Annotated in this window: 141 protein-coding genes and 4 pseudogenes; 51 read left to right on the top strand and 94 right to left on the bottom strand. The window is 65.3% G+C overall.

Features of this window, described 5'->3' with window-relative positions; genetic code table 11:
• Positions 1-440 precede the first annotated feature (440 nt).
• A complete protein-coding gene (locus KHO41_RS08965; RefSeq protein WP_211952924.1) occupies positions 441-1178 on the top strand; it encodes a hypothetical protein in 738 nt (245 codons plus the stop codon).
• 28 nt (positions 1179-1206) lie between these two features.
• On the opposite strand, the gene KHO41_RS08960 is transcribed toward KHO41_RS08965, so the two are convergent.
• Both KHO41_RS08960 and KHO41_RS08955 read right to left on the bottom strand, forming a co-directional pair.
• A complete protein-coding gene (locus KHO41_RS08960; protein ID WP_211952923.1) occupies positions 1207-2037 on the bottom strand; it encodes an enoyl-CoA hydratase/isomerase family protein in 831 nt (276 codons plus the stop codon).
• 68 nt (positions 2038-2105) lie between these two features.
• Positions 2106-3257, bottom strand: a complete 1152-nt coding sequence (locus KHO41_RS08955) for an acyl-CoA dehydrogenase family protein (RefSeq protein WP_211952922.1) — start codon at positions 3255-3257, stop codon at positions 2106-2108.
• 250 nt (positions 3258-3507) lie between these two features.
• Here KHO41_RS08955 and KHO41_RS08950 point away from each other — a divergent pair, with 250 nt between their 5' ends.
• The gene (locus tag KHO41_RS08950) at positions 3508-4284 is read left to right on the top strand and encodes an enoyl-CoA hydratase/isomerase family protein (protein WP_211952921.1); all 777 of its coding nucleotides are present in this window, start codon (positions 3508-3510) and stop codon (positions 4282-4284) included.
• Between the two features lie 90 nt (positions 4285-4374).
• Positions 4375-5922, top strand: a complete 1548-nt coding sequence (locus tag KHO41_RS08945; RefSeq protein ID WP_211952920.1) for a class I adenylate-forming enzyme family protein — start codon at positions 4375-4377, stop codon at positions 5920-5922.
• A 93-nt stretch (positions 5923-6015) separates the two neighbouring features.
• Here the strand turns inward: KHO41_RS08945 and KHO41_RS08940 are convergent, their stop codons facing one another.
• On the bottom strand, positions 6016-8697 hold the full coding sequence (locus KHO41_RS08940; RefSeq protein WP_211952919.1) for a LuxR C-terminal-related transcriptional regulator: 2682 nt from the start codon (positions 8695-8697) through the stop codon (positions 6016-6018).
• 222 nt (positions 8698-8919) lie between these two features.
• Here KHO41_RS08940 and KHO41_RS08935 point away from each other — a divergent pair.
• The 4 genes and pseudogenes from KHO41_RS08935 (at position 8920) to KHO41_RS08920 (ending at position 12483) form a co-directional block, all read left to right on the top strand.
• A pseudogene (locus tag KHO41_RS08935) lies at positions 8920-9853 on the top strand (SDR family oxidoreductase).
• Between the two features lie 26 nt (positions 9854-9879).
• Entirely contained in the window at positions 9880-10323 is a 444-nt protein-coding gene (locus KHO41_RS08930; RefSeq protein WP_211952918.1) for a MaoC family dehydratase N-terminal domain-containing protein, read from the top strand.
• Positions 10324-10333: 10 nt separating this feature from the next.
• Positions 10334-10756 carry a MaoC/PaaZ C-terminal domain-containing protein gene (locus KHO41_RS08925; protein ID WP_211952917.1) on the top strand — a complete coding sequence of 141 codons (423 nt, stop codon included), beginning with the start codon at positions 10334-10336 and terminating at the stop codon, positions 10754-10756.
• Between the two features lie 32 nt (positions 10757-10788).
• Positions 10789-12483, top strand: a complete 1695-nt coding sequence (locus KHO41_RS08920; RefSeq protein WP_211952916.1) for an AMP-binding protein — start codon at positions 10789-10791, stop codon at positions 12481-12483.
• An 893-nt stretch (positions 12484-13376) separates the two neighbouring features.
• Here KHO41_RS08920 and KHO41_RS08915 read toward each other — a convergent pair.
• The 4 genes from KHO41_RS08915 to KHO41_RS08900 form a co-directional block, all read right to left on the bottom strand.
• Positions 13377-14375, bottom strand: a complete 999-nt coding sequence (locus tag KHO41_RS08915) for a tripartite tricarboxylate transporter substrate binding protein (RefSeq protein ID WP_211952915.1) — start codon at positions 14373-14375, stop codon at positions 13377-13379.
• A 99-nt stretch (positions 14376-14474) separates the two neighbouring features.
• Complete coding sequence (locus tag KHO41_RS08910; protein ID WP_211952914.1) at positions 14475-15662, bottom strand: lipid-transfer protein; 1188 nt, start codon at positions 15660-15662, stop codon at positions 14475-14477.
• A gap of 29 nt (positions 15663-15691) precedes the next feature.
• On the bottom strand, positions 15692-16831 hold the full coding sequence (locus KHO41_RS08905; RefSeq protein WP_211952913.1) for an acyl-CoA dehydrogenase family protein: 1140 nt from the start codon (positions 16829-16831) through the stop codon (positions 15692-15694).
• 88 nt (positions 16832-16919) lie between these two features.
• The gene (locus KHO41_RS08900; RefSeq protein WP_211952912.1) at positions 16920-19688 is read right to left on the bottom strand and encodes a LuxR C-terminal-related transcriptional regulator; all 2769 of its coding nucleotides are present in this window, start codon (positions 19686-19688) and stop codon (positions 16920-16922) included.
• Between the two features lie 247 nt (positions 19689-19935).
• On the opposite strand from KHO41_RS08900, the gene KHO41_RS08895 reads away from it, so the two are divergent.
• From KHO41_RS08895 to KHO41_RS08870, 6 genes are all read left to right on the top strand, one after another.
• Positions 19936-20931: a Bug family tripartite tricarboxylate transporter substrate binding protein gene (locus KHO41_RS08895; protein WP_211952911.1), complete on the top strand. Its 996-nt coding sequence runs from the start codon at positions 19936-19938 to the stop codon at positions 20929-20931.
• Between the two features lie 189 nt (positions 20932-21120).
• Complete coding sequence (locus KHO41_RS08890; protein ID WP_211952910.1) at positions 21121-22092, top strand: Bug family tripartite tricarboxylate transporter substrate binding protein; 972 nt, start codon at positions 21121-21123, stop codon at positions 22090-22092.
• A gap of 30 nt (positions 22093-22122) precedes the next feature.
• Positions 22123-23289 (top strand): CaiB/BaiF CoA transferase family protein, encoded by a 1167-nt coding sequence (locus tag KHO41_RS08885; RefSeq protein ID WP_211952909.1) that lies wholly within the window; start codon positions 22123-22125, stop codon positions 23287-23289.
• A 33-nt stretch (positions 23290-23322) separates the two neighbouring features.
• Positions 23323-24108 carry a crotonase/enoyl-CoA hydratase family protein gene (locus KHO41_RS08880; protein ID WP_211952908.1) on the top strand — a complete coding sequence of 262 codons (786 nt, stop codon included), beginning with the start codon at positions 23323-23325 and terminating at the stop codon, positions 24106-24108.
• An 8-nt stretch (positions 24109-24116) separates the two neighbouring features.
• A complete protein-coding gene (locus KHO41_RS08875) occupies positions 24117-24872 on the top strand; it encodes an SDR family NAD(P)-dependent oxidoreductase (RefSeq protein WP_211952907.1) in 756 nt (251 codons plus the stop codon).
• Between the two features lie 1099 nt (positions 24873-25971).
• Entirely contained in the window at positions 25972-26871 is a 900-nt protein-coding gene (locus tag KHO41_RS08870) for a LysR family transcriptional regulator (RefSeq protein WP_211952906.1), read from the top strand.
• A 4-nt stretch (positions 26872-26875) separates the two neighbouring features.
• Here the strand turns inward: KHO41_RS08870 and KHO41_RS08865 are convergent, their stop codons facing one another.
• The 9 genes from KHO41_RS08865 to KHO41_RS08825 all read right to left on the bottom strand — a co-directional run bounded on the left by KHO41_RS08865 (position 26876) and on the right by KHO41_RS08825 (position 37524).
• Positions 26876-29023: an acetate--CoA ligase family protein gene (locus KHO41_RS08865; protein ID WP_211952905.1), complete on the bottom strand. Its 2148-nt coding sequence runs from the start codon at positions 29021-29023 to the stop codon at positions 26876-26878.
• A 6-nt stretch (positions 29024-29029) separates the two neighbouring features.
• Positions 29030-29800 carry an SDR family NAD(P)-dependent oxidoreductase gene (locus KHO41_RS08860; RefSeq protein ID WP_211952904.1) on the bottom strand — a complete coding sequence of 257 codons (771 nt, stop codon included), beginning with the start codon at positions 29798-29800 and terminating at the stop codon, positions 29030-29032.
• Between the two features lie 70 nt (positions 29801-29870).
• On the bottom strand, positions 29871-30956 hold the full coding sequence (locus tag KHO41_RS08855; RefSeq protein WP_211952903.1) for an acyl-CoA dehydrogenase family protein: 1086 nt from the start codon (positions 30954-30956) through the stop codon (positions 29871-29873).
• Entirely contained in the window at positions 30953-32101 is a 1149-nt protein-coding gene (locus KHO41_RS08850) for an acyl-CoA dehydrogenase family protein (RefSeq protein ID WP_211952902.1), read from the bottom strand. The genes KHO41_RS08855 and KHO41_RS08850 overlap by 4 nt, the downstream gene beginning before the upstream one ends.
• Positions 32102-32119: 18 nt before the next feature.
• Positions 32120-32890 (bottom strand): enoyl-CoA hydratase/isomerase family protein, encoded by a 771-nt coding sequence (locus tag KHO41_RS08845; protein ID WP_211952901.1) that lies wholly within the window; start codon positions 32888-32890, stop codon positions 32120-32122.
• Between the two features lie 10 nt (positions 32891-32900).
• Complete coding sequence (locus KHO41_RS08840; protein WP_211952900.1) at positions 32901-34082, bottom strand: thiolase family protein; 1182 nt, start codon at positions 34080-34082, stop codon at positions 32901-32903.
• 8 nt (positions 34083-34090) lie between these two features.
• Complete coding sequence (locus tag KHO41_RS08835) at positions 34091-35104, bottom strand: acyl-CoA dehydrogenase family protein (RefSeq protein ID WP_211952899.1); 1014 nt, start codon at positions 35102-35104, stop codon at positions 34091-34093.
• Between the two features lie 19 nt (positions 35105-35123).
• Positions 35124-36287, bottom strand: a complete 1164-nt coding sequence (locus KHO41_RS08830) for an acyl-CoA dehydrogenase family protein (RefSeq protein ID WP_211952898.1) — start codon at positions 36285-36287, stop codon at positions 35124-35126.
• A gap of 25 nt (positions 36288-36312) precedes the next feature.
• Positions 36313-37524 carry a CaiB/BaiF CoA transferase family protein gene (locus KHO41_RS08825; protein WP_211952897.1) on the bottom strand — a complete coding sequence of 404 codons (1212 nt, stop codon included), beginning with the start codon at positions 37522-37524 and terminating at the stop codon, positions 36313-36315.
• A gap of 231 nt (positions 37525-37755) precedes the next feature.
• On the opposite strand from KHO41_RS08825, the gene KHO41_RS08820 reads away from it, so the two are divergent.
• Both KHO41_RS08820 and KHO41_RS08815 read left to right on the top strand, forming a co-directional pair.
• Entirely contained in the window at positions 37756-38922 is a 1167-nt protein-coding gene (locus KHO41_RS08820) for a thiolase domain-containing protein (protein ID WP_211952896.1), read from the top strand.
• 39 nt (positions 38923-38961) lie between these two features.
• On the top strand, positions 38962-39360 hold the full coding sequence (locus tag KHO41_RS08815; protein ID WP_211952895.1) for a Zn-ribbon domain-containing OB-fold protein: 399 nt from the start codon (positions 38962-38964) through the stop codon (positions 39358-39360).
• A gap of 58 nt (positions 39361-39418) precedes the next feature.
• Here the strand turns inward: KHO41_RS08815 and KHO41_RS08810 are convergent, their stop codons facing one another.
• The 7 genes from KHO41_RS08810 to KHO41_RS08780 form a co-directional block, all read right to left on the bottom strand.
• Positions 39419-40795, bottom strand: a complete 1377-nt coding sequence (locus KHO41_RS08810) for an MFS transporter (RefSeq protein ID WP_211952894.1) — start codon at positions 40793-40795, stop codon at positions 39419-39421.
• Positions 40796-40860: 65 nt separating this feature from the next.
• Positions 40861-41442, bottom strand: a complete 582-nt coding sequence (locus KHO41_RS08805; RefSeq protein ID WP_211952893.1) for an HD domain-containing protein — start codon at positions 41440-41442, stop codon at positions 40861-40863.
• The gene (locus KHO41_RS08800; protein ID WP_211952892.1) at positions 41439-42626 is read right to left on the bottom strand and encodes a formylglycine-generating enzyme family protein; all 1188 of its coding nucleotides are present in this window, start codon (positions 42624-42626) and stop codon (positions 41439-41441) included. The genes KHO41_RS08805 and KHO41_RS08800 overlap by 4 nt, the downstream gene beginning before the upstream one ends.
• A gap of 3 nt (positions 42627-42629) precedes the next feature.
• On the bottom strand, positions 42630-44258 hold the full coding sequence (locus tag KHO41_RS08795) for an arylsulfatase (RefSeq protein WP_211952891.1): 1629 nt from the start codon (positions 44256-44258) through the stop codon (positions 42630-42632).
• 37 nt (positions 44259-44295) lie between these two features.
• Positions 44296-45393, bottom strand: a complete 1098-nt coding sequence (locus tag KHO41_RS08790; RefSeq protein WP_211952890.1) for a glycerol dehydrogenase — start codon at positions 45391-45393, stop codon at positions 44296-44298.
• Positions 45394-45428: 35 nt separating this feature from the next.
• The gene (locus KHO41_RS08785; RefSeq protein WP_211952889.1) at positions 45429-45935 is read right to left on the bottom strand and encodes a 2,4'-dihydroxyacetophenone dioxygenase family protein; all 507 of its coding nucleotides are present in this window, start codon (positions 45933-45935) and stop codon (positions 45429-45431) included.
• A gap of 65 nt (positions 45936-46000) precedes the next feature.
• Entirely contained in the window at positions 46001-46777 is a 777-nt protein-coding gene (locus KHO41_RS08780) for a glucose 1-dehydrogenase (protein ID WP_211952888.1), read from the bottom strand.
• A 338-nt stretch (positions 46778-47115) separates the two neighbouring features.
• On the opposite strand from KHO41_RS08780, the gene KHO41_RS08775 reads away from it, so the two are divergent.
• On the top strand, positions 47116-48135 hold the full coding sequence (locus tag KHO41_RS08775; protein WP_211952887.1) for an AraC family transcriptional regulator: 1020 nt from the start codon (positions 47116-47118) through the stop codon (positions 48133-48135).
• Positions 48136-49070: 935 nt separating this feature from the next.
• Here KHO41_RS08775 and KHO41_RS08770 read toward each other — a convergent pair.
• Together KHO41_RS08770 and KHO41_RS08765 are read right to left on the bottom strand one after the other, a co-directional pair.
• Positions 49071-50213 (bottom strand): acyl-CoA dehydrogenase family protein, encoded by a 1143-nt coding sequence (locus tag KHO41_RS08770; RefSeq protein ID WP_211952886.1) that lies wholly within the window; start codon positions 50211-50213, stop codon positions 49071-49073.
• 46 nt (positions 50214-50259) lie between these two features.
• Positions 50260-51036 (bottom strand): enoyl-CoA hydratase/isomerase family protein, encoded by a 777-nt coding sequence (locus tag KHO41_RS08765; RefSeq protein WP_211952885.1) that lies wholly within the window; start codon positions 51034-51036, stop codon positions 50260-50262.
• 506 nt (positions 51037-51542) lie between these two features.
• Between KHO41_RS08765 and KHO41_RS08760 the strand changes: the two genes are divergently transcribed.
• The gene (locus KHO41_RS08760; protein ID WP_211952884.1) at positions 51543-52721 is read left to right on the top strand and encodes a thiolase family protein; all 1179 of its coding nucleotides are present in this window, start codon (positions 51543-51545) and stop codon (positions 52719-52721) included.
• Between the two features lie 254 nt (positions 52722-52975).
• On the opposite strand, the gene KHO41_RS08755 is transcribed toward KHO41_RS08760, so the two are convergent.
• Positions 52976-53143 (bottom strand): hypothetical protein, encoded by a 168-nt coding sequence (locus tag KHO41_RS08755; protein WP_041680237.1) that lies wholly within the window; start codon positions 53141-53143, stop codon positions 52976-52978.
• Between the two features lie 305 nt (positions 53144-53448).
• Here KHO41_RS08755 and KHO41_RS08750 point away from each other — a divergent pair, with 305 nt between their 5' ends.
• Positions 53449-54693: an MFS transporter gene (locus KHO41_RS08750; protein ID WP_211952883.1), complete on the top strand. Its 1245-nt coding sequence runs from the start codon at positions 53449-53451 to the stop codon at positions 54691-54693.
• A gap of 4 nt (positions 54694-54697) precedes the next feature.
• Here the strand turns inward: KHO41_RS08750 and cyoD are convergent, their stop codons facing one another.
• From cyoD to cyoA, 4 genes are read right to left on the bottom strand one after another with little or no spacing between them, the layout of a single operon-like run.
• Entirely contained in the window at positions 54698-55093 is a 396-nt protein-coding gene (gene cyoD, locus KHO41_RS08745) for a cytochrome o ubiquinol oxidase subunit IV (RefSeq protein WP_211952882.1), read from the bottom strand.
• On the bottom strand, positions 55090-55752 hold the full coding sequence (gene cyoC, locus KHO41_RS08740; RefSeq protein WP_211952881.1) for a cytochrome o ubiquinol oxidase subunit III: 663 nt from the start codon (positions 55750-55752) through the stop codon (positions 55090-55092). The genes cyoD and cyoC overlap by 4 nt, the downstream gene beginning before the upstream one ends.
• Positions 55753-55757: 5 nt before the next feature.
• Complete coding sequence (gene cyoB / locus KHO41_RS08735) at positions 55758-57737, bottom strand: cytochrome o ubiquinol oxidase subunit I (protein ID WP_211952880.1); 1980 nt, start codon at positions 57735-57737, stop codon at positions 55758-55760.
• Positions 57738-57740: 3 nt separating this feature from the next.
• Positions 57741-58661, bottom strand: coding sequence for a ubiquinol oxidase subunit II (cyoA, locus tag KHO41_RS08730; protein ID WP_211952879.1), 921 nt, complete (start codon positions 58659-58661; stop codon positions 57741-57743).
• A 112-nt stretch (positions 58662-58773) separates the two neighbouring features.
• Between cyoA and KHO41_RS08725 the strand changes: the two genes are divergently transcribed.
• Entirely contained in the window at positions 58774-60144 is a 1371-nt protein-coding gene (locus tag KHO41_RS08725) for an aminotransferase-like domain-containing protein (RefSeq protein ID WP_211952878.1), read from the top strand.
• Positions 60145-60188: 44 nt separating this feature from the next.
• Here KHO41_RS08725 and KHO41_RS08720 read toward each other — a convergent pair whose 3' ends face one another.
• A complete protein-coding gene (locus KHO41_RS08720) occupies positions 60189-60605 on the bottom strand; it encodes a hypothetical protein (RefSeq protein WP_211952877.1) in 417 nt (138 codons plus the stop codon).
• Between the two features lie 8 nt (positions 60606-60613).
• On the opposite strand from KHO41_RS08720, the gene KHO41_RS08715 reads away from it, so the two are divergent.
• The gene (locus tag KHO41_RS08715; protein WP_244873757.1) at positions 60614-62041 is read left to right on the top strand and encodes a DUF445 domain-containing protein; all 1428 of its coding nucleotides are present in this window, start codon (positions 60614-60616) and stop codon (positions 62039-62041) included.
• 198 nt (positions 62042-62239) lie between these two features.
• On the opposite strand, the gene KHO41_RS08710 is transcribed toward KHO41_RS08715, so the two are convergent.
• From KHO41_RS08710 to KHO41_RS08670, 9 genes are all read right to left on the bottom strand, one after another.
• A complete protein-coding gene (locus KHO41_RS08710) occupies positions 62240-62620 on the bottom strand; it encodes a VOC family protein (protein ID WP_211952876.1) in 381 nt (126 codons plus the stop codon).
• 72 nt (positions 62621-62692) lie between these two features.
• Positions 62693-63589 carry an S-formylglutathione hydrolase gene (fghA, locus tag KHO41_RS08705; RefSeq protein WP_211952875.1) on the bottom strand — a complete coding sequence of 299 codons (897 nt, stop codon included), beginning with the start codon at positions 63587-63589 and terminating at the stop codon, positions 62693-62695.
• A gap of 10 nt (positions 63590-63599) precedes the next feature.
• Positions 63600-64706 (bottom strand): S-(hydroxymethyl)glutathione dehydrogenase/class III alcohol dehydrogenase, encoded by a 1107-nt coding sequence (locus KHO41_RS08700; protein ID WP_211952874.1) that lies wholly within the window; start codon positions 64704-64706, stop codon positions 63600-63602.
• 67 nt (positions 64707-64773) lie between these two features.
• Complete coding sequence (locus KHO41_RS08695; RefSeq protein WP_211952873.1) at positions 64774-65589, bottom strand: TauD/TfdA dioxygenase family protein; 816 nt, start codon at positions 65587-65589, stop codon at positions 64774-64776.
• Between the two features lie 141 nt (positions 65590-65730).
• Complete coding sequence (locus KHO41_RS08690; RefSeq protein WP_244873756.1) at positions 65731-66348, bottom strand: TetR/AcrR family transcriptional regulator; 618 nt, start codon at positions 66346-66348, stop codon at positions 65731-65733.
• Positions 66349-66572: 224 nt separating this feature from the next.
• Positions 66573-68816: a xanthine dehydrogenase family protein molybdopterin-binding subunit gene (locus KHO41_RS08685; protein WP_211952872.1), complete on the bottom strand. Its 2244-nt coding sequence runs from the start codon at positions 68814-68816 to the stop codon at positions 66573-66575.
• A complete protein-coding gene (locus KHO41_RS08680) occupies positions 68794-69240 on the bottom strand; it encodes a (2Fe-2S)-binding protein (RefSeq protein WP_211952871.1) in 447 nt (148 codons plus the stop codon). Before KHO41_RS08680 ends, KHO41_RS08685 begins: the two co-directional genes overlap by 23 nt.
• Positions 69241-69285: 45 nt before the next feature.
• The gene (locus KHO41_RS08675; RefSeq protein ID WP_211952870.1) at positions 69286-70365 is read right to left on the bottom strand and encodes a porin; all 1080 of its coding nucleotides are present in this window, start codon (positions 70363-70365) and stop codon (positions 69286-69288) included.
• A gap of 87 nt (positions 70366-70452) precedes the next feature.
• Positions 70453-72006, bottom strand: a complete 1554-nt coding sequence (locus KHO41_RS08670; RefSeq protein ID WP_211952869.1) for an MFS transporter — start codon at positions 72004-72006, stop codon at positions 70453-70455.
• Between the two features lie 271 nt (positions 72007-72277).
• Here KHO41_RS08670 and KHO41_RS08665 point away from each other — a divergent pair, with 271 nt between their 5' ends.
• Positions 72278-72796: a DUF1697 domain-containing protein gene (locus KHO41_RS08665; RefSeq protein WP_211952934.1), complete on the top strand. Its 519-nt coding sequence runs from the start codon at positions 72278-72280 to the stop codon at positions 72794-72796.
• A 15-nt stretch (positions 72797-72811) separates the two neighbouring features.
• Here KHO41_RS08665 and KHO41_RS08660 read toward each other — a convergent pair whose 3' ends face one another.
• From KHO41_RS08660 to KHO41_RS08625, 8 genes are all read right to left on the bottom strand, one after another.
• Entirely contained in the window at positions 72812-75175 is a 2364-nt protein-coding gene (locus KHO41_RS08660; protein WP_211952868.1) for a DNA polymerase II, read from the bottom strand.
• 166 nt (positions 75176-75341) lie between these two features.
• Positions 75342-77288, bottom strand: coding sequence for a kelch repeat-containing protein (locus tag KHO41_RS08655; RefSeq protein WP_244873755.1), 1947 nt, complete (start codon positions 77286-77288; stop codon positions 75342-75344).
• A 153-nt stretch (positions 77289-77441) separates the two neighbouring features.
• Positions 77442-78374, bottom strand: coding sequence for a DUF2950 domain-containing protein (locus KHO41_RS08650; protein WP_211952867.1), 933 nt, complete (start codon positions 78372-78374; stop codon positions 77442-77444).
• A gap of 16 nt (positions 78375-78390) precedes the next feature.
• Positions 78391-79836 (bottom strand): DUF3300 domain-containing protein, encoded by a 1446-nt coding sequence (locus KHO41_RS08645; protein WP_211952866.1) that lies wholly within the window; start codon positions 79834-79836, stop codon positions 78391-78393.
• Positions 79837-80110: 274 nt separating this feature from the next.
• Positions 80111-80518, bottom strand: a complete 408-nt coding sequence (locus KHO41_RS08640) for a hypothetical protein (RefSeq protein WP_211952865.1) — start codon at positions 80516-80518, stop codon at positions 80111-80113.
• Between the two features lie 66 nt (positions 80519-80584).
• Positions 80585-81829 carry a complex I 51 kDa subunit family protein gene (locus KHO41_RS08635; protein WP_211952864.1) on the bottom strand — a complete coding sequence of 415 codons (1245 nt, stop codon included), beginning with the start codon at positions 81827-81829 and terminating at the stop codon, positions 80585-80587.
• A 25-nt stretch (positions 81830-81854) separates the two neighbouring features.
• Positions 81855-83504 carry an FAD-binding protein gene (locus KHO41_RS08630; RefSeq protein WP_211952863.1) on the bottom strand — a complete coding sequence of 550 codons (1650 nt, stop codon included), beginning with the start codon at positions 83502-83504 and terminating at the stop codon, positions 81855-81857.
• Between the two features lie 15 nt (positions 83505-83519).
• Entirely contained in the window at positions 83520-84158 is a 639-nt protein-coding gene (locus KHO41_RS08625) for a 4Fe-4S dicluster domain-containing protein (RefSeq protein WP_211952862.1), read from the bottom strand.
• A gap of 256 nt (positions 84159-84414) precedes the next feature.
• Here KHO41_RS08625 and KHO41_RS08620 point away from each other — a divergent pair, with 256 nt between their 5' ends.
• From KHO41_RS08620 to KHO41_RS08600, 5 genes are all read left to right on the top strand, one after another.
• On the top strand, positions 84415-85251 hold the full coding sequence (locus KHO41_RS08620; protein ID WP_211952861.1) for a phytanoyl-CoA dioxygenase family protein: 837 nt from the start codon (positions 84415-84417) through the stop codon (positions 85249-85251).
• 25 nt (positions 85252-85276) lie between these two features.
• Complete coding sequence (locus tag KHO41_RS08615) at positions 85277-85684, top strand: RidA family protein (RefSeq protein WP_211952860.1); 408 nt, start codon at positions 85277-85279, stop codon at positions 85682-85684.
• Positions 85685-85769: 85 nt separating this feature from the next.
• On the top strand, positions 85770-87203 hold the full coding sequence (locus tag KHO41_RS08610) for an MFS transporter (protein ID WP_211952859.1): 1434 nt from the start codon (positions 85770-85772) through the stop codon (positions 87201-87203).
• Between the two features lie 73 nt (positions 87204-87276).
• Positions 87277-88608, top strand: a complete 1332-nt coding sequence (locus KHO41_RS08605) for an NAD(P)/FAD-dependent oxidoreductase (RefSeq protein ID WP_211952858.1) — start codon at positions 87277-87279, stop codon at positions 88606-88608.
• Between the two features lie 75 nt (positions 88609-88683).
• Positions 88684-89988 carry a flavin monoamine oxidase family protein gene (locus KHO41_RS08600; RefSeq protein WP_211952857.1) on the top strand — a complete coding sequence of 435 codons (1305 nt, stop codon included), beginning with the start codon at positions 88684-88686 and terminating at the stop codon, positions 89986-89988.
• 7 nt (positions 89989-89995) lie between these two features.
• On the opposite strand, the gene KHO41_RS08595 is transcribed toward KHO41_RS08600, so the two are convergent.
• The gene (locus KHO41_RS08595; protein ID WP_211952856.1) at positions 89996-90655 is read right to left on the bottom strand and encodes a TetR/AcrR family transcriptional regulator; all 660 of its coding nucleotides are present in this window, start codon (positions 90653-90655) and stop codon (positions 89996-89998) included.
• Positions 90656-90998: 343 nt separating this feature from the next.
• Between KHO41_RS08595 and KHO41_RS08590 the strand changes: the two genes are divergently transcribed.
• Entirely contained in the window at positions 90999-92237 is a 1239-nt protein-coding gene (locus tag KHO41_RS08590) for a porin (protein ID WP_211952855.1), read from the top strand.
• 52 nt (positions 92238-92289) lie between these two features.
• Here the strand turns inward: KHO41_RS08590 and KHO41_RS08585 are convergent, their stop codons facing one another.
• Positions 92290-93216, bottom strand: coding sequence for an MBL fold metallo-hydrolase (locus KHO41_RS08585; RefSeq protein ID WP_211952854.1), 927 nt, complete (start codon positions 93214-93216; stop codon positions 92290-92292).
• A 461-nt stretch (positions 93217-93677) separates the two neighbouring features.
• On the opposite strand from KHO41_RS08585, the gene KHO41_RS08580 reads away from it, so the two are divergent.
• Positions 93678-94754, top strand: coding sequence for a BON domain-containing protein (locus tag KHO41_RS08580; protein WP_211952853.1), 1077 nt, complete (start codon positions 93678-93680; stop codon positions 94752-94754).
• A gap of 96 nt (positions 94755-94850) precedes the next feature.
• Here the strand turns inward: KHO41_RS08580 and KHO41_RS08575 are convergent, their stop codons facing one another.
• The 4 genes from KHO41_RS08575 to KHO41_RS08560 all read right to left on the bottom strand — a co-directional run bounded on the left by KHO41_RS08575 (position 94851) and on the right by KHO41_RS08560 (position 100281).
• A complete protein-coding gene (locus KHO41_RS08575; protein WP_211952932.1) occupies positions 94851-95285 on the bottom strand; it encodes a hypothetical protein in 435 nt (144 codons plus the stop codon).
• A gap of 148 nt (positions 95286-95433) precedes the next feature.
• The gene (locus KHO41_RS08570; RefSeq protein ID WP_211952852.1) at positions 95434-98859 is read right to left on the bottom strand and encodes an adenylate/guanylate cyclase domain-containing protein; all 3426 of its coding nucleotides are present in this window, start codon (positions 98857-98859) and stop codon (positions 95434-95436) included.
• A gap of 168 nt (positions 98860-99027) precedes the next feature.
• Entirely contained in the window at positions 99028-99552 is a 525-nt protein-coding gene (locus KHO41_RS08565; protein ID WP_211952851.1) for a metal-dependent hydrolase, read from the bottom strand.
• Between the two features lie 294 nt (positions 99553-99846).
• Complete coding sequence (locus tag KHO41_RS08560; protein ID WP_211952850.1) at positions 99847-100281, bottom strand: Ohr family peroxiredoxin; 435 nt, start codon at positions 100279-100281, stop codon at positions 99847-99849.
• Between the two features lie 197 nt (positions 100282-100478).
• Here KHO41_RS08560 and KHO41_RS08555 point away from each other — a divergent pair, with 197 nt between their 5' ends.
• Positions 100479-100946 carry a MarR family winged helix-turn-helix transcriptional regulator gene (locus tag KHO41_RS08555; RefSeq protein ID WP_211952849.1) on the top strand — a complete coding sequence of 156 codons (468 nt, stop codon included), beginning with the start codon at positions 100479-100481 and terminating at the stop codon, positions 100944-100946.
• Between the two features lie 69 nt (positions 100947-101015).
• Here the strand turns inward: KHO41_RS08555 and argC are convergent, their stop codons facing one another.
• Entirely contained in the window at positions 101016-101945 is a 930-nt protein-coding gene (argC, locus tag KHO41_RS08550; protein WP_211952848.1) for an N-acetyl-gamma-glutamyl-phosphate reductase, read from the bottom strand.
• A 137-nt stretch (positions 101946-102082) separates the two neighbouring features.
• Between argC and KHO41_RS08545 the strand changes: the two genes are divergently transcribed.
• The 3 genes from KHO41_RS08545 to KHO41_RS08535 all read left to right on the top strand — a co-directional run bounded on the left by KHO41_RS08545 (position 102083) and on the right by KHO41_RS08535 (position 104685).
• Positions 102083-102967 carry a LysR family transcriptional regulator gene (locus KHO41_RS08545; protein WP_211952847.1) on the top strand — a complete coding sequence of 295 codons (885 nt, stop codon included), beginning with the start codon at positions 102083-102085 and terminating at the stop codon, positions 102965-102967.
• 105 nt (positions 102968-103072) lie between these two features.
• Complete coding sequence (locus tag KHO41_RS08540; protein WP_211952846.1) at positions 103073-103543, top strand: hypothetical protein; 471 nt, start codon at positions 103073-103075, stop codon at positions 103541-103543.
• Positions 103544-103740: 197 nt separating this feature from the next.
• Complete coding sequence (locus tag KHO41_RS08535; RefSeq protein ID WP_211952845.1) at positions 103741-104685, top strand: histone deacetylase family protein; 945 nt, start codon at positions 103741-103743, stop codon at positions 104683-104685.
• 12 nt (positions 104686-104697) lie between these two features.
• Here the strand turns inward: KHO41_RS08535 and KHO41_RS08530 are convergent, their stop codons facing one another.
• Positions 104698-106008 carry a TAXI family TRAP transporter solute-binding subunit gene (locus tag KHO41_RS08530; protein ID WP_211952844.1) on the bottom strand — a complete coding sequence of 437 codons (1311 nt, stop codon included), beginning with the start codon at positions 106006-106008 and terminating at the stop codon, positions 104698-104700.
• A gap of 164 nt (positions 106009-106172) precedes the next feature.
• On the opposite strand from KHO41_RS08530, the gene KHO41_RS08525 reads away from it, so the two are divergent.
• Positions 106173-107291 carry a CAP domain-containing protein gene (locus KHO41_RS08525; protein ID WP_244873754.1) on the top strand — a complete coding sequence of 373 codons (1119 nt, stop codon included), beginning with the start codon at positions 106173-106175 and terminating at the stop codon, positions 107289-107291.
• Between the two features lie 92 nt (positions 107292-107383).
• On the opposite strand, the gene KHO41_RS08520 is transcribed toward KHO41_RS08525, so the two are convergent.
• From KHO41_RS08520 to KHO41_RS08490, 7 genes are all read right to left on the bottom strand, one after another.
• Positions 107384-108349, bottom strand: coding sequence for a lysylphosphatidylglycerol synthase domain-containing protein (locus KHO41_RS08520; protein ID WP_211952843.1), 966 nt, complete (start codon positions 108347-108349; stop codon positions 107384-107386).
• Entirely contained in the window at positions 108346-109599 is a 1254-nt protein-coding gene (gene clsB / locus KHO41_RS08515) for a cardiolipin synthase ClsB (RefSeq protein ID WP_211952842.1), read from the bottom strand. The genes KHO41_RS08520 and clsB overlap by 4 nt, the downstream gene beginning before the upstream one ends.
• Positions 109600-109824: 225 nt before the next feature.
• Positions 109825-110793 (bottom strand): Bug family tripartite tricarboxylate transporter substrate binding protein, encoded by a 969-nt coding sequence (locus KHO41_RS08510; RefSeq protein WP_211952841.1) that lies wholly within the window; start codon positions 110791-110793, stop codon positions 109825-109827.
• Positions 110794-111122: 329 nt separating this feature from the next.
• Complete coding sequence (locus KHO41_RS08505) at positions 111123-112040, bottom strand: SMP-30/gluconolactonase/LRE family protein (protein WP_211952930.1); 918 nt, start codon at positions 112038-112040, stop codon at positions 111123-111125.
• 14 nt (positions 112041-112054) lie between these two features.
• Entirely contained in the window at positions 112055-113023 is a 969-nt protein-coding gene (locus tag KHO41_RS08500; protein ID WP_211952840.1) for a Bug family tripartite tricarboxylate transporter substrate binding protein, read from the bottom strand.
• 74 nt (positions 113024-113097) lie between these two features.
• Complete coding sequence (locus KHO41_RS08495; protein WP_211952839.1) at positions 113098-114039, bottom strand: hydroxyacid dehydrogenase; 942 nt, start codon at positions 114037-114039, stop codon at positions 113098-113100.
• A complete protein-coding gene (locus tag KHO41_RS08490; protein ID WP_211952838.1) occupies positions 114036-114734 on the bottom strand; it encodes an RraA family protein in 699 nt (232 codons plus the stop codon). The genes KHO41_RS08495 and KHO41_RS08490 overlap by 4 nt, the downstream gene beginning before the upstream one ends.
• A gap of 210 nt (positions 114735-114944) precedes the next feature.
• Between KHO41_RS08490 and KHO41_RS08485 the strand changes: the two genes are divergently transcribed.
• A complete protein-coding gene (locus KHO41_RS08485) occupies positions 114945-115673 on the top strand; it encodes an IclR family transcriptional regulator (protein WP_211952837.1) in 729 nt (242 codons plus the stop codon).
• A 36-nt stretch (positions 115674-115709) separates the two neighbouring features.
• Here the strand turns inward: KHO41_RS08485 and KHO41_RS08480 are convergent, their stop codons facing one another.
• From KHO41_RS08480 to KHO41_RS08465, 4 genes are all read right to left on the bottom strand, one after another.
• A complete protein-coding gene (locus KHO41_RS08480) occupies positions 115710-116078 on the bottom strand; it encodes a VOC family protein (RefSeq protein ID WP_211952836.1) in 369 nt (122 codons plus the stop codon).
• Between the two features lie 67 nt (positions 116079-116145).
• Positions 116146-116802 (bottom strand): isochorismatase family cysteine hydrolase, encoded by a 657-nt coding sequence (locus KHO41_RS08475; RefSeq protein WP_211952835.1) that lies wholly within the window; start codon positions 116800-116802, stop codon positions 116146-116148.
• A 53-nt stretch (positions 116803-116855) separates the two neighbouring features.
• Complete coding sequence (locus KHO41_RS08470; RefSeq protein WP_211952834.1) at positions 116856-117083, bottom strand: hypothetical protein; 228 nt, start codon at positions 117081-117083, stop codon at positions 116856-116858.
• Between the two features lie 431 nt (positions 117084-117514).
• Entirely contained in the window at positions 117515-117745 is a 231-nt protein-coding gene (locus tag KHO41_RS08465) for a hypothetical protein (protein WP_211952833.1), read from the bottom strand.
• A gap of 420 nt (positions 117746-118165) precedes the next feature.
• On the opposite strand from KHO41_RS08465, the gene KHO41_RS08460 reads away from it, so the two are divergent.
• Complete coding sequence (locus KHO41_RS08460; protein ID WP_211952929.1) at positions 118166-119128, top strand: amidohydrolase family protein; 963 nt, start codon at positions 118166-118168, stop codon at positions 119126-119128.
• 882 nt (positions 119129-120010) lie between these two features.
• Here KHO41_RS08460 and KHO41_RS08455 read toward each other — a convergent pair.
• The 8 genes from KHO41_RS08455 to KHO41_RS08420 all read right to left on the bottom strand — a co-directional run bounded on the left by KHO41_RS08455 (position 120011) and on the right by KHO41_RS08420 (position 127071).
• Positions 120011-120943: a BKACE family enzyme gene (locus tag KHO41_RS08455; protein WP_211952832.1), complete on the bottom strand. Its 933-nt coding sequence runs from the start codon at positions 120941-120943 to the stop codon at positions 120011-120013.
• A gap of 95 nt (positions 120944-121038) precedes the next feature.
• Positions 121039-121473: a nuclear transport factor 2 family protein gene (locus tag KHO41_RS08450; RefSeq protein ID WP_211952831.1), complete on the bottom strand. Its 435-nt coding sequence runs from the start codon at positions 121471-121473 to the stop codon at positions 121039-121041.
• Positions 121474-121488: 15 nt separating this feature from the next.
• Positions 121489-122412: a VOC family protein gene (locus KHO41_RS08445; RefSeq protein WP_211952830.1), complete on the bottom strand. Its 924-nt coding sequence runs from the start codon at positions 122410-122412 to the stop codon at positions 121489-121491.
• Between the two features lie 13 nt (positions 122413-122425).
• Entirely contained in the window at positions 122426-123265 is an 840-nt protein-coding gene (locus tag KHO41_RS08440; RefSeq protein WP_211952829.1) for a fumarylacetoacetate hydrolase family protein, read from the bottom strand.
• Positions 123266-123296: 31 nt separating this feature from the next.
• On the bottom strand, positions 123297-123905 hold the full coding sequence (locus KHO41_RS08435; RefSeq protein WP_211952828.1) for a nuclear transport factor 2 family protein: 609 nt from the start codon (positions 123903-123905) through the stop codon (positions 123297-123299).
• Positions 123906-123920: 15 nt separating this feature from the next.
• Complete coding sequence (locus tag KHO41_RS08430) at positions 123921-125243, bottom strand: MFS transporter (protein WP_211952827.1); 1323 nt, start codon at positions 125241-125243, stop codon at positions 123921-123923.
• 79 nt (positions 125244-125322) lie between these two features.
• Entirely contained in the window at positions 125323-125820 is a 498-nt protein-coding gene (locus KHO41_RS08425) for a flavin reductase family protein (protein ID WP_244873753.1), read from the bottom strand.
• An 18-nt stretch (positions 125821-125838) separates the two neighbouring features.
• Entirely contained in the window at positions 125839-127071 is a 1233-nt protein-coding gene (locus KHO41_RS08420; protein ID WP_211952826.1) for an acyl-CoA dehydrogenase family protein, read from the bottom strand.
• 184 nt (positions 127072-127255) lie between these two features.
• On the opposite strand from KHO41_RS08420, the gene KHO41_RS08415 reads away from it, so the two are divergent.
• Both KHO41_RS08415 and KHO41_RS08410 read left to right on the top strand, forming a co-directional pair.
• Positions 127256-127951, top strand: a complete 696-nt coding sequence (locus tag KHO41_RS08415; protein WP_211952825.1) for a TetR/AcrR family transcriptional regulator — start codon at positions 127256-127258, stop codon at positions 127949-127951.
• Between the two features lie 1184 nt (positions 127952-129135).
• Complete coding sequence (locus KHO41_RS08410; RefSeq protein WP_211952824.1) at positions 129136-130305, top strand: porin; 1170 nt, start codon at positions 129136-129138, stop codon at positions 130303-130305.
• Between the two features lie 40 nt (positions 130306-130345).
• On the opposite strand, the gene KHO41_RS08405 is transcribed toward KHO41_RS08410, so the two are convergent.
• Positions 130346-130561, bottom strand: a complete 216-nt coding sequence (locus KHO41_RS08405) for a hypothetical protein (RefSeq protein ID WP_211952823.1) — start codon at positions 130559-130561, stop codon at positions 130346-130348.
• Between the two features lie 175 nt (positions 130562-130736).
• Positions 130737-131462: a TetR/AcrR family transcriptional regulator gene (locus tag KHO41_RS08400; RefSeq protein ID WP_211952822.1), complete on the bottom strand. Its 726-nt coding sequence runs from the start codon at positions 131460-131462 to the stop codon at positions 130737-130739.
• A 142-nt stretch (positions 131463-131604) separates the two neighbouring features.
• On the opposite strand from KHO41_RS08400, the gene KHO41_RS08395 reads away from it, so the two are divergent.
• From KHO41_RS08395 to KHO41_RS08375, 5 genes are all read left to right on the top strand, one after another.
• Positions 131605-132447, top strand: a complete 843-nt coding sequence (locus KHO41_RS08395) for a fumarylacetoacetate hydrolase family protein (RefSeq protein ID WP_211952821.1) — start codon at positions 131605-131607, stop codon at positions 132445-132447.
• Between the two features lie 62 nt (positions 132448-132509).
• Entirely contained in the window at positions 132510-133466 is a 957-nt protein-coding gene (locus KHO41_RS08390; RefSeq protein WP_211952820.1) for a VOC family protein, read from the top strand.
• An 87-nt stretch (positions 133467-133553) separates the two neighbouring features.
• On the top strand, positions 133554-135167 hold the full coding sequence (gene mhpA / locus KHO41_RS08385) for a bifunctional 3-(3-hydroxy-phenyl)propionate/3-hydroxycinnamic acid hydroxylase MhpA (RefSeq protein ID WP_211952819.1): 1614 nt from the start codon (positions 133554-133556) through the stop codon (positions 135165-135167).
• Positions 135168-135211: 44 nt separating this feature from the next.
• Complete coding sequence (locus KHO41_RS08380; RefSeq protein ID WP_211952818.1) at positions 135212-136312, top strand: porin; 1101 nt, start codon at positions 135212-135214, stop codon at positions 136310-136312.
• A 133-nt stretch (positions 136313-136445) separates the two neighbouring features.
• The gene (locus KHO41_RS08375; protein WP_211952817.1) at positions 136446-137714 is read left to right on the top strand and encodes an MFS transporter; all 1269 of its coding nucleotides are present in this window, start codon (positions 136446-136448) and stop codon (positions 137712-137714) included.
• 16 nt (positions 137715-137730) lie between these two features.
• Here KHO41_RS08375 and KHO41_RS08370 read toward each other — a convergent pair whose 3' ends face one another.
• From KHO41_RS08370 to KHO41_RS08335, 8 genes and pseudogenes are all read right to left on the bottom strand, one after another.
• On the bottom strand, positions 137731-138114 hold the full coding sequence (locus tag KHO41_RS08370; protein WP_244873752.1) for a GNAT family N-acetyltransferase: 384 nt from the start codon (positions 138112-138114) through the stop codon (positions 137731-137733).
• A 289-nt stretch (positions 138115-138403) separates the two neighbouring features.
• A complete protein-coding gene (locus KHO41_RS08365) occupies positions 138404-140146 on the bottom strand; it encodes an ATP-binding cassette domain-containing protein (RefSeq protein ID WP_211952815.1) in 1743 nt (580 codons plus the stop codon).
• Between the two features lie 893 nt (positions 140147-141039).
• Positions 141040-142185 (bottom strand): porin, encoded by a 1146-nt coding sequence (locus KHO41_RS08360; RefSeq protein ID WP_376989707.1) that lies wholly within the window; start codon positions 142183-142185, stop codon positions 141040-141042.
• An 80-nt stretch (positions 142186-142265) separates the two neighbouring features.
• Positions 142266-143210 (bottom strand): aromatic amino acid DMT transporter YddG, encoded by a 945-nt coding sequence (gene yddG, locus KHO41_RS08355; protein ID WP_211952813.1) that lies wholly within the window; start codon positions 143208-143210, stop codon positions 142266-142268.
• 90 nt (positions 143211-143300) lie between these two features.
• A pseudogene (locus tag KHO41_RS08350) lies at positions 143301-144810 on the bottom strand (aldehyde dehydrogenase).
• Positions 144810-145718: a dihydrodipicolinate synthase family protein gene (locus KHO41_RS08345; RefSeq protein WP_211952812.1), complete on the bottom strand. Its 909-nt coding sequence runs from the start codon at positions 145716-145718 to the stop codon at positions 144810-144812. Before KHO41_RS08345 ends, KHO41_RS08350 begins: the two are co-directional and overlap by 1 nt.
• A 76-nt stretch (positions 145719-145794) precedes the next feature.
• On the bottom strand, positions 145795-147120 hold the full coding sequence (locus tag KHO41_RS08340) for an MFS transporter (protein WP_211952811.1): 1326 nt from the start codon (positions 147118-147120) through the stop codon (positions 145795-145797).
• 130 nt (positions 147121-147250) lie between these two features.
• A complete protein-coding gene (locus KHO41_RS08335; protein WP_211952810.1) occupies positions 147251-148570 on the bottom strand; it encodes an NAD(P)/FAD-dependent oxidoreductase in 1320 nt (439 codons plus the stop codon).
• 351 nt (positions 148571-148921) lie between these two features.
• Here KHO41_RS08335 and KHO41_RS08330 point away from each other — a divergent pair, with 351 nt between their 5' ends.
• The 4 genes from KHO41_RS08330 to KHO41_RS08315 all read left to right on the top strand — a co-directional run bounded on the left by KHO41_RS08330 (position 148922) and on the right by KHO41_RS08315 (position 153670).
• Positions 148922-149653: a GntR family transcriptional regulator gene (locus tag KHO41_RS08330; protein ID WP_211952809.1), complete on the top strand. Its 732-nt coding sequence runs from the start codon at positions 148922-148924 to the stop codon at positions 149651-149653.
• A 1255-nt stretch (positions 149654-150908) separates the two neighbouring features.
• Positions 150909-151892, top strand: coding sequence for a Bug family tripartite tricarboxylate transporter substrate binding protein (locus tag KHO41_RS08325; RefSeq protein ID WP_211952808.1), 984 nt, complete (start codon positions 150909-150911; stop codon positions 151890-151892).
• Positions 151893-151927: 35 nt separating this feature from the next.
• A complete protein-coding gene (locus KHO41_RS08320) occupies positions 151928-153283 on the top strand; it encodes an acyclic terpene utilization AtuA family protein (protein WP_211952807.1) in 1356 nt (451 codons plus the stop codon).
• Positions 153284-153319: 36 nt separating this feature from the next.
• Complete coding sequence (locus tag KHO41_RS08315; protein WP_211952806.1) at positions 153320-153670, top strand: AtuA-related protein; 351 nt, start codon at positions 153320-153322, stop codon at positions 153668-153670.
• On the opposite strand, the gene KHO41_RS08310 is transcribed toward KHO41_RS08315, so the two are convergent.
• Entirely contained in the window at positions 153580-154437 is an 858-nt protein-coding gene (locus KHO41_RS08310) for an IclR family transcriptional regulator (protein WP_211952805.1), read from the bottom strand. The two genes, KHO41_RS08315 and KHO41_RS08310, sit on opposite strands and share 91 nt — an antisense overlap.
• A gap of 23 nt (positions 154438-154460) precedes the next feature.
• Entirely contained in the window at positions 154461-155654 is a 1194-nt protein-coding gene (locus KHO41_RS08305) for an acyl-CoA dehydrogenase family protein (protein ID WP_211952804.1), read from the bottom strand.
• A gap of 166 nt (positions 155655-155820) precedes the next feature.
• On the opposite strand from KHO41_RS08305, the gene KHO41_RS08300 reads away from it, so the two are divergent.
• The 5 genes from KHO41_RS08300 to KHO41_RS08280 all read left to right on the top strand — a co-directional run bounded on the left by KHO41_RS08300 (position 155821) and on the right by KHO41_RS08280 (position 162749).
• Positions 155821-156486 carry a GntR family transcriptional regulator gene (locus tag KHO41_RS08300; protein ID WP_211952927.1) on the top strand — a complete coding sequence of 222 codons (666 nt, stop codon included), beginning with the start codon at positions 155821-155823 and terminating at the stop codon, positions 156484-156486.
• Between the two features lie 75 nt (positions 156487-156561).
• Positions 156562-157533: a bifunctional helix-turn-helix transcriptional regulator/GNAT family N-acetyltransferase gene (locus KHO41_RS08295; protein WP_211952803.1), complete on the top strand. Its 972-nt coding sequence runs from the start codon at positions 156562-156564 to the stop codon at positions 157531-157533.
• A gap of 182 nt (positions 157534-157715) precedes the next feature.
• The gene (locus KHO41_RS08290; protein ID WP_211952802.1) at positions 157716-159251 is read left to right on the top strand and encodes a DUF1254 domain-containing protein; all 1536 of its coding nucleotides are present in this window, start codon (positions 157716-157718) and stop codon (positions 159249-159251) included.
• An 86-nt stretch (positions 159252-159337) separates the two neighbouring features.
• Positions 159338-160864 carry a DUF1254 domain-containing protein gene (locus KHO41_RS08285; protein ID WP_211952801.1) on the top strand — a complete coding sequence of 509 codons (1527 nt, stop codon included), beginning with the start codon at positions 159338-159340 and terminating at the stop codon, positions 160862-160864.
• Positions 160865-161024: 160 nt separating this feature from the next.
• Positions 161025-162749: a mechanosensitive ion channel family protein gene (locus KHO41_RS08280; RefSeq protein WP_244873751.1), complete on the top strand. Its 1725-nt coding sequence runs from the start codon at positions 161025-161027 to the stop codon at positions 162747-162749.
• 22 nt (positions 162750-162771) lie between these two features.
• On the opposite strand, the gene KHO41_RS08275 is transcribed toward KHO41_RS08280, so the two are convergent.
• The 7 genes and pseudogenes from KHO41_RS08275 to KHO41_RS08250 form a co-directional block, all read right to left on the bottom strand.
• The gene (locus tag KHO41_RS08275; protein WP_211952800.1) at positions 162772-164880 is read right to left on the bottom strand and encodes a site-2 protease family protein; all 2109 of its coding nucleotides are present in this window, start codon (positions 164878-164880) and stop codon (positions 162772-162774) included.
• A gap of 25 nt (positions 164881-164905) precedes the next feature.
• Positions 164906-166255, bottom strand: coding sequence for an efflux RND transporter periplasmic adaptor subunit (locus KHO41_RS08270; protein ID WP_211952799.1), 1350 nt, complete (start codon positions 166253-166255; stop codon positions 164906-164908).
• Between the two features lie 4 nt (positions 166256-166259).
• A complete protein-coding gene (locus tag KHO41_RS08265) occupies positions 166260-167063 on the bottom strand; it encodes an efflux RND transporter periplasmic adaptor subunit (RefSeq protein ID WP_244873750.1) in 804 nt (267 codons plus the stop codon).
• Positions 167064-167086: 23 nt separating this feature from the next.
• On the bottom strand, positions 167087-168718 hold the full coding sequence (locus KHO41_RS08260) for a TolC family protein (protein WP_376989706.1): 1632 nt from the start codon (positions 168716-168718) through the stop codon (positions 167087-167089).
• Positions 168715-175299, bottom strand: coding sequence for a VCBS domain-containing protein (locus tag KHO41_RS41645; protein WP_280519693.1), 6585 nt, complete (start codon positions 175297-175299; stop codon positions 168715-168717). The genes KHO41_RS08260 and KHO41_RS41645 overlap by 4 nt, the downstream gene beginning before the upstream one ends.
• A 504-nt stretch (positions 175300-175803) precedes the next feature.
• Positions 175804-179517 (bottom strand): annotated as a pseudogene (locus tag KHO41_RS41640) (DUF4347 domain-containing protein); the annotation flags it as partial.
• Positions 179518-179541: 24 nt separating this feature from the next.
• Positions 179542-179637 (bottom strand): annotated as a pseudogene (locus KHO41_RS08250) (IS5-like element ISCARN85 family transposase); the annotation flags it as partial.

The following is a 179637-nucleotide window of genomic DNA, read 5'->3' as shown; positions in this document are numbered from 1 at the left end:
AATTCGCCCCTTTGGGGCAACCAAAACGCGTTTTTGGTTACTTTTGTCGCTCGGACAAAAGTGACTCGCCGGCTACGCCGGCGAAACAGCAGCGCCAGCGAAGAGCGACAACCCGGCCCCACTGAGAAGCCTCCGCCGGCTACGCCGGCGAAACAGCGGCGCATGCCAAGAGCGATAACCCACCCCCAACGAGAAGCCCCGTCGGCGAACCCGCCGAAACAGCGGCGCCCGCCAAGAGCGATGCCCCGTCCCCACCAGAACCTCCCATCCCCCCCAAACCAGGAACAACGATCAATGAAAAGCCCAAGAAGATCAGCTTGGCTGACAGCTTCTTCCGTGTGACGGACAATTGAACCGTCCACAGCCGCGGTACGCAAACAATGGAACATCCGCCACGCCGCGGCCACTGCGTAGCTCCAAGCAGAACACATCCCCTGCAAATGAACCCGAGTCCCGAACAGCCCCGCACCGCAAACGACCTGACGTCCTTTTTCTGGAGTGGCGACGCCATCCGCAGCCGGAGCGTGAGCAACACGGTGATGGTGGGCGCCGTCGACGTGCCTGCGCCACCGGCACGTCTCGTCGCGGATTGGGCACGCGAGATATCCCACATGACACTGGAAGCTGGCGACGTCGAAGTCATGCCGCTGGCGCGAGCGCGAACCCGCTGGCCGGAATACTCGCAATGCGTACGGGCAACAGACGACTGGACAAGCGCGCTTGGACTACCCGGTGTCCTGGCCTCCAGCGACGTGGCGCTCATGGTTTGCCGCGGCGCGCGGTACCACCATGATGGTGAGCAGTATGGCGGCGCGGCGTTCTGCAATCTCTTCCTGAGCGAGGACAAGGGACAGGACGTGCATTTCCCGTCGCTGGGGCTTCGCATTCCGCTGACACGCGGTACGGTCCTGATCTTCGATACCTGCCAGCCGCATGCGGTGATTCCACGCGGCAGCCATGCCTTCGATGCAGCGGACTTTCCGAACAGCCAGGATTGCACGCAGCTATTCCTGACCTGGGAGCTTCCGATCGAGGATGCGCGCGTCGCCAACGCACTCAACGTTGCCTTCGACACAGACCAGCCGGCCGCGATGCGCGCCGACGACGAGCAAGTGCGGCGCGCTGGCGAGAGAGTTAACGTCCGCCCGGACTCGGGCACGTGGTACAGGGCGGACTAGGCGCGTTTGGTCTCGTCCGAATCCTGCGCTACCTACGGCGGTCCCAGTCGAATTTCGCCGGTTCGCCGCGCAGGAAGGCCTGCACCGCCTCGCCGTAATATGGCGCCGCCGCGGCAACGGCCTGTGCCTGGGCCTCCACCGCCAGCATCGTGTCATACGGCGCCTCGAACGTGGCGTTGAGCGCGCTCTTGGTCAAGGCCATGGCTTCACGGGGCCCATCAACGAATCGCGCGGCAAACCGGCGCGCGTCTTCGGCCAGCGCATCGGCCGGGTGGATCGCATGCACAATGCCGAGCTTGTGCGCCTCCGCCGCGCCCACGCGGCGCCCGGTCATCATCAGCTCCTTCGCCATGCTCAAGCCCACGGTTCGCGGCAATGCGTACAGCGCGCCCATGTCCGGCACCAGCCCGATCTTGACAAAGACCATCGAGAACGACGCGCGCTCCGACGCCAGGATGAAATCCGCGGTCAGCGCAATGGAGAACCCCGCACCGGCCGCCGCGCCATCCACCGCGGCAATGACGGGCACCTCCAGGTCACGAAGCCGCCGCAGCCAGGTATGGGCGCGCAATACGCGCCGGCGCATGGCTTCCGGCTGGCGCGCTGCCGGGTCCGGATCGTCACGCATGGCCAGCAACGACTTCAGGTCGCCGCCCGCACAGAAGCTTCCGCCCGACCCCGTCAGGATCAGCGCCCGGATGCTGCGGTCGCCTTCGACGATATCGAGCATGTCGACATAGTCCTCCTTCAGTTCCGGCGTCACGGCATTGCGGATCTCAGGCCGCTGATGCGTAAGTTCCGCGATGCCATCGCGAATGCTTAGCGTGGCGTTACGTAAGCTATGTTCCACAGCTGCCATCTGTTGTCTCCTCTATTTTTTTGTCGGGCACTTTGCCCGGCGCGACTCGTCATTGGTATGGGTCCGCGTCAGTCCGCCAGGTTCCGCGAGATGATGACCTTCTGGATATGGCTGGTGCCCTCGTAGATGCGGGTCACACGCGCATCGCGGTAATAGCGCTCGACCGGGAAATCAGTCAGGTAGCCATAGCCGCCGTGGATCTGGATCGCCTCGGAACACACGCGCTCGGCCATCTCGCTGGCAAAGAGCTTCGCGATGGAGGCCTCCTTGTTGCAGGGTGCGCCCGCCACGTTCAACCGCGCCACATGCAGCATGTACTGGCGCGCCACGTCCACGCGCGCAGCCATGTCGGCGAGGTCGAATGCCACGCCTTGCAGCTTCAGGATCGGCGCGCCATACGCTTCGCGCTCGCCGGCATAGCGCACCGCCGCATCGAGCGCCGCGCGCGCCACGCCCACCGCCACCGCCGCGATGCCGATGCGTCCTTGTGACAGGCCGCCGAGCATGCGCTTGTACGCCGCGCCCTCTTCGCCGACGATGTTTTCCAGCGGCACGCGGCAGTCTTCCAGCGTGATCGCGGCGACGTGGGCGGAGCGCTGGCCCATCTTCTCCTCGACACGCGTCACCTTGAAGCCCGGCGTGCTGGGGTCGACGATAAACATGCTCGGACCTTTGCGGCCTTCTGGCGTCTCCGTGGCGGCCGTGACGGCGATCGCGAACTTCGCTTCGCTGCCGTTCGAGATGAACTGCTTGCTGCCGTTGAGTACGTAGTGAGAACCCTCGCGGCGGGCGGTCGCGCGATATCCCGCAGTGTCGGACCCGGCCTGCGGTTCAGTCAGCAGCCCGCAGGCGATCGTCTCGCCCGACGCAAGCCCCGGCAGGTATTTGCGCTTCTGCTCGTCCGTCCCATAGCGGCGGATCTTGTCGCCCATGCCGTTGTGCACATGCAGGATCGTGGCGAAACCGGCGTCCGCGGCCGCGAACTCCTCGATGGCCAGGCAGTATTCGGTGAAGGTGGCGGCCGAACCGCCATATTCCTCGGGGACCAGCATGCCGAGGAAGCCCAGCTCCGCCACCGCCTTCAGCTCGGCGCCCGGCCACGCTGCGGCGCGATCGCGCTGCGCGGCGGTGGGCGCCACCACTTCCTGCGCTACCTTCCGCGCGGTGTCGCGGATCATCACTTCACGTTCGGTCAGCAGTGCGGACGATGTATCGGTCATGTCAGGTTCCTTTGGATTCGGTTGCGATTCCGGAATCACCCACGGTGGATTCGGGGCGAAATCTTCCGGCATTGCGAGGCTGACTGAATCATGTGGGCTGCACCGTCCCCCTGTCCCCCCGCTGTTGGACGGGGGACGCGCCCGCGACCACCACCCCGTCCACGAGAGGGGTGCCGGCCGCCGGGGGTCTTCCTAGACTGGGCTTCACGTGCCACCGATGTGGCGTCCCACCCCACCTGGAGGAATTCCCATGAGCTTTATCCCGAGCCGAGACGGCGCCGTCGCCTGGCTGACCCTCGACCGCCCGCAGGCGCTCAACGCCATCACGCGTGACATGTTCTTCGCCATGACCGCGCAACTGCGCCGCTGGCGCGAGGACGACGAAGTACGCGTGCTCGTCCTGACCGGCACCGGCCGCGCGTTCTGTGCGGGCGCCGATCTCAAGCAGAGCCACAGCGCGACCACGCCGGAGCCCGGCGAGAAGGACTCGCTGGACATCGTGGTGGAGTTCTTCGACACGCTGCGCGCCTTTCCCAAGCCGGTGATCGTCGCTGTCAACGGACTGGCACTGGCGGGCGGCATGGAAGTCGTGCTGGCCTGCGACATCGTGCTCGCGGCGAAATCGGCCGCATTCGGTGACGCGCACTCGAACTTCGGCGTATTCCCCGGCGGTGGCGGCGCGGCCGTCCTGCCGCGCAAGGTGCCCGCCAATGTGGCGCGTTACCTGCTGTTCACCGGCGACTCGCTCGGTGCCGAAGAGATGAAAACCTACGGGCTGGTCAGCGAGGTGATTGCCGACGACGACCTGCGCGCCCGCGCCCAGCAACTGGGCGAGAAACTCGCCGCCAAGAGCCCGCTCGTGCTGGCGCGCATGAAGCGCGTGGTGGCCGGCGCGCTAGACAAGTCGACCGCCGACGCCCTGCGTCATGAAGTGCTGGAACTGCGCGACCACAAGCGCTCCTGGGACATCCAGGAAGGCTTGCGCGCGTTCGTCGAGAAGCGCACGCCGCAATTCCGCGGCATCTGATCCATATGGCGCGGCGGCCAGGCGAAAGGCCTTGCCGGCCTCCGCCGCGACTGCACACGCCGCTTCCATCATCACCGAGGAGACAACCCGATGACCGCAATCCCCCCACGCTCCATTGAGCTTTGGGCGCAGAAGAAGCCGCACGAAGCGGCCATAGCCGAAGGTTCGGACAGCCTGACGTGGGCCGACCTGGACGATGCCGCCAACCGTGCCGCGCATGCGCTGCGCGCGCTCGGCGTCGGCCCGGCCGATGTCGTCGCCGTCCGCATGCATCCGCGCATCGAATGGGGCATCGTGGCCGGCGCGCTGGCCAAGCTCGGCTGCGCCATGGTGGGGCTGAACTATCGCCTGACGCCCGGCGAGATCCGCCATGTGATCGCCGACAGCAAGACCACCGTGCTGGTCTGCGACGATGCGCAGCCCGCACAGCTCCTTCCCGCGCTCGAAGGCCTCCCGATCAAGCTGGCAATCTCGGTCGACGCCGATTGTCCCGGCTTCGTGCCGTACGCGCGGCTGCTGGAAGGCCGCGGCGAAAAGCTCTACGCTGAGGCGGACCCGCGCCTGATCATCTACACATCGGGAACCACTGGCCAGCCCAAGGGCGTGGAACTCGACCGGTCGGCCGATCTTGACGAAGCGGCCCTGCGCGAGTTCCTCAAGAACCGCGTGATCTACACGCCGTTTTCCGACCACGACGTCACGCTGATCAACATGCCGTTCCACCACGCGGCGGGGCCGATGCAGTTCTGGGCGTCAATGGCGCAGGGCAACAAGGTCGTGCTGCAGCGCCGCTTCGACGCTGAAGACACGCTGCGCATCATCGCCGAGCATCGCGTGAGCCACTGGACCGCGGTGCCGACCATGTTCAAGCGCATCGCGGCCTTGCCGCAGGCTGTGCAGGATGCCGCGGATCGTTCGTCGCTGCGTGAAATCCGTACCGGCACGGCGCCGATCACGCACGAACTCAAGGACTGGATCCTGCGCTACTTCGGCGAGCACCTGCTGCACGAAGTGTATGGCGCCAGCGAGATCGGCGTGGTCGCGGTGCTGCGTCCCGAGATGCAACGGCACAAGCCGGCGTCATGCGGCCTGCCACTGCCTTACGCCAAGATCGAGATCCGCGATGCCGATGGCAGCGAACTGCCCACCGGGCAAGCGGGCGAAATGTGGGTGAAATCGCCAGTCACCATCAGCGGCTACCTCAATGCGCCGCCGCTCGGTCCGGACACGCTCGATGCCAACGGCTTCTTCCGTACCGGCGACGTGGGCTACAAGGACGAAGACGGCTTCCTATACATCACCGATCGCGCCAAGGACATGATCATCGCCGGCGGGGTGAACATCTATCCCGCCGAGATCGAGGCCGTGCTGCAGCGGCACCCGGCGGTGCTGGACGCAGCGGTGATCGGCGTGCCCGACGACGAGTTCGGCGAGCGGGTGTTCGCATTCTGCGAGCTAAAACCGGGCAAGAGCACCGACGGCGCCGCGCTGATCGCGCATTGCGAACCGCTGCTGGCATCGTACAAGCGCCCGCGCCAGGTCTTCATCATGGAAGAACTGCCCCGCAACGCCATGGGCAAGTTGCTGAAGAAGGACCTGAGAGCGCCTTACTGGAAAGGCAAGTCACGGCAAGTGTGAGCCATCTTCCGGGCATACCCTGCCGGCGGCAGCAGGTCATCTTCGCTGCCAGACCTCGTTAGCACTCCGCCCCGCATTTGCGGGGCGGTGCGTTCAACGGATCAGCTCGTGCTGGCGCGCCTGGACCATCGCGTCATAGCGGCTCGATACGTCCAGCTTGGCGAAGATATTGCGCAGGTTCCACTTCACGGTCTGCAGTGTGATGCCGAGCGCAAGGGCGATGCGCTTGTTCGACATCGCCTGCGCGACCAGTCCCAGGATTTCCGCCTCACGCGGCGTGAGTACGCGTCGCACCGACGCCGTCGCCGGCGCCCCGCATGGCGTGGGCGCCGGGTGCGGGCACAGCTTTTCCCAAAGCATCGCAACATAGGCGCCAGGCGTTGCTTGCGTGCCTGCGCGCCGTAAGCGCTCCAGCTGCGTTGCCGCCAATGCGCCCTCATCGACGAAGGTGCGTACCAGACCCAGCCGCGCGCCGCGCGCAAACGCCGCCGTCGCCGCCGCCAGCGCCTCCTCTTGCCGGCCGAGACCGTCAAGCGCGCCGGCCCGTAGCAGGTCGATCAGCGCCAGCGCCTGGCCACGGCAAATAGCCTGTGCCTCCGTGGTTGCCGTCTCCAGCAAGCGCAAGGCCAGCCCCGGCTCCGCGTGGAGCGCCAGGCGAGCGGATGCAATGGCGGCAACCATGACGATTTCTTCGGACGACCCGCCGGCGCAGCGGCGCCGTTCGGCTAGCTGCCGGAGTTCACGGGCCGCGTCTTCCGCGCGCGTATGATCGCCAAGTCCGAGGCAGATACGCACCTGCTCGGCAAGCAGGTGCGACATCGCGCGATCGAGCCCGATCTCCCGCAGCCGCGCCGCCTGCTCGCGCAGAAACGCCAGCGCGATCTCCGGGCCTTCGCGCAGCAGTGCGAGCCGCGCGCGGCAAAGCGCATTGCGCATCACCACATCGGGACTCGTGGAGCGCAGCAGGTTGGTCCGGTTGGCGATCGCTTCCTGCGCGTCGTCCGGGCGATCGAGCTCGTAGCAGGCGTCGGCGAGAAACGGCGCGGTCACGCTCGCGCAAATCGAATGCGGGCCGTAGAGATCCAGCGCGCGTGCATGCAGCGACGAAGCGTGCTGGCACGCTTCACTGGCATTTCCATCAAGCAGCAGGATGCGGATGCGCGCCGTCTCGGCCACCAGCGCGATTTCGTCGTTGCGCTGGCTGGCCGGTGTCGGATAGCGGTCGAGCAGGCGGCGGGCGTCGTCAAACCGTCCGACCGCCGCATAGGCCGTGGCCAGCACCGACACCATCACGTAGCGCAGGAATGCGTCGGCGGGCACCGCGTCCAGCCGCGGCTCCAGCAATGCGATCACCTGCGCCGAATCATCGCGCTGCAATGCCACCACCGCGCGGATCAGCGACAACTCGCGTTCTCCGATCCGGGCGCGATGCGCTTCGTCGCGCTGGCTCCAGTCGACCAGCCAGCGTTCCACGCGCGCATGGCGCGCGGCCAGCGCAAAGGTCAGCGAGGCCAGGAAGAACAGGCTTGGGTGGTCAAGCAGCGTTTCTTCCGGAAGGCGATCCAGCAGGCGCAGGGTCGGCACGATGAATTCGAGCGACCAGACGGCCGGCGCACTCCCTTCGATCACCTGCACTGCCAGCGCCGTGTCGCCCACAAGCGTGGCATGCCGTACCGCTTCGGCAAGCAGGCCATTGTCGGCAAACCATTGTGCGGACCGGCGGTGGATTTCCGCGACCCTCGCTGCCCCATGACGCGCCACGCGTGCGGCGAGGAATTCCGAGAAGAGCGGGTGCAGCCGATACCACAGCTGCGCGTCACCGGTCTCCACGCGCGAGATCAGCAGGCTCACTTCCTCCATGCGCTTGAGAAGCTCCGCCGCGCCCGTGTCGCCGGTGATCGCTTCCGCCAGTGCCGGCGTGACCCGGCGCAGCATCGAAATGCCCTCCAGGAATGCAACGGAGGTGGCCGGCAGCAATGCCAGGATTTCCTCGCTGAGGTACGTCTGCAGGTCGCTCGAACGGCGCAGCACATCGCGCAATGCGGTGCGCGGATCGCTCTTCTGCCGCAGCATGGCCGCCACCAGTTGCAGGCAGGCGGGCCATCCGCCCGTGATCGTGTAAGCCTGTGCCACTTCGTCGGGCCCGACGCGCCCGGCACGCAGCAGGTCGTCGAGAAAAACGCGCGTCTCGCCGATGTCGAACGGCAGCTGCGTGGCGTCGAGCTCGATGACCTGGTCCATCACCCGCAGCCGGCTCAGGCTGAACGGCGGCAGCACGCGCGCGACGATCACGATGTGCAGGTTCGGCGGCGCGAAATCGATCACGCGTTGCAGCAGCTTGTGCGCCCACGCATCTTGCACGTAGTGATAGTCGTCGAGCATCAGGTACAGCGCTTTCGGCAACGCCGCAGCGCCTTCGACGATGAGCGCCGCTGTCGTCTCGATGAACGCCGCACTGCCCTCGCCAATGGCGGGTGCGCAGGCGCCGATCACTGAGATCCGTTGCAACGCGGCAAGCAGGCCCGCGCAGAAATCGGCAAATCCTTCGTCGTCGGGAGTCAGCGATACCCAGACGACATCCGCCCCGGCATTGAGGCAATGCTGCCGCAACTGGGCGAGCAGCGTGGTCTTGCCGTAGCCCGGACTGCCCGTGACGAGCGCGAGCTTGCGCTCGTCGACCCGCGCCAGCACTTCGAGCAGGCGTGACCGGACCACGTACCTGGCGCCTATGCGCGGCGGAGCGAACTTCGTCGATACGATGGGGCGATGGTTCATACGATGGCCAATACATTCGTCCTGCGCATCGTATCGGAATGCCGATACATGCGGGGTATCAGCCGAGACACGGACTGTATTGATGGCCGCGGCACTGGAATCGGCCACCAACTGGCCTATCCGGCTAGTGGCAACCGCCCGCCCTCCCGAAATAATCAATCCGTCAGTCAGCATCAACACCGACTGGACGCACATCCCAACCGATTTCGAGAGGAACACCGAATGCAACAGCTCTGCAAGGACCGCGTGGTCGTCATCACCGGCGCCGGCCGTGGCCTGGGTCGCGAATATGCGCTGGAGTTCGCCCGCCAGGGCGCCAAAGTGGTGGTCAACGACCTCGGCGCTTCGCCCGATGGCAGCGCGAACGTCGCCGGCCCGGCACAGGAAGTGGTCGAGGAGATCCGCGCCATGGGCGGCCAGGCCGTCGCGAACAACGATGACGTGGCCGACTGGGACGGCGCGAAGCGCATGGATCCAGACTGCCATCGACACGTTCGGCGGCCTCGATGTGCTGGTCAACAACGCCGCCATCCTGCGCGACCGCATGCTCGTCAACATGGAAGTGGAAGACTGGGATGCCGTGATCCGCGTGCACCTGCGCGGCACCTTCGCGCCGATGCGCCATGCCTGCGCCTACTGGCGCGACGAATCGAAGGCCGGCCGCCAGCGTGCGGGCCGCGTGATCAACACCTCGTCCTCGGCCGGCCTGTTCGGCAATATCGGCCAGACCTGCTACGGCGCCGCGAAGGCGGGCATCGCGTGCATGTCGAACGTGGCTGCGATGGAACTGGGCCGCTATGGCGTCACCGTCAACACGATCTACCCGAGCGGCACCACGCGCCACACCGAGCACCTGATCAAGAGCGGCCGCCTGAACCCCGCGTTCAACGCCGTCGACGGCTTCGATGCGATGTCCCCGGCCAACGTCGCGCCGCTCGTGGCCTGGCTCGGCAGCACCGAATCGGGCGACATCACGGGACGCGTGTTCGGCAGCCGTGGCGGACGCATCACCGTGGCCGAAGGCTGGCACGCCGGCCCGCACATCGAGAAGCCCGGCCGCTGGGACGCGGCCGAACTCGGCGCGCTGGTGCCGGGCCTCGTGCGGCGCGCGACGCCGAACGCAACGCTCGATGGCGTCATCCCGGCCGCCGCCTGATCCCCGTCGACCACCGGAGACCCGCAATGCTCGACAAGAACCTGATCGGCCACAGCTTCGGCCAGCGCAGCATCAAGGTAGAGGAATGGGCCGTGCGCTGGTACGCGCGCGCCATCGGAGAGACCGACCCGGTCTACCACGACGTGGCCGCTGCCCGCGATGCCGGCCTGCCGTCGCTGCGCGTGCCGCCGACCTTCCTCTCCTGCATGGAAGGCTGGCTGTTCAATACCTTCGACCTGCTCGCGCTGGCGAAGGTGGAGCCCTCGCGCGTGCTGCACGCCGAGCAGCAGTATGACTACCACGCTCCCGTCTGCGTCGGCGACACGCTCACCTACGAGCCGCGCATCGTCGACGTCTATGACAAGAAAGGCGGCGCCCTCGAGTTCCTCGTCAAGGGCACGCGCATTACCAACCAGGACGGCGTGCACGTGGCGGATGCGCGCTCTGTACTTGTCCAGCGCCAGATCTGAAGGAGACCCCATGACCCGACACGCCACCCTGGGCGACTTCCAGCCCGGCGACACCATCCCCGACCTGCAGGTCCCCGCCATCACCCGCCGCACGCTGGCCATCTATGCGGGTGCCTCGGGCGACCACCATCCGCTGCACATCGATTCCGACTACGCACGCGAGGCGGGCCTGGGCGACGTATTCGCCCACGGCATGCTGTCGGCCGCCTACCTCGGCCGCCTGGTCACCAACTGGGCCGGAGCGGGCCGCCTGCGCACGCTGAAGATGCGCTTCACGGGCATCACGCACCTGCGCGACGCGCCGCATTGCACGGGCCGCGTCAGTGAGCGTTTCGAGCAGAACGGCGAAACGCACCTGCGCGTCGAGATCGCCTGCGCCAACCAGGACGGCGAACAGAAGATCGTCGGCGAAGCGGTGGTCGCCATCGCCTGATCCCCACCCTCCGGCCACCCAACCACGCGCCCATGCCAGAACTGATCCGACACCTCGCGCACTGGCCCTCCGGGGTCCCGCGCACGCTGGACGTAGCAGATTGCAGTCTGTTCTCCCATCTCGAAGGTTCGGCAGCGCGGCTGCCGGACAAGCCCGCCACGGTGTTTTACGGCAAGCCCACCACGTTCCGCGAGATGCACGCGGCCGCGGTGGCGCTGGCGGGCTATCTGCAGCAGCGGCTTGGCGTGCGGCGCGGTGACCGCGTGCTGCTGCTGATGCAGACCTGCCCGCAGTTCTATGCCGCGTTCTACGCGGTGATGCGCTGCGACGCCGTGGTCGTCGCCATCAACCCGATGAGCACGCCCGACGAGATCGCCTACTACGCGGACGACTCGGGCGCCCGCGTGCTGCTCGCCACGCAGGACATGGCCGACCGCGCGATCCCGTTGCTCGACAACGGCACGCTCGACGCCTGCGTGGTCGGTGCGCTATCCGATTTCGCCGGCACGCCGGACGCATCGCCCTGGCTCGAGATTCCCGCCATCGTGCAGGAGCCGCGGCGGCCGATGCCGCACCCCCGCTGCCACGACCTGGCCGCCGTGCTGGCCGCCGGCCTGCCCTGCGGCCCGACGCTGGCCAGCGGCAGGGATCTCGCGGTGATCGGCTATACGTCCGGCACCACCGGCAAGCCCAAGGGCGCGATGCTCACGCACCGCAACTTCTGCTACACGCTTGCACACCGCGCGCACTGGCAATGCGACCGCGAAGACGAGGACGAGCTGCTGGTCCTGCCGCCGAGCCACCTGGCCGGCATGCGCGTCATGCTGCAGGCGGGCCGCATCGGCCGCACGCTGGTGATGCTTGCGCGCTGGGATGCCAAGGCTGCCGTAGAGCTGATTCACCGTCTGCGCATCCGGTCGTGGCCCGCCGTGCCGACGATGCTTTCGGACGTGATGGGCGCCGCTGATGCCGGCGAGCATGACCTTTCGTCGCTCACACGCCTGTACGGCGGCGCTGCCGCAATGCCTGAAGCGCTCGCCCGCGAACTGCAGGAACGCCTTGGGCTCGTCTTTCTCGAAAGCTACGGCATGACCGAGTTCTGCGGCCTGTCGCTCAGCAATCCTCCTCAAGCCGCGCGGCGGCAGTGCGCGGGCGTGCCGGTGATCAACTGCGACGTGCGCGTGATCGACCCGATCACGCTCGAAGAACTCGGCCCCAACCAGCCGGGAGAGATCGTCATGCATGGCCCGACGCTGTTCGCGGGCTACCTGAACAAGCCCGAGGCAACTGCGGAGACGCTCGTCGACATCGAGGGCAAGCGCTTTTTGCGCAGCGGCGATCTTGGTTATCACGACGAGAACGGCTATTTCTACGTGACTGACCGCCTCAAGCGCATGATCAACAGTTCCGGGCTGAAGGTATGGCCGGCGGAGATTGAATCGGCGCTGTATGGGCACCCTGCCGTGCAGGAAGCGTGCGTGATTGCCGCGCGCGATCCGCATCGCGGAGAAACGGTCAAGGCTGTCATTGTGCTGCGTTCCGCGGCGCGCGGCACGGTTAGCGGTGATGACCTGACGGCCTGGGCGCGGGAGCGGATGGCGGCTTACAAGGTGCCTCGCCTGGTGGAGTTTGTTGATGCGCTGCCGAGGACGGCGACCGGCAAGATCTTGTGGCGGGTGGTGCAGGAGGAGGAGGATCGGAGGGAGAGGGAGGGGGCCGTGGGATAAGGCCAGTGCTGGGGTAGCGGTGTCGTGATTGGCAGGCGCCGCTGTTTCGCCGGCGTCGCCGGCGGGGGCTTGTCGTTCGGGCTGGGTTATCGCTCTTGGCAGGCGCCGCTGTTTCGCCGGCGTAGCCGGCGACCTACTTTTGCCCGAGCGGCAAAAGTAGGCAAAAGCGCGTCAAGAGGTTGCCCCAAAGGGGCGAATTTTTATCGTAGTGTGCCAGAGGTGTTGTACGGGTATGGGCTTCAGAGTGATTTACGCTGCCTGCCGCGTGGGGCACCACCGTGGTCAGAATTACCGCGCTGATTGAACGAGCCCTGCAAGCGTCTGTGGACCCTGCTGCGAGCGATATCGGGTGATCGAGCTCTAGTCTGGACACGAAGGCCCAAGGCAAACCACGCCTCGGTGAAGATGCCCACGCGACATGCGCGAATTAAAGAGAGGAAATGGACCTCGGGTGCCAGCGATGTTGATGAGATCGCATCCAGACGTCGACGTGCGCGCAGCGCAGCCGAAGGCGTCCCACCGAGAACGCTGTTGAAAGGCTGTACCTATACGTGGTCGGGGCTCGTTCAACAGTCGGTTGGCGTCAGGCACAGCGCTGAAAACCTACGCGTAGCAGGGTCGAACGGCTGACCACCATCGCAGGCGTCCAAAGCCGTTTGAACCCCTGCCGCCGTGGAATTGATGGCCAGCGGCAACGACGCGCTTTTCTGCCTACTCTTTTGTCGCTCGGACAAAAGAGTAGGTCGCCGGCTACGCCGGCGAAACAGCGGCGCATGCCAAGCACGATAACCCGGTCTCAACCAGAACCCGCCGGCTACGCAAGCAGAAACGGCGGTGCCGGCCAAGAGCGATACCCCCCGCAACTCAGCCAACACCCCATCAACCTCCCCTTTTTACCTCTGCGCCGCCTGCAACTGCTGCGCAAACGGCCGATAGTGCACCGTATCCGCATCCACCAGCGCCCGCAGCTCCTTCCCTGACACCGCAAACACTTCCGCCCCCACGTTCTCCGTCACGAACCGCACATACTCGGGCCGCTTCATCGCCTTGATCAAAGCCGCCTGGATCGCCTGCGCAACAGGCTCCGGCGTCTTGCCGGCAACGGCGATGCCGGTCCAGCCCACCAGCTCATACTGCTTCACCCCGCCTTCGGCCACCGTTGGCACAGCCGGCATCACCTTGAGCCGATCCTTGCCGGCCACCGCGAGCGGACGCAACTTGCCTGAGGCGATCAGCGGCGTTGCCCCGCCCACATCGACCATCGCCACATCAATCGTGCCGCCAATCAGGTCTGCCTGCAGCGGCGCGGCGGTCTTGTAGGCCACCTGGTTGAACGTCACGCCCGCCATCTGCTGCATGCGTAATGCTCCGAGCCGATAGTAGGCGCTGTAGCTGCCCATGCTGACCGAGCCCGGCGCCTGCTTCGCCGCGGCGAGCACATCCGCCAGCGTCTGGAAGCGCGACTCGCCACCTGTGACCAGCAGCGCCCCGACGCGCATCATGCCGGCCACGGGACGGAGGTCGCGCTGCGGGTCATAGTTCGTGGCCGAGTTGGTCAGGGGGTTCAGGATCATCGAACTCGGCGAGATCATCAACATGGTGTACCCGTCCGCCGGCGCAGCCAGCAGCGCCTGCACCGCCACCAGCGAGTCCGCTCCCGGCTTGTTCTCCACGATGATGGACTGCCCCAGCTCTTCTCCGGTGAGTTTGGCCAGCAACCGTGCGCTGGTGTCGGCGCTACTGCCGGGACCGAGCGGCACGAGGAACCTGATCGGCCGCGAAGGCCACGTTTCGGCATGGGCGACGCCGACGCCGGGAACCAGCGACGGAATGCCGGGCAACGCTGCGGCCAGCGCAAGTGCGAGCAGGCGGATGCGGTATCGCTTTGTCATGAGTGTCTCCTGTATTGGAATCTTGGAATTCTGGAATCGTTGGAGCAGCGGGAGCCGCCGGACCGCCGCAGCGGCCCGGAAGGAATGAAACGCGAGGGATCAGGTGCGGCCGTACAGCGTCACCACGCACGCGCCGCCGAGCCCGAGGTTGTGGGCGAGCGCCAGGCGCGCGCCGTCGACCTGCCGCTTGTCGGCGGTGCCGCGCAACTGATGCGTCAGCTCGTAGCATTGCGCGAGCCCCGTGGCGCCCAGCGGGTGCCCCTTGGACAGCAAACCACCCGACGGGTTGATGACCACCTTGCCGCCATAGGTGTTGTTCCCCTCCTGCACGAACTTTGCGGCGCCGCCTTCCGGACAGAAGCCAAGCGATTCGTACAGGATGACCTCGTTCTGCGCGAAGCAGTCATGCAGTTCGCACACATCGATGTCATCGGGGCCGACGCCGGCCTTCTCGTAGACCTGGTTGACCGCCGCGCGCGTCATGTGCGAGCCGACCCAGCTCAGCATCGACGGCGGGTGGAAAGCCTCGGGCGGATCGGTGGTCAGCGCCTGCGCCTTGATCTGCACGTCGGTGCGCAATCCATGCTTGCGTGCGAACTTCTCGGACACGACCACGGCAGCCGCCGCGCCGCACGTCGGCGGGCACGCCATCCATCGCGTCATCACGCCGGGCACGATCACGGTATCGGCCATGACCTCTTCCACCGTGAGCGGCCGGCGGAAGATCGCCAGCGGATTGTTGACCGCGTGGCGGCTCGCCTTGGCGCGCACGGCGGCGAAGGTCTCCATGCGCGTGCCGTATTTCTCCATGTGCTCGCGGCCCGCTCCGCCGAACGTACGCAACGACTGCCCGAGGTGGCTCAGGTCCGACGTCAGCGAATGCAGCACCGGCAGGAAGCGCACGCGCGGCGGCGGGCGGTCGTCCCAGTGCATCTTCAGCGCGCCCGGCTGCATCTGCTCGAAGCCGACCGCCAGCGCGCAGTCGGTCTCGCCGGACGCCACCGCCTTGCGCGCCAGGTACAGCGCGGTCGAACCCGTCGAACAATTGTTGTTGACGTTGACCACAGGAATGCCGGTCATGCCGACTTCATACAGCGTAGTCTGGCCAGACGTCGAGTCGCCATAGACGTAGCCTGCATAGGCTTCCTGGATCTGTTCATAGCCGATGCCGGCATCGGCCAGCGCTGCACGAATCGCGTCAGCGCCCATCTCGAAGTACGGCTTGCTCGTGCCAGGCTTGACGAAGGGCGTCATGCCGACGCCTGCGACAAAGACTTTCTCGCTCATGATGTGTTCCGTTCCGTGGGAGTCGTGAATTACAGCTTGCGCGCGATCAGGTCGCGCAAGACCTCGCTGGCGCCACCCGCAATGCGCGACACACGATAGTCGGTGAACGCGCGCCCGATCGGGTACTCGCGCATATAGCCGTAGCCGCCATGCATCTGCACCATGTCGTCGATGCACTTCCACATGGTCTCGGCCGCGAACAGCTTGGCGATGGCGGCTTCCTGCACCGTCAGCCGGCGCTTCATGTGCTCGCCGATGTAATAATCGACCATTGTGCGCACGGCAACGGACTGTGCCTTGATGTCCGCGAGCTTGAACTTGGTGTTCTGGAAATCCCAGACCGTGCCGCCGAACGCCTTGCGATCCTTGACGTAGTCCACGGTGATCTCCAGCAGGCGCTCGATGGCGGTGGCCGAATACAGCGCGATCAGCAGCCGTTCCTGCGGCAGTTCCTGCATCAGGTAGGAGAAGCCCTGGTTTTCCTCGCCAAGCAGGTTGTCCGCCGGTACGCGCACGTTGTCGAAGAACAGTTCGGCGGTGTCGGCGCCTGGCTGGCCGACTTTCTCGAGCTTGCGCCCACGCCTGAAGCCCGCACGGTCCGCTTCGACCATGATCAGGCTCACGCCCTTCGCGCCGGCCGACGGGTCGGTCTTGCAGACCACCATCACCATGTCGCAGTTCAGGCCGTTGCTGATGAAGGTCTTGCTGCCGTTGATGATGTATTCGTCGCCGTCGCGCACGGCAGTGGTGCGGCAGGCCTTCACGTCGGAGCCGCCACCGGGCTCGGTGATGCCAACCGCCATGATGGTCTCCCCGGCGCACACCGACGGCAGCCAGCGGCGCTTCTGCGCCTCGGTGCCGAGACGCACGATGTAGGGCGCGATGATGTCGGAATGGATCGAGAACCCCGCGCCGGAAATGCCGGCCCGGTGCATTTCCTCCATCACGATGGCCGAGTGACCGAAGTCCCCGCCGCCGCCGCCGTACTCGGCCGGCACCGAGACGCACAGCAGGCCTTCGCGGCCGGCCTTGAGCCAGGTCTCGCGGTCGGTGCGGCCGGCGCGGTCCCACTCGGCCTGGCGCGGCGCGCACTCGCGCTCGAAGAATCGCCGCGCGGTCGGGCGCAGCATTTCATGGTCTTCACGAAAGACGTTGCGAATGACGTCCACTGGAGGCTCCTTGTCGATGAATTGGAATCTCCGGCGCGTTTGCCCGCACGGGCAATGCCGGATGACTCATCTTGGCCTGCCGCCCCGCTCAGTTCACTAGCCGTATTGGCGAGCCGTGCCGTCCGGACAGCGCCAGATCGCGCATGCGCGCGACCGCCTCGTCGCGCTCCGAGACGCCGAGCTTCCCGTAGATCTTGCGCAGGTGCCACTTGACCGTGTGCGGCGTCACGCCAAGCACGCGCGCGATCTTCTTGTTTGGCATGGCCTGCGCGACGAGGTCGAGGACCTGCCGCTCTCGCGCATTGAGGATGTCGTCCGTCATCTCTGCCTGCGCAGGCTGCGGCGTTGTGTCTTCCCTCACCCCTGCGTCCAGCAGGCGCCTGACGTAGAACGCCAGCACCGGGTCCGGCGCGTTGTCGCCTAGCAGGTCGCCAAGCAGTGCCGGGACGCCCGCCGCCGCATCGAGCAGGCTGCGCACCAGCCCTAGCCGATGGCCGAGACGCAAGCTCTTGAGCGCATGGCGCCGGGCGGCCTTGCGGTCACCACGTCGCGCTTCGGCTGAGGCAAGCGTCATATGCAGCGACGCCACGCCGGCCCACCGGCCGATTGACGCCGACAACGCGAGCAGCGGCAGGCCGCGCGACACGGCGCCGTCGAAGTCCTGCCAGTGCAGGCACGCTTCCACCCGTGCACGCTCGCAGACACGGCGGATCTCGGCGGCGGTGCCGTGGCGCGCATCGGCGTGGCGTGCGCCGAGCGCGTCGATCTGCCCGAGCACGGCCATCGCCTGCGTCGTCTCGCCCTGCGCGTGATGCAGGCGCAACCGCAGTGCCAGCGCCTGGGCCTGCGCGCGTTCCTGCCGGTTGCGCGTGGCGTAGCGTTCCAGGCGCTCGAGGCAGGCCAGCGCCGCGGGACGGCGGCCGAGCGTCCAGTGCGCGTTACAGAGCGCTATCAGCGCGCGCAGCGCACCGTCGGGGCTCGATATGCGCTCCAGCACGTCAAGGCGCGGCTCCAGCAACTGGCAGACGGCTTCGAGTTCGTTGCCTTCATACAGCGTCTCGCCAAGCAGGCCCTCGGCCAGTCCCGCCACATCCACCGACGCCGGGCCCTGCATCGCACAGGCCTGCTGCACCTCGCGCAGCAGCGCTTCGGCGCGGACCATCCGGCCTTCCAGCGTCAGGCTCAACGCTTCCATGGCAAGGCTGACCAGCCGCCGCGCGGCGGTCACGTTGTGCTGCGCCGCGTCTCGCAGGACGGCGCGTGCCGTCTCATAGCGGCCGTCGTACATATGCATCCACGCCAGCAAATGCGCCCGGCCGGCAAAAGCAAAGCCCTGCGCATCGTGCGGAATGGCCTCCAGTTCCGGACGGATGGCGCGCACGATCTCGGTGTCGTCGCCCTGCATGGCGGAAGCGCCGCGCAGCAGCCAGACGGAGAAACGCTCGTGCGGCGCCATGGTGTCTTGCTCGGCTTCGAGCCGTGCGAGCGCGGCGTGCATCGCGTCGAGGTCGCGCGCGTACATGCTCAGGTAAGCGGTGATCATGCGCAGCCGGAACCGCGCCTGCACTTCCGCCTCGGGCAACTGGCGCATAAGGCCCGCAAGCTGGGCCAGTTCGCCCTGCCCCATCATGTCCAGCGCGCAGGCTTCCACTACCTCGGCGGCCGCGCAGGCTTCGCCCGCCTGCACGGCATGGCGCACCGCTTCGTCGAGATGGCCGCGTAGTTCGAACCAGCGCCACGCCGCCTTGTGCAGCGCTTGCCGTGCGGACTCGGGCTGCCCTTGCAAGCGCTCCAGCAGCACTTCGCGCAGCAGCGGATGAACCCGGTACCAGGCCTCCTGGTTTGCGCCGCTGACCTGGCTGATGAACAGGTTGTCGCCGTCGAGCCGCGCCAGCCGCGACATCATGCTCGCCACCGCATGCGGCTGCTGCATCAGCGTGGCGCACAGCGATGCGCAGAAGCGGTTGCAGGTAGCGGCGCGCGTAAGCAGGTCGAGATCGTCGGCGGCGAGGTTGGCCAGTACCTCGCGCTCGAAGTAGGTGGCAAAGGCCGCCGCGTCGCGCACCTGGATGCAGGGGTAGCCGGTGCCACGCTTCGCTTTCAGGTCGACCGCGAACAGCTGCAAGCCGGCGACCCAGCCGTCGGTGAGCTGGTGCAGCATGCGCGCATCGCCCGCGTCGATGCGGCCCAGATGGTCCCGCAGGAAGCGCTCGGACTCGTCCTGCGAAAAGCGCAGGTCCTTGAGGTCGAATTCGCTCAGCTGACCCTGGGCGCGCAACCGTGCAAGCGACAGCGGCGGCACGCTGCGCGTGCCGAACACGAGATGCAGGTTGGGTGGCGCGTAATCGAGCAGCCATTGCAGCACCTGATGGCTGCGCGGATCCTCAAGGCAGTGCGCATCGTCGATCATCAGCACCAGCTCGCGCGCGCGGGTGGCAATGGCGTGGACCACCGTAATGACGCAGTGTTCGAGCACGGCCTTGCTGCGGTCGCGGCCCACCAACGCAGTGGCTTCGGCGACCACCGCGGCATCGACCATCGCGATGGACGCCAGCAACGCGCCGAAGAACCGCGTCAGTTCATTGTCCTCGGTGGCTACCGTCAGCCACGCCACGTCGAAATCCAGCGTCAGCAACCCTTGCCGCCAGGCGACCAACGTACTCGTCTTGCCACTGCCTGCAGGCCCCTGAACGATCACGCAGCGCTGACGCCGTGCGGCCAGCAGGCGTTCCTGCAACGCATCACGCGGCACCAGCCGGCGTGCGGCGCGCGGCGGAACCAGCTTGGTACTCGGGACAGCTTCGATGGCGCGGCCGATCGGCGGCGCAGGCACTGCGGATGCAAGGCTCTGGGACACGGCAGCCGAATTCCATGTGGCAGGGAGATGACCATGGTGGTCCGACACGGCGCACGTCAGCCCTACCCGTCTCGGGTGGCATGGCGCATCGCGTTTCGCATGAAGCAGCCAATTGGCAGCAGATACACGCGCTATATCGGGCGAGACAGCGAATGTATTTCCGATGCCGATTCGCCTGTCTTAGCATTGGCCGGCCGCGCCCTCGACGGCGCGGGCGATCACCACGAAAAGAAGGCTGAGGAGACACATGGATTGGAGATGCATTGCACGGCGCTGGACGGCAACTTCGCTGCTGATCTGCGCAGGACTGGCGGCTACGCAACCGGCCACGGCAGCGACGGCCGACAGCGACTACCCGAACCGTCCGGTCAAGCTGATCGTCGCCATGCCGCCCGGTGGCGGCCTCGACACCACGGCACGATACATCGCCAAGGAACTGTCGGAGCGATTCCGGCAACCGTTCGTGGTCGAGAACCGTCCCGGCGGCAACAGCTTCATCGCCGCGAAGGCAGTGTCGGGCTCGACGCCGGACGGCTACACGCTGTGGCTCAGCTCGAATTCGCCGATGGTGACGAATCCGGCCGTGTTCCTCAACCTGCCCTACGATCCCGTCAATGACTACACGCCGATCGCCCGGCTCGTGCGGCTGCCGCTGGTCATCGTGGTCCCGTCCACGTCGCCGCACAAGACGCTGGAAAGCCTGATGGCCGCAGGCCGCGCCGCGCCGGGCAAGCTGACTTACGCAAGCGGGTCCGCGACGTATCGCGTCGTGCTCGAACTGGTCAACGAGCAGCACCACGTCAAGGCAAACGCCATCCCGTACAAGGGCACCACGCCCGCCATCACCGACCTGGCCGCCGGCAACGTGGACTATTCGATAGGCGAGATCAATGCCGTACTGCCGCTCGTGCGCAGCGGCAAGGTCCGGATACTGGCCACTACCGGCTCACGCCGGCTGAAAGAGCTTCCCGACGTGCCCACTGTGGCCGAAGGGGGTGCTCCGGGCTTCGACTTTGACGGGTGGATTGCACTGTATGGTCCGGCGAAGATGCCGCCGAAGCTGGTGGACGCGCTGGCGCAAGCCGCGGACGCCGTGCTCAGGAAGCCGTCGACCACTGCCGTGATAGACGCAATGAGCGGCGTCGTGTATCCCGGTGGACCTGCCGAGCTGAAATCCTTTCAGGCCGCGGAGTTCGAGCGCGCGCAGAAAATCGTCAAGACCGCCAATATCCCACGCGAATAGCGCAGCGGCATGCGCGGCGCGGGGCTTGAGCACCGTGCTGCGCTTGCCTCGGCCGAGCAGGTTCCCGCGCGATACAAACGCTGTATTGCTCGACATACCAAAAGTATTTTTCGGATTGCCGCCGCTTCCGTAGCATCGGGTCACACCCAAATGCCCGGCAACAACGTGGCACCACAGCAAGGAGACCCCATGGCATTCGACGAGTTGAGGCGGCGCCTCATGCTGGCGTCGCTGGCACTGTTCACACTGCCGGCCGCGGCCCAGACCGCTTACCCGACCCATCCGGTCAAGATCATCGTTTCGTTGCCGCCCGGAAGCGGCGCGGACTCCACCGCGCGCTTTATCGCGCAGCGCCTGAGCGAGACGTTCCAGCAGCCGTTCGTGGTCGAGAACCGGCCCGGCGCGAACGGGTTCATTGGCGCCCGCGCCGTGGCATCGGCCGCGCCTGATGGCTACACGCTGTTCGTCGGCAGCAACTCGACCATGGTGACCAACGCGGCGCTGTTCAAGAGCCTGCCGTACGACCCGGTGAAGGACTTCGTGCCAGTGGAGCGCCTGGCCCGCTTTGCGATGGTGGTGGTGGTCCCGTCGACCTCCCGATTCAAGAGCCTCGGCGATCTCGTTGAGGGGATCCGCCAGGCTCCCGGCAAGCTCAACTACGCGAGCGGAAGCGCGGGCTACCAGGTCTACACGGAGATGTTCCACGAACGCTTCCACCTGAAAGGCAATGCGATCGCCTACAAGGGCACCGCGCCCGCCATGACGGACGTGGCTGCCGGCAACGTCGACTACGCGATTGGCGAGATCAGCTCGGTCCTGCCGCTGATCCGCGCCGGCCGCATCCGTCCGCTCGCCGTGACCGATTCGCAGCGGCTCAAGGACCTGCCACAAGTGCCCACCGTGGCCGAAAGTGGTGCGCCCGGCTTCGACGTGACGGCATGGACCGGCGTCTTCGCCCCGGCCAAAGTGCCCGACCAGATCGTCAAAGCACTGTCCGACGCGGTGCGCAATGCCATGCAGCAACCTGACAGCGTGAAATTCATCGCCGGCCTCGGCGGCACCGTGGACCCTGGCAGCCCGCGCGAACTGCGCAAGTTCCAGCTCGCCGAGATCGCGCGCACGCGCGAGATCGTCAAGAGCGCAGCCATTCCGGTCGAGTAAGCGCGCAAAACGAGAGCACGAGAGGGGAACATGCAAGAACAGAAGAAAGGCCCGCTGGCAGGCGTCCGGATCATCGAACTGGCCGGCATTGGCCCGGGCCCGCTGGCCGGCATGATGCTGGCCGACATGGGTGCCGAAGTGCTGCGCATCGAGCGGCCCGGCGAGACCGACCTCGGTGTGAAGCGCGAGCGCCGTTTCGACCTGATGCTGCGCGGACGCAAGTCGATCGCGCTGGACCTGAAGGACCCGCAGGCCGTGGCCGCCGTGCTGGATCTGGTCGAGTCGGCCGATGCGCTGATCGAGGGCTTCCGCCCGGGCGTCACGGAGCGGCTCGGGCTTGGCCCCGATGCCTGTCTCGCGCGCAATCCGAAGCTGGTCTATGGCCGCGTCACCGGCTGGGGCCAGACGGGTCCGCTCGCGCACACCGCGGGGCATGACGTGAACTACATCGCACTGACCGGCGCGCTCAATGCCATCGGCCAGCGCGGCCAGCCGCCCGCGATTCCGCCGGCCTATCTCGGCGACTTCGCAGGCGGCGGCATGTTCCTGGTGGCTGGCGTGCTCGCCGCGCTGATCGAAGCCGGCAAATCGGGCAAGGGACAGGTGGTGGACGCCGCCATCGTGGACGGCGCCGCCGCGCTCGGCAGCGTGTTCTTCGGCCTGGTGGCCGCGGGCCAGTGGAATCCGGAACGCGGCACCAACGTGCTCGACTCGGGCGCACACTACTACAACGTCTACCAGTGCAAGGACGGCAGCTGGATTTCGGTGGGCCCGATCGAGGCGCGCTTCTATCGCGACCTGCTGGCCCGCCTTGACATCGATCCAGCCAGCCTCGGCGAACAACTCGACCCAGCCAATTGGGAAGCGTCGCGCGAGCGCCTGGCGGAAATGTTCCGCACTCGCTCGCGCGACGAATGGTGTGCGCTGCTCGAAGGCACCGACGCGTGCTTCGCGCCGGTGCTCAGCTATGAGGAAGCGCCGCAGCACGCCCACCTGAAGGCACGCGAGACTTTCGTCGAGATCGACGGCATCGTGCAGCCTGCCCCTGCCCCGCGCTTCAGCCGCACGCCATCGGCGCTGCCCACGGCGCCGCGCGCTCCCGACGTGCGCGATTACGCCCACACGCTTGCAGGCTGGGTGCCTGCCGCGCGGATTGCCGAATTGCGCGCGCTCGCCGAAAAAGCCGGCCGGGACTGAATACCGGCAAACCTGTTTCCACGACCAAAGACCATGAGCAATTTTCTTGATATCCGCCGCGATGGCCACGTCGCCATCGTCACCATGAACCGCCCGGAGACCCGCAACGCGGTCTCCGACAACGACGCCGTCGATGCACTGGTCGCCATGTGCGACGCATTCAACCGCGACCATTCCGTGCGCGTCGTCGTGCTGACGGGCGCCGGCACTGCATTCTCGTCCGGCGGCAACCTGAAGACGCTGCGCGCCACCTTCGGCAGCGATTCCGGCGAGCCGGTGAATGCGCGCTACGCCTACCGCGAAGGCATCCAGCGCCTGCCGCTCGCCCTGGCAAATCTCGAAGTCCCCGTCATCGCCGCCGTGAACGGCCCGGCGCTCGGTGCCGGCAATGATCTCGCATGCACCTGCGACATCCGCATCGCTTCCGAGAAGGCTGTCTTCGCCGCCACGTTCGTGAAGCTGGGCCTGATCCCGGGTGACGGCGGCGCATGGTTGCTGCCGCGGGCCATTGGTGCATCGCGCGCGGCCGAACTGTGCTTCACCGGCGACACCATCGACGCCGCCACGGCGCGCGAGTACGGACTGGTTTCGCGCGTAGTCCCGCACGACAAACTGCTGCCGACCGCGCTGGAACTCGCCCATCGCATCGCCGCCAATCCGGGGCATGCGCTGCGCATGTGCAAGCGGCTGCTCAAGGAAGCCCAGCACGCGCGGCTCGACACCATCCTCGAAATGTCGGCCGGGTTCCAGGCGCTGGCGCACCATACCGCCGAACATGAAGCCGCGCTGGATGGCTTCCTCTCACGCATCAAGGGCTGAGGAACGTCATGGAGATTCGCGATAACGTCTTCATCGTCACCGGCGGCGCATCGGGACTTGGCGAAGCCACTGCCCGGATGCTGGCCGCGGCTGGCGGCAAGGTGGTCATTGCCGACATCAGCGCGGCCGGCGAAGCAGTGGCTGCCGAGATCGGCGCACGTTTCGTCCGCTGTGATGTCGCCAGCGAGGCCGATGGCACCGCGGCCGTCAACGCCGCTGCCGCGCTGGGCCGTCTGGCCGGCCTGGTCAACTGCGCCGGCGTCGCGCCGGCTTGCAAGACCGTGGGCAAGGATGGTCCGCATCCGCTTGAAGCGTTCGAGCGCACCGTCCGCATCAACCTGATCGGCACGTTCAACATGGTCCGGCTGGCCGCGGCCCACATGGTGAACAACGCACCGGACGCCGACGGCGAACGCGGCGTGATCGTCAACACGGCGTCGGTGGCTGCGTTCGAAGGACAGATCGGACAGGCAGCGTACGCGGCCTCCAAGGGCGGCGTGGCCGCGATGACGCTGGCCATTGCGCGGGACCTCTCCCGCGATGGTGTGCGCTGCGTGACCATCGCGCCGGGCTTGTTCGAAACGCCGATGCTGCTCGGCCTGCCGGAAGCCGTGCGCGACGCGCTCGGCAAGATGGTGCCGTTCCCGTCGCGCCTGGGGCGACCTTCGGAGTATGCGAAGCTGGCTGGAGCGATTATCGGGAACCCAATGATCAATGGCGAGGTGATCCGGCTGGATGGGGCGATTCGGATGCAGCCGAAGTAGTTGGAACTGGGACTTTATGTTCTCGGGGTTATCGGGCTTGGCAGGAGCTGCTATTTCGCCGGCGTAGCCGGCGGGGGCTTGTCGTTCGGGCTGGGTTATCGCTCTTGGCGGGCGCCGCCATTTCGCCGGCGTAGCCGGGGGGGGGCTGGTTGAGGGCGGGTTATCGCTCTTCGCTGGCGCGGCTGTTTCGCCGGCGTAGCCGGCGAGTCACTTTTGTCCGAGCGACAAAAGTAACCAAAAACACGTTTTGGTTGCCCCAAAGGGGCGAATTTTTATCGTAGTGTGCCAAGGGTGTTGTACGGGTATGGGCTTCAGAGTGAATTACGCTGCCTGCCGCGTGGGGCACCACCGTGGGTAGAAATACAGCGCTGATTGAACGAGCCCTGCAAGCGTTCGTGGCCCCTGCTGCGAGCGATATCGTGTGATCGCCTTCGGCTGCGCTACGCGCAGAGCTCAAGTCTGAGCACACAGGCCCAAGGCGAACCACGCCTCGGTGACGATGCCTGCCAATGCATGCGCGTAGAGACAGGACACAGGAACGGGAACGGGGACTCGGGCGCCAGCGACGCTGATGAGCTTGCCCCCAGACGACGACGTGCGCGCAGCGCAGCCGAAGGCGTCCCACCACTGACCTGGTTGAAACGCTGCACCCGAGTCCGTCTTGGGGATCGTCCAAAAGCCGTGCCGCGCCAGGCACAGGTTCTGACTCACATGGCGTAGCAGGGTCGAACGGCCGACCACCATCGCTGGCGTCCAAAGCCGTTTGAACGACTGCCGCCGCGGAATTGATGGCCAGCGGCAACGACGCGCTTTTCTGCCTACTCTTTTGTCGCTCGGACAAAAGAGTAGGTCGCCGGCTACGCCGGCGAAACAGCGGCGCCAGCCAAGCACGACACCCCAATCCCAACTACAAAAACCCCACCAGCCACGCCAGCAAAACCAGCGGCGCATGCCAAGAGCAAATCCCCCCGCGTTTCGGCGCAGAACCAACTTCCGCCCCGCATCCCTTCCCGACCCGGACCGAACAATCCCTGATTGTTAATTCCGACTAATCGTAGTAGTCTACCACCACACGTAATACAAACCATGGAGTACGGAGATGGATCTCCGCCAGATGAAGCAAGCCCTGGTGCTGAGCGAGACACTCAACTTCCACCGGGCCGCGGAGCGACTGCACATGGCGCAGCCACCGCTCTCCACGGCCATCCGGAAACTGGAAGAGGAACTCGGCGTCACGCTGTTCGACCGCCAGCCGTCCGGCTTGTCGCTGACGTCCGCCGGCGAGGTCGTCCTGCGGCAGATGCGCAGCACCCTCTTCTTCGCGGATGAAATCCGCCGCGCAGCCCGAGAGGGGGAATGTGGCGAACAGGGTACGTTGCGCGTGGGGTTCGTGGGCTCGTCGGTCTACTCGGTCATGCCGCAGCTGATCCGTGCCTATCGTCTCAAGTATCCCCGCGTCGAGCTTGTGATCGAAGAGTCGACGACCGTCGATCTGCTGCGCGCGGTCGAGGAACACTCGCTCGACGTGGCGCTCGTGCGCTTCCCCGTGCTGGCGCAGACCAGTGCGCAGATCACCTTTCTGCGCCCGGACCCTCTGGTGCTGGCCGTCAGCGCCGATTCGGCACTGGCCGGGCGGCCGAGCATCGACCTCTCCGAGCTGGGCACAACCCCATTCATCGTCTACTCCGAGTCGCGCGTCCCTGCCATGCATGCCATGACGATGTCGGCTTTCCATCAGGCCGGCATCCGCCCGCCCATCGCCCAGCAGGCCGTCCAGGTACAGACGCTGCTGGCGCTGGTCGAAAGCGGACTCGGCGTGGCGCTGGTGCCCGCCACGGCGGCGGGCTACGCGGGGAACGGCACGCGGCTGATTCCGCTGACGGGCCTGCCGGAAAAGCTGAACTTCGGGCTGGCGCTGGCGACGCTGGGCGATACCAGCATCGCCACGACACGCAACTTCGTGGCGCTGGCGCAGGCCGTCACGCGGCCTGCTTCCTGACGGATCAGCGCTTCACCGGCCGCCGCGAGATCAGCGCGTCCACGGCGACGATGCGGTCGGCCGTGCAGATCAGCGGATTGACGTCGAACTCTTCTATCGCATCGCGCTGGTCATGGGCGAACTCGGACAGCGCGGCGATGACCTCCGCCAGCCGTGACATGTCCACACCCGCGGCGCCGCGGAATCCCTTCAGCAGCGCCACGCCGCGCAGTTGCTCGAGCATGTCTCGCGCCTTCTGTGCCGACACAGGAGCGATCGCAGCCACCGTGTCCTGCATCAGCTCGACCATCACGCCACCAAGCCCGACGATCAGCAACGGGCCCAGATGCGGATCGACGCGCGCCCCTACCAGGATCTCCACGCCTGCCGGTACCTGGCTTTGCACGAGCACGCCGTTGATGCGGTCGTCGGTGGTGACCTTGCGCGCATTGGCCATGACGTCGCGCCAGGCGGCAGCGACTTCTTCGGCATTCTCGAGGCCAAGACGGATCACGCCGGCTTCGGACTTGTGCGGGATGGCCGGGCTTTCGACCTTGAGTACCACCGGATAGCCGCACGCTTCAGCGGCACGCACGGCGTCCTGTTCGCTGGTTGCCAGCGCTTCTCCGACCACCGGCACGCCGTATGCAGCCAGTACGTCCTTGGCCTCGCGCTCGGTCAGCGTATCGGCCGGCGCGCAGAGAATGCGCTCGCGCGCGGCAGTCGCGACCGATGCACTGGTGAGACGATCGGGTCGCGCGGCCTGCCGGCTCACGCGCCACGCCTCATGCTCATGCCACGCGCGCAGCGCGGCGAAGCAGTGCGACACCGAGCGGAACAGCGCGAGCCGGGGCAGTGCTTCGGCCTCGTGCGCGTCGGGGCCTTCCAGCCAGTTCGACATCCATAGCCCGCACGCCATCTTGCCGTGCTTGAGCGCCAGCTCGTTGAACACTTCGAAGCGGCGGCCATTGCCGTCGCCGGTCACGACCAGCGGCACGACAGCCGCGCCGTACTGCGCATCCGCGAATACTGCATCGCCGCAGCGGATGAACGAGTCGAAGTTGTTCGTGGCCTGCGCGGTCAGGTCGCACGGATTGCGCGCCGCGCCGAAGTCCGGGATATGCGCTTCGAGGATGGCACGCGTGTCGTCGGCTGGTTGCGGCAGCGGCACGTTGAACCGTTCCGCCTCGTCGGCCGCCACGATGCCCGCACCGCCCGAGCCGGACACGATCGCCACGCCAGTGGCAACCGGCGCCGGCGCCTTGGCGAAGAACACGGTGGTCGGCACCAGCTGCTCCAGCGTATCCACCTGGATCACGCCAGCCTCGCGCAGCGCCGTGGAATAGGCTCGATCCGAGCCGGCCATCGAGCCGGTGTGTGACATGGCCGCCGCGGCGCCGAGCGCGCCGCGTGCCATCTTGTAGACGACCAGCGGCTTGCCTGCGGCGGCACACAACTCCGCCGCGCGCACGATGCGGCTCGCATCCGACAGGCCCTCGAACACGCACGCAATCGCTGCGCACGCGGGGTCGCCGGCCAGGTACGCGATCTGGTCGGTGACGTCCATATCGCACGCATTGCCGCACGAGAACACATGGCTGAACGCGGTGCCGTGGTTGGCTGCCTGCTGCAGCGCAAAGGCCAGCGCGCCGGACTGGCTCACCAGTCCGATGGCGTGCGCCGGCAGCTCGCCGGTACGGGCGGGCAACGGCGTGAACGACACCAGCGCGTTGGTCACGTAGTTTGCATAGCCGATGCTGTTCGGGCCCAGCAGCGTAACCCCGCCTTCGCGGGCAATCGCCGTCAGCCGCGCCTGGTCTGCCGCTTTCTCCGGATTGCCGGTTTCGGCATAGCCCGACGCGAACAATACGACGCCACCTACGCCAAGCCGCGCGCATTCCTGCACGATCGGCTCGACCGTGTCACGCGCGGTGGCAATCAGCACGCAGTCCGGCACTTCAGGCAGCGCCGACAGCGACGGATAGCAGACCTGGCCATTCACCTCCGCATAGCGCGGGTTGACCAGGTGCACCGTGCCTTCGAACTGCTTCAGGTTCGCCATCGAGCGCCCGGCGAAGGAGCGCTCGTTGGACGTCGCCCCAACCACGGCAATGCTGCGCGGGTGCAGCGCGCGCCGTAGCTGGTCATGGGTATAGAGCTTGCGCGACGACATAGTGCTTCAGCTCGCCAGGTGGAAACCGCCATTCACGCCGAGGTGCTGGCCGAGCACGTAGCCGGCAGCGTCCGACAGCAGGAACGCGATCGGAGCCGCCACTTCTTCGGGCTGCGCCCAGCGGCCCATCGGAATCTGGGCGAGGTAGGTATCGCGGAAGCGTTCGCTGCGGATGGTTTCGGTCATCGGCGTCTCGACCATGCCCAGGCAGACGGTGTTGGTGCGCACGCCATACTTGCCCCATTCGCGTGCCGCGCTCATGGTCATGCCCAGCATGCCGGCCTTGGCCGACGCGTAGTTGATCTGGCCGATGGAGCCGCGGCGGCCCGCTTCCGACGAGATATTGACGATCGATCCCTTGACCTGCTCGCCGGACTTGGCGCGCTCGACCAGATGCGAACCCACGGCCTGCAGCCACAGGAAGGCACCGGTCAGGTGGCATTCAAGGACCTGGTTCCAGGTCTGCAGCGTCATGTTCTCGATCATCGCGGCACGCACGATGCCCGCGCAGTTCACCAGGCCGTCCAGCTTGCCGAAGCGCGAGATGGCGTGTTCGATGGAAGCGGCGACGAAGTCAGGGTCGGACACGCTGCCCACATAGGCCTGCACATGGTCGGGATTGGCGGCGGCGAAGGCTTCCAGCGGTTCGCGCTGCAAGTCGACGACGCATACCTTGGCACCGAGATTCAGCGCCAGTTCGGCCGTGGCGCGGCCCACGCCCTGCGCGGCGCCGGTGATGACAATGACTTTCCCCTTGAGGGACATGATTTCGGACATGGAAGGTCTCCTTGGTCGTAGTGGCTTCCCTCCCCGCGTGACTGCGTAGGAAGGCATGCAATGTGTAGCGTCAGTCCTGCCAGCCTTCGAGGCGGCGGGTGTGGTAATGGATATCGCCGTGCAGCCGGTCGAGCACGAGCACGCGGCGCAGGTAGTGGCCCACCGCATACTCCTCGGTCATGCCAATGCCGCCGTGCATCTGGATCGCTTCCTGCGTAACCTGGCGCGCTGCCTGCCCGATATAGGCCTTGGCCGCATGCGCCTGCATGTCGCCGCCGGCCAGGTCGTTGCGCCCGGCCAGTGCGAGCGCCAGCGAGAGCGACAGGCTGCGGCTCTGCTCCAGCGCCGTGAGCATGTCCACTGCGCGATGCTGCAGCGCTTGGTTCGAACCGATGAACTTGCCAAACTGCTTGCGCGTCTTCAGGTATTCGAGGGTCAGTGCGACGGTGGCGTCCATCGCGCCGACCATCTCGGCGCAGGCCGCGCTGATGCCGATGGCCAGGATGCGCGACAGGACTTCGCCGGTCGCACCGGGCAGCGGCTCGGCCACTGCGCCTTCGAGATGCACATCCGCCACCGGCGTGCCGTCGATCAGGCGGTAGCCGTCGCGGCGCACGCCGCTCGCGCGGCCATCGACGAGAAAGAGACCGACGCCATCACCGGCGGTCTTCGCCGTCACCAGCAGGTAGTCGGCCGATGCGCCGTGCAGCACGCACGGCTTGGCGCCGGTCAGCGTGCCACCAACCGCTTGCACGGTAACGCGCCCCGCCACCGCCTCGTCATGCGCCCAAGCCACCTGAACGGAGCCGTCCGCGATGCGCGGCAGCAAGGCAGCCTTCTGCGCATCGCTACCCGCCAGCGCCAGTGCGGTCGCGCCCATGACCACGGTGCCGTGGTACGGCTCCAGGGACAGGTGTTGACCAAGTGCCTCCGAGACCATCATATGGTCCACGGCATCGCCGCCAAAACCGCCCCATGCTTCGGGAATCGCGGCAGCAGGCACACCAAGTTCGGTCAGCTTCTCCCAGACCGCGGGCGCGTGGCCTTCCGCCGCGGCAACGTAGCGTTGCCGGTGTTCGAAGTCGTATTCATTCGCCAGCAGCCGGGACAGGCTGTCCTTCAGTTGCTGCTGGACGTCGTTCCATTGCAGGTTCATGGCAGGCTCAGCACAGTGGCCGACAGGATGTTCTTCTGCACCTCCGTACTGCCGCCGAAGATCGATACGGCGCGCGAGTACAGGTAGGACTTGGTCAGCGTGGGGCCGCCGATGCCGTCGGCACGCAGCGCGGCCGGGCCGCTCATGCGGCAGATCACATCGGTAATAGCCTGGAAGATCTCGCTGCCGCGTGCCTTCAGCATCGGCGACAGCTTCATGTCGGCGTGGCCGCCGTGCATGCGGAACTGGGTCACTTCCAGCGCGTGCAGATCGGCTTCGATCAGCGCGATGCGCCCGCGCCAGCCGGCCAGCTCGCGCTCAGCATGGCCTTCGCTCGCCAGCTTCGCGAGCAGTGCCTTCGCGCATGCCACGCGTTCCTTGTTGCGGCCGATGCCGGCAATGTACGCGCGCTCGTGTCCGAGCAGGAACTTCGCGTAGTCCCAGCCCTTGTTTTCCTCGCCGACGAGGTTGGTCACCGGCACGCGCACATTGTCGAAGAAGACTTCATTGAGGCTGTGGCGGCCGTCGATGCTGATGATCGGGCGCACCGTGATGCCCGGCGATTTCAGGTCGATCAGCAGGAACGAAATGCCTGCCTGCTTGCGCACCGCTTCGGGATCGGTGCGTACCAGCGCGAACACCCAGTCGGAGTAATGCGCCTGGCTGGTCCAGATCTTCTGGCCGTTGACGACGTACTCGTCGCCTTCGCGCACGGCAGAGGTCTTCAGCGATGCCAGATCGGAACCCGAGCCCGGCTCGGAGAAGCCCTGGCACACCTGGATATCGGCATTCAGCAGCTTCGGCAGGAAATACTCGCGCTGGGCGTCGGAGCCGAAGTGGATGATCACCGGCCCGAGCATCGTGATGTTGAAGATGTGCGGGGGCGGCGCAGGTGCGGCGGCGCATTCATCGGCAAAAATCTGCTGCTTCGCCGCGTCCCAGCCCGCGCCGCCGAAGGCCGTCGGCCAGGCGGGCGCGCCCCAGCCGCGCCGGTTCAGCGCACGCTGCCAGAGTTCGGTGTCAGCCTTGGAGGCGAAGCCACCCGCGCGCAGGCGCTCGCGCATGTCGTCGGGCAGGTTGACGCCGATGAAATCGCGCACTTCCTGCCGGAACGCTTTGTGTTCGTCGGAGTAGAACAGGTCCATCGGTTTCCTCGTGTCGCGTCAGCAGCCCTTGAAGGCCGGCTGCCGCTTTTCGGCGAAGGCTTGCAGTCCTTCGCGCATGTCATGGGAGCGCTGGTGGTTGCGCAGTTCGAGCAGTTCGTGGCGCAACGCGTCGGCCAGCGACTTGTCGGCGGCTTCGGCCACCACGCGTTTCATGCGCGTCAACACCAGCGGGCTCTTCGTGGCCAGCAGTTCCGCCACGGCCTGCGCGCGGGCCAGCAGTTCGGCATCAGGCACGACCTCGTTGACCAGGCCGTACCGCTCCATCTGCGCGGCGGAGAACGTCGCGCCGGTGAACAGCAGCCAGCGCGCCACGTTGGCGGGCACCTTGCGCGGCAACACCGCGGCGCCGCCCGCGCCGGGAAAGACGCCGAAGTTCGAGTGCGCGTCGCCGAGCTTCGCGGATTCGGCGGCGAGAACAAGGTCGCAGGCCATCACGGTTTCCAGCCCGCCTGCGAGCGCCAGCCCGTTGACGGCAGCGATGACGGGCTTCGGAAACGCGCGCAGCGTGTCGACGAAGCCGACCACCACGTCGAGGAAATCGAGTTCGCCGGTGACGGGCGGCTCGGCGACTTCCTTGAGGTCGGCGCCCGCGCAGAACGCGCGGCCGTTGCCGGTCAGCACCACCGCGCGGACTTGCGGATCGTCGCGCCAGGCCTTGAGCTGCGCGGTCATGGCCGCAGCCATCTCGCGGTTCAGGCTGTTCATGGCGGCCGGGCGGTCCATCGTCAGCCAGCCGACGGCGCCTTCCATGCGGGATTGCAGAGTCATCGCACTCCCCTCAGCACAATTCGAGACCGACCGCCACGGCTTCGCCGCCGCCGAGGCACAGGCTGGCGAGACCGCGCTGGCCACCGCGCTGCTTCAGCGCGTGGAGCAGCGTGACCAGCAGCCGCGCGCCCGTGGCGCCGACCGGATGGCCGAGCGCGCAGGCGCCGCCGTTCACGTTGAGGCGGTCATGGCCGATGCCGAGTTCGTCGAGCGCGATCATCGTCACCACGGCGAAGGCCTCGTTGATCTCGTAGAGGTCCACATCGCGCGCGGTCCAGCCCGCCTTATCGAGCACGCGGCGCGCTGCAAGCACGGGCGCGTCGGCGAACTGTTGCGGCGGATTCGCGTGCGTGGCATGCGCGACGATGCGCGCCAGCGGTGCCAGGCCCTGGCGGCGCGCGTCGCTTTCTCGCATCAGCACCAGCGCCGCAGCGCCGTCGGAGATGGACGACGCATTGCCGGCCGTCACCGTGCCGCCGGCACGGAACACCGCCTTCAGCTTCGGCAGCTTCTCGGCGTCGCACTGGCCGGGCGTCTCGTCCTGTACCAGCTCGCCGCCGCGCTTCAGCGCGACCGGCGCGATCTCGTCGCGGAAGCGCCCTTCCGCCACCGCGGCTTGCGCGCGCTGCAGGCTTTCGCGGGCATAGGCGTCCTGCGCTTCGCGGCCGATGCCGCGCGCCTCGGCGGCCAGATCCGCGTAGTGGCCCATGAGGTGGCCTTCGTATGCGTCCTCCAGGCCATCGCAATACATGTGGTCGAGCAACTGTCCGTGGCCGAGCCGATAGCCGTGACGGCCGCGCGGGACGATGTGCGGCGCATTGCTCATCGATTCCATGCCGCCCGCTACCGCCACGTTGCAAGTGCCGGCCAGCAGCAGGTCATGCGCGAGCATCACGGATTTCATGCCCGAGCCGCACATCTTGCTCAGGGTCGTGGCCGGCGTCGACGTCGGCAGACCGGCGCCAAGCACAGCCTGTCGGGCCGGGGCCTGCCCGACGCCCGCGAACAGGCACAGGCCCATGATCGCTTCATCGACCGACGCCGGATCGACGCCGGCTTGCGCCACCGCGGCACGGATAGCAACAGCGCCGAGTTGCGGCGCGCTGTGGGCCGCCAGGGAGCCGTTGAACGCGCCGATCGGGGTGCGCTTCGCACCGACGATGACGATGGATTCCTTCACAGGGTTTTGCATGTCTTGCCTCAGGCCGGGACGGCCAGCTGGTTGCGCGCGAAGTCGAGGATCACCTGGCTCGATGCCTGGTCCTGTGCGAACAGCGCATCGCCGAGCAGCGTGGCGCAATACGTCTCGCTGCCAGCCACGCTGCGCCATTCGTGCAGCCGCCGCGTGAACAGGCCCAGCGCGAGTTCCTCGGTGATGCCAATGGCGCCATGTACGGCGTGGGCAATGGCGGCCACGCTCGCGCCGGCTTCGCATGCGCGCAGCTTGGCAGTGGCGGCTCGCAGCGGATCGGGCAGATAGCCGGCGGCGGCACAGCCGATACGTGCCGCGAATACCGACGAACTGGCCTGTTCCGCCATCACGCTCAGTTCCTGCTGCATGGCCTGGAACTGGCTGATGGCGCGGCCGAACTGCTGCCGGTCGTTCACGTAGCCGACGCTCATGCTCAGTACGCGCTGCATGGCGCCGGCCATGCCGGCGGCGTGCGCGGCGTTGCAGATGGCGAGGATGTCGGCGTCATCGTCGCGGAAGCGGAACACGGCGGCATCGGCCGACTGCCATTGCAGCGACGCAGATGCATTCGCACGGTAGATACCCGTCGTGCGCGTGGCGGCGCTGACCGGCAGCAGCAGCCATTCGCTGCCCACGCGCGTCAGGACGAGATCCGCCACCGCGCCGCCCGGCACGTCGCGGCACACGATACGGGCGCCGGCAGCAGCAGCGGGCGCAATGGCGATGCATTCGCCGCCGCTCTGACGGCCGGCTTTGGCCAGCATGGCACGGGCGATCGCCGTTTCGGCGAACGGATGGCTCAGGCCGGCACGGCCCGCGGCAAGGAACAGCGGGAAGGCGTCGGCCAGCGTCAGCCCGGCGCCGCCGCATTCCGTCGGGACGAGGGCGTCGGTGTAGCCGAGCGCGTCGATGGCAGCCCATTGCTGCGCAGCGCCCTCGCCCGCCTCGCTGCGGCGCACGGCATCGTCGGTACAGAGGTCGGCGAGCGCGCGCTCAAAGCCTTCCTGCAGGGAATCGGTCATGGTGTGTCTCTCTCCGGATTCAGCGAAGGCCGAGCTGGCGGGCGATGATGCCGCGCAGGATCTGGCGCGTACCGCCGCGCAGCGAGAAGCTCGGGCAAAGCTGGGTGATATAGGCAAGCGCGCGTTGCAGCGCCTCGGACGGAACGAAGCCGGGCATCTGCTCCATGGCTTCGGCGATCCAGCCCGGCACGGTCTGCTCGAACTCGGTGCCGAGGTCCTTCACGTAAGCGGCATCGGTCTCGGGGTTCTGGCCCTTGTCGAGCAGGTCCGCCACGGCGAGCGACATCGCACGCAGCGTCGCAAGGCGTCCGGCAATTCGCCCCGCGATGGCCTTGACAGAATCCGGTACCGCCAGACCCGATGCACGCACTTCGGCCAGCCACGTCTCGGCGATGAGCTGGCTGGTCAGGATGCGTTCCGGGCCGCTGCGCTCGAATGCGAGTTCCGCGGTGACCTGCTTCCAGCCCGAGCCTTCCTCGCCCACGATCGCGTCGGCAGGCAGGTCGACATCCTCGAACACCACCTCGCAGAAGTGCGCGTCCCCGGCAAGGTCCTTGATCGGGCGATAGCTGATGCCCGGCAGGCTCAGGTCGATCAGCACCTGTGACAGCCCCTTGTGGCGGTCGCCGTGCTGGCCCGAGGTGCGCACCAGTGCGCACATGTACTGCGTGCGGTGGGCATTGGTTGTCCAGATCTTGCGGCCGTTCAGGCGCCAGCCCTTCTCGGTGCGCACGGCACGCGTGCGCACGCTGGACAGATCGGAGCCCGTATCGGGCTCGCTCATGCCGATGCACATGAAGATCTCGCCGCGTACCATGCGCGGCACGAAGTACTCGCGCTGTGCGGGCGTGCCGAACTTCAGGATCAGCGGCGCGGTTTGCCGGTCAGCGAACCAGTGCGCCGACACCGGCGCGCCGGCGGCAATCAGTTCCTCCACCAGCACGAAGCGGGCGAAGGCACTGCGGCCCGCGCCACCGTACTCGGCGGGCAGCGCCAGGCCGAGCCAGCCCTGCTTTGCCAGCGCGCGGCTGAAATCGGCGTCATAGCCCATCCATGTGCGCGCGCGGATATGCGTCGGCACATCGGCGAGCTTTTGCTGCAGGAACGCGCGGATCGGCGCGCGCAGTGCCTCGTCTGCGGGCGGAATCGCGACGAGCGGGAGGGATTCAAGGTTTGTGGTCAAGTCAGGACTCCTGAATCTGGGCGGGTTACCGGGTCTCGGGGGCAAGCACGGTGGCGCCCGACTCCGCCAGTTTGCGAATGTCTGCCGCGCTGTAGCCGGCTTCGGCCAGCACCTCGGCACTGTGCTCGCCCAGGCGTGGCGCCTGGCGCGAGACCTGCGGCGACGATTTGGACCACACGCTCGGAATGGCCATCGAGCGGATCGCGCCTTCGGTCGGGTGTTCCACCACGTCGAAGAAACCCACGGATTGCAGATGCGGATCGGCCATCAGCGAGTCGATGGTGTGGAGCTGCATCACCGGCATATCGGCGGCTTCCAGCACCTCGATCCATTCGGCGGTGGTGCGCGTCGGCATCACCTCGGCGACCATGCGGTATAGCGCGTCGATGTGTTTGGTCCGTTCGCCGATGGTGGCAAAACGCGGATCGCGGTCCATCAGGTCAGGCTGGCCGACCAGCTCGAAGAACTTGCGCCACTGCTTGTCGTTGTAGAACAGCACGCAGAGATAGCCGTCCTTCGTGCGGTGCGGGCGGCGGTTGTGATCGAGAATGCGCGCGTAGCCGCTCGGGCCGATCGGCGGATCGAACGTCAGGCCGCCCATGTGGTCGCCCAGGACAAACTGCGCCATGGTCTCGAACATCGGCACATCGACGCACTGGCCTTCGCCGGTGCGCTCGCGGTGCAGCAGGCCTGCCGTGACGGCGTTCGCGGCAGCAAGTCCGACGATGCGGTCCGCGATGGCGCTGGGCGCGTAGCGCGGCATGTCGGCGCCTGCGGTATGGGCGAGCGACGGAATCGCCACCGCGCCCTGGATCAGGTCGTCATAGGCGGATTTGGCCGCATAAGGGCCGCCTTGCCCGTAGCCGTAGACGCCCACGTACAGGATGCGCGGATTGACCTTGGCGATCTCTTCGTAGCCAAGGTTGAGGCGCGCCATCGCTTGCGGGCGCACGTTGTAGATCAGCACATCGGCATCCGCCACCAGACGCAGCAGCGCCTCGCGCCCCGCCGTCTGCTTGAGGTCAAGCACGATGCTGCGCTTGCTGCGGTTGACGTGCAGGAAAATGCCCGCCATGCCGTCATTGCGGCGCGGGCCCACGTCACGCACGGTGTCGCCCGTGGGCGGTTCGACCTTGATCACATCCGCGCCAAGATCGCCAAGGATCTGCGTCGCGTACGGCCCCATCAGGACCGTCGTCATGTCGACGATGCGAATGCCTTGCAACGGGCCCGTCATGCTGCGCCCCCTGCCTGTTCTGTTACCGCAGAATTCATGCGTGTCTCCTCGAAACTGATGGGTCGATGCTACGGATCGCGGGAGCGCACGGGAAATACTTTCGGTATTTCGGCCAATACATAGCCTGTATTGGAAATTGCCCCCCACTTGCCGGAAGATCACGGCGAACGCCGTTTCCGGACGGCCAGCTTCCGGACGGCCAGCACAACGTTTCCAACTGAGGGTTCGCGCATGAGCATCAAAGGCAAGGCATACATCGTCGGGGCATACGAACACCCCACCCGCAAGGCACCGGACAAGTCGGTCGCACAACTGCACGCGGAAAGCGCCAAGGGCGCACTGCAAGACGCGGGCCTCACACTGGCCGATGTCGACGGCTACTTCTGCGCCGGCGACGCGCCCGGTCTCGGCGTGCTCAACATGGTCGACTACCTCGGCCTCAAGTTGCGCCATGTCGATTCCACCGAGACCGGCGGCTCGTCGTACCTGGTGCACGTGGCCCACGCCGCGCAGGCTATCGCCGCCGGCAAGTGCAACGTGGCGCTGATCACGCTGGCCGGCCGCCCGCGTTCGGAAGGCTCCAGCGGCACCAAGCCGCGCAACTGGGGCAACAACCTGCCCGACCAGCCGTTCGAGGCACCGTTCAGCCCGCTCACCGTGAACTCGTATGCGATGGTCGCCATGCGCCATATGTACGAGTACGGCACCACGGCCGAACAGCTCGCATGGATCAAGGTCGCCGCATCCCATCATGCGCAGCACAACCCGAACGCGATGCTGCGAGAGGTGGTCACGGTCGAAGATGTGCTGAACTCGCCGATGATCTCGGACCCGCTGCGCAAGCTCGACTGCTGCGTGGTGTCCGACGGCGGCGGCGCGCTGATCGTCGCGCGTCCGGAAATCGCCGCCAAGCTGAACCGCCCGAAGGTCAAGGTGCTCGGCGCCGGCGAATTCGTGAAGGGCCAGATGGGCGGCCATGTCGACCTCAGCTGGTCGGCCGCGAAGTTCTCCGGCGCGGCCGCGTTTGCCGAAGCCGGCGTGACGCCGGCCGACATCAAGTACGCGTCGATCTACGACAGCTTCACGATCACCGTGCTGATGCAGCTCGAAGATCTCGGCTTCTGCAAGAAGGGCGAAGGCGGCAAGTTTGTGATGGACGGCAACCTGATCTCGGGCGTCGGCAGGCTGCCGTTCAATACCGATGGCGGCGGCCTGTGCAACAACCACCCGGCCAACCGTGGCGGCATCACCAAGGTGATCGAAGCGGTGCGACAGCTGCGTGGCGAAGCGCATCCGGCGGTGCAGGTGAAGAACTGCGATCTGGCCGTAGCGCAGGGCACCGGCGGCTTGCTCGGCTCGCGCCATGGCAGCGCCACCCTGATCCTCGAGCGCGAGTAAGCCTCGCAGCGTCCCATACAGAATCACCGAGACCTCATCATGAGCACTCCTTTTATCCCGCAAGTCCTGACGGCGCCTGAAGAGCTGCCGGACAACACCGAGTTCTGGACGGCCGCCCGCGAAGGGCGCCTGCTGGTGCGCCACTGCAATGACTGCGGCAAACCGCACTGGTATCCGCGCACGTTGTGCCCGTTCTGCATGGGTGAGACTACGTGGAAGACTTCGGCCGGCCGCGGTACGGTCTATTCGTACAGCGTCACGCGCCGTGCCGGGCCTACGCCGTTCTGCATGGCCTATGTCACGCTCGACGAAGGCGTGACGATGATGACGCGTATCGTCGACTGCGATCTGGATACCGTGCATATCGGGCAGAGGGTCGAGCTGACCTTTACGCCGACGGACAACGGCCCGCCGATGCCCACGTTCCGGCCGCTCTGACCCAGGGTGCGCTGACGGGCGTTTGCGCGGCATCAGCCATGGCAAACGCCCTCTGACACTACCTTGCCTCCGACCCGCTTTGCGCGGGCGCCATGGCACTCACGCCGGCCGGGCCGCCACTGGCCCGGCGCTTGATCCACAGCGCCGCAGCCGCCATCAGCACGGCTCCCGTCACGATCAGATAGAACAAGCCGGTGCCGGAATTGGCGCGAAGCAGGAATCCGCCTGCAATGGGCCCGAGAATCCCGCCGATCCGGCCGATGCCGTACATCCAGGCAATTCCCGCGGAGCGCCCGTTCGTCGGGTAGAACGCCGCGGCAAGGCCACCCATGGAAAAGATCGCGCCGTTCAGGCCCATGCCCGCAATAAAGATAATGGCCGGCAACAATGCCGTGCCGGCGGACTGCTGGCCGATCAGCCACACCGCCACACCGCCGACGACGAAGGCTGCCGCCACGGCGGCATTCCGCTCGAATCGGTCCATCAGCCAGCCGACACCGAACGCGCCCACGATGCCGCCCAGCGACAGCAGACTCGTAGCAAGCGTCGCTTCGCGCAGTGACGCGCCGGATTCCTGAACCAGCGTTGGCATCCACCCCATCAGCAGATAGTAGGAGAACGTTCCGACGCAGTACGTGACCCACAGCATGATGGTGCCGGTACGCAGCGGCCTGGACAGCATTGCCGCCATCCCTGACTTGCGGTCCGTCGCCTGCTCCTCGGAAAAGACGAAGCGCACGCCGTCGAAATCGCGCCCTGGCGCGATGCGCCGCAAGACCGCCGCGATCCGCTGCGCAGGCCAGTCGCGCATCACCATGAAGCGCATCGGCTCGGGCAGAGAAAACTGGACGACCAGTGCCAGAACGATAGGCAGCACGGCTCCGGCCACGAACAGGCTTTTCCACCCATAGCCCGGCACCAGTACGCCCGCTGTGACACCGCACAGCGCGGCGCCGAGCATGCCGCCGCAACCCATGGCGTTGACGGTCAGCGCACTGCGCCGTGCCGGCGCATATTCGAACACCAGCGTCGTCGCCCCCGGCACCGCGGCCCCGATGCCGATCCCCGTGAGCAATCGCCACAGGCCAAGCGACAATGGCGACGTGGCCGTAATGCTGCAGAGGCTGCAGATGCCGAACAGCAGCATCGAGAAGACCATGACCGTCTTCGGCGTGGTGCGATCGAACAGCGGTCCGGCCAGCAGCGCCCCAATGGCCATCCCGAAGATGGAGGCACTCATCACCGGGCCCAGCACGTCCTTGCCGACGTGCCACTCCTGCATCAGCGCCGGCACCACGAAGCCGACGGCGAATGCATCGTAGGTATCCACGGCGATCGTCAGGAAGCACACAGCCAGGATCAGCCACTGGTAAGGGGAAAAACGTTCTTCGTCGATCAGTCGCTTGACGTCGACAATGGGGCGCGTATCTGTCATTTGTCTCCTCCGTTGTGTATGGAATTGTTTTGGTTTTGAAGTCGGGCCGCTATGCCGCTATGCCGCTATGCCGCGCTGGCCGCCGGCCGGTAGAGCGAACGCTTCGGCGCGGCGAACAGGCGCCGGACCATCGGCTCGAATACGGTGAGCGGATAGATCTCCGCACTGTCGTCGAAGGCCGGGCTGTCGTACCGGTCGATGAACTCGACGGTGCGGTCGTAGTACGGGTGGTCCTTGAACTGATCGCGCAGGTTGCGGTCGAGTCCGACGTGGTGGAAGAAGTTATGGCCCTGGAAAATGCCGTGATGCCCGATCATCCAGTGATTGGCATCGCAGACGAACGGCCTCAGGATGGCCGCTGCCACCTCGGGGTGGTTGAACGACCCGAGCGTGTCGCCGATGTCGTGCAGCAACGCGCAGACGACGTACTCCTCATCGCGCCCGTCTTTCAATGCCAGCGTTGCCGTCAGCAGGCAGTGACTGTAGCGGTCGACGGGAAAGCCGCCGTAGTCGCCCTGCAACTGCTTCAGGTGGGCCAGCACGCGATCGGCCAGCCCGGCCGAGAAATGCGCGGCCTGGGGGCGAATGATGTCCCAGTCCTCGCGGGTGCTGTCCTGCATGCGTCGAAACGTAGCGCGGTCGCTCATGATGGGTGCTCCTTGTTGGCCGGCACGCGGTCTTTGGCGTGGTGCGCCTGGCCGCGTGTTGCCGCCCAGCGGCTGTCGTCCATGACCAGGCGGAAGCCGAGGTGCGACATGCTGTTGTATGGGTCCATGCCCCGCCGCGCGCTGGGACGGTAGCTGAGGCAATAGTCCTCGTTGCACAGGAACGAGCCGCCGCGCGTGACGCGCTTGGGCGCATCGGTGGGCGCGCCGGCATCGTCCGGGTCCCAGGAAGAGACCGGCCCCTTCGGGTCGTCAACGCGCCGGCCGGCGGCGGCTTCTTGCCGGAACTGGTCGGCCCGATACCAGTCGGCGACCCACTGCCAGGCGTTTCCGGTCATGTCATAGAGTCCGTAGCCGTTCTCGGGGAAGGTGCCGACCGGGCTGGTGCCCAGCGCGCCGCCCGCCTTGGGGCTGGCGACCGGGAAAGGCTGCGCCTGCTGCCCCTGCCAGACGTTGGCCATCTGCCGGCCTTCCGGCGCGAACGTCTCGCCCCAGGCATAGGTCGCCTGCTCCAGCCCGCCACGGGCGGCGAACTCCCATTCGGCCTCTGTCGGCAGACGCTTGCCGACCCACTTCGCATACGCCAGCGCATCTTCAAACGACACCTGGACAACCGGATGGTCATCCTTGCCGTCGATCGACGTGCCGGGCCCGCCCGGATGGCGCCAATCGGCACCTGGCACGTAGCGCCACCATTGCGAGTAGTCCCGCAGCGGTACCGGGCGAGGCGTGCCGACGAACACCATGCCGCCCGGCACCAGCGCACTGTCGGGCGGACGCGGCGTGCCGGCGGGCAGCTGGACTCTCAGGGTTTCCCACTCGGGCTTGCGTTCGGCCGTCGTGACATAACCGCTCGCCTTTACGAATTCCCGGAATTTGGCGTTGGTGACGTGGTGGCGGTCCATCCAGAACCCGTGCACCCGCACCTTGTGCGCGGGCTTCTCGTTGGGCTGCGCCATCTTGCTGTCGCTGCCCATCAGGAATTCGCCGCCGGGAATGTGCGCCATCCCGGCGGGCCCGCTCACACCATCGCCAACGGTGATGGCAGGCGCCGCGGGTCGCGTGGCCCCACTCACGCCCCAGCGGGCATAGCCAGTCCCAACCGCAACCGCGCTGCCTGCGAGGATCACGAGAAGCGCCCGCGTCGCTGTTCTGCGCTGGATCACGCCTTACTCCCTGATCGCCGCCTGTTGCTGCTGCCGCTGCCGGAGCTGCTGTTGCTGCTGCAGAAAGTCCTGGACCATGTTCGAACGGTCGAATGATTTGGCCGGCTGCACCGGTGGGTAGTCCGCCAGCGTCTTGAGGTGGCTGGCGATCAGTTCACTCATCGGGCCGGAGATCCACTGGGCCTTTTGCAGCAGGTGACCGTAGGCGTCCTTGCTGTCATAGCTTTCGAACGGATCGCTGCGCAGGTTGAAGAGCATCGTGACGCTGCGCGGCTGCAGCGTGCCGTAGTAGTCCTCCTTGAGCGAGAAGTGCAGCTTCCACGGGCCCATGCGCACGGCCGTGAGCTTGTTCTCGTAGTAGTACAGGAAGTCCTTGCGCGCACTGTCGGCGGTCTTTCCCGTCCAGTAGTCGAGGTTGTTGACGCCGTCGATGTACTGATTCTTCTCGCGCTTCATCTGCCCGGCGACGTCCGGCACGCCGGCAATCGCGGCGAATGTCGTGAACATGTCCTGGTGCGCCTGGATGCCGTTCTTGATCTGGCCGGACTTGATGACGCCCGGCCAGCGCAGCATGGAGACCACGCGCACGCCGCCTTCATAGGTCGTCATCTTTTCGCCGCGGAACGGCGTGGTCGATCCGTGCGGCCACGAGACATGCTCCGGCCCGTTGTCGGTCGAGTACCAGACGATGGTGTTCTTGTCGAGGCCGCTGCGCTTGAGGTATTCCAGCACGAGGCCGATGTCGTGATCATGCTGCAGCATGCCGCTGCCTTGCATGTCGTCTTCATGCGTGTACTTCGCTGCCGCGTACCGCCACTTGTCGTTCAGGTGGGTATAGAGGTGCATGCGGGTGGTGTTGAGCCAGACAAAGAAAGGCTTGTCCTTCTGCTTTGCGCCCTGCATGAAGTCGATGGCTTTGGGAATGACCTCGGCGGCGTCAAAATCTTCCATCCGCTTTTTCGTAAGCGGGCCGGTGTCCTCGATCTTCTGCTTGCCGACGGGACCGAAGCGCGGCATGTCGGTCGGATCGTCGTTGTCCGTGGCGTAGGTGTGCAGCACGCCGCGCGGTGCGAATTTCTGCGCGAAGGCCTTGCCACCGCCGGGGTAGCCGCTCGCATAGGCCTGGTAGTCGTGGTTCTCGGGAAGCTCCTCGGTATTCAGGTGGTAGAGGTTGCCAAAGAATTCGTCGAAGCCGTGGACCGTGGGCAGGTGCGAGTTCCGGTCGCCCATATGGCTTTTTCCAAAGAACCCCGTGCGGTAGCCGGCCTGCTTCATGACTTCGCCAAGGCTGGGCGATGCTGCCTGCCAGCCAAGTTTGTCGCCCGGTTGGCCGACGGTGGTCATGCCCGAGCGGATCGGGTACTGGCCGGTAATGAATGCCGCGCGGCCCGCCGTGCACGACGGCTGCGCGTACTGGTCGGTAAAGCGGATGCCCTCCATGCCGATGCTGTCGATGTTCGGCGTCGTGTAGCCCATCACGCCCATGCCGTAGGCGCTGACGTTCTCCCAGCCAATGTCGTCGCCCCAGATGACGAGGATATTTGGCCGCGTCTGCTGTGCCCCGGCGGCGAACGGACTCATGGCGGCGACGGTGGCCGTAACGGCCACCAGCCGCTTCAATGTGTGCATCATGGATAGTTGCTCCTGCAGAGAAGGAATTTTCCGCCGGTCAGCTGAGGGCCAGCGTGCCGATACTGTCGGCATGCGCGAGCGCCGCAGCCAGTTGCTGAGGGCTGAGAGAGGGGCTGATGACGTTGCTCGTCTGTCCCGCCAGGGTGGCCTGGACGATGGAGGCAATGCTGTCGTGATGGTTCGCGGGCGCCACCCCTAGCTGTTGCAGCGTGACAGGCAGGCCGACCGCGCAGAGCAGATCGACCAGTTCTGCGATCTCCTCCTGGTCTCGCTGCTCGGCCACCAGTTGGACCAGCGCACCGAAAGCGACCTGTTCGCCATGCAGCGCCTGCGCCATGCCAGGGACCGCGCTGAAGCCGCGCGTCAGCGCATGGGCAAGCGCCAGGCCTCCGCCTTCGAAGCCAAGCCCGCTGAGCAGCACGGTCGCCTCGACCACACGCTCCACGGCTTCATTGGGCTCCTGGCGCCGGATAGCGTCGCAGGCGGCCGGTCCGTGTTTGACCAGCGTTTCATAGGTAGCGCCAGCGAGCAGCAATGCCGTATCCAGCGGTGGCGTTCCGAATGCGTTGTTGCGTCCCGTCGCCCGGCATTGCGCAGCCTCGAATTTCTTGCTGATGGCGTCGCCGATGCCTGCGGCGAAGAAGCGCACCGGCGCCTGCGCGATGACCTGCGTGTCGACGATCACCGCTGCGGGATTGGTCTTCAGGAATTCGGCGCCTTCCAGCCGGTGTGCATCGTCGTACAGGACAATCACGCGGCTCGTCGGCGCATCGTTCGACGCAATGGTCGGAGAGATGACAATGGGAACGTCAAGCGCGCGCGCCACGCCCTTGGCGGTGTCGAGTGCCTTGCCGCCGCCCAGGCCAATGACCACGTCATGGCCGGCCTGCGACGCCTGATCCACCATCGCGGCGATCACCGCCCGCGTGCATTCCCCGGGAAAGGCCAGTTGCCTTGCCTCGACTCCGGCTTCGCACAGTACCTGCGCCACGGCGGGCCAGACCTTCTCCGCGACGATGGCGTCGCAGATTGCCAACGGGCGCCGCCAGCCCATCCGCTGCAGTAGCGGCGCCAGTTGCCGCAGGGCGCCAGGCCCTTGCAGATATTGCCCCGGGAAGCCCATCGTACGCACCATATAGCCCGTCTCCGTCAAGGGTTGGTGTGCCGCGTTCAGGCCGAGTACGTCGGGACGGCGGCGGCGATGTACCGCAAGCCGTTGTCCTGCTCGCGGATTGCGCGGTCCACCCAGTTCTTGATCACGCCTGCGTCGGACAGGCCGAGGTAAGTGCCGTCCTTCGTGAAGTTCACGTTGCAGCCGGACAGCATGAAGATGACTTCGGTCTGGCCTTCGTTCTCACGCGGCGTGTTGAACTGGTGGATCGAGCCACCCGGCTCGTACAGGTAGCAACCGGCGGTCTGCTTCTGGCCGGGATACTCCGTGTAGTACCAGCAGCCCGAGATGGTGTACATGTGCACCGTGCCGGTGTGGAAGTGCAGCGGCAGCGTGAGGCCGGGCGCGAAGCTCGCGCGCATCACCATCAGGCCGTTGTACGGGTCCATGAAAAGCGGAAAGATGTCGGTGCCCTCATGCCCGCCAAGCGCTTTCAGGAAGGGATGGGCGGTGGTGTCTATGGTGAGGAGCTTTTCCTGGTGCGTGATGGTAGCCGGGAGCGTCATGGGTGCGGGTTTCCTTTGTTGCAGGGATCTTGTATGGGTGTCGGTGAAAGCAGAACTGTCTGCGGTCAGTGGCAGGCGTAGCCACCATCGATCACAAGTTCGGTGCCGGTGACATAGGTCGACTCGTCGCTGGCCAGATAGAGCACGGCGCCGGCCACCTCGTCAGGCGTGCCTCTGCGCTTCAGCGGAATCTCGCCGCCGATGCGCACGCGCGACGCCGTGACCTCGTCCGCGGTCAGGCTGCCGCCGGCGTTGCTGCCGGCCAGCAGCGGCGTATCGATGTAGCCCGGATGGAGGCTGTTGACGCGGATCGCATAGCCCTTGTCCGCGCAATGCAGTGCCACCGATTTGGACAGGAAGCGCACACCCGCCTTGGAGGCGCTGTAGGCCAGCGCCACGGGCTCGCCGCAAATGGCCGTAATCGACGACACGTTGATGATCGAGCCGCCCTTCTGCTTCATCAGGGCCAGCCCGTGCTTGCAGCCGAGGAAGACGCTCTTCAGGTTGACGTTGAGGGTGCGGTCGAAATCTTCGGTCGTGCAGGTCTCGATGTTGTGCGAGATGGCAATGCCGGCGTTGTTCACGAGCACGTCAAGCCGGCCCTCGACAGCGCCGATGTGTTCGAGCACCCGCAGCCAGTCGTTTTCCTGCGTGACGTCGTGCCGCAGGAAAACCACCGCGAGGCCCGCGCATTGCAGTTCGCTTTCGGTAGCCTGCCCCGCAGCGCCGTTAATGTCCGTGAAATAGACCCGGGCGCCTTCTTGCGCCAGCCGCCTTGTGAAGGCGAGACCCATGCCGGAGGCACCTCCGGTAACGAGCGCGATCTTGCCCTGCATCCGCATATTGAATCCTGTTGAATCGAAGGGTCATGGGGCGGCACACGGCACGATGCCGGCGCCGATCGGGCGACTGACACTTGGGCGACGCACGGACGCGGGCACGAACGATCCCCCGCCGCACGTCGACGTGCAGCGTCAGGAATGAGCGGTTGCCGGAGGGCTGTCTCCTTCTGTTGTCAGAAGCCGAGCTTTGGGAGCTCTTGTATTGAGTGCAAATGCTAAGTTGGCGCAAAGGGCGGCGCCATGGCATATTTAGACAGAAAATAATCATTTTCAGACAGCGCCGGGATGTTCCCATGTGATCCCGTTGACTCCCGGGCGATTGCCGACTTACCAGATTGATGACTTCGAATTCGCAGGCTTCTCGCCATAACACCGCCAGCGTGCAACTGCTGCTCCAATTCGGCCTCGACCACGGCCTTTCCGGAGACCGTTGCCTTGCGCGCACCGGGCTCGACTGGCGGCGCCTGGCCGAACCTGGCTTCGCCATCGACGCGGGGCAGGAACTTGAACTGATCCGCAACCTCGTGAACGCGCTGGGGCATCTTCCCGGGCTTGGCATACAGGCCGGGTTGCGCTACCGGCTGGCCAACTACGGCATCTGGGGCTTCGCGCTGCTCAGTTGTCCCACGCTGCGCAGCGCCATCCACATGGCAGTCCGTTTCCTTGAGCTTTCGTATCCGCTGTCCGAGATCAATGAGGCATTCGAGGGCGACCGCGTCGTTACCACCATCGACGACAGTGGGCTACCCGAGGACGTGCGCGATTTCATCGTCGACCGCGACATAGCCAGTTCCATCAGCTTCGTGCGCGACCTGATCGGCACAGCGCTGCCGGTGGAAAGCGTGACGCTGCGTCGACCCGAACCCGCCGATGCGAGTCCCTGGCAGGTGCTGTTCGGATGCTCGCCGATGTTCGGCGCGGACAAGAATCGCGTCATCAAGAACGCGGCGGACTATCTCGACCGGCCGCTGCCGGGCGCAAGCGCGGAAGTCGCGCGCCAGTGCGAGATGCAATGCGAGGCGCTGCTCGCAAGCCGACGTGCTCGCAGCGGCTTTGCAGGCCAGGTCCGCGCACGGCTGGTGGCGAAGCCTGGCTCGCTGCCCGGTGCCGAGGCACTTGCTGCGGACCTGAACATGACTTCGCGCACGTTGCATCGCCGCCTCGCCGGCGAGGGCACCAGTGTCCGCCAGTTGCAGGAGGAAGTGCGTGAATCACTTGCCGACGAACTGCTGGCGAGCGGTCTCCCGCTGACGCAGGTAGGCGAGGCGCTCGGGTATGGCGAGGTCTCCAACTTCATCCGTGCTTATCGTCGCTGGAAGGGGTCGACGCCTCATCAGCATCGTAAGCGGGTGGGTTGATTGGGTTTTTGTTTTTGGCTGGCGCGGCTGTTTCGCTCGCGTAGCAGGCGGGGGTTTTGTGGTTGGGAATGGGGTGTCGTTCTTGGCAGGCGCCGCTGTTTCGCCGGCGTAGCCGGCGGGGGTTTTGTGGTCGGGAATGGGGTGTCGCTCTTGGCAGGCGCCGCTGTTTCGCCGGCGTAGCCGGCGACCTACTCTTTTGTCCGAGCGACAAAAGAGTAGGCAGAAAAGCGCGTCGTTGCCGCTGGCCATCAATTCCGCGGCGGCAGTCGTTCAAACGGCTTTGGACGCCTGCGATGGTGGTCGGCCGTTCCAACCTGCTAACGCTATGTGAGTCAGAACCTGTGCCTGGCGCGGCACGGCTTTTGGACGATCCCCAAGACGGACTCGGGTACAGCGTTTCAATAGCCTCAGCGGTGGGACGCCTTCGGCTGCGCTGCGCGCACGTCGTCGTCTGGGGGCAAGCTCATCAACGTCGCGGACGCCCGAGGTCCATTACCTCTCTTTAGGTCGCGCATGTCATCGTGGGCCTCGTCACCGAGGCGTGGCTTGCCTGGGCCTTCGCGCTCAGACTAGGGCTCTGCGCGTAGCGCAGCCGAAGGCGATCACCCGATGCCGCTAGCAGCAGGGGCCACAGACGCTTGCAGGGCTCGTCCAATCAGCGCTGTATTCCCACTCACGGTGGTGCCCCACGCGGCAGGCAGTGTGACTGACTCTGAAGCCCATACCCGTACAACACCCCTGGCACACTACGATAAAAATTCGCCCCTTTGGGGCAACCAAAACGCGTTTTTGGTTACTTTTGTCGCTCGGACAAAAGTGACTCGCCGGCTACGCCGGCGAAACAGCAGCGCATGCCAAGAACGCCCCCCCATCAACAAAAAAAAAACCGGCATCCCCCCAGACACCGGCAACACCACTACCTTCATTCCACCTTCTTAAACAAACGCCGACACCCCCGTCAGCTTCCGCGAAATAAACAGCCTCTGAATCTCCGTCGTGCCATCCGGAATCGGAATGATGATCGCCTCGCGCAGATACTTCTCGACCATGAACTCCTTGGTGATACCGTTGCCGCCGTGCAGCTGCACTGCCTCGCGGCAAGCCTTGACAGCGCTTTCAGTGGCAAACGCCTTGGCCATGGAAGCCTCCAGATCGCACCGCACACCGGCATCAATCATGCCGAACACACGCTGGCACATCAGGCGCGACGCGTCGAGCAGCATAGCGATGTTGGCGATCTTGGCCGCCACGAGCTGGTGAGCCGCGATCTGCTTGCCGAACTGCTTGCGCTCCGTGGCGTAAGCGATCGAGTCCTCCAGCGCCGCGCGCATCAGGCCCACCGACAGCATGCCCACGTGGCCGCGCGCCATTTCGAACATCTTCATCGTGTTCTTCAGGCCCTCGCCTTCGCCGCCGAGCAGGTTGCTGGCAGGCACGCGGGTGTCGCTGAAGAACACCTGCGCGGTTGACTGCGAGTTCAACGCGATCTTCTCGATATTGCGCGTTTCATAGCCGTGCTCCTGGCGGTCGACCAGGATGTGCGAAAGCCCCTTCTCGCCCTTGAACGTGCAGATGATGAAGTCGGAGTAGTGACCGTTGGTGATCCAGGTCTTCTCGCCGTTGATGATGAAGTCGTCGCCGTCACGCACGCCGCGGGTCTTGAGTTCGGCCACGTTCGAACCCACGTCCGGCTCGGAGATGCCAGCGCAGCCGAACAGCTCGCCGGCCAGGATGCCCGGCAGGTAGCGGTCACGGATCTCGGCCGGCGCCGTCAGCAGCTTGCGCGCAACACCGTTGTTGATCATCACGCAGATGCCGATGTCGCACGACACGGCCATCAGTTCTTCGAACAGCATCCCCTGCGCGGTGTAGGTCCAGCCCATGCCGCCATGCTCGACCGGCACCGTGCAGCCCGGCAGGCCGAACTTCGAGATCTGCATGAGCAGCTCGCGCATCTTCTCCTTCGGGATGAAGCGGTCGCGGTATTCCTTCACGACCGGCTTGACCTCGGCTTGCAGGAACTTGCGGAAGGCGTCCACCGCCATGCGGTGGTCTTCGTCGGGCATTTGATAAGGCATCTTGTTTCCTCGTGTTTTTTGCGGTTTGGCTAGGGATCAGTAGCGATCAGTAGCCCTTGAATTCGGGCTTGCGCTTTTCGGCGAAGGCGCGCAGGCCTTCCTGGATGTCGTACGAACGCTTGTGGTCGCGCAGTTCGAGCAGTTCGTGACGGATCGCGTCGGCCGTGGTCTTGTCGCACGCATTGGCGGCCACGCGCTTCATGCGCGCCAGCACGAGCGGGCTCTTGCCGGCGAGCTTTTCGGCCAGTGCGCGGGCACGGTCAGTGAGTTCGGCGTCGGGCAGCACTTCGTTGACCAGGCCGTAGGTCTTCATTTCGGCAGCGGTCAGCGAATCGCCCGTGAACAGCAGGTAACGGGCGACGTTGTCCGGCACCTTGCGCGGCAACAGTGCGGCACCGCCACCGCCCGGGAACACGCCGAAGTTCGAGTGCGCATCGCCAAGCCTGGCGCTTTCCGCGGCCAGCACGATGTCGCACGACAGCACGACCTCCATGCCACCGGCGAGCGCGAGCCCGTTGACCGCGACGATCACGGGCTTGGGGAAGTTGCGCAGCGTGTCGAAGAAATCGACGATGACATCGAGAGAGTCCTTTTCGCCCGGTTGCGGAGCGGCGGCGCCATTGCCTGCCTTCAGGTCGGCACCCGCGCAGAACGCACGGCCGGTGCCGGTCAGCACCACCACGCGCACGGCGGCATCGTCACGCCATGCCTTCAGCGCTGCCGCCATGGTCTCGACCATGTCCCGCGTCATGCTGTTGAGCTTGTCCGGCCGGTTCAACGTCAGCCAGCCCACCGCGCCCTCAAGGGCTTTCGTCACACTCATCCTGTCTCTCCCGGATTTCGTCAAAGTTGGTACAGCCAATGTACGAATCGGGAGCGGTCACCCGCACACCCCCTGGGGGGTGGCCCGCGTCGTGAGCGTGCGGTGCCGGATGTCATTGGCGCCCGATTGCGTTACGCACCGTTGCATCAAGACTGGTGGTTATGACCGGGTTGCGCCGGCCGGCCGGCGCACGCGCGGGGGCAGGGGCTGGCAAATCGCCCTCTGCCATCGTTGGGCCCCGTCAGGCGCCCCATCAGTCATGTTTCGAACGATCCTAGCGAGACGCCGACACGGCCGTGCGATCTGGCCTTCGCTGCACATCCCAATGCGCGCGGAACCGCGACCTGGTGCCTGACGGCAGCAACAGAATCGCCGCTTCATCCGAAACGCGCCGCTGCGCGCGTCCCCAGCCGCCGCGCCGCAGCCACCCCCTGCGGGGTGTGCCCGCCGCCGCCATGGCCGGCAATCTAGGGGCGTAGTCCACGAACATCCGAAGGAGGAGTGACATGAACAAGCAATGCGCAATCATCGGCGTCGGCATGACGCCGTTTGGCAAGTTTCCCGACCAGACCGTCCGCATGATGGCCGAGCAGGCCGCGCGCGCCGCGCTGTCCGACGCCGGCATCGATATCAAGCAGGTCGATCAGGTCTATTTCTCGAATGCGGTGGCGGGCCTGATCACCGGGCAGGAAATGGTGCGCGGACAAGCCGCGTTGCGCCTCCTCCCCCTGAACGGCCAGCCGGTCGTCAACGTCGAGAACGCTTGCGCCTCGGGCAGCACGGCGTTCAATCTCGCGTACAACGCCGTGCGCAGCGGCCAGGCCCAGGTGGCACTGGTGGTCGGCGCCGAACGCATGACCCACGAAGACAAGCGCGTGTCGTTCGGCGCGCTGGCCAAGGCCGTGGACCTGGAAGAAGAACTGCCCAAGCACGTGGGCTCGGGCAGCGGCTCGATCTTCATGGACATCTATGCCGAGAAGACACGCAAGTACATGGCAGCCACGGGCTGCACGCGCGAAGACCTGGCGCAGATCGTGGTCAAGAGCCGCCGCGCCGCGTCGCTGAACCCGGTCGCGCAGTTCCGCACCACGACGACCGTCGAAGAAGTGCTGGCCAGCCGCGTCATCAGCGATCCGCTGACGCTGCAGATGTGCTCGTCGATCGGTGACGGCGCGGCCGCGGTCGTGCTGTGCTCGCCGGAATTCCTGAAGACGATGACGGCGCCGAAGCCTGTGTGGGTCGGTGCTTCGGTGATGGTCTCCGGCACGCCTGACGCAAGCCTGGATCCCGCCGCGCTGCGCGCCACGTACAAGGCGTACGAGGTAGCCGGCGTCGACCCGCGCGATCTGCATGTGGTCGAACTGCACGATGCTTCGGCCCCGTCGGAAGTCATGTACTACGAGAGCCTGGGCCTCTGCGCCCCCGGCGAGGGCGTCGGCCTGCTGCGCAGCGGCGCCACCGACCTGAACGGCAAGATCTCGGTCAACCCGAGCGGTGGCCTGCTGAGCAAGGGCCATCCGATCGGCGCGACCGGCGCGGCACAGATCGTCGAGCTGGCCCAGCAGCTGCGCGGCGAGAGCGGCCCGCGCCAGCGCCAGGGCGCAAAGCTGGCCCTGGCCGAGAACGGCGGCGGCCAGGTGGGCCTGGACGGCGCCGCGGCGGTCTCGACGATCCTGCACGTCTGAACGACAGGCGACGGCACACACGTCCGTCGTCGCCCGCAAAGCCACGAAATCCCGCGCCCCGGCGAGGGATTTCGCACTGGTCCCGCATAACGGTGCGGACTGTTACGCGGTCAGCGTATGGGGAAGGTCCCCGTCGGAGCGCTTGCCACGACAGGGAATTGGCCGTCAGGCAAAGGCCGAATGTTGGAGGGACCTGCGTCAACCGCGCTGCGACGCACACTGGAAGCCAGTTCCGAAAGATCCCGTCACGGGCATCAGGAATCCTTGGTCCGGGTCCGGGACACAGCACCCATGATCCCGAGACCGAGTACGATCAGGCATGCAATGCCGATATAGACGGGCGCCAGGCCCGCGATCGACAGCCCCCAGGCGATGCCGCCCACGAGCACCAGCAATCCGATCAGGTAGAGCGCGAAAGACATAAGGCACCTCCGTGCAGTAAGTCGGCTAAGGTCAATGTAGTTCCCCGCGCACCGCCTCTGCATCGGAGGACGGCGCAACGATGCGTAGGCGGGTTCTGACTTCGTGGGTGCAGCGACGGCCACGCGCCCGGCTTGCGCCGCGCCTGTCCGGTGCCGCATCAGGCACCGCCTGCAAGCTTCGCCGTTTTGCGTCACAATGCGCACTCGCGCTGCGCCGGAGCGCGCTGGCAACCGATGAGGCGGAACGCAGATTCCCGCCCGCCAGCGAGCAGCGACTGGACAACAACATCTCGCGCTCTCTCCCCATGACGGCTCCGCACGGAACCCCCGACTCTCTTTCGCATTCCCTTTCCGCCACCGACAACACACACTCACCCGCCCGCAGCCGCCGCGCTCTGCTCGCGCTCGGCGTGGGCAGTTTCGGCATCGGCACCGGCGAATTCGTGATCATGGGCCTGTTGCCCGACGCCGCGCGCGACCTTGCCATCACGATCCCGCAGGCCGGCCACCTGATCAGCGCCTATGCGCTGGGCGTGGTCATCGGCGCCCCGCTGCTGGCTGTGCTCGGCGCTCGCGTGCCGCGTCGCAATCTGCTGATCGCGCTGATGGCGGCCTTTGCCATCGGCAACTTCGCCAGCGCGTTTGCGCCGTCCTACGCATCCATGCTGATTGCACGGCTGCTGACGGGCTTTCCGCATGGCACCTACTTCGGCGTGGCGGCACTCGTTGCGGCTGGACTGGTGCCTCGCGAACGCCGCGGGCAGGCGGTGGGCCTGGTCATGCTCGGGCTGACTGTCGCCACGCTGGTTGGCGTGCCAATTGCCGCTACAGTCGGCACCTGGCTTGGCTGGCGCGCCGCCTTCATGATCGTCGGCGCGATCGGTGCGCTGACAGCATGGCTGGTGTGGCACTGGGTCCCGTTCTTCCCGGCCGATCGCAAGGCAAGCCCGCTGCGTGAACTGACGGCACTGCGCCGCAAGCAGGTATGGCTGACGCTCGGTATCGGCGCGATCGGCTTTGGCGGCATGTTCGCGGTGTTTAGCTATATCAAACCCGCCATGCTTGAAGTGGCGCAAATGCCGGCAAGCGCAATTCCGTTTGTGCTCGCACTGTTCGGCGTGGGCATGGTCACCGGCAACCTTGTCGGCGCAAAGCTCGCCGACAAGGCCCTGATGCCCGCGATCGGCGGCGTGCTGGTGTGGTCCGCACTGGTGATCGGGGCGTTCACGCTGACCGCGCCGCATCCGTGGCTGGCCGCGGCCAACGTGCTGCTGATCGGCACGGTCGTGGCGCTCGGCCCGGCGCTGCAGATCCGCCTGATGGACGTGGCCGGCGATGCGCAGACGCTGGCCGCCGCGCTCAATCACTCGGCCTTCAACATGGCCAATGCCCTGGGGGCATGGCTGGGCGGCGTGAGCATCGCCGCCGGACTGGGCTGGACTTCGACCGGCTGGGTCGGCGCCCTGCTTGCGGTGGGCGGCCTCGTCGTCTTCGCCTGGTCCGCGCTGGCCATGCAGCGCCGTGGCGTGACGATGCCGCAGGCGTCCTGATCGCTCAGTCCTTCGCGCGAGCCCGCTCGATCGTCATCTGCGTCGGCATCATGTTGGTGTCGGCATTGTGCATGACCCACAGCGAGCCGGCCACGACGATCACGATCAGCCCGAACGTACACGCGAAGATCGCGCTGTTGCTGCGCTGGCCCTTGCCGATGCCGAGATGCAGGAAGAAGCTCAGCTGCACGAGCAACTGCGCCACACACAGCCCGACGATGACCGGCAAACCCATGCCGGGCGGCAACTCGCCGCTCATCACGGCGCCGAACGACGCGAAGGTCAGCACGAGGGACAGCGCAAAACCGATCGCATAGCTGCGCGGCGATCCGTGCGCGCTGTCGTGGGCAGCCGCATCATGCGCGGCATGAGAAGCGTGCGAAGCATGGGAAGTCGTCATGCGAAGGCCCTCAGGTAGACGAACGTAAAGACGCAGATCCAGACCAGGTCCAGGAAGTGCCAGAACAGGCTCAGGCAAGCGAGACGGCGGCGCACGATGGCGTCCAGACCGAATGCCTGCATCTGGTGCGCGAGCACGACGATCCACGCGAGCCCTGCCGCCACGTGCATGCCGTGCGTGCCGACCAGCATGAAGAACGCCGACAACGCCGCGCTGCGCTGCGGGCCGGCGCCCTCGTGCAGCAGTTCGCGGAACTCGTAGATTTCCATGCCGATGAAGCACGCGCCGAGCATGAAGGTAATGGCCAGCCAGCGGATCACATCGCGCACCTCGCCGCGGCCATCCTTGATGCTCATCATCGCCATGCCGAACGTGTAGCTGCTGCACAGCAGCAGCATCGTTTCGACCAGCACGAAACGCAGGTCGAACAGCTCGCGTCCGGTCGGGCCGCCGGCCGTGTGGTTGCCCAGCACACCGTAGGTGGCGAACAGCACGGCGAAGATGAGGCAATCGCTCATCAGGTAGAGCCAGAAGCCGAGCGTGGTATGGCCTTCGCCGGCATGGGCGTCATGCGCGGCGCCGGCGTGCGCTGCGTGGTGAACGCCGGCGCCGTGGGGAACGGCAACCGCGTCCGTCCCGATCTTGTAAGTGGTTTCCATGTCTGTCAGAGAGTGGCTTGCCGCATCTGTTCGAAACGCGCGCGTTCGGTGCGCTCGACTTCCGCCGCCGGCACGTAGTAATCGACATCGCGGTCATACGAGCGCGCGATGAAGGTGGCGATCATCCCGGCAAGACCGGCCCCTGCCAGCCACCAGATGTGCCACACGAAGCCGAAGCAAAGCACCAGCCCGAACATCGACACGATGAAGCCAGCCGACGTCGGGCGCGGCATGTGGATGTCCTCGTAGCGCGCCGGCGCCTGCCATGCGAGGCCGGCTTCCTTGTCGTCCCAGTGCTGTTCGAGCGACGTGATGTTCGGCACGATCGCGAAGTTGTAGTGCGGCGCGGGCGACGGCGTCGACCATTCGAGGCTGCGCGCGTTCCACGGGTCGCCGGTCAGGTCGCGGTTCTGCTCGCGGTCGCGCACGCTGACGTAGAGTTGCCACAGCAGCGCGAGGATGCCGGCGCCGATGATGAGCGCACCGATCATCGCCACGATCAGCCACGGCTGCCATTCGGGGTTGACATAGTGGTTCATCCGGCGCGTCATGCCCTTCATGCCAAGGCCGTACAGCGGCAGGAACGCCAGGCAGAAGCCGATCAGCCAGCACCAGAACGACACCTTGCCCCAGAACTCGTTGAGCCGGAAGCCGAACACCTTCGGGAACCAGAACGACATCGCCGCCAGGCAGCCGAACACCACGCCGCCGATGATCACGTTGTGGAAGTGGGCGACCAGGAACAGGCTGTTGTGCAGCACGAAATCCGCGCCGGGCACCGCCAGCAGCACGCCAGTCATGCCGCCGATCGCGAAGGTCACCATGAAGCCGATGGTCCACAGCGTCGACGAATGGAAGCGGATGCGTCCGCGGTACATCGTGAACAGCCAGTTGAACAGCTTGACGCCGGTCGGGATCGAGATGATCGACGTCATGATGCCGAAGAACGCATTGACGTTGGCGCCCGAGCCCATCGTGAAGAAGTGGTGCAGCCAGACGAAGAACGACAGCACGCCGATCGACGAAGTCGCGTACACCATCGACTTGTAGCCGAACAGCGGCTTGCGCGAGAACGTGGCGATGATTTCCGAGAACGCGCCGAAGCACGGCAGGATCAGCACATAGACCTCGGGGTGGCCCCAGATCCAGATCAGGTTCACGTACATCATGGCGTTGCCGCCAAGCTCGTTCGTGAAGAAGTGCATGTCGAGGTAGCGGTCGGCCGTCAGCAGCGCGAGCGTGGCGGTCAGCACCGGGAAGATCGCGACGATCAGGATGTTGGTGATCAGCGCGGTCCACGTGAACACCGGCATCTTCATCAGGTTCATGCCCGGCGCGCGCATGCGCAGGATCGTCGCGATGAAGTTGATACCGGTGAGCGTCGTTCCAAGCCCCGATATCTGCAACGACCAGATGTAGTAATCGACCCCGACTGTCGGGCTATACCCGAGCCCCGACAGCGGCGGATAAGCGACCCAGCCCGTGGCCGCGAAATCGCCGACGAACATCGACATCATCACCAGCACCGCGCCGACCGCCGACATCCAGAAGCTCAGCGAGTTGACGAACGGGAACGCGACGTCGCGCGCGCCGATCTGCAGCGGGACGATGACGTTCATCAGCCCGAGGATGAACGGCGTGGCCACGAAGAAGATCATGATCACGCCATGCGCCGTGAAGATCTGGTCGTAGTGGTGCGGCGGCAGGTAGCCCGCTGCTTCGCCCACGGCAATGGCCTGCTGCATGCGCATCATGATGGCGTCGGCAAAGCCGCGCAGCAGCATGATCAGCGCCATGATGATGTACATGACGCCGATGCGCTTGTGGTCGACCGAGCAGATCCACTCGGTCCACAGATAGGACCACTTGCGGTAATAAGTGATGGCGCCCACCAGGGCGCCACCGAGCAGCAGCACCGCCACCAGCGTGCCCATGATGATGGGCTCGTGGGTAGGGATGGCCGCGAGGGTGAGTTTTCCAAACATGGCTTAACGAATGGTCGCGGGGGTCGCGGAGATAGGGGTAGCCGGCGCGGTCAGAGAGAGCGCCGCTTGCAGCGTGGCCGGGCTGTCGGAGCGGCAGACGCCGTCCATGCCGGGCATGTACTGGTCGACCACGGCCTGGAACAGTCGCGGTGAGACGCTGGCATACAGCGTGACCGGGTCCTTGCTGCTGGGGCGCTTGAGCGCGCCATAGGCACGTTCGTCGAGCGTCTGGCCGGAAGCGCGGGCGCGCGCGATCCAGGCGTCGAAGGCCTCGCGCGATGTCGCGTAGGTCTTGAAGTGCATGTCGGAGAAGCCGGCGCCGCTGTACGCGGCCGAGCGGCCGTCATAGACGCCCGGTGTATCGGCCAGCAGATGCAGCTTCGTCTGCATGCCGCTCATCGCGTACACCATGCTGCCGAGCTGCGGGATGAACAGCGCGTTCATGGTCGACTCCGCGGTGATGCGGAAGTTGACCGGCGTGCCGACCGGCACGGCCAGTTCGTTCAGCGAGGCGACGCCATATTGCGGATAGATGAACAGCCACTTCCAGTCCATCGCCACTACATCGACCTCAACCGGGGTCGCCTTCGCTTCCAGCGGGCGGTACGGGTCGAGCCGGTGGGTCGTCTCCCAGATGATGATGCCGAGCGCCGCCACGATCACGCACGGGATGCCCCACACCACCACTTCGATCGCCGTCGAATGGGACCAGCGCGGCGCATACTCGGCCTTGGTATTGGTTTCCCGGTAACGCCAGGCGAAGTACAGCGTGAGGAAAATCACCGGGATCACGACCGTCAGCATCAGACCGGTCGCCAACAGGATCAGGTCGCGCTCCTGTGCGCCGACCGGGCCTTTCGGGGACAGCAGTTCAAATGAACAGCCGCCCAGCAATAGCGCGAGGGCGGCGATGGATTTGCGCATCTTTGAGAAACCTTTGTATGGATTTACCTGGGGCGGTCGCGATGGTAAGGTAAGACAACATCCATACAAGGTGGAATTTCCGGTGATAGTTCCCATACAAGGAAACCCTGATGTGCTGGCCTGGACACGCGGGTTTTCGGCCGGCGCCGGCCCGCGCTACCTGCAGATCGTCGGCTTCGTCGAACAGGCGCTTGCCGATGGCCTGCTGTTGCCCGGCGACCGGCTGCCACCGCAGCGCGAGCTGGCCGCCCGCCTCGGCGTGGACCTGACCACCGTCACGCGTGCGCTGAACGAAGCGCGGCGGCGCCGGCTGGTGGAATCGCGCGGGACGCTGGGCACCTTCATCGCGGCGCAGACCGCCGAACTGGCCCAGGTCGTCGACCTCAGCATGAACGTGCCGCCTCCGCCGGAAGGCGTCGATTTCGACGACGTGATGCGGCGTGGTCTCTCGCAGATCACGCTGCGCACCGATGCCAGCCTGCTCATGACGTACCAGCTCGGCGGCGGCAGCGCGTCCGAGCGTGCCGCGGGCGCGCAATGGCTGGCGCCGATGCTGGGCGCGGTCGAGCCATCGCGCGTGCTCGTGTATCCGGGCGCCCAGAGCGCACTGGCCGCACTGATCCTCGCGCACAGCGAACCAGGCGACGCCGTGGCCGCCGAACCGCTGATCTACCCTGGCATGCGCCTGGCGGCCGCCACGCTGGGCCGCCGCATCGTGACGATCGGCGTCGATGCCGACGGCATGCGCCCTGACCTGCTCGAAGCGGCCTGCCGCGATGACGGCGTGCGGCTGGTGTACCTGAACCCGACCTCGCAGAACCCCACCACGCACACCATGCCCGCCGCGCGCCGGCTGGAACTGGCGCGCATTGCCAGCGTGTGCGATGCGCTGATCATCGAAGACGATCCCTATTGGCTGCTGACGCCCGAGGCGCCCCCGCCCATTGCGGCACTCGCCCCGGAACGCGTTGTCTACGTATCGACACTGTCAAAGTGCCTGAGCCCGGGCCTGCGCACTGCTTACGTCGTGATGCCCGGCGGGCAGGACACTCAAGAGGCCATGCTGTCCGCGCTGCGGGCTTTCAGCCTGATGGCCGCGCCGTTGTCGATGGCGCTCGCGATGCAGTGGATCCAGGACGGCTCGGCCGCCGAACTGCTGGCAGGCATTCGTGCGGAAGCGGCCGCGCGTCAGGTCATCGCCCGCCAGTGGCTGTCCGGCTCCGGGACACTGTCACCGGCCGGCATCCACCTTTGGCACGCGCTGCCGAGCTACTGGAGCGCCGCGCGGTTCAGCCGTGCCGCGCTGGACGAACACCTGCGCGTCACGCCGTCTGACGCGTTCCATGAAGGACCTACGCCGCCCAACATGATCCGCATCTCGCTCGGTGGTGCGACGCAGCGTACGCAGTTGTCGATGGCACTGAAGCGGCTCGCGGATCTGCTGGCGCGCAAGCCCCCCGATCAGGCGGCGGCGGTAGTTTGAGGTTTGCCCGCGATCCAGCCGGCCCTGCCAATTCGAATGGGCGTCTACCCACACAGTTTGCGCAACCGGTCCCGCGCTGCCAGTGCAGCCAGTTGCTCGAGCTTTTCCAGAGCCAGGGACAGCGCCTTGTCGCTCTGCGCCTGCGGTTTGCCGGCGCGAAATACCGTCTGAACAGTGCCGATCAGGGTGTGATGGCGTACCAGCACGAATCCCTGGTGCAATCCGCCGGACGTGAGTTCCGTATCAGCGCGGAAGTCGTAGTAACCGGCGCGCCTGAACAGCGCATCGGGATCGGTATCGGCCACAATGGTGTCGAGCCTGTATGCGGTTCCATGGATATTGGTGCGACCGCCTGCACTTGCTGCAGCCCCATGATCCCAGCAAGCGTGGCAACAAGGGAATAACACGATCAGGGTAATTGAGTCAGGCGCATGGGCGGCAACGCCGGCCAGCCAGCGCATTGCCGGGAATGCCGAGGCGATGGAAGGCGCTGTTCAAGCCCGTGCAATCATTGCGCGGTACCATGCGCATTCGCCGGGATCCGCTGTGGGTCACCGGCGGCAAGGTTATCCAGATTCCTGCAGGAGCCCTCGCCTTGAGTTTCTTCGCGGACGATGACACCCGCCAGGCGCATGCCGCGCCCGACAGACCCACCACGCCGGCACAGAACGGGCTGCGACGCATGCGCAGGACGGCAACCGCCATTCTCGTGGCCATGCTGGTGCTGCTGGTGCTCAGCGCGCTGGGCCAGGCCTACTATCCTTCGTACGCCTCCTGGCTTGCGTGGGTGCGTGCCTTTGCTGAAGCCGGCACCGTGGGCGCCGTCGCAGACTGGTACGCGGTAGTGGCCCTGTTCCGCCGCCCGTTGGGCCTGCCGATTCCGCATACGGCGATCATTCCGCGTAACCAGATGCGCATTGCCGACAGCCTGGGCAGCTTTGTCGAGCGGAATTTCCTGGCACCCGAGCTGATCGTCGACCGGCTGCGCGCGCACAACACCGCAAAGGTGGCCGCCAGCTGGCTGGCCAGCCCCGCCAACAGCCGCGCGCTCGCAGACCCCGTGGTGGATTCGCTGCCCGCCCTGCTGCAGGTGCTCGACGACGACAACGTCGCCCGCCTGTTCGAGCGCAGCGCCCTGCCCTGGCTTCGCACGCTCGATGTCTCGGCCTTGGCGGGTAACCTGCTGCAAGTGCTGACGGAGCAGCAGCGGCACCAGCCGCTGCTCGATCGCGGCCTGCGCGCCATGGAGAAATGGCTGACGGCGAACGCCGGCCTGCTGCAGGCCAAGTTCAGCGAGGCATCGCGCTATACGCCGGTCCGGCTCGACGCGTATATCGTCAACAAGTTTGTCGAAGGCATCATCGCGCTGCTGCATGAAGTCCGCTCCGCGCCGGACCATCCATTGCGGCAGCAACTCGACGAAGCCATGCAAGTACTGATCGTCCGCCTGCGCACGTCCCCCCGCTACCGCCGTACGGGCCGGTCGTGGATGCGCGACTTCATCCGCTACCTGAAGCGCGAAGACAGCTATCGAATGCTGTGGCACCGTCTGCGCCTGTGGCTCGGCAGCGAAGCGGCACGCGAGGATTCGTGGATGCGCGCCATGGTCGCCGACATGCTGGCGTCGCTCGGCGCGAGTGTGCGCGATGATCCGGCCCAGCAGGACCGGCTCAATGCATGGTGGCTGCAGCTCGTCCATGCGGCCGTCATCCGCTACCGCCACCAGGTACCTGCGCTGATCTCCGAAGTCGTCAAAAGCTGGGACCCGGACGAGATCACGAGGAAGATCGAATCGGAGATCGGGCGCGACCTGCAGTTCATCCGCATCAATGGCACGGTTGTCGGCGGCACCGTGGGTGTGCTGCTCCATGCCGCATTGCTGTGGCTGGCGCCTTGAACCGCATGCCTTCCAGTACTAGCGAATTCCCGTTAAAGGCTCAGAGCCGGCCAGCCGGCAGGCGGCAGCCCTGTAGCGTCTGCTGCTGGCAACGATGCCGCGAGCCCGTCCAGCCGGGACGGCATCAGGGATCGTCATAGCGACCCTGTGGCCGCCATCCTCGACTCAGACGGGGCCAGCGGTACGATGGCAGGCAAGTTACGCAGACGCGAAGCAATAGGTACAGATCTTGTTGCCGTCCGGATCGCGCACATACGCCGCATAGGCCGTGGGCGTAAAGCTGCGCGGACCAGGCTCGCCTTCATCCACCGCGCCGAGCTTCAGTGCCGTCTCGTGAAACGCATGGACGGCGGCACGGCTTGGCGCCGCAAAGCTGATGGTGCCACCATTGGCATAGGTCGCAGGCAGGCCATTGCCCGGCCTGGTCACCATGAACGCCGGGGCGTCTGCCCCCCAAAGCGATGCGGTCTCCAGGTTCATGACTCGCTGGACACCGAGTGTGCCGAGGACTTCGTCATAGAAATTCCGGGCGCGTTCCAGATCGTTCGTGCCAATCACAACGTGGGTAAAGATGGTCATACTCATAGTTCCTTGGTTAAGAAGAAAAGAATTCCAGGCCACGGCAAGTCGCGCCAGCCTGTTCAGGTGCATTTACCTGACCGTTGATGTCCGGGTCAGCATTGGGCGACTGCGCCCTGCCAGAATGCTGGCGTGAAAGTGGATGTGGTCGCCAATGAAGGTGCTGATGAAGTAATAGCCGTGGTCATAAGCCTCATGCCGCCGCAGGATCAGCGGCTGCCCGACGCTTGCACAAGCGGCTTCGAACGCCGCGGGGTTCAGTTGCGCCTCCAGGAATTCATCGCTGAGGCCCTGGTCCACCAGAATGCCTTCCGGAAATGGCGGGCGCGTTTGCCGGCTCATCAACGCCGATGCGTCGTAGTCCATCCAGGCTGCCCGGTCCGCGCCGAGGTAGCCGGTGAACGCCTTCCGTCCCCACGGGCACTGTGTCGGCGCGGCAATCGGCGCGAACGCCGACACTGAGCGGAACCGCTGCGGATGCCGTTGCGCCAGCACCAGCGCACCGTGTCCGCCCATCGAATGCCCGAAGATGCCGACACGGTCCGGATCGACCGGCAGTTCGCGGCTCACGAGGTCGAACAGCTCCTGCGTGACGTAGCTTTCCATGCGCCAGTGCTGGCTCCACGGTGCTTCAGTCGCGTCGACGTAGAAGCCCGCCCCGACGCCGAAGTCCCACGCATCGGCTTCACCCGGCACGCCCGCACCGCGCGGACTGGTATCGGGCGCGATCAGGACCAGGCCGTGCTCGGCGGCAAAGCGCTGCGCACCGGCCTTGATCATGAACGTTTCTTCCGTGCAGGTCAGGCCGGCCAGGTAGAACAGCGTCGGCAGCTTGCCGCCACCGGCCAGCGCCTGCGGCGGCAGGTACACCGAGAAACGCATCGGCAACCCGATGACGGTCGACGCGTGCCGGTAGAAGCGTTGCACGCCGCCATGGCAGCCGTGTTCGGACAGCAGTTCGAGGGTCACGGCACGCTCCTCAGTACAACACCACGGAGCGGATCGACTCGCCGCGCTTCATCAGCTCGAAGCCTTCGTTGATGCGCTCGAGTGGCAGCGTGTGCGTGATCAGGTCGTCGATATTGAGCTTGCCGTCCATGTACCAGTCGACGATCTTGGGCACGTCAGTGCGCCCGCGTGCGCCGCCGAATGCGGAGCCCTTCCATTCGCGACCGGTCACGAGCTGGAACGGACGCGTGGAGATCTCCGCACCCGCCTCGGCCACGCCGATGATGATCGACTTGCCCCAGCCCTTGTGGCAGCACTCGAGCGCCTGGCGCATGACCTGCGTGTTGCCGATGCATTCGAACGAATAATCCGCGCCGCCGTCGGTGAGCTGGATGATGTGGTCGACGACGTTGCCCACGTCCTTCGGGTTGACGAAATGCGTCATGCCGAACTTGCGCGCCATCGCCTCGCGCTCGGGGTTCAGGTCCACGCCGATGATCTTGTCGGCACCGACCATCTTCGCGCCCTGGATCACGTTCAGGCCGATGCCGCCCAAGCCGAACACCACCACATTGGCGCCGGCCTCAACCTTTGCGGTGAAGATCACCGCGCCCACGCCGGTGGTCACGCCGCAGCCGATGTAGCAGACCTTGTCGAACGGCGCATCGGGGCGAATCTTCGCGAGCGCGATCTCCGGCACCACGATGTGGTTCGCGAACGTCGACGTGCCCATGTAGTGGAAGATCGGCTTGCCGTCGATCGAGAAACGCGAGGTGCCATCCGGCATCAGGCCCTTGCCCTGCGTGGCGCGGATGGCCTGGCACAGGTTGGTCTTGCGCGACAGGCAGAACTTGCACTGGCGGCATTCGGGTGTATAGAGGGGGATGACGTGGTCGCCCGGCTTGAGCGAGGTCACGCCCGGGCCGACATCGGTGACGATGCCCGCGCCCTCATGACCCAGGATCGCCGGGAAGATGCCTTCCGGATCGGCACCCGACAGCGTGTAGTAATCGGTATGGCAGATACCGGTGGCCTTGATTTCCACCAGCACTTCACCGGCACGGGGGCCTTCCAGGTCCACGTCTTCGATGGTCAGCGGGGCGCCGGCTTTCCAGGCGATGGCGGCTTTGGTTTTCATAGTCGGAGGATGTGGTTAGTCGGTCAGAGAAAGATCAGGTGCAGGAATCGGCTTGATGCTCCGCCCGTCAGCGGATGGCGACGCGATGCATTCGACGCGGTTCGGGGTGGTAGTCGTTGACGGCGTAGTGCTGTGTGGCGAGGTTGTCCCAGACCGCGACCGATCCCTTGGTCCAGCGGAAGCGGACTTGCCACTCCGGCACCTTCGCCAGGCCGCTGAGGAAGCCAATAAGTGCGCAACTTTCGTCGTTCGTCACATCGCGAATGTGGGTGGTGTAGAGCGAGTTGACGAACGTCACCGGCTTGCCCGTGACGGGGTGCTCAAGAATGACCGGCTGCTCGATCGGCGCATACTTTTCGCGGGCTGCCCGATACAGCGCCCCCGTTTCATCGCGCTTGCGGAGGTTCTCGGTCAAGGCCGGTGCCTCCCAGTTGTGGACGGCGCGCAGACCTCGCAAATGATCCTGCATGGCCGGTGAAAGCGAATCAAACGCCGCCGTCATGCTTGCCCACATCGTATCGCCGCCGGTCTCCGGCACGTCCACCGCATAGAGGCACGCACCGGCAGGCGGGGATGTCTGCCACGTCAGATCCGCATGCCAGATGTCCGTGCCTGTCCTGGTTCCCTGGCTGATGAGAAGCTCCACATACGGATTTTCCGGATGCGCGGGAAACGTCGACGAAACCGGCTCCACCCTTCCGAAGATCTTCGCAAAGCGAACTTGTGCTTCCGGCGTCAGATCCTGATCGCGGAAGAAAATCACCTGGCGCTCGGCAAGAATGGCGCGCAAGTCCTCAGCGTGTTGAAGCACCTGATCCGGATCGGCCAGGTTGATGCCGTGAATCTCGGAACCGATTGCAGGTGTGAGATTGTCGATTTTCATGAGTCGTCCTTCCTTGGTTTGTTCCAACTGCCTTTAATTTCCACTTGTGGCAATTTAGGGCAGTTTAGTTGGATCGGTCTTGCAGAGTCAAGCGAATCAAGTCGTTGAGAGCATCAGCGTCAGCAAGCCTTGCGCCGGCATTTACTTGCGCGGTTTTACTTGCCCGCGTTTGCCATCAATGGCATCAGCGATCATGCCCGAGACGAACTCAAGGTAGTTGTCCACCTGTCGCTCACATTCCTTGCCCGGCCCAAAAAGATGTCGGAGCAAAGGTTGTGCCGTGGGGATAAACGCGGACACGCTCAGTATCAGCAGGTGCACGTATCTCGCATCGATGTCCGCACCGCGCGCATCTTCGAGGATCATGTCGGTCAGCTCCAGAGCTCGCCTGGTAATACGTTGCAGCGCATCGCCGACCGCATCCTCTTCGGCAACATCCTTGCCGTGATAGATCTCGCTAAGCGCCAGCCGCTCGAAATGCGGATGCTCTTGCATGAACTCCAGACGCAGCAGCAAGCGCTGATGGACGCGCTCGCGGACCGTGCCTTGCATGCGCATCACCACTTCCATGCGATCCTGCAACTGGCTCATCAGGTGTTCGGTTACCTCGCGCAGCAGGCCGTGGAGATCGCCAAAGTAGTACCGGACCAATGTCCTCGCGACCCCGGCTGCGGCCGCGATCTCGAGGATGGTCAGCTGCTCCGGCAGCCGGGTCTTGAGCAATTCCACCGTCGTCTGGAGGATGACCTGTTTGCCCACCGTATCCTCTCCCGTGGGCCTGCCGCTCACGCGCCGTCGCGCGGGCTTGCCAGCCGAGGATGTACGCTTGGTGGGAGTCTTCGTTGCCATATCGCAGGTAGTGATGGTGGAGGACGAGGGCCAGGGACGAACACTGACTTCAGCATGCATGTCGCCGCGGCCTGGCCGGCGTCCCGGCATTCTAGCAACTTCGTGATGTGCATATTTGTCGCCCCGGCACCGGACTACACCGCCTGGGGGAGCGGCATGGACCGGAATCGCCTTCCGGTAGCCTGGAACATGGCACTCGCGACGGCCGGCGCAGTCGGACCCAGCACCACCTCGCCGCACCCTTGCGGCGGCCGGTCACTGTCGAGAATGACGACCTCCACGCGCGGCATCTCCGCCAACTGCAGCAGCGGATAGTCATGGAAGCTGCTTTGCTGGACCGCCCCCTGCTCAAAGGTCAGCTGGCTCTTGAATGTGTTGGTCAGCGCAAAGCCGATGCCGCCCTCCACGTTGGCCCTGATCAGCCCGGGATTGACCGGACGGCCGGCATCGATGCCGCAAACGGCGCGCCTGAGCCTGACCTTTCCTGCCGTCAACTCAAGCTCCATCACGAGCGCGACAAACGTCTGGAAGCCCTCGCCCCGTCCTGTGTAGACGTTGAAGGCCATGCCGCGGAACACGCCGTTTGCTGGCGGGCGATCCCATTGCGCGGCACGCGCGGCCGCGTCGAGCACCCTGACAGCCAGTGGCTGGTCGGCAAGCAGCTTGCGCCGATACTGGTAGTCGTCCATGTGCGCGGCCGAGGCAAGCTCGCTGACAAAGCTTTCCAGGAAGAAGACGCTGGAGGTACTGCCGACACTGCGCAGGAAGCTGAGCGGAATCGGCTGCTTGACATCGACGGCATCCACCAGCAGGTTGGGCACGCGGTAGATCAGGTCGTAGATCGACTCGACCATGGTTTCATCCCACCCCCCCACGGCGGCCATCTTTTCCTGCTTGATGACGCCATAGAGCGATTGACCGGAAATTCGCGCGTGCATGGCCGCCGGCATGCCGGCTTCGTCCAACACCGCGCGGAAACGCCCCGCCGCACCGGGCCGGTAGTAGGAGTGTCGCGTGTCGTCTTCCCGGGAACGAATCACCTTGACCGGCCTGCCCACAGCCTTGGACGCCGTCGCGGCATGCAACGCAAAATCCGGCAGGTACTTGCGCCCGAAGCTGCCGCCGAGATAGACGGTATTGACGATCACCTTGTCCGCGGGAATGCCGAATGCCCGGCTCACTTCGCCGCGCAGGAAATCCTGTCCCTGGAAAGGCCCCCATAACTCAATCTCGCCATCCCGGACATGGGCCGTGGCCACGACCGGTTCCATCGTGGCATGCGTGACATATGGAGACTGGTAGTCCGCGGTGATGACGGATGGCCTGGACTTCCGCGCGAGAATGGATTCGGGATCGCCAAGCCTTCTCGCTACCGGGGCACTGGGGCTGTCGAGCGCAGCGAGGAACTGCCGGGTGATCTGCTCCGTGAAGACATGCCCGGCGACACCCGCATCGAAATCGATCTCGAGCGCATCAGCAGCCTGTTTGGCGATCCAGTAGGACTCGGCCACCACGATGATGGTATTGGGTGTCGCAACCGGCCACAGCGACGTCGTCACGATGGCGCTCACCCCTGGCCTCTTGCGGACCTCCGCTTCGTTGCGAATGCGCACGATGCTGCCGGTCACGCTCGGCGCCATGCGCACCGCGCCTACCAGCATCCCGGGTACCTCGATATCCATGCCAAAGATGGCACTGCCGTCGACCTTGGCCGCGGTGTCCACGCGGCGAAGGTTCTTGCCGATCAGCGTCTGCTCCGATGGCACCTTCATCCGTGGCCGGGGACTGATGCGCAGTTTTGCCGCATCCCCGACCACCTCGCCATAGCCCAGGCTTCGCCCGGTGGCGGGATGAATGACACGACCGGCCCTGGTGATGCACTGAGAGGACCGCACTCCCATCCGCTTCGCGCCGGCGCGCAGCAACACGTCTCTGGCTTGCGCACCGGCCAGGCGCATGCGCTCATAGAAGAACGTCATCGACATCGATGCGCCGGTGTACTGCTGCAATGGCTCTTCCCCGGCATCATTGCGGTAGGCGTCTCGTCCGGTGACAAACCTGACCGAGATGTTTTCCCAGTCAGCGTCCATCTCGTCGGCGAGCACTTGCGGCAAGCCGGTATAGATGCCCTGGCCGAACTCGCATTGCGACACGCCGACAATGGTGTGACCGGAGGGCTGGATCCAGATCCAGTCGCTGACCTCGACTTCCGCGGATGCCTGATCGGCCCCTCCGTCGTTTTTTGGGTAGACCACGCGTATGGCCAGGCTCCCGGCAGCGGGCAGCGCCAGCGCGGCTGCCACGCCCTTCAGGAGAAGTCGTCGCCGAGGTGACCGCACCTCGCTGGTGTTACCGCTATTTGCCTGCCGCGGCGCCATGGATAGCCTCCCGAATGCGATGATAGGTTGCGCAGCGGCACAGGTTGGTCATCGCCTGGTCGATCTGCTCGTCGGTGGGGGTCGGATTGCTCTTCAGCAGTGCAGCCGCGGACATGATCATTCCCGACTGGCAATATCCGCACTGCGGGACATCCTTGTCGATCCACGCCCTTTGAATCGGATGAGACCTGTCCCTGGACAGTCCTTCGATCGTGGTGACCTGCTTTCCATCCACGGCCTTTACCGCAACGGAGCAGGACCGCATTGGCGCTCCGTCAACGTGAACCGTGCAGGCACCACACATGCCGATACCGCATCCGAACTTGGTGCCGGTGAGCTTGAAGTGTTCGCGCACCACCCATAGCAAAGGTGTTTGCGGATCGCCGTCGAACGTGACGCGCCTGGCGTTCAGCAAGAATCTCATTTCGCCTCCTGTCTCCTGTTTGATGTGTGGACGGTCGCTGCCACTTCAAAACGACGTATGTAGTCCGACACTGACCACTGACTGGTTCTGGCCAGACGACACACCAACGACATTCATCGCCGCAAGGCCGTCAACGGCGTGCTGATACGTCCAGAACGCATACAGCTGGGTCCGCTTCGAGAAGTAATACATGCCACCGAGATGAAGCTGGTGCCATTTGGTCTTCTCGAACTTGCTGAACGAGTAGCCAACGGTGGCCGCAGCCGCTGGCGTGGCTTGCCAGGTCAGGCCGAGATCGGCTGCGTTCATCGTGCCTTCCGCGGCACCGGCTCGCAGCGTCGAACGCGAGTAGAGGGCGTTCACGGAAAGCGGCACGGATTCAAGGCGATAGCTCCCGCCAATGCCCCCTGCCTTGAATGCATCGATGAACATGGCGGCACCGGGTGTGAGCCCCCTGCCGAGGGCATTCGGAAGACCGGTAGTACCGCCAATGTCGAAGGCCCGGCCGTTGGCGTCGGTGTACGCTACCGTGACGCTCAGCCGGTCCGCGTCGTATGTGCCGGCAAGGCTGTAGGTGCGCTTGGCGCTGCTGCTACCCGGCACCTCGCCCAGCCCATACATCGCACTGAGTTGCATCCCGCCAAAGCGCGGAGATTGATACGAGATGGCATTGTCCACCGGGAACTGACTCGATAACCCGTCGAGGTTTCCGGGGTGATACAGGTAGAAATTGAACAGCTGGTAGCCATTGCTCCACTGGCCCAGCTTGTCGGCCACGAAGTCAACCTGGCGGCCAAGCCTGACGGTACCGCTGCTTGCCGACAGGCCGACCCATGACGCCCGGTTGAAGATCTTCCCTGCGGCGATCATGGAACCACTGTCGGTCAGGAAGCCATTCTCCAGCTGGAAGATTGCCTTCATGCCACCGCCAAGGTCCTCGGAACCGCGCAGACCGAACAGATCGGGTTGCGAGATCCCGCCGTCCATGCGAACCGTACTGTTGCCGCGGATATTGCTGATCCACGGAACGGACGTATCGACACTCCCATACAACGTCACCTGGCTCTGCGCGAACGCCGTGTTGGCACAACAGACAGCCAACGCAGAGATAACCCTGTGCTTCATGATCAGCCCGCCTTTACCGTTAGGTTTGAGTCTTCTGCTTACCGGCCACTAATTTCCATATATGGCAATTAGTGGCAAAAAAATCGCTTACTGAGGCGTCGAGGATGCGTCCTCAAGCGTTCGCCCGGTTGTCTCCTCGCCGAATAGCCCGACCGCAAGCGCCGCGGCAAAAGCGACGCCGGCGATCACGACGTAAGACGTGGAAAGGGAGCCGCGTGCCACAAACCAACCGATCATCGAAGGACAGATGATGGAAGCCAGGCGCAGCATCGCGCTGGACACGCCTACGCCGAATGTGCGGATCCCGGTCGGATACAGCTCGGGGGTATACACATAGCAGCCGATGAACGCGGCAGCCGTGAATCCGAATGCCAGGGACATGCAGAAGGCCGTTGTGGCCGGAGTCATTGGCGCGAAAAGGACCGGAGCCAGCATCGCGAAGCCCGCGCAGATCCAGGTCATGGTCATCCACAGTCGGCGCCCGAAGCGGTCAATTGCGAGCGCGCACATTGCGGAGCCGACAATGCCGGCCAACGACGTGTAGGTGCCGTACTTGAGCGCCGTGGCCAGGTCGATGTGGAACACCTCACGATAGATCGTCGGCATCCACGACGTGACACCAGCCGTCACAAAGCCGCCCGCGAACCACAGCGACACCAGGACAAAGGTCCTGCGCAGCAACGGCGGCCGGAACAGGCTTTGCCAGGTTGCTGGCGGCTCCTGCCTGGCCACGGTCTTGTGCCTGGTTTCGAGAGAGGCCGGCTGCCCGTTGGCGCCCGCCGCCCTGGCGTACTTGCGAAAACGTTCCAGTGCGGCATCGGCTTCATGGAAGCGGCCTTTCGACGCGAGCCATCTTGGAGACTCCGGCAAGAAGCGACGCATGCAAAGCGCGATCAGCGCCGGCAATGCGCCCAGGAAGAACATCGTCTGCCAGCCGAGATGGGGCACCACCCACATGCCCGCCAGGCTCGCGGCAAACAGCCCGATCGGGAAAATCAGTTCGTAGAACAGCACGAAGCGTCCGCGATGCTCGGACTTGGCCAGTTCATTGATGTAAGTCGCCGCAACCGGCAACTCGCCCCCAAGGCCGAGACCCTGAATGAATCGGTATGCCATCAGGCTCATCGGGCTACCCGCGAACGCGCAGGCCAGGCTGCCAAGTGCGAACAAGGCCACCGAGAGGCTGGCGCAACGCAGGCGCCCGAACTTGTCCGCAAGGTGCGAGAAGCAAAGCGAGCCAATAAGCTGGCCGAGATAGCCGATGGAGATAATGAGGCCAACCTGCTCAGGAGATAGCGACCACAGCTTGATCAGCACCGGCATCGCCGCAGCGATGGCGAGAACATCGAAGCCATCAAAAAAGGTGGCGCTCCCAACGATGACACGTGCAAGCCGGTGCAAGGGCGTAAGGGGAAGCGCCTCCACTTCGGCCACAATGCGTGCGGCTTCGCTCTGCTCAGTCGTTGTCCGCCACACACTATCGTGCGCGGCTCCGCTCGACCCTCCGTGACCTGGTAATCCATCCATGCCGCTTCCCGTGATTTCTGTCCCTGATGTGCTCATACCTGCTCCAACTGAATCAAGACTAACCTCCCGTGTGACGCGCCGATGGCCTGTCCATGGCCTCGGCGCAGTTCCCATGTGCTGCAGTGGCGATTACCAACGCGTGATGATTCGCTTCCATCCATCGACTCACGCCGACATTAATTTCCACTCGTGGCAATAATAGTTGCCGCACGCTGTCCTTCGCTGTAGGGGTTTTCCTGTACGCCAATGCCGCTTCTTGGATCGTGCCTTGGTGCGCCAGCGCGCCAGTCCTCTATCATTGACCAGCCGCTGCGGTGAGCCGCCAACTTCATTTGCCATTGGCCGCGACATGCATAGCGGCTCGCCAGCCATGACCGGATCACCAATGCCCCGATACATTGCCTTTCTTCGCGGCGTCAGCCCGATGAACGCCCGGATGCCCGAACTCAAGCGCTGCTTCGAGGCGGCGGGCTTCTCCGAAGTGAAAACCCTGCTCTCCAGCGGCAACGTCGTGTTCAACGCGCGATCCTCGTCACTCACCAGCCTGGAGCGGCGCGCCTGGAAGGCCATGCAAGCGGAGCTGGGCCGCAGCTTCGACACCTTCGTCCGGCCGGCGGGCTATCTTCAGGACCTGATCGATTCGGATCCCTATGCAGAGTTCAGCATTGCGTCTTCGGCCAAGCGGGTTGTCACGTTTCTGCGCGCGCCGGTGCCGGCAGACGTGAAGCTGCCCATCGAGCGTGATGGCGCAAGCATCGTCAAGGCCGGTGCCACGGAGGTCTTCAGCGTCTACATACCGGATCCGAAGAAGGGCCCCGTGTTCATGAGCCTGCTCGAACGCACGTTCGGCAAGGACATCACCACACGCACGCTCGATACGGTCATCAAGTGTGCCCGGGCATAGGCACCACTTTGCCTGTTACGGGAACAGTGCCATCTGCCCCGTGAGCAGCGTCTCGAAATCCTCATCGAGGAACGGCAGGATGGCATCGGCAATCGGCTGCAGTTGCCGGGTCACGTAATGCCCGTAGTCGATGGGCGCCGAGCGAACTTCAAGCGGTTCCGGTCCCGCCACGGTCATCACATAGCTGATCCAGCCGCCATGCTGATATTGCAGCGGGCGGCCGTGGCGCTCGTTATGGGCATCGGCAATGCGCGCAGCACGGACGTGCGGCGGCACATTGCGCTGGTAGTCGTCGAGCTTGCGGCGCAGCCGCTTGCGAAACACCAGCTGTTCGTCCAGCTCGCCAGCCAGCGTGCGGCGCACGATATCCCTCACGTAATCCTGGTACGGCTCACGGTTGAAGATCCGTTCGTAGAGTACCTGCTGGAATTCCTGCGCGAGCGGCGACCAGTCCGTGCGCACGGTCTCCAGCCCCTTGAACACCATCTCGACCCGGCCGTCGGGCCGCTGCACCTGGCCGGCATAGCGCTTCTTGCTGCCGAGGTCCGTGCCGCGGATGGTGGGCATCAGGAAGCGCCGGAAGTGCGTTTCAAACTGCAGTTCCAGCGCGCTTTCGAGCCCGTAGGTCTGCCACAGGTGGTCACGCCACCAGTCGTTGACATAGGCCACCAGGCTGCGGCCGATCTGGCTGGCGTCGGCCTCCGTCCGGGCGCGGCGCAGCCACACGAACGTGGAATCCGTGTCGCCGTAGATGACCTCGTAGCCGCGCGCCTCGATCAGGGTCCGGGTCTGCTGCATGATCTCGTGCCCGCGCATCGTGATCGACGAGGCGAGCCGCGGATCGAAGAAGCGGCAGCCGCTTGATCCGAGCACACCGTAGAACGCGTTCATGATGATCTTGAGCGCCTGCGAAAGCGGCTTGTTGCCGTCGCGCTTGGCAGCTTCACGGCCCTGCCAGACGCGGGCGACGATGGACGGCAGGCAGTGCTTCGTCCGGGAGAACCGCGCGCCGCGGAAGCCCGCGACGGAATCCGCATCGTCGGGATGCGCAAGCCCTTCCACCAGGCCGATCGGGTCGATCAGGAACGTCCGGATGATCGACGGATAGAGGCTCTTGTAGTCGAGCACCAGCACCGATTCATAGAGGCCGGGCCGCGAATCCATGACGAAGCCGCCGGGGCTCGCCTCCGGCGCTTTCTCGCCGAGATTGGGCGCCACATAGCCCTGGCGGTGCATCAGCGGCATGTACAGGTGCGTGAAGGCCGCGACCGAGCCGCCGCTGCGGTCGGCCTGAAGGCCCGTCACCGTGGCGCGCTCCAGCAGGAATGTCAGCAGTTCCGTCTTGTCGAAGATCCGCGTCACCAGCTCGCAATCATGCAGGTTGTAGCGTGCCAGCGCCGGCTTGTCCTGCTCGAACATGCGGTCGATGGCGTCCATGCGGTCATACGGGTTGTCGATCGCCTTGCCTTCGCCGAGCAGCGACTGGGCCACCGATTCGAGGCTGAACGACGGGAAGCTCCATGTAGCCGAGCGCAAGGCTTCGATCCCGTCGATGATCAGGCGGCCGGCCGCGCCGGCAAAATAGTGCTGCTGGCTGGCATGCTCGCGCCATTCCATCTCGGCTCCGCCGCGGCCAAGGCGCAACGGCACCTGGAACTTGCGCGCATGCTCCTGCAATACGCGCAAGTCGAACTGGACGAGGTTCCAGCCGATGATGGCGTCGGGGTCGTGGCGCGCCATCCACGCGTTCAGCCGTTCGAGCAAAGCTGGCCGTGTCTCGCAGTACTCGAGCGAGAAATCGACATCTGCCGGCACAGACGGCACCGGGCCCAGCATGTAGACCTGGCGCTGGCCGCAGCCTTCGAGCGCGATCGAGTACAGGTCGCCGAACGCGTTGGTCTCGATATCGAGAGACACCAATCGCAGCGTCGGCCGATAATCTGTCGCGGGCTTCATCTGCGCGTTACGCATCACGCCGTTGCCATCGGCATCGCCGTCGTACCAGACCGGGGCGGTGATGAAGCGCTCCATCAGGTAACGCTCGGGTGGCCGGATGTCTGCTTCGTAGACATCCACGCCCGCATCGCGCAGCTTGCGGCTGTGCTGGCCCAGTTGCCGATACTGACGGCAGTAAAGACCGAACACCGGCCTCTGGTTGAAGTCCTGAAGCTGCAAGGGGCGCAGATCGACATTCGCGTCGCCCTGCAGCACAGCCTCGGCGCGCTGCCGCTGTGCCTCCGGGACAAACGCTACGGACGGCTGCGAGGGCAAACGCAACAGGCGTGGGCCGTCGTCGGTGGCAAGCCAGACTTCGACTTCGGTCCCCGCCGGCGTATCGCGCCAATGCCGGGTCAGGATGAAACCCTGTTGAAGTGCCACGCTGCAAAACCCTGAAAAAACCGTCCGGGCACGATTCTAGCGGAGTTGGCGGAGCCGCTCCGTCCCGGAAGACCATAGGCTGCCGTCGGGACCAGCAAGCCGGATTGCATGACATCAGGCGCCACGGACTCGGCAAGAACACCTCAGTCGTTCCTGCATCCCGTAGCTAATGGAACAACTCGGCATAGGACAGGATGCCGCGACCGATCCCGCCCGCGATGATGACCCTGCCGTCGGAAAGCAGCGTCGCCGTATGTTGCTCGCGCGCATGCTCCAGGCTACCGGTCTGCGTCCAGCTTCCGGTTGCCGGGTCGTATGACTCGCTCACGAACGAGTCGCTGGCCTCGATCCCGCCCGCCACCAGCACGCGACCATTGGCGAGTCGGGTGGCGGTGTGGAAATCGCGTGCTTGCCGCAGGCTGCCGGTCGGCGACCACGTCCCCGACGCCGGATCGTAGAGCTCGGCGGAGGCCAGCGCGCTCGTGCCATCGAATCCCCCGGCTGCGAGCACCCTGCCATCGGCAAGCGATGCCGTGGCATAGGCGTTGCGGGCGTGGCTCATGCTGCCGGTCGTTGTCCAAGTGCCCGTGGCTGGGTCGTACAACTCGGCCGAGGCCAGTGCGGTGCCACCGGGTCCCTCTCCGCCGGCGACCAGGACTTTGCCACTGGGCAACAGCGTGGCGGTGTGCTGCTTGCGCGCCTGGCCAAGGCTGCCGGTCGATGACCAGGTGCCGGTGGCGGGGTCGTAGAGTTCGGCGGAAGCCAGTGCGCCCTGGTTACTGCCCTTGCCCTCGCCTCCGGCGACCAGAACCCGGCCATCCGGCAGCAGCGTGGCAGTATGGCTGTCGCGGCCGTCGCCGAGACTTCCTGTGGGCGACCACTTCCCGCTAAACGCGTCAAACAACTCGCTCGACGAAAGCGCATTGCCTCCGCCGGTGCTGAACCCGCCGGCGACCAGGACACGGCCGTCGGCCAGCAGCGTGGCGGAGTGCGCTTGCCGGTTCTGCGCGAGGCTGCCGGTTCGCGCCCAGCTGCGCGTGGCGGGGTCAAACAATTCGGCAGTCGACAATGCCTGCTTGCGGTTTCCGGCAGCCACAAGGATTCGGCCGTCGGGCAACAACGTCGCACTATGGCGGAAGCGTCCCTGGTTCAATGCGTCGGCCGGCGTCCATTCGCCGACCTCCGCCGGGCCCACTTTCATGGTGAACGTCGCGGTGGTACTGCCGGAGCTATTGCTGGCCGTCACGGTGAATTCGGTCTGATCGAGTCCGGCCACCGGCGTGCCACTGATTTCGCCGGTCTGTGTGTTGAGGCTCAAACCCGCTGGCAACGCCGGCGATATCGAGAACTCGGTCGCTTCGGCGCCGGAATAAACGGGCTCGTTGTACACGACCGGCTCGCCGATGATGTATTCGGGCATCGGGTCCCGGTAGACCAGACCAGCAGGCGGCGCCGCCTGCGCCCGCACTTCGATCGTCAACTGGGTCTGGACACTGTCCACGCTGTTCGTGCCTGTCACCGTATAGACAGCCGATGGAGCCGCCGTCGTTGGTATGCCGGTGATGACGCCGGTTTGAGAATCCATGGCAAGGCCGGGCGGCAATGGGGGCGCGATGCTGTATTGCGTGATCTCGCCGCCCGTGCTGAGTGGCGCGTTCGGCGTGACCGCTGCATTGACCACGTAGATGGTCGACTGGTCCAGATAATCGAGCCCGTCCGGCGCAATCGGCGCGTCCTTCACCTCGATCTCTACGCGCGTGGAAGCGCTTCCCCCGGCGTTGCTGCACGTAATCGTGTAGACCGTGTCGTGGCTGACGATCACCGGCGTACCGGTGATCGTGCCGGTCTGCGGATCCATGTTCAAGCCCGGGGGAAGTGGCGGTGTCACCGTGCACTGCGAGATCGCGCCGCCGCTATTGCTCAGGGTTTCCGGCACGATTGTGACGTCGACCGCATAGATGGGCGACTCGTCGCGCTCCACCAGGCCGGCCGGGGGCCTTTGAGCGGAGACCGGGTTTCCCCCGTCGCCACCGCCATTGCTGCATCCGGCCACCGCGACCGCCAATGTCGCCAAGGTCGCCAGCAGGGCTGCAAAGCTGCGCGGCATCGCCATGATCGACTCCGGCGGGTTGCATCATGGGACTAGGATAGGCCAGTGCGCCGGGGCGCAACGGAGGAACTGGCCTGCCCCATGGCCGGCGATGCGCCGGCCGCAAACCCCGTCACTGCAACGGACAACCCGCGTTGCAGAGCCCGCGTGCCACCGTCATTGCGCCAGGGCGTCCGGCTTCACCTCCGTCCAGCCCGGGCCCGGGTCGAATGACTTGATGGCCGCCCCCTTGGCAGCGCTGCTCGGGCCAAGGTCGCTTTCGAACACGCGGCCGTCGTGGCTCACCATGAAGGTCTTGATTCCGGTATCGCCATACCGGGCCGGCCACGCGATCAAGGCAAAGCCGCCGAAGAGCTTGCCGTTCACGAGGTAGTCATACTTGCCGCCTGGCGCATGCGGGCCTTGCGAAGTGAGCAGCCGGTAGTGATAGCCGTGGTAGCCACTCTCCCCGCGACTTTGCTTGCCAGCCTCGAGAAAAGCCGGGCCCAGCGGGCTTTGCGGTTCACCAGGCGTGCTCGGCCAGTACAGGCCGTCGCGCTTGCCCGGCGAACTGGCAAGCTTCAGCGCATAGGTCGATATGCCGGTCTTCTGCTGGCTCAGCCGGGCATAGTCGTCCTGCGCATCGCACACGGCCAGCAAGGTCTGCATCGCCGACAGCTCGTTGCGGCCAATGCGTCGCGCCTTCATTTCCTCGACGCCGGCACGGGTGTCGAAATGCCAGCCCTTCGCGGTCTTGACCAGCGGGATCGGCAGGGTCCAGCCGTCCTTGCCCGTGGCGATGCGTGCGCGATTGTCCCCGTCAGGCTGAATCGCATGGGACTGGCTCCAGGCTTCCAGGAACCGATAGCGGATATCGGCGCCAATCGGCGGAATCAGGGTCTTGTAGTTGGCGCCGAGAATGGACTGCATGGCTGTATCGTCGCTGGTGGCCACGGCGTTCCCAAAGGCCGTCATCGCGGCCTCGGGAGTACTGAAGGCCTTCTGCGCGTACGCAGGTGCCATGGCCCAGAGCAACATGGCCACCCCCACGGCAAGCGCGCGGCCCCGAGCGCGGCGCGGGTACGGAGTATCTCGCAGTATCGAGTTCATGATCCGGCCCCTCCGTTTAGCGCCTGCCACCACGACCACCGCCACCACCACGGCCGCCGCCGCCACCGAAGCCACCGCCTCCACGGCCGCCGCCACCGCTGAAGCCGCCACCGCCACCACCTCCACGACCGCCTCCGCCGGAAAAGCCTCCGCCGCCGCCATGGCTCGCGCCACTCTGGCGATAGCCCGTGGACTGCATGCTGGACCTGCCGCGATCGACATCACGCTGCGACGCCCCGCCGCCGCCCACACCCTGGAACGCGTTGTCGCGTCCGCCGCCTGCAGCACCTCCGCGCCCGCCAGCGCCGGCCTGACGGTCCGACACGCCGGCGCGGTTGCCGGCGCCACCGCGGTCACCAACTCCGCCCCGGTCGCCTACGCCGCCCCGGTCACCCACACCGCCCCGGTCGCCGACTCCGCCTCGGTCACCAACACCGCCCCGGTCACCGACGCCACCGCGGTTGCCAGCACCGCCGCGATCACCAAGACCGTCGCGGCCACGGAAATCATTGCGCCGGTCGGCGCCGGCGCCACTCCTGCCGCCGAATTTTTCACGCGATGCGTTGTCCCGGTACGCCACGCCCTTGCGGTGCGACGCATCGTGGTTCCACTTGCCGTTCTGCACCTTGGTCCGATCGAAGTTGCGGTCGATATTGGTGGCCCGGTTGACGTTCACATTGACGTCGCCTCCGCCCCAGTTGCAGCCGCCGAAGATCGCCCCCGCCGCCGCGAGGCCGACGCCCCAGGCAAAGCCCGTGGCCAGCGCGGCGCCCGGATAGTAAGCGGGATACGGCGGCCAGTAGTACGGCGGGTAGGACGGATATCCCCACGAGCCGTACACCACGGTCGGGTTGTACGACGGCACGTAGATGACCTGGGGATTGGCCGGCTCGATCCGCACGATGCTCTGGGGCGCCGCCGCCTGCGACGGTGCAGGACCCTGCACGGGCGCCTGCGCGGGGGCTTGCTCCACGATCACGTTCTGCTGTTCGTTCGACTTGAGGTTCCCCGACTGCTGAGCCTTGGCCCGCAACCGCTGCACCGCGGCAAGCACGTCCTTCTCCTGGGCGAGGAAAGCGTCGCCAAGCTTCTGGGTCCAGTCGAGCTTGTCGTTCATCGGCTCGAGCGCTTGCGGGAAGGCCACCAGCGACTTGACGCTGACATCCCAGGGCTGGTCGGCGACAGCCTTGACCGCATCGTCGCCCTTGACCTTCGGATTGGCCTTGACCCAGCGTGCCGCCTGCACGATCTCCAGCGGGTACGTAGAGGCCATCAGGACCTGGGCGAGCACCGAATCGGGATACAGGGCGATCGGGGCGACCAGGGCCTCAAGCTCCTCCGGCTTGAACGTCGTAGCCGGCGCGGACGTGTCCTGCGCATGGACAGCAAACGATAGCAACGTCAGGACTGCGAGCAGCCAAGCCCTGACGCAGCGGAGCGAGCGCGTTGTCCAAGGATCCATTGCCATCCCCCCAAATCGCCCGTTTGCCGGGCACCGTGACGGGCTCCGCGCCCGAAAGAAAAGGCATTACCCAGATGACAAGTACGTGCTCGCCCGAGCCGCTACGTGCGAGCCACGCAAGTGCTCAGTATCCATCCTCGTGTCCAACTCTATGTGCAGCCGGAGCATTCAGAAATGAAATCTTTCCATCGCCGAGATAAGCAAAGTTTTTATCCCGATGTTGTGCGGCATTCGACACTCGCTGAGGGATATGTCGATTCGACGCTGGCGCTGCTTACCGGCGGGGTCGGCCACCCTGCCGGGATGGCGGTTCCTGGCGCTGCGGGTAGAGCTTCTGGAACTGTGCGGTCGTGACTCCCATCCCGCTCTTGTCGTCGATGATGGTCATTTCCTGCCATGCACTCGGCGCGCCCTGCAGCCCCGGGAAGTCCCTCAACTGCCAGACGCGGCCGGCCTGCGTATCAAGCAGGAAGGAACCCCCGCGGGCGTTGTCCACGATCTGGTACCGCCCAGGCCGCCCGAGGGGCGGCAGGTCGTCGGCGCGTGGCGACGCGGCCGCCGCGCTGGCATCGCCGCTCCCTGCCGCGACTGTCTGGGGGGGCGGGCTTTTCGCCGGCTCCCTGCCACACCCGGTCATCAAGACCATCGCCAGGCACAACGCATACGATGCCCTGTGGGACATGGTGGACTCCTCTGCGTGCGGACCGACAGTCCCGTGAACGGCCGGGCCGCGGATTGCCGTTGCAGTCTATGCCATCAGCAGCGACTCGTATTCGTCGCGGAACTGGTGAAGCGAACTGTCTACCACCGTGACAGCGCCGTCGATCAGTCCGCAGCGACCGCTACCGGGCAGGATGCGGCACAGGTTCTCCAGCGACTCCAGGTCGGCGCGCACGCCGCGGCCCGTGTCGATCCGGTTGAGCAATCGCATCAGCTGGAAGGTGCCGCCCTTGCACGGCGGGCACTGGCCGCAGGAACCCTGCGCAAAGAAGCTCACATACTCGGCCACCTTGCGGACGATGCTGGTGCCTTCGGATACGACGATCATCGCGCCGGTCCCCAGGCGCGAGCGCCGCTTGCGCACCGAGTCGAAATCCAGCGCCACGTCGAGATCGCGCTTGGTCAGCAGCGTGTTGGAAGGCCCGCCCGTGAAGACGGCCTTGAATTCCTTGCCCTGCAGCATGCCGCCGCCGAATTCGAAGATCAGTGCTTCCAGGCTGGTGCCCATCGGCAGCTCGTAGAGGCCCGGGCGCAAGACGTCGCCCGACAGCGAATACAGCTTGGTCCCAGCGGCCTGCGCTACGCCGAGCGCGCGATACCACTGCGCGCCGTGGCGCAGGATCCCCGGTACGTGTGCGAGCGTCTCGGTGTTGTTGACGACGGTCGGCGCGCCGTGCACGCCGCTGTCCGCAGGATAAGGCGGCTTGCGCCGCGGAAACGGGAACGTGCCCTCGACGCTCGATATCACGGCCGTTTCCTCGCCCCCGATGTACAAGCCCGAGCTCGGCACGACGCGCAGCGTGAGCCGTCCGCCGAGCAGTCGCTCGAGTTCGGCGAGTTGCGCATGTGTTTGCCACTGCTGCACCGCCTGCCGCGTCATCTCCAGGGACAGCGGTTGATGCGGATTGACATACAGGACGACATGATTGGCCCGCGTCGCTGCCGCCGCGATCAACGCGCCCTCGATGACCTGGTGCGGCGTGTGCTCCAGCAGGAAGCGGTCCTTGAACGTACCGGGTTCGTCTTCGTTGCCGTTGCAGATGATGTATTTGTCGCCCGCGGCCGCGGCAGCGACCGGTCGCCACTTGCGGTGCGTCGGGAAACCCGCGCCGCCCATGCCGCGCAGGTCAGCCTGCTCGATCTCGGCAAGTATTGCATCCGGATCGCTCAATGCCCTGGCCAGCCCTTCCCCGCCACCACGCGCAAGCCAGGCCTGCAGGTCTGCGCCGACCCGGATGTCTTCCCTCAGCAGGACCTGATTCAGCTTTTCCATGACGCGCTCCGCCGATCGCTATCGCTTACCGGGTGCCACCGGGCGCCCGGCCCCACGCGCCCGGGCTGCGGGCCGCGTCGACGCGCAGATCGAAATGCGCGTAGCCGGGGAACAGCAGCGGTGCCTTGACGTGCAGCGGCAGTCCGGCGAGCGTCAATTCCCGCTGCCAGGCATGCACGTGGCCGATGCCGGCGCGGCTGGCCACGGCGTTGCCGCCCGCTGACGCGGCACTGGCGCCGGCATGCCGGCCCATGCTGAGGATATCGAGCAGCGCATTGCCCATCAGGCGGTTGCGCCCGTGAATGCCGCCCGTGACTTCGCCCACGCAATAGAGGCCGGGCACGCACGTCGCGCCGTCCTTCCCGATCGCCACGCCGCCGTTCTGGTAGTGGAGGGTTGGATAGACCATGAACGGCTCCTGTGCTGCATCGAGACCGCACTTGTGCGCGAGATGGCGCAGCGTTACGAGCCGCTTGGCCAGGATGCCCGGGTTCTGCATTTCCAGCGTCGGCGTGTCGAGGAACACGCCGACCTGGCCATCGCGGTCGATGCCGCGCCCCTCGGCGCATTCACGCAGGATCGCCGAGGCCACCACGTCGCGCGGCTTGAGTTCGTCCACGAAGCGTTCGCACTCGCCATTGAGCAGCCTCGCCCCCGCGGAACGCGCAGCTTCCGAAATCAGCCCACCCGCCAGATGGGACGGATACGCGATGCCGGTCGGGTGGTACTGGAACGAATCGAGTTCGCGCAGGCGCGCCCCGAGACGATAGGCCAGAACAAGACCGTCCGCGGTCGCACCATAGTGATTCGATGTCGGGAACGCATTCAGATGCAGCCGCCCGGCGCCGCCCGTGGCAAGTATCACGGCCCGCGCGCGGACCAGCACGAAGGTGCGCCACTCCAGGTTGTAGATCACTGCGCCGGCGCAGCGCCCGCGCTCGTCGGACAGCAACTCGACCGCAGGGCAGCGGTTCCACACGTCGATGCCGGGATCGAGGTCGACCGCCTCACGCAGCACGCGCATCATCTCCAGCCCGGTGTAGTCGCGATACGAAAGAATGCGCGCGGCCGAGGCACCGCCGGGCTTCTTGCGCAGCAGATTGCTGCCGATAAGCCGGTCCTCCTCCTGGTCGAACATCATGCCGAGCCGGATCAGCCAGCGAATCACGTCGGGCCCGTCCATCACCATCTGGGCCACCAGCTCGGGCTCGCCGCAGAAGTGCCCGGCCCGCAGCGTGTCTTCGAAATGCAGCTGGGGACTGTCGTCGTCGCCGATGGCGGCCTGGATGCCGCCCTCGGCCATGACGGTGTTGCTGTCACCAAGGCGCAGCTTGGTGGCAAGAATCACGCGCGCGCCCTGCTTTGCCGCGGTCAGCGCTGCGGCGCATCCACCGCCGCCACCGCCGATGATCAGTACGTCGGTGGTCGCGAGTTGCGCGCCTGCAATATCGACATCGTCGATCAACGCATTGGCCTGCAGATAGCGCGCAAGATCGGGCTGGCACGGCTCGCCGCGGTTCACGCCAACGGCCAGCGGGACATGCGCGCTCGGGCCATGGTCCGGATGGTAGGCCTTGAGCAATGCATCGACGGGCATGTCGTCACTGCGCACCGCGTGCTCTGCGCCCGGACGATAGCGCCGGCGCGCGTCTTCGTAAGGGATGCCGGCTGGCATGACGGTTCGCCCCGGTCAGCGCGGCGGGCGGGCGCCCGCCGCATCGAAATCGATGCCCATTTCGCCGCGCTCGATCTGCTGCAGGCGCCGCATGAGATTGGCCGGTCGCAGCGAGTTCGCCGCGATCATGCGCCGCACGAACAGGCCAAGGTGGTTAGGACGAATATGCTCCGGACAGGCCAGCGTGCAGAGATTGCACATGACGCACTCGTCGAACACGTGGCTCGCCGCGGCCAGGTTGCCTTCCACCGCGAAGTTCACGCCGTGCTGGACCTCCAGTCCTTTCGGACACGCGCGATCGCAGCCGCTGCAGTGGCGGCAATGCGCGGCCTCGGGGAAGGTCTGCGAAATCGCGCCCAGGACCTGCCAGCTGTCGCTGAAATCTTCGATGCGATATACGTGGCGCGCCGACACCGTGAAGTAATCGAGAAAGGCGACCTGCATGCCCTCTTCGACCAGCGTCTCGCAAGCGAGCGCGGTCTTGACCTCCTGGTCGCCGCTGCGGCGCACCATGACGCGGCAGGACCCGCATACGCCCTGACCCATGCAGCCGACACCCTCGACAAGCGTTTCGCCCGCATGGACGAAGGCCTGCAGGATCGAGCAATTGGGCGGTGCATCCAGCTCGCGTCCTTCAATGCTCAAACGTACCATCTTCGCCCCCGTCGTCTGGCGACCCCGAAGCCACACCGGCGAACTCCACGAAAAGGTCATAACAACCATAGCACAGGCGTGGTCATTGAAAAGGGGCACATCAAGGCTGCCGAGACCGCCCGCCACCTTCCCGAACTCCCTTCATCACTCGCCCCGAACATTATCACAACAGCTGTTGTCTTAATTCGAATTGCGAGTTATTGTTCGTCCATCGCGCCGGCCAGCGTCCCTCAACGAAGAAGGAAGGAGACTCATCATGCTCACCACCCAAGCCCAGCGGGAGGCGTTTCGCACTGACGGCGCCGTTCTTGTCGAGAACTGCCTGGACCCGGCGCAGCTCGCCCGCTGCTACGAAGCATTCAAGTGGAATGTCGCCAACCCGGGCCCATACCACTTCCGGTCACTGGACGGCACCAGCCTGCAGACCCACATCGACAACGCCAACCCGGTCGTCAAGGACAAGCTGGACGCTCTGGTTGCCACGCTGCCGTTCGGCAAGGTGTTCCAGGAGTTGTGGGGATCGGAACATGTCTGGTATTTCGCCGAGGAGGTGTTTGCCAAGGAAGGCGGCAGGAGTGGCCGCGGACCGTGGCACCAGGACACCGCGAACCTGCCGTGGGCCGGCAGGCACTGGGGCAATGCCTGGATTACCTTCCAGGCCATTCCGAAGAAGAACTCGCTGGAGATCGTGCGCGGCTCCCATCTGGGCATCCAGTACGACGGTGCGAGCTTTTCGAATGCCGATGATCCGACCGATCCGCTGTACGGCGACGGCACCTTCCCCCGGCTGCCGCATATCGACAAGGACCTTGCCGCAGACCCGAACGCCTGGGACGTGCTGTCCTGGAGCGTGACGCCCGGCGATGTCGTATTCCTGCATCCGCGTTCGCTGCACGGGGGCGCGGCCGTCGACGCCGGCTGTCCGACCCGCCATACGCTGGTGCTGCGTTTCTTCGGCGACGACGCCACGTTCCGCGCGCTGCCGATGTCGAACCCGCGCTATGCCCGCAATGGTCCGCTGTTCAGCGAGGAAATGGCCAAGCTGGACGAGGGACAGGCATTCCGCTCGCCTGTTTTCCGCCAGATCGCCTGATACCGCCTTGCACGGAGGAGCAACCATGAAACGGCAAATGATCAATCCCGGCCTCACGCAGGCCAGGCACTACGACCAGCTTCATTTCTCGTCGGCAACGCGTGTCGGCGACATGATCTGGGTGTCCGGGCAGGTGGGCTTCGACCTGGCGACTGGCACGGTCGGACAAGGGATGGAAGCCCAGGCGCGGCAGGCGTTCGAGAACCTCAAGACCGTACTGGAGGCCGCGGGCGCCGGCATGGCAGACATCGTGGAGATCATGACCTTCCACACCGACATGCGCAGCGACATCGAGGCGTTTGTGAAGGTCAAGGACGAATACCTTCCCGAGCGCTATCCGTCGTGGACAGGCGTCGGCGTGAGCCAGCTGGCCCGCCCCGAGTTCCTGGTCGAGATCCGCGCCATTGCGGTGGCCGGCTGCGGCGCCGGCTGACAGCCCGAAGCCGCGGCCAGCAGGCCGCGGCACACGATCAAAAAAAGAAAAACAGAACAGCGACAACGCTGATGGAAACACAAACATGAATCGTCCCAACAAGGTCGTCAGACCGGATAAGCCATCCAGCATTCTCGCGCGGCTTGACCGCCTGCCGGTGATGGCATCGCACTACCTGTGGGCCGCCCTGCTCGCGGCCAACCTGATGCTGGAGTACTACGACAACGCCATCTTTGCCTACGCCAGTCCAACGATCAAAGCCCACACCAATCTGAGCACCGAGCAGATTGGCCTGATCAGCAGCGCGTTCTTCATCGGGATGATCATCGGCGCGCTGGCGGGAGGGCGACTGTCCGACAAATGGGGACGACGTTCGGTCCTGGTCTGGACCACCGTGCTGTATTCGCTGGGCGCGCTGGCGACGGCGTTCGCGCCTACGTACGAGACCATCCTGGCCTCCCGTGTCGTCACGGGTATCGGCGTACAGGCGGCCACATCGGTGCTGCTGGTCTATATCGCGGAGATGTTTCCCGGCAAGGCACGTGGCCGCTTCGTCTCCATCGTGTCGATCGGGTTCGTGGTCTCCGGCATCGGCGCGGCGGCACTGGCGATGTTTTATCTGCCACAGAGCAGTACCGGTGCCTGGCGCAACCTGTTCCTGGCAGGCAGCGTCGGCCTGCTGATCGCGCCGCTGGCACGCTTCATCCTGCCGGAATCGGTGCGCTGGTGTGTCTCGCGCGGGCGCACCGACCGCGCCGAACGCATCGTCAGCGATCTGGAAGCACGTGCGCTGCGCCGCGGTCCGCTCGCCGAGCCCGCCATGGCCGCCACGCAACAGCAAGCCGCGGCACCCACGCTGCGCGATCTCATCAACGACAAGGCCGTGCTGCGGACGATCGCCGTTCTCACGCTCGGCTATTTCGGCGCCACGCTGGCCTACTACCTGTTCGGCCAGTGGGGCGTCTACTCGCTCGTGTACAGCCTCAAGTACTCCGAGGAACACGCGTATTACATCCTGTTCCTGTGGAACGTGATCTATGGCGTCACGCCGTTCGTCGCCATGCTGTTCCTCGATCGGTACGAGCGCAAATCCACCATCCTCGTCGTGTCGGTGCTCAGTGCACTGCCGCTGATCGTGCTCGGCATCTCGGGCAGCAGCTGGGTGGTGATCAGTGCGGGCGGCCTCGCCTCGATCATCACGGGGCTCGTCGTCAACGCGTACTACACGTACATCCCGGAGACGATCCCGACGCAGTTGCGCGCCCTGGGCAGCGGGATCGTGATCTCTGGCGGGCGGTTCGGCGGTGCTGCGGCGGGCGTGCTGGGCGCCGCGCTGTTCTCCGCTGGCGGCATGGCCGGCGTGATGCTCGCGGCGGCGGCCTGCTACATCGTCTTCTCCATCCCCGTCGCCCTGTTCGGCCCGCGCACGACCAACCGTTCGTTGGAAGCCGTTGCCGACGAAGGGCCTGACGCTGCAAGCGGAGCACGCCAATCCCCGGACACGCCCATGGCTGCCTGACACGGCATTCCCGCCAGGCACGGGAGGCTCGTGCCTGCGCAGCATCGATTCCCGGACAAAGGAAAGCGGCAACGTGACTGAAGACTTCAAGACATATCGAACGCTGGGCGGCTGGATAGAAAAACCGGCCGACCTGCAGCCACCGCTCGACGGCCACGTCAATGCGGATGTGGTTATCGTCGGCGCCGGCTTTGCCGGACTTTGCGCAGCGCTGGAGCTTGCCCGGCAACGTGTGAAAGTCGTCGTCCTCGAGCGCGAATTCTGCGGCTACGGGGCAAGCAGCCGCAATGCGGGCTATCTGGCCGGCGGACAGGGACTCAAGTACGACCGCTTCCTCAAGCGCGCCGGCCATGAGAAGGCGAAGCAGATCGTGCGCTTCTACGAGGACGGTGTCAGCTTCGCCGAAGGCAAGTTCGCGGAACACGGCATCGACTGCGACTACAACCAGTCGGGATTGATCCGTGCCGGCATCGACCCTTCGCAGGAAGCCAGGGTGCGCGACGACATGCGGATCAGCACCGAACTCGGATGTCCGTCGGAGTACCTGGACCACGCCGAGATGCGCGCGCGCGGCATCCCGCCAGCCTTTCTGTTCGGCAGCTACGTGCGCAACGGCGGCACGCTCGATCCCGGCAAGTACGTGCTGGGCCTGCGGCGCGCGGCGCTGCGGGCGGGCGTGACCATCCACGAGAACACGCCATTGCTGTCCTTCACCGAAGGCCCGACCATCAAGGTGCAGACACCGCGCGGCAGCGTCAGTGCGCCGGTCATGATCCTCGCCACCAACGCCTATACGCCCCAGCTCGGTCCTCTCGCGGACCAGGTGGTGCCGTTGCGGCTCTCGGCCATGGAGACCGAACCGCTTTCTTCCGTGCAGCTGGCGGCGCTTGGATGGCCGCGTCGCGAAGGCATCACCACAATGCACTGGGTCATGGAGAGCCATCGCCTGACGGCGCGCAACACGCTGGTCGTGACGACCAAGCGCCTGCGTTACCCGTTCGGCTCGCAGACGCCTGACGTGCCCGAGCACGCCCAGTATCGGGCACTGCGGATGGCCCTGCACGACCGGTTTCCGCCCTTGAAAGGCATCGCCATCCGGCGCTGCTGGAGCGGCTATATCAGCTATGCCGACGATGGCCTGCCGGTCATCGGCGCCACCGGCGCGGATCGGAATATCTACTACGCGGCGGGGTGTTCGGGCCACGGCGTCGGCACGCAGGGGATGGTCGGGCACATGCTGGCGCAGAGGATCTGCGGGATCGACAACCCGCTGCTTGCAATGCTGATGCAACACAGTCCGCCATCGACATTGCCCGAGCCGCTGCGCTGGTTTGCCCTGAACAGCGCCCTGAAGGTCGCAAGCACGCTCGATGAACGTTCGAACCGCAAGGCGCGCGCCGCGTGATGTAGCGCTGACATTGCGTGACGGCAGGGCCTAGCAAGTCCCCTGCTTCACCTGAAACTCAATACGGAAACACTGATGACAGATCTCTACGATGTCGCCGTGATCGGCGCGGGCTTTGCAGGCATGACGGCGGCGCGGGACCTCAGCAATGCAGGCCACAAGGTCGTACTGCTCGAAGCGCGTGACCGGATTGGCGGCCGCACCTGGTGGGGAAAGGCGCTTGGCCTGCACCTGGATCTGGGCGGCACCTACGTGCACTGGACCCAGGCGCATGTGTGGCGCGAACTCAAGCGCTATGGCATCGGCCTGGCGACACCGATGCCGGTGAGCAAGGCGTACTGGTACGCCGACGGCGCGGTACACGCCGGGACGTGGGAGGAACTCAATCAACTGACCACGCCGCTGGTCGCGCGCTTCTTTGGCGACGCTCGGAAGTATTTTCCGCAGGTGGATGACCTGTCAGCCGCCGATGTCGGCGCAATCGACCAGCAAACCGTCGGCGACCGTCTTGACGCGCTCGAACTCACCGCGCACGACCGTGACCTGCTGGTCAATGCAATGTCGATCCTGGTTTGCTCCGAACACGAGCAGGGGCTTGCGCAAATGCTGTTCTGGTGCGCGATGTGCTTCGGCAACTGGAGCGCGTTCAAGGAAATTGCCGGGCACTGGCCGATCGAAGGCGGCACCGGGCGCCTGATCGACGCCATGAGCGCGGAGTCGAAAGCCGAGTTGCGCCTCTCGACGCCGGTGGCAGCCGTCGATGACAACGGGCACGAGGTCATCGTGACCACCCGAGATGGAGAACGTATCCGGGCCCGACGCGCCGTGGTGGCGCTGCCGCTCAATATGCTGAGCGAGTTCCGCGTCACGCCCGCACTGCCCCAACCCGTGCGCGCCATGATCGAGCAAAAGAACCCGATCATGCCCAGCAAGATCTGGGTCCGGGTCAAGGGCGAGATCGAGCCCTTCGTGATCTATGCGCCGGCGGGCAAGCACCCCATCAATACCGCTCACGCCGAACGGCGCGATGATGGCGATACGCTGGTGGTGTGCTTCTGCTGCGATCCCTCAGCCTTAAATGGCAACGACCGCGAGGCCGTACAGCAGGCGTTGCGCGACTTCATTCCGGATATCGAGGTGATCGACACGGTCTGCCAGGATTGGGCGAACGATCCGTTCGCCAAGGGCGGATGGATGCATCACCGCCCCGGCAATCTGACGCAGGCGGCTCCGCTGATGCGACAGCCCCACGGCCGCATCCATTTCGCAGGGGCGGACATTGCGCCCATCGGAGTCGGCGGCATTGACGGTGCCATCGAGACCGGCACCAAGGCTGCCGCCGACGTTGGCCGCGCGCTGGATGTCGCGCACCATCGCTGACGCCTTGCTACGCGCGCGCCGCCCGTCCGCCAGGCTTCGGCTCCCCTGGCACGGGCGCGATCAGCACCGCCAGGGCATCGATAAGCGCGCGCATCCGCTTTGGCGTGAATCGTTTGGGTTCGATGGGGTACAGCATCATCCACCCATCGCCCATGGCGACAAGCTGGTCAGTGAGGATGTCCGCCGGAATATCGTTGCGGACCGTCCCGCGTTCCTGCGCGTCCTTGACGATGGCAGCAAGCAGGCGGCGATAACGCGCATAGCGCCTGGCAATGACTTCGGCAAAGGCGGGCTCGTGCCGCCCCTGCGCGAGCAGTTCCGATGTTGCCGGCCAGAACCTTGTGCTGCGATCCGTCAGCCGGATCCAGCTTTCGAACGGCGCCAGGATGTCACCCGTCTCCCGCGCCGACTCCAGCATCGCATCGAAACGGTCGAACGCGCTTTCCATCAGCGCCACGACCAGCTCTTCCTTGTTCGCAAAGTAATAGGTCACCGCACCAGTGGTATAGCCCGCATGCTTGGCCACCTTGCGCAGCGATGCGTTCGCATAGCCCTCCTGCGCGATCACCGTTGATGCCGCGCGCAGCAACTCCTTGCGCTTCGCTTCGCGGTCGCCGACCGGACGACCCCGGGTTGAGACCTGCTCGATATCGTCGTCGCTGTCCATTGTTCTGTTCTTTCTCTTGAGGATTTCGATACTGGATGCCGGCTGGTTAGCCGCCGGATGCCTGATTTTACAGAATCGACGTTATGTTTTGATTCTAGCCTCTCCAGCGCTCTCGCCCCACGCCGCTCCTCAGGTGCGGAGGCGTCCGCACGCGTCCACGTAGCAACACCTGTGCCCCCTCCCAACTCTGACTACGCAGGGAATACCCGCCCTTTTTATTTAACATTACGCTCGTTATTCTAATTCACGATTTGCGCAAATCGACAGGCACGTTTGAAGAAGAGTGCGCGGCCGATGCTGTTGCATGCGGCCGCCAGGCAACTGACAAATATGGAGATCGTTGATGGATGCATGCAGGCGTAATGCCTTGAACAAGGATAGTGCTGTCGTCATGAAGCGGCGCTGCGAAGAGAAACACCGGGTGCCACGCAAGGTGGCACCCGATTGGGCCAGGACGCCTGTGATCGCCCTGGCAGCACTTGGCGTGTTCGCGGGCGCGGCCAATGCCCAGTCATCCATCACGCTGTACGGTACGCTGGACACCAACCTTGAAATCGACACCAACTTCAAGAGTGCGGGCGGAGGCTCGGCCAACCGATACGCGCTGAACGGCGAAGGCCTGTCTGGCTCGCGCTGGGGTATCCGCGGCGTGGAAGACCTTGGTGGCGGCCTGAAAAGCGTCTTTGTGCTTGAAAGCGGCGTTGGCGGAGACGACGGCACCATGCAGCAAGGTGGCCGACTGTTTGGCCGCCAGGCATTCGTCGGCCTGCAGAGCGACAGGTACGGCAAGATCACCTTCGGTCGCCAGTACACGTCGATGCTCGATGCACTGGCCAATTTCTCGCCTGCCGCCATGTCGAGCCTATATGAACCTGTGATTGCCCAGATCGGCCCGGTCTACCGCGAAGACAATACCGTCAAGTATTCGGGGACGTTCGGCCCGGTCAGTGTCGGGGCGCACTGGAGCTTTGGCACCGGCGGGAGCAGCGGCAACGTGGACCTCAGCCGCCTGGGTGGCTCAGGCGAGGTTCCTGGTCAATTTCGCCGCGATACCGGCTACGGCGCGCGGGCGTCCTATACAGCGGGCCCGTTCAGCACAACCGTGACCTATGACCAGGTGAATCCGAGCATCATCGGCGTTGGCGGATTCGCCGGCACCGGCACGTTCAAGAAGGCCGCCGCAGCGGCCAGCTACGCCGTCGGGCCCGCAATCTTCATGGCGGGATATCGCTGGGGCATGTCGACTGCGCCGGGGCAGACGCTGGTGCGCGACAACCTGTACTGGGCTGGCGTCTACTACGAGATAAACTCTGCGCTGAGCCTGACGCTGGACTACTACTACCAGACGTTCCGGTCATCGACCCTGCCAGCGCTACGGCCGGCCGGCAATCCGAGGCAGCTGATGTTCATTGCCGACTACCACCTTTCCAAGCGCACGGACCTGTACCTGACCACGGCCTACGCGCAACATGCCGGCCTGTGCCTGGACACCGCGTCCATTGCCTTCAACAACGGCTATCAGCCTGCTGCCGGCAAAGACAGCATGTTCGGCGCCGCAATAGGTATCCGCCACAACTTCTGAACGCCTCGGAGCATAGCGCGCGGGCCACCACGGAGGTGGCCCTTCCCGTATGTCATCCCAATCGGTAGATGCCCTCTTCGTTCACCTCTACCCGCCCGTCCGCCAGCAACTCGGCCAGATGCTGGGAAATCGTACGGGTCTCGGCGTTCACCACCCACAAGCCTTCATAGCCCGGCGGATACAGCAGCCGCAGGTCGACCAGTTGCGCGAGCGTCTTCGGCGATTCGCGCAGCCATGCCAGCAGGCGCTGCTCGCGTTCATCCAGCTTGGCCACATAGGCAGCGAGATCACGCAGGAAGTGTTCGCGATCGGTGTAGACACCGCGGTGATGGGACGTAACCCATACCTTGGCCGGAATCTCGGGCAGCCGTGCCAGGCTGCGGCGGAAGTCCGCCAGGCTGGAACCCGCGTCACCGTAGTAAGGCCCGAATCCGGTCAGGTCGATGTCCCCCGTGAAGGCCACCCCCTCGGGTTCGACAAGTAGAACGCTGTGGCCTGCGGTGTGCCCCGGCAGGTGAAACGCGCGAATGCGGCTCTGCCCCAGATCCCAGCACGCGCCATCCACGTAGCCTTGCGCGTCGGGCCGCGGCGCATAGAAGAATTCGCGCTGGAACTTGGCCAGCGTCTCCGACGCATACTCCGCATTGCCGAACGCGGCAATCATCCCCTCCCAGCTCTGCGCGGCCGGCAAATCGGCTTCGTGCACATGAACCGATGCATGCGGAAGACGATGCAATCCGGCCATATGGTCTTCATGCACATGGCCCATCACCACCAGCTCGGCCGCTTCGAACTCCGGTCCGATGTAGTTCGCGACAAGCGGTGTGTCGAACGCCGCGAGAGTTTCCGTGCCGCGCACCATCACCTGGTTTCCGTCGGGGTATTTGCCGTTCTTCTCTCCGAAGAAGACGGAGACGCGGCCGAAGTCCACGCGTTGAACGCGTCCCGGCAAGTCGGAATTGCTGATAGCGGTGCTCATGTCGATCGTCCTCTCTGGCGGTTTGTTTTTATCGCCCGCAGCCAGGGTACGCCAGCGGCAATGACATGCGGCTGCTCGCCCCCACCCCGGGTTCTTTATCATAACGTCGGTAATTATAATTAAGAAAGCGGCAACCGTCCGGACTGACGCGTTCGTCCTCGGCTGGAACGGAGTGGCGCGTCATGCATCTGCCGCTTGTGCAGAAAGTGCGCGACTCGGTTGGACGAGGCTCTGGCGCTGCCATCGGTCACCGAACGTCGGCAACGCCAACACCCTGCATCCCTTACATGGTGTGCAATCGTTTCAATGTCCCCGAGATCACAAAGCCGCGCCAGCGCCCATCCGGCGCCCCCGTGACGCGGTACGAATCTTGCCGTACGTAGAAGACCGGCCCCGCGCCAGAGCAGATGCAGTCGCGCCTGCCGGGCAATCGGGCATCCCATGTACTTCAGGACATCAGCATGAGTTACTACGACGAAGAGCGCTACAGGCGCGAACGCAGCAAGCGGCGAGACGATGATGACTGGCAACCTGAATCCGGCCGCGAGGCGTGGCAGTCGGAGCGCGCACGCCGGCGCCTGACGCCGGGGCAGACCAGCTATGGCGGCCCGGCGCCCCAGCGGGGCGGATATGGTGATCCGTACCGGGAATCGTCCGGCCAGCGGTATGGAGAGCGCCAGTACAGTGATTCGGACCAAAGGTACGGCTCATACGGCGCCGAGCGCTACCAGGACTATCCGTCGCGCGGACGCTACGGTGACCGCTCCGGCGGCCGCGACGAAGGCCGCTATGGCACCGCAGAAGCTTACCGCGGCGGGGGCCGTACCAGAGACGACGAAGGCCGTCACCGTGGCAGCGAACTGCGCTATGGCTTGAACGGTGGCGACGGCTGGGAGCGAGCCCGCGAATGGCGCGACCCGAACGCCTGGCGGCGCGACGACGCGGACGCCGAACGCGAGTGGCGCCAGAGCGTGGAACGCACACGCGAACAGGAGCGCCGTACGGCAGGCCGCGACACCTATTTCAATGACCTGCGCAGCGATACCCGCTACTGGACGGAGGCCGAGGACGACCGCGCGCAGGGCCAGCACTACGAACGCAGTTACAGCCGCGAGGCCGCGCAGCGGCGCGGCTGGGAAGTCGATGATGACCGCGACGAAGACCATGGCGCGCTGTACAACTTAGGGCGCCGCATCGGCGAGGCGGTAGGCGACTTGTTTGGCACTTCGGAGCGGCAGGAGCGCCATGTAGGCCCGCGCGGCTACCAGCGCACCGACGAGCGGATCCGCGACCAGATCTGCGAGCGCCTGAGTTACGCGCGCGGCGTCGACATCAGCGACGTCAGTGTCGACGTCAAGGATAGCGTGGTGACGTTGTCCGGCACGGTGAAAAACCGCAGCCAGAAATACTACGTGGAAGACCTGGCCGATGCGACATACGGCGTCAGTGAAGTGAACAACGACATCCGCGTGCGCCGCGATGCCGACACCTCGTTGTCCGGCACTGGCGAGGCGACCGGCAGCACCTGGCGGGGCTGACCGGTACACCGGACAAGGGGAATTCAGGGCCTGGGGGCAATCAGGCGGGCGGACCGGAAGCGATACGGCCTTCCGCCCTGCCTGGCTTCTGCCGGCTTATCCCTTGCGCATGCGCAGCAGATCGGTGTAAGACACCAGCTTGCGCTTTTCCTGCGTCAGCGTCTTTCTTTCCGGCGCCGCGCGGGTTGGCTGGCCGCGCTCGAACTTGGCGGCGGCGCGTGCGTCCTCCCGCGCGTAGGTGCTCGCGGTCCTGGCCTCCGCCTTCTGGCGTTCCGTTTCCAGCCGCGCAGCGCTGCGCTCTTCCCGCGCGATATCGCGCGCGGCCGACAGGATTTCGGCCCTCAGTTGATCGCGCCTTTGCTTGGCAGCAGCACGCGCAGCCCGCAGTTGCTCCTTTCGCTGCCGCAGCCAGTCCTTCCTGTTGATCGGCGCAGGCCTGGCCTCTGCCGCCACACTCTGGCGCAGAGCCCTGCTGATTGAAACCTTCTCAGTCCCCAGCGTGCGCCGCGCTCCTCGTTTCAGATCACTCACGCCGTCACTCTCCTGCAGCACGTCACTACCGCTCATGCATCAGCCCTTGGAATCCATGAGCGTATCGCAGCAACCTTACCATAGGACGCCATTTCAGGCCGGGACCGGCGGCGGGCATCGACCGGTCGTAGAGCCACGGAAAGCGAATCTACTTCATGCTGTCAAGCAACGCTCTCGCTTCGCGAATTTCATCGATTTCGGATGCTTCGCCGAGTGCTCCGATGACTGCGGTCAGCCGGTCTACGGCGGCGCGGCTGTCCCCTTGTCGTTGCCACAGCCGCGCCAGGCTGATCGTGGCGCGCAGTTCCAGCGGACACGAGTGCTGGCGGCGGGCGACGGCAATCGCCTTCTCGAAGCAGGCTTCTGCACGTGCGCAACGGTCGGCATCGGTCAACTCAAGGTACGAATCAGAACAGATCAGCTCGCCCTCGACCCGGAACAGCTCCGCCTCGACATGACGCTCGCCGCAAGCCGACCCCATGGCCCTGGCGTCGGCAATGGCGCGCAGTCCCGCTTCCACCTGCCCAATCTGGCGGCAGGACTCGGCCAGCAGTGACAGGAAATGCGACTGTCCCAGTCGCGCGCCGGTGGCAAGATACGCGGCCATTCCGGACTGTATGTCGGCGATGCCTTCATCATGGTGTCCCATGCGGACCAGCGCCTGGCCCCGCAGTGCGGTCGCCCATGCCGACCAGTGCGGAAAGCCCTGTTCCGTCGACAGCGCGATCGCGGCCTCGGCGAGGTCGAGCGTGGTCCGTCCCTCGCGGAGGAACTCGTGGAGACTGGCCACGATGCACAGCGTATGCGCGAGGCTGAACGGATGGGACAATTCGCGCGCGAGCGTGATCGCGCGCTGGCCTCTGGTGCGCGCCTGCGCCGCATCGCCAAGGTTCCACCGCACCAGCGCCGACAAGGAAAGCGCCCGTACCTCGGGATCCACGCCGTGGAAGTTCGGATGGACCTGGCGCGGGCCGGACTGGTAGTGCGCCAGCGCATGATCGAAATGGACGTTGGCGATCCGGAAGCGCCCCGCGTAGTACAGCGTCGTGGCCAGCGAGACATGCGCCTCGCCGAGCCATTCGGCGTCGCCGGCCCGCTCGGCGAGTCTGACCAGACCCTTGCCTAGCCGGTACGCCTTGGCGTGCTCGGCGCTGATCGAGAAATACGTGCGCAGCCCTACCTGGGCCGGAAAACTCTGCAGCATATCGTCAAGCTGCTTGTACAGCGCCAGGGCCCGCATGTAGGTCGCCTCGACTTCCGGCGAGGCGAAGCCGCGCGCCGCGATCAGCGCCGGGCCAATGGCAAGCCGCACCGTCAGTTCCTGCCGCGCGCGGGCCGGGGTATCGGGTTGGCGCGCAAGCAAGGCGAGCGCTTCGCCGAACTGGCGGACCGCCTCGCGGTAGGCCGAGCGCTGCAGCAACTGCTGTCCCGTGTAGAGCAGGTACTCGACCGCCTTGGGATCGTTTCCGCTCAGGCTGTAGTGCCGGGCCAACTCGCTGCAGTAATCCGTCAACCGGTCGCGAAAGAGCGTTTCGATGGCCTGCGCCGTACGTTCATGCAATGCGCTGCGCTGTTCCGTGAGCAACGTGCTGCCGGCCACTTCCTGCGTCAGGCCGTGCTTGAACGTGTATTCGACATCCGGGAAGGCGGGCCGCTCGTAGATGAATTCGCCGGCCTGCAGGCGCGCCAGCAAAGGCCGCAAGACATCCTCCGGCTGCCCGATTACCTGCTCGATCAGACTCAGCGAGAACTCCTTGCCAATGACGGCGAGGCTCTGCAGCAGGTTCTTCTCCGCGGCAGGCAGGCGGTCGATACGCGCTGCCAGCACGCCGCGCACGGTGGTCGGAATGTGCAGGGCCGCCGGTGTCGCCTCGATATGGTAATGGCCGCTTTCGCCAAGGAGCGTCTTCTCCTCGGACAGCGTCTGCACCACCTCCTCGATGAAGAATGGGTTGCCCTCCGTTTTCTCCAGGATCAGCGCCCTGAGTGCCTCCAGCGACGGATGGTCGCCAAGCAAGGCCGTCAGCAGTTCCCCTGCCTCGGCCTGGCCGAGCGGGTCGAGCCGAAGCTGGGTGTAGCAGCCACGCTCGTGCCAGTCATGCCGGTATTCCGGCCGATAATTCAGCAGCAGGAGAATTTTGGCGCTCGGAAGGCGGTCGACCAGCACGTCGAGGAACGCCTCGGTGTCGCTGTCCAGCCATTGCAGGTCTTCGAATATCAGCTGGAGCGGCTGGTTGGCACTTTCGCAGATGAACAGCCGCACGATGGCATCGAAGGTGCGCTGGCGCCGGATCTGCGGGTCCATGTTCGGCAAGGCCGAATCCGGTTCGCTGATGCCCAGCAGATCGAGCATGCAGGGCAGCACGTCTTCGAGCGTACGGTCCAGCATCAGCATCCTGCCCGCAACCTTCTCGCGGCGCTGCCGTTCGTCGTCCTGGTCCTGGATCCGAAAGTAGTTCTTCACCAGTTCGATCAGTGGCAGATAGGCGAACGACTTGCCGTGCGAGACCGAAAATGTCTCCAGCACCATGCAGCCGCGCTGCGAGACCGCCTTGAACTCATAGAACAGGCGCGACTTGCCCACCCCCGCCTCGCCCACCACGGCGACAATCTGGCCGTGTCCGGCAGCGGCGAGCTCCTGCGCGTGGCGTAGTTGCTCCAGTTCCGCGTGGCGGCCGACGAACCGCGCCAGCCCGCGGCGCTGCGACACCTGCAGGCGCGTGCGCAGCGCCCCGAGGCGCACCACTTCGTACACGGCAAACGCATCGGGGATGCCCTTGACCTGCGTCGCCCCGAGCGCCTTGAAATCGAAATAGCCCTCCGTCAGCCGGCAGGTCGGCTCGCTGACCAGAATTGAAGACGGCGTGGCAATGCTCTCCATGCGGGAGGCGATGTGGATCGTGTGCCCGACCGGATCGTAGTCCGTGCGCAGGTCATCCTTGCGGATCGAACGCACCACCACCTCGCCGGTGTGGATGCCCACCCGGATCTGCAGCGGAATGCCCTGCTCCAGGCGGACCCGGTCGCTATGGCGGCGCATTGCCGCCTGCATCCGCAGCGCGGCATACAGCGCGCGATGTGCGTGGTCCTCGTGCGCAATCGGCGCGCCGAACAGGGCCAGGATGCCGTCGCCCAGCGACTTCGCCACGTAGCCCTCGTAGTGGTGCACGGCCTCCATCATCAGGTCGATTACGGGATCGATCAGCCGGCGCGCTTCTTCCGGGTCCAGATCATGGATCAGCGCCGTCGAGCCGGCCATATCGGCGAACAGGGCCGTGATGGTCTTGCGCTCGCCCGCGCTGGCGCCGCGGGCTTCCATCGCCGCCTGTTCCGCGAGGATACGGTCGACGAGGTGGCTGGGGGTGTAGTGGATGGGCGCTCGAACGGCGGCGGGTTGTACTTCGGCCGAAGGCTCTGTGGCGGGCAGCAGCGATGTACCGCACTCCGCACAAAACCTGTCCTCGGGATCGGCCGCATGACCGCAGTTCGGGCAATGCGGAACCAGCCTCGCGCCGCAACTCTTGCAGAACTTGGCGGTGGCGGGGCTCGCCGTTCCGCAGTTTGTGCAGCGCATATCGTCCTCCCGATGCATCCGCCCCATGCATCAGGTTAGGCGATCCGGTCTGTCCGCGTCATGGGCTGGCCGGATATGGCGATTACCGCGATGTTCCCCACGCCCCGGGTGCGGTAATCATCGCCTTCGTCCGGCATTGTTCGGCATTGCCCGGCGTCCGGAGGGCCGTCAGAGGTAAGCGGGTCCAAACCCGAAATGATGGATAAGCGCCAGGCCATGTCTCCCATGGAGCCAGAGTTCATCGGAAACCCACAAGGCAATCAGCCATGACAGGGCGACGATGACAAGGTCGCAGCGCCCGCTTTTCCACCAGTTGAGGCTGTGACGGCCTGCGATCCAGGGCACACCCAACGGATTTGGCCAGTCGGCCAGCAGGTGCATGACACCACCGCAGGCAAAGCCGAACGCCGGCGCCGCCAGTGCATGGGTGCCCAGTGCATGGTATGCCCACACGAGCAGGCCGATCCAGGCGATGCCCCAATGCGTCCAGGTCCGATGCGTAATCCACAGGCGGCGCGACCTTGACCACCAGGCCACTTCCAGCCAGTCGGGCGCTGTGCTGCCGAACAGCGCCGCAACGAAGCCAAGCGCGCTTGCCCAGTGCCACCCTCCACCACCGCTCTTCTCGATCACCGCGGCGGCGATGACGGCCGCCGCCCATCCGGTGGCGTGGTGTGCTTTGCTTGAAGCCATGGTGGGACTGCGCTTGCTTGCCGGCGATTATCGAGGGGCCGCAATCTTGGCAGATGTGCAGGGGAAACGCCAGAGCGGGGTCAGCGGCATGTGGGAGTACTGCCACCCGAGTCTCGATAACCACGCGTGCGCCACCGCTGCGAAGTTCCACGCATACGAGGCGCCATCGGAGGATGGGCAGATCGCAGAATGAGACTGTCTGCACACGGCTGGCAAGCAAAACCGCCCCCTGGCCGGCAGGCCAGGGGGCGGTCAGCGCATCGCAATCAGGCCGCAAACAAGAGGCCCTGATGCTCAGGCTGTGGCAACGCTCAGCGCAACGTCGATGTTGCCGCGCGTCGCCTTCGAGTACGGGCAGATTTCATCGGCCAGGCGTGCCACGGCCTCGGCAGCCTGCTGGTCCACCCCGGGCATCGTCACGTGAATGCGGCCCTGCAGGAAGTAGGCATTGCCGGTCATGCCCAGATCCACTTCAATGTCCACAGCCAGGCTGGCCGGCACGTCCACCTTCAACTCCTTGCCGGCCAGGCCGATGGCGGCGATGTAGCACGCCGACCACGCACCCGCGAACAGTTGCTCGGCGGTGGGATGCGATTGCACGGCCTCGAAGGCGTACTCGGGTGCGATACGGTTGCCCGGCGTGGTCAGCTTCAGGTTCAGGGCATGTGCCTTGCCGCTTTCCGTGGTGTGGGTCTTGCCGGTGAACAGTACTTTCTCGATCTTGGTCATGATTGGGCTTCCTTTGATAGCCAATGCGTGGAGCGTGCTTTTGGTTTGCATCGCATGCGATTCGTTCGCATGCGATGCATGATGGTTTACGGCTCCCGGCAAGTCAAGGAATATTTGTCGTCCGCGATGAAATCGCATACGATGTGTTTTGTGCGCCGCGCCGCGGCAGCCGAACTGGCAACAAAAGGGACGACGAGATGACATCGAGCACACAGAAAGACCCCGACCCCACCGATGTGAAGCTGGCTGACTATCTATGCTTTGCGGTGTACTCGGCCAATCTGGCCTTCGGCAAGCTCTATCGCCCCATCCTGGACGATCTGGGCCTGACCTACACCCAGTATGTGACCCTGGTGGCCATGGGCGAGGAAGACGGGCAGACGGTAAGCGGCCTGGGCGAGAAGCTCTTCCTCGAATCCAACACGCTGACGCCGATCCTCAAGAAGCTCGAGGCCATGGGCTTTGTCGACCGCAAGCGCGACCCGGAGAACGAACGCCAGGTCCGCGTGACGCTGACCAAGGCCGGCCGGCGCCAGCGCGAGCGCGCGTCGAGCGTCGACCTGAAGGACGCCTGCGGCCTGAGCTCGCAGGGCTTTGCCAAGCTGCAGAAGGAAATCGTGGCGTTGCGCGACAACCTCGTGCACGCCGTGCGCGACGACGCGTAGCGCGCCGTTGCCGCGCACCCCAGAAGCAGAACCTGGCCGATAGCGAAGTCTGCAGGTTGCCCTCGGCCACTATTGCCGCGTGAGCATCAGGTCCAGGTTCTGAACCGCGGCGCCGGACGCACCTTTGCCAAGGTTATCGAACACCGCCGACAGCAGAACGTGCCCGTGCTCCCCGTTGGAAAACACGCTCAGGTGCATGTCGTTCGTGCCATTCAGCACTTGCGGATCCAGGTGCTTTAGCACGGAGGATTCGTGCAACGGCAGAACATGTACATGGGCCGCTCCGGCATAGTGGTGCGCGAGACATGCGTGTAGCGTGGCGCCATCCACATCGGGGGCCAGCTGCCGCAACGCGATGGGCACCGTCAGCACGATGCCCTGGCGGAACGCACCATACGCGGGAACGAAGATGGGACGCTGCGCGAGCCCGGCGTGCTGCTGGATTTCCGGCGGGTGCTTGTGCGCGAGTTCCAGGCCATACACCTGGAATGCCGGCGGGCTGACGGCATCCTGCCCCTCATACTCCTCCACGCCGGCACGGCCGCGTCCGGAGTAGCCGGACACCGCATGGATGCTGAGCGGATAGTTGGCCGGGACAAGCCCGGCCTGCACCAGCGGACGCAGCAGGCCAACCGCACCGGTCGGATAGCAGCCGGGATTGGTGACCCGTTGCGCATTCGCGATGCGCGCGGCCTGTTCCGGTGCCATTTCCGGAAAACCATAGGTCCAGTCCGGATGCGTGCGGTGGGCGGAACTTGCGTCGATCACCCTGACGGCGGGATTGACGATGGCGTTCACCGCCTCGCGTGCGGCGGCATCGGGCAAGCAGAGGATGGCGATGTCGCAGGCATTGATGGCTTCCGCACGACGCCGTGGATCCTTGCGTTCCGACGCGGCAAGCGTGAACAGGCGGAGGTCGGTCCGGCCGCGCAGACGTTCGTGGATTTGCAACCCGGTGGTGCCTTGGTCGCCGTCGATGAAAACCAGGGGAGAGCTCATGCGAGGAATACTCCGGTGACTGAAGGGATAACACGTCGAAGGACGTCGAAGAAGCCCCAATCTTCCATCGACCACTAGAATAGGGAAAGTTGAATTTCACAACCTTGACATTCAGTTTTCCTGAATCCGGAGCCGACATGCGAGAGATCAGCCTGGACCGCCTGCGCACGCTAGTCGCCATTGCCGACCATGGCTCATTCGCCGGGGCGGCGCGTGCCTTGCACCTGGCGCCGCCCACGGTCAGCCTGCACATCGCTGAACTGGAACACCGCATCGGGGCACCGCTGCTGTCGCGAAAACGCGGACAGGTAAGGCCGTCGGCGATCGGAGAGGTACTGGTGGAGCGCGGGCGTCGGCTGCTGGCCGATGCGGAGCAGGCGCTGGACGATATCCAACGGCAGGTGGAGGGGCTCGAAGGGCGCGCCCGGCTCGGTGCGTCGACTGGCGCGATCGCGCACCTGCTGCCACAGGCGCTCGAGGTGCTGCGCCAGCAGCATCCCGGCATCGACATTCAGATTGCGGTCCTTACCTCGCAGGAAACACTGTCCCGACTGGCGGACGGCACGCTGGATATCGGGCTGGTTGCACTGCCTCAGCCGCCGGTAGCCGGACTGGTGATCAAGCCGTGGCGCCGCGACCCCGTGATGGCTTTCGTGCCGGCGCATTGGCAGTGCCCGGCCCGTGTCACACCGGAATGGCTCGCCGCCCAGCCTCTGATTCTCAATGACGCGACCACGCGCCTCTCGCGTCAGACTGCGGAGTGGTTCGCGGCCGCGGGACACCATCCCGCACCACGCATTCAGCTCAACTACAACGACGCGATCAAGAGCCTGGTCGCGGCGGGTTATGGCGCGGCGCTGTTGCCCCACGAGGCCACCACGCCATTGCCGGACAAGCGCATTGTCATGCGTCCACTGCGCCCGGCGCTATGGCGTCGGCTCGGCATCGCGCATCGTGCGGGGTACGTTGAACGCTCCACCCAACACGTTCTCGATGTGCTGTGGGATCTGCGGTTGGTGTAGCGGTTGGGGTGGCCGTTGCCAGTCGCAGCTTCCGGTGCCCGTGCTTGACATCGCGCCCGGCACGAGCTTTGCTAGCGATAGGAAGTGGCTCTCCAGCTTTCGCTCATGTCCCTGCAGACGCCCCCTTCACCCTTTGCCCCTACCTGGGCCCTCCACTGCACACTCTTTCGCGGGCAGACGCCGCCGCGCGCGTGCCTGTATCTGCTCGCGGACCTGCGACGGGGTGTCGCGCTGTCGGCCATGCTGGCCGAGCAGCCGCTGGGTGTTGCCTTGGCCACGTGGCTGGAAGCAGCCGCAATCGGCAGGCCCGCGCCACAGGCGGTGCAGTCGACCGAGCTTCCCTCGGAGCAAGACCGGCAGGCTCTTTATGCGTGGATTGCGGCGCACGATGTTGTCCTGGAGCCGCAGAATCCATGGGGGCGTTCCTGGAAACCTGTCGATCAACTCCTGCACTCCGCGTGGCAAAGCCTCGGCCTGGCCCCCGGCGCGTCCGGCGAGGTGCCGACCTGGGCCAGCGCGCAGCAGAGGCTGGACCTCTGGTTTCGGGAACATTGTCAGCACGTCAGCGGGACGTGACTCCGCGAGCGGGCGGCGCTAGCCGCTGCAGGTCCTGAGCGGTCTCTCCTGCGTCGTCTTGCAGTCTGTTTGTTACCGGACTGCTCCGGCCCACAACTCCTGATATATTACATATCTGACGATTGCCGTGACGATCGACGTAGGCCGCAATGCGCGATTCAGAGAACGGCACCGGTTGAAACGGAGACCAGCCGAACATGACAACTACGATCATCTACACCCACACCGCGTGTCTCGAACACCGCCCCGGGCCGCACCACCCGGAATCGCCCGAGCGCCTGAAGGCCGTCGTGCAGGCGTTGCGAACGCCGGAATTCGCGTCGCTGGAATGGCGCGACGCGCCGATGGGCACCGTCGAGCAATTGCAATGGATCCACGATGCGGACTACATCGACGAGATCGCGCAACGCGCCCCCACCCGCGGATACGTGCCGCTGGACGCGGGGGATACGATCATGTCGCCGGGCTCGTGGGAAGCCGTGATGCGCTGCGTCGGCGCTGCCTGCGCGGGTGTCGACGCCGTGATGCACGGCGAGGCGCGTAACGTGTTTTGCGCGACGCGGCCGTGCGGTCATCACGCTGAACCGGCGAAAGCCATGGGTTTTTGCATCTTCAACCAGGCGGCAATCGCCGCGGCTTACGCCCGTGAGGTCCATCAACTCGCGCGCGTCGCTGTGGTCGATTTCGATGTGCATCACGGCAACGGAACCCAGGCAGCGTTCTTCGACCGCCCGGAGCTGTTCTACGCATCCAGCCACCAGTCGCCTTTCTACCCCGGCACCGGAGCGCGGTCCCAGACAGGGGTGAACCACAATATCGTCAACGTCCCGTTGCCTCGCGGCTGCGAGCCGGCGCAGTTCCGTGCCGCGATCTCCGCCCTTGTGCTTCCTGCGCTACGGGCGTTCGCCCCCGACATCCTCATTATCTCGGCAGGATTCGACGCGCACCGCCTGGATCCCCTCGCTGGCATGAACCTGGAGGACAGCGACTTCCACTGGATCACCCGGGAACTGATGCAGATTGCCGACGAGACATGCAACGGCCGCATCGTATCGATCCTGGAAGGCGGCTATAGCCTGGACGCCCTGGCCACGAGTTCGATGGCGCATGTCAGCGCCCTGATGCAGGACGCTGACATCTGATTGGGCGGCCGTTCAGGCGGCCGGGGAATTTTTGATTTTCCCGGCCGCGTGTGAAATCCGGTCCCTGACGACGCCGATTGCCTGCTTGAGCGCGTAGACCTCCTGGAAGTAGCGCTGCGGCAGCCGTATCTGGCTGGCGAGCGCATCGATGTTCTCGATCTCGTCGCGCCATTGCGCCACCTGTTCCGCGGTCGGCTCGCCGGCTCTCCAGATTTCATCTTCCAGCGCCTTGATCTCCTGATACCAGACGATCAGCCGGTTCTTGTACCGCGCATTGATCATGCGCGGCAATGCTTGCAGCAAGCCGAGCAGCAAAGCCATGAAGGGCAGCAGGATCAGCAGGCGCCGCTCGATGAAACTGGCGAGCCAGAACGGCAGGTAGCGCTGCAGGAAGGGCCGTCCGGACTTGAAGTAGCGCATGCTCTCGTCCGAGATCGGAAACTCGCTCGTATTCAAGTTGGGAAACGTCCCCAGCCGCGTGAAGTAGTCCTCGCCGCCATGCACGGACCGGGCCGCCTCCAGCAGCAGGTAGACCAGGGCGGGATGGAGGGTGTCCTTCGACACCAGCAAGGCCGTCGCGGCCAGCAGCGTGACATCCGCCTGCGGAAGGTCCTTGGCGATGCTGGTCGATGCGCGCGGGAATGTGAGCTTGGCGAGCGACGGGAACCGCTGCACCAGCGCGTCGGCCTGGGCGAAATTCATCAGCTTCAGGTCGCTGTTCAGCAGCTTCTGCTGCATGTCGGCATCCGGCCTGCCGATAAAAAAGGCGGCGTCGATCTGGCCATTGCGCAGGCCTTGATAGGCCTGGCTGGCGTCCATTTCCAGCAGCGTGCTGTTGCTTGCATTGACGCCGCTATGGCTGAGCAATACGCGTGAGACATTCAGCAGGCCGCTGCCGGGTACGCCGATCGAGATCCGCTTGCCGCTCAGTTGTGCCAGCCGGTCGATCGTGGCCTTGCCGCGATAGAACACCCAGATCGGTTCGTATGAAACGGCGGCGATGGTTTGCAGGTGGTCGGTTTCCTTCGGGGTCGTGGTGCCCGACTGGATGAAGCCGACGTCGAATTCGCTGTTCGGATCCGTCAGCCTCGCATAGTTCTCGACCGATCCGGCGGAACTGCGGATATCGAGCGTGATGCCGTCGCGTTTGAGGAGGGGCGCATAGCGATCCGCGAAGCCGCGGTAGATGCCCTTGTCCGCGCCGGTCGTGATCACGATGGTGCGCTGGATCGCGGGTTCAACGACGACTGCCACACCCCAGCCCAGCACGGCGACCAGCAGGATGGCGCCGGTGATGGCAAGGCGCCGGCGCATCGGAGTCATGGGCGCCTTATGGATGCGTCGGAGCGCTGGGTTCGGCCTGGGCATTGCTTGCCTCTCTTGTCAGGTTGGTCTCTGGGGCACACGGCTTGGGCGCCATACGATATCAGATTGTCCTGTTGCGAAGCCGGCCAGGGAACCGACGTACCGGCGGGCGCGCAAATCGTGTGCACGAATCTCCGTCATCTCGCGTTATGGCTCGGGGAGCCGTTTTCCAGGATCCGGCGCCCCCCCCCCGAACCCCGCGTGTACAGACCTATAACAACCCGAAGAACGTGAGAAAGAGCCATTTCGCAGTCGCCGCGACGTCTGTCCTTGTCGCGGTCTGCGCCCGCATTGACAGCGCCGGTGCCACCCCTCCAACGATCGCCGCAAACCTGCCACACAGACCGACCGTCAGCAACGAGTTTTCTCCGTCCGCGCCGGCCACCGGCACGCGCAGATCCACTTACTTCCGAACCGACCCCCGGCTGGAATTCTTCAACGCGCTCAATGCCCTGCGCCTCGCAATCGGCGTCGGTGCATTGCGGCAAGACCCCGCACTGGACGCGGCGGCCGAGAACCACCTGGAGTATATGAAGCTCAACGCGGTGATGAGCCACACGGAGATCCCCGGAAATCCCGGCTTCACCAGCCCCGACCCATACCGTCAGGTGCTTGCCGTGGGCGGCTCGCACAAGCAATGGGTCGGACAGAACGCCTATAACGGCGACCTCGGCCGCTGTCTTGCGTCGATGGCGAACTCCGTTTACCACCTGCAGGGGATTACCAGCAATCAGGAGACCATCGGTCTCGCGATGCGTGACAATTACTGCGTGGCGAACTTCGGCATAGTGACCGCGGACGGCACTGGCGGCTACGGCCTGGCCCAATGGGGCGGCCAGCAACTGCCTCCCGGCTCTGGCGCCCACTACCCCGCCAACAATGCCAGCGTCCACGGCGTGTTCGTTCCGGCGGAAGAAATCCCGAATCCGGCGCCCGACCTGGCCACCGCCGGTCCTCCCATCATGTTCCGGGTCAACGTGGAAAAGCCGTCCGACGTACTGACGGTTTCAGACTTCACCCTCACGGGGCCAGGCGGCCATGCCGTGCCAGCTCGTATCCTGGTGCCGGCAGAATCCAAGGCTGGTTCGGTTGCGTCGGCTATCGCGGACGCGAGCCTGTATCGAGGCGTGGTTTTCCTGCTCCCCACACAACCCATCGCTGCCGGCACATACAAGGCGACCTTCGCAGGTGCGCGAAATGGCGTGGCAATTCACCAGTCCTGGCGCTTTACGGCGTATTGAGTTTCTACCGCATCAAGGGCCGGGGACACATCACGCGTTGCCAGCAACGATGATCAACCCGGCCCACCGAATTCAGCAAAAGGCGCCCCTTGCTAGCGAGTCGGCGCGGGTGCACCGCGCAACTCCATCCACGCGTACAGCGACGACGCGACCACCATTGGCAGCAGGTAATAGAGCGCGCGATAAGCGATCAATGCCGCCACCACGACATGCTCCGGGGCAACCGGCCGCAGCAGCACCACGAACACGCTTTCCAGCACGCCGATGCCGGCCGGAATGCGGGCAAGCGCGCCAGCGACCGCGCCGACCAGCAACGCGGCAAGGCATTGCCACAGCGTCACCTCCTTGGGCAGCAGCAGATTGATGATGCTGGCGAGCACGATCCAGTTCGTGACTGACAACGCCGTCTGCAGCAATGCAAAACGGAACCCCGGCAGCCGGAACACACGCTTCCTGAACCGGATGCTGCGTGTCTTTGCCTTGGCACAGGCCAGCCAGTAGAGCAGCCCGCAGGCCAGCATCAGCACGCCAAGGGCACGGAGCATCCATGATGTGACACCCCACTCCTTCGGCAACGCAGGCGGCATTACCGCGAGCACGCCGCCGGCCAGCAGCATGTAGCCGGTCCAGTTGGTGATGATGGCAATGGTGTAGATCCCTGCCACTTGCGACCCGCTGACATTGGCGCGCGAATAGAGCCGCAGCCGCATGCCCAGGCCGCCCACCATCGCACCGACATTCAGGTTGAATATGTACGCGATGAACGCAATCAGCATGACGCGCGGCGTGGACAGGTGATGCCCTGTGTAGTGGCGCCCGAGGATGTCGAACGAGGCGTGCAGCGAAAAGCTGACGCAGGCCAGCCCCATGACCGGTAGCAGCGTGGCCGCGTTGTAGCGCTGCAGACCCTGCCATACCTGCGGCCAGTCGACACCCCTCAGGCTGTGATAGATCAGGTACGCCACCAGTGCCACGAATGCGATGCCAACCACGTGCTTGACGGTCGACCAGCGCAGGCCGCGTCGCAGCGCACGGCGCAGATGGGTAGTGCTTGTCATGGGCCATCCCGTTGAACGTTATGCACAGCCATGTCAGTCGATGGCGCATCGGCGGCCGCCGGCATCTCCGGCGACACCAGCCGGGGCGTATGGGCCGGCAGCCAGCCGGCCCAGGCGGGAAACTTGCGCAGGAAGTGAAAGATCACGGGCGTGGCAATGCCATGCCACCACGCGCCAGGCCCGCCCTCGACCGCGGAGACTTCGGTGCAACTGCGGGACATCAGGTTCCGCAGGTTGTCCTTGAGCGTGGCCACGAAGCCGACGTCGCGGATCACGAGGTTGGCTTCGAGGTTCAGCGACAGGCTCAAGGGATCGAGATTGCTCGAACCCACGGTGGCCCAGTCATCGTCCACGACGGCCACCTTGCTATGGTTGGGACGTTCGCAGTACTCGAAGATCCGCACGCCCGATTCACGCAAGTGGGCGTACAACATGTCGACGGTGCGCTTGACCCACAGCATGTCCGGACGGCCTTGCAAGATCAGCTGCACGTCGACGCCGCGCTGCGCCGCCGCGCAAATCGCCTGCAGCAGGCGATAGCCGGGCAGGAAGTACGCATTGGCAATGACGATCTCGCGCCGCGCCGCGCGGATCGCCATCAGGTAGTGCCGCTCGATGTCGTTCCGATGCGCCTGGTTGTCGCGTGTCACGAGCAACGCTGCGCCGGGCAACCCGGCATCAGGCACCGTGCTTTCGCGCGCGGCCGGGCGCCGCCAGCGCATGGCCTGCGGCCGTTTGGTGCCAGCGCCAATCGCTTCCAGCATGAACGTGTGAATCACCTGTGCCGCCGGACCTTGCACCTCCACTGCATAGTCCTGCTTGGCAATGGGGCTGGCCTGGACAAGATGGTCGACGGACAGGTTGATTCCGCCGACGAAGGCAATGGATGCATCGATGGCCACCAGCTTGCGGTGCAATCGTCGAAAGAGATTGGCCCGCCTGCCCAACAGGCGGTGGCCCGGCGAGAACATTCGCACCGCAACGCCTGCCTGAGCCAGGCTCGCCATATAGTCGGCAGAGAGCTCGGCCGTGCCAAAACCATCGACGGTCAGCGCGACCTGTACGCCCCGGCGCGCAGCCGCGGCCAGCGCTTCGGCAAGCTGCCTGCCGACTTCATCCTCCGCCAGGATGAACGTTTCCAGCAGCACGCTGCTGCGCGCGGCGTTCAGGGCTGCAATCAGCCTGGGGAAGTATTCCTCCCCGTTTTCCAGCAATCGAAGCCGGTTCCCCGTCGTCCATCCGTGGTCCATTCCCGGCAACTAGCAGGATTGGTGCCACGGACGCATGTCGGCGTTGCAGGTGGCGAAACCCGTGTCGCAGCGACTGGCCCGGCTTTCGCATGGTCCTGCGGCCGCACCTGCAGGGTGGAAATCAGGCTGTCAGAAGGTCGACATCCTGTAGAAAGTGCCGGTGGAGCGCGATCCAATGAGGCGGATGAGCCATCCGTGCTCAGTGCCGCGCCCCAGGGTTCCGGATCAGTCCAGCTTCGCGCCGGAGGCCTTGACGATGGGAGACCAGCGGCCAATTTCGCTCTTGATCAGCGACGCAAACTGTTCTGGCGGGCCACCGAGCACGGTAGCGCCCTGCTCGCTCAGCTTCTTCTTCAGTTCGGGCGACTGAAGCACCTTGTTGATTTCAGCGTTGAGCCTGGTGACGATCGCCTGCGGAATGCCTGCGGGTCCGACGAAGCCGAACCACGTGACCGACTCGAAGCCCTTGTAGCCAGACTCGGCCACCGTCGGAACCTGCGGCAGATCGGTGGTGCGCTGCGCCGATGTCACGGCAATGGCGCGCAGTCGTCCGTTTCGGATCTGCCCGAGCAGTGTCGGGATCGACGACGCATACAACTGCACCTGGCCGCCGATCAGGTCCGTGGTCGCCTGCGAAGCGCCCTTGTAAGGAACATGCGTGAATTTGACGTTGGCGGTCTTCTGCAGCAGTTCAATGGTCAGGTGGGCCACCGTCCCGTTGCCCGGCGACGCAAAGTTCAGCGAACCTGGCTTTGCCTTGCTCGCCGCCATGATGTCCTGCAGCGTCTTGTAGGGCGAATCGGCGCCCACCACGATCACCAGCGGTGCGCTCGCCACCAGCGAAATCGGCGTCAGGTCCTTCACCGAGTCGTACGGCATTCGGGAGTACAGCGTCGGATTGACGGACAGATTGCTGGTCTGGCCGAGTGCCAGCGTGTAGCCGTCCGCCGGCGCCTTGGCCGCGGCATCCACGCCAAGATTTCCGCCCGAGCCGGGCTTGTTTTCGATGACGATGTTCCAGCCCTGGCTGACCGACACCCGGTTCGACACCTCCCGTGCGATGGCGTCGGTGCCTCCGCCGGCCGGAAACGGCACGTACACGCGGATCGGCTTGGCGGGATAAGTCTGGGCAAAAGCTGTGAGCGCGAAAAGGCTTGCGGCCACGGCCCAAAGGCCGCGTCGAATGAACTGCATGTCTGTCTCCTGTGTCTTTGTGGAAGAGGAATCTGTGTCGTCGTTGCGTGGCATTCAGTCCGGGCGCGCAGCCGCAATGCGCCACGCGGTGCGCGGCGAACACTGCAATCTTCTGTGGGCGATTTCATGCGCATCGCTGAACCGTATGCCGCGGTCTCGGCGATGCAATGGATTGGGCCTGACAGCTCAGGGCTGGTGCTGCGGCGCGTTTCGGCTGATCCACAGCAGCGATGCGCTGCCGATCAGCGTCAGGGCGACAATCGACAGCAACGCCAGGCCCTACCAGGCGCCGCCGAGATCGATGACGGGACCGCTTGCGGAAGTCATGCCTAGTGTCCTTCGTGGACCGGAGCGCCGGCCTCGGACATCTCTGCGCAAAGGATCGTGCCCGTGGTCGACTCCGTGATGAACAGGGTCTTCCGTTCGGCACCGCCAAAGCACAGGTTCGTCAGCGACGTGCCGGCTTGCCCGCGGATGACCTCCACTGGTTCCGCCCGATGATTCAGGACCCAGACGTAAGCCAGTCCCGGATTGGCGACCAGCAGGCAGCCGTCCGAACGCATGGCGAGACCATCCGGACCGCTGGGCCCGTATGACGTAAAGAACTGTCCCACCTTGCTCACGGAACCATCGGCCTGCAGGGGTACGCGCCATACGCAATTGCCGCGCGTCATGGCGACGAACAACACCCGCTCGTCGGGCGACAGCACGAGACCGTTCGGGCTCGGCGCGTTGGAGAGCAGCAGGTCCAGCTTGCCGTCAGGGCTCAGCCGATACACGCGCCCGGTCGGGTCATGCATGCCGGTCTGGCCCTGGTCGGTAAAGTACAGATTGCCTTTGGAATCGAAGGTCAGGTCGTTGACGCCGCGGAAGCGCTCCGAGTTCCTGCGCTCGAGAAACGGCGTGACCTTGCCGGTCCTGGCGTCGAGACGCATCAGGCCGTGGCGATAGTCGGTGATCAGGAAATCTCCGCTGGCCAGGCGCTTCATGCCATTTGGCTCGCCGTCGTACTCGGCCACGACTTCCCAGTCGCCTTGCATCGATACGCGAAAGATCCGGCCGAAAGGTATGTCCGTCACCCACAGATGGTCATCGGCCCATACCGGCCCTTCCAGAAACGAATCCGTCGGCAGGTCCGGGCGGTTGGCGCGAGCCCATGCGTTATCGCTGCCTTGCCGGCGCAGTGATTCCGGCAGCTTCGTGAAGACGCTGGCATCGCGAACGGTCGGTTGCTGGAGAAGAAACATCATCCGCTCCTGTCTTACTGTTTCTCGATATTGGCTTTCTGCGCCACCGGTGCCCACTGCGCAGTCTCGCGTTGAATCAGCTGCGCAAACGCGGGACTGTCAAGACTGCCGGGCTGGGCGCCCAGTTGGGCAATAAATTCCTTCACGTCAGGCGTCTGGAGCGCCTTCTGGATTTCGGCTTGCAGACGTGCAATGACGTCTTTCGGCGTGCCCTTCGGCGCAGCCAGGCCGGCCCAGTTGAACAGGCTGAAGCTCGGAACACCGCCTTCGGCGAACGTCGGCACATTGGGGAAGGCGTCAACGCGGCGCTTCCCGCTGATGGCCAGCAGCCGCATCTGGCTACCCTTGACCTGTGCCAGCGCGGACGGCGTCGACACAAAGAGCAGATCGACGTTGCCGCCGAGCAGGCCCACCATGGCCTCGCCCGCGCCCTTGTAGGGAACATGCATCAGCTTGATTCCCGCCGCCTGCTGAAAGGCTTCCGCGGCAAAATGCGGCGCGCTGCCCGGACCACCGCTGCCAAACGTCACCTCGTCGGGATGGGCTTTCGCGTAGGCCACCAGCGATGGGAGGTCCTTGAATCGCGAGCCAGCCTTGACGCCGACCACCACCGGCGCAAACGAGAACGGCGCGATGGGAATAAGCGCCGACTGGTGATCCCAGTTCAGCTTCTTGAAGACATACGGCAAGGTCGTGTACGAGCTGTCGTTTGCCAGCAGCGTGTAGCCGTCGGGCTGCGCGTTCACGACCTGCGACGTGCCAATGGTGCCGGACGCACCCGGCTTGTTTTCGACGACGAAGCTCTGCCCCGTTTGCGTACTGAGTTTCTGCGCGATCTTTCGCGTGATCACGTCTACCGCCCCACCCGGAGGATTCGGCACGACAATGCGCACAGGTTTGTCCGGATAGGCCGCTGCGGCGGACAAGGCATTGAGGCTCAGCAGCATCGCCGCGGCGACGAACCCGAAAGTGCGGTGGAACATCTTTGTCTCCTTGCCGCGAGGCCCCTGAGGGGTCCTGCGGCATGATTGTGTGTGGTCTGCGACCCGTCTGAGGGTCAGGCCGGAACGGCGCCGGCTTCGAGCACGGCGAGTACATTCTTCGCCGCGCCCACGCCCATGTTCACGTACGCGGCATCGCTCACTCCGCCGATATGGGGCGAGAGGATCAGGTTGGGAACGCTTTGGAACAGATGCGGCACGGGCATGGGTTCCACGGCGAAGCTGTCCAGCCCCGCGGCGTACAGCTTGCCGCTGTTCAGGGCTTCGACCAGTGCGGGTTCATCGATCAGGCCGCCACGCGCGGTGTTGACGAGGATCGCCCCGTCCTTGAACGTGGCCAGCGTTTCCCGGTTCAGCATCCCGCGGTTTTCGTCCGTCAGCGGGCAATGGAGCGATACGACGTCCGACTCCGAGAAGATCCGCGGCAGTTCAGCCAGCGTGACGCCTTGCGGCGCGGTCGTGGCGAACGGATCGAAGGCGATGACCCGCATGCCCATCGCGACGCCCATGGCCGCTGCGCGACGGCCAATCTCTCCAAGCCCGACGATGCCGAGCGTGCGCCCTTCCAGCTCGATGGACTGATGGACGGCTTTGTCCCAATGGCCGGCACGCATCCGCTCGTTGAGCTGGGGCACTGCCTTGGCACATGCCAGGATCAGGGCCCACGCGTGCTCGGCCACCGCGGCGGCATTGGCGCCGACGGCCGCCTTCACGGCAATCCCGCGAGCCGCCGCGGCCTTCTGGTCGATCACGTCGATGCCGCTGCCGTGCTTGGAGATCACCTTCAGGGACGGCGCGGCGTCCATGACGGCGGCGCCGATCTTGCCGTACCGCACGATAATGGCAACAGGATCCTTTTCCTTCGCCAGGGCCACCACCGTCTCTTCGCTGCACTGCTTGCCCGCGAAGCAGACTTCAAAATCGTTGAGCAACGCCAGCGCCTGCGGGGCCAGGTCATTCCCCGTGACGAGCAGAACCGGTTTCCTGGTTTCGCTCACAGCACTTCCCCTTCGGCCAGCACGCCGGCCTTGCGCAGTTCGCCTTCCAGCCAGCCCGGGCGCAGGTCGCCGGCCTTGATGGCGGCGATGCGCTTGGTTTCCGAATCCAGCTTCTTCTGCGCCAGTTCGAGGATCGCCGGCACGTCTTCGCGAGGAATCACGACCACGCCGTCAGCGTCACCCACGATCAGGTCGCCAGGATTGACGGCGACGCCGGCCACGGATGCCGGCCAGTTGACCAGGCCGCCGAGCGCCTTGGTCGGTCCGCACGGATTGGTGCCGGCAGCGAACACCGGAAAGCTGCCGTTGGCCAACTCGTGCGAGTCCCGCACCGCGGCGTCGATGACAAAACCGGCAATGCCCGAAGCCTGAGCCTGGGTTGCCATGATCTCGCCACACATGGCGGCGGTCTGGTCGCCCTTGGCATCGATCACGATGACGTCGCCCGGTTTGGCGATGGCCAGTGCGACGTGGAACATGAGGTTGTCGCCGGGGCGTACCTCCACGGTCAGCGCGGGGCCGGCCACTTTCATCGAGGGCGACAGGCCTTGCACGCGCCCGTTCAGGGTGCCGCGACGGCCAACGACGTCGGCCAGGATAGCCGCCTGGAACCGGGAGGCGCGTTCAACCAGTTCGGGCGAGACGCGCTCGAAATCGCGACGAATGGCGGGGGATGCTTTGGCTTGGGTGCTCATGTACTACTCCAGGTATAGAACTCGGGTGACGACGCAGGTGCTCACCAACGTCTTTCTAAACTTGATCGTTGTACACTGTACAACGTCGTTTCATAATTGTGAGGGAACTATAGTATTTCCTGCCGGATGTTCCACTCCTCGTTTACCCGTGTACGTGTCAAAACACCGTTGTACAATGTACAATGCTCACACCAAAGCCAGGAATGATCGATGAGTAATCACGGTGTCGCTGCAGTCGAGAAGGCGCTCGGCTTGCTGGACTGCTTTCGGCTCGGGGCCGAAATCCAGTCGCTTGCGCAACTCGCCGCAGCCTCGGGCATGCACAAGACCACGGTCTTCCGCCTGTTGAATTCGCTGGAACGAATGAGCTACGTGGTGCGCACGGCCGACGGCCGGTACGCGCTGGGGCCACGCCTGCTCTATCTGGGAAAGCTTTACGAGTCGTCGTTCCAGCTCGGCTCGGTCATCGAGCCTGTCCTGCAGGAGCTTGCGCTGGCTACGCGCGAAAGCGCGTCCTACTACGTGCTCCATGGCGACGAGCAGCGCATGTGCCTGTATCGCGCCGAACCCAGCGAAGGCCTGCGGGAAACACGCTTGCCGGGCACGATATTGCCGCTCGACGATACGGCGATCGGCTCCGTCCTGAAGTACTGGGGCAAGCAAGAAGAATCTGCGAAGCGCGATGATCCGTTGCCGTGGTTCACGTCTGGCGTGCGCGACGTCTACACGGCGGCGTTCGCAACGCCCTTGTTCGGCGCCGGTGACAAGTTCGTGGCCGCGCTCACGCTGTCCGGGCCGGCGTCACGCCTGGAAGCGGCGGACCGCTCGGAAATCACGCGCGTGCAGCTCGTCGCCGCGGCGAAGCTGTCGCGGTTGCTGGGCGCCAGTTCGGGGTGGTGCGAAACGGTCTATCAATCGGCCAGTTTCGTGCACGACTAAGCGTTCCACCAGACTGAAGCCGTCTGGCAACACGCCCTACGCTGCGTGGCACACCACTTCGATGTTGTGCCCGTCCGGCCCGATGACGAATGCAGCGTAGTAGTTCGCGTGATAGTGCGGGCGCAGGCCAGGCGCGCCATTGTCCTTGCCGCCCGCCTCCAGCGCGGCGCGATAGAAGGCTTCGACTTGCTGGCGATTCTCGGCGATGAATGCCAGGTGAAGGTGCGCCGGCTTCTCGTCTGTCTGGAACAGGCACAGCGAAGCCTTGCCCTTGGGGCTAAGCTCGACACCATACGACGGCGCTCCCTCCGAGACGACAGCTACGCCAAGCGGTTCGAGTGCCTTGAGGAAGAACGCCTTGCTTGCGGCATAGTCGCTGACACCGAACTTGACGTGGCCAAACATGGGTTCTCCTGACGCGTGCGGTCCTGCGCGGGGGGGGTCAAAAAAGCAGTCGAATTCCCCGCCACCGTCAGGCAAGCAGTGACAAGGCATCTGCCAGCGAGAGCACGGTTGTGCGCGAATCAAACGCCGTTGAGAAAAGATGGTCGTGGACGACCGGATCGGGGTCGTAGCAGCAGTCCTTGACCGTGTACAGCCGAAAATCCGCGTCACTCGCGTACGCCACCGAGGACAGCACCACGCCGGTCGACGCAATGCCCACCATCAGCAGCGTGTCGATCCCCTGCGCGGAAAGCCGCACCTGCAGGTCGGTACCAAAGAATACGCTGGCCCGATGCGCCATGATCAGCGGCTCAGACGCCTGCCGGCCGAGTTCCGGCGAGATCTGATCGTCGACGAACAGACCCAGTTGCCGGATGCCCTGCCCGTTCCTGTTCAATGGACTGATTTCCGGATAGCCCGGGCTGAAGTGGATCTTGGCGAAATAGACGCTCACGCCGCGGGCCCGCGCAGCATCACACAGCTTGCGCGTATTGGACAGCAACGCAGGTGCGACCGATGGAAACAACTGCAGGATGTCGGTCTGATAGTGCATGACCACCAGTGCGGTTTGCGCCGGAACAATCGCGGGAATCCGCGTGGCCACGCTGTCCGCATCGGCGGCGCCTTCAGTGTCCTGCCGATGACTTGCCGAATCGACGGATCCACAATCAACGGGCGGCGACATAGGGCGACTCGATAGAGAAGGATGACCGACTCTATCACGTGTTTGCTTGCAGTCTAGGCCCTCGCCACTGCCACGCTGACGGCGCCGTGGTCCAGCGCATCCGCGATCGCATCGCAGGCATGGCGGAAGAATCCGTAATACATGCCTCGCCCGTTGATCACTATTCGAAACAGGATGACTTTCCGAAAGGGTTCAGAACTGAACCCTGTAAAGCCAGGGGATACGGCGGTGTTGCGCTTCGCATCATCACTCGCGGCATTGAATGTCGTAATCCAAGGCATGGCGCCTCCTCAAACGAAACCGTCTTGCGTGACATCCCCCACGGACCACACACTTCGTGGCGCGAATATGCATGCGGGACTGATCTGGCTCTGCAAGTTTTCTTCTTGTCTGCCGCCGATATTACGCGGAACCAGATCGCGAACCATTAGCCAGATGGTTGGTGTCCAAATGCACGGACTCATACCGGAATAAACGTCCGAAGAGGCTTCGGGAAAGCGGACACCGCTTCTCGAGGATCGCCCTCGCGGCGTCCATATCGAGAAGCGCGAAATGCTGCATGCGGGGTCGTTGCTGGCCGAGATGGCCGAAGAGACTGCAAGCAGCAGCCAGGAGGATCAAGTGGTGAAGAGACGTCCGTCGAAGGCTTAATGTCCGCAGATGCTCGGGGGTGCCACCGGCGAATCATGTATCACATGCTGCGCACGCATCATCAAGGTGACGGCCACTGGCTAAACACGATCAGCGCAGCCGCGCCGCGCCCCCGCACACATACGTCATCGCAGTAGTCGACCACGGCGTCGGGCGCGAAGCGGTTGTCGACCATATCGTCCCCATCGGCGAATCCCGTTCCTGTTGCGCCCATTTTCAGGCTCACCGCCACCCCGGCCGCCAGACCAAGGCCGAGCAGCACCACAGCCCCTAACCACCGACTACGCTTCATCGCCGTCTCCGTCCGCCAATCTTCAGGCTTGTGACCGGATGCTAGTCACTGAAGGCGGCAGCCACTTCGTCAAAGCGGACTAGGGGGAATCCCGTATGCGTTTGCACTCGGCGTAAAGCTGCAGGCGTAGACATCTGTCTACGCCGAACGGTGCGCATTCCCTATCTTGGTCGCGACAAACGTCCCTCCTAGAATCGACAGATCATCCATCGCGATACCCTATAACGGAGACCATCGAACATGTCGCAAGCAGGATCAGGACGAGGGACGGATAGCCATCCGGCGATCAGCCCGGGCCGGCGCTAGGCGCTGGCCGGCGTTGTCGGCCTCACGGCTTCCGCGATCGGCGGGCTCGGCGCTGGCCCGGCGTCCGCCGCAGCGGCCAGAAAAAGCGCCGCCTCGGATAGCGCGCAGCGCCGCATCGACGTCCATGCGCACTACATCCCGGCCGAATACCGTGCGGCGCTCGAGGCCGCCGGCCACGGGAAGCCATCGGGCATGCCGGGCATTCCCCGCTGGAGTGCCGCCGAGCACGTCGGCATGATGGATCAACTCGACATCGCCACCGCGATATTGTCGATCTCCGCGCCCGGCCTGCATTTCGGCGACGACGCCGCCGCGCGCCGGCTCGCGCGCTACTGCAATGACGAAGGCGCCAGGGCCGTGCGCGAGCATCCCGGCCGCTTCGGGCTGTTCGCCGCGTTGCCGCTGCCTGATGTAGCCGGCTCGCTTGCCGAGCTGGCCCATGCGTTCGACACACTGCATGCGGACGGCGTCGTGATGGAGTCCAACTACCACGGCATCTACCTGGGCGATGCGCGCCTCGATCCCGTGTTCGCCGAACTGAACCGGCGCAAGGCAACCGTCTTCATCCACCCGACCGATCCCTACTGCCCGTGCTGTCAGGGCAGCGAGCAGGCCGCCCTGCCCCCGCTCGGCTACCCGTACCCGATGATCGAGTTCATCTTCGACACGACACGCGCGGTGTTCAACCTGATCCTGAGCGGGACGCTGGAAAAATATCCCGACGTGAAGATCATCGTCCCGCACGCGGGCGCCGCCGTGCCGGTGCTGACCGCGCGCGTGGGGGCCATCAGTGCGCTGCTGAAGCTCGGCCGCAATCGGATGAGTGTTGATGACGCGATCCGCAAGCTCTATTTCGACCTGGCGGGTGCGCCGGAGCCGGTCGCGCTGAGCGCGCTGCTGCAAGTGGCCGACCCCACGCGCGTGCTGTATGGCAGTGATTATCCGTTTACGCCGGCGCCGGTCGCGGCCGATCTGGCTGCCGTGCTTGATCGCTCGGTGCATATCCCGGCTAGCCTGCGGGGTGGGTTTATGCGGGAGAATGCTTTGGGGTTGTTTCCTCGGTTTGGGGAGGGATGAGCGCTGATGTTTCGCGGGCGCAGTTCGGCGGGGGTTTTGTGGTTGGGAATGGGGTGTCGTTCTTGGCTGGCGCCGCTGTTTCGCCGGCGTAGCCGGCGGGGGTTTTGTGGTCGGGAATGGGGTGTCGCTCTTGGCAAGCGCCGCTGTTTCGCCGGCGTAGCCGGCGACCTACTCTTTTGTCCGAGCGACAAAAGAGTAGGCAGAAAAGCGCGTCGTTGCCGCTGGCCATCAATTCCACGGCGGCAGTCGTTCAAGCGGCTTTGGACGCCTGCGATGGTGGTCGGCCGTTCGACCCTGCTACGCTATGTGAGTCAGAACCTGTGCCTGACGCGGCACGGCTTTTGGACGATCCCCAAGACGGACTCGGGTACAGCGTTTCAATGAGGTCAGTGGTGGGACGCCTTCGGCTGCGCTGCGCGCACGGCGTCGTCTGGATGCAATCTCATCAACGTCGCTGGCGCCCGAGGTCTGCGTTCTTCTCGCTCCCTCTCGCTACCCTGCGCATGCAATTCGCGGCATCGTCACCGAGGTGTGGTTCGCCTTGGGCCTGCGTGCTCAGACTTGAGCTCTGCGCGTAGCGCAGCCGAAGGCGATCACACGATATCGCCCGCAGCAGGGGCCACGGACGCTTGCAGGGCTCGTTCAATCAGCGCCGTATTCCCGACCATGGTCGTGCCCCACGCGGCAGGCAGCCTGGCGGACTCTGAAGCCCATACCCGTACAACACCCCTGGCACACTACGATAAAAATTCGCCCCTTTGGGGCAACCAAAACGCGTTTTTGGTTACTTTTGTCGCTCGGACAAAAGTGACTCGCCGGCTACGCCGGCGAAACAGCCGCGCATGCCAAGAACGCTAACCCTACCTCAAGCAGAAACCCACCTCAAAAATCCACCTTCCCCTCCCCCTTCAACCCCAACATCCCCCGCGCCTCATCCGGCGTGGCAACCGCATATCCAAGCTGCTCTACAGTCTTGCGGATGTTTGCCACCTGCTCGGCGTTGCTCGTCGCGAGCTGCCCCCGCGACAGCCAAAGGTTATCCTCCAACCCCACCCGAACATTGCCGCCCATCAACAACCCCTGCGTGACCACGCGCGACTGCAGCGCGCCAGCGCCCAGCACCGACCATACGTAGTCCTTCCCGAACAACCGGTCCGCCGTGCGCTTCATGTGGGCAACGTCCTCCGGATGCGCGCCGATGCCACCGCGGATGCCGAATACCGACTGGATGAACAGCGGCGCCCTGAGCAGCCCGCGATCCAGGAAGTGCGCGGCGGTGTAGAGGTGACCGATGTCGTAGCACTCGATCTCGAAGCGCGTTTCGTTCGCGTTGCACGCTTCGAGGATATGCGCGATATCGCGGAAGGTATTGCGGAAGATGCGGTCGTCGCTGGCTTCGAGATACGGGCGTTCCCAGTCATGGCGGAACTCCTTGTAGCGGCCGAGCATTTCGTACAGGCCGAAGTTCATCGAGCCCATGTTCAGCGAGGCCACCTCCGGCTTGAAACGAACGACCGGCGCGAGACGCTCCTCGATCGACATGGTCGGGGCACCGCCGGTGGTCAGGTTGATGACTACATCGGACTTAGTGCGGATCGCGCCGAGGAATTCGCCAAACAGCGCCGGGTCCTGGCTCGGGATGCCGGTCTTCGGATCGCGGGCATGCAAGTGGACAATGGCGGCGCCTGCCTCGGCGGCGCCGATGGCCGACTCGGCAATCTGTGCGGGCGTGATGGGAAGGTAAGGCGACATCGACGGTGTATGGATCGAGCCGGTGATGGCGCAGGTGATGATGACCTTGTTGGAAGTCGACATGGGAATGGCTCCGGTGAAATCGGAAAAAGGCGGGACAGGCAGGCGAGCCGATGACTCGCGCGCTGTCCCGTAAGGAGATATGCGGTGTTGCTGGATCAGCGGACAGGCTCTGCCACGAATACGATTCGGGCGCGGCGTCCTTCATAACGCCAGACGCCGGGTTCGGCCTCGACCACTACGTCCTCGAAGTCGCCAACCACCGACGGCGCCCGCGCCGGCAGCGGCCAGTCGCCCTTGCCCGCCATCACATGGACCGTCGAAAAGACACGCACGCGGCCATTCGTGACGGGCTCGATCAGCAGGTTCGAGAACAGGTGACGCGTCGTACTGCGCGCCTCGGCTTCGCGCACGGCGCGGTCCGCGTAGAACTTCGCGATCTGCGCACGGCCGTCGCAGCGGATCGGGCCGTAGTCCATCCATCCTGCGTCGATGAACAGCGCATCGACTGGCGCATCGGCAAGGCCGTCTACTCGCCGCCAGTACTCGGCCGCGAGCGACTGGACGGCGGCCCACGTCGCGGCATCGACCACAGCGGGCGCTATCGGTCAGGCCTCCGTATTGCGGGCGAACCACGGCGGCACGTCGGGTCCCCACTGGTGCATCGAGTCTTCCGGTGCATGGTCGCCGGCGGGCCAGGCCGTGCCGGCCGAAATGTAGTCCATGTCGGCGGAGTATTCGCAGAACGAGCCCCACGGATCGCGCACGTAGTGGAAGAAATTGGAACCGAGCACGTGGCGGCCCGTGCCCCAGCCTTCGGCGTAGCCGGCCGCGGCCATCTGCGCGGCGCCCTGCCCGACCTGGTCGATGCTCGACACGTCCCACGAGGCGTGGTGCCAGCCCTTCGCGGGGCTTGCGGCGAACGCCACCAGGTGATGGTCGCAGCCATGGGGCGCATGCGTGAAGGCGACCATGTCACCGGAGCGGTCCGACAGGCGCAGACCGAGCGCGCGTTGATAGAAATCGAGCGTGCGCGGCAGGTCCGGCGTGAACAGCGCCACGTGCGACAGCCGCCTCGGCCGCACGGTCGCTACCTGATTGCGGAACAGCGCACCGCGCACGTCGGCGCCGACGTGCACGCTGTCGAGCGATGGCTTGGCCGACGGGCTCGTCTTCGGGCCAACCCGGACCTGCACGAGGTTGCCGTCGACGTCGTGGAACCACAGGCCCGTACCTGACGCGTACGGCGCATTGTCGGCAAACCGCGCGCCGACAGCCTCGACCTGGTTTCGGATCGTTTCGTAGTCAGACTCGTAGCAATGGAAGCTGAGGTACGCCAGTTCCCGGCGCTCGCCCGAAAAGAAGCGAGCCCAGATTTGATCATCGGAAGTCATCGCATCCAGACGGTCACCGTGGTCGACCATGGACAAGCCGAATGCGGCGTGGAAATGGCGGGCATCCTCAAGGTTCGGCACGACCAGCGCATAGTGGCCGATGGAATGGACGGCGGCTTGGTGTTGGTTGTCGCTCATGGTTCTCTCCCGATCAGGCGGCTTCATCGGCAATGGGATTTCGCAGCGTGGCGAAGCCGGTCAGGCTGACTTCGCACACATCGCCGGCCCGCATCACCAGCTTTGGCTCGCGCGCCCAACCCACGCCGCTCGGCGTGCCGGTGACGATCACGTCACCGGCTTCAAGGGTCAGCGCTTCGCTGAGCGTCGAGATCAGCGTGGCGACATCGAAAATCAGCGTGTCGGTGCTGGCCGACTGCACGACCTGGCCATTCAGGCGCGTCTCCAGCGTCAGTCCTTTCGCACCGGGCGGCACTTCGCTGGCGGTGACCAGCTCCGGGCCAAACGCACCGGTGTCGTCGAAGTTCTTGCCCATGGTCCATTGCGGCGCGAGGAACTGGTACTCGCGCACCGAACCGTCGTTGAACAGCGCATAGCCAGCCGCGTGGCGAAGCGCCTCGTCCTTGCGGATATGGCGGCCCCCGGATTTCAGGATCACCGCGAACTCACCTTCGAAGTCGAGCGAGTCCGACACGCGCGGACGCACGATGGGCTGGCCGTGGCCGGTCAGGCTCGTGTCGTAGCGCGGGAACATGGTCGGGTACTTCGGCTGTTCGAGCTTGCTTTCGCGCGTGTGGTCCGCGTAATTCAGGCCGACGCAGAGCAGCTTGGGCGGATGCTCCAGCACGGGCAGGAAGGTCACGTCGGCCTCGGTGACCAGCGCGTCGCCGGCGACGTTGTCGGCATAGCTTTCGAGGTCGACGCCGTTGGCGAGCAGCGTTTCGAGCGGCATGTCGCCAAGCACACGGATCTTGTCGCCGTCGCGCACGCCGGTTTGCTTCTTGCCATCGAGAATGAAGCGGAGATATCGCATGGGAAGTGTTCTCTGGTGAAAGTTTGGGGAATCAGCCGGCACCGGCCAGCCACGCGTCATCGCTGTCGAGTAGCGGCTGGACGGTCTCCGGGCGATCGATACCGGGTAAATCAAGGCGAGGCTGCTGGCCGACATGCGCCAGCAGGTAGGACAGGAAGCGATAGGTGGGGCGATAGGCAGCCAGCTTCGCGTCATCGAGTTCAATCCGCGCCGATGGATTGACCACCGCCAGTCCGTCGCGCAGGTAGACGATGCCCATGCGCGCAATGCGCCAGACGCCATCGCGACGCTCCACGCGCTCATGCAGCCGCGAGTGTGTGGTGACTTCGACTTCCACGCCATCGAGTTGCGCACGCGCGGTCACCGCGCACGGCGTCTGGGCGAGCGCACGGTCGCCGTTCAGCATGACCAGCGTTGGGCCCATCTGGTGGGCCGAGTGCCGGCCCGCCTCGTACATCCGGCGCGATGCCGCGACGAACTCCGGCCCGCTGCCGTGAAACCACGACAGATCAACCACCGAATCGGCATGGTACGTATCGAGCATCCGCGCCCATTGGGCCTGGTCACGCGCGGCGCGTTCGGTCTGCACGACCTCGGCAATCTCGGCCTTGTCGAGCATGGCTTGCAGTCTGTCTTGCATGGCGTCTCCTCGCGCTCAAGCTGCTTCGCGGGCCGTGGCCACGGGCTCCGCCTGCGGTTCCACCACGCCGAGGTACAGCCGCATGTCGCGCACCTTGAACGCCAGCACTGCGGTGACGACGGCCGTCGCCATGACCGGATACATCGCCGCTTCCGGCCCATACGCGCGCACCATCCAGGCCAGCGCGAGCGGCGTCAGGCCGCCGAACAGGGCCGCGCCGACGTTGTACGGCACCGCGTAGCCGCTCTGGCGCACATGGGTCGGGAACAACGCCGAGACCAGTCCCGGCACCAGCGCGACCACTGACCCGAGCGCCACGCCGGGCAGCGCAAACAGCAGCGGCAGCGAACCCTGTCCCCCCAGCACGCCCGGCAGCCACTGGAAGAAGCCGATCGACGCCACCAGCATTGCCAGTGCTCCCACGCCAAGCGAGCGTGCCCAGCCGAGCTTGTCGCTGAGGCGGCCCCAGAACGGCATCGACAGGCACAGCGCGAACGAGCCCCACATATTTGCCTGCAACGCGGCCTGACGCGGCACGCCGTATTGCGTCGCAAGCAGCGTCGGCATGTACTGGAAGAAGACCACCGTCCCGATCGCCATGGTGAAACCCAGTGCCAGGCCGAACAGGCAGGCGTCGGCGTGCTCCTTCAATACGATGGAGATCGGCGTGGATTTCGCTAGTTGGCGCGACTGCTGGATGCCCGCGTACAGTGGCGATTCCTCAAGTTGCCGGCGCAGGTACGACGCGGTCAGCCCGAACAACCCGCCGACGATGAACGGCAGCCGCCACGCCAGCGACGGGATGCCGGTAGCGCTGGCGATATATGCCGACGCGGCAGCCGCCCCGGTCCCGAGCAGCAAGCCGGCCAGCACGATGCCGTGCATGGTGCCGCTTGCGGTGCCGAGCCGCGACGGCGATGCATGCTCCGACACGAACACCGCCGCGCCTGGAAATTCTCCACCGACGGCGCAACCCTGCAGCGCGCGCAGCACCAGCAGGGCCAGCGGCGCCAGCACGCCGACCTGCTCGTACGTTGGCAGCACGCCGATCAGGAAGGTCGGCACCGCCATCAGGATCATCAGGAAGATGAACATCTTCTTGCGGCCGAACAGGTCGGCGAAGTGCGCAAGCACGATGCCAGCCACGGGCCGCACCAGGTAACCGACCGCGAAGATGCCGAGCGTCTGCATCTGGCTGACCCATGGCGATACGCCGGGCGGGAAGAACGTCTCGCTGATCGCCGCGGCGACGAACAGGAAGATCACGAAGTCGTAGTACTCGAGCATCGCACCGAGCGCGGCCAGGCCGAGCGTGCGTGCTTCCTTTCTGTGGATCATGCTTGTCTCCTCGTCAGCGCCACCGTCTTCGCGGTGGCTGTCAAATGGGGGCGGCCCGGCGCCTGCCGGGTCCGCAGAACTACGCGCGGCAGGCCTGTTGGCCAGCCAGCCGTCCATAACGCCCGCCGTAGAACAGCAGCGGGCTGGCTTCGGCGTTCTCTTCGAGAGCCATCACCTCGGCGACGTAGAGCCTGTGATCGCCGGCCGGATGGATGGCAGCCACGCGCACGATCAGGTGGGCGAGGCTTTCCGGCAGGTACGGCGTGCCCGAACCATGCATCGCCATCGCGCCGAGTCCTTCGCTGGCCTTGCCGCCGAAGTGCGCGCTCAGGTCCTCCTGATGCTCGCCAAGGAAGTTGATGCCGAACGTATGGCCCGTGCCGACCGACGCACAGAAGCGCGACGCGTTGCGCGCCGACACCAGCACCAGTTGCGGCTCCAGCGAGACCGACATGAATGCGTTGGCCGTCATGCCGGCGGGGGCGCCGTCACGCAGCCAGGTCACCACGGTGACGCCGGTGGCGAACTTGCCCATCACGCGGCGAAAGCTCGCGGGATCATTGATGGCAGTGCTCATGGCAATACCCTCCTGCGCTCAGACCAACGGCGTGTTCGGCGCCTGGCCGCACAGCATGCGGCCGTACAGTTCCAGGTTGGTGGTGGTGCAGACGATGCCGTGCAGATTGGCCACGCGCGCATCGCGCCACACACGGTTGAACGGGTTGCGCGCACCGGCCAGCGAGCCGCCCGAGGCGCTGGCCAGAATGTCGACCGCGTCCCACATCATCTTGCTGGCGTAACCGGTGTCCCTGCGAATGCGGGCACGGGTCAGCTCGCCCGGCATGGTGCCGGCCCTGCCGTGGGCGTCGATCTCGTCGACACAGCGCTCGACGATCAGCCGGGCGGCGTCGATCATGGCCGAGGCTTCGCCAGCCTGCAGGTGCGTGACGGTGGCCTCCGACTGCTTTTCGTACCACGTGTACTGGATGCCGCGGCCGGGCAGCTTTTCGAGGAACATCTCCTGCGCGGCACGCGCGATGCCGAGCGCCGGGAAGGTCAGGATGATCGCCGCGACGGGCATGAAGGCCATGCGATACAGCGCTTCGTCATCACCGAACTGCGCGATGTAGTCGCCCGCGAGAATCGTCGAAAGCCGCGTGACGCGCGAATCCGGCACGAACTTGTTCTTCACGGTGACCGAGGTGCTGCCACTGCCACGCAGCGCGATGGTGTCCCAGTCATTGAGGAACTCGACGTCCGAGGTCGGGAACAATGCCATGCCCTGGTCCAACACGTTGCCCGCTTCGTCGACCAGAGGAATACCCAGCAGGTCCCACTGTGCGTGGTAGACACCGCTATTGAAGCCCCACATGCCCTCTTCCACGAGGTAACCGCCCTCCACGCGCTTCACCACGGCCTTGCGCGGAGATAGCACGCCAGCGGTGCGCACCTTGCCGCCGGACGCGAAGACTTCGTCGCGCGCCGCTTTCGGCAGGCATGCTGCGGCCATCCAGTTGCAGACGTTGATCAGCGCGCACGCCCAGCCGGCCGAGCCGTCGCCCCGGCCGATCTCGCTGACGACTTCCATGTAGGTGCGCAGAGAGGCCTGCAGGCCGCCGGCGCGCTTCGGCACCATCATGTCGAGGATGCCGGCGTCGTCAAGCTCGGCCACGGTCGATTCGGGCAGCCGCGCCATGGCGTCGACTTCCGGGGCACGGGCGCGCAGCGTGGGCACCATGGCCGCTGCGCGGCGCAGCAGGTCAGCGCGAATCGAGGCGTCGTCGGACGCGTTGGTGGATCGGATATCGGTTGCGGCAGCCAGCGTCATGAAGGTCTCCTTTGTCTGGTCGTTGCTAAGAATGACGTTTTCGTTATTGTAGGAACGCAGCCAAATCAGGCAAGATAGGGTTTTCGGCCGCGTCGGCATGAACATTCGTCACTGCAACGATCCGAGGCCACATCCAAAGGCCACATACAAGGCGAAAAGCCAAGCCAAACCCGAGGTCAACCAAGTGCCCCCGCTCACCTTCACTCCCACCGAACGCGAAGACCATCGCACCGTCACCGCGCGCAAGAAGCGCGAGGCCATGCGCGCGCGCATCCTTCGCGCGATCATGGATCTGTACGCAGACCGATCGAAGATCTCGACGTCGATCGAAGATGTCGCGCGCGAGGCCGAGATCTCGCGCGGCACGTTCTACAAGCACTTCAACTCGCTCGACGAGGCGCTGATCGCGGTCGGCCGCGAAGTGACCGACCAGATGACGCAGGACATGCTGCCGATCTACGACGCCGTGACGGACCCCGTGAACCGCGTGAGCACCGGCCTGCGCCTGTTCCTCACGCGGGCGCTGACTGACCACCGCTGGGCCGCATTCGTGTTGCGCGCGGAGTTGGTTGCGCAGAAATCGGAGATGCTGACGTACCTCATGAAAGACCTGCGCAACGGTGCGATCGACGGCGTGATGGAGTTCGACAACCTCCAGGCGGCTGTCGATTCCGTGATGGGGGCCACGGTCGAGGGCATCCGCACGATCCTGCTCAAGCGCACGAAAGATCCCGAGCAGTACATCGACAGTACGATTCGCATCACGCTGCGCGGCCTTGCCGTGGAGAAACGACGCGCGCTGAAGGCGACCGAGACATCGCGCGAGCTGGTGGCCGGGCTGCCGCAGAGCGTGCGGGAGACGTGGCGCGCTGGTGCCTGAGCCGGTTGCTTCGTACACCAGGCCTGTTTTTTGGTTTTTTGCGCCGAATTGCATGGGCTCTTGTTGGGACTGGGTTATCGATCATGGCTGGCGCCGCTGTTTCGCCGGCGTAGCCGGCGACCTACTCTTTTGTCCGAGCGACAAAAGAGTAGGCAGAAAAGCGCGTCGTTGCCGCTGGCCATCAATTCCACGGTGGCAGTCGTTCAAGCGGCTTTGGACGCCAGCGATGGTGGTCGGCCGTTCCAACCTGCTACGCCATGTGAGTCAGAACCTGTGCCTGGCGCGGCACGGCTTTTGGACGATCCCCAAGACGGACTCGGGTACAGCGTTTCAATAGCCTCTGCGGTGGGACGCCTTCGGCTGCGCTGCGCGCGCGTCGTCGTCTGGGGGCGAGCTCATCAACGTCGCTGGCGCCCCGGTTCGTCCAAGGTCCCTTCTCGACTTCGGCATGCCATGCGCGGGCGTCGTCACCGAGGCGTGGTTTGCCCTGGACTTGTGTGCTCAGACTTGAGCTCTGCGCGTAGCGCAGCCGAAGGCGATCACACGATATCGCCGGCAGCAGGGGCCACAGACGCTTGCAGGGCTCGTTCAATCAGCGCTGTATTCCCACTCACGGTGGTGCCCCACGCGGCAGGCAGCGTAACTGACTCTGAAGCCCATACCCGTACAACACCCTCAGCACACTACGATAAAAATTCGCCCCTTTGGGGCAACCAAAACGCGTTTTTGGTTACTTTTGTCGCTCGGACAAAAGTGACTCGCCGGCTACGCCGGCGAAACAGCGGCGCCCGCCAAGCACGACACTCCCAGCAACCATGCGAGGAACCAATTTCTTTGCAATTCTAGAAATCCACCACCCACAAACCACTCAGGAAATGCCCCCAACTCAGCGTGCACAGCTGTCAACGCAACTGTCCGCCGCTGCAGCACATTCGCGCTGCGGCAACACGCACGGCCTCTGCTCGAAGGCCCGTTCGGCCGAGCAAAAACCAACGCGCGCTGCTACACCGCCACCGATGACGAATCGTCACGGTGACGAATGTGTACGCTCAACGCTGCGCATTCCCTATCTTGTTCCCTCTCCTCCACCTCATAAGAATTCACACGTTGTTGATTCTTGCCACGACGCCATCCGCGCGTGGCAAAGCAACGCGCAATGAGAGAACCAGAAACGAGGAGACAAGATGAGAACGACCACCGCAAGTACCGCATTGGCTGCGCTGTCGCTGTGCTGGACCAGCGCCGCCTTCGCGCAATCCAGCGTGACGCTGTACGGCGTCGCCGACATGGGCATTGAATACGTGAACAACCTCGGCAATGTCCCGACGGCGGCCAACGGCTTCAATCCCGGCCCTGCGCACGATGTCGTGCGGCTGACCTCCGGCCATCGCGCGGGTTCGCGCTGGGGCTTGCGGGGCAAGGAGGACCTCGGCGGCGGCTGGAGTTCGGTGTTCGTGCTCGAGAATGGCTTCAACCTCGACACCGGCACACCGCAGCAGAGCGGCCGCCTGTTCGGGCGGCAGGCGTTCGTCGGCCTGACCAGTGCCACGGTCGGCCAGTTCTCCTTCGGCCGGCAGTACACGTCGATGTTCGAGGCGCTGGCGAATTTCTCGCCCACGCGATACGGTGGCTACGAGCCCGCCGCGTTGCAGTCGGGCGCGGCGTTCCGCGAAGACAACATGGTCAAGTACACGGGGCAGTTCGGCGCCGTCACCACACTCGCGCACTACTCGTTCGGCACGGGCATGGCGCTGCCGCAAGTCGTCGGCACCGGCTTCGCGGTGGGCGGCAATGGCGAGGTGCCGGGCAGCGCGCGGCGTGACAGTGCCTATGGCGCGGCGGTGGCGTATAACGGCGGCGCGGTGGGACTGGTCGCCGGGTATGACCAGGTCAATCCCACCATCGGCACCAGCAGTGGCACCTTTCGCAAGTTTGCGGTCGGCGGCAGTTACTCCACCGGGGCCGCCAGCGTGATGGGCGGCTACCGCTGGGGACAGAGCAAGGGTCCGGCGGGTGGCGATATCCAGCGTGACGACTACTACTGGGTCGGCGTGAATTACCAGTTCCTGCCCGCGTTCTCCGTCACGCTCGAATACACCTACGACAACCTGCGCAGCGTCTTCGGCAATACCAGCCTGCCCAACCCGTGGCAGGTCACCGTGCTGGCCAGCTACACGCTGTCGAAGCGGACCGAACTCTACCTGTCGACGGCCTACTCAAAGAACGCGGGGCTCATGATGGACTCCGGCCTGACGACGTACGCGAACACGCTCGCGCTAGGCAACAGCCTTGTGCTCGGCAACGGCAAGAATTCGATGATCGGCGCCGTGGTGGGGATTCGCCACATCTTCTGATGGCCAGAAGATCGCAGCGAGTCGCTTCTTCGATCGGAGCTTAGGCGGCGACGGGCGGGAACACGTACCACGCGCCGTCGCCGTGGCGGAAGAAGGCAATGGACAAGCGCCGCGTGGGATGCACCGATTCAACCTGGACCAGGCATCCCTTGCGGTTCGCAAGATGCCTGAAGCAGGCGACCCGAGCGGGATTGGCCTCGCTCGGCGACAACCATTTCTCTACCAGTGCGCGCAGCGAATTATCGGTATTTCGCATCTGTCACTCCCTTGGCAGCGCCGCATCAACTGCCGGCACCTCTTGATTTCAAGGGTAGATGCGCAGCGACGCCGATGCCTTCGGTATGGGACAACAACAGGCGTCAGGGCGGACTGAATCGCACGTAGGAAATGCCTGACAAGCAGGCGCATCGCGTACCTGCTGTGGGTCCTGCTCACTCAACCGGCGGAGTCGCCGCGATCCTTTCGAAGATCACACCTTGCGGCGCCGGTGTCTGCGGCAGCGGTGCGCAGGCGAGTTGCGTGGCCTCTGCTTCGTCAAGTCCGAGCGCCCGCAGCACCGCCAGAATGACTTGCTCGGGATAGTCGGCCGGGGCCCCGGGACGCAGCATGGTCCCGATGCCATAAACGAGCGCGCCCAGCGCCAGGTCGCGCGCCACCTCCACGTGCGGGATGCGGAACCGCCCTTGCGCGATGCCGATTTCCAGGTCGCGCGTCATGTACGCGTCAAGCAGCCGCCCGCGCGAGCCGCGCCGCGTGCCCACGCGCGTGATGAACGCCCCCCACAGCGGATAGCGGCAGGCCGTATGCATGTAAAGCCGGCACCCCACGGCCAGTCGCATGGCCGGATCGTCGAACTCGCGCACGACCGGGTCGATCACAGCGAGCACCTCGTCGCTGACATCGCCCGCCACCGCCGACAGCAACTCGCCCGTGGTGCGGAAATAGTTGTAGAACGTGCCCCGCGCGACGCCGGCCGCGGCGATGAAGTCGTCGATCATCGCGCCGTCCGGTCCCTTCTCCGCAAACACTGCCAGCGCCGATTCGATCAGCTTGTTACGCGTCTTTTCACGGCGCATGGCGGCCACGCGCGTGCGGTGGTCTTCCGTTGCCGCCGCGGGTACCTCGGATTCGGGCTCGGTCTGGATGCTGTCTGACATGTTCGTCATTTCGGGAACTACCCGGATTTTAGCAGCCGGGGCACCTCGGGTTTCTCCTAGGTAAATTTCATGTTGATGAATTTGTCAATTTGACTAGAATTCGTTATGACAAGTTCGTCAACATGACATCAGGAGATCTTCCATGCGTTTCGTCAGTTTTGAATTCCAGGGCCAGCAAGCGATCGGTGTGCGCGAAGGAGCGCAGATCCGCGTGCTCGGCAACGAGTCGCTGGAATCGCTCCTCGCCCGCGGCGTGGACCTTGCCGCTTACGCCGCACAGGCCGGCGGCGAACTGCTGGATGAGCGCGACGTGACGCTGCTGCCGCCGCTGTCGCGACCGCCCAAGATCATCTGCGTGGGCCTGAACTACGCCGACCACACCAAGGAAAGCCCATACGACCAGCCCGACTATCCGACGCTGTTCTTCCGCGTGCACACCAGCCTGGTGGCGCACGGCCAGCCGCTGGTGCGCCCGGCCGTGGACGACTGCGCGGGGCTCGATTTCGAAGGCGAAGTGGCTGTGGTGCTCGGCAAGGGCGGCCGCCATATCCGCAAGGAAGACGCGCTGTCACACGTGGCGGGCTACTCGCTGTTCAACGATGGCTCCGTGCGCGAATACCAGTTCAAGGCACCGCAATGGACGGTCGGCAAGAACTTTGACGGCACCGGCGCGTTCGGCCCCGATCTGGTCACCGCCGACGAACTGCCGCCCGGCGCGCGCGGCCTGTTGCTGCAAACCAAGTTGAATGGCCAGGTGGTGCAGTCCGCCAGTACCGACGACATGATCTTCGACGTCGAAACCCTGATCGCGATCATCTCGCAAGCCATCACGCTCGAAGCGGGCGACGTGATCGTGTCGGGCACGCCGGCCGGCATCGGCTGGGCGCGCGAGCCGAAGCTGCTGATGAAGCAGGGCGATGTGTGCGAGGTGATCGTTGAGAAGATCGGCACGCTGTCGAATCCCATCGTCGACGAAGTGAAGTAAATCCTCAGAACCGACCGCCGGCGGGGCGAACTCCCCAGCCGGCGGCAACCCCGGAGACAGCCATGCCCGACACCAAGGTGGCAGGCCCGCGTGCGGCCGTACATTCCATCGACCACTTCGCACTCAACGTCCCGTCGCTCGCCGATGCCGCCCGCTTCTACCGTGCGTTCGGCCTCGACGTGCGCGAGGTCCGCAACGGTAACGAACTGGAGTTGCGCGCCACTGACGGGCACCGCTGGGCGCGCATCCTGCCCGCGCCAGCCAAGTCGCTCGCCTACCTCAGTTTCAATGGCTACGAGCGCGACTTCGACACGCTGGCGCGGCAGATCGAGTCGGCCGGTGCCGTCCCTGCCCACGCACCGGAAGGCGCAGACGGCGGCGGCATCTGGTTCCACGACCCGGATGGCAACCTGTTGCAGGTGAAGGTCGGGCCCAAGACCAGCCCCAGTGCGAAGGCGCCGCACGTGACGGTGGGTGCCGGCGCGAATGCCCGCGGCGCGGTAACACGGTCGCAGGTAGAGACCGTGCATCCGGACCGCCTGTCGCACGTGCTGCTATTCACGCCGGACGTGCTGCGTGCCATCGACTTCTACGCGCGCGCCATTGGCTTGTGCCTGTCCGACAAGTCGCTCGACATCATTGCCTTTACGCACGCGCCGCACGGCAGCGACCACCACCTTGTGGCCTTCGCCAAGAGCAGCGCGCGCGGGTGGCACCACGCCGCCTGGGATGTGCGCGACGTCGACATGGTCGGCCAGGGCGCCGCCCAGATGGCCGCAGCTGGCTACATGCGCGGCTGGGGCACGGGGCGTCACGTACTCGGCTCGAACTACTTCCACTACGTGCAGGACCCGTGGGGCTCGTTCAACGAATATTCGGCCGACATCGACTTCGTCGCCCCCGGCCAGCCGTGGCTCGCCGGCGACTTCGCGCCCGAGGACTCGCTCTACCAGTGGGGCCCGGACGTGCCGTCCGACTTCATCCGCAACACCGAAGCGCCGGACACGTCGGCGCACTAATCCCCTAATCCCGCACGAGCAGACCCGATGGCAGCCGGCCCCGCCGGCCGCCAGGGGGACACTCGCGCCCGCCGCAAGGAACGCATCATGACCGATACCCAGATTCTCGACGTCGCCATCGTCGGCTACGGCCCCGTAGGCCAATCCCTTTCCATCCTGCTCGCCAGGCGCGGCTACCGCGTGGCCGCGTTCGACCGCTGGCCATCGCTCTACCCGCTGCCACGCGCGGTATTCCATGACCACGAGATCCGCCGCGTGTTTCACGCCATGGGACTGGGCGCGGACGTAGCGGCGATTTCGCAGCCTTCGGCCAAGTATCAGTGGTTCAACGCCGACTGGAAGACGCTGGTCGAGATCGACTGGTCGGCCGAATCGATCAGCGACGGGCCGGTCGGCTACCTGTTCAACCAGCCCATGCTCGAAGGACTGCTCGACGGCAAGGCGCGCTCCCTGCCGACCGTCGAGATCAACCAGGGCTGGGAGGCCACCGCGCTCGTGCAGCATGCCGACCACTGCGAAGTGCAACTGCGGCACGGCACGATGCAGGACGGCCAGTGGACGCCGGACGGTGCAACGCGCACCGTGCGCGCGCGCTTCGTAATCGGTGCCGATGGCGCCAACAGCTTCGTGCGCAAGAGCGCGGGCATCGCGCAGGACGACCTGGGCTTCGAGGAAGACTGGCTCGTCATCGACGTCAAACCGAATCCGGGCGTCAAGCTCGACGTACCCGACATCGGCCAGTGGTGCAATCCCGCGCGCCCGACCACCATGGTGCCCGGCGGCCCGGGATATCGCCGTTGGGAATTCATGCGGCTGCCCCACGAAACCATCGACGACCTGCAAAAGCCGGAGAAGGTGTGGGAACTGCTGTCGCCGTGGGTGAACCCGGACAACGCAACGCTGGTGCGCTACGCGGTCTACAAGTTCCGCTCGCTGCTTGCGCAGCAATGGCGCAAGGGCCGCGTGCTGCTGGCCGGTGATGCCGCGCACCTGATGCCGCCGTTCATGGGCCAGGGCATGTGCTCGGGCATCCGCGATGCGTGGAACCTGGCATGGCGGCTGGACCTGCTGTTGCGCGGCATCGCGACCGAAGACCTGCTGGAGACCTACACCGCCGAGCGTTTGCCGCAGGTGCGCGCGGTGATCGATGCTTCCATCGCCATGGGCCAGGTGGTCTGCATCGCCGACCGCGAAGCCGCCGCGCGCCGCGACGAAGCGTTCCTGAGCGGACAGGTGCCGCCACTGCCGCCGTTTCCGGGGCTGACTGGCGGCGTCATCTGCACCGATCTTGGCACGACCGGCATAGCCGGTCAGCTCAGCGTGCACGGGCAAGTCGAGGACGACGCCGGTATCGCGCGCTTCGACGACCGGATCGCCAACGGCTTCCATGTGATCGCACTCGATGCCGACCCCGGCCAGTACATCGACGCGGAATCCGCGGCGCTGCTGACGCGTCTGGGGACCAGCACCATCGGCGTAACGACCGATCCGTCGAAGGTCAAAGCCGGCCGCGTGCTGCGCGATGTGAGCGGCCGGTACGCACGCTTCTTTGCCGAACACGGTGCCAGCGTAATCGTGGTGCGGCCGGACTACTACGTCTACGGCGGCGTCAGCGATCCCGCGCAACTTCCGGCGCTGCTCGCGAAGCTGGAGCAGGAGCTTTCGCTGTCGCCGGAAGCGGCACAGCGCAAGGCCGCATAAGCGGACGACATCCGCAAACAGAACGACAATATCCCGGAGACTACATGCGCCACGCGCTCATTCCACTCGCCCTGGCAACGGCCCTGCCCCTAAGCGTCCATGCCCAGAGCAACGTCACGCTGTTCGGCATGCTCGATGTCGGCATCAGTTACGTGTCCAATGAATCGGGCCACCACAACATCAAGGCCGACGATTCGATCTGGACGCCCAGCATCTGGGGTCTGCGCGGCACGGAGGACCTCGGTGCCGGCTACAAGGCAGTCTTCGAGCTTGCCTCGCAGTTCTCGGTCAACGACGGCAAGGGCATTCCCGGACCGTCAGCGGACTTCAACCGGCAGGCCTTCGTGGGGTTGTCGAAGGACGGCCTTGGCAAGCTGACCTTTGGCCAGCAGTACAACCTGATGGCCGACTTCCTGTTCTTCCCGCCCGCGCGCATCGACGGCACCTTCTCCTACGGCGGCCTCTACAACATGCGCCACGGGCCGTTTGCGGCGCTCGGCATTCCCAACAATCCCACCGGCGCGTTCGACTTCGACCAGACCGGCGGCACGTCGCGCGTGTCGAACTCCGTCAAGCTGACCAGCGAGAGCTTCGGCGGCCTGCGCGTCGGTGCGCTGTACGGCTTTGGCGAGGCGCCAGGTTCCGCCTCCACCGGCAACACCGTTGGCTTCGGCGTGAACTACCTGCGCGGCGGCTTCGCGTTTGGCGCGGCCTACAACGAGACCAAGTACGCGCAACTCAACAACGGGCGCGACGGCATCCGAAATGCAGGCGCAGGCATCGGGCAGCAGTTCGGCGAACTGTTCGCCAGCGTGCTCTACACCTACACGCGCAATACGCTGACAGGTGCCACCGTCCAGGTAGCGCAGATCGGTGGCATGTACGCGTTCGGTCCGGCATGGCGGCTCGGCGCCAACTACCAGTACATGAAAGGCAACGCCACGCTCGACCACAACCGCGCGCAGCAAGTGACCGGCGTACTGCAGTACGCGTTCTCGAAGCGGACCACGGCGTACCTCGAGGCTGTCGGGCAGTGGACGGGTGGCGACGTTGCCGGCGGCCACAATGCCTGGATCAACGGCGCCGGCCCTGCCAGCAGCACCACGCAGGTCATCGGCCGCATCGGCCTGCAGCACATGTTCTGACGCCGCAGGCGTCCTCATCCCTTCCTTGTCTTTGCAATCTGCGCCGGGGGCCAGCGGCTTCCGTGGCATCGGACGCGCTCGCGCGTCGTCCGGGCACCCCGGCGCCGTTCAGGCGATTCTCAGGAGACACGCCATGCAACACCACCAATCCCCCTCTTCCCGCGCTGCGTCCGGCTGGGACCGTACCTACGAATGGAAGGCCGTCCTGCTGCTCTCGCTGGGCTTCGGCCTGGTGGGCATCGACCGCTTCATGATCATGCCGCTGTTCCCGGTGATGATGCAGGACCTGCACCTCGACTATCAGGACCTGGGCCATATCACCGGCGCGCTCGCCATTGCCTGGGGCTTCTCGGCGATGTTCATGGGCAACCTGTCCGACCGGCTCGGGCATCGCAAGGTCCTGATCCCGGCCATCGTCGTGTTCTCGCTGCTTGCAGGACTGTCGGGTCTGGCAACCGGCGTGGGCTCGCTGGTCGCCATCCGCGCGCTGATGGGGCTGGCCGAAGGCGCCTACACGCCAGCCAGCATCGTGGCGACGATGGACGCCTCGAAGCCGAGCCGCCACGGCATGAACGTGGGCCTGCAGCAGATGGCGCTGCCGTTGTTCGGGCTCGGCATCGCGCCGATCCTCGTCACGCAGTTGCTGAAGGTGGTGGCATGGCACTGGATCTTCGCGATCGTGTCGATCCCGGGCCTGGTGATCGCCGTGCTGCTGTACCGGGTATTGCGCAACACGCGCGCCGCCGAGGCCGATGCGCACACGACCGTGCACGACACCGCCGGCCATAAGTGGAGCGACGTCTTCCGCTATCGCAACATCCCGCTGAATATCGTCGGCATGCTGTGCTGGCTGACCTGCCTGGTCGTGCTGAGCGCGCTGTTCCCGAACTACCTGACCGACTACCTGCACCTCGGCATGGAACAGATGGGCTATGTCCTGTCCGCTATCGGCTTCGGCGGCATGCTGGGCACGCTGGTCATGCCGGCGCTGTCGGACCGGATCGGCCGCAAGCCGGTGATGGTGCTGTCGGTGCTGGCCGCGGGCGTCTCGCTGTTCCAGCTCATGCAGACCGGCGCGGATCCCGTGCGCCTGTTCCAGTGGCTGATGCTGACGCTGTTGTTCGTGTTCAGCATGATTACGCTGACAGTCGGCCCACTTAGCGCGGAATCGGTACCGGCGCGGCTGATGTCGACGGCGTCCGGGCTGGTAGTCGGCATCGGTGAAGTGTTTGGCGGCGGTCTCGCGCCCGTCATTGCCGGCTACGTCGCCAAGCATTACGGCATCCAGTACATCCTGCATCTGGGCATGGGTGCGCTAGCGCTGGGACTGCTCGTCACGCTGTGCCTGAAGGAAACTGTTCCGGCGCGGCGAGCAGATGCCGCGGTGGTCCAGCATCCATAACCCCGAGAACGCGCGCTCAGTTCAACTGGCGCGCCATGAAATGCGTTCGCGCGCCAAAGCTGCGCAGCAGGCTCAACGACAATTGCGTCTCGCGCACCAGGCTGTCGATCGGGGTCAGCGTAAAGCCATGCCGGGCGAAGAAGCCCGGATGTTCGTTCGTCAGCACCGTCGCATTCCGGCAGCCGCCGGCGCGGGCTCGCATCAGGAGCGCGCTGACGATATAGGTGGCCAGCCAGCGTCCCCGGAATTCCGATAACACCGCAACGGTATGGATGGCGAACGTACGGCCGTACTGTTCGCCATAGGCACAGCCGACGATCCGTTTCTCGAACTCTGCCACATGGTAGAGCCGGCAGACTTCGTTTGCCTCGGCAAGCGTCAGGCCACAAGCTTCCAGCACCTGCGCAATGCCTGCCTTATCGTCATCTGTGGCTGCACGGAGTCGAACGTCTCTTATCATTTTGCTTACTGCGTAGTGGACTTTCGCTTCCTTAATACTAGTCCCATACTAGTCCGTCGGCGACCATCCGGGAACTGGAATACCAAGAATTCGGGAAACTATGCGCCTTCGCCGGCAAGGTTGTCATCACCCAGCCGAGTCGACGATGCGCGAATCCGCACACGCAACGCGATTTTCTGGCGATGGTGTCGACAATGCCGGCCGACAATAGACGGCGTTCGCATCGCGATCAATGGTTCCGCCTGGCGAGTACCTCCTCGCGCGGACCGGCGTCGACCACGCGGCCTGCCTCCACCACCACGACGGTGTCGAACCGGGGGAGCAGGCTCGGCCGGTGCACCGAAGCGACGATGCACGCCGACGGGAACGCCGCAAACATGCGATCGAACACGCGGCCCTCGGCCTGCGGGTCGAGCGCGCTGGTTGGTTCATCGAGCAGCAGCAGCGAGCTTCCCCGTGCCGCCAGTGCACCGCGGGCCAGCGCAAGCCGCTGCCGCTGGCCGCCGGAAAGATTGCCGCCGCGCTCGCTGATGGCGCTGGCCAGGCCCGCCGGCAGGCGCTGCAGCACCTCGTCGAACACACCTGTCTGTACAGCGGCATGCAGCGCCTCGGTATCCGCCGGCTCACCGAAAGTGAGGTTTTCCTCCACGCTGGCCTCGAAAACCTCGGCCTCCTGCGGAATCAATGTGGACAGCGTGCGCAATTCGGTCCAGTCCTTCGCCGCGCCGTCACGCTGGAGTTCGCCCTGCTGTGGATGATAGAGACCAGCGAGCGCACGCAGCAGCGTGCTTTTGCCACCGCCGCTCGGACCGATGAGCGCGACGCGCGCCCCGCGTCTCAGCAGCAGATCGATGCCATGCAATCCGCCACGCGCGTCATCCGGATAGCGCCACGTGACACCGCGCAGTGTCAGGCTCTGCCACGGCGCATTCGGCACGACCACGGGTACGCCCGCGTCCGGATCCCCGGGCGCGGCCCAGATCGGCTCGGCACTGCTGTAGTCCGTATGCATGCGCGCGAAGCTCTGGAAATTCGACGCCATCGCACCGACCACCGACGCAGCCTGCTGCGCATACTGGTAGATCATGAAGACCGTGCCAAGCAGCACGGCCTGCCCGGGCTGGCGGGACTGCAGCACATACACCACCACCAGAATCCACGTAAGCCCCATGCCGAGCAGATCCACGGCGAACCACTTGCCTTCGTTGACCATGACCGCGCGACGCAGCGGTGCCATCACGGCATCCATGCGCCGGCCCAGCAGCTTGCGCGACGCCGTCTGCAAACGCAGGCCGATCACCGTGCCTGCATTGCCGATGAAGTCGAGCAGTGCGGCGGCATAGCGGCGCTCCGCATCGTTCTCGGCGCGTGCCAGTTGCATCAGCGCACGGTCGAAGCGCAGGATGATGATGGCGATGACTACGTAGCCGGTCACCGCGATCAAGCCACTCGTGCTCGACAGCAAGGCAAGCGCGACAATCGGGCCGACGAAGTTGAAGGCGCTCTGCAGATAGCCGAACTGGTTCTGCGCGAAGTCCGACAGCGCCCGGCTGGACTGCACGACACGGTGCTGCAGCTCGCCCGAATGCCGGCCGTCGCGCCACGCCAGCGGCGCCGCGGCGATGCGCGCATAGAGCTGGTCGGCCAGCCGCTCGCGCACGCGAACGCCAACATTGCGCTCCAGCACGCGTCCCGGGCCATGGAGCAGCCATGACAACAGGTAGATGCCGATCAGATAGAGAATCCAGCGGCCAGCGAGATCCAGATGGTCCTGCTGTAGTGCATTGATGGCCTGCGCGGCCAGCCACGGCATGGTCAGCCGCAGGAGTTGCGCCGCAGACAGCAGGCCTGCGGCGCCAAGCATGTGGGGACGGACGCCTTCAGCGTGGCGCCAGAGCGCGCGATAGAGGTCGCGTGCCGCGCTGCCAAGGCCGATGGCGGGTGCAGCGGTGGTGGAATCGGACTCGGTCATGCAGTCATTGCTCCTTTGCCACGTATCTGGGGGAGTATGGGGCAAGGTGGCTGGATTGGCACGGGATGTTGTTCGCGGATTTGCATAGGGCATTCTTCGCTGTTCGCCGGCGTAGCCGGCGGGGGCTACTGCTTCGGGACGGGCGATCGTTCTTGGCAGGCGCCGCTGTTTCGCCGGCGTAGCCGGCGACCTACTTTTACCCGAGCGGTAAAAGTAGGCAAAAGCGCGTTTACGTGGTCAAACAAGGGCTCAATGCCATTGGGGCATCAGAGGACCGCTGGACTGCCTGCCGCGTAGATGATTAGGATGGGACAGCGCGTACGAGCGAACCCGGATTACGGAGTGGTCCCTTCTAACAACGCCCTCACGGGGACGCCTACGGCTGCGCTACGCGCGGCTCGGAGTAAGGCCGCGAAGGTCTGACCCGAACGGCGCTCCAGTGACGATGCCTTGGGCGCATTGCATGCGCGTAGAGACAGGAAATTAGGAACTGGAACTGGAATGGGGACTCGGGCACCAGCGACGCTGATGAGATCGCATCCAGACGACGACCTGCGCTCAGCGCAGCCGAAGGCGTCCCACCACTGATCTGATTGGAACGCTGTACCCGAGTCCGTCTTGGGGATCGTCCAAAAGCCGTGCCGCGCGAGGCACAGGTTCTGACTCACATGGCGTAGCAGGGTCGAACCACTGACCACCATCGCAGGCGTCCAAAGCCGTTTGAACCCCTGCCACCGTGGAATTGATGGCCAGCGGCAACGACGCGCTTTTTGGTTACTTTTTGTCGCTCGGACAAAAAGTGACTCGCCGGCTACGCCGGCGAAACAGCGGCGCATGCCAAGAACGACACCCCATTCCCAACCACAAAACCCCCAGCAATTCCCCCAAACAACCTAAAAGAAATGCCGCATCCCCACCCGCAACAACAGCTGATTCCGATTCGACGAGACATTCGCTGCACCGGCCACGTAAGCGGCATCCAGCACCGAACCCGTGGTATCACCCCCCACATGCTGATACACACTCTGCAAGTAGACGTCGGTGCGTTTCGACAACACGTAATCCGCCATCAATCCGAAGGAATGGTACGTCGGATACTGCTTCCCAGACGTCGCATCAAAGCTGGCGCGTGTATAGGTGTACATCGCCCCGAGCCAGTACGACGCGGCGAACTGATACTTGGCATTGACCTCGAGATTTCGGAAACGCAGCGACGCCAGCCGTCCCACAGGCGGCGCGATCGGCCCGACATAGCCCGAGCTTTGCGGATCGTCGACTTGCGCATCGGAATAGGCCAGCCCCACGGCCGCCTTGCCCGCCGTATAGGTCACGCCGGCACCGAAGATCCTCAGCTTGCTACCCAAGAGATTCTGATCGCCACTGTTGTTGATAGCGCCGTACGACGTGGCGGACGGATTGTCGGCGCGAAGATACGCTGCCGACACCAGCCAGCCGCCGCGTGTGTACTGGCCACCCACGCTGTACAGCCGGTTGTTCGCGAACCGGACGTCATCGCTGAAGCCATAGGCGCCGCCGAACTTCAGGCCACCCAACGAGGGGCTGGCGTACTTGACCGTGTTGTTGACGCGAAACGTGTTGATCAGATTGTCGTTGTCGTACGGGTGCGCAAACATGTAGCCGCCCCAGTTGCCGCCCGCCGTGTGCTGCGCGAGATAGTCGACGACGGAATCGTACTGGCGGCCGACGGTGACGGCGCCGAGGCGGTCGCTGGTCAGCCCCATGTAGGCCTGGCGTCCGAACAGCAGTCCGCCCTGGTAGGCGCGGCCGGTGTCGACATCGAATCCGTTCTCTAACTGGAAGATGGCCTTGGTGCCGCCACCGAGGTCTTCGGTGCCCTTGAAGCCCCAGCGGCTGCCGTGAGGGAATCCGCTGGCCATCTCGACGTTGCTGTGCCCGCCGACGTTGCTCGTGTAGTTCAACCCTTCGTCGATCACCCCGTACAAAGTCACCGCGCTCTGCGCGCATGCCGGGGCCGAGATGGCGCACGAGGCAATGACTGCCGACAACCGTATCTTCAAATTCGTTCTCCGGAACATTCTTTCGTCCTGCGATTCATGATCCATGGAAGGCCGATGAGCTGATTGCATCGGCCGGAAGCTCATTGTTTCTGGACACGCTCGTGCGCCGGGTTATGGTCGGGCGTTGCAGCCACCTTGCGCCGCGGCGCGCGCGTCGCCAGCCAGCACAGCACGGACCCCGCGCACACCAGCGACGCGCCCTTCCAGAACGCCAGCGAAAGCGGCGTATGCAAGAGCAAGCCAGCCAGTGCCGCGGAAATGACAGGGATGAAGTACGACGCGCCGGCGAGCACCGTCACGTTGCCGTGCAGGATGCCCACGTTCCACGCCGCGTAGCCGAAGCCCATCGCCGACGCCGCCAAAGCCAGGTAGATGACAGCGTGGTAGCTGAACGCCATCGGCGCATGCTCCCCGGTGAAGTACTTGATCCACAGCGCCAGTGCAGTGAGCATGAAGAACAGCGTGACACCGTTCTTGCCGCCGGCAATCCTGTTGGTCACCGTGCAATAGGCCGCCCAGATCAGCGCGCCCGCGAAGGCTAGGCCGTAGCTGAGCGGGTTGTCCTTGACGTTGGCCACCATGCCTGCAACATCCAGCCCCTGCTCGCCACCCAGCACCACGCAAATACCCAGGATCGCAATCAGGAAGCCCGGCACGATCAGGAAATTCGCCTTCTGCTTGTTGAAGGCGATCGCGCACAGCATGGTGAAGGACGGCCAGAGGTAATTGACCATCCCCACCTCGATCGCCTGCCTGCCGCTGTTCGCATAGCCGATGGACAGCGACAGGCACAGCTCGTACGAGACGAACAGGATGCTGCCCCAGACCAGATAGCGCCGCGGAAATTCCCGCATCCTGACAAAACCGACCGTCAGCAACAACAGCACAGACGCGACCGAATAGATCATGGCGGCACCGCCGGTCGCACCAAGGCTTTCACTGACGCCACGGATGAGGCCGACGATGGAACTCCACAACAGGATCGCAATGAGCCCGATCAATGTGGCTTTACGCGTGCTTTGCATGACACCTGCTTTCATTGGCTGGCTAATTAAAAGGTCGCCATTATCCCCTCGGCCGCAGCGGCGCGAGGCAAAACCGGCTTTTCGCTCCTCTTAATCGGCACCGACCTGCTCCGGCACGTCGATCCAGATGGTCTTGATTTCCGTGTACTGGTCGTGCGCCCACGCCGACTTGTCGCGTCCGCCGAAGCCCGACTCCTTGTAGCCGCCGAAAGGCGTGGTGATGTCCCCTTCGCCAAAGCAGTTCACGGGTGACCACGCCCGCGCGAATCTGGCGGGACAGCCGGATGGCATGGTTCAGGTTGCTCGTGTAGACCGATGCCGCCAGGCCATAGACGGAATCATTGGCCAGCGCGATGGCTTGCGCGGTGCTGGTGAACGTCGTGACCGACAGGATGGGGCCGAAGATTTCTTCCCTGAACAGTCGGCTGTCCTGGCCCACGCCATCGACCACCGTCGGCTCGACGAAGTTTCCGGCCTGCGTACCGCCGCCGAAGGCGACGCGCAGGTTCTCGGCGCCTGCCTGCTCCAGGTACGACCGCACCTTGCGGAAGTGGGATTCACTGACGAGCGACCCGAGACGATGCTCGGGATCAAGCGGATTTCCCATCTTCCATTCGCGCATATGCACGCCAATGCGCGCCAGCAGTTCGTCCTTCACGTCCGCGTGCACGATCAGCCGCGACGACGCCGAGCAGTTCTCGCCCATGTTCCAGAACGCGCCGTTGACGATGTGCTGTGCCACGATATCGATATTGTCGATGTCGTTCATCACCACCGCGGGATTCTTGCCGCCGCACTCGAGCACGATCCGCTTCAGGTTCGATTCAGCCGCGTACTTGAGGAACAGCCGGCCGGTGTCTGTCGACCCGGTGAAGCTGACCATGGAGACATCCATGTGCCGGCCCAGCGGTTCGCCGACTTCGCGGCCTCCGCCGGGAAGGACATGGAAGACCCCGGCCGGCACGCCGGCCTCATGCGCGAGTTCGGCCACGCGCAGCGCGGTCAGCGTGGTTTCCTTGGCAGGCTTCACGATCACCGGGCAACCAGCCGCCAGTGACGGGCCGATCTTCCAGGCCAGCATCAGCAGCGGGAAGTTCCACGGCAGCACGAGCCCGACCACACCAATGGGCTCGCGCACCACCAGCGACAATGCGCCCGGCCCGACCGGCGCGGTACTGTCGTAGATCTTGTCGATCAGCTCGGCATGCCAGCGGATCGTATGGATCGCCTCGGGCACGTCGGTGGCCTGGCATTCGCGGATGGGCTTGCCGCTGTCGAGGCTTTCCATCACCGCGAGTTCATGCGCATTCTGCTCGAGCAGGTCGGCGAACTTCAGCAGCACGGCCTTGCGCTCGCCCGGCGAGCGGCGGTGCCAGCGTCCATCCTCAAATGCGGCCTTGGCGCTGGCCACAGCGAGGTTCACATCGCGGGCATCGCAGGCGCTGATTTCCGTCAGGACCTCGCCCGTCGCAGGGTTCGTGGTCACGAAGGTTTCACCGGACACCGAGGGAACAAATGCGCCGTTGATGAATGCCTGCGACGGCAGCGCGATACGCCTCGCGATGACTGCGTAGTCGGACGCGGTCAGAACGCGGGCCATCAGGCTTTCTCCCCGACGATCACAGAAACGTCGTGCTTCAGCTTGCCGACCACGGCCTGCATCCGCTCCTTTTCGTCTTCATCGAGCCCTTGCAGCGGTGCCCGGACGCCGCCCGCGCGCAGACCCGCGATTTCGCAGCCGTATTTGATCGACTGCACGAACTTCCCGCCTTCCAGGAAATCCATCAGCGGCATCATTGCAGCCATGATGCGGCGGCCCTTGTCGAAGTTCTTCTCGATGACGCAGGCTTCATACAGCGCGACGTGTTCGCGCGGGATGAAGTTCGAGCCCGCACACACCCAGCTGCGCGCGCCCCAGGCGAAGAATTCCAGCGCCTGGTCGTCCCAGCCGCAGGAGATTTCGATATTCCGGAACTCCGTCGCCAGCATGTGCAGCTGGGCCATCTGGCCCGAGCTTTCCTTGATGGCGACCACATTGCGCGACGCCGCCGAGACCGTGCGGAAGAACTCGCGGCCCATCGACACGCCCATCCGGCCCGGGTAGTTGTAAAGCATGATGGGCAAGTCGGCGGCCTTGTCGATCGCCAGCGCGTGGGCCGCGTTCTCTTGCTCGGTCGGCAGCGCGTACGGCGGCGATCCGACGAGGATCGCATCGGCCTGGATCGACTTCGCGCCCTTCGCATACTCCACCGACTCTTCGGTGCGCACCGCGCCGGTGCCGACGATCAGCGGCACGCGCGTGCCGATCACGTCCTTGGCGAACGCGGCCAGCGCCAGCCGCTCTGCCGGGGTATGCGCGTAGTACTCGCCGGTCGATCCGCCGATGATGATGCCGTGCACCTTCGCTTCGATCAGGGACTCCAGGACTTCGGCAAAGGCGGTGTTGTCGATTTCCCCGTTCGTGTTCAGGGGCGTGATGGCAGGCGTGTAGATGCCTTCGAATTTCATGGTTTCTCCGTCAATACAGGAAAGAGGTGTTCAAGGAAGCGGCCGCGTTTCCGCAGCCGCGGGTGTGTTGCGGGATTCAGCGCAGCGATGCGGCCTCTTGCAGGCTCAGTGCGCGCGTCTCCGGGGCGATGGCCAGTGCGACCAGCAGGCCGACCAGCGTCACGCCGGCCGCGGCGAACATCGTGTGGCCGACGCCGATGCTCTGCAGCGAAATCGGTACGAGCCAGGTGCCGATGGCCGCGCCGACGCGGGACAGCGATGCGCCGAGGCCAACCGCGGCCGAGCGGATTTCCGTCGGGAACAGCTCGTTCGGGTACACCAGCTGCAGCACCTGCGCGCCACCGATGAACACGGCATAGGCGCCGAACAGCATCAGCACCAGCACTTCCGAGCCATTCGAGAACATGCCCAGGCCCAGCAGCGCGAGACCCGACCACAGAAAGCTGTGGATCAGCATGCTGCGCCGGCCGATGACATTGATCAGGCGCGTGGCGATGATGCAGCCCACCACGAACAGCATGGTGATGATCACGGAGCCGAGCGATGCCCACTCGCCCTTGAGGTTGAGCGCCTGCAATACCGTCGGTGCGAATGCGTAGACCGCGAACACGGGAATGACCGAGCAGCTCCAGAACACCGCCACGAACAGCATGCGCTTGCCGTAGCCCGAGTGCAGCAGGTCCAGCAGCGACACCTTCTTTTCCGTCGGCTGCTCAGGCATGTTCTTCAGCGAGAACGTCGGGCCGTAGACCTTCTTGATGATTCGCTCCGCTTCTGCGGCGCGGCCCTTGCTCAGCAGCCAGCGCGGCGACTCGGGCGTGCCGATGCGGATCAGCAGCAACACGACGCCGATGACCGCCGGGCTGGCCAGCACCAGGCGCCAGGCATCGGGCCGGCCGCTATCGAGCAGCGCGTTGCCCACCACGTAGGCTGCGGCAGCACCGGCGAACCACAGGATCGTCAGCATCGCGAGCCGCGGGCCGCGGTACTTCCGTGGCATGAACTCGACCAGCAGCGATCCCGCGACGGGGTATTCGAACCCGACACCAATACCGATCAGGAAGCGGAAGAAGAACAGCGCTGCGCCGGAGTCGGCCCAGTACTGCGCCACGGAACAGATCACGAAAATCGCCGGGCCGACGAAATAGAGCTTGCGGCGGCCGAGCGAGCCGGTCAGCAGCCCGCCGAGGAAGCCGCCGAAGAAAATGCCGATCAGCGCCGAGGCGGCGACCATGCCCTGCCAGAAACTGGTCATGTCCAGCGCGGTTGAGAGCTGGACCATCGCCACGCCGATGATGCTCAGGACGTAGCCGTCCAGCACCCAGCCGCCGCCGGAACGGATGCTGAGCAGCTGGTGAAAGCCGTTCAGGGGTACGTCTTCGATAGACACATGGTTATTCACGCTTTGTCTCCTGCGTATGCCCGGATGTTGCGATCCTGAGATTCGGAATCCGGGTCGTATGGATGGTGGATAGGGGCTGATACCTGCGGCATGCCATGCCGCAGGGTTGGTGTTGATGGTTGTCGCCGCGTCAGACTTCCCGGCCCGCGCGCCGCTGGCCCAGCCAGAGGTTTGCGTTCACGCCGAGCGAAAGGAGCGGCTCGGGCGGGTTGCGGTTAGGGCCCGGCGACGACAGCAGAAAATCGATCAGGCCATTGCGCTCGCCGGCAAGGTAGTCCGCCAGCAGCGTGCCGGTGACCGTGCCCCGGGTGATGCCAAGCCCGTTGCAGCAGAGCGCGCCATGGACATTGGGAGCGAGCTGCCCGAAATGACCCATGTGATTGCGCGATAGCGCCAGCGAACCGCCCCACGTGTATTCGAACTCGACACCGGACAGCATCGGGAAGCGGCTTTCGAACGAGCTGCGATGTGTCTTGACGAAGCGGTCGAGATACTTCTGCTGGCTGCGGCCGTCGCGGTTGAAGCTGAAGCTGTTGCGCACGAGGATGCGGTTGTCGTGGGTTCGGCGCAGCGTGGTGCCGAACGGATCGGCCGGAATCAGCCCCCAGAACGTCTTGCCGCCAAGGCGGGCCTGCTCTTCCTGCGTCAGCGGCCGTGTCAGGCTCGCGTAGGTGAAGATCGGCAGCATGGTGCCTTGCAGAAAGCCGAAGCGCATGCCGAAGGCATTGTTCGTGAGGATCAGCTGGTCCGCGACGATGCGGCCGTTGCGGTGCGAAAGCACGACCTTGTCGCCGTATTCGACATCGGTGATCGCCGTGCGCTCGTACAGCGTGACGTTGCGCGGCAGGCTGTCGGCCAACCCCTTCACCAGTGCCGACGGCTGGATCAGTGCCGTGCCCGGCGTGAACAAGGCCTTGCGATAGAAGGACGTGCCGATGTGGGCCGGCAAGTCCTTGCCGTCGATCATTTCATACGCCTGGCCGAGTTTGTCGAGGCCGCGCCGATACGCATCGAGCACCGCCACGCCCCGCTCTTCGATCGCCGCCTGGTACTTCCCGGATGCGCGGAAGTGGCAATCGATCTTGAACTCCTCCACCAGCGCCTTGAGGATCCGCTGTCCCGTCAGGTTGAGGTCCAGGCTGGCCTTTGCCGTGGCGATGTCGCCGATGTAGTCGTCCGCCCCAATGTCGTGCGGAAGATCGATCGCGAAGCCCGCGTTCCTGCCCGACGAGCCGAAGCCGACTTCCTGGGCTTCGACGAGCACGACCTCGTCGTCCGGGAAATGGTGTGCAAGCGTGCGGGCCGCGGCGAGGCCGGTGAACCCGGCGCCGACGACTACCCAGCGCGCATGCGTCGTTCCCGCATGGGACGGCCGGGGCTGGCGCGGCCGGCTCAGGTGGAACCAGCCGCAGGTCATGTCATCGGCTGGCAGCGAAGTCACTTTTGTCATCTCAACACTCACTCTCTTCTTGGGCCGGCCCGCCGGTGGCGAGGCGCTGTGGCAGACGTCGCGGTGCGTGCAGGCGAGCGGCATTTCGTCCGTCATCGCGCATCCGTTTTTACGTCTACTATTTGTAGACACAGAATATTCATTGGCTAGACATGCCGCCATCAGGGTTTACGCAGAGATAAATGAGGCCGAATGCGCCCTGAAAAGCGCAAAATGCACAGACCGCCGCACGGGGAGAAATGCGCGGGCTCGACAGAGAGGAACCTGTGGGAGGGACCCGCGGCGCCCGGGGCGGGCGGATGCTATAGAATGTCTACGATTGATAGACAGAAAAAACGTCAGGAAAACGACATGGCAAGACCCAAGGCCGCCACGGAAAACGATGCGCCACTCACGGATGCCGCGGTCGACCGCAAGGCGCTGCTGAGCGAGACGCTGCGCCGGCGCATCGTCAGCATGGAACTGGCGCCTGGCGCCGTGGTGGACGAACTGGCGCTAAGCGAGGAATTCGGCCTGTCCCGGCCGCCCGTGCGCGAGCTCATGCGGCAGATGGCGGCCGAGGGATATATCGAGCTCGAGGCGAACCGGGCCGCCCGGGTGTCGTCGATGAGCCATCAGTCGCTGCGGAATTTCTTCCAGGCGGCACCGCTCATCTACATCGCGACGACACAGCTCGCGGCGGCGAACGCCACGCGCGGCGAGATCGACGAGCTGAAGCAGATCCAGCAGCAGTTTCGCGACGCGATCGAGAAGAACGATGTCGAGAACCGCGTGCTGTTCAACGATGCCTTCCACTTGCAGATCGGGAAGATGGCACACAACCCGTATCTGATGCCGAGCCTGCGGCGCATCCTGATCGACCACGCCCGCCTCGGCAAAATCTTTTATCGGCATCCGACCACGAATGACATGGAAGAGGATCTCGACAAGGCTGCCCACCAGCACGACGAGATCATCGACGCGATCGAACGCCATGACGCCAGCGCGGCTGGCGACATCGTGCGTGCCCACATGGATCTGTCGCGCCGCCGGATCACCGAATACGTGGCGCCGGTTGGCGTCGATGTCCCGTTGGCGTATTGATCTTCGGGCCCTTCCCGCATCGGTCATCCAGGACATATCGACCGTCCCATTCGGTTGCCCGTTGCAGGTGTCCGGGTTGCCCAGGTTGCAGCAGGCGCTGCGAGCCGCCTCGCAGCGCGACGAAGCGATTACGTAGAAACCACTTAATTCCGACCTTAGATTGTTTCAATTGTCTTCAGCGCGCTGCGGGCTTATCTTGCCAACAAGGCCTCCCCTGCAGAACGCTCCCCGTTTCTGTTTAAGGCCGTTGAAAGCGCGGTGCGTCCGCGCTTTTTTTTGGGTCATCGCCGAATTGCGGGGGTATCGCTCTTGGCATGCGTGGCTGTTTCGCCGGCATAGCCGATGGGGCTTCTCGTTGGGGGTGGGTTGTCGATCTTCGCTGGCGCGGCTGTTTCGCCGGCGTAGCCGGCGACCTCCTTTTGTCCGAGCGACAAAAGGAGGCAAAAGCGCGTTTACGTGGTCAATCCAAGGCTCGATGCCGTTGTTGCATCAGAGGTCCGCTGGACTGCCTGCCGCGTAGATGATTAGGATGGGCAGCGCGTACGAGCGAACCCGGATTACGGAGTGGTCCCTACTAATATCGCCTTCACGGGGACGCCTACGGCTGCGCTACGCGCGGTTCAGAGTAAGACCGCCAAGGTCTAGTCCGAAGCTCGCCTCGGTGACGAAGCCTTGGGCGCATTGCATGCGCGTAGAGACAGGCATCAGGAACTGGAACTGGAACTGGAACGGGGACTCGTGCGCCAGCCACGTTGATGAGCTTGCGTCCAGACGACAACGTGCGCGCAGCGCAGCCGAAGGCGTCCCACCACTGACGTTGTTGAAACGCTGTACCCGAGTCCGTCTTGGGGATCGTCCAAAAGCCGTGCCGCGCAAGGCACAGGTTCTGACTCACATGGCGTAGCAGGGTCGAACGGCCGACCACCATCGCAGGCGTCCAAAGCCGTTTGAACCACTGTCGCCGTGGAATTGATGGCCAGCGGCAACGACGCGCTTTTTGGTTACTTTTTGTCGCTCGGACAAAAAGTGACTCGCCGGCTACGCCGGCGAAACAGCAGCGCCCGCCAAGAACGACAACCCCACAATTCGTCGAAGAACCTTTTTCTTGTGATCGGTGCGCGCAGACTCAGATTTTCACTCAATGAAAATTCCGCCCGTTTGATTGACGCCGTTTACGGCAGCTTCCTACCATGTGCGCACAGAGTTTCCCTCGATGAAACCGACGCCTGCGCACATCGCGCCCAGGAGACAGCCGATGACTGCATTCCCACGCCAGCGCCTGCTGGCCGCCCTGCCGTTGCTGTGCGCCGCGCTTGCCATGCCGGCAAGCGCCGCCGAAACGTTCCCGACCAAACCCATCCGGCTCGTAGTGCCATTCACGCCAGGTGGTACCACCGATATCCTCGCGCGGCTGGTCGCGCAGAAGTCTGGCGAAGTGCTCGGGCAGTCGGTCGTGGTCGACAATCGCCCCGGCGCCGGCGGCAATATCGGTGCCGAGGCCGTCGCCCGCAGCGCGCCCGATGGCTATACGCTGCTGATGGGCACACTGGGCACGCAGGTCACCAACCAGTTCCTCTACGCGCGCATGCCCTACGACAGTGCACGCGATTTCACGCCCGTGACGCTGGTGGCCAATTCGCCCAACGTGCTGCTCGTCAACAGCACACTGCAGGCGAATTCGGTGGGGGAGTTGATTGCGCTCGCCAAACGGGAACCGGGCAAGATCAACTATGCCTCGACCAGCACGGGCGGCTCGCCGCACCTCTCCGGCGAACTGCTGAACGCGATGGCAGGCGTGAACATGCAGCATGTGCCTTACAAGGGCGCGGCGCCCGCGATGACGGACCTGCTCGCGGGCCAGGTCAACCTGATGTTCGACAACCTGCCATCCGCACACGCGCAGATCCAGGCGGGCAAGGTCAAGGCGCTTGCAGTGACCAGCGTCAAGCGTGCGTCGGTGCTGCCCAATGTGCCGACCGTGCGTGAATCGGGATTGCCAGGCTACGAGGTGAATTCCTGGTTCGGTTTGCTCGCACCGGCGGGCACGCCGCCCGAGCGCGTGCGCCAGATCCAGCAGGCCGTCGACAAGGTGCTGGCCATGCCGGACGTGCGCAAACGCATCGAACAACTCGGTGCAGAGCCGGGCGGCGAAGGCTCCGCCGCGTTCGCCGCCGAAATCAAGGCCGATACCGAGAAGTGGTCGCGTGTGATCAAGAGCGCGGGCATCAAGGCGCAATGACCGATGCGTATCACCAAACCAGGACACATGACGTCATGACCCAGAACACTACGCTGCGCATCGGCTCGGGATCGGGCTGGTGGGGGGACCGCGTCGAACCCGCCGAGCGCTCCGCGCGTCTCGGCAAGCTCGACTACCTGTGCTTCGAGACCATGGCCGAGGCGACAGTTTCGGCCGCGCAGGTGCGCAAGCGGCGCGATCCCGCTTTCGGCGGCTACGACACGTATCTCGACGACCGCATGCGTGCCGTGCTGCCCCATTGCATCGCGAACGGCACGCGCATCATCAGCAACCAGGGCTGGATCCATCCGCTCGGCGCGGCCCGGCGCGTGGCCGAACTATGCAAGGAACTCGGCCTGCCCGACGTGAAGATCGCGGCCGTCACCACCACCGATCTGACGGGCAGCATCTGCGAACTCGACCTGACGTTGCTGGAAAGCGGCGAGCACGTATCGACACTGCGCGAAACGCTGATCAGCGCGGAACCGTACGAGGGTGTCGGGCCGATCGTCGAAGCGTTGCGCGCCGGGGCGCAGATCGTGATCACGGGGCGTGTCGCCGACCCGTCGCTCTTTCTGGCCCCGATGATCCATCACTTCGGCTGGCAGGCCGACGACGTTGCGCGGCTCGCGCGCGGCAGCGCCATTGGCCACCTGCTCGAATGCGGCGCGCAGGTGACCGGTGGCTACTTCGGCGACCCCGGCTACAAGGACGTGCCCGAGCCGTGGAATCTCGCATTCCCGATTGCGGAAGTCGAGGCCGATGGCAGCGCGGTGATCTCGAAGGTCGCGGGCAGCGGCGGCCGCATCGACCTGCAGACCGTCAAGGAACAGATGTTCTATGAAGTCCACGACCCGCGCCGCTATATCACGCCGGATGTGATCGTCGATTTCTCCACCGCCGTATTGGAGCAGGTGGCACCCGATCGTGTGCGCATCAGCGGCGTGAGCGGACAGCCACGCACCGACACCCTCAAGGTGTCACTGGGCTGCACGGAAGGCCATATCGGCGAAGACATGTTCTTCTATGCGGGCCCCGGTTGCCTGGAGAAAGCGAAGCTCGCGAAGCGCATTCTCGAGGAACGCTTCGCCATGGCGGCGTTGCAGGCCGACGAGTTGCGCATCGATTTCCTGGGCGTCAATGCGGTTCACGGTGCGGCATCGCCCGAGCCCGCGTGCGAGCCCAACGAGATCGCGGTGCGCGTGGCGGCCCGCACGCGCACGCGGGAAGAAGCGGCCAAGGTCGGCCGCGAGATCGACAGCATGGCCGTATGCGGACTTGCCTCCACTGGAAAGCGCGTGCCGCACCAGGACCGTACGCGCGAGATCATCGGCGTGTGGTCGGCACTGGTGCCGCGCACGCTGATCCGGTCGCAGGTCCAGTTCGTCTGACTATCCGCATCCGCCACCTGACCGGGAGACCACATCATGCGCGTACCGTTGCGCCGCCTTGCGCACAGCCGTTCCGGCGACAAGGGCAACACTTCGAACACCGCCGTCATCGCCTATGCGCCGGAGTTCTATCCGCATATCAAGCAGCAACTCACCGCGGATGCGTTCAAGGCGCACTACGGCACGCTGATCACGGGAGTGGTCACGCGCTATGACGTGGATGGCCTGCAGGTCCTCAACTTCGTCGCCGAGGGCGCGCTGGGCGGCGGCGTGTCGCGCAGCCTCGCGATCGACAACTACGGCAAGGCGCTGGCCAGTGCCGTACTGCGTTTCGAGATCGAGATTCCGGACGCGCTCGCGCCGCTGCTGCGCGGACCGGCACACTGAGGTCCGCCCGCCGGCACCACGACGCGCGTCCATGCGCCGGTGACGCGGCGCGCTTCCTGCCGGAGGTGGCGCGCAAGGCTTGTCTCGCGACTGCGGATGCGGTTGCTGAGCGCCGCCACGCTGAGCGCGCCGATGGGTCGGCCGTCGTAGTCGAGAATCGGCACGGCAATGCCGCCCATGCCTTCGACCACCCAGTCCAGGAACAGCACATAGCCGCGCGCGCGTGCGGCCTCTGCCTCGGCAGCGATCGACGCCGCGTGCAGCCGCGGATAGTTCGCCAGTTTGCGCGCCGTCTGCTGCAGGCGGCGCGTGCGCTCCGCCGGAGGCAGCCACGCGAGTACAGCGAGGCTGCCCGCGCCCACACCAAGCGGGCGCCGCGTGCCGACTGTCACATAGTTCGCATGTACGGGAAACGTGCCCGTGACGACGTCCGAGCACACGGCCTCGCCGCGGCTGGCCTCGGTGAGCACGGCGGTGTCTTCGAACGACTCCTGCAGCCGCTGCAAGGCCGGATGGGCCAGCTCGCGCAGGTCTACCCGGCGCTGCCCTACATCGGCAAGCTGGAACACCTCGGGGCCGATGCCATAGCAACGCTTGTCGTCACGCGTGGCGAAGCCTTCCTGCACGAGCATGTCGAGCATGCGCGACGTCGTGGCAGGGTCAAGGCCGGTGGCGCGCGCCACATCGCTCATGCGGCGCACTTCGGGATCGGATAGCGCGCGCAGAACTGCCAGCGCGCGCTGCACAGGGGACGGGCGCGTTGCCATGACGGGGCGCTCAGCGAACGCTATCAGCCATGTTGCCGCGCCCCCAGCGTGTCGCGCTTGATTTTCTTCGCAAGCGACCACTTGTGAACTTCGGTCGGGCCGTCGTAGATGCGGAAGGCGCGCAACTCACGGAACGCCTGGTCGACGATGGTGTCGCGCGATACGCCATTGCCGCCCAGGATCTGCACGCAGCGGTCTGCGACGCGGAACAGCGCTTCGGAGACAGCCACCTTGGCCATCGAGCTTTCCGTGGTGCCCGCCGAACCCGTGTCGAGCACGCCTGCGCACCAGTCGATCATCAACGCGGCCTGCTGCAGGTCGATCAGGTTTTCCGCCAGCATGAAGCCGACGCCCTCATGGTCGATCAGCAGCTTGCCGAATGCCTTGCGCGTGGTGGCATAGGCACGCGCGATCTCGTCCGCGCGCGTGACGGTGCCGAACCAGCGCATGCAGTGCGACAGCCGCGCCGGCGACAAGCGCACCTGCGCGTAGCGGAAGCCTTCGTTGACCTCGCCCAGCACCTGGTCGGCAGGCACACGCAGGCCATCGATCAGGACCAGCGCGTGGCCGCCCGGCATCGAACTGTCGATGGTGTCGAGCACGCGCTCGGTGCGGATCGCCGGATGCGGCAGGTCGACGAGGAACATCGTCGCCTGCGCGCGTTCACCGTCGCCGGTGCGCGCCATGATGATGCCCACGCTGGCGCCTTCGGCACCGGTGATGAATTTCTTGCGGCCGTTGAGCACCCAGTCATTGCCATCGCGGACAGCGGTGGTGCTCAGCATCGACGGATCGGACCCTGCGCCGCCCTCTTCCGCGGGCTCGGTCATGAAGAACGCGGAACGTGCTTCGCCGCGAACGAGCGGGTCGAGAAACCGCGCCTTCTGCGCAGCGGTCGCCACCTTGCCCAACAGGAACATGTTGCCTTCGTCGGGTGCCATGGTGTTGACGGCGACGGGGCCGAGCGGCGACAGGCCCGAGCGCTTGAGCACTGCGGCGGTCTCATGCTGGCTCAGATGTGAGCCATCGGCCAGGATGTGCGGCGTCATGACGCCGGCAGCACGTGCCTTGGTGCGCAGTTCCAGCACCAGGTCCGCGGTTGGGCCATGCGCGGTGCAGCGCGGGTCGCTTTCGTACGGCGCCACCACGTCGCGCACGAAACGCTCGACACGGTCCGCGATTTGCTGGCTTCTTTCGGTGGGACAAGGAGTAAACATGGGTGCCATTCCCTCGACTTGATGGGGTTCGTCCACTTGCGGACCGTTTGCAGATGGGATCAGATTGTAGGATGATTTCATCCCATGTCAACGGTTCCAGTCCGGGTGGACCCGCCAATCGATTAGAATCGCCGCCGTGCCAAGACCAACCTCCCCTGCCTCCGCCATGCCCATCGATACGCCCGCTGACGCCAGCCTGGCGGACGGCAGCGCATCCGACACCGTGTTCTTCGGGATCATGAGCGGGCTGGAACTGGGCAGCTTCGTGCCCGGCCAGCGGCTCGTGGAAACAGACCTTGTCGCGCACTTCGGAGTCGGGCGAAATTCGGTGCGCGAGGCGCTGCAGCGGCTGGCCGCCGAGGGCATCGTCGACCTGCAACGCCATCGCGGCGCGGTCATCCGGCGGCTGAGCCTGCAGGAAACCCTCGATGTACTCGATGTCGCGGAACGCATGACTGGCCTGCTCGCGCGCGCCGCCACGCGCGGCAGCCGCAACCGGCCGCAGGTTCAGGCATTGCGCGCTTCGGTACAGGCGCTCGTCGCCGCGGAGAAGGTCCAGGACGGCGAGACGTTCTCCAACGCCAGGCGGCATTTCTATCGCACGCTGCTGGAAATGGGCGACAACCGCGAACTGCGCCGGCTGTTCCCGACCATCCATATGCCGATCGTGCACGCGCAGCATCGGCTGGCTTCGTTGCGGCAGATGCGGCTCGACGACTACCGTCGCATCGCTACGGCGGTACTCGCCGGCGAGCCCGACGCGGCCGAGGCCGCCGGCGCGGCGCATGTGCAGAATGTGCGCGGCGCCATTCTGGACAGGCAAACCGCCTGAACTCACGCGCCCAGCTTGACCAAGTTGCGAGTCGCAACTAATATTGGTTGCGACTCACAACTTTTTGGACTGGCCATGGATTTCATCGACGTTCCCGCCATCACCCGGGACACCACGATCCTGTCGCTGCGCGACGTTTCCCGCAGACTCGTCCGCGAACTGGGATTCATGCGCTCGACCCTGGCCAATAGCGACCTGGCGCCATCGGCGGTTCACGCCGTGCTGGAAATCGGCATGAAGCCGGGCATCACGGCAAAAGATCTGGCCACCATCCTGCGGCTCGACAAGTCGAATACCAGCCGGCAAATCGCACGCCTGGAAGCCGCAGGTTTTGTGGAGCGCCGGGTGTCCAGCGACGACGCGCGTTCGTCCGAGCTGTATTTGAGCGCGGAAGGGAAATCACTCAGGGCAAGGATCGACCAGTTCGCGACCAGCCAGGTATCGAATGCGCTGCGGCACATGGCGCCCGCCGACCAGCAAGCCCTGCTTCGCTCGCTCGCACTGTATGCCAATGCGTTGGCACAGGACAATGCCGGCAATGCGCCCGCTTCCCCGCCGGAAGCGGAGCAGATTGTCGAGGGCTACCAGCCCGGCTGCATCGGCGATATCGCCAGCCTGCACGGGCGTTTCTATTCGGCGCATTGGGGCTTCGGTGCTTTCTTCGAGAAACGGGTCGCCACGGAACTCGCCGAATTTGCCGGGGCGTTGCCAGTCGACGGCAAGGCGCTTTGGCTCTATGTCGAAAATGGCCGCTCGCTAGCCTCTCTCGCCATCGACGGCGACACGACCACGGGCATCGCGCATTTGCGCTGGTTCATCGTCGACGAATCGCTGCACGGTTCGGGCATCGGACGCGAACTCATGGCGCGCGCCATGCGCTTCGTCGATGCGCAGGGGTTCCGCGAAACGTATCTCTGGACGTTCAAGGGACTCGATGCGGCTCGCCATTTGTACGAGTCGCATGGCTTCCGGCTGAGCGAGGAGTTCGAGGGCAGCCAATGGGGGACCACGGTCACGGAGCAACGCTTCAACCGGGTCTCCGGCTAACGTCGCGTGCAAAGATGCGGTATGTCGAAAACCAAACCTGACGGAAGACCAAATAATTCATATCGCACTCAAAACGATTCACTTCCGAATGGCAAGAACGTTATGCAGCATACGTAGCTGGAACACCGCGCGCACGCGCTTGTGCGGTGATTCGAAACTGCGCAGACCACCGAACGCAAGCCATGGCCGACCAAGACAATGTCAACGTAACAAGAAGGCTGTTCACCGTCCTGGGCGGCGCCTTGCCCCTGGCTTACGCTTCGCTGGCCACGATCCCGCAATCCGCTTCGGCGGCAGAAACCAAGGGCAAGGGCGCAACACAGAAGTCTGCCGGCGCAACCGGCCCTGAGGCCAGCAAAGAAGTCCAGCCACCACCCGGGCTACTCATGCATTCCGGCTATACGCAGGTGATCGCGCGCATGGCCTACGTGTGGGGCTGGCCGATGGTCAATATGCTCAACCGCAACGCGAAAATCACGCAAGCGCCGCAACCTGGGCTGTTGAACGGCGTGTTGCCCGTGGCACCGCGCGGTCAGGTCGCAATGCTCCATGACTACATCGATCCGACCGAGACGTTCGTGACCTGCCCCAATCAGGACGTGACCTACGGACTCGGCTTCTTCTCGCTTGACGAGGAGCCGGTGATCGCGCAAGTTCCCAACTTCGGCGACCGTTTCTGGGTCTACGCGTTGTATGACGCGCGTACCAACCAGTTCGGTGAACTCGGCAAGCCCTACAAGAGCAAGCCCGGCTTCTATCTGCTCGTCGGCCCGAACTGGAAAGGCAGCAAGCCTGCCGGCGTCACCGGCATCATCCGTTGTCCGACTGCACTGGCAAATGCCATTCCACGTGTGTTCATGAACGATACGCCGGAGGATCGCAAGATCATCCAGCCGGTGCTCAACCAGATCGTCTTCTATCCGCTGAAGCAGTTCGACGGCCGCATGAAGACCATCGACTGGGCCAAGGCGCCCGTGATCCCCGGCCCGAAATCAGACGGCGGCGGCGAGACCACATGGGTGGTCCCCGAGAAGTTCTTCGACCAGTTCGGACAGGTGCTCGACACCGTGCCGCCGCTACCGGGCGAAGAAGCGCTCTACGCGCAGTTCCGCTCGCTGATGGAAGTGGCGAACCGCGATCCGGAGACGAAGAAGTGGCTCGTTTCCACTGCCGTCGAAACCGAACGCGACGTCATCGCGCCATTCTTTGCGTGGCGCCACAACGGACTGCCTGCCGGCAACGGCTGGAATCGTTCCACCAACAATGCGCAGACGGGCTTCGACTATTTCGACCGTACCGGCACGGCCAAGTCGAATATGTTCGACAACAGGCCCACGGAGACGCAGTACCTCTATACCGACTTCGACGCAACGGGCGCGGCCCTGAACGGCGCCAACACCTACGAGATCGTCTTCCCCGCCGGCCAGGAGCCGCCGGTCAACGGCTTCTGGTCGCTGACGCTCTACAACGACAAGCACCTCTTCCATCCGAACGACCTCAAGCGCTATTCGCTCGGCACGAAGAACACCACGCTGAAGCGCAATCCGGATGGCTCCCTGACGCTCTACGCCGGCGCGAAGTCACCCGGTGCGGCGCGCGAATCGAACTGGCTGCCTGCACCAGGCGGCAACTTCTCGCTGTACATCCGCGCCTACTGGGGCAAGCAGCCGATTCTTGATGGCAGCTGGAAACCGCCCGCAATCCGGAAAATGGCCTGAGAACAGCTCCCGATGGCAGGGCCAGTGCTGCACAGGCCCTGCCGTGAACGCACCGATAGGCCACCAATCCGGAGATGAAGCCGCTCATGAAACAACCAAATCGCACCTTCACGCACCTGGCGCTTGCCGCAGCCGTGCTGACGTCTTCCGGGACTGCACTGGCGCAGGCCTCGCACTTTGATGCGCTCGCCAATGCGCCGTTCGAGAAGGACTATCCCACGGCGGATTCGACACGCCTGCTGCGCGACGAGCTGATCTTCCAGCGCGCCGCGCAAGCCTATCTCTGGGCGCTGCCGGCCATCAACATCTGGGCCATGAAGGAAGGCTCGGAAAAGGTGTTTGGCGCGGGCTACAACGTGCTGCCGGTCTGGAAGGAGCGGATCAAGGCATCGACGCTAGTAACCACGCCGAATTCCGACGTGGTCTACGCCATGGGCTACCTTGACCTGAAGAAGGACGGCCCGCTCGTCGTCGAGGCGCCGGCCGGCGTCCAGGGCATCCTGGATGACTTCTTCCAGCGGCCGCTTGTCGGCCCTACGATCGATGGCCGGACCTGGGTCGGCGACGTCGGGCTCGCGGGGCCCGACAAGGGCAAAGGCGGCACCTATGTGCTGCTGCCCCCCGACTACAAGGGCGAGCCGCCGAAAGGCAGCGTGCCGAAAGGCGCGTTCATCTACCGCTCGCGGACCTACAACGTCTTCCTGTTCTGGCGCACGTTCTTCAGCGATCCCAAGGACCTGTCGAAGCCCAATGCGCAGATCGCCGCCACGCGCATCTACCCGCTTGGCCAGAAGGCAGCGGCGAAGCCCATGCAGTTTCCGGATGGCAACGCAAAACCCGCCGACCTGCTCTTCCCGCGCGATATTCGCTACTTCGAGATGATGTCCCGCTTCATCGACAGCGAGTACGTCGATCCGGCCGATCTCGACATGCGCGGCTTCCTGCATACGATCGGCATCGAGAAGGGCAAGCCATTCTCGCCGTCGCCCGAGATGCGCACCCTGCTCGACCGCGCGGCGCAGACCGCGTTCAAGATGAGCAAGGTCGTGATGACCGACATGATCAACCGTGAGCCGGGCAGCAAGTACTACCCGGACCGGCAATGGATCAATGTCTTCGCCGGCGAAAACACGTCGTTCCAGTCCAGCCAGACGTTCACGAACCTGGAGCAGCGTTCGGGCTTCTTCACCAGCGCCTATTCCGCAAGCCCCGGCATGGTGATGAACATGGTGAACGCCGGCGCCAAGTACCCTGTCACCTTCCGTGACAAGGACGGCAACTTCCTCGACGGCGGCCAATCGTACAAGCTGCATCTGCCGCCGAAGATTCCTGCGAAGAACTTCTGGTCCGCCACGGTCTACGACGGCACCACGGCTTCGGGGCTGGACAACGGACAGTCTCACCCGTCGCTGAACCAGATGGACAAGCCGGTGCAGAATGCCGACGGCTCCACCGACCTCTACTTCGGCCCGACGGCGCCTGCCGGCAAGGACAAGAACTGGCTGCGCACGGTACCCGGCAAGGGCTACTTCGTGATCTTCCGGCTCTACTCGCCCGAGCAGGCATTCTTCGACCAGACCTGGAAACCTGACGACATGGAAAAACTCAGGTAGTGGGTTCCGGGCGCCGTTGGCGCCCGGCCTGCCCTGTACCGATCGTCAGCACCTCGGGCGTCAAGGCACGCAAGGGACCGGCGCCGCCGCTGTGCCGGCTGGCGTTCCCGTCGAAAGCGACCCATTATGCAAAGGACAAACCGCCCTGCCGAGCTTCCGGATGATCGCCATCTTCGCCCGTTCGCTATTCCTGTCGGCCGTCTTCAGGCTTCCCCGCCCGCGGTCCTTCCCGTTCCCGTTTGACTGGCGCAAGCGCCTGACGCTGCTGATACTGGCACTCACCGTGCCGCTCGCCACCCACGCAGCCGACAAGCCGGTACCCGCTCCTGCCCCCGAGCCTGCCGAACTGAGCCTGATGAACCGGCCCGTCGCCACGCTGCGCGCGACCGTGGCCGGTGCGGTGCCGGCCGTGCGCGCGGCCCGCGCCAGGGAGCGATTCGACAACCTGAACCGCGCCGAACTGGCCGAGCCGCTCACGCGCGTATCGGGACGCCTCGGCGAGGAGTCCGGCGTAGCGATCCGGCTTGGCGACCGCGTGATGTTCGCCATCGTCCAGGACGATCTCGATCCCGAGCAGCCGGGACAGACCGTCGAGGCCGTGGCCGACGCGGCCAGCCATGCGCTCGAGAATGCCGTCGCCGCGCGGCGCGAGCAGCTGCGCTGGCCAACGATTATCCGCGGTACGCTGCTGTCGTCGCTGGGCCTGCTTTTGCTCGTGGGGCTGGTCTGGGGCGTTGCCCGTGCACGCCGCCGGCTCAGCGCGCTGCTGCTGAAGGCGCTGGACCACCGCGTCGGCGCTCGCGTGAAGCGCAGCGGCTTCGACTGGACCGGTGCACTTTTCCAGCTCGCCAGCCTGGTCGTGCAGATCGTGGGCGTCGGCCTGATCGTGCTGCTGATCTTCCTGTGGCTGGAGTTCGCGCTCGAACAGTTCCCGCTGACCGAGCCGCTTGGCCAGCGCATGGGCACCTTCCTGTTCACGCTGCTGGCGCGCATCGGCGAATCGATGCTGGAAGCGATCCCGGGCATCGTCACTGTGATCGTGATCCTGCTGATCACGCGCGCGCTGCAGCGGCTCGTGTCGACCATCTTCCTCGCCGTACAGCGCGGCCAGCTCGACGTGCCGGGCCTGCATCCCGAGACCGTCGGCGCCACGCGCCGGCTGGCCGCCGTGGGCGTATGGGCACTCGGGCTGACCTTCGCGTACCCGTATATTCCGGGCTCGCAGAGCGATGTGTTCAAGGGCCTGTCGGTGCTGTTCGGCTTCATGGTGACGCTGGGCTCGGCCAATATCGTCAACCAGATCATGAGCGGCATGGTGCTCGTCTATTCGCGCGCGCTGCGGCCCGGCGACATGGTCGACATCGGCGGGACGATCGGCACGGTGACCGGCCTCGACGCGCTGTCGGTCAAGATCGAGAACGTGCGGCAGGAGGAAGTGACGCTGCCCAATGCGGTGGTGGTCGGCAGCGCGGTCCACAACTTCTCGCGCCGGGGCCGCGCCTCGGCTGCAGTGCACGGCGACACGAGTGCGCTGCTGTCGACCGCTGTGACGATCGGCTACGACACGCCATGGCGGCAGGTCCACGCGATGCTGCTTGGCGCCGTGGCAAGCGTGCCGGGCCTGCGCGACGAACCGGCGCCGTTCGTGCTGCAGCGCGGGCTGTCGGACTTCTATGTCGAGTACGAGCTGTTCTTCGGCATCGCGGATCCGCGCCAGCGTTTCCACGCGCTGTCCACGCTGCACCAGGCCATCCAGGACGAATTCAACCGACACGGCGTGCAGATCATGTCGCCGCACTTCGTGCTGCAGCCCAAGGAGCCGCTGGTGGTGCCGCCGGCGAACTGGCATCCGGCGCCGGCGGCGCCCGACAGGAAGGCGCCCTGACCCGCCAGCCGCGCTGGTTTGGTCAGAAGCCGGCTTCCCGTATTCCCACGCTGACCACGTTGCGCAGCCAGTCCCCGAGACGGCTGCGCGGCTCGCCGCTCAGGTACACGCGGCCGCGCAGCTCCATCGGCAGGCGCGGCGGCTCGTCCAGATCGATCTGGACCAGATAGAGCGACGCTTCCGGGATCAGCATGCCCTGCTTCTCGACCGCCGCGACCGGCCCGCCGTGCGGCGTGGTGAGCTGGGGCGCGGGAATCTGGGTACTGCGCGACGGGGCAATGGCCCGAATTTCCCCGCAGTGCCGTGCCGGCTGCGCCTCCGGATAGAAGCAAGCGCGCGCACCGATGCGCAGATGCTGCACATCCGCCTCGCTCACGTAGGCGTCGACCTGCCAGTGCGCCGGATCGATCAGCCGCCCGAGCACCTGCTTCGTGCCGACCCACGTTCCGGCGCGCACATCGTCGGGCACGTCGACCCAGCGTCCGTCGAACGGCGCCGCCAGCAGCAGGCGGCTTTCCTCGGCCCGCACGGCGCGGGCACGTGCCAGGCTCTGCTGCAGCGACTCCAGCGCGGCAGCCTGCTGCTCGATGCCGCGCCGCAGTTCCAGCAAGCCGGTCAGCCTGGCGTTGTTGCCAGCCACGCTGGCCTGCGCCGCCATGGCTTCGCTGGCCAGTTCCGGCTGGCGCAGCTGGACCAGCGTGGTGCCGGCCTTGACGTCCCCTGCCGCGGAGCGCTCGACCAGTTGCGCCGGCACCGGCGAATACGCGGTCCACTGCCGCGTGCTGTGCGCAAGCGCGGGCGCACGCACGCCTGTCGGCAGCGGCAGGGCCAGCACGACCAGCACAAACGCGAGTCCGGCCAGCAAGAGATGACGCCGCAGGTGCGGCGTGTCGGCACGGCGGCGAATCCACACTTGCAGTTCCCTCCAGCATGGCAAGGCAATGAAGAAGAGGATCTCGACCGCGAACAGCACCACGCCGAGCGCCTTGAAGAACATGTGGTAGACCACCAGCGCAATGCCGAGGAACACCACCAGCCGATAGCACCACGTCACCCATGCGAACACGATGAGCTTGCGGCGCAGCGGCGGCGGAAGCTGTTCCGGCCACGCGTCGTCCCAGCCCCACAACAGCCGCCGCAGCGCGGTGCGGGCCAGCGCGCCGGCGCGTTCGTGCAGGTTCGGCAGGTCGAGCAGGTCCGACAGGATGAAGTAGCCGTCGAACCGCATGAACGGACTGGCGTTGAGCGCAAGCGACAGCACCCAGCTCGTGGTCGCCAGGTAGAAGCACGCCTGCCGCGCGGGCCCCGGCGACAGCAGCGCCCAGCACAGCGTGGCAAGGCCTGCGATGACCAGCTCGGTCGCGATGCCGGCACTCGCGATCGCCAGCCGCTGGCGCGCATTGGTCAGCCGCCACGATTCACTGGTGTCGGTATAGAGCATTGGCCACATTACGAGAAACGCCACGCCCATATGCCCCACGCGCACGCCGAAGTGCGTGGCGACCATGGCGTGGCCGAACTCATGCAGCGTCTTGGCCACGGCCAGAGCGCACGCGAAGCCCAAGGCGCCTTCCAGCGAGATCGATTCGAACAGCGTGTGGCGGAACGTGTCCCACTGGCGCAGCGTCAGCGCAATACCGGTCAGCGTAAGCGCCAGCACCACCCACACCGTGCGCGCCTGGAACAGCCAGCGCAGTCGTTCGTATAGCCACTGCATGCGGTACGTCGGGCGCAGCAGCGGGATGCGGAAAAACAGGTAGTGGTGCAGCCACCAGTGCCATGTCAGCCAACCGCGCGGCGGCCGCGCGAGGGCAAGCTCCTGGCTGCGGGCTGGCGGCGGGCGCAGCAGCGAGTTGGCCTGCAGGAACGCGGCGAAGCCCAGCACCTGGCCGCCCTGCGCATGCAGTGGCGTGGTGTCGCGGATCTGCTGTGCGGCGGCGCGCGGCGCCAGGTGCCAGCGCTGCAGGCATTCGAATTCCAGCCAGCCGATGCGGAAGTGCCGGTTGCGTACCGGGTCCTCGATGATCCACGCTGGGCTGCCGTCGGCATGCGCGGCCGCGGGAAAGATGCGCAGGTCTTCGCGCAGCGGCGGTAGCGGGAGGTCTTCCGGACTGGAAGTGGAGGGCTGCACGGCGTGGGCTCCGGTTGCGCCTGGCTCACAGGCCCGTCAGCGCGCGCAGGCTGGCCAGCGGCCGGCGCAGGATTTCGTAGCCGAGCACCGACCAGCCGCCCTTGATGCGCGCCGTGCCCTTCAGGCCGATCCGCGCCAGCCCGGTATCGGCGTTCTCGATATCGGCGCGCAGCCGGTAGCTCGGCACGCCTTCCGGCGTGGGCACGGCCTGGTAGCTGGTCTCGATCAGCTTGCCGGTCAGTGGACTCAGCGGACGCACCGTCAGGAACAGGCTGACCGGCGCACCGACTTCCAGCGTCAGCGCGTCGGCGACAGGCAGCTGGATCAGCATGGCGGGCCTGTCCGGGTTGGCAAGCTGCATGATCCTCTCGCCAGTCACGACCGGCTTGCCGAGCCAATCATTGATGTCGGCGAACACCGCCACGCCGTCGCGGGGCGCCACCACGGTCTGCCGCTGCAGTTGCGAGCGTATCGATTCGAGTTCCGCGCGGCGCTCCTCGGCGCGGCTCTGCAGCGTGGTGAGCTGGGCCTTGCTGTCGTCGCTGCGGAACGCGTTCTGGCGCGCCGATTGCAGTTCCGCATCGGCCACCGCCACCGCCTGCGCGGCGACGTCCAGGCGGTGGCTGAGCGTGGTGTCGTCGAGCGAGAACAGCGGCTGGCCCGCTTTCACCGGCTGGTTCGGCTGCACGTGGATCGCCTTGACGACGCCCTCCAGCGGCGCGCTCACCATCTGCAGGTCCAGCGACGTGATTTCCGCGGGCGCGAGCGCGCTTTGCCGTACCGGCACCAGCGGCACCAGCAACGCCACCGCAATGGCGATACGGCGCGCCCGCCCGCTCCACCAGTGCGACAGCTTGCGCTGCCGCCCCGCCAGCATCTCCCAGTGGTAGCCCCAGGCCTGCGACAGCCGCGTCATGACGACGCTGTGCCCGGCCGATGGCGCCTGGTCGAGCAGGAAGATCGCCCAGCCGAGTACCTGGCCCGCACGCGTGCGCAGAGGCAACGCCCAGACGCCGCCCGACCACCACTCCTCCCAGCCGCCGCGCAGGATCTCGCCCGCCTGCGCGGCATCGTCGGGCGTCAGCCAGCGCGGCTCGCCGCTGCCCAGTTGCTCGCGCAGCCACTGGCGTGCATGGCCGAGCCAGACCACGTACGGGGACTGTTCATCGAGCGAGACCAGCCCGGAGATATTCAACAGCCGCAGCCCGCCCGGTTCCGACGCGAACACCAGTGCCTGCCGGTAGCGCAGCAGCGGATACGCGTCGTTGGCGATATGGAAGCTCAGTTGCTGCACGGTATCGGCCTGCCGCGACAGGCTTTCCAGCTCGGCGAGTTGAAGCAGCAGGACGACGTCGCCTTGCGGCTGCGCTTGCATGGCGCTACCTCGCCTGCGTCGCGGGAGCCGACGCCGGGAACTGCGCAATGCCGCTCATGCCCGGCAACAGCTCGGCGGCGGGCGCCTGCAGGCGCCCTTCGATCTCGATCGATTGCGCCACCGCGTCCACGCGTGAGTTCATGGCCGACACGCGCGCGCTGTAGCTCTTGCCTGTTTCCGACACGCTGATCGTAAACGCGGTACCGACCTTGACCGTGCGCAGCATGGTCGACGGGATGTTCAAGCGCAGCTTGATCGGGCCATCGCTGACCAGGTCGACCAGCGGCGCGCCGGCGTTGACGCTCTCGTGCGGCCGCACGTAGACCTTGGCCACGCGGCCCGAGAACGGCGCCTCCACCGTGCAGTGGCTGACCTGCGTGCGCGCGAGCGTGGCTGCGGACGCGGCCCGGTCCGCGGCGGACTTGGCAAGGTTCAGCTCGGTGTCGCCCACCGCATCGAGCTTGCGCAGCGCGGACTTGGCCTGCAGCGTCTCGATCGCGCCGGCCAGTTCGGCGTCGGCCATGCCGAGCCGGGCGCGCGGCTCGGCGCAATCCATCTGCACCAGTAGCTTGCCCTTGCCGACCGATTGACCGAGCGTCGCCGCCAGCTTGACGATGGTGCCCGCCATGGTCGCGGCGACGGTGCTTTCCGGGTCGGCGCTCAGCAGCACGCGGATCGCGCCCGGATCGGGGCCCGCCGGTGCCGCGGATGCGGCCGGACCCGGCAAGGTAGCCAGCACCAGTGCGCAGAAGGCCAGAACGCAAGCACCGACACGGCAGCACACGTGCCGCAGATTTGGACCTGGCAAGACGGCGAGCTCCGGATTCACGTTCATGGTTTTTGGGTTGCCTCGGCCTGGTCAGGCGCAGGATCGGGGCCCGGGCCCGCGGCCGAAGCGACCCTTGCGGCTGGCACCGGTGTTGCACCCTGTGTCGCATCGGCCTCTGGCAGCGGTGGCGGCGGCGGCTGGAAGGTCTGCTGCTCCCATCCCTGCAAGGTCGCCTCGATGCCGGCCGCCAGCGTCGCCACGTCGTGCCCGGCGATCGCGTCCGGCATGACATCAAGCCCCACCGAGTTGTACAGCCGTCCCCATGCGGCCTGCGCCTCGGAGTACGCGGCGTAGCGCTGGTACTGCGCCAGCAGCCAGCGCGCGTCGGCGCGGATGAACTCCAGCTTCGAATCGGCCGACACGCGCGCGCTGGCCTCGGCGAAGTCGCGCATGCGCCCGTCCACCTTCATGCTGCGGTCGGCAAAGTCGAGCTGCTCGCGCGCCAGGTGGTAGCGCTGCGCCGCCACCCGGACCTGCGTGAGCACCGCCATCGACAGCGACAGCCGTCGCATGTCGGACACCTTGTTCTGGCTGTCCTGCGTCGCATTGAGCGCGGGTATCTTCAGCAGGTTGAACAGGTTGTACGACACGCGCAGGCCGATCGCCGCCCACGCGTTGTTGTAGAGGTAGGCGTTCGAATCGTAGTGGCCGCCGAGGTCGATCGACACACTCGGCCACAGCTCCGCCTTGGCGATCTTGATGTCGTTGTCGCTGACGCGCTTGCGGTACCACTCCTCCATCACCTCCGGGCGGTTCTCCAGCGCCGCCTGTTCCAGCGCGCCGATGTCGAAGGTGTCGGCCGGCATGGCCGGTTCGGGCGTATCGGCGAGCGTATATTTCATACCGGGCGGCAGCGACATCAGGGCCGCCAGTTCGGCGCGGGCGAGTTCCAGGTCCTGGCGACGCGACGACAGCAGGCTCACGGCGTCAAGCAACGCGCGCTGATAGGCCAGCGCCTGCGCGCGCGGCAGATAGCCCTTCTCTTCGGCCTCCTGCGCATTCTTCAGGCCGGCATTGACCTTGTCGAGCAGCGCATCGACCTGTCCGATCAGCCGCTGCGCGCCGAGCGCGCGCCAGTAGGCATTGCGGACGTCCTGCAGCACGTTCTGTACCACCTTCCGGCGCCGCTCCTCGGCCATCAGCACCTGGTCCGCTTTCTGCTGGGTGCGCTCGTAGGCAACGAGAAAGTCGAGCGTGCTCCAGGTCAGGTCCAGGTCGGCCAGCCGGTGATAGCGCTGTTCGGAGGTCGACGGCCGCAGGCTGATCTGCCCGTCCTGGATGCCGACCGAGACCCCGCCCGAATCGTTCGAGCGCGCTGTATAGCCGGCCGAAGCGACCAGCTTCGGCAGCATCTCGTGCTGCGTGACGTCGACCAGCTTGCGTGCCAGCGAGCTTTCCATCAGCTTCAGGCGGTAGTCGAGGTTGTATTTGAGGGCACGTGCCGCCGCCTCGTAGAAGGTGATCGGATGGTCCACCGGTTCCTGGTCGAGATACATGTCGCGCCGGTCTTCAGCGGCGCGCTGGCGGACTTCGTCCTGCGTGTAGGGCGCCGGGGTCCGCGCCGCGGTGCACGCGGTGGCAAGCAGCGTGCAGGCCAGGGCCAGAATGAACGGTCTGCCTGGGGGTCGCATCATCGTTGATCCTGTCGAGGGTTGTCTGGCGGCGTGACCGCGCGCGCGGCAAGCTGGCGCACCTGCTCGCTGAATGGCGCCGCCGCGCGCGGCGTAGCGCGCCGGGTATCAGGCTTGCCGCGCTGGCGCTCCCTGGCTTTCTCCGCGTTTTCCGCTTGCGCCGACCGGGCTTCGATGCCCTTTAGCGCGAACACCGACGGGTCGCCCAGCCAGCCGTCGGCAGACAGCGAGACTACGCCCTGGCGCCCGGCCATGCGCGCCTGCTCGAGGCGGGCGATGGCTTCGAGCTGCTGCAAGGTCGGTTGCAGCATCACCGACGGATCCTGGCCGAGCCCTGCGGCGATCGAGGTCGAGCGGACTTCGGGCGGCCGGGTCAGGTCAGGCCGTTCGCCGCGCACGAGGAAGTCGCCTTCCTCGTTCAGGCGCAGGGCGTCGCGCACGACGGGCGTCACATAGACCACGGGGTCGATGCCGATCCCTGTACCGACACGCGACAGTGGCGACGTGTCATGCAGGAAGTAGTCTGCGCCAGGGGGCGGAATGTACGGCGCGTCGACATTGAGCGTGATGACGAGTTGCGCCTGGTCCATTGCGCCGGCGAGGTCCGCGATCGTGTAGGTGAAGGTGTCGTGCAGCACCGGCCCCCGTCCGGCCGCAGCGAGTACGGCCGGGTTGGTGGTGTCCATCTCGTAGGTGTAGCTGCCGTCCCGGTTGAGCGTCAGGAAGCCGTATGCGCCCGCGATGCGCGTCCCCGGGGGAACGGACGCCCCACCTTGCTGCTCGGTGCCCGCGCGCACGCCGACCACAGCCAGGCTGTCGCCGCCGTCGACGTCGCTGTCGTTCGGCAGGACGTTGCCGCTGGTCGACGTCTGCGCGCGGGTGTTGTCGACCAGGCCCGCGTCGTCGCGCGCGACGGGGTTGTCGTTCTGCGCCGAGATGGTGATGGTCAGCGTGGCCCTCGCGGTAGCGCCCGCGGTGTCCGCAACGGTGTAGTCGAAGACCTCGGTCAACGTCTCGCCGGCCGTGCGCAGTGCCTGAACCGCGGGATTGTCGTTGTCCACCACATAGCGGTAGCTGCCGTCGGCCTGCATGGCCAGCGTGCCATAGCGGCCCACGGTCGCACCGGCGACCACGCCCGTGCCGCCAGCGCCGCCGATCGCCGCAACGGTCTTGGTGTCGCCCGCATCGACGTCGGTGTCGTTGGTCAGCACGTTGCCGACCGCGTCGGACCCCGGGGTGGTGTTGAGGCGCCCGCCCGCCTCGATCGCCGCGCCCCGATCATCGCTTGCCACCGGCGTGTCGTTCTGGCCGAAGATCAGGATGCGCAGCGTGGCCTGGTCGGTGGCGCCGAAGTTGTCGCTGACGGTATAGGTGAAGGTGTCGAGCAGGATGTCGGCAGGCGTGCGCAACGCCTGGACCACGGGATCATCGTTGTCGACGATATAGGTGAAGTTGCCATTCGGCCCCAGCACGAGCGTGCCGTACAGGCCGCGCAGCGGCACGCCCAGCAACCCGTTCGTGCCGCTGCCGCTCTCGCTGCCCGTGCGCACGCCCACTACGGTGAGCGTGCCGCCTTCGGGATCGGTGTCGTTGAAGATGGCATTGCCCACTGGGTTGCGGCCCGGCGTGCCGTTGTTCACACCGCTCGCCTCCACCGCCAGTGTGAGCACGTCGGACGCGTGCGGCAGGTCGTTCACGCCGTGGATCGTGACCGTGAGCTGGGCCAGGTCGGTCAGGCCACCGCCGTCCACCACGCGGTAGGTGAAGCTTTCGGTCAGGGTCTGGCCCGGCGCGAGTGCGATTACCGCGGTGTTGGTATCGTCTGCGTGATAGAGGTAGGAGCCATCCGCATGGATGTCGAGGTAGCCATACCGGCCGACCACGCGCACGGTGCCACTGCCCACGTCTGTCAGGTCGCCGCCCGCGCCTTCTGCACCGGCCCGGATGCCGCTGACGGCCCGGGTATCGTTGGCATCGACGTCCTGGTCGTTGGGCAGTACGTCGCCGGTCGCGTCGATCGGCGCGGTAACGGCCGAAGCCGGCGTGGCGTCGGCCGTGTCGTTGGTCGCCACGGGGGCATCGTAGCGCCCTAGGATCGCGATGGTCAGCGTGGCGGTATGGGTGAGGCCACCGAGGTCGCGCACGGTGTAGGTGAAGTCCTCGCTCAGCATCTCCCCGGCCTTGAGCCGCTGGACGGCATCGAGATCGTCATTGACGTTGTAGACGTAGGTACCGTCCGCATTCATGGTCAGCGCGCCATACAACCCGCTCAGGGCCGTGCCTACCGTACCCGAGCCGCCGGAGGCCTGGATGGCACTGACGGTCCGCGCGTCACCGCTGTCGATGTCGTTGTCGTTGGTCAGCACATTGCCGGTGGCGGGCTGCCCCGGCGTGCCGTTGAGCGTTCCACCGCGCTCGACCGCGACGCCAAGGTCCGGCAACGCCACCGGCGCGTCGTTGGCGCCATGGACCACCACGGTCAGCTCGCTCGTATCGCTCAGCCCGCCTTCATCGGTGACGGAGTAGGTAAAGACATCGAACAGCATGTCGTTGAAGGTGCGCAGCCGCTGCACATCGGGGTCGGCATTGTCGAGGATGTACTGGTAAGTGCCGTCGGTACGCACGATCAGCGAGCCGTACTGGCCGCGCAGCGCCTGCCCGATGACGCCGATCGTCGCCCCCCCGCCGCTGGTTCGGTTCCCGGTGCGGAAAGACGTGACCGAGCGGTTAGCGTTCGCATCCACATCGCTGCTGCCATCGAGCAGGTCGCCGGCTGCATTGAACCCCACGGTCGCATTGTTCGTGCCGCCGTCTTCAAGCACGTCTGCGCGGTGCGAGGCCGCGACCGGCGGGTCGTTGGCGCCATTGATGGTGACGGTCAATTGGGCCAGGTCGGTCGCCCCTGCCGCATCGCGGATCTTGTAGGTGAAGGTCTCTGTGAGCGACTGGCCGACGTTGAGCGCGTCGACGATCGGATTGGCATTGTCGACCGCGTACCGGTAGGTGCCATCGGCATTGATGACCAGCGAGCCATATTGTCCGACCACCTGCATGCTGGTGGTGCCGCTGTCGGCCACGGGCCCGGCCCCCTCCACGCCAGCACGTGCGCCGGCAACGATCATCGTTTCACCGAACTTGTCGACGTCTGAATCGTTGGTGAACACCGTTCCGGTCGGATCGATGCCCGCACCGCCCGCGCCGCCAGCTTCGCGCGCAATGGCGGTGTCGTTCCCCGCGACCGGATTGTCGTTGGTGCCGGTGATGCGGATGACGATCTGCGCCGAGCTGGTCAGGTTGCCGTCGCTGTCGGTATAGGTGAAGGTATCGGTCAGCACGTCGGTCGAGCGCCGCAAGGCCTGGACCGCATCGAGCGAATTGTCGATGTTGTACGTGAATTCGCCGCGGTCGTTGATGGTGAGGCTGCCATACTGGCCGGCAATGGTCACCGAGCCACCGGCCGTGATCGTCTGCGAGTTGCCGCCGAAGGCCACGCTGATCACGGAGATCACGTCGCCGTCGGGGTCGATGTCGTTGGCCGTGGCATCCCCCGTCGCCGGCGCGCCGCCTGTGCCGTTCGCGACGCCGCCGGCTTCGATCGCACGGGCCGTTGCGTCGACCGCGACCGGGGCATCGTTGACGCCATGGACGACCACCGTCAGCCGGGCCTCGGATGTACCGCCGCCCGGGTCACGCAAGGTGTAGACGAAGACGTCCTGCAGCGTGTCGGTGGGGCCGAGCGCCAGGACCGCGGCATTGTTGACGTCGACGAGGTACTGATAGCTGCCATCCGCGCGGATCAGGAGCTGGCCGAAGCTGCCCGCGACCGGCACGCCGCCGGCCGTCACCACGGTGTCGACTGCGCCGCCAGCGTCGGGCCGGATCAGGCTCACCACATCCGCCGCCACGGGGTTGTCGACGTCGCTGTCGACCTCGCCCGTGCTCGACGATGTCCGCTCGTCGACGATCACGTTGCCGGTCGGATTGACCGGCGTGCCAACCACGACGCCGCCGTCCACCTCGGCGGTAAAGGCGTTTGCGGTGTTGTCGACGGCCACCGGATTGTCGTTGGCGCCGTGGATCGTAATGCTCAGCACAGCGACCGTGCGCAGCCCGCCCGCGTCCGCGATTTCGTAGGTGAAGGTCTCCGTCAGCGTATCGCCGACGTTGAGCGCCTGTACCTGTGCGTTGGCGTTGTCGATCTGGTAGCGGTAGCTGCCGTCCGCCCCCAGCGTCAGCGTGCCGAACTGCCCCGCCGCGGCCACCCCGCCGGAACCGGCCGAACTGTTGGCCGGCACCGTGACGATGGTGCCGAGCCCGGTGGTCTGGGTCCCAGAGGCAAAGCGCGTTACGGTGCGGGTATCGCCGGCATCGATATCGGTGTCGTTGTCCAGCAGGTTGCCGGCGGCATCGCTGCCCGGCGTGCCGTTGGCAGCACCGCCTGCCTCGGTGGCAGCCCCGGTGTCGTCGGCCGCTACGGGCGTATCGTTGGCGCCCCGGATCGTGACGGTCAGCGTGGCCGTGCTCGTGGCCCCCGCAAGGTCGGTGACGGTGTAGGTGAAGACCTCGGTCAGCGTGTCGGTCGACAGGCGTAGCGCCTGTACTGTCGCGTTGCTGTTGTTGACCACGTAGCGGTAGCCGCCGCTGCCGTTGATCTCCAGCGCGCCGAACTGGCCCGCGATCACGGTCGGCGTGAGGCCGGCCGGCACGTTCAGCGTCGTCGTGCCAAAGCTCACGTCCACGACCGTGAGCACATCCTGGTTGGTCGCGATGTCGACATCGATGTCGTTGCTGACAATGTTGCCGGTCGGGTTCACCCCGGCCGTGGCGTTGCTGGTGCCGCCCGCCTCCACGGCCGTGGCCGTGTCGTTGACGGCCTGCGGCGCGTCGTTGACGGCAATCACGGTGATCGGCAGCGAATCGATGTCGGACAGGTTGTCGTCTGCGGGCTCGAACGGGATGCCGTCGCCATCGACGTCGCCGCGCTGGCCCCGGTCGTCGGTGCGGATCACCAGCGTCTCGTTGCCGTTGTAGTTGGCCGACGGCGTGTAGACCAGCGTGGCCAGCGCCGCGTTGATGTCGGCCTGGCTGCCCTGCAGCGTGAACGCACCGGTGCCGAGCGCGCCGGCCACCACCACGGCGGCGCCTGGCGTCAGCGTCAGCGTGCCATGCGACACGCTCAGCGAGACGTGGATCAGGCCGCTGCCGGCATCGGGGTCGCTCACGGACAGGCCGACGATGCCAAGCGGCGTATCCTCGTTGACCGACGGCGACGCCGGCAACTGGTTGACCGGCGGATCGTTGCGCTCGACATAGCCGACATTGCCGGCCACCGCCACGCCAAGGTCGCCGCCCGAGAACTGCACGCGAGCCAGCGGCGTCGCGCCGTCGCTGTCGATGCGCGCATTGACCGTACCGGTCGGCGCAGCCAGCACGATCGTGGATGGCGCGTCGATGCGGAACACGCCGCGGCCCAGCACGCCGAAGCTGTAGAAGCCGCTGGCGTTGGTGGTCGTGGTCCAGGTCTGGTTGTCAGCCGCGGTCGACAGGTCGTTGTCGACACCACCCCAGGTCAGCGTGACGGTCTGGTTCGCAATAGCGGGGCCGTCCGGCGTGCTGCTGGACGTGGCGGAGTCCGTATCGTTCCACAGCGTGCCGCTCAGGAAGGTCACGCCGGCGGCATCGCTGTCCTGGTAGTCGTTCGGGCCGGCCAGGCTGCCCGTGCGCTCGCCGGAAGCGGAGCCCGGCGCACCGACCTGCGTGCCGGCGAAGCCCGTGAAGCTGTCGGCCAGGCTGGTGTAGGTAATGGTGGCGCTGGTGTCGGGCAGCAGCACGCCATTGGGCAGGCCGGCCGTGTAGATCAGCTCGACCGAATGCCCGGCCTGCAGCGCACCGATGGACAGCGTGACCTGGTTGCCCGTGGCGGTCAGTGCAAAACCCGGCGGCAGCGCGCCCGGCGGGTACAGCGTGCCGTCGATCAACACGCTCTGCACGGCGAGTCCCTGGCCGCCAGGCGGCAGTGAATCGCTCAGCACCACGTCGTAGGCGGCCGATGTGCCCGTATTGCTGAAGCTCAACCGATACGTGGCCTGGCCGAAGGCGCTGCCCACGCCCGGATCGAAGGCGACGACGGACTTGTCGAGGTTGTCGATCCTCGGCTCGACCACGCGCTCGATCACGTCATCGGTAGTCCTGCGCACCTCGCCGCCGCTGAGGAACACGGCATGCACGGGCAACTGCGCGCCGGCCTGAACGTTGGGGCCGTTGTCCACGCGCGCGTTGAACTCGAAGTAGAAGCCTTCGAAGTCCGGGTCCTGGTTGAGGTTGATCAGCGTGCCGAGGCGCACGGTGATCACGCGCGGGTTGCTCGTGTCGATGCGGGACGGGTCGATCACCCCCTGCGCGCGCAGCGCACCGCCCAGGTCAGGTTGCAACAGGCTTTCCGCGCGGTCGTTGACGCCACCATTGAGGTACAGCGTGCCGCCGATGATGAAGCTGGAGTCCAGCGTGGTCAGCCCCGGATCGCCACTCGCGGTCGGGTCGGAGATGAAGCTCAGCAGCGCCGAGCCATCGTTGACGAAGGTCATGCCCTCCGGCAGGACGATCTGCACCGCGGTGTCGGCGGTGGCGCCTTCGGGAACGAGGATGGCGACGCGGTAGTGGACAACCTCGCCGACGGCCACGTCCTCCGGATCGGTCGTGGTCGTGCCCAGCGGCGTATCGGGGAAGCCGCCGACGTGGCTGATATTGCCGCCGGCGGCCACATTCACTTCGTTCAGGTTCTGTACCTGGTAGTCGTTGAGCACGCCGCTGTTGAGCACGCCGTCCACGCCAGTGCGCTCGCCGGCATTGGCGCCGTCGAGGCTGGTCCACTGCACGTTGACGGTATTCTCGACCGAGCCTGACAGGCCGGTCAGGAGGTTCAGCGTGCCGCGCAGCTGGATCTGCACGCCGCCGCCGCGCGGAATGTCGAGCTTGGTGCCGGGCGCGGTCTGCAGCACGCCGTTGACGATGACGAAGTCGCCCGGCCCCGAGATGGTGGCGCCACCCGACAGCGTCACGCCGATGATCTGCACATCGCTCAGTTCGACCGGCAGCGGATCGTTCAGCACCACGTCATAGGCGTTGACGTCTCCGGTGCCCTTGCCATTCGAGATGGTGATGGTGTAGGTCAGCACGTCCCCACGGTCCACGCCGAACGAGGAGCCGGTGGAGGCTGTCGTCTGCGTGACGGCCAGCGTCGGCTCCACGACCGTGACCGTGGGGCGCGCGCCGGCGAGGTTCACGGTGCGGTCGACAGGCGTGATGCCGTTGGGCGTGTCGCCGTCGGGGTCGCTGTAGGCAATGCTTGCGCTGTTGGCGAGCTGGCGCCCGGCCTGGTTGCCGGCAACGTTGCTGGCGATCAGCCGCACGCGCACGACAAAGCTGTTGTTGTTCGTGACGTTGTCGCCCAATGCGCTGCTAGCGCTGAAGACCATGCGCGCATCGGTATCGTCGCCGATCGTCCCGCCGCCCACGGCCCCGACGCTCGCCACGGTAACGGTGCCCGCGAAATCCGCCGCCAGCGCGCCGCTGCCGGCGCGCGTGGTGATGAGCTGGTAGCCGCCGTTGCCGAAGCTGGTATCGAGCGTCATGCCGGGCGGCACGATATCGGTCAGCGACAGGTTCTGCGTGCCGCCTTCGGGTAGCGTCACGACGATGTCGTAAACCATGCTCTCGCCGATCACAAGGTTCGCGCCGCTTGTATGGCTCGCACTTGATGCGCTGTCGGCCGGTACGCCGTTGCCGTCCTGGAAGACCTTGGTCACGACGGGTGCCGCCACCACCTCGTCGTCCGTGTCGGTCAGGTCGGTCGGCGTGAAGTCGGTGCCGTTGTCGACGCTCGCATAACGCGTCAGCGACGCCACGCTGCGCAGGCTCTGGCTGGCCAGCACAGACTGCTGGGCCACGGTGTCATAGGTAATCACGACCACATTGGCGCCGCTGAGGTCGTTGGCGCTGTTGGGTCGGCCGGCAAGGAAGCTGGCCTGGTTGCCGTTGTCGAGGAAGGTGATGCTGTTGCCCGATACCGTGTAATCGACGCCCTGCACCAGCAGCGTGCCGTCGCCGCGGCTGATGCGCAGGTTGGCCGCCGCCAGGCTGCCGTTCAGGAACGCGAGCCCGGGCGGCAGCGTAATGGTCGTATTCACGTCCCACGCGCCGCCGCCGCCGCTGTTCTCGATAGCTGTGGCAAGGCGGATGATATCGCCCGCATCCATGTTGGTGACGGTACCGTCCACCGCCATGATGTCCGTGACCGACCCGGTGAAGGCCGCACCGCCCGTGCCGGCCGCCGACCACGCGCCAGTGGTGCCGGTAACGGTGCCGCCGGAACTGGCCACCACGCCATGGCGGATACTCAGCACCGGCTCGGCCACGGACTGGACCTCGGTAGGATCGGTGCTGGCCAGCACCTGCTGGTTGACCGTGGTGGTCTGCTGCGACTGACCCAGCACGGTGATGGAGCGCTGGTCGGCAAACGGCTGGTCGCTGACCCGCATCGTAAAGACGAGTTCGATCCGGTTCTGGCCCGCCGGATTGCCGCGCAGCACGAAGCTGCCGAAATCGAACACCACCGAGTTGCCGGGGGCCGACGTGACGCTGACCACACCGCCAGGATGCGTATCGCCAATGCCATAGCCCCATTGGTTGATGCCCAGGCCCTGGCTCCATGCCACACCGGCGTCGAACAGCGGCAGCGGCAGGAATGCGGTCAGCCTGAAGTTCTCATAGTCGCCGGTGGTCAGGTCATAGCTCAGGCGGAACGTGACCACGTCGCCGGGATGCAGCTCGAAGTCGCCCTGTGGCGGCGTGCCGTTGACGAGCAGCACCGTCGTGTCCACGTGGCCCTGCGGAATGGTCACGCTGGCCTGCGAGCCGTCGCTCTCATCGCCGCCCGAGTTGAACGCATCAAGCGCGACCGTGCCGTCGAGGGTGGCGGTATTGCCGAGGCTGTCGCCCTCGTTGATCTCGCTCTGCGGATACGTGGCCTGGTAGGCCTCGTCGACGACTGCCTGGTAGGTGATCGTCGCAATGGTCGCGGACTGGCGCGTGCCGTTCAGCGTCAGGTCGCCGGCGAGCACGCCGATGGGCACGCCGGCGTTGCGGATCGACTGTGCAATGTCGAAGGTGATGACGGTGCCATTCGGACCCTTGGGCCCGATGGTGAAGACCAGCGGCACCGTGCGCGTCACGCCATCCTGGCGGAAGGTCAGCACCGGCGTGCCGGTGAACGTCATGCCGTCGCCAAGCGTGTCCGTGACGACCAGCTGCCCGGTACGCAGCAGCGTCTGGCCAAAGGCGAAGTAGTCGGATACGTTGATGTCGTACTGGTAGTTCAGCGTGTCGCCCGGGGAGACACCCGCAACACCGGTGTCGGTGCCGAGCACCACGCTCTTGTGCAGCGTGATCGATTTCGCGGTGAAGCTCAGCGGGTCGCCGTCGGCCGACACCACCACGAACGGCGGCGGCAACTGCGGTACGTCGCGCGGATCGAGCGGCTGCCAGTCCGCTGTCGCGGTGGGCGCGGCCACCGTCACGCCGCGGTCATCGCCGGACACCGGATCGAGCACGGCTTTGCCGTCGCTGTCCGTATCGCCCACAAAGAAGCGCACCACGGTGTCGGTCGCTGCCGTCAGCGTGGGATAGACCACCACGTACGACTTGACGAAGGGCGAGGACGCGAGCGCTGCGCTGATATTGCTGGCGCCGGTCACCACCGTGCCGTCGGCGAGCGTCAGGGACAGCACCAGGCCGCCCGCGCCAGGGGTGATGCTTTCGACGCGGAGGGTGCCGGGCAGGTCCTGCCGGATCTGCACGTTGTGCAGCGTCTGGCCCGGAGCCGGCGTGGCGGTGACGGTCAGCGAATGCTCGAAGTTCTCGCCGGTCGCGGTCTCGCCTTCGACCATGTCGGTCGTCTGCGTGAGTTCGAACGGCGTGGACTGCAGCGTGAACGTGTCGAAGCTGGCTTCCACCAGCGACGGGTCCTGCGTCGGGTTGTCCAGCGAGTCGTTGCCGTACTGGAAACCACCGCGCACGCTGATGACGTGGGGCTGGCTGGCGTCCGCCAGATTGCTCATGTGGACATTGATGTCCACGCCGACCGATGGCTGGCCATTGCTGAAGCTGGCATAAGGCAGCTCCAGCACGACGAGCTGGTCGCCGGCCCGATAGCCGTAGTCCGCTGCGCGGATGACGAGCGGATTGCCGTTCGCGTCCTTGGCCAGCGGATGCAGCGCGGTGCCGTCCGCGCCGAACGTGACCACGTGCGCCGTCAGCGGCACGCCGAGATAGCTGGCCGAGACAAAGCTCACGCCGTCGTCGCCGTCGTAGCCGGTGGCCGGCAGCAGCACGTCGATATAGGGCGCGTAGCCGGGCTGCGACGACGGGTTGGTGAAGGTCGCATGAATGGTCGCGTTGCCGCCGAGCAAGATGGTCTCGCCGCCGCTGTCGAGCGTCACCGTCGGCGCCGCATTCGCCAGCAGGCCGCTGTAGTGGTCGAGTTCGACGGCGTTGACGTCCAGCCGGCTTTCGATCGGACCGGTGCTCGCTTCGAGCACCCAGTCGCCGCCTGCGCTGCCGGCGCCGGTGTCATTGGTGGAAGCCGCCACGTCGGCGCCCGTGACGTCGGCCAGCTTGTGGATCAGTGCCTGGCCGTCTGCGCCCGCGCCGCTGCGGCAGCCATAGAGCAGGATGTCCGCATTCTCTGTGAGGTGACTGGCCCATCCGGCGGTGCGGCCGGTGTCGGCCGACGTTGCGTTCAGCTCGCTGGCCCCTAGGGCCTGTTCACACTATCTGAGCCCGTCGACGATGAGCGCAAAATTGATGAAGGCGATGAACATCACGTCCAGCTTGTCGAACCGGGAGAAGATGCGACGAAAGCCTTT

It is taken from the genome of Cupriavidus numazuensis (assembly GCF_905397435.1).
GTDB lineage: Bacteria > Pseudomonadota > Gammaproteobacteria > Burkholderiales > Burkholderiaceae > Cupriavidus > Cupriavidus numazuensis.
Note: the sequence above shows the minus strand (reverse complement) of the source record. Positions and strands in the feature narration are given on the sequence as shown.

Excerpts from the sequence above, each read along its gene's own strand:
- KHO41_RS08675 (WP_211952870.1), bottom strand. The coding sequence starts at position 70,365 with ATGAAGCACAGGGTTATCTCTGCGTTGGCTGTCTGTTGTGCCAACACG.
- KHO41_RS08950 (WP_211952921.1), top strand. The coding sequence starts at position 3,508 with ATGAGCTTTATCCCGAGCCGAGACGGCGCCGTCGCCTGGCTGACCCTC.
- KHO41_RS08665 (WP_211952934.1), top strand. The coding sequence starts at position 72,278 with ATGCCCCGATACATTGCCTTTCTTCGCGGCGTCAGCCCGATGAACGCC.
- KHO41_RS08570 (WP_211952852.1), bottom strand. The coding sequence starts at position 98,859 with ATGCGCTGCACAAACTGCGGAACGGCGAGCCCCGCCACCGCCAAGTTC.
- KHO41_RS08445 (WP_211952830.1), bottom strand. The coding sequence starts at position 122,412 with ATGAGCGACAACCAACACCAAGCCGCCGTCCATTCCATCGGCCACTAT.
- KHO41_RS08585 (WP_211952854.1), bottom strand. The coding sequence starts at position 93,216 with ATGAGCACCGCTATCAGCAATTCCGACTTGCCGGGACGCGTTCAACGC.
- mhpA (WP_211952819.1), top strand. The coding sequence starts at position 133,554 with ATGACCGATACCCAGATTCTCGACGTCGCCATCGTCGGCTACGGCCCC.
- KHO41_RS08855 (WP_211952903.1), bottom strand. The coding sequence starts at position 30,956 with ATGAACCTGCAATGGAACGACGTCCAGCAGCAACTGAAGGACAGCCTG.
- KHO41_RS08455 (WP_211952832.1), bottom strand. The coding sequence starts at position 120,943 with ATGTCGACTTCCAACAAGGTCATCATCACCTGCGCCATCACCGGCTCG.
- KHO41_RS08545 (WP_211952847.1), top strand. The coding sequence starts at position 102,083 with ATGCGAGAGATCAGCCTGGACCGCCTGCGCACGCTAGTCGCCATTGCC.
- KHO41_RS08580 (WP_211952853.1), top strand. The coding sequence starts at position 93,678 with ATGAGTTACTACGACGAAGAGCGCTACAGGCGCGAACGCAGCAAGCGG.
- KHO41_RS08405 (WP_211952823.1), bottom strand. The coding sequence starts at position 130,561 with ATGCGAAATACCGATAATTCGCTGCGCGCACTGGTAGAGAAATGGTTG.
- KHO41_RS08330 (WP_211952809.1), top strand. The coding sequence starts at position 148,922 with ATGGCAAGACCCAAGGCCGCCACGGAAAACGATGCGCCACTCACGGAT.
- KHO41_RS08475 (WP_211952835.1), bottom strand. The coding sequence starts at position 116,802 with ATGTCGCCGCCCGTTGATTGTGGATCCGTCGATTCGGCAAGTCATCGG.
- cyoA (WP_211952879.1), bottom strand. The coding sequence starts at position 58,661 with ATGCGCAAATCCATCGCCGCCCTCGCGCTATTGCTGGGCGGCTGTTCA.
- KHO41_RS08560 (WP_211952850.1), bottom strand. The coding sequence starts at position 100,281 with ATGACCAAGATCGAGAAAGTACTGTTCACCGGCAAGACCCACACCACG.
- KHO41_RS08820 (WP_211952896.1), top strand. The coding sequence starts at position 37,756 with ATGAGCATCAAAGGCAAGGCATACATCGTCGGGGCATACGAACACCCC.
- KHO41_RS08480 (WP_211952836.1), bottom strand. The coding sequence starts at position 116,078 with ATGTTTGGCCACGTCAAGTTCGGTGTCAGCGACTATGCCGCAAGCAAG.
- KHO41_RS08815 (WP_211952895.1), top strand. The coding sequence starts at position 38,962 with ATGAGCACTCCTTTTATCCCGCAAGTCCTGACGGCGCCTGAAGAGCTG.
- KHO41_RS08655 (WP_244873755.1), bottom strand. The coding sequence starts at position 77,288 with ATGGCGATGCCGCGCAGCTTTGCAGCCCTGCTGGCGACCTTGGCGACA.
- KHO41_RS08600 (WP_211952857.1), top strand. The coding sequence starts at position 88,684 with ATGACAGATCTCTACGATGTCGCCGTGATCGGCGCGGGCTTTGCAGGC.
- KHO41_RS08470 (WP_211952834.1), bottom strand. The coding sequence starts at position 117,083 with ATGCCTTGGATTACGACATTCAATGCCGCGAGTGATGATGCGAAGCGC.
- KHO41_RS08710 (WP_211952876.1), bottom strand. The coding sequence starts at position 62,620 with ATGACCATCTTTACCCACGTTGTGATTGGCACGAACGATCTGGAACGC.
- KHO41_RS08315 (WP_211952806.1), top strand. The coding sequence starts at position 153,320 with ATGCGCGTACCGTTGCGCCGCCTTGCGCACAGCCGTTCCGGCGACAAG.
- KHO41_RS08635 (WP_211952864.1), bottom strand. The coding sequence starts at position 81,829 with ATGGAAAAGCTGAATCAGGTCCTGCTGAGGGAAGACATCCGGGTCGGC.
- KHO41_RS08685 (WP_211952872.1), bottom strand. The coding sequence starts at position 68,816 with ATGGCGCCGCGGCAGGCAAATAGCGGTAACACCAGCGAGGTGCGGTCA.
- KHO41_RS08540 (WP_211952846.1), top strand. The coding sequence starts at position 103,073 with ATGTCCCTGCAGACGCCCCCTTCACCCTTTGCCCCTACCTGGGCCCTC.
- KHO41_RS08700 (WP_211952874.1), bottom strand. The coding sequence starts at position 64,706 with ATGAAAACCAAAGCCGCCATCGCCTGGAAAGCCGGCGCCCCGCTGACC.
- KHO41_RS08750 (WP_211952883.1), top strand. The coding sequence starts at position 53,449 with ATGACGGCTCCGCACGGAACCCCCGACTCTCTTTCGCATTCCCTTTCC.
- KHO41_RS08465 (WP_211952833.1), bottom strand. The coding sequence starts at position 117,745 with ATGAAGCGTAGTCGGTGGTTAGGGGCTGTGGTGCTGCTCGGCCTTGGT.
- KHO41_RS08425 (WP_244873753.1), bottom strand. The coding sequence starts at position 125,820 with ATGAGCACTGCCATCAATGATCCCGCGAGCTTTCGCCGCGTGATGGGC.
- KHO41_RS08910 (WP_211952914.1), bottom strand. The coding sequence starts at position 15,662 with ATGAGCGAGAAAGTCTTTGTCGCAGGCGTCGGCATGACGCCCTTCGTC.
- KHO41_RS08345 (WP_211952812.1), bottom strand. The coding sequence starts at position 145,718 with ATGAAATTCGAAGGCATCTACACGCCTGCCATCACGCCCCTGAACACG.
- KHO41_RS08320 (WP_211952807.1), top strand. The coding sequence starts at position 151,928 with ATGACCCAGAACACTACGCTGCGCATCGGCTCGGGATCGGGCTGGTGG.
- KHO41_RS08835 (WP_211952899.1), bottom strand. The coding sequence starts at position 35,104 with ATGACCGATTCCCTGCAGGAAGGCTTTGAGCGCGCGCTCGCCGACCTC.
- KHO41_RS08505 (WP_211952930.1), bottom strand. The coding sequence starts at position 112,040 with ATGTTTCTTCTCCAGCAACCGACCGTTCGCGATGCCAGCGTCTTCACG.
- KHO41_RS08780 (WP_211952888.1), bottom strand. The coding sequence starts at position 46,777 with ATGCGGATGCAGGGCAAGATCGCGCTCGTTACCGGAGGTGCCTCCGGC.
- KHO41_RS41645 (WP_280519693.1), bottom strand. The coding sequence starts at position 175,299 with ATGACCTTCGTCAACGATGGCTCGGCGCTGCTGAGCTTCATCTCCGAC.
- KHO41_RS08380 (WP_211952818.1), top strand. The coding sequence starts at position 135,212 with ATGCGCCACGCGCTCATTCCACTCGCCCTGGCAACGGCCCTGCCCCTA.
- KHO41_RS08870 (WP_211952906.1), top strand. The coding sequence starts at position 25,972 with ATGGATCTCCGCCAGATGAAGCAAGCCCTGGTGCTGAGCGAGACACTC.
- KHO41_RS08430 (WP_211952827.1), bottom strand. The coding sequence starts at position 125,243 with ATGATCCACAGAAAGGAAGCACGCACGCTCGGCCTGGCCGCGCTCGGT.
- KHO41_RS08565 (WP_211952851.1), bottom strand. The coding sequence starts at position 99,552 with ATGGCTTCAAGCAAAGCACACCACGCCACCGGATGGGCGGCGGCCGTC.
- KHO41_RS08765 (WP_211952885.1), bottom strand. The coding sequence starts at position 51,036 with ATGAGTGTGACGAAAGCCCTTGAGGGCGCGGTGGGCTGGCTGACGTTG.
- KHO41_RS08860 (WP_211952904.1), bottom strand. The coding sequence starts at position 29,800 with ATGTCCGAAATCATGTCCCTCAAGGGGAAAGTCATTGTCATCACCGGC.
- KHO41_RS08845 (WP_211952901.1), bottom strand. The coding sequence starts at position 32,890 with ATGACTCTGCAATCCCGCATGGAAGGCGCCGTCGGCTGGCTGACGATG.
- KHO41_RS08955 (WP_211952922.1), bottom strand. The coding sequence starts at position 3,257 with ATGACCGATACATCGTCCGCACTGCTGACCGAACGTGAAGTGATGATC.
- KHO41_RS08650 (WP_211952867.1), bottom strand. The coding sequence starts at position 78,374 with ATGAACTCGATACTGCGAGATACTCCGTACCCGCGCCGCGCTCGGGGC.
- KHO41_RS08520 (WP_211952843.1), bottom strand. The coding sequence starts at position 108,349 with ATGACAAGCACTACCCATCTGCGCCGTGCGCTGCGACGCGGCCTGCGC.
- cyoC (WP_211952881.1), bottom strand. The coding sequence starts at position 55,752 with ATGGAAACCACTTACAAGATCGGGACGGACGCGGTTGCCGTTCCCCAC.
- KHO41_RS08915 (WP_211952915.1), bottom strand. The coding sequence starts at position 14,375 with ATGACAAAGCGATACCGCATCCGCCTGCTCGCACTTGCGCTGGCCGCA.
- KHO41_RS08390 (WP_211952820.1), top strand. The coding sequence starts at position 132,510 with ATGCCCGACACCAAGGTGGCAGGCCCGCGTGCGGCCGTACATTCCATC.
- KHO41_RS08755 (WP_041680237.1), bottom strand. The coding sequence starts at position 53,143 with ATGTCTTTCGCGCTCTACCTGATCGGATTGCTGGTGCTCGTGGGCGGC.
- KHO41_RS08305 (WP_211952804.1), bottom strand. The coding sequence starts at position 155,654 with ATGTTTACTCCTTGTCCCACCGAAAGAAGCCAGCAAATCGCGGACCGT.
- KHO41_RS08630 (WP_211952863.1), bottom strand. The coding sequence starts at position 83,504 with ATGCCAGCCGGCATCCCTTACGAAGACGCGCGCCGGCGCTATCGTCCG.
- KHO41_RS08775 (WP_211952887.1), top strand. The coding sequence starts at position 47,116 with ATGACTTCGAATTCGCAGGCTTCTCGCCATAACACCGCCAGCGTGCAA.
- KHO41_RS08825 (WP_211952897.1), bottom strand. The coding sequence starts at position 37,524 with ATGACGGGCCCGTTGCAAGGCATTCGCATCGTCGACATGACGACGGTC.
- KHO41_RS08940 (WP_211952919.1), bottom strand. The coding sequence starts at position 8,697 with ATGAACCATCGCCCCATCGTATCGACGAAGTTCGCTCCGCCGCGCATA.
- KHO41_RS08715 (WP_244873757.1), top strand. The coding sequence starts at position 60,614 with ATGCCGAGGCGATGGAAGGCGCTGTTCAAGCCCGTGCAATCATTGCGC.
- KHO41_RS08435 (WP_211952828.1), bottom strand. The coding sequence starts at position 123,905 with ATGCAAGACAGACTGCAAGCCATGCTCGACAAGGCCGAGATTGCCGAG.
- KHO41_RS08925 (WP_211952917.1), top strand. The coding sequence starts at position 10,334 with ATGACCCGACACGCCACCCTGGGCGACTTCCAGCCCGGCGACACCATC.
- KHO41_RS08325 (WP_211952808.1), top strand. The coding sequence starts at position 150,909 with ATGACTGCATTCCCACGCCAGCGCCTGCTGGCCGCCCTGCCGTTGCTG.
- KHO41_RS08310 (WP_211952805.1), bottom strand. The coding sequence starts at position 154,437 with ATGGCAACGCGCCCGTCCCCTGTGCAGCGCGCGCTGGCAGTTCTGCGC.
- KHO41_RS08485 (WP_211952837.1), top strand. The coding sequence starts at position 114,945 with ATGAGTAATCACGGTGTCGCTGCAGTCGAGAAGGCGCTCGGCTTGCTG.
- KHO41_RS08965 (WP_211952924.1), top strand. The coding sequence starts at position 441 with ATGAACCCGAGTCCCGAACAGCCCCGCACCGCAAACGACCTGACGTCC.
- yddG (WP_211952813.1), bottom strand. The coding sequence starts at position 143,210 with ATGCAAAGCACGCGTAAAGCCACATTGATCGGGCTCATTGCGATCCTG.
- KHO41_RS08400 (WP_211952822.1), bottom strand. The coding sequence starts at position 131,462 with ATGTCAGACAGCATCCAGACCGAGCCCGAATCCGAGGTACCCGCGGCG.
- KHO41_RS08555 (WP_211952849.1), top strand. The coding sequence starts at position 100,479 with ATGACATCGAGCACACAGAAAGACCCCGACCCCACCGATGTGAAGCTG.
- KHO41_RS08530 (WP_211952844.1), bottom strand. The coding sequence starts at position 106,008 with ATGACTCCGATGCGCCGGCGCCTTGCCATCACCGGCGCCATCCTGCTG.
- KHO41_RS08890 (WP_211952910.1), top strand. The coding sequence starts at position 21,121 with ATGGCATTCGACGAGTTGAGGCGGCGCCTCATGCTGGCGTCGCTGGCA.
- KHO41_RS08490 (WP_211952838.1), bottom strand. The coding sequence starts at position 114,734 with ATGAGCACCCAAGCCAAAGCATCCCCCGCCATTCGTCGCGATTTCGAG.
- KHO41_RS08290 (WP_211952802.1), top strand. The coding sequence starts at position 157,716 with ATGGCCGACCAAGACAATGTCAACGTAACAAGAAGGCTGTTCACCGTC.
- KHO41_RS08760 (WP_211952884.1), top strand. The coding sequence starts at position 51,543 with ATGAACAAGCAATGCGCAATCATCGGCGTCGGCATGACGCCGTTTGGC.
- KHO41_RS08680 (WP_211952871.1), bottom strand. The coding sequence starts at position 69,240 with ATGAGATTCTTGCTGAACGCCAGGCGCGTCACGTTCGACGGCGATCCG.
- KHO41_RS08720 (WP_211952877.1), bottom strand. The coding sequence starts at position 60,605 with ATGCGCTGGCTGGCCGGCGTTGCCGCCCATGCGCCTGACTCAATTACC.
- KHO41_RS08810 (WP_211952894.1), bottom strand. The coding sequence starts at position 40,795 with ATGACAGATACGCGCCCCATTGTCGACGTCAAGCGACTGATCGACGAA.
- KHO41_RS08610 (WP_211952859.1), top strand. The coding sequence starts at position 85,770 with ATGAATCGTCCCAACAAGGTCGTCAGACCGGATAAGCCATCCAGCATT.
- cyoD (WP_211952882.1), bottom strand. The coding sequence starts at position 55,093 with ATGACGACTTCCCATGCTTCGCACGCTTCTCATGCCGCGCATGATGCG.
- KHO41_RS08930 (WP_211952918.1), top strand. The coding sequence starts at position 9,880 with ATGCTCGACAAGAACCTGATCGGCCACAGCTTCGGCCAGCGCAGCATC.
- KHO41_RS08620 (WP_211952861.1), top strand. The coding sequence starts at position 84,415 with ATGCTCACCACCCAAGCCCAGCGGGAGGCGTTTCGCACTGACGGCGCC.
- KHO41_RS08300 (WP_211952927.1), top strand. The coding sequence starts at position 155,821 with ATGCCCATCGATACGCCCGCTGACGCCAGCCTGGCGGACGGCAGCGCA.
- KHO41_RS08875 (WP_211952907.1), top strand. The coding sequence starts at position 24,117 with ATGGAGATTCGCGATAACGTCTTCATCGTCACCGGCGGCGCATCGGGA.
- KHO41_RS08410 (WP_211952824.1), top strand. The coding sequence starts at position 129,136 with ATGAGAACGACCACCGCAAGTACCGCATTGGCTGCGCTGTCGCTGTGC.
- KHO41_RS08865 (WP_211952905.1), bottom strand. The coding sequence starts at position 29,023 with ATGTCGTCGCGCAAGCTCTATACCCATGACCAGCTACGGCGCGCGCTG.
- clsB (WP_211952842.1), bottom strand. The coding sequence starts at position 109,599 with ATGGACCACGGATGGACGACGGGGAACCGGCTTCGATTGCTGGAAAAC.
- KHO41_RS08285 (WP_211952801.1), top strand. The coding sequence starts at position 159,338 with ATGAAACAACCAAATCGCACCTTCACGCACCTGGCGCTTGCCGCAGCC.
- KHO41_RS08960 (WP_211952923.1), bottom strand. The coding sequence starts at position 2,037 with ATGGCAGCTGTGGAACATAGCTTACGTAACGCCACGCTAAGCATTCGC.
- KHO41_RS08365 (WP_211952815.1), bottom strand. The coding sequence starts at position 140,146 with ATGACCGAGTCCGATTCCACCACCGCTGCACCCGCCATCGGCCTTGGC.
- KHO41_RS08770 (WP_211952886.1), bottom strand. The coding sequence starts at position 50,213 with ATGCCTTATCAAATGCCCGACGAAGACCACCGCATGGCGGTGGACGCC.
- KHO41_RS08790 (WP_211952890.1), bottom strand. The coding sequence starts at position 45,393 with ATGGTGCGTACGATGGGCTTCCCGGGGCAATATCTGCAAGGGCCTGGC.
- KHO41_RS08850 (WP_211952902.1), bottom strand. The coding sequence starts at position 32,101 with ATGGACCTGTTCTACTCCGACGAACACAAAGCGTTCCGGCAGGAAGTG.
- KHO41_RS08270 (WP_211952799.1), bottom strand. The coding sequence starts at position 166,255 with ATGCAAGCGCAGCCGCAAGGCGACGTCGTCCTGCTGCTTCAACTCGCC.
- KHO41_RS08535 (WP_211952845.1), top strand. The coding sequence starts at position 103,741 with ATGACAACTACGATCATCTACACCCACACCGCGTGTCTCGAACACCGC.
- KHO41_RS08595 (WP_211952856.1), bottom strand. The coding sequence starts at position 90,655 with ATGGACAGCGACGACGATATCGAGCAGGTCTCAACCCGGGGTCGTCCG.
- KHO41_RS08670 (WP_211952869.1), bottom strand. The coding sequence starts at position 72,006 with ATGGGAACTGCGCCGAGGCCATGGACAGGCCATCGGCGCGTCACACGG.
- KHO41_RS08615 (WP_211952860.1), top strand. The coding sequence starts at position 85,277 with ATGAAACGGCAAATGATCAATCCCGGCCTCACGCAGGCCAGGCACTAC.
- argC (WP_211952848.1), bottom strand. The coding sequence starts at position 101,945 with ATGAGCTCTCCCCTGGTTTTCATCGACGGCGACCAAGGCACCACCGGG.
- KHO41_RS08510 (WP_211952841.1), bottom strand. The coding sequence starts at position 110,793 with ATGCAGTTCATTCGACGCGGCCTTTGGGCCGTGGCCGCAAGCCTTTTC.
- KHO41_RS08420 (WP_211952826.1), bottom strand. The coding sequence starts at position 127,071 with ATGACGCTGGCTGCCGCAACCGATATCCGATCCACCAACGCGTCCGAC.
- KHO41_RS08920 (WP_211952916.1), top strand. The coding sequence starts at position 10,789 with ATGCCAGAACTGATCCGACACCTCGCGCACTGGCCCTCCGGGGTCCCG.
- KHO41_RS08895 (WP_211952911.1), top strand. The coding sequence starts at position 19,936 with ATGGATTGGAGATGCATTGCACGGCGCTGGACGGCAACTTCGCTGCTG.
- KHO41_RS08805 (WP_211952893.1), bottom strand. The coding sequence starts at position 41,442 with ATGAGCGACCGCGCTACGTTTCGACGCATGCAGGACAGCACCCGCGAG.
- KHO41_RS08395 (WP_211952821.1), top strand. The coding sequence starts at position 131,605 with ATGCGTTTCGTCAGTTTTGAATTCCAGGGCCAGCAAGCGATCGGTGTG.
- KHO41_RS08640 (WP_211952865.1), bottom strand. The coding sequence starts at position 80,518 with ATGTCCCACAGGGCATCGTATGCGTTGTGCCTGGCGATGGTCTTGATG.
- KHO41_RS08695 (WP_211952873.1), bottom strand. The coding sequence starts at position 65,589 with ATGAAAATCGACAATCTCACACCTGCAATCGGTTCCGAGATTCACGGC.
- KHO41_RS08375 (WP_211952817.1), top strand. The coding sequence starts at position 136,446 with ATGCAACACCACCAATCCCCCTCTTCCCGCGCTGCGTCCGGCTGGGAC.
- KHO41_RS08795 (WP_211952891.1), bottom strand. The coding sequence starts at position 44,258 with ATGATGCACACATTGAAGCGGCTGGTGGCCGTTACGGCCACCGTCGCC.
- KHO41_RS08880 (WP_211952908.1), top strand. The coding sequence starts at position 23,323 with ATGAGCAATTTTCTTGATATCCGCCGCGATGGCCACGTCGCCATCGTC.
- KHO41_RS08335 (WP_211952810.1), bottom strand. The coding sequence starts at position 148,570 with ATGACAAAAGTGACTTCGCTGCCAGCCGATGACATGACCTGCGGCTGG.
- KHO41_RS08625 (WP_211952862.1), bottom strand. The coding sequence starts at position 84,158 with ATGGTACGTTTGAGCATTGAAGGACGCGAGCTGGATGCACCGCCCAAT.
- KHO41_RS08440 (WP_211952829.1), bottom strand. The coding sequence starts at position 123,265 with ATGCGATATCTCCGCTTCATTCTCGATGGCAAGAAGCAAACCGGCGTG.
- cyoB (WP_211952880.1), bottom strand. The coding sequence starts at position 57,737 with ATGTTTGGAAAACTCACCCTCGCGGCCATCCCTACCCACGAGCCCATC.
- KHO41_RS08500 (WP_211952840.1), bottom strand. The coding sequence starts at position 113,023 with ATGTTCCACCGCACTTTCGGGTTCGTCGCCGCGGCGATGCTGCTGAGC.
- KHO41_RS08945 (WP_211952920.1), top strand. The coding sequence starts at position 4,375 with ATGACCGCAATCCCCCCACGCTCCATTGAGCTTTGGGCGCAGAAGAAG.
- KHO41_RS08260 (WP_376989706.1), bottom strand. The coding sequence starts at position 168,718 with ATGATGCGACCCCCAGGCAGACCGTTCATTCTGGCCCTGGCCTGCACG.
- KHO41_RS08295 (WP_211952803.1), top strand. The coding sequence starts at position 156,562 with ATGGATTTCATCGACGTTCCCGCCATCACCCGGGACACCACGATCCTG.
- KHO41_RS08590 (WP_211952855.1), top strand. The coding sequence starts at position 90,999 with ATGGATGCATGCAGGCGTAATGCCTTGAACAAGGATAGTGCTGTCGTC.
- KHO41_RS08280 (WP_244873751.1), top strand. The coding sequence starts at position 161,025 with ATGATCGCCATCTTCGCCCGTTCGCTATTCCTGTCGGCCGTCTTCAGG.
- KHO41_RS08840 (WP_211952900.1), bottom strand. The coding sequence starts at position 34,082 with ATGCAAAACCCTGTGAAGGAATCCATCGTCATCGTCGGTGCGAAGCGC.
- KHO41_RS08785 (WP_211952889.1), bottom strand. The coding sequence starts at position 45,935 with ATGACGCTCCCGGCTACCATCACGCACCAGGAAAAGCTCCTCACCATA.
- KHO41_RS08645 (WP_211952866.1), bottom strand. The coding sequence starts at position 79,836 with ATGGATCCTTGGACAACGCGCTCGCTCCGCTGCGTCAGGGCTTGGCTG.
- KHO41_RS08885 (WP_211952909.1), top strand. The coding sequence starts at position 22,123 with ATGCAAGAACAGAAGAAAGGCCCGCTGGCAGGCGTCCGGATCATCGAA.